Below are 230686 nucleotides of genomic sequence, written 5' to 3'. Positions count from 1 at the left end.
CTTACCTTTAAAAGAAAAAACGGAGAACGATTTCCTGTACTTCTTTCTACGGGTGTGTTAAAAAATCAAAACGATGAACCAATCGCATTTTTTGCCAATATTAAAGAAATTTCAGATCAAAAAAGAAAAGAAATTCAGATACAGAATGCAACAAAGGAGATTCAAGATATCACCGATGCAGTGAATGAAAATTCTTTAGTATCAGTGACGGATAAAAAAGGTAAGATCTTAAAGATAAATCAAAAGTTTTGTGAGTTATCAGGATATACAGAAGAGGAGTTGATTGGTAAAACTCATAGAGTTATAAATTCAGGGTATCATAGTAAGGATTTCTGGCACAATGTTTGGGAAACTATTTTGAGTGGGAAGTCTTGGAAGGGGGAAATTAAAAATCGCGCAAAAGATGGAAACGAATATTGGGTATTATCTGTAATAAAGCCAATTTTGGATGAAGATGGTAATATAACGAACTTCATTTCAATTAGACAGGATATAACAAATGTTAAAAAAACGGAAGCTGCCTTGCAAGAAAGTCAGGCTCGTTTTGCCTCGATAGTAAAAGTATTACCGGATATCATATTCCGATTTGATAAACAGGGGAGATTTTTAGATTATCACACACAAGAAACGTCGGATTTGTTGGTTCCACCGGAAGTTTTCTTAAATAAATCTGTTTTAGAAATTTTACCTATGTATCAAGCAAAACAAGCAATTGAAAAAATTCAAGAGACACTTGAAACTAATAAATTGGTAACATATGAATATGAATTAGGTGAAGGAATTAATACTAGGTATTGGGAAGGTAGGATGGTCCCAGCCAACAAAGATGAAGTATTGTTTATTGCTAGAGACATCACTTCAAAGACTCTTGCAAGAATAGAATTAGAAAGGAATAAAAGTTTTTTAGCACAAACAAATCAAGTAGCCCGAGTTGGAGGTTGGGATTTTAATAAATTATCTGGTGAAATCATATGGTCAGATTTGATCTGTGAAATTCATGAATTGCCTCATGGTTTTGTCCCAACATATGATCAGATGGCAAATTTTTATACTCCTGAGAGTTGGAGTAAATTAGAGAAAGCGATCCAATTAGCAATGTCAGACGGTACTCCTTATGATATGGAGTTACAGATTACAACAGTCAATGGAAGAATCCTTTGGGTGAGAGCCATAGGGAATGCTGAATTTAAAAACGGCACCTGTGTTAGATTATTCGGTGTGTTACAAGATATTGATATCGATAAGAAAAATCGATTACGAATCCAAAAAAGCGAAGAGTCTTTAAAAAAAGCGCAACAGATTGCCAAGATGGGTAGCTGGGAATTAGACTTACAATCAAACGAAGTCACGTGGACAGAAGAATTGTATAAAATGTATGGATTTGATCCTTCAAAACCTCCTCCACATTTTACTGAACATATGAAATTGTTTACGCCGGATAGTTGGAACCAATTATCACTTGCATTGAAAACAACTTTGGAAACTGGAGTACCCTATGAATTAGAGCTTCAAACAATCCAAAAAGATAAAAGTAAAGGTTGGATGTGGGTGAGGGGAGAAGCCGTAATCGAAAACGATAAGATCGTTGGTTTGCGAGGTATGGCTCAAGATATCACAATCAAAAAAATTCATGAAGAAACGATCATGGAAACTTCTCTCCGTTTAAATTTGGCAACAACAGCAGCAAACGTTGGTGTATGGGATTATAACATTCGAGAAAATCAGCTCATTTGGGATGATCGAATGTATACAATTTATGGTATCTCTAGAGATTCCTTTGCAGGTGTATATGAAGCTTGGAAATCGGGAATCCATCCTGAGGATATTTCCAGATTAGAGTTTGAACTTTACCAGGCTCAAAAAGGAGTTAAAGAGTTTAATACAGAATTTCGCATTATATGGCCAGAAGGATCAATACATTATATTCGAGCATCTGCAATTGTTATTTGGGATCAAGCAGGTAATGCGGTGAGAATGATTGGTGCCAATTGGGATATCACAATGGAAAAATTATTTCAGGATTCACTGCAACAAGCAAAAGATGAAGCGGACCGAGCAAATAAAGCAAAAAGTGAGTTTTTAGCAAATATGAGTCATGAAATTCGGACACCATTGAATGGTGTGATCGGATTTACAGAACTTTTGAAGAATACATCTTTAAACACTCTGCAAAAACAATATGTAGAGAATGCAATCATATCAAGTCATGCACTTCTTGAAATTATTAATGATATTCTAGATTTTTCAAAAATTGAAGCTGGTATGCTAAATTTAGAGCAAATCAAAACAGATTTTTGGGAATTAGCTGAGAATTGTATTGATATTGTGAAATTTTCCGCCGCAAAAAAGAATATCGAAGTATTATTGAATATTGATTATCGAATGCCTCGAAAAGGTATCGCTGATCCTGTCCGTCTCAGACAAATTCTCATCAACCTTTTGAGTAATGCAGTCAAGTTTACTGAAAATGGAGAAGTTGAATTGAAGGTTGAATTTGAATCATTAGATCATAATAGAGGGAAATATAAATTTTCAGTAAGAGACACTGGAATTGGAATTTCGGATGTTCAAAAAGTAAAATTATTCAAAGCATTTACGCAAGCCGATACATCTACAACTCGTAAATTTGGGGGGACTGGGTTAGGTTTAGTTATTTCTGATATGATCGCAAATAGAATGGATAGTAAAATTCATTTTGATAGTGAAATCGGAGTAGGTTCCATTTTTTGGTTTGAGTTCATTACAAATTACGAGGAAGAGGATTTACAAATCGAAATTGAAAAAATTGCTAAATTTAATCGTTGTTTAATTATTGAAGACAATGATCTTAATCGTAATATATTAGAAGGTATGATTCAATTGTTTCGAATCGAATTTGATTCTTGTTCAAATGGAATTGATGCTCGGAATAAACTCTCAAATTCAGAAAAATATGATTTAATTATATGTGATTGTGATGTCTTACTCAAAGACGAATTTGATTTTCTCCAATTAATAAATGAGAAGGAAAAGAAATTAGGAAGTCGTATTAAAGTCATTCTTCTACAGTCTGCAGCAAATGAGTTAGTTTCAATACGGGATGAATCTGAGGAAAGTTTTGGCAGTAGTTTGCTGAAACCAGTAAAAATAAATGAACTTGCACAGTGTTTAATGCAAAATGATTTTGTTGAAACAAATGAAAAAAATTCAATTGATGATGAATACTCAATAAGCAATTCGAAACACCTACCAGCCAATAACTCAATTTTGATAGTAGATGATATTTCTCTGAATATTAAACTATTAAGTATGATTATAAATAAGTTGGCCCCCAATACTACTTTGATTGATTCTCCAAGCGGCAGAGATGCTCTCAAAAAATATAAAGATTTTCATCCAAGTTTAATCTTTATGGATGTTCAAATGCCGGAAATGGATGGCTATGAAGTAACAAAAAAAATTAGAGAACTTGAAAATGAAAGTGGGGAGTATATCCCAATCATAGCATTAACAGCAGCTGCATTTCGGGAAGATGAAGAAAAAAGTAAAGAGGTTGGTATGTCAGATTTTGTGACGAAACCAGTCTCATCGAATGAAATCAAAAGAATTTTAGAAAAATATCATTTTATTTGAAACTACCATTATATCGATTCCTTACTCCAATTCTTGCTTTTGGATTTGAATAAATCTGATACTCTTTTTTATTATATGAGTTGAATTTAATGTTTACAAACATTTCTTCGGGAGGGCAAGTTTTTGATATATCCAATTCGATTTCAGAGTTATCAAACGATTTCTTATCTAAACATGTTGATCGAAAGTTTATTATCTCGGAAGTTTCTTCGTTACCTCTATGATTTTTTGATAGTTTTATGGTACTCATTTCTTCCCAAATAAATTTTAGATAATTCTCTGATTCGTGTATTTCTAATAATTTTATTGGTACGTTGGTATTTTGATAATTTGTGGTTGGATAATTTTGTTTCACATACGATGAAATGCAATTTGCAGTTAGCAAAATAATCAAAAGTAGTTTCATGTAAGTATCCGTTTGCCTTGAGATTTATTTGCTTCTGCATAAATTATAATCATATAACCAATAACAAAGGGAATTCAAAACTTCTTTTTTTAGTATTGGTCTTACTTTGTTGATTCTATCTACAGTTGGTTAATACTTTTGCGATGGCCAACAGAAATTTGATTTTTTTTCTTATCTCACTCCCAACTCACAACCACTTTCCCAAAATGTTTTCCCGTTTGTAAATATTCCAATGCCTCTGGCACATCTTCCCAGCCGAACACTTTGTCCACTACTGGTTTCGTTTTGTTTTGTTCGATCGCCCGGTTCATTTTTTCAAAGTCGGCACGGCTACCCACAATTATACCTTGTACTTTCACACCTTGCATAAGGATTGGGTAGAGTGATAAACTGGACTCACCACCTGCAAGCACACCAATAAGAGCAATGGTACCGTAAGGTTTTACACTCATCATGGACTTTTGCATGGTGCCTGCACCTCCGACTTCAATTATAAGATCGGCTCCTGCCATTTTTGTATGTTTTCTGACATCTCGTTCCCAATTGGACTTGGTGGCATAGTTGATGGTTTCGTCAGCACCGAGAGTTTTGGCACGCGCTAATTTTTCATCGCTTGAGGACGTGATGATAACACGAGCTCCCATCATTTTAGCAAATTGTAGGGCAAATAAAGAAACACCTCCCGTACCAAGGCAAAGTACATCACTACCTGGTTCGATCCCACCAAAGTTCACGACTGCATTATAGGCAGTGAGGCCGGCACAACCAAGTGTTGCTGCTTCTTGGTCTGTTAGATGGCTTGGAGTGGCTACGAGTCCTTCTTCCGAGAATTTTCCATATTGCGCCAAACATCCGTCATTGGGTCCACCAAGTGTGGAACGAAGGTTATCCATATTGGGTGCACCATCGATCCATTTTTGGGCAAAGATGGGAAGGACCCGGTCTCCTTTTTTCCAAAGGGTGACTTCTGACCCTACTGCTTCCACAACTCCGGCTCCATCAGAACAAGGCACAAGGGGGAGTTTTTGTCTTGGGTTGTAAGTCCCAATCACCATTAAATAATCACGATAGTTTAGTGAAGTTGCTGTTAGGCGAACAAGAACTTCCTTGGGTGCGAGTGTTTCTGATACCTCACGTTCTGCCTCTTTTAGGTTTTGGATTCCAAAACTCCCTTGGATTTCCCATACTTTGTTCTTCATTAATTCCCAATCCACCTTCTAAGAAAATTCACTCGTCAGATCCTTTGCTTTCCGATTCCTTTGTCGAGTGGGAATCTTCTGGAAAGGGTAGTATGAAAAAAGAATTTTGGAACAATAGTGTCGTAGTGATCACTGGGGCATCCAGTGGAATTGGGAAGGCCTTATTTGAGGAACTTGCCCTATACCCTTGCCAAATGGTACTATTGGCCCGACGAGCAGGAGACATCCCCGAACCAAAATCCAAACACAAAGATTTGACCATCCATCGGGTCACATGTGATCTTGCGAGTCCAAGTTCGGTGCAAGACGCCATCGAATGGATTTCAAAACGAGTGAGTCATGTGGACGTTCTGTTTAATAACGCAGGGATTACGGCACATGGTCGGTTTGATTCGCTTTCGATGGAAGTGTACCAAAAGACCTTCGCTACCAATTTTTTTGGACCCATTCAATTCATCAAAGGACTCTTACCCTTGGTGGCCCAAGCCAAAGGGAATATTGTCACAACATCTACTGTTTCAGCTTTGTATGGAGTGCCTGGACGCGCAGCATACTCTGCTTCCAAGTCAGCACTTCATGCCGCACTTGAGTCACTTCGTATCGAAAGTTTAGAGGAAGGGATTGGTGTATCACTTGTCTGTGTCCCTTACACAGACACAGCGTTGCGCACTTCGGGTCTTGACTCTGATGGAAAACTTCTTTCCGAAGCTCCTGCCAAAGGCAAACGTAAGTCGGCTAAAGAAGTAGCTCAAGTACTCATAAAAGTTGCAGAAGACAAAGAAGCAAGGCTTGTGACCTTTAATTTGAGTGGAAAGTTTTTAGAATGGATGCGATTTTTCTCTCCCAAGTTTTTAGAAAAAATTCTCTATAAAAAACTCTACAACGACTTCAAAATACATTGAACTCCGTCTAAACCAAGGTAGAGGAAAAACCCACTTGGACAATATTTTAGTTCCGTATTTAACGGCTGTTATTTTTACTTTTTGTTTTATGACCCTTATGTGGTTTTGGGGAAAAACCCGAGACAATTATGCCGTGATCGATGTGGGTTGGGGGCTTGTGATTGCGGGAATTGCCACAGTGCTTGCTTTATTTGGAACGGGCAATTGGTATGCAAAGTTTGCAGTCCTCATTCCTGTTTGGGTTTGGGCCATTCGGTTATCTGGTTTTCTTTACTTCACACGCATTCGTACCAATCATCCAGAAGACAAACGTTATGCTGGATTTCGCAAAGACTATGGTGACAAAGTGCACTCAAAAATGTTCACCAATGTTTTCCTTTTACAAGGGGCACTTGCACTTCTATTATCCTTTCCATTTTACTTTGCATCCCATTGGAATTTATTCCCCAATGTTGGGCTTTTGGGTTCTAATGGAACTCTTATGGTATGGATTGGTTGGATTTTGTTTGGGCTCGGCATAGTGGGTGAAACCATTGCGGACAAGGACTTACATAAATTTCTGTCTAACCCAGCAAACAAAGGTAAGGTGTGCAATATTGGCCTTTGGAAGTACACAAGGCACCCCAATTACTTTTTTGAATGGGTGATTTGGTTAGGGATCGGTGTGATCCCGATCTTTTCAGCACCCGAAGCATTGGGATCTCTGTTTACCCCTGTTTTTATGTTTGTATTGTTACGATTTGTATCGGGTGTTCCTTTTGCTGAAAAATACTCACTCCAGTCGAAAGGGGATTTGTTCCGCGAATACATGCGCACCACAAACGCATTTTTCCCTTGGTTTCCAAAACAATAAATAAAAAGGATAAAACATGAATTTCACAGATTCTAACAAAAAGGAAGAGTCTTCCTCTTTTAGTATCAACTCACTTTTAGAAAAGGATATTTTCCCGGATTGGCTCATTCGTTTTCGTATCCGCCAGTTGCTCGACCTTCGCATCAAACAAGAGCGAAAAGAAAATGCAACAGCACAGCTTCAACATAAAATGAACTATGTGAACTCACTCAAAGACTCACCGATTGCGGTTCATACCGATGCCGCAAACGAACAACACTATGAAGTCCCAAGTGATTTTTTCACCTATGTGATGGGACCAAGGATGAAATACTCTTCTGGGTATTGGCCAACACTGGATACAACGTTTGCTGAATCCGAAGAAGAGATGTTACGGATCACAGTAGAACGAGCAGAAATTAAAAATGGTATGCGAGTCCTTGATCTTGGTTGTGGTTGGGGTAGTATCTCTCTTTACGTTGCCGAAAAATTTCCAAAATGTAAAGTCACTGGAGTTTCCAATTCCCGTACCCAAAAAGAATTCATCGACAAACGAGCCAAAGAAAGGGGACTAAAAAACCTCACCATCATCACAAAGGACATGAATGAATTCACTACGAAAGATAAATTCGATCGCATTGTGTCAGTGGAAATGTTGGAACATATGAAAAACTACGAAAAACTCTTTGAGAAGTTATCTAAGTTTTTAGTCGCTGATGGAAAGTTTTTTGTGCATATCTTCACGCATAAAGAATTTGCATACCCGTTTGAAGTGATTGATGAAACAGATTGGATGGCAAAGTATTTTTTCACTGGTGGTCAAATGCCATCGGATGATTTGTTTTTGTATTTCCAAAAAGATTTCCTCATTGAAAACCACTGGGTTGTCAACGGTACTCATTATGCAAGGACAAGTGAAGCTTGGTATGAGAATATGATTCAAAACAAGGATAAACTTTTGCCTATCCTTGCGAGTACTTACGGCGAAAAAGAAAAAACCAAATGGTTTGTCTATTGGAAAGTTTTCTTTCTCGCCTGTGCTGAGTTATGGGGTTATCGTAACGGAGAAGAGTGGTTTGTGAGCCACTACTTGTTCCGAAAACGCTGAGTTTTTTTCCCCGCCGCTTTCACATACACTCCACCTTCTTTTTTAGAAGATGGGGTGCTCGTAGAACGGCGGCTACTTTCGCCACCACGTTCTTTTCGTTCCCCACGGTCACTGCGTTCGCCTCTTTCGCTGCGATCACTATTCGACCTTCCGCCACGGTAACCACCGCGTCCTCCACCACTGGAACCACCTCCATCATCACGACGGCGTCTGCCACTGGATCCGCCACCTGGAGGCATTTCGCTCCATTCGGCTGGGGTTTTTCCAATTTTTTCAGGACCACTGATTTTCGTTTTATCAAGCATATTGGAAAGGAGTTTCAAAGCGACAGAACGTTTGTCGTCTAACTTCAAAAGTTTTTCCAATACTTCTTCCGCATCAGCATGGATTTCTGATTCCACTACCTTGTTTAAAAAGTCTTCTTCTCTACGTGCCAACACTTCCTTTTTGGTTGGGAGGGCTGCAATCGTAAGTTGTGTTCCAGAAGTTCCTTTGAGTCGTAGAAGGGCTCGTGATTCTCTTGTTGTTACAAGGGTCACAGCTTTTCCCGATTTACCAGCGCGGCCAGTACGACCAATTCGGTGCGTATAACTTTCGCTATCAAAAGGAAGGTGGTAGTTGATCACAAGAGACAAATCTTTTACATCAAGTCCACGCGCGGCAACATCAGTTGCCACAAGGATTTTGACTCGGCCATCATGTAGGCTTTTTAACACTTGTTCTCTTTGTTTTTGGTTTAGGTCTCCATGAAGAGCTTCTACCGGATATCCTTTGAACCCAAGGGTTGCTTTTAGATCATCTGCTTCTTTTTTTGTTTTTGTGAAGATGATAGCCTTGTATGGGTTTTCATAATCCAAAATTCGCACAACAGCGATTTCACGTTCTGCTTCATCGATCACGTAGTACACTTGTTCGATGTTCTTAGAAGATTTTTCCGTTGCCGCAATCTTCACATGAGCTGGGTGTGTTTGGTATTTACTCGCCAATTTTTTAATTGGTTCGGGCATTGTTGCAGAAAATAATAATGTTTGGCGTTTAGTGGGAAGTAAGTTAAAGATGGATTCGATATCATCCATAAATCCCATATCAAGCATTTCATCTGCTTCGTCTAAAATCACCATGGATGGTTTGAAATTTTTAAGTTCCTTACCCTTTAATAGGTCAAGGAGTCTGCCAGGAGTTGCCACAGCAACTTGGGCACCTTTTGCCACTTGAGTGATTTGTTTAGAATAGGAACTTCCACCGTAAATCGTAGTGGTTTTGATTCCTAAATGTTTTCCCAGTTTGTACAATTCATCTGATACTTGCAATGCAAGTTCCCGAGTGGGTGTGAGGACAAGCACTTGCATGCCATCTTCCACATTGATTCGGTTCAAACAGGGGAGTCCGTAAGCTGCAGTTTTTCCGGTACCGGTCTGCGCTTGTGCGATTAAATCTTTTCCTTCCAATACGAGCGGAATCGCTTGTTTTTGGATAGGGCTTGGTGATTCGAAGCCTGCTTCAGTGATTCCTTGTAGTATTTCAGGACGTAATCCGAAGGATTGGAAGTCATTTCCAACTTCGGTGTCATTCTTAGTCATGGAAATAGGATACAATAAAAAAACGGCCTAAAAAAGAAAGGGAAAAATAACAGAAACTCTTCGGTTACCCTCATGGGTGTTTTTTTGCGATTTCGGTTAAATGGGAGTAGAGTTCCTCTTTTAAATACGGCTTGGGCATAAAATACTCAAATCCCGAACTGAGAATGTGTTGTTTCTCTTCAGGCATACAGAGTCCCGTACATGCTATGAGAACTGGGTGATCCGTTTTAGAGGAGATGGCTTTTGCAATTTCAGTTCCATGTTTCCCTGGCATCTCAATGTCAAGAAAGGCAATATCATAATTTTCTGATTGGAGAATCCTTTCTGCTTCGATCCCATTATTTGTTTCGACGATATCGAAAGGTAGAGGTCGTAAGTAATTTTTTAGAACTTTGCGGTTCAATTCATTATCATCAGCAATCAAGACTGTTTTGCGGTTCAAAAAAATAGGTAGGTTTGTATCTTTTTTGGAATTTGTTTTTGCTAGCTCTGAAGATAATTCTTCACGTTTCCAAACGACAGGAATTTTCACTTGGAAAGAACTCCCTTTCCCTAATACAGAATTGACTTGGATGTCTCCACCCATTTCTTCTAACGAAAGTTTGACGATCGATAACCCAAGACCTGATCCAGATATTTCACAACCTTCTGGAACAAATTCATTGTACTTCTGGAAGATACGGTCTTTGATCTCAGGGGAAATGCCAGGACCTGTGTCTTTGATTTGAATGTTTAGAATTGCATGTTCATCTGCTTTCGTTTCTAACAATACATGGCAAATCACAGAACCTTGGATTGTGAATTTTACTGCATTTGCCGTTAAATTCCAAATGATCTTTTCTAGTTTTCGTTTGTCTGAAAGTAAAAAAACAGTTTCTGAGATTTCATTTTTTAATTGGAATTCAATTTTTTTCCGTTTGGTTTCTTGCACAAAAAAATTATTGTATACCGCCAAACATTGGTTCAAGTTAAACCATTCATTATTGAGAACTGATGCACTTTCTTCTAAACGGGAAAGTTCAATGGTATCATTCACCAAATTCAAAATCACTTCCCCCGCGTTTTGGATATGTTCTACATAGGTATGAACTAATTCAGGAATGGGTTGGTCCTTAATCATTTCTGACATTCCAAGGAGTGAATTTAGGGGATTACGAATGTCGTGGCTAATGGCCGCAATAAAATCTCTTTTGGCAGCAGTGGCTCTTTCAGCTGATTTTTTTTCTATTTCCAATTTGTCGCGGTCTTTTCGCATTTGGAGTAAACGTACGGTTTGTTTTCCAAGTAAACGTAACATTTGTAATTGTTCTTCGTTCAATTCCCTTGGTTTGTTATCAATCACACAAAGGGTTCCAAGTTTGATTTGGTCATCTAAGGCGAGCGGAATTCCTGCGTAAAAAATCACATGAGGGTCTCCGTTCACAAGAGGGTTGTTTTTGAAACGATTGTCACGTTTGGCATTAGGAACTACAAACAACTCGTCTCCCAAAATTGCATGGGAACAAAAGGCTAGAGACCTTGGTGTTTCCCTCGCTCTCAGTCCATGATGGGATTTGAACCATTGCCTCGTTTCATCGATGAGACTCACAAGCGAAATCGGTGCATCGCAGATCATCGATGCAAGTTTAGTGATTTCATCGAACATTTCCTCTTCGGGAGTGTCGAGAATTTCCAATCCTTTCAGCGCGGAAAGTCTTGCGGCCTCGTTTTTTGGGAGTGGAGCGATCTGCATGGATACTATGACGAAGAATTTTTCATATAAATGAAAGTAAAAAAACGAATTCAAAATGTCTAAAGATTATGAAACGAAATATAGTTGTTTCTTTTTTCTCTGTCATAGTTTTATCTATGTTCACTCCCTTTTGTTGTTCTCCAACGACATCGGAAAAAACAAATAAACCCGAAAAACCAGAATTACGAAAAAAACTCACTGATCTTCAATACCGTGTAACACAAGAAGACGATACTGAACCTGCTTTCCAAAATGAATATTGGAACAACCATGAAGAGGGGATCTACGTCGACATCGTTTCTAAAGAGCCACTTTTTAGTTCCAAAGACAAATTTGAATCTGGGACAGGTTGGCCAAGTTTTACAAAACCCTTGGTGCAATCCAATGTTGTGGAAATCGAAGACCACTCATATGGGATGAGCCGAACAGAAGTTAGGTCAAAAAAAGGGGACTCACATTTGGGTCATGTCTTTGATGATGGTCCAAAACCCACTGGTAAACGGTATTGTATAAATTCAGCTTCCATGGAGTTCATTCCCAAATCCAAACTGAAGGAAAGAGGGTATGAAAACTTTTTATCTGAATTTAAAAAATAAAAAAGTATAACTCTGAATGATATATTGCCAATCATACGCACGAAGTGAATGTGCGTTTGATTTTTTAGAATCCTTTGATAAATTCCGACTCGGAATTTAAGCCCAAAGGTTCATCATAAATTCTTCATCATTACGTAACGAGATGAGTTTGTATTTAGTCTCGTGGATGTCTTCACGGGAAACATCTCGTTTCCATCGGATGTCCACTTTGAGTCGCCTTACTTTTGTTTGTAACTCTAGCAGTTCCCAAATAGGAGCTTCCAATTCTTTTCTATACAAATTGGTGAAGAGGGGAACCAGTTGGTCCGGAGTATCCATTTTCAAAAGTTCGATATGAGTGAGGTCCTCAATATTTTGTAAGGCCCAGATATGTAATGTGAGGGTTGTAATTCGTTCTAATTGGGCAATTTCATCTTTCACATTGCGAGTGACTTGTTGTTTGAAAAATCGAATGCGTTTTTCTAAGTATTGGATGAGATCTGATTTTGGGATTTCCCGTTCTTTCCACTTATCCCAATCGGCTTTTAAGTCTTCAAAGATCCCTTCGCCAAAAAAAACAGAAGATGCTTCCAAAAGTTGCACAGAACCCGGTTCCGAAATTTTCAATCGGTGACGTAATGAATCAGCATCCCCTGCAATCATATTCACAGGTGCCACATCTTCTAATTTCTGTAAGGCTTTTGAAATGGAATCGATGAATTGGGATTTCATTTGGTCTGTGGAGTGTGCCACAAGGTAAAAATTTAAGTCCGATTCAGCATGGTAATCCCCACGTTCCCTCGAACCATAAAATAGTATTTGGTACGGTTTGGTGGATGGGATGATTTCTAGTTCATCCAATACTTGAGCATAGAGATTGGGGTTTAGTGCTTCAAATTCCATAATTCATTCAAAGTATAATTTCATTCGAGATAGATTTTCCAATATGGCTTTGAAAGCTCGGTCACGTTCTTCTTTGCCTGGGAAGGGAAGGGATTTTACATTATTTAAATCTTGGTAAATGATTTCAATCGAAGGTTGGTTTGGATTTTTTTTGATCGATGCCACATAGTCCAAATTGATCACTTCCGATTCGCCAAGTTTTAACCACATAAATTTTCTCCTCAAAGCCTAACGGCACCTTTCCATTTGCCTAATCTTTTTTTATCAAAAATCTCCTCTTTCCAAAAAATCGATTAGTACACTTCTAGGGATCTTAGGACAAGATCATGAAACGATTTTGCCAATTCTTTTGAAGATTCTGTTTTTTTTGTTGAGGATTCAAAAACGAGTAAAAATCCATTGTGAATCCCTTCCCAACGAAGGTAAACTTCTCCCTCTGCCATCCGGTACACCTGGACACTACATTTTTTTTGACCCCATACAAAATAAGAAACATCGGGGTTTTGGGATTCATCTTTGAAAAAATAACGAAACTGCGATTGGTTTTCTCTGTCAGTAGACGATAAACGTAACCAAACAAATTCTTTGTCACCTGTCATTTGGATCGTGTACTGATTTCCTGTCCCAAATAAAGAAATGGATTCTGTGAGTTCAAAATTCTCTTTTGCCACCCATACAGCATGGTAAGTGAGTCGTAGTTCTTTTGTTAGGGGGATGTTTTGTTTTGACTCTATTTGTTTAGGGATTGGATTTTTTTCGTTAGTGCCATTAGGATTTATGGTTTTGCAAAATTGGAATCCAACATTTGCAAAAATCAAAAATAAAATCCATAAGGGATTAGTGGCCCACTTCATATTCGTCTCCTAAATAATTTTGAAAGAGATACCCTTTTTCTGTTTTTTTCTGTAAATACTCGGGAGAAAGTAAAACTTTACCGCCTCCACCTGTTAGGTCTTTGACATAACTAGGGATCGTGATGCCTGAGTGGTAACCTCTGAGTTTGCGGTAGATCTCAATTCCTTTTTCTAAAGGGACTACAAAATCTGTACTCCCAAATACTTCATCACATTGGTGGAGGTAATAAGGTTTGATTCCGATGGAGATCAGTTTGTAATTTAACTCTGATAAAATGTTCGCATCATCATTGATCCCAGAAAGTAAAACTGATTGGTTAAAAACGGATACATGACCTTCTCTTATCATCCGTGAAACATAGAATTTTGTTTCCTCCGAAATTTCATTGGGATGGTTGAAATGAGTGACCATGTAGAGTGGGAAGTATTTAGAAAAAACGGAATTCAAACTTTCTGTTAAACGCATGGGCATTGTCACAGGGTAACGGGTGTGGATTCGGATTTGGTTCAGATGGGGAATTTGTTTCAGTTCCCTTAATAGATACTCTAAGGAGGAATCAGAAAGTGTGAGTGGATCGCCGCCAGACAAAATCACTTCACGGAGTTTGGTTTGGTTTCGAAAGTATTCCAAAGCCTTTTCCCATTCATTTCGGTTGGGAGTTTCTTCAGGTGTGGAAACCTTTCGTTTTCTCGTACAAAAACGACAATACACAGCACAAACATGAGAGATGTACCAGATGGCGCGGTCAGGGTATCGGTGGGTCACACCTTTTACGGGCATATGGATTTCTTCAGCGAGAGGGTCCTCAGTTTCGTTGGGTTTACGGATGAGTTCTCCTGCCCGTGGAAGGATTTGTTTGCGGATGGGACAATCGGGATTTGATTTGTCCACCCTAGCCAAATAATAGGGAGTCACTGCAAACTGGAATTGTTCATACGCTTTCGGAAAAGACTCTTTCTCTTCCTCTGTCAGAGAGATTTCAGATTCTAAATCCACTAAGGTAGTGATGCGATTTTGTAATTGCCATTTCCAATCGGACCAAGTCATGACTTATGACCATACTTCGGTTGACACTAAGCCAAGTCCCTCGGATTTTGTTTACGAGTAACGAAATTATGAACTTAGGCATCACAGAAGTAAAAAAAGGAATGATCCTCAAAATAGAAAATGAGCTTTATTCCGTCGTCAAAACAGAATTTGTAAACCCTGGAAAGGGTTCTGCATTCATCCGTACCAAACTTAAAAACATCGTCCGCGATTCTTCAATCGAAAGAACTTTTAAAGCCGCTGAAAAATTGGAAAGTGTGGATTTGGAACGCCGTAAGATGCAGTATTGTTATGCTGACGGTGACCAAATCATTTTTATGGACATCAATGATTATGAACAAATCCCGGTTTCCAAAGATTATGTGGAAGACATCCTTCCTTTCATGAAAGAAGAAACACCGGTAGAAGTTTCATTTTACAATGACAAACCAATTGGAGTAACACCTCCTAACTTTGCTATCTTGGAAGTGACGTATGCTGAAGATGGATTAAAGGGCGATACGACTGGTCTTGCTCTCAAACGAGTGACTGTGGAAACCGGTGGTGAAGTCCAAGTTCCCATCTTCATCAAACAAGGTGATACTGTCAAAATCGATTTACGAGATTTGTCATACGTGGAGCGCGTAAATAAATAGAATTGGATTTGATGACTTCCTTACAGGAAATTACCAAACTTTCTCATCTTTATTATGAACGGCAGTGGATGTATGCTACTGCCGGAAACCTTTCTGTCCGTGATCGTTCTTCATGGGAACAATTTTGGATCACAGCTTCCGGCAAACACAAAGGGGAACTGAAAGAAACCGATTTTGTATCTGTTTCGGTTGCGGACGGTACACTTGTAAGTGCCAAGGAAGGGTTAAAACCTTCTGCAGAAACAAGCATCCACCAAGTATTATACTCTCAAATGCCAGATGTAGGATCTTGTCTCCATGTCCATACATTAGATTCCAACTTACTCGAGTTTGGTGTTGAGAAAACGGAAGGGTATCGTGATATCCCGATCCCTCCAATTGAAATGATCAAAGCGTTTGGAATTTGGGATGAAAAACCAAGTCTTACAATGCCTGTGTTTTATAACCACACCCATGTGCCAACCATCGCCAATGAAATTAAACGTTACTTTGTGACAGAGGGAATTCCGAAAGTTCCCTTCCTTCTCATTGAAGGGCATGGTCCAACTGTTTGGGGGAAAAGTATCGCCGAAGCAAACAAACATTTGGAAGCGGTTCATTTTCTTTTACAAGTGATGGCTCGTCGGGTATGACAAAAAAAAAACATGTCCATATTTTTGGAATTGGTTCTGGGATCGGTGAGGGTCTTTACAATCGATTCTTAGCAGACAAGTCTGCATCCCTTTTTGGATTCTCAAGAAAAGGGAAACTCCCTCTTAGTCATTTTTCGAATGGTGAAGCGGGGGCGTTCCAATTTGATGCCACAGACCAAAAAGACTTACGGTCCTTCGAACATTCTCTTACTAGTTTGTTTGGTCATCATATCCTTCCCACGTCACCATTTTACAATCGACCTGATCTTGTTGTCTACTTTGCCTTAGGGGATGGAATTTTTGGACCCATTGATCTGTTAAAAAAAAAAGAATTAGAATCCCATTTTGAGCTCAATGTCCATTCACTCATTTTGTTATCGAAGTATTATTCTCAACATCTCCCATTCTTCACAAATGCAACCTTTGTGTTTTTAGGTTCCACGGCCGGCAAACAAGGTTTCCCTGAATCGGTTGCCTACTGTGCTTCCAAACATGCCGTACTTGGGATTGCCAGGGCCCTTCGGGAAGAATGGAAACCCTTTGGGACAAAAGTGGTTCATGTGAGTCTTGGGGCCGTTGCCACCGAGATTTGGGACACGAGACCTGAATTTGACAAGAATGAGATGGTTTCAGTTTCGGACATTTCCGAGTATTTGTGGTGTATTTCGCAGTTGCCAAAATCAATCTTTGTGGATGACTTATCCATTACCCCAAAAAAAGGAATTTTGTAAGTCCGATGGAAATCAAGGAATCGATTGTTCTCGTGACAGGCGGCAGCGGAGGGATAGGACGGGAAATCGTAAGAACCCTTGTCCTTTCGGGGTTTTCCGTTTGGAATCTTGATAAAGTACGACCCAAAGAACCCATTCTACAAGAAACCTACCGAGAAGTGGACCTTTCCGAAACACCTTTTGTCGTCGAAAGGAGTTTATCCAAAATCATCATGGAATCTTCCGATATGGGTGAATTGTATGGAATTGTTCATACAGCTGGGTTTGGTGGCCCCTATCATCCCATCACTGAGGTTTCGATTGAAGAGTGGGAGTCCATTTTTCGGATCAACCTTACAAGTCTTTATTTACTCTCAAAAGTTGTATTACCAATTTTTAAAAAACTTAAATTCGGTAGGATGGTTGCAATCGCATCTTCATTGTCCATCGTTGGTTCTGGGAATTCAGTTGCTTATTCAGCCTCAAAACATGGGTTAGTTGGATTTATCAAATCAATCGCTGATGAGTGGGGTAAGTTTGGAATCACAGCCAATGCAGTGAGTCCAGGATATGTTGACACAAGTATGGGGATCCAAGAGGACCAAGTTCCTGATCATAAAACAAAAATCATCAACCAAACTCCCGTTAAACGAATTGCAGAACCTTCGGAAATTGCCCGTGTAGTGAATTTCCTTTTGCAAAAGGAATCAGGATACATCACAGGATCAAATTGGACTGTTGATGGTGGAATCACTGCCATTTAAATTATGAGAATTTCACCTCCTCACGATCATTTTTTACAACTCACCACCAAAGAACATTTGGGAAGGTCGTCCGGGATTATTTTACAAAAAGAAGCTTTGTCCATTATGAAAACAGTGGAAGTACAAAGTTCCAGAGAAAACATTGAAGCGGGCCATCTCTTCCGACCCACTGACTCTAATTTTGAAAAACTCAAAATGGATCGAGAAACTGCCCTCGATCAGATCTGGGAACTCATTGATTATGGACTCGCCACACAACTTTTTGAGATCAAATATGATGCTGATGTAGCAGAACTTCGTCTTGTTACTTTTTTAGTGGGATTACCAAGTGGAATGCCTCTAGAAGAACCATATAAACTTTTGATAGGTCGTTCTGCAGAACATCTCTACCAATATGTACAAAACAAACGTATCCTAACAGAAGATACATGGCGAAATGTTCTTAACAAACTAGTAGAGATTGATTATAAGGAAGAAGACGGCCCCGGGGATGAACTAGACCGATTACTTGATCCAAAACAATTTCCACTCCAACCATCCAAAGAAATGTTAAATCGATCACGAGGACTCATCATTGATGAACTAGTGGCAGAGGCAAAAGTAATCGTTTTACCTCATATTGGTTTTTATTACGTACCTGAGCAAGAAGCGGCCCATTTTTTAAACATAGCTAACGAATATTTAATGACAAAGGTAGAACCTTTGGCAAAGGCATTTGATTCGGAAATTCGACTTGCTCTTGATCGATTATTTACACCTGGGTCAAGTGATGTCGAAATCAATGATATAGAAATCATTCGTGCAAAAGTAGATACTTTATATGGATTCAAAGAAATCTTAAAAGAAAATGGATTTTATTCGTTTGTTCATAATTTAAAAAAAGTCACTGAAATTGCTGTAAAGTTTGCTGAGTTAGAGAAAAAAAAGGAAGTTGATCGGTTACTAAAAGTCTACATGAAAATGTTGGATAGCCAATTTGATTTTGATTCAAGATTACTTCGTATCAATTTAGAAAAAGACGATGAACATAATTTGGTAATTGTTGATTTACTCAGAAAAAATCCAAAGGTTCTTTCTGCGGAATGGCACGATGCCGATTCTAAAATTGCGGTTTTTGTAAACAACAACCAAAACAATATCAAAGAAATCAATTCACTGATCTATCAAAACTATCGATTTACCACAGAATACATTTTGTATCTAAAAGCAATCTTAGAACTTAACGAAAAAGAGCTCAAACCAATCTTCAAAGATGAAGAGTTTGTCAAAACATACGGGAAAAATCTTCAGACAGTGTATTTTAATTATATCCCATGGTTTTATAAATTATTTTATTTTTTAGGGATCACTCCAATCGTAAACTCTGGTTATGCGAAGGCAAAATCCATTCTCACATTTTTACAAATGGATCGTCAGTTTTTATACCAAAAAAGAAGAGAAAACTTTTTTAAGAAAAAACTTCGTGAGAGAGAAGAACGACTTGAAAAAGAGAAAAAACAACAGTTAAAAAAAGCTCTTGTCTCTGCGTTAAGTGATGCATATTTTAACAAAAATTGTTTGCCATCTGTGGATTGGTTAGGAATGAATTATCCTGCTTTTTCTGCAGAAACGTTAGAAAAAATGATCCCTGATTTTGCCTTTTTGTCCACGACAGGGAAGTCGATCAAACCCCATTCTATCATTGTATTTCCAAACTCTCCGGAATTTGATACAATTAACAAACGTCTAAAGGAATTACTAAACCAATGGATTCGTGGTGAAATTGACCCACCGAAAGAAGAACCTGAATTATTGGCCCAAATTAGAAGTTTGGTATAAATACCTTTCTAACTTCAAGTTAATACCAACGTTTGATTCGAAAATAAACTAACATTAACAAGCCGAGTAGCCCCATGGCGCTAATGGCTGAAACAAAACCATATTCCCATTCTAATGTTGGCATGTGCCTAAAATTCATTCCATAAATACCTGCGACAAGTGACATCGGTAACATGATGGCTGTCATGATGGTAAGGATTTTCATAATTTCATTGGTTTTTCTTGTGGAAATGGCGATATGAGCTTCAAGTGCCGATGAGATTGATTCAATATTGCTATCTACAAGTTCCAAAATTCGAATTGAATGGTCTCTCACATCGCGAAAGAATGCATCAGCTTCATCACTAAAAAAACTATTTTTGATTTTTTCTAAATCTTCCAATACTTCTTTATTTTGTAACATTCCTTTTTTGATTGAAAGTAAACTAGATCTAAGGCTATAAACATTACTGATATCAAGAGATTTGGCATTACTAAAAATTTGATCTTCAAAATGATCGATTCTTTCCTCGATTTTTTGTGTGATTGCTAATGTATGATCTGTTTCAATATCTAAAATTTTATGTACGATAAATTCGTATCCTTTCGATAGTACTTTGTTGTTAGTTTTCCAATCTTCAATCATATTCCCGATACTATCTCTGTAATCTAACGTGAGTGAGATGATTTGATTTGGAGTTAAGATAAAGTTGAAATTTTTTAAAGTCAGTTGGTTTCTTTCATAATGGAATCCTCTGAAAATAAAAAATATATAATTGGGGAATTTTTCTAATTTGATCCGGCTATTAGGGTTTAAAATATCTTCAATTGTTAATTGGTGGATATTGTGTTTTTGGAACAAAAAGGTAAGTTTTTCTTCGTTTTCCGCAGTGATATGGATCCAATGTTTTGGATGTTTATGAGAAAGAGGGAGTGGAGTATCTAATAATACTTCTTCTTTTGAGGAAGGAGTTAAGATATAATTAAATAAAGCAGGCATTAGACTATATTCCTTAAAAAGTATTCTCTGAGTTCTTTTTTTTCTACACTACAATCTTCTGAAACGATGAATTTCCTAGTTTTATAATACCCAGAAGCAGTCACCATTGTTTCTTTAATTTTCCCCGCCCGAGATAGGATCAGATGGAACTTTTCTCCAGGCCTAAGATTTTTTTCCAATTTTTGTAAATATGAATAACTCGCACGTTTTCCATTAATCGCTAAAATCTCATCATCTAACATTAAATCAAAGGATTCTGAATTTGATTTGTGTTGGATCTTTTGCACAAATAGATTCCCGTTTTTTTCTTTGGTTTTAAAACCAGTATCACCAATCAAGTCTGTTTGGATTCGGTGGATTCCAATCAAATCAAGATAATAATCAACTGGAATAGGTGTTGGGAATTCTAGATATTCATTAAACTCTAATTTTAAATCAACACCTGTCACATCCTTTACTATTTCAAAAAACTCTTGTTTGGTGAATCCTCTTTGTTTTTCAATTGCAAAGACTTCATAAAGCTTTTGGAAGACATGACGAATGGTTTTTTTCTCTTTTGATTCATGTAATAAGAACAAGTTCATACATAAGGCAAGTACTCCACCTTTTGTATAATAAGAAACAGTAATATTATGGCTGTTCCCATTTCGTTTGTAATATTTGGTCCATGCCGTAAAAGAGGATTCTTCTAAACTCATCCAAAAATCGGCTTCATTGTCTTCTAAAGAAAAGATATCGGATTGGAGCTTTGTTAAGTATTCATCTAAGCTCAAAAAACCTGAATGGAACAAAAAATAAGCATCATAAAAACTCGTAAATCCTTCAGCGATCCAAAGTTCTTTTGTCAAATTTGGCTTTTGGTAATCAAAAGGACCAAGTGCTAAAGGTCGTATTCTTTTGATGTTCCAGAGATGAAAGTATTCATGTGATAAAAGTTCTAATAATCGTTTGTATTCTTCGTCATCATGAATTAGTTCAGGGTTAAAGTAATTGATACTTGATGCCTTGTGTTCGAGCCCACCGTATGCCGGCAAACTTAAGTTTAATACGAATAAATAATATTGATTTGGACTTTCTCCCATCCAGTGAATTTGAGTTTCCGTGATTTTTTGTAAGTCATTTGCAAGTTTGGTTTTGAAATCGAAAGGAATATCTCCTTCAACGAGCAACTCATGTTTTGTCGTGCCAGCAGAGAAAAATACCGAATTTTTTTTACTCAAATGGAATGGCGAATCGAAGAGATCATCAAAGTGTTTGGAATAAAATCGATGAGGATTGTTTTCATCCCTTGGTAAACTTGTATAAATATTTGGGAATGTATCAGATACTTTGAATTCCAGACTGGATTCGGTATCAAGTTTTCCTTCTGGGTACAAAAAGAGTGCAGGTGGATTGATAAAACCAAACTCGGTTTCTAAGTAGTTGGTACGCACAGTAAAATCTTCAAACGCATAAATGATGTAAGTGATTTCAAATTTAGGTGGGAGTTGGTTTAATTTCCATCGGTGTAAATCCACCATTTCCCAAAAAACTGGTTCTTTCGTGATGGAGTTATACACCTCAAACTTATGTAAGTGGGTCGCATAATCACGAATCATATAAGATCCAGGAGTCCAACTCGGCAGACAAAAGGTGATTTCTTTTTGATTTGTTTCTACAAATAAACGGACTTGGTAGTAGTGTTTGTAAAGGTCAAAAATACTAACTTCAAATTGTAGTTGGAGTGTTGGCTTAGACTGATCATCCAAAGAGATTGTTTTCCCTTCTAACTCTTTTCCCATAGTACACTATCTTCTTTTATTTTAGTTTTAATCAAATGTTTTCTTGACCAAAAATCTGAAGGGTACTAGAAAAGGTCTAGCTAAGGTATGAGCAAAGGAGGTGGTCCATTTGGATAGTAGTTGTTACAACAAAAGATTTTTGACCCGCGAGGTGGCTGGGCAATAACGCCAGTGCTTTGTTGCAAAACCGACCAGACACAGTCTTTCCAAGTTCCGAATGGGTGGTCTCCTTCGGGCATTTCGCAGTCGCTTGGAAAGAACTTCTTTTTGGTTTTTTTAGTTCCTACTGTTTTAAATTTCTTTTTCAATCCGAAAGGTCTTCAGCAATTCATCCAAGGTATTGATCACTTGACCCAATCTCTCCGCATTTTCTGCCATGGATGAAGACTGGTCAGACAAAACTTGTGAGCCATTGGAAATGTTGATGGTCATGCTTGCCAATTCGTTTGTCGCTCTTTGTTGTTCTTCTGTGGATAGTTGTATTGACTTTACTTGTTCTGTGATTTCAACCACTTCTGTATAAATACTTTCTGTGCGAGAACTTTGGTCTTCAATGAGTGGTCCTATTTCATTCGAGGATAAAAAGATCAGTGAAACTTCATCAGTAATTTTTTTTAATACTTCAACTAATCGTTCTACTTGTTGGTTTCCTCGTTCGATGGAATCCAGTGCTTCCTGAGAAAGTGTATTGATCTGCGACACAGATTCTGCAGATTGGCTTGCCAGTTTTGTAATTTCTTCGGCCACGACGGCAAATCCTTTCCCTGATTCTCCAGCCCTTGCAGCTTCGATTGCGGCATTTAACGCAAGTAAACCGGTCCTTTTTGCAATATCAGATATCACATTTGAAAAAGCTGTGATGGTTTTAGATTTTTCTTGGATTTCTCTAATGGCAAGAGATGTTTCTTTTGCCATGGAACGTCCTTCTTCAGCATTTAGGTTGGCGCGGACGGAAATTTCGCCAAAAGTATTTACTTTATCTAAGATTTTTTTCATTAGATTTTGGATATCACCTAACGACTGATGAATGGTCTCTGTATTTTCGACAGCACTGAGAACATTGCTATGAATGGTTTCTGAGGAAGCATTTAATTCTTCAACGGTCGCACTTGCTTCTTCGGAAGATGCTGCTTGGTTTTGGGCCAAATCTGTGAGTTCTGTGATTGTATTCTGAATTTTTTCTGTGGTTTCACTGATTTTCCCTGAAGATTTTTGGGCGATGCGGATCAGTTTTCTCAAATGTTCGATCATTTGGTTCAAAGATACCATGATACTTCCCAACTCATCTACCTGGTCAATTTTGATGAGTTGCCTTAAATCACCTGACGCAACTTTTCCTGTTGAGGAATTAATCGATTGGATACGTCGGTCAACTAACCTTTGGAAGCTGAAGAAAATTGATAATATAGAAAGAACAACACCCAATATTCCAAGACCAATGGTGACAAAAATAATTGAATTAAGTGTGGATTGGATTTGTGATTTGGGAACGGAGATACGAACAAACCATGGATCATTTTTTTCAATGATCGTGATGGGAATGGCAACATGGAAATAATCGTAAAATTCATAAATACTAGCGTCTTTATTTTTGATTCGATCATAAAAATAAGGATCTGCCGCAGAACGAAAATCCAATCCTTCTGAAAGGTGAGTGAATCCATCGTATAAAACTAAGTGATTGTCAGATATGAGTGTAATTTTACCTTCACTGTCTGCAAATTTTAATGAATCTAAGTAGGATTTAATTGTAGTTAGGCTAATGTCAATTCCTGAAATACCAATGAACTTTCCATTCCGAAGTATTGGTTCCAAGATCGAAACAATGAAAATTTCGGATTTTCCTGCTTTGTAAATATATGGTGACGTGATACTCGTATTAAGTGTTGCCTTTGGTTTTTGGTAAAACTCACCTTGGATTGGATCATCAATATCTTTTAGAGCTTCCGTGAAAATTTTATCTCCATCGCGGAAGACGTATGGAATGAATCTACCAGTATTGTCATGATTTGGTGAGTTACGATATGAATTATCTTTCCCATCAAATGCGTTTGGTTCAAAGGCACAATAAGTAGCAAATGCTATATCTTTTTCTTTGATCAGAGACTTTAAGTATTGGATGGATTCCGCTCTGGAACTAAGATTTCCATTTTCATATGATTTACGAAATGCAAAAGTTTTGTTCAGTGGCGTTTTGAGTGTATGCGAGATATCACTGATAATTTTGGAAGAAATGTAAGTTGTGTCTTCTTCAAGATTGTGAAGTAATGTCGATCTCACAACCATCGAAAGGACAATCATAATCCCTGCAATGATGAAAGAAATCACAGCAAGTGAAATGAAAATGATTTTCTTTTTGATCGACATAGTTACCTACAGATTAAATTTTTGTAAAATTTCGGAAATCTTTGCACTAATCCCTGTCATACGAAGAGAGTTCCCAGACATTGTTTCAGATTGGTCAGATAAAATTTGTGAACCGTTAGATATATTAATTGTCATATTGGAGAGTTCAGATGTAGCCCTTTTTTGTTCTTCCGTGGATTGTTGGATGGATTCTACCAGTGAAGTGATTTCTTCAATTTCGGCATAAATTTGGTCGGTTCTTGTTTTTTGATCTTGGATGAGAGGGACAATATCAGAAGCCTTTTCAAAAATGACAGATACTTCTCTAATAATTTCTTGGAGTAGTGCAATCAACTTGGAGACTTGGTTCCCACCGTTTTGAATGGATTCTAATGCTTTTTCTGATAAGGAATTGATTTGGGAAACGGATGCTGCGGCTTGTGATGCTAGTTTTGAGATTTCTTCTGCAACAACTGCGAATCCTCTTCCGGATTCCCCAGCTCTCGCTGCTTCGATTGCAGCATTTAACGCAAGTAAGCTTGTTTTTTCGGAAATATTAGAAATAACATCAGAAAACTCAGTGATTGATAATGATTTTTCTTGGATTTCTTCAATAGCTTGCGAGGTAAGACTTGCCATCGTTCTTCCTTCTTCGGCTTTGAGGTTAGCTCCTTTTGCAATTTGACCAAAATTTTCCACTTCGTTTGTGATGTTTTGTACGAGTTTTTGAATTTCGAGAAGGGAAGAATGGATTGATTTCGAATTTGAAACAGCTTGTTCTACATTTGCATTAATTGTTTCAGAGGAAGCATTGAGTTCTTCCACAGTGGCACTTGCTTGTTCAGAAGAAGCAGCTTGGCTTTGTGCTAAATCAGATAGTTCTATGATCGTATTTTCCATTAACATGGAACTATCTTTTAAATCATTTCCTGAACTTTGAGCAACGCTTAAAATATGACGTATGTTTGTTACCATCGCTATGATGGCTTCCACTAAATTCCCAATTTCATCTTTTTTGTTGTCATTAATTTCTTTTGATAAGTTGCCACTCGCTGCTTCTTTGGTAAAAGAAATTAGGTTTTGAAGCCTACTATCAACTAACTTTCTAAAGATGATGATGTTTGCGAGTGTAGAAAATAAAATCCCGGTAAAACCAAGTGCGAGGGCAAACCAAAAAATAAATTGGATTTCGTTTGTTATTTTTTCTTGGGGATAAGAAATTCTAAGTGTCCAGGGTGCAGTGTTTTCAACCAGTGATATCGGTAAACTTACATGGAAATAATCTGAATTCACATAATTTTGTTTTTGGTTTGTGGACATCGCAAGATTTATATTTGGATCTTCTTTGTCTTCCCAATGAGTATTTTTCGATTCAGGGTGTAATCCATTAAATAGTACATAACCATTGCTTGCAACGAGTGTGATTTTAACACTGCCTTCCAATACTTTTAAATTTTGTAAATACGATCGAATGGTCGTTAATGATAAATCGGCACCAGCAATCCCTATAAATTTTTGATTTTGGATTACCGGATACACGAGAGAGATCATGGTGACATCAGTCCCATCAACTTTATAATCAAACGGAGGGATGAGTTCGACTTTTTTGTTTTTTTTAGGGAGTTGGTAAAAATCAGATTCTGGTAATTCGTAACCAACAACTGGTTCTATAATGATTTTTCCCTTTGATTTAACAGCATATGGAATCAATCTACCAGTTTGATCATGGTACTTCGCATTACGAAAGTTAATATCTTTGCCATCAAATGTATTGGGTTCAAATACAACATATGTTCCAAGAATAGATTCATTCGAATTTGACATAATAGTAAGAGTTTTGAAGACTCTGTCTCTATCTAAAAGATTGGGTTCTTGGAGGATTTGTTTGAGTAGGTATGCTTCATTTAAAGGAGCAGATAAATAATTGCCGACATCGAGAGAAATTTTGTCAGCAAGGATCGATATTTTTTCCAGAGCATCTTCTTTGGCATTTTTATAAATGACATAAGAAATCAGAGTTAGGATGACACCAAGTGATAATAATGTGATCACCGAAGATCCAAGAGCTAACTTTTGTTTGATGTTCATTTGTAAAAAAAATCCCTCGAGTGAGGGTTACATTAGGTATAGAATTTGGTTTTCTCAACTCATTTCCAAAGATTTGGAAGTTTTTGTGGGTAGGAACTGAGACCCAGACCATTTCCATCTGGATCTTCAAAGTAAACGGTAAATTCTGTTCGTTCGAGGACCGAAATCGTAGTCAAAAATTCCTTCCAAGCGGTTTGGTTTGAATTCTCTAGAGAGAATACTAGTTTTTTCGGAGATTCATTTTTTCCTTTTTCCAACATCAAAATCACAGCCCCAAGTTGGATCCAAATAGAACGGATCTCTCCCGATTCAAAATAGTGTACTTTCGATTGTTTTGCTCCAGGCAATTGTAGGTAAAAGTCAGCCAAGAGGCTTGGATGGAGTGTTCCAATGGCAATATGGTGGATCATTTTTTTGTTTTCAAATCCCTTTGTAAAAAAGATACTAACAGGAAATCTATTTCATCGGAGTTTTTCATGAAAAAATCTCTTATCCTTGCGCTCGCTCTCGGGCTATTTTTGGCGAATTGTAAATCCAAAGTGTATACCCAAGAAGAGTGTGAATCTGCATTAGCAAGCACTTTCACTCAAATTGAAGAAGAAGCTAAAAAGAACCCAGCAGCAGCTCCCGTTCTTGCAGGTTTACAACAAGGCAAACAAAAAATGATCGACCAATGTATGGAAGGAAAATTTGATCCAAACTGCTTAAAAAATGCTCCAGGAATCGCTGGCATTATGGGCTGTGTAAAAAAATAATTCACTTTCGAATACCGGGAGTTTCGATTCCCGGTTTTTTATTTTTCTCCTAAAACTTCAAATCCCTTCTTCTCCGTATAACATCCGTGAGTTCTAAAGGGGCCATCATCATAAAAACGAATTTCTTGTGCATATCGTTTGCCTTCCCACAAACATCGTTTACAAACAAAAGGCATAATCGCCCAATCCTCGCATTCTTCAGGACGAAACGTTGGAAACACACGTAACAATGGTTTGGAAATTTCTTCATTTGGTTCTGTGAAAACAGAAATATTTACCAATAGAAAAATGACTAAAACCAAATAACGAATCATCCAATAAAACTATCGGGATTTTTACCGATTTTCAGGATGGATTTGTGAAAGAAAATACACATGTTGAATGGAAAGGTGTGGCGTTTGTTCTTATCGGCGCTCTCCTTTTTAGTGCCAAGGCAGTGGTTGTCAAATTAACCTATCGGTATGAAATATCAGCGATTGGTTCTTTGTTTTTTAGAATGTTATTTGCTTTCCCATTTTTAGTTTGGATGGCATGGTCAGCTGAAAACGGAACAACAAAACCAAACTTAACAAAAAAAGACTATTGGAACGTACTTCTGATGGGAGTAGTTGGGTATTATCTTGCCAGTTTATTTGATTTTGTTGGGCTCAAATACATAAGCGCTGGCCTTGAACGAATCATCTTATTTATTTATCCTACACTTGTTGTTTTATTATCTTTTTTCTTTCTGAAAAAGAAAATCCATCTAAGAGAAATTTTTTCTCTTATCCTTACATATACAGGTGTATTTTTAGCCTATGGACAAGATGTCCAATTGGGTTCACCAAAGGATGTGAGCCTCGGTGCCTTTTTTATTTTATTATCAGCTTTAACTTATGCCATCTATCTTATGGGAAGTGGATCTATCATTCCAAAGTTAGGTTCAAAGAGATTTACGGCATGGGCACTCATCATTTCATCTATTGTAGTGTTCATTCATTTTTTCATATTCGGAACTTATCAAGAACTCATCCAACCACTTTCATTTTATGTTTTGGCATTCGTGATGGGTACTGTCAATACTGTTGTACCAGCGGTTTTTGTATCGGAAGGGATCAAACGTGTAGGAAGTAAAACAGCTGCGATAGTTGGATCCATTGGACCGATGTCGACTTTATTTTTGGCCTATCTCTTCTTGGACGAACCAATTACAATTGTTCATAGCATTGGAACTTTATTTGTACTCATGGGAGTTTTTTGGATCAGTACAGCAAAAAAACCAAAAGAAGTCTCAGTTTGAGAGAGAAAATTACTTTCCAATTGTTGATTTAGAGTAGAGAATCAAGGATCTATATGAAATTTAGAATCGTTTTCCTTTCCTTTGTTTTGGTCACATCGTTCACTCAATCAGAACTTTATGCCCAATTCACTTGTGAAGGTTCTGCTTGTAGTTTTTTACCTTCTCCGTTAACTGAAACGGGTAATTCGGCACTTAAAAAATTTGAAACTGGTTATTTAAACGAAGTCTTAAAAACAAATTTGGAAGCTGGGTTCTTAGCGAATGTGGGTGCAAGTAATATTGGTACAGGTACTGTACGCCGCATCCAATTAGGTGTGAGCGCCTCTGCGGCAGGTTATAAAAAAGACGATATCCAAATCCAAGATGATTTAATCAAATACCCAAAACTTCCCAATGTGGGAGGGGCTGTCATTCCATCCTTCCATTTGGACATCAATCCAGGTTGGTTACTTGGTACGGAAGAAGGTGGTTATATCCGCCGGATCGGAATTTTTTTGCATGGGATGAATGTCGCTGTAACCCAAGACCAGATCCAAGCTGCATCGAATAACAAGAATTACGAAGGAAGGATCGCCGTACGGTCGTATGGTGGGATGTTACGTTACCAACTCATGGAAAAAGAAGGATTTCTCATGAACCTGATTACATGGAATGGACTCAATATTGGTGTGGGCCACCATGTGATGGAACAAAATATGAGCCTCAGTTATTTGGAAGGGAAAGCCGCACAAGTAGAGTTCCAAGGAGTGAAAGGAAAGTGGGGTGGTGATACTAATTTTCTATTTAATACCAAAGTCCAAACTACCAATGTAGACTTACGCACTGGAATTGGTTTATTTTGGGTGGCAAACTTAATCGTTGGTGGTGGTTATAGTTGGAATTCCGGTCATAACTCTGCCTCACTTTCTAGACGAGGACCCTTTATCATCTCTGCCAATGAGTCACTCCCCATCGAATTGCCGAGAGAATACCAAGCAGTCCTCGACCAACAACTTTTAGCACAAAATCCGAATGCCACTCTCGGCTTTCGGGCGAGCGGGGAATCTAATTCCAAACGTGGGATTGGGTATGGGATCGTTGGTTTGGAATTAGATTTATTTATGCTCAAGGTCATTGCTGAGGGATTGTATGGTGGGAAAGACCTGTATTCAGCAAACCTTGGTCTCAAACTTAGCTTCTAGAAATCTTCGGGGAAAACCATAAAACCTTGCCGTACCATTCATAGAATTTACCTTGCGTAAAGGTCTAAGTTTTAATGAATTTGTACAAACGATACAGTCGCGCTTTTGTTATGGCCTCCCAAGTATTTTCCTTGGGGGTTGTGGTTCCGATTGGGATTGCCCTCATTTTATTTTATGTTGATCTGAGTGCCACTCAAATCAAAACCTTTTTGGGTGCGACCATCATTGCGGCACTCATTACATTACTCCTCCCCAGTTTTATTTTCCCAAAAAAATTAAAGTCCATTCGAGATGGACTCGTTGAACTCGAAACCCAGACAGAAAAAAATCCTGAGACCTACACACAAGTTTGGGATACGATTGCAAAGATGCCAGTCATTGGAGCCACTGTTGGCGCATCCCAATGGGCGCTTGCCATTCCGATTGTATTAGGTCCGGTCATTTACCTACCGGAAACTAGTAAATCGGATGGATTTTATATTATTTGTAGTTTGTTACTCACTGCGTTTCTCAATATCATTATCTCTTTTATTTTCTTAGAAAAAGCATCACACATTGTACTCGAAGATGAAATTTTCCAATCGGAATTAAACGAGCGGATCACTCCTTATTATAGAAATCTCAAAAACACTGTCCCCATTATGTTTTCCTTGATGGTGATGGTGCTTTCCATTTTCCTTTTGATTTTTTCTTTTAATGTGAATGCCAAAGCACTGGAAAAAGCATTTTCAAACCAATTGTATAATTTTAACCAAAGTAATGAAGCAGGGATCAATGTTTACTTTGAAGCTGTTGAGAATACACTGAAAGATGTAGCTTCTTTGCCATCCATCAAACAAGCATTAGAAACTAAGAATTATAAGCTAGCTGTCCCTACTTTAGTTAAAACATATAATGAAACCCAGCTTTTATTGGAGAATTCTTTCATTGCGACATTTGAAGAGGGAACACCGATTGTTGCTTCAGGTCTCCCTGGTGGATTAAGTGTTGGATTTAAACTAGATAATAACCCAGAAGTTTTGGAAAATATCAAAGCTTCCAAAGAAGGTAAATCTCATGTAGGCATTGCTGTCAAATCATCGATCAGTGGCAATATTGTGATTATGGTCACGTCTCCTGTCAAAAATGCAAATGGAACTGTAATTGGTTTTGTTGGGATGCCATTCCTTGTGGGAAAGGCGATGCAATCCTTCTTAAAAAATGTCAAAATTGGTACAACTGGATATTCTTTTTTACTCGATCGTGAATCAACAATGGTATACCACCCCAATCCAAAATACTTAATGACTAGTTTTAAAGGCTCTGAGTTTGAACAGTTAGCATTAAATGCAGGTGAAACAGATTCTTTCCGAAACCCTTGGGAAGGATCCACTTTTTTACTTCGAAGAAAGGTTAGTTCCAAGTATGGGATTCAATTTTTTTCTACGATTGATTTAAAAGAAATAGAAGTTGAAAGTTTGACTTCACTTCGAGGTTTAACCGTCATTAGTTTGATTGGCTCGATTGTGATTGCATTTTCAATTTATATGTTGTTTTCTGCAAGGTTTCGACCTATGAGAACCATTGGCAAAGTATTACAAAATGTTGAAGTAGGGGATTTGAGAACTAAGGTGAAGTTAGAATCCTCTGATGAATTTGCACGCCTTTCTAGAGGTTTAAATTCCACACTCAAACAAATCATAGAAGTAGTAGGTTCAAACCAAGCTTTCTCAGAAGATTTGGCTTCATCCGCAGAACAAATGTCAGCATCACTCAATATGTTATCTTCGAATGCACAAACACAAGCTGCTTCCGCTGAAGAGATATCAGCTTCGATAGAAGAGATCTCTGCCGCCGTACAAAACGTAGATGCACAAGCAGAAGATCAATTTCGCAAAGTAGATTTTTTAAAATTAAAAATGGCAGAACTTTCCAGTTTGATCGAGGCAACGGGAAAACAAGTTGGGAAAGCATCCCAAGATGTGAACCAAATCTCAGAAGAGGCAAAACTTGGTCAGTCATCCCTTGACTCTATGCGAAATTCAATTTCAAAAATTAGTAACAGTTCGGAAGAAATTGGTAGTGTCATTGAAATCATTAATAATATCTCAGAACAAATCAACTTACTTGCGTTAAATGCTGCCATTGAAGCTGCTCGTGCAGGAGTGTATGGTCGTGGATTTGCAGTCGTTGCTGATGAAATTGGGAAACTCGCTGAAAAAACTGCGATTTCGATCGGTGACATTGGAGAGCTCATCCAAGCAAATGAGAAAGAAATTGAAAGTGGTAAAGAAACCATTGAAACAACGATTTCACTCATCCAAAGGATCATCCAAGGTGTGAGTTCATTTAATACCATGACCGATACAATTGAACAAAGTACAAAGGAACAACTTGTCATTAACCATAAGGTGGGGGAAGAGGTGGACAAGGTGAACCAAATCAGCCAAGCCATCCGTCTTTCCATGGAAGAACAAAAGAATGCCATCGGGGAAGTGGCCCAAGCGATTTTCAGCATCAATGACTTAACCCAAGGGACTGCCGCAGGCCTTGAGGAAATGACAGCGACAGCCAACGGGATCGCAAATTTAGCGGAAACCCTAAAAAGAAAGATTAATTTCTTCAAAATTTCCTAATCCAATGCGAAATTTGGTTCCATTTTCGGAAAATAGGCCAAATTTCGCTTGCCTCTTATCTACATATCAAGATTTCTTGATATGTAGATATCTTGGATATGGCAGCAGAAACCCTTCTCACAAACCGCAATTCTTCTCAGATTCTGGCTGCTACGAAAGCCATCTCTGATGAAACACGAATTCGGATCCTCCATATCTTAAGTTTTGGGGCGTTTTCCGTGAATGAAGTGGTGGAGATTTTAGAGATGGGCCAATCTCGTATCTCCCGACACCTAAAAATCCTGACAGAAGCAGGGCTTATTGGTTCCAGGCGTGAAGGGAGTTTGGTGTACAGTTTTTTGCCCGATGAAGAGAGTTTTGGATTAAAATTTCCAATGGAACTCACCAAACTTTTGTTATCTTATAAAGAAGACCTCCCGAACAGAGAAAAAGACCAGAAAATGGTTCACTTAATCCTTGAAGCTCGAGAGAAAAAATCCAAATCATTCTTTGATGGTGTGGCAGAGAGTTGGGAAAAATTACAAGAAGAAACTTTACATCCAAAATTGTATCGGTCTTGGATCTTACAAGAACTTCCAATTTGCGAAAATATTTTAGATTTAGGGTGTGGGCCTGGTGGACTAATCCCATTTTTACTGAACAAAGCAAAACATGTTACGGGAGTTGATAATTCATCTCGTATGATCGAAAATGCATCCATCCATTTTGCAAAAAATCCAAGTGTAAGTCTTATCCAAACACCAATGGAACATTTGCCTTTGCAGGCAAACTCTTGTGATGCGGTAGTAGCATCGATGGTAATGCATCATATTTCTCATCCACCGACAGTGCTTGAAGAAATTGCGCGTGTATTAAAACCAGGTGGAGTTTTGTGTGTAGTCGATTTAGAGAAACACAATGCAGAATACATGAGAGATAATTTCGCTGACCTTTGGCTTGGATTTGAGCCAGAGTTATTCGAATCCTGGTTATCTAATGCAGGTTTCAATGTGAAATCCATTGGAGAAATCCAAACAGAATCTAGTTTTAAAATTTTAACAATCAAAGCAACAAAGGAATAAGGAGGACAAAATGTCCACAGTAACTGAAACAAAATCGGAACGATTGCCATACAAAGTGAAGGATATCTCTCTTGCAGAATGGGGAAGAGAAGAAATCATTTTGGCAGAAAAAGAAATGCCTGGTCTTATGGCACTTCGTAAAGAATTCGGAACTTCTAAGCCACTCAAAGGTGCAAGAATTTGCGGATCACTTCACATGACAATCCAAACAGCGGTTCTTATCGAAACCTTGGCTGCATTAGGTGCTGACATTCGTTGGTCCTCTTGCAACATCTTTTCAACACAAGATCATGCTGCAGCAGCGATTGCAAAAGCAGGAATCCCTGTATTTGCATGGAAAGGTGAAACAGAAGAAGAATACTGGTGGTGTATTGAACAAACTTTATTCTTTGATGGTGGAAAAGGTCCTAATATGATCCTTGATGACGGACATGACCTAACACATTACATCCATGAAAAATACCCACAACTCCTTGCAGACATCAAAGGTGTTTCTGAAGAAACAACTACAGGTGTCATTGCACTTCATAAAAAATTAAAAGCAGGAACTTTAAAAATCCCTGCAATCAATGTGAACGACTCAGTAACAAAGTCAAAATTTGATAACCTTTATGGTTGCCGCGAATCACTTGCTGACGGAATTAAACGTGCAACTGACGTGATGCTTGCTGGTAAAGTAGCTCTCGTTTGTGGATACGGAGACGTTGGAAAAGGATCTGCTGCATCACTTCGTAACTTTGGAGCACGTGTGATCGTAACTGAAATCGATCCTATTTGTGCGCTCCAAGCTGTTATGGAAGGATACCAAGTCCTACGTGTAGAAGATGTGATCGAAAACGCTGATATCATTGTGACAGCAACTGGTAACGACGACATCATCACTCTTGAACACATGAAAGCAATGAAAGATGGTGCCATCCTTTGTAACATTGGTCACTTTGATACTGAGATTCAAATGTCACGTTTGAATTCTGAGAAAGGTGTTACTAAAAAAGAAATCAAACCTCAAGTAGACAAATACACTTTCCCTGATGGTAAATCTATTATCGTTCTAGCGGAAGGAAGACTTGTGAACTTAGGTTGTGCAACAGGTCACCCATCATTTGTAATGTCTAGTTCCTTCACAAACCAAGTTTTGGCTCAAATTGAACTTTATACAACGAAATATGAGTTGGGCGTGTATCGCCTTCCAAAACACTTGGATGAAAAGGTAGCTGCACTTCATTTGGAGCAATTGGGTGTTCGTTTGACAAAACTCACTCAAAAACAAGCTGATTATATCAGTGTACCACTCGAAGGTCCATATAAACCGGACCATTACCGCTACTAAAAATAATTGCCCTTTTCGGATTTCTGAAAGGGGCATTAGGAGTTTCTCATGGCGTACGTTGTAACTGAAATTTGCGTAGATTGTAAATATACAAGTTGTGCTGCAGTTTGTCCTGTGGAAGCTTTTCACGAAGCTCCGGACACATTGTACATCGATCCAGATACTTGTATTGATTGTAATGCATGTCAATATGAATGTCCGATTGATGCGATTTTCCCGGACTATGATGTCCCAGAAAAACACAAACCTGCAATTGAAATAAATGCAAAAGAAGCAAATAAATTTCCGGTAATCGTAACGACAAAACCACCTCTAAAAGGTGCAAAATGTTCCGACCCGAGTAAATAATGAACCTCGTGGGTGTATTACGTATGTAACCGCCCACCTTTACTTGAATCTATACCTTAATTATACACAGAAATATTATGAAATTTGAATATACCAATCCTTCTTCCAAAACTCTCTTGAAATTACTCACGGAAAAAATCTTAGTTTTAGATGGTGCTATGGGTACGATGATCCAAAGGCATTCTTTGGAAGAAGATGATTTCCGAGGAGATCGATTTAAGGATTGGCCTTTGTCTATCAAAGGTAATAACGATGTACTTGCCATCACTAGACCTGATATCATCGAATCAGTTCACTTAGAGTATTTGGAAGCAGGTGCTGACATCATCGAAACCAATACATTTAGTTCCAATATTGTCTCTCAAGCGGATTACAAAATGGAATCTGCCGTTCGGGATTTGAATCTTGCTGCCGTGAAGTGTGCAAAAAATGCTGTTGCGAAATTTAAAGAAAAAACTGGAAAAACAGATGTTTTCATAGCAGGGTCCATTGGACCTACAGTCAAGACTGCATCCCTTTCTCCCGATGTAAACAATCCTGCTTTTCGGGCCGTCACCTTTGATGAGTTAGTGGATTGTTTTTATGAACAAGTATCTGCATTACTTGACGGAGGAGTGGATTTACTACTTCCAGAAACCAATATTGATACTTTGAATTTGAAGGCATGTATTTATGCCATCGAAAAAGTATTCGAAGAACGTAAGATCCGTATTCCAGTCGTATTATCAGTAACCATCACTGATGCTTCTGGAAGAACATTATCAGGGCAAACTGGTGAGGCATTTTATATTTCCATCAAACATGCGAAACCACTCGCTGTTGGCATCAATTGTGCGTTAGGTGCTGGGGAGATGCGACCTTATATCGAAGAAATCTCTCGTGTAGCTGATTGTTATGTGTCTTGTTACCCAAATGCTGGCCTACCGAATGCTTTTGGCGGGTATGACCAAACCCCAGAAGAATTTGGTGGATGGATGAAAAATTTTGCAGAAGCAGGTTTTTTAAATATCGTAGGTGGGTGCTGTGGAACAACACCTGCCCATATCCGTGCAGCAAAAGAAGCAGTGGCTTCGATCAAACCTCGTTCACTCAAAGAACAACCGAAACTCAGTGCCTTTGCAGGGCTTGAACCACTGAAACTGACCAAAGACCAAGGTTTTATTAACGTTGGTGAAAGGAATAACGTAACTGGTTCTCCAAAATTCAAAAAACTGATTTTGGACGGGAATTTTGAAGAAGCTGTGCAAGTTGCTTTGCAACAGGTGCAAGCTGGTGCCAATATCATCGACATAAACTTTGATGAAGCGCTCCTCGATGGGGAAGCTTCCATGACCAAATTTTTGAATTTAATTGCTGGGGAACCTGACATTGCCCGCGTTCCCTTTATGATTGATTCCTCCAAATGGTCAGTGTTACTTGCGGGCCTTAAGTGTATCCAAGGCAAACCAATTGTAAACTCTATCTCACTTAAAGAAGGGGAAGAGGCATTCTTAAACCATGCACGAACCATCCAAAGGTTTGGGGCAGCAGCCATTGTGATGGCATTTGACGAACAAGGACAGGCGGCAACAAAAGATGACAAAGTCAGAATTTGTAAACGTGCTTATGATTTACTTGTTTCCAAATTGGATTTTGAACCAACCGACATTATTTTTGATCCAAACATCCTAACAGTTGCAACAGGCATTGAAGAACACAATAATTACGCTGTTGATTTTATTGAAGCAACAAGAGAGATCAAAAAAATCTGCCCAGGAGCTAAAGTATCTGGTGGCCTTAGTAATATTTCGTTTTCGTTCCGTGGCAATAACCCAGTGCGGGAAGCGATGCACTCTGCCTTTTTATACCATGCCATCCAAGCTGGAATGGATATGGCAATTGTCAATGCAGGGATGCTCGAAGTTTACGAACAAATCCCGAAAGACTTACTCGAGTTAGTGGAAGATGTTTTACTTAATCGAAGGCCAGATGCCACTGAAAGACTCATTGAAGCCGCAGGAAGTTTCCATGGAGAAGCCAAAGTCCAAAAAAAAGATGATGTATGGCGTAGTGGCACTGTAGAAGAGCGACTCACACATGCATTGGTGAAAGGGATCGACGAATTTGTGACCCAAGATACAGAAGAGGCACGGCAAAGTTTGGCAAAACCTCTCGATGTAATCGAAGGTCCTCTCATGAATGGAATGAAAGTAGTAGGGGAACTCTTCGGGGCCGGTAAAATGTTTTTACCTCAGGTTGTGAAAAGTGCGCGGGTAATGAAAAAAGCTGTCGCATACCTAATGCCTTACATGGAAGAAGAAAAACGGAACCAAAAAGACGAAAGCAAACAAGCTAAATTCCTCATCGCAACCGTAAAGGGTGATGTCCATGACATTGGAAAAAATATTGTGGGTGTTGTACTTGCATGTAACAATTATGAGGTGATCGACCTTGGTGTGATGGTTCCTTGTGAAAAAATCCTAGAAACTGCCAAAAAAGAAAATGTAGCCGCAATTGGTCTTTCTGGTCTCATCACACCATCCCTTGACGAAATGGTGTATGTCGCAAAAGAAATGGAACGTTTGGACTTTAAAGTTCCACTCCTCATCGGTGGCGCTACCACATCCCCTGCACACACTGCTGTAAAAATTGCAGAACAATACTCACAGCCTGTTTTACACGTGATGGATGCATCCCGTGTTGTGAACGTGATGAACAGTGTGTTAAACCCGCAAACCACAAAAGAATACGCAAAAACGGTCTCAGAAGAACAAGCACGGATTCGTGAAGAGTTTTATTCGAGAGAAAACGAAAGGAATATCCTTCCCATTGCAGATGCCATCCAAAACAAATTCACAACGGATTGGGATTCGTATACACCACCAAAACCAAGTTTTACGGGTATAAAAGTATTTGATAATGTTACCTTAAAGGATTTGGTCCCATTCATTGATTGGTCTCCATTCTTTTTAGCTTGGGAATTAAAAGGTCGTTTTCCACAAATTCTCAAAGACCCAGTGATCGGTAAGGAAGCAACTTCTTTATACAATGATGCGCAAACGATTTTAAACCAGATGTTGGAAAATCCAAATCTCAAACCAAGAGCTGTTGTTGGTATGTTTCCCGCAGTTTCGCATGGTGAGATGGTCGAAATTTTTGAAGATGAAACCAAACAAAAATCATTGGGTTTTTATCCAATGTTACGCCAACAAACGACTAAAATGTCTAATCAACCTAATTATAGTTTGGCTGACTTTATCTCTCCAAAAGAGAAAAACAAAAACGACTATATTGGATATTTTGCGGTTACCGCTGGGCATGGCATCGAAGAGTTAGCCAAAACATATGAAGTCAAACACGATGACTACAACTCTATTTTGGTAAAAGCACTCGCAGACCGTTTTGCAGAAGCATTTGCAGAATACATGCACCATAAGATGCGAGAAGAATGGGGTTTTGGAAAAGACGAAAATCTAACGACCGAAGATTTGATCCGAGAAAAATACCGAGGCATTCGACCTGCACCTGGTTATCCTGCGTGTCCCGATCATACGGAAAAAAGAAAGATTTGGAACCTTCTTGATGTCGAAAAAAATGCAGGGATTAAACTCACTGAGTCCTGTGCAATGTGGCCAGCTAGCAGTGTGAGTGGGTATTATTTCTCTCATCCAGAAGCCCGGTATTTTGCGATTGGAAAAATCAACGAAGACCAAGTGGATACATATTCCAAAATGAAAGAGATGGAAAAATCGGAAGTTGAACGTTGGTTATCACCAATTCTTAACTACGACCCTTCAAGGAAGTCTAAAGGGTAAGACAACAAACAAATCATTGTTACATCGTGATACTGATTTGTGCTGATTGGACGACAATGGAGATCTCTATGGCAGTTTCTGGATCATCACATAACCACGGTTGGAAATCGGTAGCAACAGGGAAACTTTTGGATGGATTTTCATTCCATCCAAAACTTGCAGAGTGGCTTTCGACATATACTTCCATTCCAAAAGATGCGGATTTGGAAATCTTAGAAGTGAGTTGTGGAGAGGTGAGTTGTCCGACAGAAGAAACGTTGATTGTCTGGAAAGAACAAAGGGAAACTTTGTCTTCTCCCGAACTTCATCCGGAAACAAAAACAGTTGGAACATCAGCTCATACAGGATCTATATCACTCTACAGAAATCATGAGTTTCGCATCTCGCGAAAAAAAGAAAATATATCCAAAATGGATGTTGACTTGTCTTGGAAACGGTTTCAAGCGAAGAGTTAGTTTAATTTTTGGATAAGATCTAACATGAAGTTAGTGATCTTTGAGAAAAGTTTAGCAAAACTTCTCCTATGGAATCAAACTGTGTTCCCCGCGCCAGCGATTGTAGCGGAAATCCTTTCCTTATAAATTTGATTTTGATTCACTCTAAAAGAGGAAAGATTGGAGCGGAAAGCGCGGTCAGTTTTTGAATCGATTCTGAAAAGCAAACCAGTGTGAGGCGCTCAAATACCTTAAGTAAAAATTTGGGATCTAGAATTTTCTAGAGGCGTTTTGGAGAGAATCTTAATTTGAGCGAGACGGGGTGACAGGCATATAATACTTGAGTCCTAAGTTTCCTTGGATCTCCGGAGCCCATAGTTCGTCGAGTGTGCGACCTGCTTCTCTGGCATTGATGGGAACACGCACCATCCCTTCGAACGTTAAGTTACTATTCGAAATACTGATCCCTGGTGTGACGTAAACTTGTCTGCCTACGAAGTTCGTGCGAGAAGGCTCTTGGGCACGAATGGACGAGTTGAAACGATTGGAATATTCGGATGCATCAAACCGGTGTAATTCGGAGAGTTGTAAAAACAATTCCCAACGTGAATTTTTGATAAAGGAAAATAAATTTCGATTGAGGCGGTATTTGATTCGCACTCTAGATTCTGCTACATCCACATACCCACTTGAACCCTGGTTGAGTGAAATTCCCATACTGAGTCCTAGGTCAAACGTGAAGCCGTTGCGGTAATACACATACGTGACATTCGGTTGGTAAGAAAGTAAGGCTGCATTCGAACGTTCTGGCCTTACGTCAAAATTACCTTCAGGGTTTCTGTAAGGGTTCATGGTAGCGAAGGGGATCACAGGAGAAAATATCTGAATCCCTGCCATAGGATCGTTTGATTTGGAAAATACGTAATTTGAACCAAGCTCAAGTTCTTTTGGGAAACGAAAGGGGATCAGAATCGCCAAATTTCCGTTATGCGATCCGCCTACTTGGAAAAGAGACGATCTTGGATCCGAAAAAGAATAACTTGAAAAAAACGGTAAACCTTGCGCTAAAATAGTCAGGCTCGTCAAAGAAACGAGAATAGAGATAAGAGTGATCTTTTTTAGCATCTAAAAGCATTTCTGTCTGATTTTCCTTTGTTTGGCAATGAAATTTGCTTTCTTCTCTGTCTTTTTTTGTTATAAGTGAGACCGATGAATGAAAACGATACAAAAGTAGAACAATTTGGACCATGCACTTACCCGAACCCAGCGGGTTATGACTACTGGACGGAAGACAATTCAGTGGTGCTCTTCCAAACCATCTTTTCTGGATCAGAAGATGCAAAAAAAACCATCGAAACGAGTCCCGTTTTCTTTGAACAAGCAGGTCCTAAAGAAAAAATCTACTTTCGACCGGAAGAAGTGACCGCAGGGATCGTTACGTGCGGAGGACTTTGTCCAGGGATCAATGATGTGATCCGTGCCCTTGTGATGGAATTACATTATCGTTACAAAGTGCCAAGGATTCTTGGTTTCCCTTTTGGGTATGAAGGTTTGGTTAAAAAATTTGGCCATAGACCAATTGAACTCACACCAGACAAAGTAGCCCACATTATGAATTTTGGTGGATCCATCCTTGGTTCATCGCGAGGCAATCAAAAGATTGAAGAGATGGTGGATACTTTATTTTTATACGGTGTGAAGATGTTGTTTTGTATTGGTGGTGATGGGACCTTACGCGGAGCCCAAGCCATCCAAGAAGAAGTAAAAAAACGGAAAGAAGACATCTCAATCGTAGGGATCCCTAAGACGATTGACAACGATATCAATTATGTCCAAAAAACATTTGGGTTCTCGACTGCGTTTAGTAAGGCGGTGGAAGCTGTCAATTGTGCCCATGAAGAAGCCAAAGGGGCACCAAATGGAATTGGACTTGTGAAACTGATGGGACGACACTCTGGATTCATTGCCGTCAATTCAGCTTTGGCATCCAAAAATGTAAATTTTGTCCTCATCCCAGAACTTGATTTTGATTTAGAAGGGGATGGTGCTTTTTTATCGGTTTTAAAAGACCGAGTGCAAAGAAGAGGACATGCTGTTGTCATCATCGCAGAAGGTGCTGGTCAAAAGTACTTTGAAGATAAAGGTGAAAAAGATCAATCAGGTAACAAGAAGTTGGCGGATATTGGAGTTTTTATCAAAGACAAAATCACAGAATACTTCAAAAAAGAAGGGTTGAATTTGAATCTAAAATACATCGATCCAAGTTATATCATTCGATCGGTTCCAGCAAATGCTGAAGATTCTGTTTTTTGTGGATTCCTTGCTCAAAATGCCGTACATGCGGCGTTTGCAGGTAGGACTGGTTGTGTGGTTGGGATTTGGAACAATGTGTTTACAGTGATGCCAATTTCATTAGCCATTGCGGAACGAAAAGTCCTTAAACCTGAGCGAAGTACATTATGGCGTGCCCTCCTTGCTTCGACAGGCCAACCGAATTCGATGAAGGCGAAAAGCTGATCTTACCTAGGTCAGCTATTCTCTACTTTCTTTTGGAACTTGAGGATATTATCTCGGATTTCTTCTTCTTTTTTGTGGAGTTCTTTTAGGAACTCGGTATCCAAAATCATTTCCGGTTTTTTGATGAATTTACTTTCATCATAATTATCAATTTCGTATAACAAGTCTTCTATGTTGGATTCTACTTTGACTAAACTTTGGATGGACTCCACAACCTTTTTATTCACAAAAAGAATTTCTTTGAATCGTAAAATATAATGTTGGAATCTATTTTCGCGGATCATGGCTTGCCTTTGCATTTCTTTCACCACTTCGCGTTCTTTTAATACTTCTTTTTTTTCGACTAGGATTTGGTTTTTGAAGATACGGATTAAGTTTTCCGTTTCCAATTTATAATTTTCAAAACTACTGTTGTGGTTGTTTTGAAGGTCTTCCATTTGTTTGCGAAATTCTTTTTCTCGCAACCTGTCTTGTTCTTTGCGTAACTTGTCAGATGTTTGGAGCGCGTTTTTAACTCGTGTTTCAATTACAGCATCTAACATCGCTTTGTGCAGTTTGTCCAATCGGAGAAACACTGCCATTGCATATAGAATGCGTCTCATAAAATCTCCATATCCTTAGTTTAGACGGATGATAAAGAGAGAAAGGTCATCATGTGGTTCCGCTTCTCCTACAAATTCACTTACTTTTTGGAGAATTGCTTGCCGTATCACTTCAGGTGGATCATTGATACGAGATAAAATCACTGATTCCAGTCTTTCTTCTGAAAAAAGTTCTTCTTTCATATTCATAGCTTCCGTGACGCCATCAGTATACAGAACAAGTAAATCTCCCGGTAAATAACTCACTGTATGTTCAGAGAATTCACATTTGCCAATCCCCATTGGTTGGCCTTTACCTGATAAGTGTTGGATTTTATGGTGTTTTTTGCGATAGATGATTTGTAAATTATGACCTGCAGAGGAATAGGTTAATTCTTTTTTTGTCATGTTGATGCGCACAAGCATCGCAGTAACAAACATAAGAAAACCAGATTTGTCTTGTAAGATCTCGTTCGCATTGAAGAGGGCTTCACTTGTTGAAGTGGTTTTTGATACTTCCTGTTGCAAAACGGTTTTTGAAAACTCCATGAAAAGTGCCGCAGGAGTCCCTTTCCCAGAAACGTCGGCAATGATGACAGACACTTCGTCTTTTCCATGAACAACCATATCATAAAAGTCCCCACCAATTTCACGTGATGCTTGGTAGTAAGTATCAAATTCAAGCAGTGAGTATTGTTTTGGAATGATGGGAAGCGAATGTTTTTGGATCATAGCTGCCACTTGCATGTCACGATCTATGTTTTTCAAACGTTCACTTTGAATCTTTACTTGTAAGGCAGTGTAAGCTTCTCCTACTTGGTTTGTCAGAGTGCGGAGGATACGGATATCCATTTCATCAAAACGAGTACGAGAAGTTTTATCCGAAACGATAAGAGAACCTAACCATTCTTTGTTTTTGAGAATGGGGAATAAAATCATACTATGTTGGAAAAGCCCTCGATGGGTGAGTTGCATCCCTTGGGGAGAATTGGCGGTGATAATTTTAAAACCTTTAAACATCCAATCAGATCTGTCATTGAATAATAATGCTTCAACATCCTCATCGTGGATTTGATCGGAAAACCCTTTCGATTTAGAGCGAGGTAGTCCTCGTTTTTCGATTTTTTCAAAATTCAAACAAACACGATCTACTTGCAAAACTTCGGAAATGGTTTTGACAGCAAGGTCCATAAACTCATCCGAACTTTGGATGTTGGCAAGGGCTTGTGAAATTTGAAAGAGGCAATTCAGTTCGTTTGCTCTTAAATTTAAGTTATCGATAAGTAGACGATTTTTGACGGCTATGGCCGCTAAGTTCGAAAGGTAACGAAGGATTTTAATATCGGTTTGGTTAAAATCGCGGTTGTCGAGTGAGTTAACAGCTTCGAGTACCCCTTGCACTTCCCCTTGTGCGACCATGGGAACACAAATTAAGTTTCGTGTCACATACCCAACTTTTTGGTCAATTGCTTTGAAGATTCTTGGGTCATTGGCAGCATCGTTTACAATTTCGGGTTTGAGGGTTTCAAGCACCATACCCGCAATCCCTTTTCCCCTAGGAACGGTTAGGTGGGCAAGTGATTCTTCTTTTAAGCCACTTGTTGTATTAAACACCAATTGATCATTTTCTTTATCGTAAAGCAGTAACGAAGATCCTTCTGTTTGTAACACATCACGAGTGATGCCCATGATTTCACTAAGAAGTGTATTTAAATCTTCTTGTGAATTGATTCGACTCGTTATATCTGAAATCAGACTTAATGTTAAAAGTTTCGTAGGCATCCAAATTTATCCTTGTTCGATCAAACTTCCGATCCCTTGGTTTGTCAAAATTTCAATTAAGACGGAATGGGGCACTCGACCATCGATGATGTGGGCTCGTTTGACTCCAGAATCAATTGCACCCAAACAACACTCTACTTTTGGTATCATGCCTCCGGAGATCTGTCCAGTTTTTATGTAACCGTGAATGTCAGCTTTTTTGAGACCCGTTACCAATTGGCCATCGATTAGGATCCCTGGTGTGTCTGTGAGTAAAATGAGTTTGTCTGCATGGAGTGCTTGTGCAATCGCACCTGCCATTGTGTCTGCATTGATATTGAGAGTTTGTCCTTCTTTGGACATGGCAACTGGTGAGATGATCGGAATAAAACCTTCACGTTGTAAGGTGAGAATGATATTGGGATCAACGGATGTTATCTCTCCGACAAGACCTAAATCAATTTTTTGTGTTTTGCCTTCTTCTGTTTCCACTTCCATGAGGTATTTTTCTGCGATGGCAAGGCTACCATCTTTTCCAGAAAGGCCAACAGGTTTTCCACCTTTCTCTTGGATGAGGGAAACAATTTGTTTGTTGACTTTCCCGGTGAGAACCATCTCTACCACTTCCATTGTGGCTTCATCCGTCACACGGTGGCCTCGAATAAATTGTGTATTCAGATTTAATGACTTAATCAAAGAGTTGATTTCAGGTCCACCACCATGGACCACTACTGGATTGATTCCTAAATACTTGAGTAACACAATGTCTTCGGCAAAAGAAGCTTTGAGTTCCTCTTCCACCATGGCAGCGCCGCCGTATTTGATGACGATGGTTTTCCCAGAATAATTGATCAAATAGGGAAGTGCTTCTAAGATATGATTGATTTTTTCTGATTGGTGGGTCATAAAAGTCCTCATTTATGATAATGAATTTTAAAGCCGCCGTTGTGCAAGTCACAAGTACCGCAAGAGTCTCAAATAACCTAACCAAGTGTAGGCAACTTGTGGAGGAAGCTTCAAAGGCAGGAGCCAAGGTGATTGGCTTACCAGAAAACTTCTCCTTTATGGGAAGTGAATCCGAAAAACAAAATCTACTTGGCCAAATTGAAGAAGAAACCTTCTTCTTTTTGAAAGAAACCGCAAACGAACTTGGAATTTATCTTTTGGGAGGAGGGTTTCCTACCAAGGCACCATCGGGAAAGGTGTACAATACGGCAGTCATTTTTAATCCCAAAGGTGAAGAAGTTTTCCGTTACCACAAAGCCCATTTGTTTGATGCAGTTGTGGGAGACGGTTTCCCATACAAAGAATCGAAAAACACAGAAAGCGGTGAGAAGGTGCCAAACGTGGTCCAAACCGAGTATGGAAAACTTTCTTCTGCCATCTGTTATGACCTTCGTTTCCCAGAACTTTTCCGTGAGTTATCCAAACAAGGTGTAGATTTATGTTTTTTGCCGGCAGCCTTTACTGTTCCAACAGGAGAAGCTCATTGGCATGTACTCTTACGGGCAAGAGCCATTGAAAACCTGATGTATGTTTTGGCACCAGGGCAAACTGGTACCCACGACCCACATGGGAAACGAAAGACCTTTGGCCATTCACTCATCATTTCTCCTTGGGGAGAAATTTTAGCAGAATTAGACAGTGATGAAGGTTTTGCCATCGCAACGATTGAAATGGAAAAACTCTCTGAGATCCGAAATACCTTGCCCAGCTTACAACACCGAAGGTTTTGAATTTAAAAAAATGATTTTTTAGTCGTGGAAGATTTTTTCATTAAAAGAAAATCTTTCATCACCTTTTCAGCTGCTTTTTGTTTTTCCATGTGTACAAAATGTCCACATTCAGAAAATAACACTGCTTTCACATGAGGAGTAGTGCGTTCCAATTCCATCACATCTTTTCCTGGGATGATAGGATCCTCTTCACCTCGCATGATGAGCGTTGGCACTTGGTTTCCAAATACAATGGGTCGTATATCTGTGCGATCAAGCATCTCAAGGATCATTAAAATTTGCCTTGGGTTTAGGCATTCAAATTGAGGGTTGTATTCTTTGAGGAATTGTTTGATGTCTTCTCTTGCATGAAAAGCAGCGGAATCATAGACGCCATAGGAAAACCCAATTTGTAAGGCTTTGGGTAACGACTTTCCAATTTTAAAACCAAAGTCAAAAAAAGATCCTAAGTTCGCACGGAGTCCGACAACTCCAATCTTCAAAATCCCAGGGACCGGTCCATGTACATAAGGAGCAATCGCAATCACTTGTTTGATGCGTTGAGGAAAAAGAGATGCGATAGCAAGGACCGCCATTCCACCTGTCGAATGGCCCACGAGGGTGATGTCTTTTTCACCTGCGGAAGCCCAAATCCCTTGGGCTTGGGTTTCTAAAAAATCTTGTAAGGTAAGGCCTTTTTTTTGGTCAAAAATTTCTGCTGGGTAATGTCCAACTAAGTCAAGTTCGATGACATCTCCCAATGTTCGAAAAAAAGGAATGTTTAACCCCCAGTACCCAGCGGCAGAACACCATCCCCCAACAAGAACTATAACTTCTTTGGATTTTGGATTCAGAGATTTATGCCTAACATAGGTTAATCTATGATTTTTCCAATTGTATGTTTGTCTTTCTGACATAAGGTCCTCTAGTCTTCTATAATACGAGGGAAGGATCCCAAAATTTTTGTTACGACTTCATAATTGATAGTTCCAGTCCAAGTGGCATGGTCATCAGCAGAGATCACTTCGTTCCCAGATTTTCCTAAAATCACAACATCGTCACCAATTTTAGCATCTGGGATATGGGTGATATCGAGCATTGTCATATTCATGCAAATTCTACCTAGAATTTTTGCTCGTTCCCCATGAATCAACATATAACCATTGTTTGATAATTTTCGATCAAGACCTTCATAATAACCAACAGGAATAACCGCCAGTTTTGTTTCATGAGTGGTTTTAAATGTTGATCCGTATCCAACAAAGGTTCCTGGATTTAAATTTTGGATGTGTTGTATTTGGGTTTTCCAAGAAAGTGCAGGTTTCAACATACCTACATCTTTTTTCATAAGAGAAAGTGAAAGTTTGGTTTCGAGACTGGGCCAAAGTCCATAAAGCGAAATCCCAACGCGGACAAGGTCCATCCTTGCTTCTGAAAACAACATCGCCGATGCAGATGAGGCACAATGGCAAATTAGATCGATAAACCCGTGTTTAGCGAATGTATCAATGGCATCTTGGAAATTTCCCAATTGTAACATGGAATGGCTATGTTCAGTGAAATCTTCAGTACTTGCAAAGTGGGTAGCGATACCTGAAAGAGGGAGCTTTTTTTCTGAAATCTCTTTTGCAATCACCTCGGCATTTTGGTGTGGGATTCCAAGACGGCTCATCCCCGTGTCCACCTTCAAATGGATTTTGGGAGTGGGAGAAAGTTTTGCCAAAATCTCCATCTCTTCCACCCTTGAGACAAGTACCCAAAAGTTTTCATCAGCTAGCTCTGCTTTTCGTTCTGCTAAATTGGGAATACTTCCCATGATGAGAATGGTGGTCTTGGGGAATACGCGGCGAATCGAAAGTGCTTCTTCAAGTGAGTTCACCCCTAAATAATCTGCTCCTGCATCCAGGGCAATGGAAGCAGTGGCAAGTAGTCCATGGCCGTAAGCGTTTGACTTGACGATGGCTGTGAATTTTGTTTTGGGTCCAATGAGTTTGCGAAAAAGAGCAATGTTATGGCTAAAGGCAGAACGAGAGAGGTAAATCCGAGAAGATTGCACGGTCCCATTTTTTTTTACTTTTCTCTTCTGTCGCTTCAGATATTTCTATTTTTACATGTCTGAAACTCCATCTGTTTTCCCTACCTTCCCGAATTTCCCAAATTGGGACGGTATTTCCGAATATTTCCCCGTACAAAAAGAGTCGGTTTGGTTAAATTACTGTGGTACCACTCCTGTATCTACTTATGCCATTGAAATGTTAAACGTATACTTAAACGAGTATGCGAGGGTAGGAATTTTTACCCCCAATTTTTCTGAACCCTTTATCAAAAAAGAAATTCGTAACTACCTCTCTCAGATTTTACACTGTGATCCTTCTGAAATCGGGATCGTACATAACACAAGTGAGGGGATGAACTTGTATTCTCATAGCATCCAAATCCCCAAAGGCAAACGGATTCTAGTTTTGGAAAATGAATACCCAAGTAATGTTTACCCTTGGGAACATTGGCAATCCAAAGGTGTTTCTCTATCATTTGTGAAAGTAGGGAACACTCCCGATGAGTTTTTAGAAAACTTAAAATATGAATTGGATAAAAAGGATGTGTTTCTTCTTAGCCTATCGCCTGTTCACTGGTGCACTGGTGTGGTTTTTGATATGTATGCAGTTTCCAAACTTTGTGAAAATCACGGAACCAAACTTGTCATTGATGGGAGCCAAGCCGTTGGCCATATTCCTATGGATTTTTCTAAAATTAAAGTCGCCTTCTGTGCGTTTGCTGCTTGGAAATGGTTACTTGGTCCACTGGGGCTTGGGGTGATTTATATTTCCAAAGAAGAATCGAAAGGATTCCAATTGATTTTTAAAGGACAAGCAAGTGTTGTCAACGACTCCAATTATTTTCCCTACCGGGACGAATGGAAACCAGCTGCCGAACAATTTGAACAAAGTACAATCAACTTCAATGATTGGATTTATTTTTTCGCATCTCTAAAAATGTTATCGACTCTCGGTTTCGAACGTGTACAGGAAAGGATTTATGAAGTCGCGGGGATGTTAAAGGATTCACTCCATGAATTAGGATTTACCTTGGAATCAGATTTGTTCCCTCAAGTGAAAACAGGGATTCTTGCCATCACTGGTCATAAAGACCCAAAAAAATTCCAACCAGAAGTGATCCAATCCTACTTGAAACAAAATGGAATCATCACCGCTGTTCGGTTGGGTAGACTTCGGATGGCACCTCATATTGGAATTGAAAGGGAACATGTTCTTCGTGTGAAAGCCAACCTACAATCCTACTTGGAAAAGGAGTAAAGGGAAGTATCATAGTTTTGTGGAGACCCTTCATTCTATATCATGTTAACTTTGTTAGGAAATGTTTAAATTTTAGTGTATAGTCGAATTGCCAAACAAATTGTAAATGCCTTCCCACTTGTTTTACTTTTGATTGCAGGTGTTGGATTTTTAATTCCAGAATGGATTGTGTGGTTTAAAGGTCCGTGGATTACCTATAGTTTAGGTCTTATCATGCTGGGGATGGGATTATCACTTGAAGTGAATGATTTCATTCGGATTTTCAAACAACCAAAGCCAATCCTTATCGGGACTTGTTTGCAATATTCCATTATGCCAGTGTTAGGTTATCTACTCGGGTATTGGTTTTACTTACCCGAAGCTTATGCTGTCGGACTGATTCTTGTCTCTTGTTGTCCTGGAGGTACTGCGTCCAATGTGATAACTTTCCTTGCAAAGGCCAACGTTCCACTCAGTGTCACCTTAACTTCCGTATCAACCATCCTTGGAATCGTATTCACGCCATTACTAGTTGCCTTCTTCATTGGCAGTCGGTTGGAAATTGACCGACTAGGTCTTGTATTGACCACTTTCCAAGTGATCCTTGTGCCAGTAGGACTTGGACTTCTTTTTAAATCATTTTTTCCGAAAGTCACGGAACTGACAAAAGACCTATTCCCCGTACTTTCTGTACTCCTCATCGCCTTGATTGTGGCTTCTATCATCGCCAGTGGGAAAGAGACCATCCTTTCTTCTGACTTCAGGATCTTTTTTGCCGTGATTTGCCTACATTTAGGAGGGTTTGGACTGGGAGGTTTTTTCGCCTGGGTCCTCACTCGGGATACGAAAATTTCCCAAACCATATCCATTGAGGTGGGGATGCAAAACTCAGGTCTTGGTGCCGTTCTCGCTAAGACTCACTTCCTTGACCCAAACACAGCGATCCCGAGCGCACTTTCGAGCCTCACTCATTCTCTCCTCGGAAGTCTCTTTGCGACCTATTTTAGAAAGGAGATGAAAAAACCCGCTATTGTGAATTGACTATATATGGGGTCGGTACGTCATGGCATAAATTATGAGAGAAATCATAAAACTAACCTGTGTCCCATGTGCGATACCTGGGCGGTCAAATTACTTCCAGACTAAAAACAAAAAGACAAAGTCGGAAAAACTTGTGACAAAAAAATATTGCAAATTCTGCAAATCTCATACGGATCACAAGGAATCCAAAGTCTAAGGAATAAGATGCCGAAACCAGCTGCAAAATCCTCCGCCGAAAAGGGAGTCGACAAGAAGTTCATCGAAGAGGTGCGTGAGCTCCTCCAAGAGAAAAAAGAATCTCTTCTCATCAAACTCAACCAGTGGGAAGACACAAGTTCTCCTTCTGGCCTTAAGGAAATGGGAGATATTGCAGATATCGCATCCGAACTCAACTCAGAAGCCCTCACTTCTGTTTTGACTGAAAACGAAATTGAGACTCTTCGTGAGATTGAACTCGCGTTAGAAAAAATTGACAACGGAACCTATGGGATCTGTGAAGGGACTAAGAAAAAAATCCCTCTCGCTAGACTCAAAGCGATCCCGTGGACAAGATTCACTGTGGAATTTGCGGAACAAATGGCAAAAAGCCGCAACCGTGCTGGTGGTTACCGAATGGATTCCCTCTCGGCGTACCCAACCACAGGGATGGACGTAGATTCTCTCGACTAGAGAGAATCGATAAGTCCTTTTTTAATCCTTTCTTTCCCAAATACCGAATTCTCTTTTTCCCTTTAAAATACTATTGATTCGCCATACCATTCCTTAAACTCTTTCTATCGTGAGTTTTTTAGACCGGTTACGTTCCTTACCCATTATAGACTTAGTATTTTTCTTTTGCGCGAGTTTTCTCGTTTGGAACTTACACAGGTACGTAGAGCCAGTTCCGAAGGATATTTTTTACCCTTCATTCCTTTTACAATTTGCCTTTGGATTTTTCCCACAAATCTACCAAAGGAAATGGGGTAGAGTCTGGACAAGCCTTTCTGCCATTACGATGGTAAGGCTTCCCTTTCTTTCTGGTTTGCCAATGGTTGGATCTTACCAACTCGTTGGTTTATTCCTCGGTTCAATCCTTGGGATTTGGTTAAGAGAAACCTTGCTTGTGTTACTCGGTAGAAATGAAACTGCACTACCAAAACAATCAGAACAAATCATCACTGATTGGATGATTCGTAATCCTACTGGCAAGTCCAATCAGCCCATTTGGTATTCCACTTATTTTGGATTTTTGTTTTTCCTTTTATGCCTTACTATTTTGTGTTTTTTACAATACCAGGGAGTCGGTCTTTTCACTTGCCTTGGGATTCAAGAATTTTTATATTACACAAATCTTTCTTCCCGTGAAGCGATGGGACTTTCCTGTAAAATCCTCGTCCCCATCCTACTTGTAAGTTTATATTTTTTTTCCGAAGAGAGATCAATGCCCACACCTTCCAAAGATAGTTTATCAGAACAAATTCGTTTTGGTCTATTCTTAGGATTTGGGATCAACATCCTTGTGATGTGCATCCAATCAATTTGGAGTTTAGATTTTTTTGCCACGGGGACTCATCTGAGTGTGAGCGCAGGTCGAACCACAGGTTTATTCCAAGATTCAGGCTCTACATCTTGGATTTTGCCCGTAATCGGGTTTCTATGGATATCAAAACTAACGCATATTTGGCGAAAATCGAAAGAAAGATTTAGTTTGTTTCTATTGATTGTTTCGATTCTTATCATCACATGGCTTGGACTAAAACAAGGAAAGGCATTTTGGGTAATATGGGGAGTGTTTTTATCCGTTGGATTTGTCCAATTAACAACGGACCTTTGGATTATCTCATCTAGAAACAAAATCCTAATTAGGATTGGGATTTATATACTATTACCTGTGTTTGGTTGTCTATTTCTGTATGGGATCAGTTTGGTAAAAAAAGAGTGGTACTTAGTTGATTTGGCCAAACGAGTGATGTTGTTTCTCAAATCTTTCCCTGAAAATCCCGGTGCAGCTTTCCAACACTTAGATTTAGTTCGATATGAACTCATCAAAGTTTGTAACCTGGGAATCATTGAAAATCCTTGGATGGGAAATGGTATTGGTACATTCCCACTACACTTACTTTCTCCTACTCATTTATCTTCCAATTCAATCATTCCTTTCGTTGATTTCCCTCCAACATTTTACCATTGGATACTGTATGAACTGGGTATTTTTGGTACTGTGATATTTCTTTTTTACATTGGGATTTTTCTTTGGGAAAGAGGCCTATGGAAACAAACTATTTTACTTCTCGTTCCATTTTTGTTTGGAGTACAAATCCAAAATGCAGATGGAGCCTTTGTTTGTTTTTACTTAGTATTACTCGGTGAAAAAGGTACGGGATTTTCACTTAGTTTTGATAAATATAGAAAGACAATATGGTTTTCAACATTACTTCTTATCCTTTCCATAGGTTTTCCTCTTAACTATACATTGTTTGATTCACAGAAATTTTTGGATGATGGAATAGGATCTGAATTTCGTAAAGATCAATTGAAAGAATACCAAATTGCATACACGATCCCACCGAAGTCTCCAAATTATGAATATGAGTTTCATGGAAAAGTTTGGGAATGGAAAATGAGTGAATCCCAATCTCTCAGGAATGGTCGAATTTTTTTAGAAACGAATTCCCAATCATCACTTGTTGAAATTTATTTTTATAATAACGATCGGGTTCGGATCAAAGAGGAACTTTTTGTCCAATCAAAAAATGGTTTTTTATGGTCAGGTGAGGCTCCAAAAGGGGCCAGTTATATCCGAATCCAATCGAGATCCAAGCTGGAATTTAGAGTACCAAAATCACAATTTGATGGAATCGGAAGGTTTCAGTTTTAAACAAAAATTTGGCAAACAAAAGTTAGGTGATTTTCTATCGCATCAATAAAGTAATCTTTAAAAACAGTGTACAATCAAGTAAGTCTACGGATATACAGATCCTTTGTGATTTTTGCGACTGTTTTACCATCTTCTCCAAGAACCAACACTTCGTAGGTTCGAATTGTTTTTTTCTCTTTTTGTAAAATTGATTTGATCTCGGCGAATTCGGAATCGGGTAAGTGGAACGTTGCAGTCACTGTCCCTTCACCTGGTTTGACAAAGTCAATATTTGCACCTTTGTCCCATACCATATAATCCTTCCCAAGATTTTTCATCAGCAAAAACATATAGAAAGGATCACACATTGAATACAATGAACCACCAAAATGTGTTCCAACATAATTTGTATTCGATAAAATGAGAGGCATAGAAACTACCATTGTATTATCATCCACTAATTTCGGTAGGATGTTGGCTCCTTCATATGGTTTGAACATACGAAATGCTTGTTCGAATCCATATGTTTCTTCTAAAAATTTCCACAAAGGATTCACTTGGTAGCTAAGTAAAATTTCTCGATTTCTCATTCTTCCATATTTTCTTTAGTAGAACATTCAGTCTATTTGTTTTCGGTATTAAACTAGGAGTATTTTATCAGTAGCACGATGAATGTTTTGGATTTTTGATCTTAAAACTTCAGTTGTTTTTAAAATATCTTGTTGTGCAGAACGAATTTCTTCACATTCATTTTGGATTGTATTGGATAAAGCTTGGATTTCATCCAAATTGCCATTGATTGTAACAATCTCTCCATAAACTTCTCCTGATGTATCACGAACTCTTTCGGCAACATCATCCAATGTTTTTGCTTTCGAGAGAATGGCACCCCCTCGAGATTTTAATTCTTGGATAGATTGGACAACTTCTGCAATGGTTCCGTGTACAACATGGATCTCTCCTGCAATATATTGGAAGGCATTCCCAGATTCGATTCCTAATTTTTCCGCTCGTTTGTAGTCTGTTACATTTTCATTTAATATTTTGGATATTTGTTTTGCATTATTGGCAGTCAATGTTGATAAATTTTTGATTTCATCTGCAATGACAGTAAATCCTTTTCCCTCTGAACCAGAATGAGTTGCTTCAATGGCAGCATTGATTGCAAGTAAGTTGGTTTGTTTGGAAACACCATTGATAAAATCAATGAGTTTTAGAATGTTCCCTGAGGATTCACTGATCCTTTGTATGGTTGTATTGGTATCATTTACTTTTTTCCTTCCATCTTGGCTAAGATGGACTAAATTTTCCATTGTTTCGTTCCGACTTTGGATCTCTGCAATGACAATATTCACTATATCAAACATGATATTGATTTCCTCTGAAGTTTTTCCAACTGCTTCCATTAGCTTTACTTCCTCCGTTGCAAGTTGAGAAACAATCTGGTAAACTCGATCAATATCATTTCCTGTCGTTCGGATTTTTAAATTTAAATCTATAATATGGTCACCGATAGAATCGAGTCTCTTATGTAAATCTGAGCAGGTATCAAGAAGGTTTTCTGAGTATTCATAGATATCGATTCCTAAACCGGAAAGCATCAGAACTGGATCAGTTTGGATTATCTTTGATTCGTCTTGATGGCCTCTGTTTTTTTTGATTTCGATCATTCGAAAAAAAGAGAATGCTAATATGCTAATTAAAAAAAATTGTAGGGGGATTCGGTAGTTTACTAGGACATGTCCGAAATACATTTGAATTCCAATGATCCCAATTAGCAAAAGGAATAAACTATTGTTGGCAGAATCATTCGAAATGAAACGGGAAAATAAGCTTTTTTGATCATTCTGGGTTTGTTTTTTTGGCATCGAATTCCCTATTTTTTTTCATGTATCTTAATTTTTATCGAGTAAATTTGAGAAAAAATACATCTAATGCTTAGACTATGATATTCACGAAAAGGGAAATCGAAGAACATTACCCGCTCTCTGAACGATTACGTTTAGAAAAAGCAAAATCACAAAATTCTGTCATCTATTGGATCAATGAGTTGGTTCGCAACCAAGTCAGAGGGGCAGAGGATGTGACAAGCCTCATCGAAGTCACAAAAGATTTGGTGATGCAAGTGGAAGACTTATATGCAGAAAAAGAAATTTCTCTGACAAAAGTCACAGACCAATCGTCAAACTCTATAGAGTTGGACTCGATAGAAGAACAAATCTCGGATCTCTATGCAGAAAAAGAGTTTTTGTTGCAACATACCAAAACAAGTTCCATTGCTGAGGTAATTGCCCTCATCCGTGGAATGGAAGATCAGCTGAACTCGATGTATTCAGAATACGAAACTTAAAAACATTCGATAGGAATCAAATTAATGAGCAAATTTATAGACCCAAATATTTTAGGAAAACTCGGAACACTTGGCCAAACAGATGCAGATGCTTATCCGTTTGGAATTGTCAAAGTGGACGAATCTGGGAAAATTTTATTGTATAACAAATACGAATCAGAACTTGCAAATGTTCCGATCCAAACAGCAGTCGGTAAAAACTTTTTTACAGAAGTTGCCATTTGTACCAATAATCGTATTTTCTATGGTCGTTTCAAAGAGGGTATGATTTCTGGAGATTTGGACATTGCATTCAATTATGTATTTACCTACAAAATGAAACCAACGAATGTTGTGATCCATTTGTACCACGACAAAACTTCCAATACCAATTGGATTTTTGTCAAACTCAGATAAAAACAAAAACATTGTGACTAGAAATCGGAAGAGACAGGAGAGAATTCATCTCCTTTCTTTTCATTGTAAATAAATCTTTTCATTTAAATACCCTTCGATCCCAGAAAGACTTACAAAAAAACTAGTTTGTTTATCTTCTTCTGGGATTTTTGCTCCAATTTTTTTCTCTAATTTCAGAAACAACTCAGTGAACAGTATGGAATCCATTCCACAGTCATAAATCAAATGTTGGTCCGATTTTGGGACGTATCCTAAAATTGACTTTAAAATAGCAGAGACCGTTGTTTCGGAATTAATCTCAAAAAATTCTTTGCCTTTATCTTCCATGGATTTCAGCCGCGAAAATTCATCTAAACAGAGTTTTGTGATGATTTGGTAATCAATTTTTCCATTTGGAAGTTTGGGAATAGAGTTTTGCCTTAGAATGACACGAGGGATATGGCTAGATGGGAGTTCATTTCGTAATGTATGGTAAATTTGGTCCACTGGGGTAGCTGAATTTGTGAACAACCCGATGGTATCTCCCGATTCATGAAGGACTGGAACACAAACAAATATACCATCCAATGGTAATCCTAAGATTTCTGATTCAATTCGATCGAGAGAAACTCGTTTGCCTTTGTGTTTTATGATTCGGTCTTTCCTTCCCATTAAATAAAAACCAAGTTCAGAATTTTCTCCTAAATCTCCAGTCGCATAATAGGAATTTGGTTGTAACGTATGGGTCACCCATGTGTTGGCCTCAAAGGTATCATATCGTTTTGAAACAAATGGACTTTTGACTAAAAGTTCATTTTCTTCACCTAATGTTTGAAATGTGAATTGAATATCTTTTAAAAATAAAAATCGATTTTGTCTGAGTGGATCTCGGTAACCCATCCCACCTGTTTCTGTAGAACCATAAATTTCTAAAATGGAAATTTTGCCTCTCTCTCGTAACTCACGGGCTAGGGGGACTGGGAATTTCATCCCAGAAACAATCGCACGTTCCGGTAGTTCCAGGCCATTGGTAGCTGTTAGTTGTAAATGAGGAGCAGAAGTGATCCAAAGTTTGTTCGGTATCGTGGTTGGATTTGGTCCGACATGGATAGGGATATCTAGAGCCTTTGGAATGAGATACCCCCAAAGGAATCCATACAAATGGCAAAGGGGGACTTGCACTTCGATTTTTTTGATACCTTGGAAGAAAGATTGTATCTCAGGTTCTGAGAGCCATACATCCAATTCATTTTGGATTTCTATCCATTGTTTCCAAACCAATTTAGGAGAACCAGTGGAACCAGATGTTACCAAACCAAAAGATTTTGGATTTCCATTTTGCGGGAGGTTGGAAAACAATAATTGTTTTTCGAGTGCCGTCCCTTTCCAGAGAGGGTCGACAAGGATGGGTTGATCTGATTCTAAGTCTTCGAAGAATTTGCCTGAAAGAAAATAATCTGTGTCAGCGAACCGTAAGAGGGAGGCCATAAAACAAAAATCCTCCCCCCTAGGTTTAGGAGGAAGGATTTCTTTAGTAAAGGTAGGTTTGTTTTTAAGCGGCTTTAGGATTTCCCATTTTTCGTTTCATGAGAAAACCGAGAGCTGCTCCCACAACAATGAGACTTGCTGAAACTTCAAATGCATTCTTGCGAACTGCTTTGATTAAGTAAGCGGTAAATCCATTGTCTGAATAGAAATCACTGACACGAACCACATAGGATGGTCTGTTTGCCGCAGGGATTTGATCAATATGCAAATACCAATCTTTATGAGCCACACCATTCGAGTTCATCCAAGAATTGAAGAAAATGTAACCAGAAGTTGATTGATTTCGAATATCAGCCCCTTCAGTTGGGTGATTGAAAACACCTGGAACAATGATCGCCCATGGGAAACCATTTTTATCCAAGAAGGCATCTTTACCACTTGCATCTTTGAAATAACCCGGACGGTAGATTTGTCTAAACACACCATCTGTCTTTTGGTTGATGGCTAAGAAGTAGTTTAAATGTCCACCTACTAGGTTCTTCGTTGCATTGAGATCTATTGGTTCTTCAAAGGTAATTGTAACTTGAGCTGTGACCCCTCTTACAAAGTCATTGATTGTAAAGGTAGATCCAGCAGATGGTGCATTTTTCTTTCCGAACAATGTTTTATCAGAGCTAGGGAGGATTAAAACACCTCGTTTGAGTTGGGCAGCTGTGAGAGTTCCACCAGTACAGTCTCCTGCAGTGTTTGCAGTGTATTTGGAAGCGGAAGCACAACCATTCCAAGGATTTCCTTGTCCGTCCAGATAACTCACTTGCACAGTTGCATTCGTTGGAACATCAAGAGATAGTCTTAACTCATGATTGTATCCAGCACCTTTTGCCACATGTGTGTAAGTCCCACGAATCGTTTTTACTTTGTTAGATGGAGTTTTGTCCATCTCAGTGCTAAACACAGTTGAATGGTCGTTTAAGTCAGCATCTCCTGCAGAAGGGAACATGTCCTCAAACGCAATTGTATAACGACCAGAGCGAGCAACTGTTGCTAAACTTGGATCATCTGGAAATTCATCGAAATTGTTTGCGATTCCGTCACAGTCTGAGTCAACCGCTTGCACACAACCATTCACAGGTTGGAAATTGGTTGTGTCTACGTTCACAACTGGTGCCACTACAACAGTCCCTTCAGAACCAGTTCCCGTTGCAGGTTGTTGGATGGGTGCAGACCCAACGATCTCTTCTACTTCGCCAGTTGTTGGATTCACTCCAATAATACTGATATCAACAGAAACCACGGTAGGAGGGACACTGATTGGGATCGTTACAGATCCATTTCCGTCAGTGGTTCCCACTCCAACGACATTGGGTTCTCCAGTCGTAATGGATTCAGTGACAGTCACTGGTGCGTTGGTAACAGGTCCTGATTCGTTTACGATCACAACCGTAACTGGAACTGTAATATTTGTTTCAAAATTAAAATCTCCACCGTTTGTTTGGTCTACAACCGTTGTTGTTGTTTCATTGTTAACGGTAGTCGGAGCCGGTGTTGGAGGCGCTGCTGGCGTTGGAGTTACTACCGAAGGAGTTTCCGCATTATTTGTCTCACCATCGCCCGAGTTTGTCTCAGGTGTTGCCACTTGGCCTGGGTCAGTTGTTTCGAGTCCGACAACTGTGAAGGTTCCATTGCCATTATTTGCTGATGCAGTGTTTGCTTGCGTTGCGCCATCTCCAAGCCCTAAAAAGGGGAGTAATAACATTCCTTTTTTCTTATTGGAGCAATCCACTAGAAAAAGGGGGAGGGGGAGCACCAAAAGAATGATCCATCGTTTCATATATTTTTCCTACCTGTATAGTGGATTGAACGACAAATACTGAAAATAATCAACGTTCTTTTGGAAAAAATTAGGGAAATCCATGGGATTTTTGGGGGGAAGTACGAACAGAATTCAAAAAAAGTAAATCCATTCACAGCGATTAGACATAATTGTTCAAAAAACCATCAAACTTCCTTTTTTGCAACATGTGCCACTGCGTTTCCAAATACAAAATTTTGGAACCGGACTTCTTGGAAACCAAGCTCCGTTAAAATTTGGGAGAGAGTTTCTTGGTCTGGGTAAGTTTTGGAAGAATGAGGAAGGTAATCAAACATCTCGTTTTGTTTCCCATATAACAAATACCCGAAAATAGGTACAATTTTGAAAAAGTAAAAATCAGCAAAGATTTTGAGGAATTGAGGTCTCACTCGACCCACATCCAAATTCACAAACACTCCACCTTTCTTTAACACTCGTTTGATTTCTAAAAGGCATAGTTTTAAATCAGAGACATTCCTCAATCCAAAGCCCATGGTCACAATGTCAAAACTTCCCTCTGAGAATTGTTTTAGGTCCATCGCATCCCCCACAAGGAGTTTGACATGGGATTTTCCATCTATTTTCGGAAAGGCATACGACAACATTTGTTCCGAGAAATCGAGCCCTACGACGGATTCTAGGTTTGGATCAATGGAGAGCCTATAAGTGATGTCACCTGTCCCACAACATAGATCTAAGGCAGACTTGGCAGTGGGGACGACTTTTTTTGCTTCTTTTACCACCCAATCCTTCCAGATCCGGTGGAGGAAAAAACTATTCCAATCATTGAAGCGATCATAGGCTTTGGCGATCCCATCAAAATTATTTCTAACATATTCCGGTTTCTTTTCTTGGGATGGCAGTTTGTATTGGTTCATAGAGGTCGATACATCCATGAATTGGACATTTTCAATTCCCGCAATTTTGATTTTTATCCTTCTTTTCTCTTTTTCGATCCTTTCATTTGCCTATTTTTTACGATTGACCCTCGGTTTTCGAAAATTGGAATCCAAGGAATCAAGAAATACCTATTTTCCAAATCTTCCAACCGAAGATGAATTGGATTTATTTTTTTCTCCCTTAGAACGCATTGCCCTATGGTTTCCAACAATTGCATCTCTTTCGATGTTACTAGGTTTATTAGGTACTGTGATTGGGATTAGCACGGCTTTTGGTGAAATGGAAGCCCAAGGGAAGGTAAGTTTGGAAGTACTCGCTCATGGAATCAAAGATGCATTGAACACTACCATTGCCGGATTACTTGTGGCGATTCCTTCTCTTTTTTTTCACCGAGTCATTGAGAACAAAATACGATATATTTCTGAATTAATTATCAAAGACCATTCTAAAATCCAATGAGAGTTAGAAAGCCAAAACAAGAGACCTCAATCGATATCAGTAGTTTGATTGATGTTTTGTTTATCCTACTCATTTTTTTAATGTTAGCGGTTCGTTTTACAGAACCAACCTCAACCATTTCCATTGATTTACCAAAATCGAAAACAGATCAATTTGGTACAGAATCAATTCCATTAAGAATCCAACTCAAATCAAATGGGGAATTATACAAAAATCAAATCAAAATGGATATTGAAACCTTTGCCAATTCTTTAGAAATGAATACCGATGGTAATCTTGGTGTCAGTTTAGAAGTGGACCAACATACTGAATTCGGAACCTTTGTTCAAGTTACAGATATCCTAAAATCAAAAAAATACCTAAAAATAGACATTAAAACAAAAAAAGAATAACTATCTAACTAGACGTAGATTGAACCAAATCAATTAAAAATTTGTATCGTTTGTTTTTTACTTTTTCTAAAAGGATAGTTTTGCCTTTATCATCGAATGGGATTGTCCCAAGTAGTTGTAATAATTGACCAAAGTTTTGGATTTTGATCATCATTAAAATTTCATTTTTAAATGGATTTTCTTTTGAGTTTAAAAAGTTTTGAACAAATTCTTTCTCTGTATCATCTGCTTTCGTTATATGCCAAACTTCCTTTGAATCTGTAGGGCCAATTTTTGATTTCTGAAGCAGTTCAATGGGGATGTCTTGTAAATGATTTAAAGGTAACTCAAAAACAAATGTAGAACCTTTATTGAGATCACTTTCAACTTGGATAGTCCCGCCTAAAAAATCAACTAACTGATGCGAGATGGAAAGCCCCAAACCTGTCCCTTCTTGGTAAGAACTTCCTTGTTCGGTTTGTTGGAAAGCTTCAAAAATAGAATGGAGTTGGTCACGTGGAATTCCAATTCCCGAATCTTTAACAATAAATTTTACCAAATCAATGTTAGGTTCCAGTCCATACTTGGTTTGGATTTCCATGTTTACAAATCCTTGGTTGGTGAATTTTAAAGCATTCCCAAGTAAATTTACCAAAATTTGTCTGATTTTTTGTAAATCAGCTTCGTAATATTTATTTTCAATGGTTTCTGGATGTAATAGTTCAAATTGGATATTTTTTTCAGCAAATCGGTATGAAAACATTGAAAATAAAGTATCCCATAATTGCACAAGAGAAAACTTTTCTCTAGTTTCTGTCATTTTCCCTGCTTCTATTTTAGAAAGATCTAATATATCATTGATCATACCAAGTAGATGGACTCCATTTTCATACAATGAGTTGACATACCCTTTTAAATGTTCTGGTAGATTTGGATCCTTTTCTAAAATTTGTGAAAAACCTATGACTGCATGTAGTGGAGTACGTAACTCGTGAGTGATTTTCGAAAAAAAGACCGATTTGGATTGGTTTGCCTTTATCGCAGCCTCCACTGCTTTTTGGAGTCGTTTGTTTTGTAATTGGATTTTTTGGGAGTAGTCGTTTAACTTATCTTCAGCTATTTTTCGATCAGTGATATCAAAAACTGTTGATTTGCTTATGACAAAGATTCCATTTTTATCAAAAGTTGGAATCGAATTCAAACTGACAAAAAATGTCGATTGATCTTTGCGTACGAATTCTAATTCTACTCCTGTTAAGTTTTCATGAGGAAAAGAATGTACAATCTGTTCAAATTTTTCATAACTACTGGGTGTTAATAAATCATTGATTCGTAAATTTCCGACAATTTCTTCTCTAGAATAGCCTAACCAATCAAGTTCAGTATCGTTGATTGAAACAACAACATTGTCCTTGTCAAGTGAGTGATAACCACAAGGAGCATTGTTATATAAGTCCAAAATCCTTTCATAAGATTTCATAAGATTTTCTTCAGCAATTTTACGATTTGTGATATCAATTCCTATAGATAATACTTCATAAGGGTAACCAAACTCATTTTTTAAAATACGATTTGACCAAGTAACAGTTCTTTTGTCATCACTTCCAACATACACATCAAATTCTTGTCGGATATTTTGTTCTGGTCTGTGAAAGATATTCCAAAGTAAAGATTTAATTTCATTCGACTTTTCAAATTGAATCCGGAACAAATCTAAAACTAAATCTTTACCTTCCACTTGGTCTTTTGCAATTTGAAAAAATTCTTCAGCATATGGGTTTACAGAATGAATTCGGAAATCTGGACTCCATCGTATGATAATTGAGTTTGCAGTATCATAAATGTCTTGGTATTGTTTTTCCTTTTCGCGTATAACACGTTCAATCTCTTCAGAGTTCGTAAGATTTTTTCGAAATAATATTTGCCTAAGTTTTTTTTCTCTTCTATATGCATTATGATAAAAGTATGCATAAAACAAAAGAGTGGAAGCAATGCATATGGCGATGATTTGGTCTATCATTTCACTTCTAATAATAACATTGTCATATCATCTGCGACCTTCCCTTCAGAAAACTGCAGCACTTCCTCGGAGATAGAATCTAAAAACTGTCTGGATGGGAGTTGGATATTTTTTTCGACGATCTCAGAGAATTTTTGATCTCCTAAATAATCTTCTTTTTGATTTGGAACTTCAAACATACCATCGGAAAATAAAAATAATCGGTCTCCCGATTGTAATATAATGTCCTCGTTGTTTGTGTTAAGCATATCAGGAAACATCATAAGACAAAATCCTTTTGTACCTAACTTTTTGATTTTATGATCACGAAGTAAAAACATATGGTGGTGGCCTGCCATTGAAAAAGATAATAAATTTTCTTCGGCACGGTATCTTATATAAACAGCACTGATAAAATGGGTACTAATGAGTGGTGTTAATGTATTATGTATCCAAAACAAACATTCACTAGGTGACAAAAATGATTTGTTCATTGTTTTGAAGGTGATGATTGCCATTAGCGAAACCATCGCAGCAGCAATGCCATGACCAGTCACATCACCAAATAAAATGTCCAAGTCTCCTGATGGTAAAACATCATAAGTTATTAGGTCTCCTCCTACTAAGTCCATAGGTTTGTATGATGTGTAAATTTCATATAATGGGGAAGGAGGGAATTGGAACGTGACCAATTTTTCTTGGTTTGTTTTTGCAAGTTCCAAATCTTTTTGAATGGCATATAATAAATCAATGCGTTCTTTTTCTAATGTTTTAATTTTGATATGTGTGCGTATCCTTGCTAATATTTCAGATTCCTGGAAGGGTTTGGTAATATAATCAACAGCTCCTGTTTCGAGACCTTTGACAATATCACTTGTTTCATTTAAAGCAGATAAGAAAAGAATGGGAGTGTTTTTATGCCGTTCCATTGATAAAAGTCGTTTGGCAACTTCAAGACCACTGATCCCTGGCAAAAGAATATCGAGTAAAATCAAATCAAAATCTAAAACTTCAGCGAGTTCTAAAGCATATTCGCCATCATAAGCTACGGCAACTTCGAATCCTTGGCCAAGTAAAATATGGGTGATGATTTCCATATTGGTTTCATTGTCATCTACAACTAAAATTTTTGTGGCTAATTTAGAATTCACTATGCAAAAAGGATGGTTTACAAAAACCTTTTGGCAAGATTTTTTTAAATGATACTAGTTTCAAATCACAAATGAGAAAAATCATCCACATTGATATGGATGCATTTTATGCATCAGTCGAACAACGCGATTTCCCAGAAATGAGAGGGAAACCTGTAGTGGTAGGTGGTTCTCCGCATTCTAGAGGAGTCGTTTGTGCTGCAAGTTATGAAGCGAGAAAATTTGGAATTCGTTCAGCGATTTCTTGTTACCAAGCATACAAACTTTGTCCCGACGCTATTTTTACCCCACCGAGATTTGAAGTTTATAAATCTGTCTCTAAAGAAATTCGTTCCATCTTTTTAGAATACACAGAACTTGTGGAACCACTTTCTCTTGACGAAGCATATTTAGATGTCACGACAAATATTCCAAATATCCCACTTGCGAGTACAATCGCAAAAGAAATTAGAAAAAAAATATGGGAACGTACTTCGCTTACATGTTCAGCAGGAGTCGCAACAAACAAGTTTTTGGCGAAGATGGCATCGGAAAAAAACAAACCCAATGGTCTTTATGTTGTTTTGCCAGGAGAAGAAATTTCATTTTTAGATGCTCTCCCTCTTTATCAATTTTTTGGAATTGGAAAAAAAACGTATGAGAAATTCCGACAATTGGGCTTTTCAAATGGTAAAGATTTACGATTGGCAGATGAGTCTTTCCTTTTGAAGGAATTTGGTAAAATGGGAGCTGTTTTTTATAGAATGGCGCGAGGGATCGATGATAGGGAAGTGATTCCATTTAGGGATCCAAAATCTATTGGTGTTGAGACTACGTTTACTCACGATTCAGATGATTTTTCTTATTTTTTACTGACCTTGGAGACTCTTGCAAAAGAACTCGAAGTAAGGATGCTGAAAAAAAACAAAAAAGGAAAAACTCTGACTTTAAAAGTAAAGTTTGAAGATTTCACCGTAAAACAAAAATCGCTTACCTCTGATTCCGTTTTCTACTTGGCAGACAATCTTTTCCAACAATCCTCGAACTTGTTGGCAAATGTCTGGAAAGATAATTTTGATCCTCCCAAAAAAATTCGCCTTTTGGGATTATCTGTCACCAATTTTAATGAAAAAGAAATAAGAGGAGACCAACCCTCTTTGTTCGGATAATATATGTTAGATGATGAAAATGATTTAGAATCTTTAGGACCTTTAAAAGTATTACGTGTAAAAGGTGATCCTGATGCACCGACAGTCGTTTTGTTCCACGGTTATGGTGCCAGTGCATTTGATTTGTATCCGATCCATGAAGTCCTTGTTACCGATCAAAAATTCAATTGGGTTTTCCCTCATGGCCATTTGAGTATACCTCTCATGCCTGGATATTCTGGTAGAGCATGGTTCCCAATTGATATGGCTGCTTTAGAAGAAGCCATCCGAAAAAATGATTTTCGTAATTTTGCTGACAAAGACCCCGAAGGAATGGATATCGCAAGAGCTTCCGCTTATTTGATGTTAGAGGCGCTTGGAGTTCCTTGGAACCAATTGATCCTTGGTGGATTTTCCCAAGGTGCCATGTTAGCCACAGACATTACACTCCGAAATGAAAAAACTTCCAAAGGACTGATGATCCTATCAGGAGCTTTGGTGAATGAATCCCTTTGGAAAGAATTGGCTCCTAAAAAGGCAAATCTTCGTTTTTTCCAATCTCATGGGGAGTATGATCCTATATTAGGTTATGCGAATGCGAAAAAATTAGAAAAATTACTTCGGAATTCGGGTCTCTTAGGGGAATTCATCGCATTTTCTGGTGGGCATGAAATCCCAAGTCCCGTTGTCCAAGGGATCAGTCGGTATTTAAACAGTTTATCTTAATTGTTTCCCCCGGTAAAATTTAAAGTGTCATCTGAAAAACGTTTCTGTCTAAGTTACGGATGGTTGTTATGAAACATTTAGTAAGTCTCTTTTTGGTTTTGGGTATGTCCCAAACTTTGTTTGCACAAAACTTTGATCACAAACATAGTGTTTGGGATTTATTACTTAAAAAACACGTTAAAAATGGCCTTGTCTCTTACAAAGGTTTTATCACCGATTCCACAACCTTGAATGGATATCTTGAAACTCTAACAAAAGTTTCGGAAAACCAATACCAGTCATTTTCAGATAAAGAAAAAATGAGTTTTTTGATAAATGCATACAATGCATTTACAGTGAAACTCATAATCGACCATTACCCAATAGATAGTATAACTGACATTGGATCTCCAATTTCAAAAATCAATTTAGCTCGTGGCATTCCATGGAAAAAAGAATTCTTTAGTTTATTAGGGAAGTCCAGACACCTAGATTGGATTGAACATGAAAAATTGAGAAAAGATTTTGCAGAACCTCGTATTCACTTTGCGATTGTTTGTGCATCGATTGGGTGTCCCAATTTACTCTCAGAGGCGTACAATCCATCTTTATTAGAGAAACAATTACAATCTGCAAAGATTGGATTCTTAAAAAATCCTAAAAAAAATTCTTATGATAAAGCATCGAACACTTTGTATTTAAGTAAAATTTTCAATTGGTTCCAACCTGATTTTACAAAAAAAACAAGTTTGATTCAATTTATCCAAGATGGGTTTGAAGACACAATTAAACCAGATGCCAAAATCATTTACAATGAGTACAATTGGGATCTTAACGAACAAAAATAAAGTTATTTTAACTGAATAGGCTTCTTTGATTGGATACGAACGTGAGAGAAAAATTTAGGGAACTAATACAAATTCGTATGTAATGGAAGCTGTTTTTTCTAAAGTTTTTGCTACGGAACAATACTTCTCTAAACTCAAATCAATTGCACGTTTTACTTGAGATTCTTGGAAATCTCCTTTTACAAAAAACTTCATGTGGATGTTTTTGAAAAGATTGGCTTCACCAACTTTTTCTCGGTCTGCTTCAACATCCACAGAATAATCTTTCACTTCAATGCGATGTTTATTTAAGATCATCAATACATCAATGCTACTACAACCGGCAAGCCCCATGATCAAAAGTTCCATTGGTCTTGGTCCTGAATTTTTACCACCAATCTCTGGTGAGGCATCAATCTTTATTGAATTTCCTGATTCGTTGGTAACTTCGAGAACAAAAGGGGATTCGATTCGTTTTAAATGGATATGCATAATCTTTTTTACCGATAAATGGCGGGGTTTAGTCCCCGCCACTTTCCACTATTTATTCGGTTGTGGAGTGTATCGTAAATAAGGTTTGATGGTTCTGAATCCTTTTGGAAATTTTTTCTTCGCATCTTCATCTGTGACAGAAGGCACGATGATTGTATCTTCTCCATCTTTCCAATTCGCAGGCGTTGCGACACTGAACTGCGATGTGAGTTGTAAAGAGTCAATCACACGAAGTAACTCATCAAAATTTCTACCTGTAGATGCAGGATAGGTCAAAGTTAGTTTTACTTTTTTATCTGGACCCACAACAAATACGGAACGCACAGTGGTTGTCTCACTTGCATTTGGGTGAATCATATCGTACAAATTGGATACTTTTTTATCTGCATCCGCAATGATTGGGTAGTTAACATTCGTGTTTTGTGTCTCGTTGATGTCAGAGATCCAACCTTTATGGCTATCGACTGGGTCAACCGATAATGCGATCACTTTCACATTTCTTTTTTCAAACTCAGGTTTGATTTTTGCCACATAACCTAATTCAGTCGTACAAACTGGAGTGTAATCTTTTGGGTGGGAAAATAAAATCCCCCAACTTTGTCCTAAGTATTCATGGAAGTCAATTTTACCTTCCGAAGTTTCCGCTTGGAAATTGGGTGCTTCATCGCCGAGTCGTAGTGCCATGGATGTTTCTCCTATAGGGTCTATTACTTCCCAATATTGAAACTATATCCCCAAATGCAAGGAAAATATACAATTTATTAGATATTTTGTCTAGTTTAGCGGAATTAAATCTATAAATTCTACTTTTTTGTCCTTGTGAACGAACCATCCCAATCCAATTCAGGGGGTGATTCTATATAATATTGGCATCGTTCTAAGAGGAGTTTACTGGCTTCATCTTTTGTTGCTTTGTATAAACTTTCAAATTGGGATTTAGCATCAGAAAACTTTCGGTTGAAATAAGAAAAAAGTGCCGTTTCATAAGAGTTTACAAATTTTTTCTCCGCCTCTGTTTCTTCGCCTTTTTTACACTTCACTTCATACAAAGTGACAGGTTTTGATTTCCCTTTCACTCGGACTGTATCCAGTTTTCTCGTAAAAAAATGATCTTTGATTTCATCATGCACAAACTCAGAGACCAAAATACAAACCCCATAATCTTTACCTGCAGCTTCGAGTCTAGCAGCAAGGTTAACGGTATCACCCATCATGGTGTAAGAGGCAAGGGCATCTGTTCCCATAAAGCCAACTTTCGCATAACCTAGGTTAAGACCAATTCGGAAAGTCATATTATGGGCTTCAGGGATATATGATTTTTTTTCTATCCATTCCTTTTTTAATACTTCGAGTTTATCTCTCATTTCCACACTGGCAGTGACTGCTTTTAAACAATGGTTTTCAACATCGAGCGGTGCATTGAAGATTCCAACTATGGCATCACCGATGTATTTATCTAATACACCATCATGTTGTTTGAGGATAAGAGTCATGGCAGATAAATATTCATTGAGAAGGTCTGCTAGTTCTTTTGAATTGAGTTTCTCTGAGATAGTACTAAAACCAGCAATGTCTGAGAAAAATGCAGTGATGACTTTTTCACTCCCTCGTTTTAATTTCTCTAAATCCTTTAAAGCTTCTCCAACTACAACTGGATCCACCATACTTCCAAGGACCCCTCGCATCTTTTCTCTTTCTTTGAGACCGGACACCATTTGGTTGAGAGCGATTGTTAGGTTCCCAAACTCATCATTTCCACCATCGTCAAATTGAACATTTAAATTTCCTTGTCCCACATCTTCAGCACTACGAATGATCTTTCGTATCTTTTGTACAACAACACCAGAAATAAAAATTGCAAATAAAATGGCAACGAGGCAGATTGTGATCGCAGTAAAAACTATCTGGTTTCGATTATCTTTGATAGCGCGAATACCGTCGGTACGATCAACTAAAGTTCGGATGAGACCTGAAAAATTATCTCGTAACACCATGAGCGGAACATTTTCTGCTTCTAACAAATGGGCCGAATCTAAGCGCCACATGATCTCTTCCGATTCACTACGGGAATGACCAAAACTTCCATCTGGGAAAAGTTTTTTTAAATCCTTTGGGGGAGTTTCTTGTTCTGCCGAAACAATCCACTTACGTATGGCTTTCCACCGGTTTCGATGTGATTCTCTCACCTCTGGGTCTTGGTAATACTTTTCATATTCTAGTGGATCGGTTTTAAATTTTAAGAGGATCCAATCTTCTAATGTAACATCTCGCAAACTACGTAAAGATTCAATTTTTTCTTCAGATTCTTTCGGGATTGGATATCGTAAGGATACTTCATCATATATTTTCTCCCTATCAGAAGTCAACTCCTGATAGGATTTGTAATAACTTGTGAAAAGTTTGTCTTTTGCAGGGGGGATAGGAGGTTTTGCATTTTTTAAGAATTGGATTCGTTCTCTTAGTTTCGGTATCAATTGTGCGAGTTCATTTGTAATTCGGTAATCTTCTTTGATTACTTCTCGATAGTCACCTAATTTTGATTTGATGCTAATTAGATTAAATGCACGTTTTGTTGAATTTTGGTGACGAAATAACGGAGAATGAAGTGCTTGGATCTCTCTATCTTGCCATTCATAAACATATTGTTTTTCACCTTCATCAACAGTTGTGATATCATCTGATAGTTTTTGGAAGGAATCCACTAAACTACTTTCCATTTGGTCGAAATGTTCGATTTTTGCTAAAGGAGAAGTATTATCGATGATTTGAGTATCAAACGAGGCAATCGATGTTTCTCCTTGAATCATAGCCGATATAGGGAACGTTTGGATACGGAATAATTGTGTATCAAGTCCTAACTCTTCTAGTTTTCTTTTTTTGGATTCAGCATAAAACTTAGCAATGAACAAATCAAGTTTGGATTTGTGATTGCGCATTTCCTTTTTGATAGTTTTGAGATCCATTTCCCACTTCGCTTTTGCTTCCGTTTCTTCTGGAGTAGGTTGTTTGATGATTTCTAAATATTTTTCCTCATTTTTGACATATGCAGAAGCAAGACTTTCTAATGAATGCCATTCCTTTTCACTGATGTTACGATTTGAGGCATCTTTCAATTGGTCACGAATTTCTTTTTCTAGTATAGCGACATCATCCTTCGTGAGATAAACGGAATAAAAAGTATCAAATTTTTTTAGTACCCGCGAAGTTCCGAGGGAACCAAATAAATTTGTTTTGAATCCGAACACAGAGACGGTTTTTTTCTTGGTCACCAATTTGGCAGTTTGGTATTTTTTTAACTCTTCTTGTTGTTTTTCGATTCTAGATTTAAACTCCTCAATTCGAATTAAATTTTGGGAAATGGATTCAATTTCCATCACAAGACCTGCAATAAAATTTTTGGAGACTGCAGCTTGTTTTTCGTAACTTTCAGAAAGGATCGCAGTCTGTTGGCGGACTGTAATGATGGACAAGAGCAAAATGGTTAAGGCTATCAAAGTACCTGTAAACCAAGCAAGTTTTGCACGAATCCCTTCCGATAGGATTTTCCAAAGGGAGATCAATCCAGACTGAATCATTTTAAAAAATTCCATATACTTGACTGTACACTAAAAAGACAAATTGATAATGCAAGATTTTTTGTACTCCATCTTTAATATTGTTAGGTGGAGAATGTTAACAAACTACTAAGTTGGAGACCGAAGATTCATTTTTGCTTGCTATTTTTCACTTTCTCGGTAGCGTTCTTTTATCTAATGTCCATCAATCGATTTGATTTAATTGCTATCGGGGGCGGTCCAGCCGCTCAAAAAGCTGCTATCCAAGCAAGTAAACTCGGCAAAAAAGCTGCGATCATTGAAAAAGATCCCTATCTGGGTGGGGGATGTGTCCACTGGGGGACAATCCCATCCAAGTCTTTGCAAGAGACAAGTCGCTTCTACCGAAATCTGAAGCTATCCAACCTCCATGGAATGCAGTCCCCTCAATCAGCCCAACTGACTTTACAAGAACTCATGTTTCGAGCCTCCACTGTCATTGAAAAAGAAGAAGATGTCACTCGGGAACAGATGATCCAAAACCGAGTCACAACTCTCACTGGTTGGGGGAAAATCATCGACAAAAACCAAGTAGAAGTCATAGACTCTGCCGGTAGAAAAAAAGTATACGAAACAGAAAACATTCTCATTGCCACAGGAAGTAGTCCAAGACGTCCCACAAACGAAAACATCCCTTTTGAAGAGGGATTGATTTACGATAGTGATGGATTATTTGCGATGAAAAAAATGCCAAGAACCCTTGCTGTCATTGGAGCAGGGATCATTGGTTCCGAATACGCAACGATATTTGCCCATATTGGTGTGAAAGTTCATTTATTTGACTCACAAAGCCGAATTCTTGGATTCTTAGATGAGGATGTTTCCAATGAAATGACTCGGATCATGCAAAATTCGGGGATCCAAATCCATGTAGACTCTTCGATAACTAATTACAAAAAAATTTCTGAAGAAGAAGGTTTTGAACTAACAACTAACAAGGGTGAGGTAGTTCGAGCCAACCAAGTCCTTATTTCACGAGGTCGCCTTGGAAATGTAGACAATTTGGGTTTAGAAACTGTAGGGATAGTACCCAACGATAGAAAACAAATCCAAGTGAATGAAAATTACCAAACCAATATTCCCAATATTTATGCGTGTGGTGATGTCATTGGATTCCCAAGTTTAGCTTCTGTCTCGATGTACCAAGGAGCTTATGTCGCAAAACATATGTTTGGTTTACCTTCTGCACCAGTTGACGCAGAAGAATTCCCAATTGGAATTTATACATTACCTGAAATTGCAACCATTGGTCCCACAGAAGAAGCACTAAAAAAAAGGGGAGTTCCATATGGTGTGGGACTTGCCAAATTTGATACCATCACACGTGCCCAAATCAGTGGAGACCAAGTGGGATTATTAAAGATTTTATTCGATAAACAAACTAGGAGAGTTCTTGGAGTCCATATCATTTCTGATAAAGCAACCGAGCTCATTGCCCTTGGGCAATGTGTTGTGAACTTAAAAGCACCGATTGAGTATTTTACCGAACATATCTTCAATTACCCGACCATGATTGGTGCATACAAAAATGCGGCAAATGATGCCCTTTTGCGCGAAAAATAAACTGAGTTTCTGAGAATTAGTGCCATCCCAATTGTTTTCTTTTACAGAGAGGAATGGGATTTTACTTGTCAGAGACTTGGTTTTACGAGGACATACAAGATTGTGTCCGACAATTCCGTCTCCATGAGTCAAATCTACGAAAGAAGTCATAAACGAATTTTTGACTTTCTTTATAAATATACTCAAAATGCGGACACAGCCATGGATTTAATGCAAGACAGCTTTTTAAGTTTCCATAAACATTATGGCAATGCTGGCCTCTCAGAAGAGAAGTCCATCATGGTTTTGTACACGATTGCTCGCAATTTATCCATCAATCATGCAAAAAAGTTTTCCACATCTCGTGAAATCGCTACTGACGAAATTGAATTTCATAGCCACAATCCAAAATTAGAAACAAAAGCAGAATACCAAGATTTAGAGGATCGCTTGTATTCCTTTTTGGGCGAACTTTCCGAAGATGAAAGGTCTGCTTTGTTATTAAAAAACGTAGAAGGTTTCCAACTCGTTCAGATCGCAGAAGTACTAGGCGTTTCTGTCTCAACAGCTTCAAGGCTTGTCATCAAAGCCACTGAGAAAGTTTTGGCCATAGCAAAAAGGGAAAATCTGGTTCCAGATTAAGACAAATGAGCGAATTAGAAGATCAAAAACATATCGAAGCTTTGGAATCCCTTTTGCGCAAACCGTCCAAGGTGACGGAAAACATGGAATTCCCAAAATGGGAAGAAGTTTCAAATCGTTCGATTCGTTATGATTTCGAAGGAAAACCTAAACAAACTAGCCAAATCATTTCCTTCTTTCGTAAACCAATGGGTTATGCAACTGTTGGGGGTACTTTGTTTGCTATAGCTGCTAGTATCCTTTTTGTCTTTCTCCTAAAATCAACGGAAACAAAAACTTTAGAAGTAACATCGTCGGCCTTATCAGAAAAAAAACGAAGTATTCTCTCACCCTTACATGTGACAGTATCCCAAATCAAAGGCAAAGTATTTGTCATTCCCGCAGGGAGTGTCACTACTGTTCCACTCGTTGAAAAATACCAACTCACATCTGGCGACCAAATATCGACAGAAACTGGCTCGCAAGTGGACCTACATTTTGAAACCGGTTCTTGGATACGGGTCAGTTCCCAATCTGAGGTAGTAGTTGATACTCTTCAAAAAACCAATGAAGGTTCTCTATCTCAGAAATTCTCTGTCAAAAAAGGGAAACTTTTTGCTTCTGTATCCAAACTCTCCAAAGATAGTGAATTTATAGTCCAAGCAGGAGAACACCTCACGCAAGTTAGAGGAACAGTATTCAGTGTGACTTACGATGGGGTTACTGAAACGGTAGCTGTCCGAGAAGGATCCGTTGCTTTTGGTGACTTAATCATAAATTCAAAACAACAAGCAATTGTTAAACAAGGGGAAACCATCCCACAAATTGCTTCACAAGTTAGTCCCAAAGAAGACAAAGAATTAAAAGCTTTTTATACCCAAGCCATGCTTGCCAAAGAGTCAATGCTTTACAAGGAGCACTCACGATTGGAACTTGTTCGTTTAGAAGATGGCACGGAACTCCGAGGGGTAATCTTAGGACAAACCGAAACACATTTGCATTTCCAAGGATTGGATGGACAAATCGAAATCCCTATCCAAAACATTGTCGAAACAGAAAAAATACGTTAAATTTCAGAAGTTTTTTGACAAGATTTCCTTTTTCTGAAAGGCTCATTACCGAGAACCTGTAAGGCCATTTGAAAGGAAATTATGCCAGAGAATCACAAAAAAAACTTTCGATTCCGATATCTCATCGATAAGGAATTCCAATTAAAATTCTTAGCCCATTATTCCCTTCTGTTTATATCTGGAGTGATTGTCACTCTTTTGTCCTTATATTGGTTGAACCAATCAAAATATGATGGGGGAGCAGTCTTTCGCCTCAGACAAGATGCTCAGACGGTTTATTGGAAAGTCGAAAATGAAGATGCCGCTCCCGGAGAAGCAAAAGAAAAATTTGTACCTAGGGAAATATACTTACCAAATTATGATCACAAATTGGATCGTTATGAGATCCAAAAAGATGCAGTTGTGACTTTGTCTGTCCTTTATCTTTTCCTAATCACAGTGTTTTCGATTTTCAAATCTCATAAGATGGCAGGGCCAGTATTCAGCATCAAACGATCCTTACAAAGGATGGCGTCTGGTGAACCAATTGAAACCATCCGTATTCGAAAAGGTGATGAGTTCCAAGAATTGGTTGAAGTTTTAAACGAAGTAATCCAGAAACGGATGAACGATCAGAGCAAGAAATCTACATAATTTTTTTATGTCGCCTAAACTTTAACAGGGCGGCCCCCGCCCTGAATCGGGTGGTGGAGGTGGGCTTGTGGGCTTTGCCGATTTCTCACCTAACACAGAAATCTTAAAACGTCAACCTCCACTCATATTTATCAAAAAATTCCAAACTAAAGTTCACATTTCCAACCATATCCCGTCGAATCTTTGGAATGATTCCAATCCTCTGCACATGATCCATTCCTTTTGGATCATTTTTCCGGAGGGCATGTAGACTTTGTTTGTTTCCGATTGACTAATTTCTTTTTTGCGGCCTAAATCTTTCCGTTATGACACACGCACACAAATCACTCTTCGTAGGATTACTCTTTTTTGGAATGACCCTTGTTACAAACTGTAACCAACCAACACTTGCTAGGTTAAGTAACGACAACATACTTGGTTCCGATGCAAAAGCAGCACTATTAGAAGCATCAAAAAGAATCGATGGTGTTAAATTTGCTTCTTTAGGTGTCAATTCTTCAGCTACAGAGGCATCTTCTGCCTTACTAAACGATGTTTTGATTCCTATCCTTGCAGAAATCAATCCGGATAAGTATTATAAACGTGATGGCGTGGAGTCTTGTGTGAAAAATATTTATCTTTTAGGATTGGCACTTCCAAACTATGCTTCTGTCGAACTCTCTTGCAAAATTGAAGAAGTTACAACATTTGATTTTTTGAAATAAACGAAAGGACTTCGTTTCAGGCAATGAGGCACAAGTTCCGTTTGGATTCTTTTGTATCGAATCCAAACGGTGTTGCAAAACTAGAATGTTACTTCGAATACTTTTACTTTTGAAGCATTATTTTGATTTGGAATACTATTAATTATGAAGCAAAATGGGACTTCCCATAATTAGTATTATGTCACTCAAACATTATGTCTCATTGTATCGAAAGGCACAGTCCTAGAATTCGAGAATACCTATGTTAAACCACTTGGGCTTTACGGTTTTACGCAGAAAGGAATGGCATAAATCGATCGTAAGTATGGTCTTTCAAAACGCCTTAGACCATAAACCTATGCCATAAATTCTTTGTTAGGAACATCCGTTTGTGTACAGAGAATTTTGATACAATCAATAGTGCAGAAAATAACTTGAGCTAAACAATGACAAAGATACCAAATGATTCTTATTTTGTACCACAGGCTTTTTTCTTGATGTCTTCACAGTAATAGGAACCCACAAGTCTTTCTGCATCACATCTAAATTTGGCAGCTGCCTTTATTTCAGTACTCCCGGAAACAGTAGAAGCAGATTCAGCACAATATGTATAGGATTGGTAAATCACAAGCGAACATGCCAAATAATCCAAGTCCGCACGTTCACAGGCTTCATAAGATTGACTTGTTTTTGTACAAGTGCCGAGGAATAGAATTAAAAATAGAATAAGACTAAAACGAAGGATCACGATTATTAGTTAGACAAAATACAAAGTTGGGTATACGCGTTTTTTTTAATTTAGCGTTAAGGATTCATTTTATACTTTTGCATGATTTGGTTTTTTTCAATGTACTTAAACTTACCAAAACTTGTGGTCTTTTTCTCCAATGTTGGAAGGCCGGGATCGTTCTTAAGTACCAATTTATAACTGCGATCTCTAATGATGAGGGGCTCTAAGGATATGATTCCATATTCTGAGAATATGGATCTCAATTCTTCAATCGAAACCCCTTCTTCTGTTGCAAACAAATACTCACCTGCCACAAACATTTGTTTCTTCTCTTCGATCGGCCTCATGTTTGGTACGGGTTTGGTTTCTCCAGATATTGTGCAGCTGGTTAAAGTCGATACCAGAACCAAACTGCACCAAATTTGACTATTGTAAAACAGCTGTAACTCCAGTTACTTGTTTTAAATGTTTGAGAGAATTATTCGCATTTATTGCTTTCCCATATTGAGTTGTACCAGTCAAAGCTGTCTCTGTCACTCCACCTTCAATTAGTTTTGTAATGACATCTTGGTAAGTAAAACTTGGATTGTAAGATCGGATTAATGCAGCAACTCCAGCAACGTTTGGAGTCGCCATCGAAGTTCCATTTAAATTCGTATATGCTGTTGTTGATGGTGCCCAAGCAGTAAGGTATACATCTGCAACGATTCCACCTGGAAAAGCATCCAAATTATCAGAAACCATACGATACCCAACCGTACAATTCGTTCCGCCACCAATACAATTCGTTAAAATTTTTGTGTCTGAAGTATCGCTTACAAATGGATCAGTGTTGTCCCAACAAAGTTGGTCTTTAAATGATCCAAAATTTGAATCATACATAGGTAAAATCGTACCACCCGCTGGGGAACCTGCTGTAGAGGAATACCTTGCTTGGATATAATCATAACATGACGTTGAATTTTGTCTTTCACCGACACTAATGATAAAATGCGACAAAGAAACATTGGTAGATCCAGATGGAATTGTGAAATTTTTGTAGACGATACTATTTGTACTTAATGCAACTGTTGAAAGAGTTACAGATGCATTGTCAAATAGAAGGTTTGGTAGCGTACAGTCTACGTTAGCTAACATTTTAAAATTTTGAACCGTACAAGTAGTGGAAGACCAAGCAGTTCCTACTGTCGAATAGGTCCAGTCAGAATAACTAGTTGCATTTTCATTGTAGGAAATTTCATTTCCATACCCACTGTAAATATTAGTACCAGGTGCCCCAAAATCAACTGTTCTATTTGCAGCAGTCCCATTTGAATCATAGTTCGAAAAGTTTGCAAGAGCATGTTTTTGATCGAGGGCAGCAATACAAATTAAATTCGCATTTGTATTTTCACATGGGTAAGAAGCTCCCGTTCCATTTAAATTAGCTCCATCATTCCCTGCGGCAACAACAACTAACACATCATTGGTTCTTGCATATTCAATTGCACTATTAATAGCAGTACTAAAACTAGGTCCACCCAAACTCATGTTAATGATTTTTGCACCATTCCGAACTGCGAAATAGATTCCATTGGCTACGGAATCGTTTGTTCCTCCGCCTAAACCTAGGACCCGAACTGCCATGATTTTTGCAGATTGGCACACACCAGTGATCCCTATACTATTATTACCAACAGCACCAATGGTCATCGCCACATGTGTACCGTGACCTTCTTCATCACGTGGGTTATTGTCATTGTTAACAAAATCGTATCCATGATTTGGACAACCACCACCGATAGCAGTACCATTTTGGTTGACACAACCACCAGATCCATCCCACATATTTCCGACTAAATCTTCATGGTTATATGTGACGCCAGTATCCAACACAGCAACGATTGCATTGCTACCTAAACAACTAGTTGTCACATCCCAACCGCCGAGAACATTCATGTCTTTTCCTGATGTTCCTGGATTACTCGAATTTGCCATATAACTTGGAGAGGCGAGCGTTTGTCCTGTATTACTAAGACCCCAAAGCCTTGCAAATTGTGGATCGTTTGGAGCCGAAGCTTGTTTATAATATAAATACCTTGGTTCAACTGACTCAACATTTGGATCACGTTTGATACGTCGAAGTCCCTCTTCCATTGTTTCTGAATCCAATAATTTAGCCGTTGTAAAGTGGCCTTTTAGATTTAGACCTCCCGTGACAGTTGCTAATTTTGATGTTTGGCGGAGAAGTTCAGAGTCTGGGACGGTTTTTTTAAACTGAATGACCACTTCTCCAGGAAGATATGGTAACTTTTGGGAAGATTTCGATTTTGTTCGAAGAGCATCCAAGTCTAGTTTTGTTTGATTCAATTTCCAAATTGGATCGGAAATCAAAATATTTGAGGCAATTAACATTGCCGCAATTGTCAGAATTTTTGTAATCGATTGTTGATTCATTTTCATATGATGATGCCTCTTCTATTTATGTACTCGGAACACTGACAGATACTTGTGTGGAAGGTGCCCCACCTGTTGTGTTGTATTTTCCGTAAGAATATACTTTGAAGTACCATGTTCCAAAATTAGTCACTGTGATCACTCTCGATGAAGGAGTTGTCCCACCAGCATTTGCTTGGTTTTCACAGATGACACTCGGAGGATTATGTGTAGGAGTAAATCCGTTTGTTTGGCTATAACAAACTCGGTATCCTCCATCTGTGTCATTAACTGCTTTTTCATTGGTCGCTGTCCAACTAACTTGAACATCAGTACCAGATTTCCCTGTTCCTGTAACATTTAAATCAGAACTAGAAGCAGATCCATTATTTCCATTGGTTGTGGCAATCCTTACAACCGCATTTTTTGTACCTGCCGTCGAAGGATTAAATTGGATCGTGAAAGTTCCCGATGCACCAGCAGCTAAAGTTGCACCTGTACTAAACGCACTGACCGTAAACTGAGATGTATCTCCACTAGGTTTTGTAATAGAGATGCCAGTCATTGTAGCGGTACCTGTATTGCTGATTGTCACTGTTTTCGTTGTTGAAGTCAGTGTGGGCCAAACGACACCAAATGTAGGAATGGAACCACCGCTTGTGAAATCGCTAGAATTGTGTGAAATAGCAATCGTTGGAACTGGCTTCGGAGTACCTGTTCCTGTGACACTGAATACAAAACTCGCCGCACCATCATAGTTTACTGCAATATTGGAGGATTGTGACCCTGCGGCTAAAGGAGAAAATTGAATTGTAAAAGTTGCCGATGCATTGGCAGCAATTGTTGTTGGGATTCCAGAAAGATTCAAGGCAAAACGTGCATTGGCAGATGTGGCAGCAGGACTATCCATATTTGCTGTGGCGCTACCAGTGTTTTTCACTGTAAAGGTAACCGCTCCCCCAATGGAATCCACTTCAACTGAACCAATGTTATAACTTCCGTTAGCTGCTATCTGAGTAGCACCAACAGAGACTGCCAAACGTGGTGTTGCAGGTTCTGCCGTTCCGGTTAGATTCATTTGGAATGCGGCTACAGCAGGATCACTGGATTGGATTTTTAAAATCGCAGATTTTGCACCAAGCGGCATTGTCGGTTTAAATGTAATCGTGAAAGTAACAGAGGCACCTGCTGCTAAGGTTGAGCTACTTGGCTGTGTAATATCAAATTCGGAAGCGTTCGTTCCTGACTTTTCTATGATGTTAGGTGTACCTGGTAAAGTAATGGGAGCAGTTCCAACATTCCGAATTGTCACAGTTCCAGTTTTGCCATCAGCAGTATTCACAGGTTCAGAGCCAATATCTATGGTGGCCCCACTTTCTCTCACAACACCAGAATACAATACTTCGAGTTTGGGAGCAGGGACATCTCCTCCACCACCAAGTCCTAGTAGAGCAAATGCTGCTCCACCGCCACCACCGCCCGCTCCGGGGCACGAAATCAAAGAGAATAATGAAATGAATGGAATTAGAATGTTCTTTTTTTGCATTATACAGGCCCAAAGTCTGATTTTTTGACCAATATAATACGAGTTCGTCTACAATCAACCGTACTGTTTTGTTAGGGTGGAGATTCAAACTGTTAAAAACGGTGCGAAGGCCGTTTTAGAACGTGATTTACGGTTTGAGAGATTTTTTTTAAAAAAAATTTTTTATCAATTACCCATTGGTACATTGGAAAACGGAATCATTTAATTTATGACTGTCTTACTTCATTTGATTTGTAAAGGATTCCACTACTCTAAAAACTTCCGATTGCAATTTCAAAATGACTATGGTAATATACAGTATGGTATATTATCTGATCCTAACCGCCATTCCATTTGCAATCGTATCTGCTTTTTTCATCCATTGGTTTACCATCAGTGAAGAACCAAACCCAAAGCAACGATTGGAAATCTCACGAGGAATTTATTTAGGGTTTTCCTTCCAAGTCTTAGTATTTGCCTGGTTGTTATTTCAAATTGGCCATGCACGGTTTGCGTTTCCACTATACGCAATTGCATTTTCTATGTTAGGTGATTGGTTCAATTTACAATTCCCATTGGCAAAAAAATACATGAAAGACCCAGTTCTTGGTGGGATTTTTAGTTTTGCCGTTGCCCAAGTTTTTTTCATCCTTTCCTTTCGCCAATTGATCTCTTGGAACGAATTGTATACTGGCATCCAACCGTATCTCATAACAGCAGTATTACTTGTTTTACCTGCTGTTATTTTTTACTTCCGAGTTTACAATCCCGAACGTTCTAAATCGGTAATGGCTTCCGCATTTGTGTATGGTCTAATATTATGTTTTTTTGTTTCGTTATGCATCAACGCCTATCTATTGTATGGCGGAGTTTGGATGTATCTGACAATTGGAGCATTATTTTTCTTATTGTCTGATGCAGTGATGGGAGAAACGACAATCAATGGCACACGACACCCTAAATGGGAATTCCAAGTGCCTTGGATCACATACTTAATTGCACAGTGTTTTTTGCTCGTTGGTTTTTTCTTAGTTTCTCATACAAGGATGCTTGCGCATTAAACTACGATTGATTCAAATCCTTAGGAGAGTGTATCGCATTCTCCCAAGCAATGAGTGTCTGTTTTCGTTTTGGATTCCACCGGTAACCTCCAAACAATCCTGAAGATTGGATGACTCGATGGCAAGGGATGAGAACCGCAATAGGATTTTTTCCAATCGCTGTTCCAACAGCTCGTTGTGCATTGGTTTGTCCTATGGATTCAGCAATCGCTCCATAAGTTGACACTCCGCCTGAAGGTATCGATAATAATGACTGCCAAACTTTAAGTTGGAATGGGGTACCTAACACTGAGAGATGGATTGGATCCTTTGGAAACGTCAAAGTTTGTAAAAAATGTTTTACCGGAGTGTGAAGGTTTCTGTTTTCTTCCTTCCAAATAGCATTAGGAAAATTTGATTGTATCTGCTTTAAGATTTCATTTTGGTTTTGAGAACCATCCCCCTCTAAGAATTGTAAGTTTTGGATGCCGATATCGGAGGAGACAACAATCATATCCCCTAAAATCGTTGGGAAAAATTCGTAATACAATTTGAGTCCAACACCAGCAGATTTAAATATTCCAGGAGTCATTCCTTCCATTTTGATAAACAAATCATGTAACCTTCCTGATCCTGATAATCCTACTTGGTAGGTAACGTCCAATAAAGAAGAGTTTTTTATCAATCGCTTAGCATGCGTTACTGTTATAGAAGATAAAAATTGTTTGGGTGAAACTCCAACGAATGTCAAAAACATTTTTTGAAAATGAGATGGACTTAGGCCAACCAAACCTGCCAAAACATCTAAACTGGGTTGTGATTCATAATTTTGGATCATATATTCAATAGAATTTTGAATCAATTGGTAGTTTTTTTTCTGAAAATCCACAGGGAAATACTACTGGATTCATTAATTTCAGGAAACCCGATTCTTGTGATTTTTTCAAAAAAATACAATTTGTTTGCTTTTTTAAGCCGGAAATAGAAGGTTTTTTTATCTCCTGCTGTGAATTCTGATCCCAACACATTCCCCGTACTTTCCGCCTTACAAGAGATAGTTGAATCTATCCAAAAAAACCCAGTTACTATTTTGGATGCACCTCCAGGATCTGGGAAAACGACTGCTTTGCCCTTTGAACTGTTTAAGTTAGGTATCGGTGGGGGGAAAAAAATTTGTATCTTAGAACCAAGGCGGATTGCTGCCAAAAATGCAGCCAAAAGAATTAGCCAATCCATTAGAGAAGATGTAGGAAATTCGATTGGATACCGCGTTCGATTTGATTCCAAATCAACTCAAAATACCAAAGTTGAATTTGTGACAGATGGAATTTTAACAAAATATTTATTATCTGATCCAGAACTTACCGATTATGGTTTGCTTATCTTTGATGAATTCCACGAGCGAAGGATGGAATCAGATCTTTGTTTTGCTCTAGCTCGTAAATCCCAAGAAATCTTTCGAAAGGATTTAAAAATCCTCATTATGTCGGCAACACTTGAAGGACAAAACTTTTCTTCCATTGGAATTTCAAACCCACCAATTCAAGTCGTAACAGAAACACACCCGCTAGAGATTTATTATATGGGTGAATCAAAAAAAAATTCAATTATGAGATTAATTGATCTTGTCCCAAAAGCCGTAGAACAGATGACAGGTGACATTTTAGTATTTTTATCTGGCAAAAAAGAAATCTTAGACCTTAAAAACCAATTAGAATTCAATCCATCAATTCAAAATGATTCCGTTGTGTTACCTTTGTTTGGTGACATGAGTTTATCAGACCAAGAAAAGGTTTTTAGTCCTAATCTGAATGGAAAAAAGAAAATCATCATATCCACAAACCTTGCAGAATCATCGGTCACGATCCCTGGAGTACGTGTTGTTTTTGACACAGGTTATTTTAAACATTCAGTTTTTGATCCTGAATCTGGGATCACACATTTGGTGAAAGATCGAATTAGTTTGAGTAGTGCCAAACAAAGGGCTGGTCGAGCGGCTAGAGAGGGAAAAGGATTTGTTTACAGACTATGGTCCAAAGAAGAGGAAACTAGTTTTTACGATCGTACAAAACCAGAGATTTTAGAAGGTGATTTAGACAGGTTGGTTTTAGAGGTAAAGTCTTTTGGAGAAGAAATTAACTCTCTTCCTTTTTTAGATCCACCTAATAAAGGTTCATTGGCATTATCAACAGAACGATTGAAACAATTAGGTTGTTTGGATGATAAAGAGCAACTGACGCAAACAGGAAAAGAGGTTTTACGATACCCCTTACCCATTCGATTAGCAAAGATTGTTTCACTTTTACCAAAACAAAACGAATCACTCATTGCCGACATTGTTTCAATCTTAGGAAAGGATACCCAATCGAAAGAAGCAAAAGAGTTCCCAAAGTTTGTTTCCTCCTCGCAGTTGAACATGGAATTAAAAATGATCTATGATCAAATTTTAAGCATTTTTAAAGGAAAAAATGAACCTACGCAAAATCCAAATAAAAATGAACGTGAATTTTTTCTGATCCAAGGTTTCCCGGATCGAATTGGCAAACGAAAGGATAAAGTAGGAAAAGAATATAAACTCTCGAATGGAAAGATTGCAGAATTGAATCTAAACTTATTGAATCCTCCTGAGTTTATCATCGCACTTGATACAATTTCCTTTGGACAATCAGTTTACATAACCCAATACATTCCAATCTCAATTGAACTCATAGAAGAAACTCTAAGTCACCAAATTAAAACCAAAGAAAACCCCGAAATTCGTACAAACCAGAAGGAAGAATCATTTTTAGTAGTGAAGGAAGAACGTTTGCTAGGTGAGTTAGTCTTAGAATCAAAGGAAATTCAAAAACCTAATCCAGATTCATTACAAATGGCATTTGAAGTATATTTGTTCGGTTTGGACTGGGAAACTGAATGGAAAAAAAAGGAAGAACTATACCAGTATTATAACCGAGTTTTGTTCCTCGTAAAAAATGGAGTATTGAATTTAAATGTCTCATTTGACCATTTGAAAGCCAATGCCAAAGATTGGTTATTCCCTTTTTTAAACTTTGAAACTCAAAAATTTGGTTTGTCTCACCTTCCATTTTTAGAAGCGTTTCAATCCTATGTTGGTTATGAGAATCAATCCATTATCCAAAAAGAGGCGCCCTCATCTATCCAGGTACCATCAGGTTCTTACATCCAAATCCAATATAATGGCACCGAACCAGAGTTATATGTAAAATTACAAGAACTATTTGGACTCAAACAATTACCAACTTTAGCAAAAGGCAAAATAAAAATTTTAGTTCATTTATTATCACCAGCTAGACGATCTGTCCAAATTACAAAAGACTTAGAGAGTTTTTGGAATATTGGGTATCATGAAGTAAAAAAAGAATTAAAAGGAAGGTATCCAAAACACCCATGGCCAGACAAACCTTGGGAAGCGGTCCCGACAAAACATTTAAATCACAACAAACGTTCGTAAGTTGAGACCCAACCTTTCGAGTTCACAAAAAATTTGGATTGGCAATTTGGACATAGATGGTCCCCCATTTGTTTGAATCGAAGTAAGGTTTGGCATTCTGGGCAATGGATGGTTTTCCCTTCTTGTGAAGGTTTCGGACTTTGTTCATTAGCAGGTGTATCACCAATGAAGAATGATTCTAAAAAATGAATGCATTCAGATTCATCGGAAAAAAAAGTTAAAAGAGAAATTTGTTCGTTTGGAATATGAGTTTTGAGTCCAAAACCTGCAACTTTGGATCCCGTTTCTTTACACCGTTCTGCCATTTTTCTTAGAAATTCCCAACCCACTTCGGTCACTTCTGTGACTTCCGTAAAATCAAGGCAAAAAAGCGAAGGAGAATGGGTTTCTTCCTTTAGTTTCAAATAAAGTTCCGAGCCTATTTCTGCGGAAAAGTTCCCAGCAAGGCGGAAAAGAAGTGATTTCAAACAGGTTTTTCCTCTTTTCTATTCTTCGGAACAGATTCTGTATTTACAAGGAATTTTGTTCCAAATACCTTTATTTATCAGATATGAAATCGATCCCAAGAAGATACTGGGTTTTTCCTGTAGACATTCTCTTTATGTTTTTGTCCTATTTTCTAGCACACTTAGTGCGTTTCGAAAATATTGGGTTTCTCGATAATTACCCTGATTTTTGGGTCTGTGCCACAATCGTTGTGGTGACAAGGAGTTCCGTTTTTTTATTTGCCGGCATTTATCGATCCTTATGGTCATATGCCTCCTTACACGATCTTTTATCCATCATCAAAGCAACCATCCTGTCTTCTTTGGTTTCGACTCTTGCCCTACTCTTTTATAATCGATTTTACCAACTCTCTCGGATGGTGCCTATCCTAGATACACTCATCTTACTTGGGTTTTTGTGTTTACGAAGTTTAAGTTGGCGGATGTTACGAGAACAGATTTTTAGCTCCGACAAAACTAGAAAAGGGACCCCCATCCTTCTTGTTGGAGCAGGAAAACTAGGTAGCTCTTTTTTAACTGAGATTAGGCGAAGTATTAACCTAGATTACCAACCTGTCGGCTTCTTAGATGATAATATTTCAAAAAAAGGTGGGTATATCCAAGGGATACCTATTTTAGGTTCCACTGATGAAATTGGTAAAGTTTTACTTAGATATGGAATCAAAAAAGTAATCATGACTGTTCCACAACCAGATGGTAGGGTTGTGAGCAAACTCATGAAAGAATGCGAAAGTGCAGGAGTTGACTTTAAAATATTACCAACGTTTGGTGAGTACTTAGCCGAAAAACCAAATATCACTCAACTCCGCGAAGTGCAAGTGGAAGACTTACTTGGTAGACCTACCGTTGATTTAGAAATCGAATCCATTCGTTCTTATTTAGAAAAAAAAGTGATCCTTGTGACTGGAGCTGGTGGTTCTATCGGATCAGAAATATGTAGACAAGTTGCCTTATTCAAACCAAGCGTACTCGTGATTTTAGATGCCGCCGAAACTCCGTTATACGAAATAGATTACGAACTACGTAAAAAATTTTCAGAGTTTAATATCGATATTCGGCCAGTGATTGCCGATGTAAAAAATTTATCGAGAATTTCCGCTGTTTTTGAAGAACATAGACCTTCTGTTGTATTTCACTCTGCCGCTTACAAACATGTTCCTATGATGGAAATCAATCCATCAGAAGCCATTCTTAATAATGTGATGGGGACAAAAAACGTAGCAGATGTTTGTCGGCTCATTGGTGTAGAACGATTCGTTCTTATCTCTACTGATAAAGCAGTAAATCCGGTGAATGTAATGGGAGCCTCAAAGCGGGCTGCGGAAATTTATTTACAACATATCTCTCAGAATTCTCGAACAAAATTCATCACAGTCCGATTTGGCAATGTACTCGGATCCAATGGGAGTGTAATCCCTAGGTTTAGAGAACAAATAAAACGTGGTGGACCTGTCACTGTGACTCATCCGGAAGTCATTCGATACTTTATGACCATCCCTGAGGCCACACAACTTGTGTTACAGGCAGGAAGTATGGGAGAACATGGAGAAATCTTTTTACTTGATATGGGAGAACCTGTAAAAATTCTCTCGTTAGCAGAAGAAATGATCCGCCTCTCTGGATATACACCATACAAGGATATCAATATTGAATTTTCAGGATTACGACCTGGTGAAAAATTATACGAAGAACTCTTGTTAAACGCAGAAGGAATCAAAAAAACTCACCATCCAAAAATTCGAATCGCTGCCCCACTTGATCATTACAATCTATTACTCTTTCAAAACAAACTGAATCGATTGTTTTCTTTGGCAAAAGCAAATAAAAACAGGGAAATCTTTGTCGGATTAAAGGATATCATTCCAGAATACAAAATTCATGATGAATATATCGAATGGGAAACAGCACACGGTAAAAGGAATTTATGAGCGAAAACCTCACGCAGGAAGAAATCACAACATTACGTGAGTTCAAAAGAGATTTATTCAACTTATATTGGGAACGTTTCGGAGTATTTTACATCCATGTAATGCCCCATCCAAAATTAGAGATTGGGAAACGTGGGCTTTTAAATGCCGAAAAAGAATCTGGCATAGTGCTCGTGTTTGGTGATAAAGCTGTAAAAGTTTTAGATAGTAAACCTGATTATTTATTTGCTGAATTACAATTTGGATCTACTTGGGAACCAACAATGATTCCTTGGGATGCGGTCTTTCGGATCTACGATAAATTCCAAAACTCCGCATCTCAACTTCGGTTTTTGCAAATCGAAACACATTCAAATCCAGATGATTCTCAAACAAAACCTAAATCCCCAAAACCAGAAGTGACTGGTGACGGGAATGTCATTCGAGTTGATTTTGGAGGCAAAAGGAACGAATGAATTTTTTTACCATCACACGCGGCGACCTCGATGGATTTTTTGGCCTCATGGTCGACAATCTCATTCAACTTTTAGTTCTATCTGCTCTCTGTATTGGTGTTTGTGGATTCCCTTTGGCTTTTATCACATCAGTTGTGTTACCTGGTGCAGCCGTTTCCTTACTCGTAGGGAATGTTTTTTACGCTTGGCAAGCTTGGAAACTAGGACAACGAACCAATCGAAATGACGTCACTGCCATCCCTTACGGGATCAATACTGTTTCGCTTTTTGCTTTTATCTTCTTTGTGATGTTCCCCACCTACCAAGCGACAGGTGATTATAAGGAGGCATGGAAGGCGGGACTTCTTGTCTCATTTGCTTCCGGACTTATTGAAGTATTGGGATCTTTCCTCGCAGCCAAAATTAGGAAATACACTCCAAGAGCAGCTTTACTTTCTGCCCTCGCGGGAATTGCACTCACATTTATTTCGATGGATTTTTTATTACGCACTTTTGAAAGGCCTATGATCGCCTTCATTCCGTTAGGTATTATATTACTGCAGTATTTTGGCAAAGTGCGTTTTCCTTTTGGAATTCCTGGTGGATTTTTATCTGTTTTGGTTGGAGTTTTGCTTTCTTACCTTTCTAGTTTTTGGGGCGACCCTGTTTACAAGGTAGGTGGAATCCAAAAAGGTCTTGAAACACTTGGTTTTTACCTCCCTCAACTATCCTTAGGTTCTTTAATTGAAACTTTAACTTATGCTAATTTGCAGGCATACTTTTCAATCATACTTCCTATGGGAATTTTCAATGTGATTGGGTCTTTACAAAATATTGAATCCGCCGAAGCTTCTGGCGATAGTTTTGATACCAAAACTTCGCTCCTCGTGAACGGCATTGGAACACTTGCAGGCACTGCGTTTGGATCTCCTTTCCCTACAACAATTTATATTGGTCACCCTGGTTGGAAGGCATTAGGAGCAAAACACAGTTATTCGATGTTATCTGGTGTATTTATGACAGTCGTGAGTTTGTTTGGTTTGATGGGCCTAATCCAAGCTCTCATCCCAGTGGAAGCAGGCATGGCGATTGTACTTTGGATTGGGATTATCATTACAAGCCAAGCTTTCCAAGCGATCCCTAAACACCATTCCCCTGCTGTCGTTGTGGGACTACTCCCTGCATTTGCAGGATGGGCTGTACTCATTATCCAAAACGTTTTTTACTTTTTGGATGGAAAATTACAAGCCGTATTACTAGAATTAGGTGCAAAGAAGGAAATTCATTTTTCACTATCAGACATCCCTGAACATTTACCATTCCTTCCATATGCTTTAGGAGGTGTTCTTTCTCTCTCCCAAGGATTTCTTATTACCTCTATGATTTGGGCAGCGATGGTTGTTTTTATATTAGAAAGAGAATGGCTGAAAGCAAGTGTATGGGCAATCATAGCTGCTTTTTTGTCGATGGTTGGTTGGATCCATGCATACGAATTAAAAGGGAATGCCATTTTAAACCGTTTTACAGAAATTGCGAATTGGGATTTCCCAATTGCCTACACCTCTCTTGCGACCCTATTTTTACTGATCCAGTTCCTAGGTTCTAAAGAAAAAGGGGATCCTTTAGGGCATTAAATTGCTTGTAATCTTTTGCAAAAGAACGTAAAGTTTCAGTCTAACATGTAGGTTCTACTAAGAACCGTAAGGAGAACAATTTCCTATGACTTGGATCAAACGAATCGGTTTTTTCCTGTTAACCAATATATTGATTATGACGACGATTTCCATCGTTACTACCTTTTTGGGTTCGATGGGATTCAGTATCCGTGCCTATGGTTTGGATCTAACGCAACTCATTGTATTCTGTTTAATGTGGGGTATGGCGGGATCTTTCATTTCCCTCTTACTTTCCAAAATGATGGCGAAGTGGACGATGGGTGTGAAAGTTATCGATCCAAAACAAGCTTCAGCACATGAAATGGATGTGTACCGCCGTGTACAATCCTTGGCTCAAAGAGCCCACCTTCCTATGCCAGAAGTTGGTATTTACGAATCCCCTGAAGTAAATGCATTTGCAACGGGACCAAGCAAATCAAGTGCCCTTGTCGCTGTTTCTACAGGTCTCCTTAACCGGATGAACACACAAGAGTTAGAAGGGGTGCTTGCTCACGAATTGTCTCACGTAGCAAATGGTGACATGGTAACACTTACCCTTATCCAAGGTGTTGTGAACTCATTTGCGATGTTTATCTCACGTATCATTGCTTATGTAGCAGCCAATGCTGTGAAAGAAGAAATGGCTCATATTGTTCGTATTGTTGTGACCATTGCTCTCGATATCGTCTTCTCAATCTTAGGTTCTATGGCTGTTGCTTACTTCTCTCGCCAGAGAGAATTCCGAGCAGATGCTGGCGGTGCCAAACTTGCAGGACGGGAATCTATGATATCCGCATTGGAATCTCTCCGACAAATGGTAGAGATGCCAGAAGACCCAAGAGGAGAAGCCATTGCATCTTTCAAAATCTCTTCGAAAAAAGGAGGATTCCTATCTCTATTCGCCACTCACCCGGCATTAGAAGATCGAATCCTCGCTCTCAAACAAATGAGATAATACATCTAGAAGGCTCTAGAATGTTGGGAAAGGTCGGCATTTGCCGGCCTTTTTTTATTGCAAGACCCTAGTCTTCTTTGGTTTCATCCATTTATGTCCATTGTTAAATCTAAGATCCGAACCATTCCTGATTACCCGAAACCAGGGATTTTGTTTCGAGACATTACTTCCCTTCTCATTGATCCAGAGGGTTTCCAACTGACCATTGGGATGTTTGTAGAACGATACCAAAATGCAAAATTAAATAAGATTGCCGCCATCGACGCAAGAGGGTTTATTCCTGGTGCGGCACTTGCGTTCCAATTAGGAGTGGGGTTTGTTCCCATTCGAAAAAAAGGAAAATTACCTGGGAATACAATTTCAGAATCTTATGCGTTAGAATATGGTGTTGACCACGTTGAAATCCATACTGATGCAATAGTTCCTGGGGACAAAGTCCTTATCATGGACGATTTAATTGCAACTGGTGGGACATTGGAAGCATCGATCAAACTTGTACAGAACTTAAAAGGACAAGTGATTGAATGTTCGACAATTATCAACTTACCAGATTTAGGTGGTGCAAAAAGAATCAAAGATACTTATGGAATTGATGTTTTTTCAATTTGCGAATTCGAAGGGCACTAAGAACAAAACTTAAAATCTAACGAACAAGAACAAAAAGTTTCGACTAAACATTTGATTTCCAGTCGGAGCTTTTTGTTTTATCGACTCGGATATTCACTTCGTTTCCTAAAAAATTCCATCGAACCAAAAATAGTTTTTTTAGAATGTGAATCCCTCTTCCGCCTGTCACAAGTTTACGATCTAATTCAATTGGGCTTGGAATTAATCTTGGGTTAAATCCTTTTCCGCTATCTATTACAAAAACATCTATGTATTTTGGAGATTCAAATACATGAACTGTGATGATGTCCTCTTCCCTTTTCCCACCATGTTCCAAAGCGTTGTCTAAGGTTTCATCAACTAAGATTTGAAACCAAAAACTATCCATTGTTTTTTTCCAATTATGTTTTTCATATAAGTTCCAAAGTTTTTCTTTGATAATTCTTGAATTGGAATGATTGGCAGGAATTTTTTCTTCAAAAATTTGTTTGGATCTTTCAAATAAAAAAGAAAATGGATGTGTGAGATAATCTTTTGTAAAAGAATAATGAAATAAAAAAACGATAAAACAAGTTAAGAATAATAAATCTAAAAACAGAAAAAAATGCAAAAAATATAAAGTACTGATTGGAATGATCGAAGAATAATTACAGATAATCAAAAAAGAAAAACATGAAAAAAATGCCGCATAATAAATATATTCCATAAACGTTTGGATTGCTGGAAAATTAAAACGAAGTTTGGCGATGATCAAATAGGAAAAAATCAAAAATGTTAAAATATAATAGCTATTATAATAATATTTCAATAGGATCAAGCTGGCTTCAGGATAAATATCGTTGAGTAAACCCAAATCAACAACAAGCAACATAGTCCCCATACCAAATACAAATGAACTGATGATCAAAAGTTTTGGGAAATTGCGAAAAAAGGTTGGGAAGTGTAAGCCAAATAAAATGAGTACAAAGGACAGAAATACAAGGAATGTGGAAATGAAATGTGGGTGATTTAGGATTTGGTTTTTTAAAATCAAAGTATCGAGTAAGATTGTCAAATTACCAATACAGAAAAAACCAGCAAGGATTGAAAAACTTGTTTTCATTCCGGTGCGAGGATTCTTCCTAAAGGAAACGATGCCCGTAATCAAAGAAAAAAAGGCTACCGATCCGAATAAAATGGATTCAAATAAACTCATGCAGAAACAGAAAAAAATGTTAACCTACCCACTTGCCTTTGCGAGTACTATTTTATTTTTTCTTTCTTTATTCTCCGACTCATTGTATGCAGATGCAAACAGTCAATCTGTTGACGAAATTAAGAAATCTGTAGTCCAAATCCGTGTATTTTCACAAGCAAAAGATCCCTTTTCCCCTTGGATGTCTTCTGGAATCTCTGCATCCACTGGCTCAGGATTTATCATTACCAAAAACCGTATTTTGACAAATGCCCATGTTGTTTCCAATGCCAAATTTATTGAAGCGCAAAGGAATAACCAAACGGAATGGTTTGAATTGAAATTATTATACATTGCACACGATTGTGACTTGGCTATTTTAGAAGTCCCGGATCAATCATTTTATACCGATAGTGTAGAATTAAAGTTAGGTGGATTACCAGAACTTGCAAGTCCAGTTGATATCATTGGTTATCCAATTGGAGGCAGTAAAATATCGGTCAGTCGTGGAATTGTCTCGAGGATTGAACAATCTAATTATGCACATTCACAAATCGATAGCCATTTGGTTGTTCAAGTGGATGCAGCAATTAACCCAGGAAATTCTGGCGGTCCAGCATTACAGAATGGAAAAGTTGTTGGTGTTGCCTTCCAAGCATCGACAAAAGGAGAAAATATTGGATATATCATACCAACAAATGTAATCGAACATTTTTTAAAAGATATCGAAGATGGAAATTACAATGGCTATGTAGAACTTGGTATCCAAACACAAAACTCTTTTTCTGAATCCCATAGAAAATATTATGAAATTCCAAATGGCGAAGAAGGAGTTTTTATTACAAGAGTTTTCAGAAATGGATCGGCAGATGGATACCTATTTCCAGGTGATTATCTGACAGCGATTGACGGTCGTAAAATTGGTCGTAACGGTAACTTATTGGAAACAAACTCCATTGATTTTTTGGAAGTAATTGATAATAAATTTGCTGGAGAAGAAATCAAATTCGAATTAATTCGAAAAAAGAAAAAAATACAAGTGAGTTTTCCTGCCAAAAAAATGCCACAAATGGAAAACCAAAGATCTAGTTATGGCAAAGAATATGATTATCTAATTTTTGGTGGCCTTGTCTTCCAAACAGTAAATAGAGATCTTTTAGAAACTTGGAGTAAAATTGGCCAAACTCAAGGTGGAAGTTTATTGGTTTATAGGTTTTACGAAGGATCACAGTTGTTAGATGGCGAAACAGAAGACGTTGTTTTATATAGGAAATTACCTCACCCAACGAATTCACATTCCGATTTTTATTTGAACATGGTTGTCGAGTCATTTAATGGAATAAAGGTGAAAAACCTAAACCACTTCAAAAATTTAATACAAAACTCAAAAGAGAAAACTTTTAAAATCCACTTTTATGGAATCCAAGTACCAATGATTTTAGACAAAGAGGAATCCGAAAAAGCTGACGAACAAATCAAAAGAACCTATCATATTACAGGTAAATAAATAGATGAAAAACCTCTCTCAAATATTTTATAGTTTTATCACGTTATTATTCATAGTAAATCAATTGGAAAGTAAACCTGTACCTGTTGCCAATCATGACGCATCAATTCTACAAATTAAAGTTACAGTTGTATACCCAAACTACATCCAACCTTGGAGATTTAAAAATCCAGAAATTCGCCAATCAACCGGGATTTATATTGGTGACAATCGAATCTTAGTTCCTGCCCAAGCGATTTATTTTTATACAAACATTGAAGTTAAAAAACCTGATGCACTCAAAGTTTATACAGCTGAACTAGATCGTTTGGATGCTGATTTGGGTCTCGCCATTTTGAAGTTAAATGATCCTTCCTTTCAGAAAGATTTAAAAGAAGTCCAATTCCCGAATGAAATATTTTTACCTGGTTTGGGATTGGTTATGGAAGGTAAGGACCAAAGAAATATTGAAGAAAAAAAAGTTCGAATGGTTCGAATGGATATAGAATCTTATGCAAGCGGTTATGTGGAACTACCATACATTGAAATCCAATCAGAAGAAAAGTTGGATGGTGTAGGTGAACTCATCGTTGATTCATCGTCCAGAATTCCACAAGGGATTTTATACCAATTTAAGGAAAATGGTATGGGGAAAATGATTCCCTCTTTTGCCATAAAACATTTCTTAAATGGGAAAACCTTTCCGTTCAAGGGGTTCCGATTCAAACCTTTAGTGGATAGTGCTTCTCGTAATGTTTTAGGACTCCGAAAAGATGATTTGGGAGTACTTGTGGCAGAAATTTATCCCAGTTCTTCTGCTGATGGCCTGCTACAAATAGAAGATGTTATTTTAGAAGTATCAAACTTCAAAATTGATCCGAAAGGATATTTTGACCATCCAAAATTTGGAAAATTAAACATGTCATATCTATTTCACAATACTTATGAATCAGAATCTGCTTTTGATAAAAAAATTAAAATAAAAATACTCAGAAATAAAAAACCAATTTCTTTGGAAATGGATTTAAAACCATTAAATGAATTCTCAATTCGAATTCCACATGGGAATACAAGATTCCAAATGCCTAAGTATTTGATGTTAGCTGGAATTATTTTTCAAGAACTTTCCGAACATTATTTAACCGACCACGGCAACCAGTGGCGTAATCGTGTGAGTAAAGAACTTTTGTATCTAAACGATTTTTATCGAATCAAAAGAAATTCAAAAGAAGGTAAAATAATATTTTTATCTCAAGTAGTTCCCCTCGTGGGCAACAAAGCATACCACAATACCCACCAATTAATACTTAAATCTGTCAATGGGCATGAAATCAGTTCATTGGAGGAATTACGTACGGTAGTGAACCAAAATGAGTCACCATTTATCAAATTTATTATGAACGATGGATATGAACTGATTTTCAAAAAAGAAGAAATCAGTTCACTTAACGAAGAAGCTAAAAAGAGTTTCCAAATCGGATCTGATTCTAACTTTTAAAAACCTACTTGGAAATTCATTTGTTTTGAAATAAACAAAACTTTTATAACAAACAAAAATAAAATAAGAAGCGTTACCAATATATATTCTTGTTTTCGAAGTTGTTTATCGGAATTCATTAGTAATAACAAAACAGGAATTGATAAAGTAAACATTCTCGAAACGTTTTCATACACTGACCAAAAGTGGTAGTAACCAGCTGTCGCCACCATAAACATAATCAAAAGGAATGAAATTCTAAACTCCCATCCTTTATTGAGTTTGCCGGTGAAAGGCAAAAATGCTCCGAGAAAAAAGAGAACCACTAATGGGAATCTAGAAAACAAACGAGCGAGTTCTTTTAAATTTGAATCCGCTGCTATTTGTCTCCAAATTGATTCCATATACGAAATTAATCCTTCAAATGGAAGGATAAAGTCTGTCAGTCTGCCAGGTCTCCAATTTGGGAAACGGTATGATAAATAAAGATGCCAACAAACTGGAATCACTAGAACGGAACCAACTATGATCATCTTTTTCCAATCTTTATGAATCAAAGCATACAATCCGATTGGAAATAATAAAAACAAAGCAGGTTCTTTTGTAAGGATAGCCAAACTAGATAACAGTATAAATTGAATCCATTTTTCCTTCACAAAAAAGTAATAGCCGATGATAAGTAATGATACCATTATAGAATCACTAACAAGTACATAATAACTACCAAGAGCAAATGGACTTAATAAGTAAAGAATGGTATATGGTTTTGTTTCATCATCCAAAAGTTTTCGAAGGTAAAAATAAGAAACTAAGATAAGGAAAATGTTCCAAAAATACATCCCAAAAATCGCAAAACCTTTTCCAAATACTCCAAACATTGCAATTAACAATGGATATCCGATTCTGGGAGCCCGATACGATTCATCAAATCCTTTCGGCCAGTTTAAATTAAAATTTGCGAGTGGTCTTGAAAAATAATAAAAAATTTGTCCATCGTAACCTGCTCCTAAATCTCCCGTTTCACCTTTAAATAATATGGAATTGGAAGGAGTTTCTTTTTGGTTTTGTAATGCAAATTCATAACCAAAGTTGACCATAGAGCTAGGATTCCATTCATATTTTTTCCAATAAGAAATTGTAGAAATTCCCCAAAGGATAAAAAACAAAGTTATAGATAAGAATTGTTTCTTGTTTAGAAAATGAAAAATAGGATTCAATTTTTTTAAAATCATTTAGTTTCTCCCATTACAATCATTGTTTTTGACTCAAAGAGTATGACTCAATCGACTTTTCAAAAATTGGATTATAATACTTTGCACCTTCGAATGTTAAGTGGTGAGGATCAAAAAAATACCTCACATCAGTTATAACTTCCGTATGATCAATCAAGGATTGACCTCGTTTCTCTAATTGATTTTTCAAGTGAGAAATCCAATCTTTTCTCCATTGAGAATTTTTATAAAAAGAATACTCGATTGGATTTTCAGGACTAAGCACGATAACGAATGGAATTTGATTTTGATAAAAGAATTCAGATATTTGTAAGATTCGATTGTATTCTAACCAAGGTTCAAATTTGACAGTGTTCACATTTTTTTTAGCTTCCCGTACAACATGTAATCGCCACAATTCTTTACGATTTCCTGCATCCCGTATCATTCGCTCAAAATATTCATCTTTGAATTCATCTAATGGCATTTGGACAAAACGTGTATCGTCCCAATAACTTGATCGTGAGTAAGAGCGATTTTCAACTTGGTTCGATTTGCAAAAAAAATGCGATAAACGAATGCCTACTTTTTCATCTTTTCCATAGCGAATCAAATTCACTTCTTTTGCGGTTGGTTGTTGCGATCGTATTTCGATTTGTACAATCTTCCAAGGTTTATTATTTTCGTTCATTTTGTTCCACTGAATTTCAACCCAACCTGATTTTTGAAATTGAATGGATTGAATATGAGAAGGAGAATTAGATTTTAATGAATTTTGATTTTCATAAAAACGAAACATTACAGTTGTATCTTTTTTTTGAATGAATATTGACTCAGTTTCTTTTTGCTCCGTGCATTCAATCGTTGCAATATTTTTAGTCCAACCTTTGGACCATATACCTTCAGTTGGAATCATCCCTTGATAAAGATGGTATTTTCTCCCACTTCGGAAATGATTATCTATAAAAACGATTATTGGATCCCAAAAGAATATTCGAAATCTACTTACATAAAATAATGATTTCGTGACTAATTTTGATAATGATTTTCTATCGATTTGATTCCAGTAATCTTTCAAATAAGAAATTGGATAGATTGTTTTGGTTGGATAACGACCTGCCAATTGATGTAACCAAATGTCATACTGGAATTTAAATAAGTCACCATCCTTCTCCATATATTCCCATTGTAAGTCGGCAAAATTATGAAGGTAAACCACCAAATTCGGATTCGATTTATGTAAGTTTTCTTTATAATAAAATAAGTCCGTTGGCGTCATTGCCACATGGGAAAAAAAAGTGTAAGTGGTTTGAGGACTTATTTTTCGATTCAATTCATCAGGTAACACAGAATATAGTGCTACAGAACTACCTGTAATAATTGTTCTATGTTTGTCTTTTGTAGCCTGTAACTCTTTTGTTTTATATATAAAATTGTACCAAGGAGAAGAATCCCACTCGGTTTCATTGGGAAATAAAAAATAAAGTTCAAAAAAAACGATTCTATCTAATAAAAATGTGCCACATAACAATCCAATAGTGACAAGAAATACCTTCCATCTGATACTTAGAAGGTTTGATTTTATGGGTAAGCTGGAATTAGTTTCCATTTTCTTAATAAAAGTTTTTTTGCAAACTGAATTGCAAGTTTTAAAACCTTACGGTTAAAACTACTGTTGGAAAAAACATACTTAATTGGCAGTTCTTTGATTGTACCTTTGTTTTTAGAGACAATCGAAAGTGCCTCCATATGGAAATCAAAAGCAACTGATTCCAACGGGTACGAAGCAATAGTCTCAAACATAGGTTTAGAATACCTTCGATATCCACTTGTGCAATCTCGCAAATTATTTCCGAACAGATCAAATATTCCGTTTGATAAACAATAATTCATCACTTTCGCTGCTAACCAAGATATAAACTTTCTATACAAGGGAACATTTACTGTGGAGGTTCTTGAACCGATGACCAAGTCACAATTTGGGTATTGTATAAATTCTTTTAAATACGCAGCATCATGTGACAAACCAGCATCCATTGTGATGACCCAATCATATTTTTTTTCAACTGCATACAACATTCCATCTTGGATACCTTTAGGAATATGTGTATTTTTTTCATGTCGGATCACATGAAGTCGGGAACCAAATTCCTTTTTGAGTTTATTTAATATAATTGGTGTCTCATCTTTACTAGAGTCATCTGTGACTGAAACATCTGCATATACAATGGCACCGCGTACAACCTCTTCGATTGTAGCGGCTTCATTATAGGCAGGGATGACAACTAAAGTTTTATTTGCCAATTTACTTTCCTGAAATATTAAATACGTCTTTGTTAGCTTCTATCCATTTCAATAGTCGAGTGACCCCTTCTTTTGGAAGGATCTTTGGATTAAATCCAAATTTTTTGGCTTCTGATATATCGCAAATGAAATAACGCATATCACCAGGTCGTTCCACTTCAAATAGGATTTCTTGTTTTTTACCTAGGATTTCGCCAATCAGAGTGATACATTCCAATAATGAAATTTTGTGAGGACTCGCTCCCCCAATATTGTAAACACCAGGAATTGGATTCTTAAAAAATTCTAAATATGATTTTGCTCCATCTTCTGCATGGAGAATATCGCGGGTTTGTTTACCGGTCCCAAATATGCGTAGTGGCAAACCAAATACAGAACGAATTGCAAAATTTGCAACCCATCCATGATCTTCACCACCAAACTGACGTTCACCGTAAATTCCTGTAAAACGAAAACTTGCAGCTTTTACTCCATACATATCAGTGTAAGAGCGAACATAATGTTCTGCACTCATCTTGGATGCATGTAGTGGAGAAATTTGTCCAACCATTGTTGGATGAGTAACTGGGATCTCTACTGGTTCACGTACATAAGATGTTTTATCTTCTTTTAAACTATCGTTAATGGAATTTCCATAAACATGGATAGAAGAAGTATTCACAACAGGTATTTTGTGTTTCCTTGCTGCTTCCATTACGTTAAAAGTACCAATCACGTTAGTTGAAAAATCTAGTTCTGGATCTTCCCACGAAATGGTCATGGCAGGTTGCGCAGCAGTGTGAATGATATAATCGCAATCAACACTTCGGTCCATTAAGTGTTCTAAATTTCTGATGTCTCCCTTAACCATAGTGACACCAATTGACTTTAAATAATTCCAGTTATAATCTCGTGTTGCGTCTGTTCCGTATCCAGTTCGTTTTAATTCATATTTTGTCATGTTGTCAAAACTAACAACATCCCAACCTTCCTTACGAAACAATTCACAAACATGTGATCCTAAAAACCCACACCCACCTGTAACCAATACTTTATTCGCCATCGCGACTTTCTCCTAGGAAAAACTTTTTTGATAATATCAATTTAAATATTTGAAATGAATCTGAAATCATATCACGAAGGCGGTATTCCACCTGCCCTACTGGTTTAAAATAAGAAACTGGAATCTCAATGCATCTCATATGAGATCTAACGATATCAATCATTAACTCGACGATAAACTTACGATCTTCAACGACTAATTGTGATCTTACTCTATCATATGACTCTCGCCAAACAGAGAAAAATTGACAGTCCACATCAGTGAATCTAGGTTCTTGTCCCCACCAAAACACTTCGACCAGTTTACCCATAAGTAAATTTACTAAACGATATAATGGTTTAAGATTTGAACCTTGTTCGATCATCTGTCTTGTGGTTCTTGTGCCAATCACCATGTCCGAATCCTTCATATATTCTAGAAGTTTCGGAAAATCTTTGGAACGAAAAGATCCGTCGGGGGATACAACAACGATTATATCACCCGTTGCATAATCAATCCCACGTCTCACTTGTTCCCCAAGTCTTGAAGGATCAGAATCTCCAGGAAAAGTATATGTTTTCACTTTTTCCTTTTTAGCAAGTGTAACCGTTTCATCTGTTGATTCATTATCAATAACGATGATCTCATTAAATTTGTCTTTGAAATCTACAATGACATCCGTGATCGATCTTTCATTATTATTAGTGGGAATGATTAAACTTGTTTTAAACTTTGAAAATAAATCGTTTCGCACTTCATAAACTGCATGATAATAATCTTGCATCGAGTTTATGTTAAAGTATTCACAATTTAACATTGTTGCATAAACACCACCGTTCGACTCTTTTGCCATTTTATCAATGACGTCAGTGATTTCGATCACACCAGATTTAGGTGAAGCAGGTGTTTTTTTGAAAAATTCAAAATATTCAGGAGTAAAAAAATAACTTCCTAATCCCAGAAGTTGGTTTGGTGGGTTCTCAGGTTTTTCAACGAGATTTAGAATTTTATCATTTTCTAATACGACTGAATAGTTTTTCCGGATTCTGGACAATAATGAAGTTTTAACAATACCAATGGATGCTGCCATTTTGGGATGTTTTTTTAATACTTTGAGAAAGGATTCATGATCCGTGTGATAATAAAACTCATCACCTAAAATCGTTAAAAATGGTTCACGAATTGTTTTCTCAAGACTTGCAACATCGGATGCCAGCCCACGTTCGGTCCAATCAACTGGCTCAATGACAACTTTCGGAAGAGCCAATCGAATTTGTTCCAGCTCTTGAATGATTTGTTCCTTAAGATGGCCTACAAGGACATAGACTTTTTCAATCCCGAAGGTTTTTACCATTAACTCAACATTACGATGTAGGATGGTTTTGCCTTCGATGACAAACAGTGGTTTTGGAATGAAACTAGTGCGGGGGTAGGCCCTTGTGCCTTTTCCAGCAGCGGCAATCACCCCAATTCTGATCTTTTTCAATGTATAAGGAAAGTCTCTGGAAGGAAGGATAGGGTCAATTAGAAAAGGATCGTTTCCATCGGTAGAATTGGAGTTCCTCGCTCGTTTTGTAGCCGGAAAAAGGCTCCCAAATGCGTTTAGAGGCATTCCAGGTTTTTTCAGGCCCTTTGCCCCCCAGACCATTCAAATGGAAGCCCCAAATCCCCCTTTCGTTCCCAGGAATTCCAGAGATTTGGACAGCGACTGGACTGCCAGCACTGTGATCGATTTCGTAAAGGAATATCAGATTTTTCCTTGTCCCAAGCAAGGATTCAGAAATCACCCATTGTTGATTCTCGTTTTTTGACAAACGAAAGATTAAATGGTCACAATCAAACCGGCGTAATAAGGCAAATTTTGTATCCCATACTTCTTTGGCGCGGATTTGGCAGGCTTCTGGGGTGAGGAGAAGGTCTGCACCATCATGCGTTACTTTCCCTACAAAAAGGATTTCTTCCCATCCAAACGTTTTTTTGTAACGGAGTTCTTGGGCGTTATAAAAAGACTTTCCCTTTTCGGAAAAAATCTCTATCCCTAATATTAAGTATCCATTTTCAGTTGTTTGACGGTCAGAAAAATACAAACCTTCGATTGACTTTCCATAAAAAGGATTCGTCCAAATGAATGAGAGAGAAAATAGGAACAAGACCGCTAGTTTATGATGCATTTCAGAATAAAATTCCTTCTCCCCTTTCTCTTATTAACAACAACGCTTTCGCAATGCAATCAGCTTAATTCTCAAAATGGAAAAAATGACGACCTACTTTTGTTGTTGGGTGTGTATTCTATTTTTGGTGCCAACTGTGTCACCGGACCAGATTTATGGGCACGAGATTTACGAACACAAAGCAGTGTCTGCGTTCCAGTCGAACTTGTTAGCTCTGGAAACTTTATCGAAGTTTATAAAGAAAAATCTTTGTCAACCAACTTCAATTTAATTCAATTCGCAAAAGATTTTGATACAATCACATACCCAAGGCTTGTTGAAACCTTTGGGATACCAAGTGATGTCGACGGTGACGGGAAAGTGAAAATTTTAGTAATGGATATCAAAGACGGTGCAACGTCAAACAGTGCTTATGTGGCTGGATACTTTGATCCCATCAACTATTTTCCTGATAATTTCCTTCAACGTGTGCGATCCAATTTTGCAGAGGTTTTATATTTAGACGGAAGAGAACTCATTGCTGCAAATAGTAAAGACCCAAATGCATTTGCTTCAACAGCCGCTCACGAGTTCCAACATCTACTCCGATTTCCAAAAATGTACGATTCAAACCATTCAGACGAATTATGGATCAATGAAGGAACAAGCGAAGTGGCAAGTGATATTGCTGGATTCGGACCCCAAACAAGTCGATTGGATTGTTATTCAGGAGTTAATGATTCGCGATGTAATGATGGTATCAATGGTGTATCATTGTTGGATTGGAATAATAATGCGGAAGTTCTCAAACAATATTCTTTTGCATACGTATTTATGAGATACCTTTATGATATTTCTGGAACCACAGACTCAGAGAGACAACAATTTTTCCGAAATACGGTTGTTGGGACAGGTGGGACAAGGGCCAATTCCACAGGTAATCTCATTTCAATTTTTAAATCAAGTCCCAATTTTGATTCCACTCGACTCACAAGTAACAACTCAGATATATTCTTTCGTTTGTTCACACTTCTAACAGCACAGAGTTTTAATATCAATAATGTATCATCGGTGCAACAAGTTACTGCCGATGGACAAGCACCTAACACCATAGATTTGACGGCTGCACTTGCCAAATACCCACTGCCAACAAGTTTGAATCGGCTCATCATATACCCAGTTTCGCCGACAACAGCAAAGTCATCGATCAAACAAGGAGCCGCAAATTTTTATACAACGAATACACCGGCAATTTCTGCATCAAGTTCGCGAAAAAACCAAGGTCGTATTACTGGAGTAACGCAAGGGATAGTGTTATGGGCGGATTCCCCTCAAGGTTTAAATGCCAACCTCAAATTTACTCCAGGTAAGGATGATGTACCAATCCAAAATCCAAGTAAACCTAGATCACTTAAATCTGTGATCCAAGAATCATCCCCTTATGGAGCTATCCCCATATGTGGGATTGAATTTACAAATGATTTGGCTCATACTTACGAAAGTATTCCAATAGAATAGAACGCATGAGGCCCCTGTAACAATCTTTTGCTACGTGCCCTCCATCAGCAAAAGCATTACATGTGTAAGACGGGTCATTTTTCAATTTCAAAATTGAAAAGTTATGTCTTTTTGTTATCGTATCAATTTCTGTTTCCCAAGTTTTTACAAGAGACTCTTTTTCTAACAAAGTTTCAAAATCAGGAGAAGATAGAGGCCACAGAATAACTGTTTTGATTTTCTCTGTTTGGAGACGATCCAATATTTTTTCATAAAATCCAAACTGCATGCTACTCCTTTGGTAAGAAGCAAACAACCAATCAAGAGTTCTATGACTTGTGAGAAGTAATGCGTTAGAATCTTTCTCCATATAATTTTCAATTGGAGATAAACCATTCCCATTATGTGTAAGTATGTAATCATAAGTTGATTTGTGCATACCAAGAACATTATCTAAATATGGATTTTTATAATTTTTCCACATTTGATCTAAGTATGGTTTATATGTTCCAACAGCAAAAAGTTTGCGACCAAGATAGAACGAAACATGGTCTTTCCCAAATAACGATAAATTAGACAATACATATCCCAAATCAAAACTATATGTTAGATTTGAACTTTTAAATACAGAGTTTTGATTGAATTGATTGGGATCTGTTTCCATGATCACAAGATCAGGTTTGATCCCTGCATCTAAGATTTTAGTGAGCTGAAAATCATAATAAGCGGGAGTTGTTACAGCCGATGATAAATTATAAATCTCCCAGTCAGGGTAAAAAGATACAAGTTCGTCATGATCAAAATAAAGAAGGCGGGAGGAACCAAGTACCAACATTATTTTTTTTGTTTTAGGTGTTTTGACTCCAGGTTTTTCTTCGATCAATTTTTGTAAAAAATCCGATTTTGCCTTATAATTAACGGCTGTTAAATCAATTTTGGCAAGTGTTTGGATGTAAGGAATTCTAAAAATAGAATCCACAAGAAACATAAAAATCAAAAGAAAAACTGGGTAAAAAAGGAACCGCGCCTTGAGCATATCTGAAAGGAGAAAGGAAACGGATTAAAATGTAAAGCGAATTGAGATACCACCCTCAGACTTTCGAATGAGGGGGATTGCGATTATGCTACTTGTGTACGAGCAAGCTTGCGTTTCTTTTTGAGACTTAAAAACCAATCGTCTGCCTTTCGGACATGGCTAACTAATTTCTTCACGTGTTCTCTATTTTCTGGATTCAAGATTTCACGTGCTTCTTGGATGGTTTCTTCTACAGTTTTCACATGGAAAGTGAAATAACTGGTAAAGAGTTCGTAATACTCTCTATCTGTATTTTCCCAATCCTTCGATTGAATGTCTTCAAAAAAATCAGCTAACTGTGGTATGTCGATCTCAGGTGTCGCATCAAAATGATTGTTCATCATTGCGATACGGTCTGTTATATCAGTTAATTTCTGGAAATAAGATTCCAATTCAGGATATTCCATCTTCCAACCCTCCTTAACAACCCTTACTTTTACCAGGATTTTAGAAAGGGTCGAGAGATCAAGTTTTTTTCATAAATTTGCTGATGTCTTTGTTTTGTTTTAAAAAGTCTTTTAAGAGTACAGCTTGTCCATCCCACGCTTCTTTGGCACCGTCTAGCCATACTTGTGAAGAATCATTGTCAGGAAATCCTCCATTAACGACCGTTAATTTGGAAGAATTAGGTCCTGTTGATTCAAACAATAATTGTAAAAATATATCACCTGCAGGATGGTCTTTCCATTCCATAACAAGTTCTTTTAATGGTTCAATTTTTTTATAAATACCGTGAGAGGTAAAATTCCCTTCAAGTCCTAGTTTCCAAGTCCAAGAAAAATCCCCACCTACTTTTGGCCTTCCACGTACCTCATCTGCTAACCAATGCACTAACACTTCATAAACGGTGACCGCTGACCACAATCGTTCAATAGGTTCATCAAATGTAAAAACAGATCTGGTTTCTCTCATACTCAGAGGGATACGGTTTTCCCTTGGATTGGCAAGATGTTTTTTTAGGGAAATGGCTACCAATGGATCGAAATTCATCCATCCATTGGTAGGTAAAATACTTAAATGAGATTTAAATATTTAAATTATTCGGTCTTACATAAACAGATTGTACCACACTTATGTTTCGCATCTGAAAAGCGGCAGCACAATAAGCAAGATAGTATCTCCATTTTCTAATAAATGTTTCACTATAACCTTGGCTTCTCACTTCCGTTAGGTTGTCTTCAAAAGCCTTTAACCAAATTCTAAGCGTTTTGGCATAACTCAGACCCATATCTTCCAAATGATGTAAGTACATATCGCCGGTTCGATTGATTGCCTGGTTCATTCGGCCAATCGATGGAAGCAGAGACCCTGGGAAAATATGTTTTTGGATAAAATCGATTCCTTTTTTGAAAGATGTAAATCTAGAATCTGGGCAAGTGATCACTTGTAATGCCATGATACCATCTTGAGTGAGTAAATCCTGGCACTTTTGAAAGAAAGTTTCATAGTAGGCATCCCCTACTGCTTCCAACATTTCAACAGATACAAGTTTTGTAAATTTTCCTTCTATCTTTCTGTAATCTTGGATACGAATCTCAATTTTGTCAGACAATCCTTCTTTCTCAATTCGTTCCTTAGCAAATCTAAATTGTTCTTCCGAAAGGGTAACAGTTGTAACTTTACAACCATAATTTTTAGCAGCATGGATTGATAAAAAACCCCAACCACTTCCAATCTCCAATAAATGGTCGTTTGGATTTAGTTTTAACTTTTGGCATAGTTTATCCACTTTTGTGGTTTGTGCGTCTTCCAAAGTTTGATCGAGTGATTCAAAGTAAGCAGAGCTATATGTCATCGTTGGGTCTAAAAATAATTTATAAAAACTATTCCCTAAATCATAATGTTCTACGATGTTCTTTTTACTTCCTGTTAGTGTGTTCCTTCTTAGGAAGTGTAAAAACTTATTTCCCAAGTTAAATAAATCCAAATGAAAAAGTTTTTTCTTAGCTCCCGATAAATTTGGTGCTTCATCCACATTTAAAATAAACCAAGAAATTACATTTTCGATTGAATCTGTGTCCCAATCACCTGTTAAGTAAGATTCAGAGAAACCAATATCACCATGTAATACTGATTTTTTAAAAAAAACAGGGTTTTTAACATGTACTAGAGCAGAATGAAACTTAACATCATATGAACTATTGGGATCCCCAAGGATCACCTGTTCTCCGTTAGGTAGAATCATACGAAGAGATCCACGTTTCATGGAACTCATTGCTTTAAAAAATATTTTTTTATAAATAGGATATTGTTCGGTGACTGTCTTATCCTTCAGTTCAGTAAAAAGCTCTGAATCAATCGTTTCTTGTAAGAGGGACTGGTTCGCTGATTTTTCCAAGGGGAACTCCTGTTTGTTTCTCTAAGTTTTGGTGTTTTTGTATGTAAGGAATTTTTTTGATCCACAACTTGAATGCTTGCCAATGAATCAATGTTATTATTTTGACGGTAATAAATGGAAATTGGATGAAAAGTTTTAATAAGTATTTTGTTTGAAAGCGAATTTTTTTTCCTATAAAGGAAGTAATCAAAATTCGTTTTCCATTTTCATAAGAGTCGACACCGATCTGTAATTTTTCATTGGGAAAGTTCAATCGAAATTCGAATTCAGAATCCAAAGGAATGAACGGAGAGACATAAAAGTTTTTTTGTTCTCTAATGTATACATCTGGATTGGCAATTGTTCCATTTCCCTTTTGGAATAATCCTATATAAGGTTTGATTTCACCAAATGTATTCCCTACTTCTGCAATCGCAGTTAGGGGATTCCCTGTTGTATCAAAACAAAAATAGAAACTCACAGGATTGAACACGTAGCCAAGCACACGTAAATTGGTAAGGAGATAAATTTTGCCAATAGGTTCTTTGACCCCAGAAACTTCTAAAAACGATTTGATGTTTTCATACACAGAATCTTTTCCAAATTGAAGATGATCTTTGTCATAAAACGAAAACAAATTCCAACGATTCCTAGAGAATAAAAAACTTTTGTGGGACAACTGGTCTATTTCTTCCAAATCAATATAAAAATTAAATATTTTATATTGGAATTTATTTTGTGTAGGTGCGGTCCGCATATGGAATACGTCCGCTTCGTACATACATGAATTTAGGTCCATGGGTCTCTTTTTAAGATACTTTTAGCAACATTCACCGCAGACAAAAATCCATCTTCATGGAATCCGTATCGAAAGTAAGCACCCGCAAAATAAATAGGTCCTTCTTCGTTTAACTTAGGAAGGCGATTTTGGCCAAGTGATGCTTCCACAGAAAACAAAGGGTGTTCATAATCAATTTTTTTGATGGTGTGGCTTTCTTTAACACGGCCTGGATCATTGATGGTGACAAAATAGTTTTTTTTCTTCGATACATTTTGTAAACGATTCATCCAATAAAGAGTGTAAGGTTCCATCTTTCCCTCTTTTGATTCGATAATTTTGTAATTCCAACTCGACCAACAGGACTTGAGAGCCGGCATATCTGTATCATCCGTATGTAAGGTTGCTGTATTGTGTTGGTAACGATAAAGTGGTAATAATTCTTTTTCGAGTTTGGTTGGATTCCCTAAAAGTTTTGCTGACAAGTGGCCATGTGTTGCCAAAAGCACTTTATCAAACACTTCCTTTTTGCCTTCTGGTAAAACAATTTCTACTTTTCCATTCGGCAACCGGTTCACAGATAGAACTGGCGTATTCAATCGGATTCGGTCCTGAATTGGTGGGATGATTCGTTTTACATATTCTTTAGACCCGCCATCCACAGTGTACCATTGGTGTTGGGTACTTAAGCCCAAAAATCCATGGTTATAAAAAAACCGGATGAGAGATTTTGCAGGGAATTCCAACATCAAATCAGGAGGAGTAGACCATACAGCAGAACTCATCGGGATTAAATAATAATTGAGAATGTCCTTACCGTAACCAAAAGTTTCCATATAACGACCAAGATTCCAATCATCATAGGTAGGATTGTCCAAAATCTTAGGTGCAGTTGAATTAAATCGATTTATCTCAAGTAACATTTTTAGATAATGAGGTCGGAATAAGTTTTTTTTCTGTGCAAATAATCCGGCAAGACCTGAACCACAAAACTCTAATTTGGTGGGGTCATGTTGTACACTAAAAGACATATCCGATTTTTTTGTTGGGACACCCAAAGTTTGGAACAAACGTAATAAATTTGGATAGGTAACGTGGTTAAAAACAATAAATCCAGTGTCGATCGGTATTTCGACACCATCTTCTTCCACCATCACCGTGTTAGTATGTCCACCGATGTAATCGGCACTGTCAAAAATTGTTAAATCAAAATCGTTCTTTAAAAAATAAGCGGATCCTAAACCGGCGATCCCAGTTCCGACAATTGCTAATGTTTCTTTCACTTGTTTCCCTAATGGTGATTAGACCGTTAAGGGATGAGATGGTTCATCATCAAATGCACTTCTTCTGATTTCTTTTTTGCTACTTCGCCATAATTTTCTGCAAGGGTACTGAGTGTGATGCCTCGTGAGGAATTGATGAGAGCTTCTTTCCCAGAGGCTCTTATGATCGATTCTAAATCTCCACCTTGGGCACCGAATCCAGGGACAAGAAAACAAAGATGCGGATGGCGGTTTCGTAACGATTCGATTTCCGAAGGATGGGTTCCCCCAACCACAAGTCCCACTTGGTTTGGATAGGATTCAGAGAGAAGAGCCATTTGGTCACTCACCTCTTCGTATAAATACAAATCATTCTCACTTGTTTTTAACTTTTGAAAGTCTGAAGAACTTGGATTGGAGGTTAACCCTAATACAAAGAGATAACCACCAAGATCCAAATAAGGAACAAGACTATCACGGCCCATATAAGGGTTCACAGTGAGGGCATCCACCTTTAATGTTTGGAAAAAATACTTCGCATATTCTTTGGCGGTATTGGCAAGGTCCCCTCGTTTGGCATCCATCACAATCGGTACAAGGGGAGAAACCTCTTTCATTAAGTGGACCATATGTTCTAATGCAAAATATCCCTCTGCCCCCAATCGTTCAAAAAAGGCAATGTTTGGTTTCCAAGCAACGGCATACTGATGGGTGTAACGGACAATGGTTTCTGAAAAATGAACAAGGGGAGATTTTGATTCCAAACAAACTTTTGGTAATTTTTCTAATTCTGGATCAATTCCAATACAAAGTTGGGACCGAAGTTGGTCTCGGCGATTATGAAATTTGGAGATAAATGAGTTCATGGGTTGGATTTAGGTTCCTTAATTTTTTTCTTTTGTTTGCGCTTTTCTAACTCAATGGGGATGTCACGTTTTTTATAACGACCATAGATGTGTCCAGGGATCACCGCTACCGCAGTAATCGGATTCACAACAACATCGCCAATAGCGCCACCTACATATGTTGAATAAGCCGGAGTTAATAATTCATATGAAGAATTCAACTGGGCATCGTCGTTTTTTTCTGCAAAATAATTCAAAGCATCATCAGAAGCCTTTGCCTCATGGTACAATGATCCAACAACAGGGATTGCATAAACAATGGCATATAATGTTCTTTCCTCTCGTTGCGAAAAATCTTTGGCATGTCCACCTTCATGGATGGCAACCGGAGGTAAGTCTGAGTAAATATTGATTGTATTTGTGAATGAATTGTAATGGTCACCCCCAATTGTTCCCGCAAACAACCGGCCTGGCAAAAACGTATATGCTAAGAGGGAAATAGAACCAAAAAAATATCGGATCACCGGGTTGATGTTTTTGTTTTTTGGCAATCGTCTCCATTCAGATAAAGGAGCATATTGATTAAATCGAACTTTAACATCCCTTAGGTTATTTTCTTTGATATAACGAATCAAATATTCTTTTGTTTCTTTTGAAATATGGTGGTTGTCAGCTTTCCGATTCCATAAGACCAGTTTTGAAGGTAGGGAAAAAACCCAATTCCCTGTTTGGTCTAAAATCCAAACTGGCTCCCCTTCCTCAAATTGAGGATCATCTTCTGTAAATTCAGGACTTGGATGGTAAGGGTTTCCATATGTATATGGTTTTTCCAAAGAATAACAATTGGAAAACAAAATCACAAATCCAAATAACAGTAAGATCCCAAATTGTTTCATAAACTATCCATGATTTCTTTTAACTTAGGATCAATTGGCTCTTGTTTGGTGGGATTTTGTTTTGGTATCGGTTTAGGATCCTCTAATTTTTGTGACTCATTTGGTTTTTCCATAAAACCTGAATGGATTTCTAATTGAGTGAAAAGTTCTGTCAAGGCATTTCGGCCTAATTGATTCAATTGGTCTTCTCGATTCCCACGAAATCCATTATAAGGAACATACCATAACAATGGAACCAATGTAATGATACTCCCTGTTAAATAACAATTAGTGACTTTTGAATCGATTTCATCATAATAATTGATTTCCTCTTCTGCAAAACCTCGGATTTGAAATTTTGCTTTTAACCGAACAAATGTTAAATTTTTTGAACATCGGTCTAACGAAACCAACTGAAATTCTTCGACTAATATAGTCCCACCCCTTTCGATTAACAAGGGATAACGGGATTCTCGAATCGAAAGTTCTTTTCGTATCAAATACGAGAGAGGACCGTATTCATTGGTTAGAGCTTCTGAATCAAAAAAATAGGGATCATACACTCCCATTTGGATCCGATTTTCTCCTTTGACTTGAATCACAATATGATCCATTTTTTTAACAAAATCATATTCCCTTTCATTGGGAAATGGTCTATACACTCTCAATGAAATCCCACATTGTAAAAATCCAAAAACGATTAAAACGAAGACATAGGAACGATCCAAAATCTTAAAAAACATACGTATACCCAAAGTACAAATTTGAAATGTGATACGATCGGATGGGTCGACCTTTCCCCCCATCTGCTTCATAAAACGCAGAACTCAAATAATAATCTCGTGCCCCAGCCAAATAGGATTCTGGGTTGAGTGCCCGTATTCCAGGTAGCTCCGATTCATTGGCACGCCAATTGTATTGGATGGATTGGAGTCCTAAATGGAATTTGTGATTTTGGAAAGGTGCCCAGTTCAATTGGGTTGTAATGTTTAACCCAAAGATCGTGGTTTGTATCCTATTTTCTGAAAACAAAGAATACACTTCATCTGTCACAACCCTTTCCCCACTAAAACGGCTCATCCCACCTATACTAGTGAAACTATCCCTTCTATATTTCAGATTACCCACAGGGGTAAAGAACAGATCCCCACCTAACTCATAAGAGTAGTTTTCAAAAAATTGGTGCACAAACTTAAAACCAGTACTCGGAGCTACATATTGGATGGTATCCCGAAACAAACCAGTTTGGCCCAATGTCTGGGAATGTTGGGAAGAATTGGTACTGAGAGACCCTATCCGTAAACCAAATTCCCAAACAAACTTCTTGTTATGCGAATAGTCCTCAAAAATTTGGACAATGAGTTTATGATCAGCACCCATAAAACGATCCGTCTGATAACCAGATTGAAAACCACCTATATCACCAAATGAGAAATAATTCCTAGTCGTGAAAAATTGCAGGTACATGTATTCGATTCCCCACTTTTTGGAACTATGTTGGTAAGAAATTTTTGGTGAAAATGTATTTGAATTTTTCCTTGTTTCTTCCCATTCCATCAAATAAGGAAGGCTTCTGATGTTTTGGTACCCTATCGGAGACCTTGGCAGATAGGGTGTCCCTGCTTGGGATGCCACTTGGCCATCATCTAACGCCCATTCCTTGCCAGACCGAAAATCAGCGTATTGACGAATATACCTAAATCCAAACTCCCAGGTCCCATCCAAAAACGAAAGCGAACCATTGTTTGTCGAAGGTAATGTTGCATTGGAAGGAATGTAAACGGGCTCTGGATTTTTGGTTTGAAAGTTTTCTTTCCGTATTCGTTTGATTTTTTCTCGGATGAGGTTCGCACGTTTAGGATACCCGCGTTCTTCATACGATTCTGCTTCCAATTCCATCTCTGTTGCTTTTGTTTCTTGCGCTAACAAAACATTTGCACTTCCCAAAAGGGAAAAACAAAAAATGAAATTGGAAACAAATCGAAATTTCACAAAGTTTTAACCTTTTCGTTTGATGTATGCTTTTGCAAATTCAGGCAAAACAAAAGCAGCTTTATGGATTTCAGGGCTATAATACTTAAGACCTTTTGGCACACGTTTCGGATCTGGTGTGACCGAATATGGATCAATAGCATTGGATAAAAAAGTAAAACCAATGATCCCGGAAGGATAAGTTGGGATGGTTGTGTAATAGTAACCATACTCAGGAAAAATCTTAGGAATGAATTCAAAAAGTGAAGTGATCACATCACCATGGTACCAAAACGATTCAGCTTGTGTGGCAATGATCCCTGTTGGTTTTAAGGCACTTGCCATATCGCGAAAGAATGGTTCCTTAAATAATACTTCTGCAGGACCAACTGGGTCACTGGAATCAACAAGGATTACATCAAATCTTCCTTTATTATCACGCGCAAATTTTGCTCCATCATCATAATGGTGGATAACTTTCGGATCTTTCATGGCATCTGCACATTCAGGAAAGTATTTATAACTGATGTCGACAACTGCTTTGTCAATTTCGCATAACACAACTTCTTTGACTGATGAGTGTTTCAAAACTTCACGAACGGTTCCACCATCTCCTCCTCCAATCACAAGAACTGATTCTGGATTGGGATGGCTCATCATAGGAATATGAGCAATCATTTCATGGTAAGAATGTTCATCTTTGTTGGTAACCATTGTTACACCATCAAGTGTAAACATACGACCGAATGATTGTGTCTCAAATATATCAATTTTTTGGAACGGAGATTGTAGGCTTTCGATTGTTTTTGTTACTCGGTAACTAACAGCTCGCCCTTTTTCTAATTCCAATTTTTCTGTGTACCAAATCTCCATTAAATACTCCTAAGGATTCTCTCTTTGAACCAGAATAGGAATGGGAAGAAGAGAGTGTAGTTTTTTTTAAAGTTTTAGCTTTACGAAAGCTTAAAAATTGAACTTGGCGGGAATGGGACAGTTCCTTTCCATAGACTTGTATGCAGAAATATTCTCGCGTTTTTTACCTCGTCGGTTTTTTGGCTATGCCACTTTTTATTTTACTACTCGTTTTTGGTTACATCAAAATCAACCAAATGGCGAGCGAAGAAATTCACTGGGGTCACAATAAGTCATTCGCATTTGGACAAGCCTCGAGAGAAGGAAAACTCATTTTACTTGCAGTCACCAAATCCCGTTGTGAAATGTTAAAAGGTTTGGAATGTGGGGAAGGAAAACCAGACCTCGGAACCTATGTCTTACTCAACTTCACACCTCGCGACAACGAATTCCAAACTCTCATTCTCGATGACAGATTTGCCAGTTTAAAAAACGAAGCTCTTCCCCAATACTTTTTACTCAATGCCTCAGGTGAAATCAGGCACGCATCCAATCAACTGCCAAGCGTTGAGGAGATGCAAAAACTCCCCAAAAAAGAATCTTCTCCTTAAAAAAATGAAAAAAGCTCTTGCATCTTCTTAAAACTTCCTATACCCTATGGGGTATAGGAATTCGGAGGATTTATGTTAGGGTTAACCGTACACAGAAAAAAGAGTTTTGAAGACACGATTCTCGACACAACAGATGCACTCAAAAAAGAAGGGTTTGGAGTTCTTACCACCATTGATGTCAAACAAACCTTAAAAGACAAAATTGGAGTCGATTTCAAACGATACACAATCCTTGGAGCCTGTAACCCAAGCTTTGCGCACAGAGCCTTACAAACCACAGACGAAATTGGGATGTTATTACCATGCAACGTAGTAGTGACAGAAGAAAAAAACGGAGAAATCAAAGTCTCTATCTTTGATCCCATGACCATGACAAAACTTGTCCAAAACTCCGAACTAGAAACCATCGCAAAAGAAGTCCAAGACAAACTGGTACGTGTGATCCATCACCTCCACGAATAGATAATTTTTGAATTTGTTTGGAATTTAAGGGGGCGCCTCGCCAATGGATTTGACAATTCGCATTCCATCGATTAGGCGATCCCGCTGTCCGCTCCAATCTTTCTGGAATCTTTTGATCGTTTCCAGTTTGTTTACTTTCCCAGAAAGGATTTCCGCTACCATCGGTGGCAATGGATTTTAGTTGTAGAATAAAAACTTATCTATGAAAATTAAATCGACACAAGTTTATGTACAAGTATACTTGAAAGGATTCAATCTTTAAAATTGGACTTATCATACGAAATCATTTCGCTCAATAGATACTCAACTTCGATCAAAATATGAAATATATATTTAAAATTATCGTTCAAATTTTAGTTATTTTCCAAACGAATACCATCATTGCACAGAGTGTCAGTTTAGATTTCGATGAATCTGTTTTTATCAATTTATCTGAATCTATTTTTAATGATGTAAAAAATTCAATTGTAATAGTGAGCGTAAAAGATGGAGAAAATGCGAATACCGAAGCTCAAACTTCCATCGAACTTGGAGTCGGAGTAATCTATAATAAAGATGGCATAGTCATTATAAACCGATATGCACTTCGAAATCATACTTCGAATCTGGAAATTACTCTTGCAGATGGGAAAAAATACCCTTCTAAACTTGTAACTATCGATGAGAAAAATAATCTTGCAATTTTAAGAATTCCAAACAATAGCGATTTAAAACCGACTCGTTTACCCAAAAATTTAAAACTATCAATTGGACAATTTTTAATTCTAATCTCACATAATCGAAAAGAGAAATCACAAAATGTTATAACCTTCATTTCGAAAATGAACTTCAGTGATGAAATTTACCCTCAATCAAATTATTTAACAAAAGAATCTCTTCTAATCTCATCCAGAGCTAGGATAAAACCTGTTCCAGGATTACTTTTTAATATTAGAGGTGAGTTAGTAGGATTTTCGTATTTATATTTTGAAGACGAAATTTTTACTAATAAATTTGCAATGGCAACTTATATTTTAGAATTAGAATCGATTCTAAATGAATTAGATGAACTCAAAGGAGAAAATTAATCCCTTTCCCCTTTTTCAATTGGCTTATTTTCATTTTGTTTCCGAAATACTTCCATCACAGCACAAAACAAAATCACCCCTCCACCGAGCCATAATCGATCCGGTGGTACTTCCCCAAGAAAGTACCAGGCCGCCAAACTTCCGTATATCGGACTTAAGGTAGACAATGTCCCTGCTGTTGTAACAGATAAATTTGACAAACTCCGAATCCAAATTGTATGGGCAAGGGAAGTAAAAATTCCTGCCAAGACCACCTGAAAAAGTAAGTATTTGGGTTCTGCAAGCATCTGGGAAAGTCCATCAGCAAACGGGAGTAATAAAAGTGAGGTTGCAAAGAGTTGTGTGAATAGAATTTGAGAACTTGGATAATGTACATGCATCTCTTTTGTGAGTAAGTTGCGGATCGCATACAATACAGCTGATACCACTCCCCAAACCACACCTTGGAACATTTGGTTGTCCCAAGACAGATCAGGCACAATGAGAAAAAGTCCGAAGAGTGAAAATGAAGCAAGAAATAATGCAAAGGGTTCTGGCTTCTTTCCACCAAACAAAGGTTCTAAGATGGCAGAAAACACAGGATAGGTGAATAGGGACAACATCCCAACCGCAACCGTAGAAACCTGGATGGAATGGAAATATGTAACCCAATGCAAAGCAAATAAAATTCCAATCCCAAAAACAAAACTAAAGTCCTTAAAATTTTTATACAATATGGACTTACGTCGGAGTGCAAAAAACAAACCCAAGATCAAAACGGAAAACAAAGCGCGACCCGAGATGATGGTGACCGCAGGGAAAGGAAGGAGTTTGGCAAACAAAGTGACGTTCCCCATAATGAGGATCGTCAAATTGAGTTCTAAGACAGAACGAAGGAACGAGGGGGGAGAAGTTTTCACTTCTTCCCTAGGTTTCAACCCCTAAAAATTTGGCGATGGATTTTCTATCCTTCTCCAAACTATGTTTGTGAATTTCTTCGATTGCCTTCTCTACGATGGGAGAAACAAAAAGTAAACTCGATACCACGTCGACATCGTACGATCTTGTGGATTCAGAACCACTGGCTTCGTATTTGCTTTTCCCTTTGATCACAAACACATTGTCTTTCCCAGGCGGGGAAATTTTAAATTCATGGGTATTCGTTGTGATATCAAAGGTAGATTCTTCGAGTAAGGATAGGTCATTCAGAGCAGCCGACAATACGGCAGGCATAGATCCTTCCAAACTCACCTTTCGTTTTTGGTGGATCAGGTTTCCTTCTTTTTTCTCTTCGAGTAAGGTGACATTCTTTAGATCAGGGAACTGGTCTAGGTGTTTGTATCGCTCCTCTCTCGCATGTAAAAGTTTCTCTAATGGGACTGGGAATGTATGGGTGACTTGGTACTTCACTATTTTTTCTTACCTTTTTTCTTTGCCGGTTTTGCCTTCGGTTTGGCTTTCTTTGGAGATGGTTTAGAAGCCTTTTTGACAGCTTTTTTCGCCTTAGCTTTGTTTGCTGGCTTTGTGACCGTTTTGGTAGAAGTTTTCGTAGCTGGTGCTGGTTTTGCCTTCGACGTTGTTTTAGGTTTTTGGCTCGGTTTCGGATTTGCCTGTGCCTTCGGTTTTGGTTGTGATTTAGATGGAGGGTTCACCTGTGCGAGTAACTCTTCATCTTCCCAATAAAATACTTGGTCGGCTGGAGTTGATTGTTCCATCGCCATTGCTTGTGCTTCTAACAATGAATTGTTGGATTCATTAAAGTTTGCTAATTTTTGGAATAACAAATTGATTTTTGGATCTTGGAATTTCCCACGGATGGTGGCATAGAAGTTACGTGCATCTTCTCCTTCTCGGATCGCAAGTTCGATTGCCTTTTTTTCGTCGGCTTTCACTTCTGCATTTTTGTTTCGGTCGAGTCTATCCATAATCTTTTGGATAGTAGAAGAATGAAATTTTTCAATTTCCGAAAGTTGTTTTAAGTTTGGAAGTTCTTTCCCTTCAGCACTTTTGTAAATTTCTTTGATGTATTTGATATGCTCATCACCATCTAATGCTAGTTGGCTGAAGAGTTCTCTAATTTGTCCTTCTGGTAAACTTTCAGAAAGTTTAAGATAAAAATTGAAACATTGAACCTCATGTTCAATTGCAGCCGCTACTGCTTCAATAAAGGATGTTTTTTTTAGTGATTTCATAATCCCTTTCCCTGGTTTTGTAAAACCATAAATACGATACTCGTTTGAGCGAAGTGAATCAAGTATTTTTCACAGATTGAACATCTAACTCTTCTGTCTTTGTCGCCGAATAAATGAGCAATTGCGCAAGATAATACGTGATCATGATCCCAAGTGAGGCAACAGAACGATCCATCTCACGGTTGAGAAACATCGAATATGCGATAATAGAATCGGAAAGGATAAAAACGAGAGCACCTGCAAGTCCTAAATAAAATGGTTTCGTAATCGAATTTCTCGCAGCAGCCCTCCATCCCATAAGGCATATGGCAGAAATATAAAATCCAACAGGGATCATAAGGGCACCGAGTTTTGGTGCAAGTATCATAAAGAAGGAACTTCCAAATAGTAAAAATGGAATTGCAAGGATGGGTTTGATTTTGGAATCAATGGTGAAAGCGTAGGAATAAATCAACTGGGCAACAAGAAAGGAGCCAAGGCCCGGTACAAAATAACCTTCTTTTGGGATGGCTAAAAAACTATCACCAAAAAGGGAAAAAACAAGCCCCACTGCCACCAATTTCCCTCTTTTTTCCAAAGAAGGGAAAAATCGAATCAATCCAAAAATCAAAATGAAGATTGGAATGATTTTGGATGGAAGATAAAACACATCTTCTTTTGTGATCGTCACGATCGCAAGGAGATGTACAATAGAAAAGAGAACAAACAAAACAATTTCTTTAGCCATATTTCTTACTTTACACAGATATCATTCTCGAGATTTCATCAGATGGAAAGCCCGAGTGATCAGCCTATGAAACAAACACGACCCTTGTCTATCCTTTTCTTAATCTGTCTTTTGTGGACACAAACCTTATCTGCGAGAGAAGTACCATCTGGTGGAGAAATGTTGATTGATCTCATTGTTGCTCGTCCCATGGGACTTGCAGGGACTGTACTTGGAACCGCAGCATTTATCGTTGCATCACCATTTACACTTCTCTCTGGAACTTTTATCCAATCAGGGAAAAGATTGGTTGTGTATCCTGCTAAATTCACCTTCACACGAGGGTTAGGCGACTTCCCTGGGTATATGGAAGATTACCAAATCGTAGAGGAATAAATTGAACGAATTTTTATTTTCAGACTTCCCCGAAGTATCCACCGAAGATTGGAAAAACCAAATCCTTAAAGACCTAAAAGGCAATCCTTGGGACAAAGTGACCTGGGAAACCGAAGAAGGTTTTAAAATTGAACCCTTTTACCGCAAAGAAGACCTTCCTGTTTTACCGAGAGTTTTCAAACGAAACCCGGGATGGAAAGTCACTGAATCTGTCACAACAAATTCCGAAGCCAATTCTCTTTCAGAAAAGGGAGTTGATGCAGTTATCCTTGTTTCCCATGAAGAAAATGGTACTCATTTTGGATGTAAGATTGTATCACCTTCTGATTTAGAAACATTGGCAAAGTCAATTGGTGGAATTCCACTCATTGTTTCCCTTGCCACAAGAACTCCCAATTTTACCCAGACCTTAAAAAAGCTAATTCCTTCGCATAACACGGTACTTGGTGATTTTGATCCGTATGGAACCGCACTCCTTTGCGGCGAACTTGGCTGTGAAGAGAATTCCATTGGCACTAGTTTTGCCTCTCTTTCAGGAACAAAGGGTTTTGCAGGAGTGGGTATCCATAGTTTGTATTTACGCGATTCAGGGGCATCCATTAGCCAAGAACTTGCCTATTCCCTTGCCTGGGGAGTGGATTACCTTAACCAACATTTGGATGCGGGAGTTTCTATAGAAGATGCCGCTGCAAACCTTTGGTTTTGGATGGGAATTGGATCGGATTATTTTACTGAGATCGCCAAATTCCGCGTTATGCGAATCCTTTGGACAGAAATTCTAAATGCTTACAAACCAGGCCTTGGGGAGTCACTCCCTGCCCTTATCCTTGCCCAAACTTCCAATTTTCAATACACAGCATATGATCCCTATGTCAATATGTTACGGGGGACAACGGCTGCTATGTCTGCAGTGATTGGTGGAGCAGATTTTATTTCCGTTTCTCCTTTTGATTCAGAATACACCACAAAACAAGAGTTAGGCAAACGAATTGCAAGGAATGCTCAACTCCTCCTCCGTTACGAATCATTTTTAGACAAGGTGGAAGACCCAGCTTCTGGATCATACTACTTGGAAGTCCTTACTAAAAAATTGGCAGAAACCGCTTGGGAAAAATTCCAATCCATTGAGAAGGATGGTGGTTTCGGTGCCTCTCTAAAAAAAGGAATCATTCAAAAAGAAATCACAACACGTGCTTCTAAAAAAAGAGAGGCCCTTGCTTCAAAAAAAGAAATCCTACTCGGGACAAACCAATACCCACTCCCTACAGAAAGGCATTCCGAACTCAAAGATTCGATCTCCGAATCAGAAAAAAGAATTTCGTATTCAGAAAAATCGACTTACGAGCGTTTGGTGCCGCTCAGACTCTCTTTTGAATTTGATAAGTGGAGAAATAAAACAGACCTCCTTGTGGCGTCTGGGAAAAAAGCTCCCAAGGTATTTTTGCTGACCATCGGGGACCTAACGATGCGAAAAGCACGGGCTGGTTTTAGTTCCAACTTCATTGGTTGCCTCGGATACGAAATCATTGACAACCTTGGATTTTCCTCTGTAAAAGAAGGAGTGACAAAGGCCAAAGAACTTGGAGCTGAGATTGTTGTCCTTTGTTCGTCTGACGAAGAATATGCGACCTACTTACCTGAATTTGTTTCAGAAATGAAATCGCAACTTCCAAACTCTTGGAAACTGCTAGCAGGTTATCCAAAAGACCTAATAAGCCAAGCGGAATCCCTCGGCATCGACGATTTCATTCACATGAAACGTAACCTCGTTGGGTTTATGGAAAAAGCCCAAACCAAATGGATCGGGAAATAAAATGAAGAAACCTAATTTTGCAACTACTCCACTTTCTTTTAGTACTCCAAAACCAGACCCTAAGTCCATTTCCCTTTGGCAAACGGCTGAAGGGATCTCTATCCAATCACGATACCAAAACTCTGACTTGGATGGGATGGAACATTTAAATTACGCAGCAGGAATCCCACCTTACCTTCGGGGACCCTACTCCACGATGTATGTGAATAAACCTTGGACGATCCGCCAGTATGCAGGATTTTCCACGGCTGAAGAATCCAATGCCTTTTATCGCAGGAACTTAGCAGCGGGGCAAAAGGGACTTTCCGTTGCCTTTGACCTTGCAACTCACAGGGGTTACGATTCCGACCACGAACGCGTAGTCGGAGATGTAGGAAAAGCGGGAGTGGCCATTGATTCGGTCCTAGATATGAAAATCCTCTTCGACCAAATCCCTCTCGACCAAATGTCAGTTTCCATGACAATGAATGGTGCCGTCATTCCTGTGCTTGCCTTCTACATTGTCGCTGCGGAAGAACAAGGGGTTTCCAAAGATAAACTTTCAGGGACCATCCAAAACGACATCTTAAAAGAATTTATGGTGCGAAACACATACATTTACCCACCAAAACATTCCATGAAAATCATTGCCGATATCTTTGGTTATACTTCCAAGTACATGCCTAAGTTTAACTCGATTTCCATCTCTGGTTACCATATGCAAGAAGCAGGTGCCACTGCGGATTTGGAACTCGCTTATACACTTGCTGATGGATGGGAATACATCAAAACAGGGATTGCGTCTGGGCTTTCGGTAGATGAATTTGCACCTCGCCTTTCCTTCTTTTGGGCGATTGGGATGAACCACTTTATGGAGATTGCCAAAATGCGGGCAGGACGTCTGCTTTGGGCAAAAATTGTGAACCAGTTCCAACCAAAGTCCACAAAGTCTTTGGCGCTACGAACTCACTGCCAAACCTCAGGGTGGTCACTCACAGAACAAGACCCATTCAATAACGTAGGAAGGACTTGTATTGAAGCCATGGCAGCAGCTCTAGGTCATACTCAATCCCTCCATACAAATGCCCTGGATGAAGCGATTGCCCTCCCGACTGACTTCTCTGCAAGGATTGCACGAAACACACAGATTTATCTACAAGAAGAAACAAACATCCACCGTGTCATCGACCCTTGGGGTGGATCATTTTATGTGGAAAAACTTACCAATGACTTAGTCCACAAAGCATGGGATCTTATCACAGAAGTACAAAAATTAGGTGGTATGGCAGAAGCAATTGAGACGGGAATTCCAAAGATGCGTATCGAAGAAGCATCGGCAAGAAAACAAGCTCGTATCGACTCTGGAAAGGATGTAATTGTGGGTGTGAATCGGTTCCGTTTGGATAAGGAAGCTCCACTTGATATTTTGGATATCGACAACACTGCCGTTCGAATTGCACAGATCAAACGTCTTGAACAAATGAAAAAAGATCGAGACAATACTGCCGTCGAAGCTGCGTTAAACGCGATTACCAAATGTGCGGAAACTGGTAATGGGAACTTATTAGAACTCGCAGTGGATGCCGCAAGAAAACGTGCTTCACTCGGTGAAATTTCTTATGCAATGGAAAAAGTATTCGGGAGGTATAAAGCTGTGATTAGGTCCATCTCTGGAGTTTACTCCTCAGAAATTTCCGAAGACAAAGGTTATATAGAAGCAAGGTCGCTTGCGGATGAATTCGCGAAACTGGAAGGAAGAAGACCAAGGATCATGGTTGCCAAAATGGGACAAGATGGCCATGACCGAGGTGCCAAAGTGATCTCTACCAGTTTTGCCGATATGGGGTTTGACGTTGATATCGGACCACTTTTCCAAACTCCAGCAGAAGTTGCCAAACAAGTAGTTGAAAACGACTGCCATATTTTGGGAGTTTCTTCTCTTGCTGCAGGACACAAAACACTTGTGCCCCAAGTGATTGAAGAATTGAAAAAACTGGGAGCAGAAGATGTGTTAGTTGTTGTGGGGGGAGTGATCCCTGCACAAGATTACGACTTTCTCTACAAATCAGGTGCTACTGCCATTTTTGGACCAGGGACCGTGATTTCTGAAGCTGCTAAACAAATCTTAAATTTGTTACTCGGCGAACGAAGAGCTGCTTAGTCGAGATAGAAACAAACAAATCACCAACCAATCGCCACAGAAAGACAAAACAGTCGTTCGGTGCAGTTTGGTTGGTCCGTTTGAAATCCATCTGAAACGTCGGAGGAACAAACGATCCGAAACGTAGTGAATCACCATGGACCAAGCAAACAAAGCTGACGAAAAGAAAAATGAACCCAATGCAGGTGCCAAACCAAAATCCGCCCTTTCGGTAAATCCTGGTGTGGCAGATGCCCCTGCCATTTCTCCTTATATCAAAGAACAACGTAAGTCCTTATCCAAAAAAGAAACCACTGCAGAATCCCTTGCCGAAGGAATCCTCGCAGGAAACCGTACGGCTCTCTCCAAGGCCATCACCCTCGTCGAAAGTAATTTGGATGAACACAATGACAAAGCCCAAGCCGTCTTAGAACTCGTGATGCCAAAAGTGGGAAACTCCATTCGCATTGGGATCACAGGAGTACCGGGAGTTGGAAAATCCACTTTCATTGAAAGTTTTGGCAGTTTTATCCTCGAGCAAAATCGAAAACTCGCAGTATTAGCCATTGATCCGAGTAGTCAACGAACGAGAGGATCAATCCTTGGTGATAAAACTAGGATGGAAATTTTATCCAAATCAGAAAATGCATTTATCCGTCCTTCACCTAGCAGTGGTTCGCTTGGAGGAGTCGCAAGGAAAACTCGCGAAAGTATGTATCTCTGTGAGGCCGCAGGATTTGACACTATCATTATTGAAACCGTGGGAGTGGGACAATCGGAAACACAAGTTCATTCCATGGTGGATTTCTTTTTACTGTTGATGCTTGCAGGAGCAGGAGATGAACTCCAAGGGATCAAACGAGGGATCATGGAAATGGCCGACCTCATAGCCATCAACAAAGCCGATGGTCCAAATGAAGCTTATGCCACAAGAGCAAGAGCCGAATACGAATCAGCGCTCCACCTTTTCCCAGCACCAGAATCCAAATGGACACCTCGTGCAACCACTTGTAGTGGATTAGGTGGCAAAGGGATCGACGAAATTTGGAAGCTGATACAAGACTATATCTCTACAACTACAGCAAACGGATATTATGCGAAAAACAGAGAAGACCAAACCAAAACATGGTTTGAGGAATCCTTAAGAGAAGCAGTGCTCGATCAGTTTTATGCCACCAAAGGCAAAAAAGAAGCCATATTTGAATCGGAACAAAAACTAATGTTGGGCAAATCTACACTTCTCCGCGAAATTAAAACCCTCCTCGGTAAATAAAAAAAACACCACCGTGTTTTGGACACGATGGTGCATGCAAAGGTCATCATTCATTTAAAGGAAATTACAGATACAAATGTGAAATAACTGAATCTTTGAAATTGATTCAGAGGATAAAATTCATGATGTAGAGGATAAAAAAATACACTCCAAACCAGAAAATCAATCGAAGGTTATTGAATAAAATGGATACCAAAATCTTTATGCAGAACCGATCCGATGAAATGAATTCCAAAGAGACTATAAGTATAGGCTAAAAAAAGAAATCCGTCTATCTACCAGATGGTATAAAAAGTTTAGGTACACCGATTCAAAAAATACCAAATAACCTAGCTTTTTTTAACATTTGGACCCGAGTATTGACCTGGAGTTTTTTGTAGATCGTTTTGATTTGTTGCCTTACGGTTCCTAGGGTTGTTCCAAACAATTGAGCGATTTGTTGGGGTGAATCCCCTTCAATGATCAGCTCTAAAATCTGCCTTTCCCTTGGAGACAAAATCTCTAACCCAGATTCTTTTTTAGGATGGGGAGATTGTTTTTGGTTCAATTCTGGCTTTCGAAAGGCTAACAATACTTTTGTGGCAATCGATGGAGAAATAACACTCCCACCTTCTAAAATTGTTTGGATTGTTTCCAGGAGTGAGTCTAATTCGGATTTCCAAATATAACCTGATGCTCCGTTTTTGATAGCGGAGAATATAACATCGTCCGTTTGGAGAGAAGAAATCACGAGGCTTTTCCTAGTTTCGATCGTATGGTATTTTTTTAGAACATCAATTCCACTTTCACCAGGCAAACCAATGTCAAGGACCAAAAGGTTTAATTCCCCTTTGGGAGGATTTGAATAAAAAGCCTCTGCAGAATTCCAAGTGGAAATCGTTATTGATTCTTCCTTTTTGAGTACCTCAAGGAGTGAATTCAAATAATCGAGGTTATCTTCAATTATGCCAATTTGGATCGTATTCATATGACAAACAAAGATTTTGGAAATTGCATTTTGATTTGGTAGGGAGAGGGTATGATTTCCAAATCACCTTGTAAAAATTGAATCCTTTGATGGATTCCTTTTTCACCGAGACCAACTTCAGTCAAATTTTTCTTCCTCTTCTCATTTTCCATTCGGACAGATAGGTTTGTTCTAATTGTTTCTGGATAAAAATTAATTTGGATTTGATCATTTTTTGTACTGACCTCACAAATCGTTTTTCCATATCCATGGCGTAAGTCATTTGTTGTGATTTCTTTCAGTATTTGTAAAAGATGGTGAGCGGATTCAGGTTCTTTGATTTGGATGATAGTGTTTTCATCCATTGAATCTTGTAAGATTGAAATTTCTCTTCCAATCATTTTGTATCTTCTTTTCACCAAAAGATGAATCCCATCAATGAGTGACTCTTGTAAAATTTCCCTCTGGTCCTCTTCTTGGACCTGACTTCGTAATGATTGTAAGGCAGATTCAGAAAGTTCTTTTAACTTTAGAATTTGCAGAGTTGAAAAGGATTTGGGATTTTGTTCCATGGACTGAGATAGTAAAATAAGATCTGTGAGTTTGGAACCCAAACTATCATGTATGTCTTGGAAAAAAGTCCTACGTTTTTCATCCAATAACATTCCTCGATACGCAGCAATGTAGCGTGTTTGGAACCACCAATGGTTTAGAAAAAATGCGACTAAAAATAGGGGGACAGTCGTTGACATTTCTCTCCATGTTTCGATGGGTATGGTACCTTCATTTTGAATTTGAACACGAACCAAATATACAAAAAAAACAATCGTCCATTCGAGGATGAATTGCCAAACAAGTCCTGGATAAAAAAAAGAAGAAGTACCAATCAATGCAATGATGGTCAGCCAATTCCTTGGATCAAAATAAGGAATATTTGAATCATGAAATCCAGTTTCAATTTCGACAATGACTAAAACAAAAAATACCAATCTTACTAAACGAGTAATTGTAGGATTTACGTTTCGGTAAAATAACGATAAACTTACCAAACCCAAACTAAGCAAAAGTTGTACAAATGAAAGATAACAATTTGTTAAATCATCCTTTCCCCATTCTAAATAAACACTGTGCGCATACGCGAGAGTATATGCAAAACCTAAAAGATAAAGTTTGTTTAGAATTTCAGAATATACAGCGACGAGTGAAATTGGGTCAAATTCAGTTCCAAAAAGTTTTTGCAAAATTCTTTTGGTCATAAGTTTACCACCAAATCAGAATTTGGTCTGAAGGAAAAAGATTGATTTTAAATTTCCAATCGTTTGATATGATTGAGAAGTAGATTTTTATCGTCCTCAAAAATTTGGTTAAACTCTAAACCCACTTCATAGAAAGCACCTTCACCAAATTCTTCCAAACGAACTACCTTTGCTTTAGGATACAAAACATATTTCACATCTGGAAAACGAAGTTCCAACTCAAGCCTTGTCCCAAGTGGCATTGGTTCTTTAGTGCGAAAGAGTAACCCTCCTTCAGAGATGTCTTGCGAATCCCCTTCCCCTTTGTCACTGGGTAGGTATTGTGCCGAGCCTGCACCCGATTGGATCACACGGTATGTGAGATGGACTTTTTCAGAGATACGTTTGTAAATTCGGCGTTCGCTAGACATGATAGCTAGAGAACACCAAATTCATTGTTTGGGCAAGTTTAAATTCGAAAACCCAGATCTTACATCGGGAAGAATTTCATCAATCTTCCAAATCTTCTGGTCGAATTTCAAAATCTGGGCGGAAAGCTCCTTCAATTTTTTCCCGTAACCTGTCAATATAACCAAACACAGCAGGAACTACGATGAGTGTAATGAGGGTAGAGAGTATAAGCCCACCGATGATTGCAATTCCCATCGCCGTTCTTGATTTGGAAGCTTCTCCAATACCCAAGGCAATCGGTAAAGTTCCTGCGATCATTGCAAGAGAGGTCATAAGGATTGGTCGTAGCCTTTTTGCCCCCGCATCGAAGATCGCTTCGTCCCTAGACAATCCATGTTCCTTCATGGCAAGCATTGCATGGTCCACGAGTAAAATCGAGTTTTTGGCAACAAGCCCCATAAGTAAAATCAGTCCAATCATACTGAATAAATTCAACATCTCTCCAGTTAAAGCCAGAGCAAAAAATGCACCTGAAATTGCTGGTGGAATGGCAAATAATATCGTAATAGGTGTAATGAATGACTCATAGAGTGAAGCTAACACAAGATAGATGAAAATGAGCGCCATCCCAAATGCTAGGACTATGTTTTGTAATAACTCTTTAAAGTCTTCTGATTGACCAACAAATGAATAAGTGATCCCAGGAGGTGGTGGTAACTTTTCTTTGAGAATTTTAACCGCTGATTCTGAAGCAGAAGCAATGGCACCACCAGGAGCAAGGTTTGCATTGATAGGAACCACGCGGGAGCGGTCTTCTCGGATGATCCTTGCAGGGGATGTGCTTTCCTTTCCGTCGGCAATTGCATTTAATGGAATCAATTTATTTTGGATATTCGGAACCCGAGTTTCATAGAAGGACTTTCGAAGGTTTCGTTGGTCTTCTCTCAGCCGGAGTCTCACATCATATTCGATTCCGTTTTCTAAATACTTGGCTACTTCTCCACCTTCGATATGATAACGGAGTTCGGCTCCCATAACACCAGCCACAACACCTACAGTTTGCATTTTGGCACGGTCAGGAACCACTTGGAATTCTGGTTTACCTGTTCTATATGTTGTATCCACATCTGTGAGGTCTGGAATTTTACGGAGTTCTTCCATCACTTTAAAAGAGTAAGTTTCCAAGTCTTTTAAGTTTTCACCTTTCAAGTTTAAGTTAAATGGATATTGGACACCACCACCTATCGCTGAATAGTCGTTCACTTTAGGTCGTGCTTCAGGATACGCTTTTAAAAATTCACGAATTTGGTCTTTGACATCACCCGTGGTACGTTTTCGATATTCGGAAGGGAGAAGTGCCACACCAATTGTTGCAATGTTAGACTCACCATCATTATTCCCGACAACAGTGGCAAGCAGTTCTAATTCAGGGATATTTTTGATGATTTCGCTTTGGATTTTTTCCACCATCTCCGATGTGCCAGAAAGAGAAGTTCCTGGAGCCATTTCCACATTCACCATAAACTCCCCTTGATCGCTCGCAGGGAGAAAGGTTTTTTTCACAAAGGCAAGTGAGAAGATACTTGTGATCAGAGTTAAAAAAGTAAGTAGGATCACAGCCCAAGGTTTTTTGAGGGCAAACTTCATAGTGATTCCGTACATTCTGTCCAAAAATTCTTGGAACTTATCAAAATAACGGAGGACAATATTTTTTTCTTTATGTATATCGTTTTTGCCTGCAAAGTAAGCAGATAACATTGGAGCGACAGTCAGACCATCAAAGAGAGAGATGATCATAGCAAAAACAACTGTGAGTCCAAATTGTTTGAAAAACTGACCGACAATTCCAGATAAAAAGCCTATCGGTAAAAAAACAGCGATCACCGTAAGAGAAGTTCCAATAACGGCAAGTGTTACCTCTTCCGTTCCTTTCCTTGCTGCTACGATGACCGATTCCCCTTCTTCAAGTTTTCGGAAAATGTTTTCTCTTACCACAATGGCATCATCAACGAGTAAACCTACTGCAAGTGATAAAGCAAGTAGAGTCATCACGTTCATGGTAAATCCCATTGCATACATGATGATAAATGCACCTAACATAGAGTTGGGGAGAGCCATTCCAGTAATCAAAGTAGAACGTACATTCCCGAGAAATAAATACACAACAAGGACAGCAAGGAAGATTCCCAAAATGATAGCGATGGTAACGTCTTCAATATTAGCACGGATCCATTTGGACCCATCTCGTATCAAAATGACCTTAGGAGCTCCTTTGAGGTCTTTGATTTGTTCGTTGATGGTATCAATTTTGCCTAAGATTCCATCTGCAACTTCGACCGTGTTGGCTCCGGATTGTTTGTAAACATCTAAGAAAAGTGCTTTTTTTTGGACTCTTTCTTTTTTGGGAGCTTCGTATTTGAACAATAATTTTCCAATAATGGAAGGTTCTTCGTGTTCTTCAGTTTTGACCGGAGCATACAACATACCAAGTGTTTGGCGGTCTTGCAATGTGTCTTTCACTTGGCCTAAGTCTTTCACAAGGACCCCTCGACCAAATTCACCACCAAAAGAAACGACTGTATTTTCGATTTGGGATAACGATTCGTATTTTGCAACAGTCCGAAAAGAAGTCTCTTTTTCCCCTCCTTCCACTTTCCCTGCAGGGATATTCACACCTGAATTTTTAATTTGGTTCCCAATCGCAAGGGCTGGGACTTGGTAGGAATTGATTTTGTTCCGATCCAATTCGATATGAATTTCACGACGGGACCCACCGATGATTTTTACAGCACCAACATTGTTCACCTGCTCTAGTTTGGTTTTGATTTTTTCCTTTGCCAAATCATAGAGTTCTCCTTCAGGAAGGTCTGCAAATAAGGAGATCCGCATAATGGGTTGGTCCGAGGGATCAAACCTTTGCACCAGTGGTTCCTTCGATGCTTCTGGGAAAAGTGGTTTGACCCTTGCCGTTTTATCCCGAACTTGTTGTTCTGCATATTTGATATCGGTGGTCAAACTAAACTCAGCAAACACCAAAGAAATCCCTTCTTGGTTTCTGGATGTGATGCGTTTGAGTCCAGAAATGGAACTGAGTTCCTCTTCCAATGGTTTGGAAATGGAAGTTTCAATTTCTTCTGGCCCTGCTCCAGGGTAGACTGTTGACACCACAACAAAAGGAATGTTGATATCTGGGAATAAATCCACACCGATACGTTTTAAGGAAATAAATCCTGTGATCACCATGATGATCACAAGAGATGAAATAAAAATGGGACGTTTGATCGAAAAAGAAGCAATACTCATGAATTTTTGTCTCTATTTGATGAGTTTGTATTCTTGTAAACAAGCAATACCAGTACTCTCTCTGTAAGTAGACAGCAATGTTGACTTACTGTTCAACATTTTTGTACGATTTTCAAATTTTTCTTCCACAAAAGGTTCAGGACAAACATCACTTAATAAAAGAACAGAATCAAAGTTTGTCCAATCTTTCCATCGATATTTGTTGTCATTTCGTACCATTCCGGATTTGTAAGTACGAAGTTTCATTGCGAGGTCAAAATCCGATGCCAAAACTCGTCCTTTTGTCTCATATTTTTCTTGGAAATGGAAAGCGTTAATGAGGATATACTTTTTGTTAGGGGCAATATGTTCCGCAATTTCTCTTGCAGGTTGAAAATCAGACGCATTCATCCCACGATAACAAAACATTTTAGAATGATAAAATTTCCCTGATAAAATCCCTTGTTCATAAATTGAATTGTAAAATACAAAACATGTTGTAAGTAGTATAACCGAAATAGATGTGATTTTTTGGAATTGGTGGTCTGCCAATTGATACAATCTTAATATCCAAATAAAACCAACAAGACCTATTGCAGGGATGAATTGTAAAACATGTCTTGGTTGTTTATTCCCTGTTGTGAGTTCCAAAATCAAAAGTTCTAAAAACAAGATAAAAGTAGCGGCAACAAGTGGGTCTTTTATTTTACTCCAAATTGTTTCCTTTGTACGCACAAAGAAGTATAACAAAGATAAGGTGGAGAATAAAATCAAAGTTCTAAAACCCCAAATAAAATCAAAAACTCCAGGAACAGCTGGATCTTTTCCAGGTTCTGTCCAAAGGGTGAGAAAAAAACTTCTCGTATATGCATTTACGATCATTTGAGCATCGATGAGGGCATTCACTCGATCTGGGTTTAAAAATAACCATAAAAATGATGGGAAAATTGCATAAACCCAAAGAACTACGGCAGTTTTTGGAAATATTTTTTTCAAAATATCTCGATTTCTGAAAAAATAAATCGAAAGATCAACAAACAATACCAAGGTGATACCAAACATAAACTGTTTGAACCCCTTTTGGTTTAAATTGATTTTTGTGACAACACGTAGTACTGGCAATGAAAATACCATCAGTACAACAAAAACAAGATACAATAACCGTATCCCTTTTGCGTAAAACTTGAGTAAGTGAAACAATACTTCTTTGTATTTGCCGGGAGAACGAATCAGTTCATAAGCAAAACAAGCCATAAAAAACAAAATTCCATACGGATACTTTGTAAAATAAAAACCAAATAACGAAAAGAAGACGAGCCATTTGGTGGCCCCATCAATTTCTTTTTCCTGATTCTCTTTGTCATACAAACGATAGATAGCATAGATAGAGAATAATAGAAAAAACATGGATTGGGTTTCTAACATCGAAGATAAAGAATAAGCAGGAACTTCCACCGTTTGGATGGTAAGGATAAAAATTAAAGTAGAGAATAATCCCGCCCAAAATAAGGACTTTGTCATCCGAAAGGATGTGTATGCGGAAGCTGGGAACACTAAGATAAGAAACAATAATCCTAAGAACGAATCTCTATAAGTTTCCAAAGAATCGATTGGCAAATATAAACTAATAAACGTTAGTAGAGAACGAAGTGGCGGCCAAGTAGGACTTTCTAAAAATGGCATCAGTCCATAAAACCAATTCCCGTTTCGGAAATCCACATACTGGTCTAGGACTTGGTTCAATCGGATGTTTTCATCCCATGACAAAAAGTCTTTGTTAGGACAAATTTGGAGAAAGGTCTCCCACGATTTTGTAGCATAGAACACGACGAGAAAAACGCCGAAACCAAAAAAAAGAACCCCAAAACTGTTCAGAAGAATGTTTTTAACCTTCATACCAATCCTTGGAATCATTCTTTCTTTGGGGTGGAGTTTGGATCAACCGAAGTTCTTTTTCTACAAATTTTCTCTTTGATTGTAGTCCGAGGGATGGGATTCTGTCCGTTAGAAGGTTTCAAAATGCAAGAATTCGTAGACATTGGGGAAAAAATCATCTTCCTCGTGATGTTACTCGCGAGTATCCTCGCCATTGCTGTTTTCATCGAAAGGTTAATTGTTTATAAACGCAATTTTAACAAAGAATCAGATTCGCTCCTCGATTCTCTCACATTACTCATCCGCCACCGAGATCTAAAAGGCACCGAGAAATTACTCGAAAGCCATCCTATGGAAAATTCCTACACGCGTTTCATTCATTTCGTTTTAGAACGAGAAAAAGAAAACCACAAAGGTTTGTCGGAATTAATGGAAGGAAAAATTTTAAAGGAACGCCTGAGCTTAGAAGAACGCCTTCCAATCCTAAACACACTGGGGAATAATACTCCGTTTATAGGATTACTTGGTACGGTGCTTGGCGTCATCAAAGCTTTTTATGGTTTAGGAACTCTTGGGAACTCAGGGGCCGAAGTTGTCATGCGTAGTATTTCAACCGCTCTCCTTGCCACCGCAGCAGGACTTGCAGTTGCAATCCCAGTGGTGATGGCCAATAACTACTTCACACGAAAAATGAAACTAGTGATCGGACAATTGGAAATCCTTTCCAAAGAAATTCATGCGAGTTTTATCACGAGTGGAAAACATAATCAATCTTCCAGCTCAACACCGAATATTCATCATTAAACACTGGTTTTATGAAATCATTTACTTTATTTTTGCAATACAAACTTAGACGATTCGGACTCTTCAAAGCGAGTTTATTTGCTTCAGTGAGTTTGCATGTATTTTGTTATTTGGTTTATTTTATCCTTACACTACCGAGTGAAGCGGCATTTCAGGAAAATTCATTTGAAGATGTGGATGTTTCCTTTGAAGAAATTCCTCCTGAACTGATTGGTGGTACTTCAAGCCCAGCACCTGTAGAAAAACAAGAATGGGTGGAAGGTTCCAATAAAGATGCTGCTGACCAACCTGACAATTCTGATATCAATCCAAACCAACTTTCCGGGAATGGTACTGACAAAGATGGATATCTTTTCTCCTATAACGGAGACAAACCACCCACTCCCATCATTGACTTTGATTTAAAAGCCTATTTTCCTGAAGCTGCAAAAGCAGCAAACATAAGCCAAAAAACAGTCGTTGTTTCAGTGCAAGTTGATGAACAAGGTGTATTACAAGGTGTAAAAATTGTATCAGGTCGTGCAGGATATGGTTTTGATGAAGCAGCCATCAAAATCATCCAAAGAGCACGTTTCTCACCTGGTTACGACAAAGGCAAACCGACTAGAATGTCTCACCGATTGCCTATCAGTTTTGATTTAGAAGAGGATTAAAATGTTTCAGAATACAAAACAAAAGTTAGCCCTTGGTACATTGTTTGCTATATTATGCCTAATTATTGTTAGTTTTCAATCGAAACCGATCACAGGAAAAACAGAAACAAAATCCTCACTTAAAAAAACAGGTTTAACTCCGGATCCTTTTGCATTGTACCAAAGTATCCCTCCCTATGCTTCCGAACTTACATATTCTGATTTGCCTTCAAGTGTAGATTTAAGTCCCGATTTTCCAACTCCAATGGACCAAGGGACAGGCAAAGATAACGTTGGTTATACGGTCGGATATGGGCTAATTTCGTATTTAGAAGCACAAAAAAAAGGAATCAGAAATTTATCTTCGATTGGACCAAGTTCAGCAAATGGTCAAAAAGTTCTCTACTCCGCCAACTTTATCTACAACCAATTGAATAGTGGAAAAGACCAAGCCGTTTCACTACTTGATGCTTTGGTCCTTGCTACCAGTCGTGGTTCTGTTCCCATAGAATTTATGAATGAGTCTGGTACAGGTTTACGTGTCAGGCCAAAAGCAAATATCGTGGAAATTGGAAGAAAAGCAAGGCTCAATCGTATTTTTAAGATTGAACCACACGACCTCGTTTCCGTAAAATTAGCGTTAACTGAGAAAAAACCAGTTTTAATTGGATACTTGGTGTATGAAAACTTTTTAGATCCGAAACCCGAATCGATTTTTCAACACGGTAACGGAGAAGTGTTAGGTGCCCAATCATTAGTGATACTTGGATTTAATGACAAAAAAAAGGCATTCCGTGTTTGGAATACTTGGGGTAACCAATGGGGAGACCAAGGTTATCTTTGGATTTCTTATGAAAGTTTTCCAAAATACACAAAGTCAATTTATGTAGCAGATTCTTTTGAAGAAAACCAATTACTTTCGGAATCAAAACTCATGCATGCTTTGGATTCATTAGAATTTGGCGAACATAATTTATTCCCTCCGAAGGAAGTATATGCTTCAAGAGGTGACTTTTCCGACAGAATTCGAATTTCTTGGTCGAGTGAAAAACGGGCAATTGGGTATGAAGTGTATAGAAAACGTAAAATTGATACCAAATACCAATTAGTTGGTTTATCCAAACAACCTTACTTCGATGATTTTGGCGTACAAAAAAACACAGCCTACCATTACCGAGTCGCAAGCCTAGACGAAAATTATCTATCGAAACCTTCCATTGACTCAAATGATGGTTATGCATCGGAACCAACAAAAACTGCAGGTATTCTACCAGTCACTAATTTACGTGCATCCGTAGCACCCACAAATGATCGTATTGTATTAGAATGGGATTACCAAACAATCCCTACTACATATATTGTCTATAAATGGAATGCGATGGCACGAATCTTTCGGTTTCTTGGGAAAACAGATAAAAATACCTATACAGACTTAAAGGCAAGTCGTAATGGAGATAATGAAATTTACCAAGTAGTACCTGAAAGAAACCAATTAGAAGGTGAAGCAAGTTATTACGTATCCGCACATCTAGATCCATCAGAAGTTTTAAAACCTAGACCACAACATTTTACTGCTTCCAAAGGACTTTATCCAGGAGTGACCGTCTTACAATGGGAAGGTTCTCCGAGCGCAACAGCTTATCACATCTTTCGCAAATCGAATGGTAATTGGAAACGAATTGCAAAAACGACAGAACTACAATTCAAAGATGAAGATACATCAGGAAAAGAGTCATTTTATGCAGTTACTTCTGAGTTTGAAGGAGAGATGTTTAGCCTTCCTTCAGAACCAGATGTTGGGTATGCATCCCTTGTCGCTGGTCGGTCTCTCAGCCTAAAAGCACCGACACTTAATGTTACCGAAAATCGAAAATTAAGCGAATTTTGGTTTAGTTGGAATGCGATACCTAAAGTAACCTCTTATAAAATTTTGATGAGAAAAAAGAATGAAGAAGAATGGAGTTTGGTCAAAGAAACTTCAGATACTAATTTTAAATTACAAAACTTAGCAAAAAATCAGTTTTATTTTTTCGTTATCCAATCGGTACAAAAAGGAATTGGTGAAAGTTTATATTCAGTCCCTGTGACTGCCGTTTTATCTGAAACGGTTCAAGATGTAAAAAAGGTAAAAACGTTTGGTGAATCCGCCATACAAAAGTTTATCGGTCCTTGGACCGCTATGTATTGGGATGGAAAAAACAAGGTAAAACCTGTTCGTTTGACCATTGAAGCTGAGGATGTGGAAGGAAACATCATCATGAAATGGAATGAAAACGAAATCTTTAGAGGTAGAAACATCATTGATTCTGACTCCATCGAAGAAAAAGGAAAATGGAAAATCAAACTTTCACCCAGTTATGAATCATTATCGGGTGAATTTGAAGACAAAGGTTTGGTTCCTGAAAAAAGCCAATTGTCTTTTATACGTGAATAAACACAAAATCCACGATCCAATCAAATCGTGGATTTCATTTTTCAAAAATTACTCAAACAACTGCTAGGTTGTCAAAATACTGTTTAGGAATTTTCCATGGTCTTTTTTTTGCAAAATCAAAAAAGATCGCAGAAAAATTTGCCTCACATACCAAAACTCCATCAGAACTTCGGAACATTGTTTGTACAACAGTTCCTCTAACGGCCGTCATATCCCGGAAACCCGTTTCAATCCGTACCACATCTGGGTGTCCTAAAGGTTTGTGGTACGTTAGCTCCGCTTTTAAAACAACTGGGCCAACCAAATTTTCTCTCATTTCGCGGATTGAAAATCCAATCGATTCCAAAGCCTGCATCCTAGCTTCATCAAAATACGATTGGTAAACACCATTATTAACATGTCCATTCGCATCTAAGTGGCTCCAAAGGACAGGAATTTCGGCAGTATGTATGACTTTCATGGGGACTTTCTCCTCTTTTTACTCATTTTAGACAGACCGACCTGTCTGCCAAGTTCTAAAACAGACAATTCTGTCTATTTTTCTTTGCGATTTCTGGAATTCTGATACAATGGACATAAATGAAAACGTCTCCGAAAGTTAGGATTCTAGGAATCGCCAAAAATCGGTTTTACCGACAAGGGTATTACCATACGGGGATCAACCAAATCATCAAAGAGTCGGAGACAGCAAAGGCAAGTTTTTATGACCACTTCCCCTCCAAACAAAGTTTAGGTGTAGAAGTGATCCGAGCGTATGGCGTGGATGTGCTTGTTTGGTTTCGTGAAATCCTTCGAAAGTCCCCTACACCGAAAGCTTTCATTTCTGAAATGAAAAAAGCAATCTTACAACAAATCCACTCAGATGATTCTTATTACCAAGGTTGTCCCATTGCTATTTTTTCATGTCAATTCCCAGTCGGGGAACAGCCGTTTAGTGATGAGTTTAGACTAATTGTATCTCGTTGGGAATCCATCTTTGTTGTCCGCATTCAAAAATGGAAAAAAGAAAATCTAATTCTAAATTCCACAGATGAAATCGCATTGGCAAGAGATTTAATCAATTTATATGAAGGCTCTTTAATGAACTGGAGAATCTCAAGAAATGAAGAGTATATCACCCGAGTGTTTATCCAAATGCAGGAAAGGTTAGAACTTCAATTTAAAAAATAGTTCCACTTTCACAATTTTTTCGGCATACCTTTTCAAGCCCAATACAACTTCCAACGATCGCTGCCAAATCTGCGTTACTATATTCTGATGCACCTGTTGAAATTCTATAAAATGAATCGTTACGTAAGAAACATGCTCCTTCAATAGTGGAACATTTGTTCCTTTCGTAACAAGCAGAACGAAATGAAAAAGGTGCCCCACAACTAAAAAGTAAAAATCCAATTAGGAAAAAACGAAAACCTTTCATAAAGAAACGATTTGATTTTCAAATTCTGTTTTTGCTAAAGAAGATATTTTTTTCAGACTTCCCGATTGGTTCTGGAATTTCACTTTCCCTTTGATGGTAACAGGTACATCAAATAATACCTCTCCTTCGACAACCAATTCTTCGCAATACAACAAAGAAGGTAAGGATACGAACAATGCATCAAATTGTTGGATTTTTTTATAATGTTTTTCATCTAGTGAGATCAAGACCTCACCGAGACCTTTTTCCTTTCTTTCATTTGCCATGGTAAGGGAAAAATCTTCATTTAATATATACGCATCAGAACGACGGATCAAATAATCTTCTGTTTTTTTGACAGGAGCAAATCGATCCCTAGGGATGATGATGCCTTTGAACTTGGAAAAATTACCAACTGCACTTCCCATTGCTGTTTCGAGTTGGATGACCTCTTGTCCATCGACTTGTTTTGGATTAACGATAAGAGAAAGCGAAAAATTGCCTTGGTTAAATCTTTCTTTTAATGCTGCCAAATTAATCCAAAGATTATTTGTAGAAAAGGTTCTAAATTTCCCAAGTCCACTAAATTCATGTTCGTGTTCTTTCGGAACTTGAGCAGTTTCTAAAAGTTCATACTGAACCATTTTACCATCAACTAACTTGCGATAAATGGCTCCCCCTTTTTTATCAGCGAGAGTTTTTGGCGTCATCTCCATGGCAAAATGGATGTTTTCTTTTAATAAATAAGAAACAATTTGCGGGTCAACCGTTGCCCCTAAATTATCTCCATTGGAAAGGAAAGCAATTTCATATCCTTTTGATAGAAGTTCATCTAATATCCCTTCTTCCATCATGGTGAAATAAATATCACCATGCCCAGGTGGACACCAATTGTCTTTTTCCACTTTTGAGCGAATGGGTGCGAAAGTTTTAGAAACAAGCCTTGGGACTTTGTGTTGTAAAAAACTAGAACGTAACGACTGTTTAAATCCGCTTTGTTTCAATTCTTTTTGGGAATCTTCTTGGGTATTGTAAGAATCCATAAAAAGGAGGGGAACGTCGATCCCATACTTACGACGCAGGTATTCGATTTGTTTTGCCATAACGGAGAGAAACGACAAATTCCCTTTGATAGGAATTAATGATTTGGCTTTATCCAGACCCATGCTGGTCCCAAGTCCACCATTCAGTTTGATGACAACCAATTTGGAAAGGAGAGACCGATCAAGCGGGTAAGAAGTATGAATTTCTTCGAGAGAAATTTCATCGGTTTTTGGATCCAAATCCCCTACTTCCTCCCAACGAACAAAGCCTGTTTCGCCATTCCGTACTGCATCTACTTTTAGAATAAAATCTGCAATAAACGAATCCGACAGTCCGGCATTTTTCATAGTTTCGCGGATCAATTGGTCAGAGGTTTCTTTCTCCATTTCATTTCCCTTCATGTGGTTCCCCTAGTTCAATCCGGTGGGGTTCTTCGGAAATACCCGGATTCCAGAAAAAAAAGACGAGGATGTTTCGGCCTTCTTCTTTCGGAACCGGAGTTGTCCCTTTTCTTTCATACTTTGGCATAAAAACTTCAAAATTGTACACCCAATACTTTCCTTTTTTGCGAGATATCTGACGAATCCCTTGGTTTAAGGGGTCTTTTCGTAAGAGTTTTCCATATGGGAGTGGGTATTTTGTCTCCCAAATTTGTGGGAGTAACTTGGTTGCTTCATCATAATTGCCAGGACTTGCCCAAACGACGTAAGGAATTACCAAAATCGAAAGAATGACTCGTACCAAATGGAACATAGGTTACTAAAAGGCAATCCTATGTGGCTATGGTAATCGGTCAATTCAGGAATTCTGTCCTTACGATTGATTTTCATAGACAAGAATTGTGTCAGATTGAATCATTTAATTCATGTTTCGATTCATTGAATATCTGGAACGATTTTGGGCTTTATTGTCATTTTACCTCCCTAGTCATCTCTCGATTGAAAACAATAAGGATAAAAATATTCTCATTGTCCCTGGGTTTAAGGCAGGACGTTTTTATTATGCTAGGTTAAAATCCAATTTAGACAATTTGGGATTTAAAGTAGGGATTTTGTCAACTTTACGAAATCCAACTTCTTTAGAAGAAGCAGTGCAGTATCTTGCCAAACAAATCTTAACAGCACCTAACGAAGTTACCTTGATTGCGCATAATACTGGTGGACTTTTAGTTTTGATTTTACCAGATGAAGCAAGACGAAAAGTCAAACGACTTATTACTTTAGGGACACCTTTTCATGGCTCCGATCGTTTCACAAATACTCGTTACTCTTATTGGGGATTTGAATCTGATTGGGTGAAAACAAATTATAAAAATGCTTTGTTTTTTCCTTTGTTCCAACCTTTATCAGCAATTGAAGACTTTAGTTTTCCACCTCAAGAAAGTACTGAGTTTGGACAAGGTAGAGATTTATGGTTTGATATACCAGGGAATTATAACCTCGTACGACGAAATGAAAACATAAGAACATTACGTGAATTTTTAGGTACTCCAAAAGATAATATCAATCTTACACAAAACCCAAAAGCAAATCCTGAGTTTGCCGTTCCTAAAAAAATTGAAGTTGATTTTTCTAAATACGAACCTGCGGTATATAAAAAAAATAAAGAAAAGATAACAAAACAGAAGTCTTCTACTAACAAAGAGAAGGCGAAATTGTCATCAAAAGCAAATTCTACAGGAAAATCATCAACAAAGCCAGTTCAAAAAGGGAAATCTATCCCTAAACCGAAGGCAAAGCCGAAAAAGAAATCGAAACGATAAAAATAAAAAAGGCTGTCCACCAAACGATGGACAGCTTTCTCAACTTCAAACTTTGTTTGAAACTAAACTTTTTTTAATTCTTTTACACATGCAAGGCAACTATCTCGGCATTCTTTACATACCGCATGATGATTTGCATGTTTGTCGCATTCTTTTGCACAAGCTTCACAAACTTCGATACAAAGATTTGCTAGTTTTTTTGTAAAAGAAGAATTCTGGCTCGCAAGTTTCACAAACGAGTCACATAAGCTAATCACTTCACGAGTGGAAGCTGCACAAACCGCCATGGCTTTGTCACCTTTTCCAAGTTCGGTAAGGCAATGACTCAAACAAACCTCAGCTGACAATTGGCAATGGACAGCAGCCATCATCGCCTTTGCATACTTCGATTTCCCTGCGGTTGGCATGGTGCCAGAGTGGTCATGGTCTTCTGCAGAAAGTGTGGATAAGATTCCAGAAACGGCCACTGCCATCCCTGCTTTTTGTAATAATTCTTTGCGATTCATATCGTAGTCCTTCAAATTGATTTTAATGAGATTCAAAATAAAAAATGCATTCACCTGATGGAAAGGTGTGGCATTTTCAAATCAGAAGTCGGATGGTACGAGTGGGAAAATGAGGAGGGAGTTTGGTTTGGGTTTTTATTCCATGAATTTGTTTTGGATTATGAACCAAAAAAGAGGAAGAAAACGATAAATTTCCATGCGCGACTACAACCGTTTCTAGAGGTTTCCCGACAGAAACCGGAGAATCGGAGACAGTTTGCAGTGATTCCAAAACAATGGGACAATCACAACTCTCTTTGTCGGTCTGATCACTTTGTGCCGTTTGGTGGCAAGGGGGAATGGATGTTTTTTCTACAAATGATTCGGCTGAAAGGCATACTCCAAATAGGGAAGATTTACAACCTAAATACAAAAGAAACAGTAGAATGAATCCAAAACTTGCCTTACGTTTCATATTTGTCCCTGTCTCTTAGACGAAATTCCTAACCTTTACTTTATCAGTTAAAACAAATTCTTCAAGCCTTTTCCTGCGACAATAAAAGTTCCAATGGTGGAACCAAACTGCGGAAGGAAAAAAACCAAAAAAATATGAAGGACTCGGTTTTTCCAAAAACCAACAAATGTCTCGGAATCTTCTGCGATCCTTTCAAAATCTTCTACTAATGGTTTTCGTAAATATGACTCCGACAAAGCACTTACCCAACCTGCTTTAAATATTGGTACAAATGTTCCAATGGGTGCCGTAATGAAAGCAAGGATAATGGAGATTGGATGTGCCCAAGCAATGATCGCTCCAAGTGCTGCAAGCCCTCCTTTGATGTAGATGAGTTTGGAAAATAATTCCATCCCAGCCTCACCACCTTGGCTCCAAGTGGTATAACCGATAAGCCCCGCAAAGAATACTGGATATAAAATTAAACTAAAACTATCCCAAAAATTTGATTTCGGCACTTCGTCTAACACTGACAAGTTGTTTTGTAATTCAATGTTCCTTTCGATCCCTGCCAAATGCCCGGCCCCAACCACAGCGACAACTTTTTTTACTTTTTTATCTAAGGTAGCCAATCTGATTTTTTCAGCTAGGTATACGTCCCTTTCATCGATGATTACGTTTTTCACTGATTCGTATTTTTTAGGAATTTGTGAAAATAGATCTTTTAAGATATCATCGGATTTCATTTCTTCAATTTTTTCATCCGAAACATCTTCTTTGACAAGAAGTGATGCAAGTAGTGCACTGAAGAGATACATCTTTGAAAAAAAACCAACATTTCCCCAAGATCGTTTGAGTGTGGTTTGGATCTCACGATCAACAGCGAGAACTGGTTTTTTCAATGCCCTACCGAGACTGATTGCCTTTCTCATCTCGTCTCCCGGTTTGATATCTTGGTTCCCCATCTTTTTTTGGAAAGAGGATAAGATAAGACTCGAAAGTAGTAACCACATCTTACGTTCTTTGAATACTTTAAAAATATCTAATTTTTTAAGATAGTCAGGGTCTTCCACAGACTTCATTCGTGATTCACATAACTCAACACAAATGACATCTGGTTTGATACTTTGGATCATTTTTTCGACTTCTTCCACACTTTGTTTGGAAATGTGGGCAGTTCCTAAAATATGGACTTCTGTTTTGTCAATGGTTTTAAAAAGGTAAGGTTCTTTCGTTTTGAAACCTTTTTTGGTAGATTTTCTAGCTGGAGTAGTTTTTTTGATTGAACGCATAATGAGAAGTGACTATCTATTATACCTAAATAATGGTTCCTCTCTCTAGAAACAAGTAGAATGTCTATAAAATCCAAAATCATCAATGTGGGAATTGCTGACATCAAGGTCGGAAAGGATACGGATATACTCCGAACTACATTGGGTTCCTGTATTGGAATCGTATTGTATGACCCTGACCAAAAAATCGGTGCCATCTCACACATCATGCTCGCAAAAGATCCAACTGGAAAAGACATGAGTAAGTTCCCTCATAAATATGGAGAAACAGCGCTCCCGATCCTCATTGATATGATGAAAAAAGAAGGCTCAAATATTGGGCAATATTCTTGTCGGATTTTTGGGGGAGCATCCATGTTCAAAGGGATCAATTCCCAATTTTTACAAAACATTGGGGAACAAAACATTTTGATCGTCAAAAAGTTTATGGAAGAAAAAAAAATTCCGATCATTGTGGAAGACGTATCTGGTAACGAAGGAAGAACCATCAGTCTCTATTGCGATGACGGTCGCGTTTTGCTAAAAAAAGCTGGTATGGAAAAATACCTTTATAAGGTGCGTTAGGCGATATGCTAAAATCAAAAGTTGATGAAGTATTACAAGACGTTAACAAATTACCTGCCATTTCATCGGTTGTTTCCAAAGTTTTGGAAAAATTGCAAAAACCAGATGTGAACATTGCTGACTTAGCACAGGAAATTTCTAAAGATCCTGCAATCACAGCCAATGTAATCAAACTCTCGAATTCTGCATATTATCGTGCGTCAAAACCCATACGAACTGTCCAAGAAGCTCTGTTGACTCTTGGAATCAAAACGGTGAAAGAAATTGTATTGTTAACGGCAGCGAAAGGAATCCTTTCGCAAGACCTTAATAGTTACCAACTAGAAGCGGCACAACTATGGACTGCATCCTTACTCGTTGCAGAACTTTCGAGTAAGATTGTCCAACATAAAAAGTTGAAAATTGATAAGGACCTCGCTTTCACATCCGGATTACTCTGTAGTGTAGGTAAAATTGTACTCGCACAGTTTTTTAGTCCAGTGATGATGCAAATCAAAACAGATCTGAAAGACAACCAAGAACCATTCCCTACTTTGGAAAAAAAATACTTCGGTTACACACATATGGAAGTATCCGAATCACTTCTAAAACGTTGGAATTTCCCCGAGGAACTGACTGATGTGGTGGCAAATTACCTCAATCCTGAAAATTCAAAAGTAAATCCACTGCTTACATCCGTTGTGCACATAGCGAGTATACTTATCGTTGTTTCTGGGATCGGAATTGACATTGGTGGAGAATCGGTTCCCATTTCGCCATTTGCACTCAGTCAAACAGGCGTTACGGATTCTGACATTGAAACTTATTTTGTCCATATCCCTGATTTACAAGCAGGACTTGCTGATTTGTTAAATGTTTAAATCAAATCGTAAGTTAGTTTCAATATGAATATCATATTAATCGGAGCAAGAGGTGCGGGAAAATCAAAAGTTTCTCGTTCCCTTTCCAAACAAACAGAAATTCCCGTGGTCTCCACAGATTCTATCGCAGTTTACGAAGCGGGTGGCATACCAATCCCAGAATTTGTAGAAAAAAATGGATGGAAGGCATTTAGAGAATTAGAATATTCCATTTTACAAAAATTACAAAAAGCAAATGGGATCATTTTAGATTGTGGTGGTGGGATTTTATTTGATTTGGATGAGATGGGGAATGAAATTAAAAGTGAAAAAAAATTACAAACCCTAAGGAATATCGGGCGGATTGTATACTTAGAACGTGGAATCGATGAACTTGTCGAAAAAGTGAAAGGTGACAAAACAAGACCCGATCTTTCCAAAATCACTTCTTACAAAACGATTTTAGAAAAGCGAATACCCGTTTACCAAGAAGCAGCTCATTTCAAATTAAATCTTTCGAAACTTTCCAAAGAAGAAGCGGCCGAAAAGATTTTAGATTGGATTGGGATCAAATAATTTAGATTTGTTTCCGCATTGTATTGAATATAAAGTTTTTTTACATTTGAACCATGTTATTTCCAATGGGATCACCAACTTCCACTCGAACCTCCACCCCCAAAACTTCCCCCTCCTCCACTAAAACCACCACTGGATGACCCACCACCGGAACTCCAACTTCCACCTGACGAACTGCCAGATGAATAAACCACAGAATCAGAAATTTTATTTGAGATCATTTTTACCCATACAATTCTTTCCCTCGTTAGGCGGACAAAAAGAAATCCAAAGATATAGATGAAATTACATACGAGCCAACCATAATACCCGTAAAAAATGGAAGGCACCCATTGGAAAAAAATAAGCAAAAAGAAAAATGACCAAATACTATTGTCTTCTTTATGGAAAGCTAAGATAGTTGCAAATAGGAAAATGATACCAACAAAAACAAGACCAATAAGGTACAAGTGCCAACCATCTTTGGCACCAATCCCCCGAAAGGATTGAAACTCTTCCCAAAGACTAGGTTCTTCTGGTGTGATTCCTGTATCCAATGTGGAAAGGAGATCATTGAGTCCGGTACTGACCCCTTCTTCATACTCACCTGATTTAAAATGAGGGATCATAAATTTTTGAATCACACGGTGGCAATAAACATCGGTGAGAATTCCTTCCAAACCATATCCAACTTCTATTCTTACCTTTCTATCATCGATTGAAAGTACAATGAGTACACCATTATCCAAATTCTTTTGTCCTAATTTCCACTCTTCCGCAACTTTTAGGCTGTATTCTTCTAAAATTTCACCTTCTAACGAACGTATGATGAGAATTGCAATTTGGTTGGTAGTTTTTTCTTCGTGTTCTTTTAAAATTGTTTCCCAAACCTCTGCACTCGTTTTTGATATGGTTCCTTGTTCCCAGGTAACTCTTCTTTCTAATCGAGGAATCTCTTTTGCATCCAAACCAAATGGGATGAGATGCAGAAGGAAGATAAGATAAATTCCAAAACGAAGGTCTGAAAATAAAAATTTCATCGCCTTAGGGTAGTTGACAAAACTAAAAAATCAAAGATTTTTTTTAAGCTGTGGAAACAACTTTTTTATCGGATGCTGTTTTTGTAAATGCAGGAACATTGAACAAGTATCTATTCCTTTTCGGAATTGTATTTTGGCTCACCCTTGCTTTTTCGGGGATTTGGATTTGGAAAAAAACACAAATTGGGAAATTGGGTTTTCTCTTTACCTTCGTGAGTTTTCTCCCATTTAGTTTTTTGTGTCACCAGTCTTATGAAGAAAATGATGAATTTATATACCAACTCAAAATCGATAAAAGCAAAAATCAGATTGTTTTCGGTGATTCAAAGGAACCAGATATAAATTTCCCGATCGAAGAATTTGTATCCTATCAAATCAAATCGGAATCCGAATCAAAAAAAGATGGAACAAGGTATACAGATACGATTTATGTGCACCACAATTCAGGCTTGTTACTTCCTGTTGCTACCGTATCCGTAAAACATTACAAAAATAATTCAGATAACTTTAGTCGTTACGCAGCACTTTCAAGAGAATTCAAAAAATTTTTTAGAATCTTACCACTTCCGGTTGAAACAGAAACTGGCAAACCATTTAAAGACCTACTCGTCAAACCTGAGTTACCAATCGAAATAAAAAATAGAGAATCGATTCAAACTATCAATTTAAATTTGAAATCCAATGTACGAAAACAAATAATAACACCTAACGATACTACTGCGAATTTGTTTCCCATCGTTTGGAAACATAAAATTATCAATGCGAATTGGTATTTTTTATTTTCCCTTTTGGCGATCGGTCACCTTGGGGCATTCCTTTTTGCCTTCAACTTTCAAGAAGGCCATAAAAAGAATATGGGTTGGGGGATCTTGATCTTGTTTTTTGGGTACCTTTCCTTTGGTTCTCAGGTTTATTTTTGGATTTTACCAAAATCAAAGACGGAATACACAATTGAATCTTTAGAATACGGATATCGATTTTATTCACTCAAGGAAGATAAGAAAAACTTGGAGGGGGAATGGATTCCCAATTCTGAAAAAATCGCATTTCTGGAATTACCACAAAAGACCCTTCACATCCAAACCAAACTCGCCTATGAAAAATCAAAAGCATTGATCGATTCCTTAGAAAACCCAACGGAGGGTTGGGAAGAGACTATAAAATTAACAAAAGAGACCTATGATGCCTCCGATTGGGAACGCTGGGATTTAAGCGATCTTCCTATGGAAGTTGCAGTTCGCTTCTTTCTTGTACTGCGCTAGTTTTTGGATTGAATTTAATTATGCTATTTATATATGCATAAAATATATTATATAGGCATATTGTACTCAATATAGACATTTCTTTCACTTTCATTTTGCCTAAAAATAAATCATTTTGCTGAAAACAAAATAATTGGACAGTACACCTGGATTCGAAAACAAGGTACAGTAATTGCTTTAGAGTAGGGTACGTATGTCAAAATCTAACCAACCACCCATCCTTCCGCCACTCGGCCCACAGGCCCAAGGTATGTATGATCCTGCCATGGACAAAGACTCCTGTGGTGTTGGTTTTATCGCAAATTATAAGGGCAAACGTTCCCGTGACATCGTAGACAAAGGGATCCGCCTGATGTGTAACCTCGAACACCGAGGAGCAGAAGGTGCGGACCCAAAAACGGGAGATGGTGCAGGGATTATGATCAATATCCCCGATGCTTTTTTCCGCAAAAACCTACCCTTCACCTTACCTAAAGAAGGTGATTATGCAGTTGGATTTTTATTCTTACCGCAAAATGCAGAAGTAAGAGCGGCAGTCGAAAACGTAATCGAAAAAATCATCATTGATGAAGGGGAAGATTTTCTTGGATTCCGAGATGTCCCTGTGAACAAAGAGTATGCAGGGGTCGTTGCTTCCAAAACCATCCCTGTCTTCAAACAAGTGTTCATCGGGAAAAAATCCAAAAAAATCAAAACTTCTGATGATTTTGAAAGAAAACTATTCCTTATCAGACGACTCATCGACAGAAGAATTCGTGCAGAACTGAAACTCGATCGTTCCCAATACTACGTTCCAAGTTTTTCTTCCCGTACGATTGTATACAAAGGGATGTTGCTTGGTGACCAAGTAAAAAAATTCTATGAAGACTTAAAGTCACCAGACCTCACTTCGGCGTTTTGTTTGACTCATACAAGGTTTTCCACAAATACCTTCCCTACTTGGGACTTGGCTCACCCGTATCGTCAAATTGCGCACAACGGTGAAATCAACACTTTACGCGGAAACATGAATTGGATGGCAGCTCGTCAGATGGTGATGCAATCTCCGTTATACGGTGATGAACTCAAAAGAATGCTTCCCATCGTTATGGAAGGTCAATCGGATACAGCTACTTTTGATACTGTCCTTGAATTACTTGTGATGGGAGGAAGGGCATTACCACATGCTGTCATGATGATGATCCCAGAAGCTTGGTCAAAAAACAAGGCAATGGACGCCGACAGACGTGCGTTTTACGAATACCATGCGACATTTATGGAACCTTGGGATGGTCCTGCTGCCATTGCCTTTACTGATGGAAGGATCATTGGTGCCACTCTTGACCGTAATGGATTAAGACCAGCGCGTTATATTGTTACAAAAGATGATGAAGTGATCATGTCATCTGAAGCAGGAGTTCTCAACCTTCCACCAGAAGAAGTCCTTGTCCAAGACAGACTTCGTCCAGGTAGAATGCTTCTCATCGATATGGAAAAAGGTCAGATCCTTGACGACGAAGAAATCAAAAAACAAATCTCGACCCAAAAACCATACCGTAAATGGGTTGAGGACAATATGATTCGATTGGGATCACTCCCTGATCCTGAGAACGTCAAACAACCGCAACACGAAACGATTTTAGAAAGACAAAGGGCGTTCGGATATACACATGAAGATGTATTTACCCTCATCAAACCAATGGGAGTTTCAGGAGAAGAACCTGTTGGTTCCATGGGTGTTGACTCATCACTTGCTGTCCTCAGCGAAAAACCACAACCCCTCTTCCGATATTTTAAACAAAACTTTGCACAGGTGACAAACCCGCCGATTGATCCAATCCGAGAAGAACTTGTGATGGAGCTTACGACTTATATTGGACCAGAAGGGAATCTTTTATCCGAAGAACCAGAACATGCTCATAGGCTTGAGTTGGAACACCCAATCCTTACCAATGAACATTTTGAAAAAATCAAACAAATCAGTGAAGGGCATTTCAAAGCAAAAACTTTCGAAATTCTATTCGATCCATCCAAAAAACATGATATGCGTAACTCTCTCGATCGTGTTTGTGCTGATGCAGCAAAAGCGATTCGGGAACAAGGAGTCAATCTCATCATCTTAACCGACCACGGTGTGGGTGAAAAAAGAGCAGCTATCCCATCTTTACTTGCGGTAGCGGGTCTCCACCACTACCTCATCAGAGAAGGACTCCGCACAAAAGCGGGTATCGTTTTGGAATCTGGGGAACCAAGAGAAGTAGCCCACTTTGCTCTGTTATGCGGATATGGTGCAAATGCCATCAACCCTTACTTAGCATTTGAAACGATTGCAGACTTGTCGTTACAAGGACTTCTGCCAGAAGTCTCTGACTACAAAGAAGCAAAGAAAAAATATATCAAATCCATTGGGAAAGGACTTTTCAAAGTTTTCTCAAAAATGGGAATTTCCACATTACAATCGTATTGTGGGGCGCAAATTTTTGAAGCAGTAGGTCTTGATTCAGAACTTGTAAACACTTACTTTGCAGGAACACAATCACGTATTGAAGGCCTTTCTTTAGAGATGTTGGAAGAAGAAACGGTTCGTCGTCACAAATCGGCATACGACCCAACTTTTTTCCCAAATAACTTAGAGCCAGGTGGAGTACATTATTACCGTAAAAATGGTGATAGCCATCTTTACACACCGATCACAGTTCATAAATTACAAAAGGCAACACAAGAAAACGATTACAAAACGTTCAAAGAGTTTTCGGCTCTCATCGACAACCAAAATGAAAGAGCGATCACACTCCGAAGTTTGTTCCAATTGGATTTCGAAGGTTCCAAAGCCATCCCAATCGAGGAAGTGGAATCAGTAAAATCCATCCTCAAACGTTTCCAAACGGGAGCGATGAGCCATGGTTCCATTTCTTGGGAAGCACATACTACTCTTGCCATTGCTATGAACCGCATTGGAGCCAAATCCAATACGGGTGAAGGTGGAGAAGACCCAGTTCGTTTCAAAACCTTACCGAATGGAGATAGCATGCGTTCGGCGATCAAACAGGTTGCTTCCGCAAGATTTGGTGTGACAATGGAATACCTCACCAATGCTGATGACATCCAAATCAAAATGGCGCAGGGCGCTAAACCAGGTGAAGGTGGACAGCTACCAGGCCATAAAGTCGATAAATACATTGGTTGGTTACGTTACTCCACACCAGGTGTGACACTGATCTCCCCTCCTCCTCACCATGACATCTATTCGATTGAAGATTTAAAACAGCTCATCTTCGATTTAAAAAATTCAAACCCTAGAGCACGTATCTCCGTCAAACTCGTTTCGGAATCGGGTGTGGGGACTGTGGCAGCAGGTGTGGCAAAAGCACATGCGGATCATATCCTCATTGCAGGGCACGAAGGGGGAACAGGAGCAAGTCCAATTTCTTCTATCCACCATGCGGGAACTCCTTGGGAACTTGGACTTTCGGAAACCCACCAAACACTCGTTGCGAATGGACTTCGTGATCGTGTTTACCTCGCCGTAGATGGAAAACTCCTGACGGGAAAAGATGTGGTTGTGGGAGCTCTCCTTGGTGCAGAAGAATTTGGATTCTCCACTTCCGCACTTGTATCAGTGGGTTGTATCATGATGCGTAAATGCCATCTCAATACTTGCCCAGTGGGAGTTGCTACCCAAGATGAATTTTTGAGAAGTAAGTTCACAGGAAAACCTGAGTACGTTGTGAACTTTATGACCTTTGTTGCGGAAGAAGTTCGTGAGATCATGGCAAAACTTGGTTTCAGAACGTTCGAAGAAATGATTGGCCAAGTGGAAAAAATCAAATTCAAACGACCACACCACCACTGGAAGGCACGTGGTTTAGATTTTAGCAAAGTGCTCCATAGACCAAACCCTGTTTTCCCAACAGGTCTCTATCGTGCCAAAGAACAAAACCACCACTTGGATGAACAAATTGATAACGAACTCATTCGCAAATCCCTTGCAGCGATTGACCACAAACAACCTGTGAAAATCCAAACAACCATTGTGAACCTAAACCGTTCTGTGGGAACAATGCTCAGCCACGAAGTCACGAAAAAATATGGTGTGGATGGACTCGCAGAAGATACAATCGACATCGAATTCACAGGAACCGCAGGACAGTCGTTTGGTGCTTTTGTGACCAAAGGGATGACACTTCGCCTCATTGGAGAAGGAAACGATTATGTTGGGAAAGGACTATGTGGTGGAAAACTCATTTTCCAAACTCCAAAATCGGCTCCGTACAAAGCCGAAGAAAACATCGTCATCGGTAACACTTGTTTTATCGGGGCAACTGGTGGTCATGCTTATGTCAACGGGATGGCTGGCGAACGATTCTGCGTGAGAAATTCCGGAGCCCATGTCATTGTAGAAGGAACTGGAGACCATGGTTGCGAATACATGACCGGGGGACGAGTGATCATTCTTGGTGAGATTGGCCGTAACTTTGCTGCTGGTATGTCTGGTGGAATTGCTTACCTTTGGGATCCGAAGAAAAACAAAGAGGCTCTCATCAACAAAGAGATGGTCGACTTAGATCCGTTAACCGACGCATCTGAAATTGCCGAAATCAAAAAGATGGTAGAAGACCATAAAAAATACACTGGTTCCAAACGTGCAGAAGAAGTTCTAAACAAATGGGATGAAGTAATCAAACAAATGATCAAAGTGATTCCGAGAGATTACAAAAAAGCCTTAGAAAAAATGGCTTCTGAAAATGGATCGGGAAAACAAATTAAAGAGGGGGTAACAGCTCGTGGGTAAACCAACAGGATTTTTAGAATTTAAGAAAGAATACCTTCAAAAGATTGAACCGAAGGAAAGAGTTAAAAACTACAAAGAGTTTGAAAAACCTTTCCCTGAGGCTGTTGCCAAAGACCAAGGGGCTCGTTGTATGGACTGTGGGATTCCATTTTGCCATGGCGATACAGGTTGCCCAGTAGACAACCTCATTCCTGAATTCAATGACTTTGTTTATCGGGGTCGATGGAAAGAAGCTTGGGAAAATTTATCCAAAACTAATAACTTCCCTGAGTTCACAGGAAGGTTATGCCCTGCTCCTTGTGAATCAGCTTGTACCCTTGGAATCATTGAGCCACCAGTTTCCATTAAGTCCATCGAACGGACCATCATTGACCGTGCTTGGGAAGAAGGTTGGGTCATCCCACAAACTCCCACGTCTAAATCAGGAAAAAAAGTTGCCGTTGTTGGATCAGGTCCTGCAGGACTTGCCGCAGGACAGCAGTTAGCTCGTGCCGGGCATACAGTGACAATCTTTGAAAAAAATGATCGTATCGGTGGCCTACTCCGTTACGGAATCCCTGATTTTAAAATGGAAAAAAGACATATTGACCGCCGTATGAAACAAATGGAAGCGGAAGGTGTTACATTTAAAACGAATGTAAACGTGGGTGTTGATATCACCGCAAAACAACTTTTAGCTGACTTTGATGCAGTGGTTCTCGCTTGTGGTTCTGAAGTTCCAAGAGACTTACCAGTAGAAGGACGTAACCACAAGGGCATCCATTTTGCTATGGAGTTTTTAACCAAAAACAACAAACACGTTGCAGGTGATGCAATCGATATCATAAATGCAAAAGACAAACACGTGATTGTCATTGGTGGTGGTGATACTGGTTCTGACTGTGTGGGAACTTCCAACAGACATGGTGCCAAATCAGTCACTCAAATTGAACTTTTTCCTGAACCACCAAAAGACCGCGACAAGTCCACTCCTTGGCCTTTGTATCCAAAGATGCTTCGCACTTCCACTTCTCATGAAGAAGGTGTGAGCCGCAAATGGGCCGTTTCGACAATGGGTTTTAAAGCCAACGAAAAAGGAGAAGTGAGTGCCATTTATGGATCAGAAGTGAAAGAAGAAAATGGAAAGTTCCTTCCAGTCCCTGGAACCGAGTTTGAATGGCCCGCCGACCTCGTCTTTTTGGCGATGGGATTTGTGAACCCAGTCAAAGAAGGCCTCCTAGCTGATTTGCAAAAAGAAGGTCTGGAACTGGACGGTCGAGGCAACGTGAAAGCTGATTTCGGTACAAAAGATGGTTCTTTTGCGACAACTGTCCCAAAAGTCTATGCTTGTGGAGATGTCAGACGAGGACAATCCCTGATTGTTTGGGCAATTTCCGAAGGCAGAAAATGCGCTGACCAAGTGCACCAATTTTTGACATCGGAAGTAGAAGCTTAAACTCTAGACAGATATTTTTAAGAACCACATTTGGAACAAACTTTCTCGTAACAGGGATAATTTGTTTCCAATTGTGGATGTTGTTTCGATTTGTCTTTGGCAAAAAAATTCTTGCCTAACTTCCAAATTGCTAAAATCATTGGAGAGACCAATTGGAACGTAGCAAGTATCACTATAAATATTGTAAGATAATATTCCAACATTTGAGACTCCCTTGAAACTAACTGAAAAACAAATCCTAAAAATCGCAACTCTTTTGGTAGTCCTTTCGGCCAACCTAAACGCAGAGAACATCCTACTTAAAAAAGGTGGAACTCTCAAAGGGAAGGTTGTAGAACAAGACCAATACAAACTTAAAATTAGAAAAGAAGACGGAACAACTGTTGTTTTAAGCAAAACAGAAATTTTAAAAGTTGTATATAAAGACCACCTAACAGCCGCAGAGGAAGATAAACTCAGAAAAGCGGAAGAAGAAAAAGAACGAATCAAACGTGAAAAAGAAGAAGCTGCAAGGCTCAAAAAAGAGCAAGAGGATGCTGCTCGTTTAGAAAAAGAAAACGCTAAAAATAATGCTGCATTAGAAGCGGAAGCGAAACGTAAACAAGAAGAAGAAGCAAAACTCGCAGAAGCAGAAAAAAAGAACCTAACACGTAACGGTGCCGCTTGGCGATCTGCTGTTCTGCCAGGTTGGGGTCAATGGAAACAAGGCAGAAAAGTGCAAGCCTTTGTTTATCCTTCGATCATTGCTGTGGGACTCTTTTTTACGTATGACAAACACCGCATGTATTTAAATGCAAAAAGAGATTATAATAATTTAGATAACCCTTATACAACCAATGGACTTATCCGAGCTGCCTTTACACCACAAACCGCAGCGGTGTCACCAGCTGAAGCTGTGGTCATAAGCCAAGTGGGACCATTTAAAGGCCAAAGGGAATCTGTTGAAAGGCATTACCAAGAAATGCAATACATAGGTATTGCCACCTTACTTGTGTATGTTTGGAATATTTTTGATGCTTATTACTTTCACCCAACTGGTTCAGGTCTTAGTATCGATGATACAAGAAAAGAAAAGTTTTTCCTTCATTCAAGTGTAGACAGAGTTGGATATCACCCAACTGCGATTGCAGGTGATAGAGGAATTGAACACCGTACACAATTAGGTTATGAAGTCACCTTCTAACCAGAATTATACTACTCCTACCAGTCTCATTACTTAGATCAATTCTAAATCTCAAATCCACTCTTGACAAAAATCAAGAGTGGAACAAAGCCCTGTTTCCCTGTTTTTCTTTCTTTTCTTCGTCGTCTTTGTATAAAGGATTAAGTTCTCTATATATACGGAACTGATAAAGATTAAGGAGAGAAACATTGGCTACGGAAAAAACTCAATATGACGATTTTATCGTAAAAGGGTTTATCATTTCAGCGTTAGTCTGGGGCGTTGCTTCTATGACATTTGGTGTCATCATTGCGTTCCAACTTGTGTATCCACAGCTGAATTTGGAATTACCTTGGACGAGCTTCGGAAGATTACGACCATTGCATACAAATGCTGCCATTTTTGGATTTGCATTAAGTGTGATCTTCGCCACTGCTTATCATACAGTACAAAGACTTTGTCGCACAAGAATGTGGAATGACACTCTTTCCAAACTGCATTTGGCATTATACAACTTATCGATTGTTTTAGCTGCAATTACGTTACCACTTGGTTACAGCCAATCAAAAGAATATGCTGAATTAGAATGGCCTATCGACTTACTGATTGTTGTATGGTACGTTATCTTTTTTGCAAACTACCTAATGACAGTGCTCAAACGAAAAGAAGAACAAATGTATGTTGCCATTTGGTTTTACATTGCTTCGTTTGTAACGGTTCCCCTACTTTTCATTGTGAATAACATTGTGATCCCTGCTGGATTTTTAAAATCGTATTCAGTTTATGCAGGTGTTTTCGATGCAAATATCCAATGGTGGTATGGACACAATGCCGTGGCTTTCGTTTTAACCACTCCATTTTTGGGACTGATGTACTACTACCTCCCAAAACACATCAAACAACCAATTTACTCACATAGACTATCCATCATTCACTTTTGGTCTCTCATCTTTATCTACATTTGGGCAGGCCCTCACCACTTATTGTATTCACCAATCCCTGAGTGGTTACAAACTACAGGAATGGTATTTTCCATCATGTTATGGATGCCATCATGGGGAGGTATGTTAAATGGATTTTTAACACTTACCCAAGCAAAAGACAAAATCAAAGTGGATGCAACCCTCAAAATGATGTTAGCTGCTGTAACTTTTTATGGTATGTCAACATTTGAAGGACCGCTTCTTTCCATCCGAGCAGTATCCGCTCTTGGACACAACACTGACTGGATCATTGGTCACGTTCACTCTGGAACCCTTGGTTGGGTTGGATTTATGTCTGCAGCTGCATTGTATTACCTAGTCCCTAGACTTTGGAATGCTAACCTCTATAGTGAAAAATTGGCGAATGCTCATTTCTGGCTCGGAACTCTCGGGATCTTACTTTATATCATTTCGATGTGGGTATCTGGTATCACAGAAGGTTCAATGTGGAGAGCCGTTGGCGAAAACGGTGAACTCGTTTACAAAGACTGGGTTGAAATCGTTGAGTTTTTAAAACCATTCCGTTTATTCCGAGCGATTGGAGGGACACTCTATCTAACAGGGATTATCCTTATGGTGTATAACTTTATCAAAACCATTCAAAACAAAGACAGTGGTTTTGTGGAACAAGACTTACGTATAGGAGTGAAATCATAATGTTTGGTTTTAGCAAATTATTAGATTGGTTTTCAGAAATTGCTGACCGTTGGGACACAAAAGGGGTTAAGTTTACTGTCTATACAACCATTGCGGTTGTGATTGGTGGACTCTTTGAACTCATCCCACCGTTTTTTTTGACAAAAACAGTCACACCTATTTCCACAGTGAAACCTTATTCCGCATTGGAACTAGCAGGTCGTGATACATACCAAAAGGAAGGTTGTATTGGTTGCCACACTCAGATGGTTCGACCTTTCAAATGGGAAGTGGATCGTTTTGATCCAACCAAATCTTATGGCAGAACTGGTTACTCAAAAGGTGGTGAGTTTGTATACGACCATCCATTCCTTTGGGGTTCCAAACGAACTGGTCCAGATTTAGCTCACGAATCACAAATGTTACGTTCTGACGAGTGGCACAAAAACCATTTGATTAACCCAAGAACTGTTGGTGGAGTTCCCAATTCAATTATGCCAGCATACCCTTGGTTGTTTGAAGAATCTCATAAAGTGGATGTGGAACAAGTTGTTGCTAACATGAAGGCTCTCAGATCCATCGGTGTTCCTTACACAGATGAAGACTTGGCAAATGCACCTTCGCTTCTAAAAGATAAAACAGAAGGGCAAGCACTTGTTGCTTACTTACAAAAACTTGGTCGTGACTCCGCAGAGTTACAAAAAGGAATGAAGTAACGGAAATGAATGACGCTGACCTTCTTCTCATCTACAAAAGTTTGCGATTGCCGATCCTTGTGATCGCAATTGCTTACATTACCTACTACGTTTATAAAAAACGTACCAAAGACGAAATGGAAAAACCCAAGTATCGAATGCTTGAGGAGGATTAATACGAATGAAAGAACCAAAAGAAGTAGACGGAATCTTCCAAGCCGACAATCCAATGCCACCTTGGTGGAAAATGGTGTGGCTTATCAGTATCATCGTATCCATCGGTTATGTTGTATACTTTCACTGGTATTCTGAATGGCCACAAGAGGTTGCTTTTGAAAAGGAAGTGGCAGAACATGAAGCACAATTCCCAGCCAAACAACCGATAGTTGCCAATACAGAAGATGGATCTAATCCATACCGAGATGATGCAGTTGCGATCAAAGAAGGCGAAGGAACCTACAAACAAATTTGTTCAGCTTGCCACGGACCTACTGCTGAAGGTGCGGTTGGTCCTAGTTTAGTTGATAAAGATTGGATTCATGGAAATACTGATAAAGAAGTATTTCATAACATCATGAAAGGGATTGGACCAGAAAGGCAAAAACTGAACCGAGGTGGGATGCCCGCTTGGGAAGGTTTAGGAGCTGAAAAAGTCTATGCTGTCATGGCATGGCTTGCAACTAAAAACAGTACTCTCGTAAAGGCAAAGTAAAGATGATCATTTCAAGACCACAATCAGGAAAAGTAAGGACACGTAGAAACTTAGTCATGAGTTTTCTCGTGGGATTATTTTTAGTCGCTCCTTGGGTGGTGTTACCGGAAGGTAGCCCTCTCATCCGCCTAGACATTCCCAAAAGAATGTTTCACCTGTTTGGTGGTCTTTTTATCCCACAAGAAGGGCTTATCTTATGGTTTTTCCTTCTTACTATGGGTTTATCACTTTTCTTTTTTACATCCGTCATCGGCCGTGTTTGGTGCGGATGGGGTTGCCCCCAAACGATTTATACCGACCTCTTCGATCGAATTGGTCGGTTTGTCTTAGATTCAAAATATGGGAAAAAAGATGCATCTATCATCGGTAAATATACAGTTTATCTTTTATGGATCATTGTTTCATTTATCGCATCATTCCATTGGATTGCATACTTTGTTAGCCCATATGAAATGTTAGCGGACTATTTAAATTTATCATTTTTATCCACAACATACTTCTATTTTACTTTATTTTTTACTGCAGCGATGTTTATCGACATCGGTTTTATTAGAGAACAATTTTGTCGTTATGCTTGTCCTTATGCAAGATTCCAAACTCTCCTTATGGATGAACATTCATGGAATGTCACATATGATTTCAAACGAGGGGAACCTCGCCGTGATGGAAAAACAAAAATCGGAGATTGTATCGCATGTAATATGTGTGTGGTGGTATGCCCTACTGGCATTGACATCCGCGATGGTTTACAAGTGGGATGTGTTGCTTGCGGGAAATGTGTGGATGCATGCACATCCATTATGGCAAAAGAAAACAAAAAAACTCTAATTGGGTATTTTTCACTCAAACAAATTGAAACGGGCGATAGAATAAAATGGGTCCGACCAAGAACTGTTGTGTATGCAATCTTACTGACTGTTGTCTTAACGGGAGCCGCCATCCAACTCATCACAAGGACACCTATGTCAATGATTGCTGCCTCGAACAAATCGATGCCACCGATCCTCATACCAGACAATAAAATCAGAGCCTTCGTGGCTTTACGCATCCAAAATATAGCACCTGTGGAAAAAGAATTCCAACTATCTGCATTTGACACAAGGCATGGTAAAGAAATTTTGATTCGATCAGGAGAGGACAACAACCAATTCAAATTGGGTTCTGGTGAAATTAAAAGTTTTTCTGTGGTTTTAGAAACACAAAGCCTCACAGAACAAGAATTAAATGAAGGTTATTTGCCAGGTTCCATTGTTCTTAAAAATTCCCAAGACCCAGATGAAAAATTAGAGAAAAAATTATCATTATCTCTACCAAGGAAATAATCATGTTCAAAGAACTTCACCCAAGTCTACGAAACGCAATGTATGTGGTATTATTTAGTTTTACTGCACTTGTAGCAGCAACTTTTTATACAATACGACTTACCTTCAAACATTTCGAACCTGTGATGGACAAAAACTATTACGAAATTGGCCTAAACTACGAAAAAGCCATCGAAAATCAAAAAGAACTATTAAACCAAGGATATAAACTCACAACCAATTGGGACAATATGACACTACTTCCACTTGGTGAAATAGATTTAAACGTGACCTTAAACCAAAAAGAAACTTTAGTAAAAGCTGATTCAATCTATGTTATATTGGAACGGAATGCAACCACCAAAAACACAACTAGATATGACTTAAAGCCATCAAATCTTAGTTTTACAGGGAAAATCCCTTTAAAAGAAACCGGAACGTGGAATCTGCGAATCATCTCTAACATCAACGGCAAATTGTTCGAGAGAGAAAGTAAAATTACAGTGCGATGAACGATACCACTTCACAACACACAAAAACAGAATGTGATCATTGTGGAAATTCAATCCAATTGATTCGAATCGAATCAAAACTTGGGAATGAACCGAAAGTTTTTTGTTGTGAAGGTTGTGAAACTGTATACTCTATTATACACTCGCTCGGTGGTAGTTATTATTACAATCTCAAAGGGAATACAAAACTAAATCCAGTCCAAATCGAAGAGAATGAACCCGAGATTGAAAATGAACTTGTATACCAAAAGTTTGTCAGACCGTCTGGTGGATTTTCGGAAGTTTCCATCCAAATCACAAACATCCATTGTTCTGCATGTGTTTGGATTAACGAGAAAGTTCTCAATGAAGAAGACGGAATCCTTTCGGCACAAATCAATTTTGCTTCTGGGCGGGCAAGGATTCGTTTCGACGAATCGAAAATTAAAATATCTCGTATCCTTTCTCTAATCCGGGCAATTGGATACAAACCTATTCTTTTTTCCCCTACCGAGGGTAACCTTCAAAAATCAAAACAACTAAAAACGCTTCTCCTTCGCATTGGAGTAGCTGGTTTTTGTTTTGGAAACATTATGATTTTGAGTGTTGCGTTATATTCTGGATATTTTACAGGTATCGATCTAAATTTAAAAAGAATGTTCCATTATGCCTCTTGGGTGTTTGCAACACCTGCGTATTTGTATTCTGGATTTCCTTTTATGTCCGGATTTCTAATAAGTATTAGAAGGCGAACACTTTCTATGGACTTCCTATTATTTTTAGGAATCTCTCTGGCTTATTTTTATTCTGTGTATGTTACAATAACGGATAAAGGAGAAGTGTATTTTGATTCGGTTGCGATGATTTACTTTTTTATATTGGTGGGAAAATACTTTGAAGAGAAAGCTAGAGTTTTTGCCTCTGATAAATTAGAATCCATCCTTTGTAAATTACCCGAAACTTCTGTACGTATTTCAGATACTGGAGAAAATACTATTCCGAGTAGTGATATCAAGTTAGGCGACAAAATCCAAGTGGCACCGGGAAAACGAATCCCAGTGGATGCGACTCTTTTATCAACGGAAACCTATGTGGATGAATCTTTTTTAACGGGAGAATCAGTACCAATTCGCAAACTAAAAGGAGATTCGATCCTAGCAGGTTCCCTTACTATGGACAACCCCGCTCTGATCCTTGCTAATTCTGATTACCATGCGTCGACATTGTCTTCTTTAAAACTTAGGCTAGAGGAAGCTTTACACCTAAAACCAAAAATCCAAATCTTAACGGAAAGGATTGCATCTTACTTTATCTCTGTTGTATTTCTGTTAGCCTTCATCTGTTTTGGAGTTTGGATGTATGTAACAGCAGGTGATTTAGAGCAAAGCCTTGTCACAACTATTGCTGTTCTCATCGTCGCATGTCCTTGTGCATTAGGAATCTCTGTACCCACTGCCCTTGTCACAAACCATATCCTAAATGCTGAAAAAGGAGTACTTTTAAAAAATCCTTCAGTAGTAGAAACGTTAGCAAAAGCGGATACAATCTTTTTAGATAAAACTGGAACACTCACAGAAGGTAAATTTTTAGTTCGATTGGTTACTGTATCGGAAGACCACCTACCTTTTGTTTATCGAATAGAAAAAGAAATCAACCATCCACTTGCAAAATCACTTGTAAAGTATCTTTCACCATTTCGATCAGTCAAAGAACGCGCAAATGAAATGGAACTAAACCAGTTGCAAAATGTTCCAGGGCAAGGTGTGAAAGCGGAAATCAATTGGTTGAATCAAAACTATACTGTTCTGATTGGCAACAAAACACTTTTAAAAAATGAAAATATCCTGATTGAATCCATTCCAGATATAGAAGGGTCTCTCATCTTAGTCGCCATCAACGGTAGGATGGAAGGGATGTTTTTATTAGCAGATGAAGTAAGACAAGGTGCTAGGTCATTTGTCTCACTACTCAAACAAATGATTCCTAAAATTGCAATTCTATCAGGGGATCGATTCCCAGCTGTAAAATTTATTGCTGAATCACTTGGAATCAAACAATATTACTCAGATCTTTCCCCGGAAGAGAAGGCAAGTATCATCCAAGATTCACAAAACAAAGGCAATATAGTCATCATGGTCGGTGATGGAATTAACGATAGTTTGTCTTTAGCCAGTGCTAATATCTCCATTTCACATTCGGAAGCAGAGGATATGTCATTGGAAAAATCAGATGTTGTTCTAACCTCAGGTAATTTAAATGGTTTAGTTCACTCTTTACTTTCTGCAAAAAAAACCAAAGAAGTCATTTTACAAAACATCATCATATCTTTTTGTTATAATTCCATCATGTTGCCACTCGCCATGTTTGGTCTAATGTTACCCGTGATTTGTGCGGTGTTTATGGCTTGTTCTAGCTTGACAGTATTACTCAATTCGTTATCGATACGAATAAGGATCCCAAAATGGAAGCCCTCTATTTAACCATACCAATGGCAATGTGTATTGCTGGTTTCTTTTTATATGTATTTATATTAGCTTTTAAAAAAGGCCAATTTGAAGACATAGAATCTCCAAAATACCGAATGTTTTTTGAAGAAGAATACCCGGTACAATCGAATTCGGAAAATTCAGATCCTGGTAATAAAGTTAAAAAAGATGGATCAACTAGCAAACATTAGTTTTTTTGGTTCAATCCTCATTTATGGTTTAATTAGCAGTTTTCACTGTGCTTTGATGTGCGGACCATTTGTTTCTCTGCTCCAATCAGAAAGCCCATCCAAACAAATTCCTGTTTTACTTTATCATTTGGGTCGGATGCTCTCTTATACTTTTTTAGGCCTGGTTTTAGGTTTTTTGGGGAAAGGAGCCAATGCTTTGGGAGAACTCACCACAATCCAAGGGATAGCAGGTATTTTCACCTTTGTATTTCTATTCCTTTTTTTGTTGCGTATGTTCGTGAACCAAACCAATCCAAAAGTTGGTAGATTCCCAAATGGGTTTTCCCAACTTTTACAAAACCTGAGAAGGAAAACCAATCAAAACGGCTTGGGATTGGGTATTGGATTCTTTAGTGCCCTACTCCCTTGCGGTGTTTTGTACCCTGCCTATGCTGCATCGTTTGCAACAGGGGACATGATAACAGGTGGGGTCGTAATGTTTACTTTTTACTTAGGCACAGTGCCAATGCTAACTGGTGTAAACTTTCTTTTAGGAAAAATTCGAAAGTACATTCAACCCAAATGGATCCCAGTTTTTGGAACACTATTACTATTGACATCACTTGGGTTTCTACTCTTCCGATTGTTTTTCCATGCACACGGAGAATCTTGCGACCATTTAATCAATTAAAGGGTGTTATCCCCTCTTACGAAAATATTTTTCCTTGAAATGGCTGACAAGATTTGGATTGATTTTTGTTTCTAATGTGCTTCCGATCACTGCAATCAGTTTTTTTGCGATGACTCGATCATGGTTGGCAAGCCATCTTCGATACTCTGTATTGAGTCCTGATTCTCCGACGAGGATCACTTCACTTGTGGTAGGATTTAAATTTCTTGTAATCTCTGCGAAATCCCATTTATCGGACTCTTTTAGTTTTTCCCATGACTTAGATTCCATATGATCTGATTCTAACTTGATCATATCAATTCGTTTGTTGTTTAGGTAGAGAATGCAAGCGTTCATTTTCAATTGTCCCTTTACAATTATGACGGAACATTTTGAAATTAGATACTCCTTTCTACGATTAAAGACCTCTTATCCGTACTGATATTTATCAATACCAATGATCAATCGAAACTCAAACTCACAATCGATTCAGAACTCAGTTCTTCAACCAAGTAACCCATGTTATTGACAATTTCATTTGGTTCAATGATCCATTGATTGATCGAAAGAGTAACAAAAACAAGAAAAACCAATGCCACTGAAACTGCTATGTTTCTGCTTCGTTTTTGTTTTTGAACTCGAGTTGTTGTTTTTCGGATGATTCGAGATTCGAAATCAGAATCATTCAATAATTCTTCCCATTTTTTAGGATTCTTGGAATTCATTTTTTACTCCTGGCAAAGTTTTACGGATCCATTCTTTTGTTCGAAACAACCTAGACTTAACAGTTCCTTGTTTGATATGAAGTTCGATTGCGATTTCTTCCATACTTTTCCCAGATAAGTACAAACGTAATGTATTTCGATACACTTCAGGAATACTCTGTAACATTGATTCAATCCAATCTTCATTGAGAAAGGAGTTGTTATCTTCTACTTGGAAAAGATCTGATTTGTTTTTTTGAAGGAACCTTTTTGCCTTTTCTTCTTCTCGTAATCGTTTTTCATTCATTCGAAGGGATTCATTCTTTGCGATCGTATAGATCCAAGTAGAAATTTTCGAACGCCCATCAAACCCACTTTTTTCGAGTGATTTGAATACACGAAAATACACTTCCTGTACCACATCTTCTGTGGCATCGTCAAAACGATCGATGAGGGTTTCACCGATCGTTTTTAAAACCAAGTATTTGGTTTCTTTGACTACTGTTTCGAAGTCAAAAGTAACCATAGTTTACTCTTCTGGTGGTTGGTGACGAGAAGCAAATTTTTCAACGAGTTCTGCAAACTTTTCTCTTTGTTCAGGTTTGAGTACCGCATGGAATTCTACAAGTTTCGTTTGGAAAAACTTTCGCATCTCTTGGTGGCGAGTTTCTCTTTCGACACTCATTTTATCGAGAAGTTTGGTATCAATTTTTTCTGAACGAATCTGAGTTGCCATTTCTTTTGCCCAAGATTCATGTTTAGGTTTCATTTCCTTGTGTTTGGCAATGAGTTCCGCTTTGATACTTTCAAGTTTTGCCTTTTGTGTTTCGTCCAAATCCAGTTTTGAAGTGAGTTTCGATGCAACCCATTCGATTCTTTTTTCAAAGTCTTTATGCCCGCGGCAATTGCCAAAAGCAAAGGCCATCACTGATATAAGACCGAGGGTTGTGGTGATTTTTAGCACTTGTTTGAGAGAGATCATAAAACCTTCCTTGTTAGTTTTGAGAATATGACCCGGAAGATTTAGGAAAGGTTCCCTGCTCAAAAAAAAAGAACAGGGAGATTCTTTTTTATGATATTGGATTAGATGCTTGGGAAAGGTTCTCCAACGATATATCCGTCAGCTTTTAAATCTCGGCAAGAAATGATGTTTGGAATCAGTGAACCAAGTGCATATCCTTTGAGACCATTAATAGATTCCACACATTGGTCAATATCGGATTTTACGTAATATTTATCAGACTCTATTTTTGCAATGTCAGCAGCGAGGAAAGTTACTAGTGAAACATTCCCTCTTCCAGATAATAAAATTCCATTTACAATATCCGCTTGGATGGCTGCATCTGTGATCCTTCCTGCAGCAACTGAACCCTTTTCGCGGTCAAGATTGGCACCAAGTGGGTTTAAAACCAAACAATTAGTGAGAGAGAATGCAAGAGCACCCAGAATCATTTTTTTTAACATAGAGAATCCTTTTACGATTGTTTGTTCTAAGATGAAAACTATCCTTTCGAATATCAAGAAAAATCTAATGAATCATATAATTTAACAGTTATCAATCGCCCACAACGAATGTGGTTAGATACCATTGGCCTTTCTTTTTTTCAAAAAAAGCTCTGTAGTCAAGAGGACTACGAACGAATCGATCACAAACAAATCCGGATTTTCCCTGAGGGGTACAGATTTTTTTCCAATTACAATTGCTTTCTTTTTCCAATCTCCTTCCATCCAAATCATCTGCTTCCGATCGAACAATTTGATAACTGAGTTGCTGGAGAGTCTTAGAATCTTTTGAAGCATCCTCTCTTACATTTACATTTTTCCCAATCACTAGATAATGTGAAAATGGATCATATTCACTCGGGAAGGTTTCAAAAAAATAAGGAGCAACCATTTGGCCTTCTGCATTTTGTCGAAAACCCAATTGAATGGTATCATTCATCAAATTCCAAAAATCTGATTCATTCGGTTTCTCCATGAGTTGGAAGTATTTTAAAAATTCTTTTTTGCCCGACTCTGGACCAAAAGTAAAATGAATATCTTTATCTAAAAACGTCTCCAATGACTTTCGATCTTTTGATTTTAAGGCTTTTACAAATTTTGCTTTGAATTCTGCAAAACTTTTATCTTTCGACGAATGATCGATAGGTGGTAAAGTTTTTGTAGCAAAAGATTCACAAGGTAAAATCACCATGGGGAAAAGGAACAAACAAAAAATTGATATGTAATTCAGCATAGAACTTGCAATAAATTTACTAAAAAGGCAAAGAGAATCAATTCTTTTTCGTAATTGAATTTAAAGAATTACATTGTTTCGAAAGTCCCAAGTTTTCTCGAATTTCTTCCAATGACCGTTTTTTGCGTTTGAGTTCGCAAACTTTCAAAAACAAATCATTGTATTCTTTATCGAGTTTTTCCCCATCTTCATCTTCTTCTACGATCACAAGTTTTGCAATTTCAACACATGACCTTTCTGAGTCCGGCAAAAGTTGGTAAATGGTTTTGACCGTTTCTTCTTTTTGTTTACAATTGGTGGCAGAATTCTCTTTTTCAATGCCATAGAGAAAGAAAGGTAAAATAGAAATCAAAAGGAATGAATTAACAATTGGGTTTTTCTTCATGCAAAACATAAATCTTCTTCCCATTTCCATTTGGTCGACTATCTTTCGTTCTCAGCTGGAGAAATTCTGGAATGAAACAGAACAAATTTAGGATCGAACATGACCTACTTGGTGAAAGAGAAATTCCAATCGAAGTATATTGGGGCATCCATACTTTACGCGCACTAGAAAACTACCCTATCACCGGAAAAACCATCGGCTCCTACCCCGATTTGGTGTCTGCCCTTGCCCATATCAAAAAAGCATCTGCGGAAGCCAATTTACAATTAGGACTCCTTTCAAAAGAAAAAACCAAAACCATCATCGAAGCTTGTGACCGAATTTTGGCCGGAGAATTCCACACTGAGTTTGTTGTGGATGTGATCCAAGGGGGAGCGGGGACCTCAACAAATATGAATGCCAACGAAGTGATTACAAACATTGCCTTGGAACTGGCAGGTCATCCTAAAGGTGATTATGGTTACATCCATCCATTGAATGATGTCAATATGTCTCAAAGCACAAATGATGTGTATCCATCATCGATCAAATTAGCCGCTGTCTTTTCAATCCGAGGGTTACTTTCTGCGCTTGAAAGTTTACAAATGTCATTTCGTAAAAAATCAGATGAATTTAAGGATATCTTAAAAATTGGTCGAACGCAATTACAAGATGCTGTTCCCATGACATTGGGACAAGAGTTTTCAACTTATGATGTTATGTTAGGTGAGGATATTTCTCGCCTCAAAGAAGCCACGTCTCTGATTGGCGAAATCAATTTGGGCGCTACGGCTATTGGGACAGGTATCAACACAGATATTCGTTATTCCAAAATTGTCACAGAGATTCTTGCCAAACAAACCGGTATTGATTTGAATGCTGCACCAAACCTAATCGAAGCCACGCAAGACACGGGAGCCTTTGTACAGTTGTCAGGTGTATTAAAACGGATTGCTACAAAACTCTCAAAAGTATGTAACGATTTACGACTATTATCTAGCGGACCACAAGGTGGGTTCAATGAAATTAATTTACCAGCAAAGGCAGCAGGATCTTCCATAATGCCAGGCAAAGTCAATCCAATTATCCCAGAGGTAGTCAACCAAATTGCTTATGAAGTGATTGGAAACGATATTACAATCACAATGGCAGCGGAAGCAGGACAATTACAATTAAATGCATTTGAACCAATTATTGCCCATAGCTTATTCAAAAGCATTGAGCACTTAACTGCTGGTTGCAAAACTTTGGAAATCAACTGCGTTTCTGGTATCACAGCAAACAGAGAATTGTTGGAATCCCGAGTAAAAACTTCAGCCGGACTTGCAACTGCACTCAATCCTTATATTGGTTATGAAAATGCCACTCTTGTTGCCAAACGAGCACTCGCAGAAAATCGATCGGTGGAATCCATCGTACTTGAACTAGGTTTACTCGAAGAAAAAAAATTAAAAGAAATTCTGAGACCCGAAATTTTGACTTCTCCACATTCTTTCTAAAGTTCGTTAAACGGTATTTAATGGTTGATTCTTTTAGATAGATTAGTAAATTCTAATACAAGTATTCCTAGAATGATGAATCCGTTAGCAAAGGTATTTCTAATTGAAGACGATGCAGTCACTACATTCCTCATCAAAACCTTGATGGAAAAGTTTTCCTTCGCATCTGAAATTATTACCTTCCCCAATGGTGCTGATGCGTTAGAAGCTTTGCACAAAACAAATGTTTCTCCTGATCTTTTGTTTTTAGATTTGAACATGCCAATCATGGATGGATGGCAATTTTTAGATGAGATCCAAACCAACTCCCAGTTTTCAAAGATTCCTACCTATATTCTCACCTCTTCCATTGACCCGAGTGACAAATCCAAAAGCCAATCCTTCCCCAATGTCAAAGGGTATCTCACAAAACCTTTGGCCTTAAAGGATTTAGAAGCCATCCAGATACCTAAATAAGAGAAAGAGACATAACTTTTTTTCTACAGTTTTCGGCAATCCAACCGATATTTTCAATGTGAGACTCACCGACATTCCTTCTGTTACTTCTGTACTCAACCGTATGGAATCACTCACCCAACTGACCAAAAACCCAAAGTCTTTAATTTCGTTTCCCGATGTATTAGAACGCGAGTTTTCCAAACAAATCCAAAACCAAACTAACCAAGTAATAAGCCAAGAATCGAAGGATTCCCTCTCATTGCCTTTCCCCAAACCACAGACAATAAGAGAACCTTACGAGAAAATCGGAACAAATCAGCCAAGAAATTTACTCCAGTCGATTGAATCCATTGCGGAAGCACAGGGGATGGATCCCAACTTGGTCAAAGCCATGGTGAAAGCAGAATCTGGATTCAAAACAAAGGCAGTTTCCCCAAAAGGTGCCATGGGTCTTATGCAACTCATGCCTGAAACTGCTGAGAGTTTGGGTGTGAAAGATCCATTTGATCCAGAAGAAAATGTGGTGGGTGGTGTGAAATTCTTAAAAGGACTCATGAAAGAATTCAAAGACCCTGAGAAGGCGATTGCCGCTTATAATGCCGGACCTGGTGCAGTCAAACGATATAAGGGCATTCCTCCCTATGAAGAGACAAAACAATATGTTTCAAAAGTGAAACAGTTTTACAAAGACTTCAGTTCGGAATGAAAAATGAAAAGAACGAATTAATAAAAACTCAAATACCCGAATTTTTTCTGTAAACTTGCCGTATAGACATCGAACGGACGTTTTGCGGGAACACTCCCCCAAGCATCGTCCACCTTTTTGAATATAAAATTTAGATTCTTTTCGTTTTTGATCCGATCGGATGTGGTTTTTTGAATGAGCACATCATCTTCGCTCAGTGGAACAATGCCAATGGAACGATTGGATTTTCGAAATAAACCCGATTTTTGAACCAGTTGGATGTCTTGGTTCCATATCCCTTCCACATACAAAAAGGATTTATCGGAAAGGTTTGTTTCTTTTAAATATTTTGTTTTGGTCCCTGTTTGGAAGTACAAGGCAAACGAAAACTCTTTTGGTAGATAAATTGGATCTGATTTTAGAATCAGTGCTTGCCCAAAGGATTTGGTAAGATTTTTGGTTTGGGTTTCCCAAGGTTCAACACCACTTGCTTTTAAATCCTTAAAGATAAAATATATAGAAGTAAGAATTGCAAGACCTAACACCACGGATGCGGTAATGGTATTCAATTCTTTTTCTGTTTTTAGTAAAACATGTCCTATCCCTATGGTTAAGATAGGAAGTAAAATCATAAGGGACGTTTGGTACCATGTTTTGAAAAGAAAGGAGACGGAAGCCTCTCCAAAAAAATTGGAGTATGAAAAGTAAATTAAGGAGAACACAAAAAAAGCGAGGTATCCGAGTAAAAATAAAAACGGTACATTTTTCTTTTTATAAAATACAGATGTTTTTTGAGCTGCTTTTTTTGATCCGCGAATCCCTGTAAAGATCACAAAGAATGTGAATCCCAAATAGAACATGATGAAACTAGAAAAAAAGGCAAGTAGAGTGAATGTAGGAAAGATAAGTAAGTCCGACATCTTCTCCAAACGAAATGTCAAAAATACAAGTAACAAAAAAACCAAACATAGAGTTTCTGTGAAGTAAGATGTAGGAAACCCATAGGAGAAAGGAAGAAACGCTGCTAAGTAAACAACAAAATAATGATTTCGTTTCCATTCAAAGTTTCTAAGGAGCAATAGAAACAAATGTAAGAATAAACTATAAAAGAATCCAGCTAACGCAATGAACGATGGGATGTAATTCGAACCAAAGATTTTTTTCCAAGTGACCACAAACCAAAAAGCAAGAGGTTCTCTCGCAGAAACGAGTCCCCCTTCCTCGGTTGCTGCCTTCACATTCGCTAAAAACTCCCATTCTGTTTCCGTTGTTGGGAAAGGGCGAAAATACGAGAACAAGGCATAACCCAAACTTAAGAGTAAGATGCTAAAAAAGAAAGGAATTGGTGAAAAAGGTTTAGGTTCGCGCATCTTGGAAAAGGCTTAATTTGCCTAGTCCTGTATAAATTTTTAGGTGAAAATATTCCAGAAGATTTTCAATTATACATAGAAATTATAAAACGAGGCAAAGAATGTCCGCCGAAAAAAAAGATTACCTTCTCGTTGACGAGAATGGACAGGGAAAACCTGACAAACCATGGATTTTTAGGACCTATGCAGGGCACACCAATGCAAAAGCCTCCAATGAGTTGTACAGAAAGAACCTTTCTAAAGGCCAAACAGGGCTTTCCATTGCATTTGATTTACCCACTCAGTGTGGTTATAGCTCTGACCATGAAGTTTCTCGGCCAGAAATCGGAAAAGTGGGAGTTCCCATCAACTCACTTGAAGACTTCCGCATCTTATTTGACCAAATCCCGATCGAAGAGATGAACACCTCCATGACCATCAATGGAACCTCCATGTGGTTGTTATCTCTTTATGTTGCCCTTGCAGAGGAACGAGGAGTCCCTCTTGAGAAGTTAAATGGTACCACCCAAAACGATCTGATTAAGGAATACCTTGCTCGTGGGACATACATTTATCCGCCAAAAGATTCGATGAAAATCATCGTGGATATGTATGAATACTGTCTCCATAATATTCCGAAGTGGAACCCTTCTAACATTTGTTCGTATCACTTACAAGAAGCAGGTGCAACACCTGTCCAAGAACTTTCGTTTGCATTGGCGACAGCCATCGCAGTACTCGATGCCATCAAGGAACGAAACTGTTTCACTTCTGAAGAATTTGAACAGTGCGTAGGAAGGATCTCGTTTTTTGTCAACGCAGGGATTCGTTTTGTTGAAGAGATGTGCAAAATGCGGGCATTCTCTGAAATGTGGGAAGAAATCACAAAAGATCGTTACGGTGTAAAAACAGCAAAGTACAGAGTGTTCCGTTATGGAGTCCAAGTAAATTCACTTGGTCTCACAGAAGAACAACCTGAAAACAATGCTTGGAGGATCCTCATTGAAGCATTGGGAGTAACACTTTCGAGAAATGCAAGATGCCGTGCACTACAATTACCTGCTTGGAACGAAGCGCTCTCCTTACCTAGGCCGTGGGATCAACAATGGTCACTGCGATTACAACAAGTTCTTGCTTATGAAACAGACCTTCTCGAATACCCAGATATCTTTGAAGGATCCAAAGTCATCGAAGGAAAGGTTAAGGCATTAAAAGAAGAAGCAAAATTGGAAATCCAAAAGATTCTCGATATGGGTGGTGCTCTAGTTGCCATCGAAAATGGTTATATGAAATCACAACTAGTGAAATCACAAACTGAGAGACTTTCAAAAATCAATTCCAATGAACTTGTGATTGTTGGTAAAAACAAATGGACCGACGGGATCAAATCACCTCTCATGACAGACTCTGATGGTGGTATCTTTAAAGTAGATCCAAAATCTGCTGAACAAACATTAGGTGTTCTATCGGAAGTGAAAGGACGCCGAAATGCAGAAGTTGCTAAAAAATCTTTAGAAGAGCTCAAACAAGCGGCACGAGATGGAAAAAATCTTATGCCTTACTCCATTGCTTGCGCAAAAGCGTTGATTACTACTGGTGAGTGGGCCGATGCACTGCGCGAAGTTTACGGTGAGTACAACCCTCCAACAGGTGTGGATGGCCAAAAACTTTTCCTTTCTGATGACAAAGTGTCAACAGTTCGAGGCAAAGTAGAGGCATTCACCAAAGCTCATGGACATAGACCAAAAATTGTTGTTGGAAAACCAGGGCTTGACGGTCATTCCAATGGAGCCGAAATGATTGCCGTTTCAGCAAAACACAGTGGGTTTGATGTTATTTATTCAGGTATCAGACTTTCGCCTGAAGAGATTGTTCAATCCGCAGTGGAAGAAAATGCAAATGTGATTGGTCTTTCCATTCTTTCTGGTTCCCACAAAGAAATCGCTAAACAGTTGTTTGATGAACTAGCTCACTACAAGGCAAAAATCCCTGTTGTGATTGGTGGCATCATCCCTGAATCCGACTTTGAAGAACTAAAGAAAATGGGAATCCGAGAAATCTTCACACCAAAAGATTACGATCTCATGTCGATTATGAACAAAATCATCGACATCATTTCCGTAGAACCAGCTCTCGTTTAACAGAAACGAAAGCCATCAATACCTTCACAAGAGATCTATTTTGTTCTTTTGTGGAGGTTTTTTTAAAACTTTCATATTATAATTTTAAATGGCAAGCTCCTTGATTGATTCCACTGAAACATTATCACAATTGGTTTCCCAAGCCTTACTCGGTGAAAAGTTCCCCATAGCCAAAATCATCTCAAAAATTGAAACTGAAAACAATTTAGATTTCAGGGAATCCTTATTTCATGAAATCCAATCACAAAAACCAAATGCAAAAGATGGGCTCACCATTGGAATCACAGGGACACCTGGTGCCGGCAAATCTTCGTTACTTGGTGAACTTTGTCGTTTATTCCTAAATTTTGCACCTGACAAAAAAATGGCGATCGTTGCTATTGACCCCTCTTCCAATGTAAGTGGAGGTTCAATCCTTGGAGACAGAACAAGGGTGACACTTCCCAGAAGGGATACAAGAATCTACTTTCGATCGCAACCTTCTCAACTAGAACTTGGGGGTCTTAATCCTTACACCTACCATGTGATCCGTTTCTTAAGAAAAATTTTTGATTATGTGTTTATAGAAACCGTAGGCATTGGACAAAATGAAATCTCTGTTTCATTGGTATCCGACATTTCATTCCTTGTGATGCAACCACTAGGTGGTGACCAAGTTCAGTTTATGAAATCAGGCATTATGGAAGTGCCTGAGGCTTTTATCATCAACAAATGTGACGAAGAATCGCTTGCCAATTCAAGTTATTATATGCTACAATCAACGCTTGAATTTATCAAAGATATCCTTCCAGACCAATCCCTTCCTCCGATTTTCAAAACTTCTGTTACGAAAAGGAAAGGAATCGAGGAGCTATTGAGTTATATCCTTCATTATCCAAAACGAAAGGATAAAAATGCAGAGACAATAACCCAACTCATGCAGTGGATCAGAAATGAATACGGTCGATTTGGTATTGGAATTTGGGAAAAAATGGAATCAAATTCCTGGAACAAAGCGGTAAGATTAAGCCCGTTAGGTGGGATTCACAAACTTAATTATGAAGAGGAAGAACGAAAATTTGTCTCCCTCATCCAAAAACAAATTACATCTTAGGAAATAAATTTTTCTTATACTTTATTTTCGATAGCTTTTAGAAAAATGTCAGGGATGGAGCAAGCTTTCCTTTCTGCATAATCAAAAAATACAATCGCAGTTTTTGCCCTGGCAATTTCCTTACCATCATTTTTATGTGTGATGACATAAACCATGTCTAATGACTTCTTTGAAATTTGATCTACGAACAATTGCATTCGTAAATCATCTGGAAAAAATGCTTCTGATTTATATACAATCGCTACATCCGAGACAACGATCCCCTTCCCTTCCACATTGATTTCTGTCCAACCATGGGAATGAAAAAACCGTGCTCTACATTCATGGGTTAAGGTTAAAATGGCATCGTGGGCTAAGTGGCCTGCAAAGTTAATATCAGAAATCCTTACGCTTAAGGATGTCTCGTAAACTAAATGGGTTGGAATATCGATAACAATTCTTGGCATTTAGTCCACAAACCACTGATAACGTTCATCTACTTTTTTACTTTCTTCTCGCAGACGTTCTGAATTCCAACCAAGTAACTTTGCTATTTTTTTATCTAATCTTGAACGTTCAGAAGTATCCAATTTCCCAACAGTACCAACACCAGACCTTCTAAAATAAAAATCGGTTAGATGGTGAATATCCTCGTGTAAAACAATGTATTCTACTTCCTCTTCAAAATATAACTCACCGTTGGGGATTCGATATACATCCGATCCTTTCCCTTGTAAAATTCGCCAAGTAGTACTTCCATATCGTCTCACCAAGGAATCGATTTTTAATCCAGGAACATGAGGGTGTTTGAATTGGATCTCACTCACCAATTCTTTCAAATTTTGGTACCGTCCTCCAAGAAGAGGTGTGAACTTTGTAGCAGAAGGTGATTCGATCCCTTTGGAAAACATATCAATTGAATTCACTAAACTCTCTGCAACTGCTCGACTTGTTGTATATTTCCCACCTAACGCTGAGAAAAAGCCAGGAAACCCTTCCTTTTCATAATGGAAAATTTCAGATTTACGTGAAGCTGAATAAGTACCTTCTGTGCTACCTGGATCTTCAACAAGAGGCCGTAACCCCCCATAATAATATTCAACATCTTTTAGCGTTAGTTTTGCGAATCCAAAACTATAATTTACTTCGTCAATTAAATCTACGATCTCCGATTGTTTGACTTTAAATTTGTCTGGATCATCTTCATAAGCTGTGTCTGTAGTTCCAATGATGGTTTTCCCCCTCCAAGGGATAACAAAAAGATGGGATCCATCACGTTTGGATAAAACAACACATTCGTTTCCACAGATATTCCGAACAACTGCATGAATCCCTTTGGATCGCACTAACTTTTTTTCTGCAGAGATCCCGGCCATTGATTCAATCACATCGGCCCATGGCCCAGCTGAATTCACAACTACCTTGGCAGACACCAAAACTTTTTTGCCAGTAATTTCATCCGTTAACCCAACCGTATAACCACCGCTATTTTGCTTTTTTAAGGTAGTGACTGAAAGGTAATTAAATGCATGAGCACCTTTCTCTTTGGCTGAGAGGATAAACTCTGTTGTATGTTTTTCAGGGTTAGGATTTGCATAATCATAGTATTGAAAACTCCCTTTGAGCGCATTTCTACTCAACCCGATCACTTTATAAATTGTTTCTGCAAGAGAATTCCATCTATATTTGGGAAGTTGTACATCGGGATCGATTTCTTTGTTTCTGTCATAAGATAATAGGTTGTACAACTCCATCCCTAGCAATAATTGGATCCTTTGGAACCAAGATCGAATCGGTATGATAAAACCCATTGGACGAACTGCATGGGGAGAAATTTTTGCCAAATACCGCCTTTCCGATAATGACTCACGTACAAGACTGATTTCAAAATTTTTTAAATACCGAAGTCCACCATGGATCAGTTTTGAAGTAGCCTGGCTTGTACCTGAAGCGTAATCATTTTTTTCAGCAAGTAGACAATTATATCCACGTAAAGTTGCATCCCATAATACATTGGCTCCAGTGATCCCACCACCGATAATGATTATGTCATATTCTTTTTTTAAATGATCGAGTCTCGAATTTTCTTGTTTGGTGCTATGTTTCATAAAATTAACATTTAATCGGTAAAACTTTAGGGAGGACTTTAAACTCTGCTGGGAGTTGGCCCATATTCTCTCCATCTACATCAATAAAAACATCTTCTTCTGAATCTGCTTTGAGTTCGGAAATTTGTTTAGAAATCACCTTTGCATCATCAGATAATTTTCCTTGATAAAGATTCCCAAACTTACGTAGAGTTTCAAAAATAGATACATCTTGGATTGCCAAAAAGTCCATTTTCCCATCATCTAACTTTGCTTTGGGGGCAAACCACATACCACCACCTGCAAACTCACCATTCGCACATACAATCAAACGACATTTATTGGTGATTTTTTCAAACTTGGAAAGCGTAAGTGTAATTTTTTTGTTGGTATAAGAAAATAGACAAACGACAGTATAAAGTAAAAATACAGCTTTACCACCAATAATTCTTCCTAATTTAGATTGGTTAACACGGTAAACAACTTCCCCGCCCATTCCAAAATCAGCCAAGTTCAAACATAGATATTTCCCTTTTGAATGATCTGCTTTGGTATATGTTACATCGATTAGATCAATTAACCTCTCTTCCCCAACTAAAACCTGTTCCAATGCTTTAATAGGATTTTTAGATACTTTTACCGTTTTAATAAAATCATTTCCCCTTCCTGCGGGGATTGGACTAAAAACTACTTTTTTATTAATAATTTTTCCGTTTTCAAAGAGACCGTTAATGATATTAGAAAAAGTACCATCACCGCCGATTCCTAAAATCCAGTGAAACCCCTGTTTGACGGCCTCTTTGGCAATATCTTTCGCTGCCTTTTCTTTAGTAGTAGCTTCGAAGGAATATGAAATACCCTTTTGGATGAGAACTGGTTCAATTTTTTTCCATACTTTTGCGGAAAGACCTCCACCAGAAACTGGATTTAAAATCACCTTCATCTTTCTCATCATGTTTCTCCTTTACTTCCACCCGAAAATAAACCAAAAAATAAAACATGTTCGATTGTATCTAAATAAGCTTTTTCACTTTTGATTTCATTTTGGAAATGACCATCGAGGATTACTTCCACTGCTCCTCGAATCATGCCCCAAGCAACAGCAACATTTGGGTAGGTGCCACGCGAATTGATCAAATTTTCATTTTTTGCTTGTTTGTAAATTTTTTCCAATAACGACAATCGATTTGATCTTTCATCAGTTAATAGTTTCCGTAAATCGTCAGATACATTTTCAATGTTTAAGTTTACGCCACATTGTTTTGCAACAACATACATATGTTTGTCACCTAAACAATGATCAATATAAGCACGTATTGCACGCCGAGACATTTCAATTGCAGTTTTTTCATCGAAGGCTTTTTCCAATCGTTCGCGAAGACGAACATAATCTTCGTATTGGATTCTAGCCATTAAATCATCTTTACTTTTGAAGTGGAGGTAAATTGTACCTCTTCCAATTTCTAGATGTTTTGCGATATCATCCATCTTCACTAGAGAGGGATGTTTTGTACGGAAAAGTTCAATCGCACAATTTAGTATGTCAGCTTCTCTCTGTGCAAATTCTCTTTTTTTTCGTTCCGATACACCCATTATTTGATACCTAACAACCCACCTGGATTCATAATTCCCTTCGGATCAAAAGTTTTTTTCAATGAGGACAGAATTCGAATTCCTTCCTCACCTACTTCCTTTTCCATCCAAGGTGATAACATTCTACCAATTCCATGATGATGAGATAAAGACCCACCATTGGCATGTATGCTATCGATAATTCCTTTATGAAAATTCACGAAACTTGACACTTCGTTTTGTTTGTCCATCGGGCTAATGAATATAAAATATAAATTAGCGCCATTCTCATATGCATGTGAAATATGAACCATACATGAAGTGTTTTCAAAACTTTTTATATAAGCCCTTGTATTTTCCCATAAAGTATGTAGATTTGACCAACTAACCGCTGTCTCTAAAGTATCAATTCGAATCCCTTCATCCATCAAATAATCACGAAGATATGCACTCGAATACCTTTGGTGTAACCATTTGTTCACAGGAGATTCTCCAGTGGAGAAACCACCGTTCCGTTTTGCGATTTTTTTGATTTTTTTAAGTACTTCTTTTGTATAGGAAGGATCACCATCAATGATAATATGCATGAGGGAACGTTGCATTGGCTTGTATCCAATGAATCGTAAAAATAAATCTTCTTTCCCACCGTGTAAGCCGCTCATGTGAAAAGAAATATCGGTTTCTTCTGGATCTTGGATACGAAAAAAATGCGGTTTCCCAAACCCACCTTGCATGACTTCACGCATCGTCTCAACTGCCTTTTCAAAGTTTTTGAATATGAACGATCCTTTTGCAGAATTTTCAGAATGGTATTTTCGAATTTTTAATGTTGCTTTGGTAATAACACCAAAACTTCCTTCTGTTCCAAGGAATAATCGAAACATATCGGGACCAATGGATGCAGCTGGGTATGGTTTTGATTCAAACTTACCTGATGGAGTAATGGCCGTTAGGCCCAAGAGAATATCTTCTATTTTGCCATATCCGGTCGATGCTTGCCCCGCTCCTTTTGCTGCAATCCAACCACCTACTGTCGAAAATTCAAATGATTGTGGGAAGTGCCCACAAGTGTATCCTCTTTCATTTAAATGTTTTTCCAATTCTGGGCCATAAACTCCAGCTTCAACTGTGACAGTAGAGTCAATGGCATTGAATTCAATGATCCGATTCAATCGGGATAAATCGAGTGAGATACCACCTTTTGGTGCTTGGAGAGCTTTGGTTACAGTAGAACCTGCCCCAAAGGGAATGACTGGGATTCTATTTGCATTAGCTAATGATAAAATTTCTTCGATTTCTGTTTCATTTTTGGGAGATACAACAACATCTACAACGTCAGTTACCTCTCCAAATCTAGCTTTATATATTTCTGTATAAAATTTTCCTATAGAATGTTTTGCCCGACTCACATCGTCTAACGTAACATTGGCGTTCCCTACTATTTTTTTTAATTTAGTAATGACAGCCGGACTCAGTTTTGATTTTTTTAGAGGCTTTAAAGAAAGCTCTCCTTTGGGGAATGAAGATTTAAATTCTTTTGATATAGGGAATTGATTGTTTAAAAAATCAAGAGTATGTGTAGGTAGTTTTTCTTCCACATCTGGGGAGCCCCATTTGTAAATGCTTCGAGTTTGCATGGTGGTAACCGATAATCCTTATTTGCTCCAATTTTTGAACTAAATTCAAAATCTGACAACCAAAAAACAATTTTGCTAGTTTTATTTAACCGCGCAACTCTTTGAAATATTCAGCTCTTACTGAGATTAAAAATTCAATTGAGAGTGTTGTCCCGAATAATAAGGATAAGGTTTCTCGGAGCACTTCATCCAAATCAAAACCAGTTAACAACCATTCGATTAGTTCGAAACATATATCTACAGCTGGTGTTGGATTCGAAGGAGTTTTTCCTTTTGCAATCTCAATTAATAGATTTGGAATCTCAGAAGCTGAATTATTGTTTATTAGGTTTCTAATTTCTGTTGGGTAAGAAACCATTAACTTTTGTTTTATGGCGTTCGGTGTAAAAACCAACTGGTCTTCTTTCAATTCTAATACTTTTAAAAGATGATCTTTTAAATTTTTTTCAGAATGATGACTTTCTTGCCAAACAAAAAGAATCTTCTCTCCGACGAGAGAATCTTCAAAAGGCAAGAATGGATATGGTTTTTTATCCATAAAATTCCCAGGTGGTTGTCCTCCTGGGAGAAACGGTTACATTATTTTTTAGGTGGAACAACTGCGTCTTTGCAAGTTTTAGAAAGAGTGAATTTCACAACTGTTTTTGCAGGGATGACAATCGCTTCACCAGTTGCAGGGTTTCTACCTTTTCTTTTTGGACGATTCCGTTTAACAAGTTTCCCAAGTCCTGGAATAACAAAAGCTCCATTCTTCTTTGTTTCTTTGTATGCGAGTTCAACAAAAGAGTCAAGGAATGCTGCTACATTTTTTTTGGTCATACCAGTTGTTTCAGCCAATTCGCTGAGCATTTCGGACTTTTTCATTGGGGTAGGAGTTGTTGCCATACTTTGATTTTCCTCTAAACCATTTAACGGTTACACATTATTTACAAAACTACCTGTTTTGGTACAAGATTAAATTGATTTTGGATACAATTTTTCTTAGAATTTCCTAAGAAAAATGCAGTTTTTTTAAAAAAACCTTTATTTCCCTAAGGAAAATGGGAATTTCTTCCAAAACTCATGTCTTCCATTCAGTACAAGAAGATCGTTGTCGTATTCAAACGAACCAAATACGAGCTAGATTTGGAAACTTACGGTTCCATCCAAGCTTATAAGGAAGTCACAAAACAAAATCCAGAAGTTTTCCAAAGAACATTCGAATCACATGAAAGGCAGATTCGATCACGTGATTATCTTAAAAACCATGTATTCCCAAAAGCCGACTTTGTTTTTCGCGAACAATTTGACCCTCTTGGTGGATCCAATTATGATTTAGTCGTCGCACATGGTGGAGATAATCATTTCACTTATGTTGCACATTTGGTTGGGAAAACACATTTAATAGGATGTAATTCCGATCCTGATTCATCTGTCGGAGCACTCCTAGGATTCACCGCAGAAGAATTGGGTGAAGCCGTGAAACAAAATTTCAAACAAACAAAGTTAGAGTCTTGGTCCTTGCTTGATACAGAAATTCTGTATCCAAATGGAACCAAACTGAGAACCGTACCGGCGGTATGTGAACTTTCGATCCGTAATAATAGCCCAGATCTCACTTCAAGGTTTTGGATCTCTTATCTGGACAAAAAGGAAGAACAAAAATGTTCTGGATTACTTGTCTACACGGGAGCCGGCTCAACAGGTTGGATCAGTTCCTGTTTCCCTAAAAAATTCCCACCATTCTCCAAACATGAGCCGTTTTTCCATGTTTATTCCAGAGAAATACGAGTCAAATCTCGAGAAACAGAGTTTTCCTTGGCAGATTTTAGGGCTTTAGATCAAGTGGAAGTTATTTCCGAAATGAATGGTGGTTTGGCAGTCGATTCCCTCACGGAGAGGCATTACCCGTTTCCACCTTACGCAAAAGCGATGATACGTTTATCGCCAGAGAAATTATTTGTAGTTGTTCCACTAAAGAGAGGGGAATCTATGCAAGACTTACCATACGAAATTGAACAAAAGCGCATCAATGGAACTGTCATCGTTCAAATCAAAGGACGAATGGAATCAGGTCCATTAGACCGCATCACTCAAACTATCCTAGATGAAATGGTTGGCGCAGATCGCAAACATCTGATTTTGGATTTCTCTGAATTACGTTACATCTCAAGTTTAGGAATCAGAATGATCTTAGATGTAAAAATGAATCTTCAAAAACGAAACAAAGAGATGGCTCTTGTTGGAGTGACAAGTTCAATATTACAAGTGTTCCATTTATTAGGTTTATCGAATGCTTTCCAATTTTATTCTGACCGTGAAGATGCATTGAAGTCTTTTGAGGAGCCATCTAAGTCTTAGATGACTCCACGAATTTCCGTTTGGATCTCCAATTCGGTTTTGATTTCCTTTTTGGTTGTTTCTATACTATATAGCATAGTTCATGTAGAAAATAAATCCCTTCGTAATGAATCTTCATCACTGACTGATGAGAAAAACAGAAGTTTTGCGAGAGTACAAGAATTGTCTCGAGTCAAAAACGAATTCCCGATCGCATACCAATGTCATTATAATTTTGGCCTAAGTGATGGATCATTGTATGAATCCACTGAGAAAATACCCTACTCTATCTATAAAAGGCTTAGATTAGGTGATTCGATTGAAATTTATAAAAAAGAATTGAGGATCCTGGGCAAACAAACTGCTATTTCGAGGATCATGGGGAATGATGAACCACTCCCCCTTCTCGAGAACTTAGAAAATTATTTTAAGTATAGTTTTTACTATTTCCTTGCTTTAACGACTGTTCTTTTTTCAATTAGGGTTTTGGGATGGTTATTTCGAACTTATCCTTCCCAGAAAAAACTAAATGAGACTGACGTGATTGTTGCAAATAATTCTCTGGATTCACATCAAAAGTAACAAAACACATGTATTTATCATATTTCACTACATACATAAATTCCATATAGTTTAAATGAGTGTTTTGTGTCATAAATCCGCGTAACCATTTGCTATCACGGTAAACTCTTTCATATTGTATGTTAGTTGCATCGATTTTTTTAATTGATTCAGCGGACTCTTTTGAGTAGTCACGACTCATAATTTCTTTTTTGAGCGTCTTAATCAAGTTATACTCAAGTTTTGCTTTATTAGGTGGTAAATTTTCGGGACGCGTTTTATAGTAGTACTCGAATAACTCTTTATCCTGGCCTTCCTTGGCATCGTGATTTTCTTGGTTCACGTCGGTAGAGGTTGTTTGTGGTTTCGTGTCCTGAGCAGAAATTGAAACAGCTGCTATACTGAACACAAGGATTAAAAGAAGATTTTTTTTCGAGAGTTCCATAGTTACTATTATCGGTTTTTTTAGGTAAATTTCAAAATAAAATTTTCGGTTTTCAAAAAGAGAAACAAGGTTCAAAACAGTTTTATCATGTCGATTCCCCCACTCATGACATTCCAGGAGGACTTCCTTTCTGGAAAATTAATCACCAAAGAATATGTCCACTTTTCGGAAATTGACTGTCCGGAATTGGATGTATGGATTGGTCGAGTGGTTCGGAGCATTTCGTTAGAATTCCTCCACGAAATCCTTTTTACGATTCTCAGTGAACTTTTGGTGAACGGCTGTAAAGCCAATGGGAAACGAGTATTTTTCTCAGAACAAGGGTTAGACTTAAACAATGAGATTGATTATGCCCGCGGTATTGCTTTGTACAAAGACGAATTTGGTCATAATCGTAAACGTGTATTTTTATCATTAGAAAAATCAAAATTCACAATCACTCTTAGCACAATGTTTAAAGAGAATTTTATTGAATTTAGAGTCAGAAACAATGCTAAAATTCTACCGGAAGAAAAAAATAGAATCTTAAAAAGAGTCCAGGCCTCAGTGAAATACAAAAACATCAACGATGCCTACAGAGAGTCAGTTGATAACGAAGAAAGTTCTGGGCTTGGGATTGTTTTAATCCATATTCTCCTGCGAAATTCAGGAATACCAAATCAATTTTTCGAATTAGTCACAGGAGAAGATTATACCGAAGTCATCATTCGGATTCCAAAACAATTGATCCCTAAAGAGAGCCAAACACGAATTAAGGAACTTTTAATCAGAGAAGTAAATTCGTTACCTCCCCTACCTGCTCAAATCAACAAATTAATTCTCATAGCAAAAAAGAAAGATATTACTTTCCATGAAATAGCAACGGAAGCTGAAAAAGACCCAGCAATTGCAGCTGAAATCATCAAAATCGCCAATTCTCCTTTGTTTGGAGTTCACAAATCGATAGTATCTGTATTTGAAGGTGTAAAAAGAATCGGCCTAAAAAACCTGGAAGCAATTTTTTTGGCTTTAGGTGCTAAAAAAATACTTAACTCTCGTTATGCGAAGCAAGTTTTAGTTTGGACTCACTCATTTAAAACTTCCATGTATGTTAAATTTCTTTTAGAAGAAAAACGTAAACATATCCAACTATTAGAGACTGCAACAATTGCTGCTCTATTACATGATTTAGGGAGAATGGTATTGTTATCTCTCGATTTGAGTCAGGTAAATCAAATTAGAGTTCTAAGAAGTGATGATAACTCAGAAATTTCAGAATGGGTCGAAGAATATACTGTTGGAACAACTCATTCTGAAATCGGGTATTTAATATCCGAGAAATGGCACTTCCCGGAAGAAATTTTGGATGTGATTCGATTCCATCATAAACCTTGGCAATGCAAAACTAGAAACAATATCTTATGCCAAATTATCTATTTAGCAGATATCTTAGCCAATATTGGCAAAGGCAAAGGAAATTATTTTACCGTTGAACCAGAAGTACTCGATTATTTTGAAATTCATTCAGAAAAAGAATTTCGAGAAATGCAGGACCGTTTTAAAATCAATTTTGAGGAGCATAGAGAAGAATACCAAAATCTCTTTATATAACAATGGATTGGAAACAGCTACTCACATTAGATGAAAAAGATTTAGAAGATCCTAATCTAGCCGATGAACTCAATTTAATTGGCCATCCCGAATATCCTTATATTTCAAGTTTACCACCAGAAGAAACTTTGGAAATTTTAAAGGAATTTGTAATCGCAGAGGGTCATAAAGTCAATTTAAAGAACTTATTAAGTTACGCTCCCATGTTAGAATTCACTTTGATCAAAAAAAATCTCCCATCCATATATGGTTAAATATTAGAAAAATCACTCGTGGCCTAAGTCAGCCTTTAAATCCTTCCCTAATTCAGTACTAAATTCGATTTTCTTCGCTACTGATTTTTCCATACTAGTAATTAATAGTTCGTTTGTTTTTGCCAATCGATCCGCCATAATAGAAACCATCTTTGCAGCAAATTTAGGATTTTTAACCAAAAAATTTTCCAACTGCTGTTTGCTTTCGATCACCGCTAACTCACAATTTGTAATCGTTCTTGCGGTGGCACTTCTTGGATTAGAACTGAAGAGTGCCATTTCTCCAAAGAAGTCCCCTGGTTTCATAAGTGCCAATCGAGTTTGGCTATTATTCACCGTGAAGAAAATTTCAACGTTCCCTTGTAATATGATGTACATAGCATTATTCAACTCACCTTCTTTAAAAATCCTTTGATTGGGTGGAATGTTGAGTTTGCTCATAGAATGGTGACTCCTATATCTATTTTTGGCTATTTTGTCTAAAATCTGAATTCATTTTCCTTTTCTCCTAGAAATATAAAATGAAAATGTTCTAAAAGGACGTTTAAATTATGGAATGGGAATTATTAGGGATCATACTAGCGGGAATGCTTCTTCTTACATATAATTGTTTCAAAATTCCTTTCGAAATGCCATCTCCAACGGACGTGAAAGAAAAACGGGAGATTCGATTCGATATTTTACGTGGATTTGCAATGATCGGAATCGTGATGATCCATATTCATTCATACTTTCAGTTTTTCCACCCAGCAGATACATTTATCATACATAACACATTATTTTTATCAAATTTAGCACGATTTTCAGTTCCTATCTTCATTTTGACCTCAGCAATATTTTTAAGAAAAAAGGAAGGTTATTGGATCTCAAAATTCAAACATTTAATATTACCTTATACGTTGTTTTCAATTCTAGGTTATTTGATTAAATATAAGAATTATAGCTTGAATGAATTGATTGAGTTTTATATATTCGGGAAAGTTTTCACACCGTTTTATTTTGTACCCCTTCTACTGCAATTTTATCTTTTGTTTTCGCTGTTAAACCCCATTTTATTGCAGAAAAAATTGAAACCCTGGATTTTATTACTGTCATTTAGCATAAATGTAATCTCCAATTTAGGACTTTTGAATCAATTTTTACCAGAGCAGTACCATTCAATTTCAATTTTTAATTATATATTTTTCTTTGTTTTAGGAATCAATATTGGGAACACTAAAAAATCATCTTCTATTTCATCTGAAAAATCCAAATACATCAATGTTGTATTTTTCACTATTTTCATCGTTTTATTGGTTTTATTTAGCCATTTATATGGAACAGACCTCAAAAACCATCATACAATTTATCCTATTTTTATAATGATATTTATATGGAATCATCTAAATTATTTCAATTCATTCATTGCCAATTTGTTCAGTTATATTGGTAATCAAAGTATATTTATTTTCTTACTACACCCATTTATCATCCATTTTATGCACAGTATTGATCCATACAGTTTTGCAGGACCTTTTTTCGGTTATATTTTCACACTCTTGCTGAACGTTGGATTACCCATCATGGTATCAATTATAATCCAAAAGGGTAAGTTTTTATATCGATCACACCGCTTGACCTGATCAATGTAAAAGCCTTTGCATATTCAATTAAAACTTTACAGACATACGTTAATCGATTCCGAATGTATTCATCGTCTTTCGATTCTGGAGTTTCTGCATTCAAAATAGATTCTACATGTCTTACAATCACATGGTCTGGAATATAAACAATACGAGTATTTTTGTAACTAGACATGCGCAATTCGGCGTTTGGATAACTACCACCCATTCCACTTGAAACAGTTATGATGAGTCCTGGTTTGTGAGAAATGTCCCCACCAGTTAAATATAAAAAGAAATTCTTTAAAGCGGGACTTGCCATTCCAGCATATTCTGGTGTGATGAATATGTAAGCATCTGATTCTGCAATTCCTTTACTATAACCAATCCAAAACTTTTTAATTTCAGAATCTTTTTCCCACATACCTGGATCCCAAACTGGCAATGGTTTATTTCCTAAATCAATTAGGTTAGTTTCAATTCCATTTTTATCTAATATAGAAGCTAAAAACTTTGTTACTTTTAAAGATTGGGAGTTTTTTCTATGGCTACCGCAAACTAATGTTATTGTCATTTTTGTCCGCCTCCTTGGTTTTTATTGCCTTTATAACTAGATTTTTTCTTATTTTTCCACTTTCTACTATTGTGACCGCTAGGTTTGGAATCTCCACGATCCTCTTTCTTTTTCTGATGATGATGGTTTTGTTTTTTGTCAGATAGGTTTCTGTCTTTTTTACTCTCTCTATCCTTTGCGAATCTTAATTTCTCATCACCAAACAGTTGTATGTATCCAAACAGAAAAGACGCGAGTATGCCATGTATTTTTTCCCATTGTTTTTTATCTAAATCTCCGAAAACAGGATGATCTGCAAATGGACCTGAATGTAATCTAAACGCAGTTAAAGAGGTTTTTAATCTTAATTGAGCTGATTCTGGATCTCCTAAATCCCTTGGCGGGAAACCTGGAATTTGATTGGTTTTTGTATAGTGTCCTGACGAAATAAGTTTTGCGAACTTATACTTTCCTAAAAGTTTATTGATCGTAGATCTTTTTGAAGTAGATCCAATACCTTGGATTGATAACTCAATAGACTCTGCTAAAAAGTCAAATATTTGTGATAAAGTAATATCAGATTTCTGTTTTTTCTCACATGAAAGAATAATCGATAACTCTTTTTCGATATCATCCATTGTTTTTAATTTTAAAATTGATTTCATTTTCCCTCTATTCAGTGATACCGTATTTTTTCTTTAAAGAGCTTAAATCTTTTAAGAAGTTCTCTCTTACTTTAACGCTAAGTTTACCAATATTAATGCTTATTTTATTTGGACCTATCCCAGCGCGGGGTGAAATGGTTTCACCCCCTCGATTTTCCTTACGTTTCAATAATTCTTCTAAGTTTTTAACAGATAGCGGCTTACCACTTATAATTAATTCCATGACAGATTTTTGGTCTAATCGCGCAATGCTACTAAGTTGTTTCACATATCTTTCACTATAACCTAATAAAACAGAAACCTCATCCGCAGTTTTCTTTTTGTCCTTCCGTAAATATTGAATAGCTTTTCCAACTTCCCAAGGGTTAAGATTTTTCCTTTTTTCATTCTCCGCCAATGACATTTCGTAACAAACATCTTCGTTTGCATCCGTTATGATTGCCGGAATTTCTTTCCATCCAAGTTTAAGAGCAGCTCGATATCTTCTCTCTCCAGCTACAATTAGATACTTCCCCCTATCTTTTCTAACTAATATTGGTTCAATCAACCCTAACCTTTCCATAGATGGGACTAAGTCAGATGTGTCTTCTCTACCAATAAGCCTCGGTTGAGTTGGATTTGGTGAAATTTGGCTCAGTTCAAGATGTGAAGGATTCTTTTTTTTCTCCGAGTATGCTGAAATTAAATCTAATGCTTGGAATTCAGTTTTTTTCGACATCGATTTTCCCTTTCACCTCTAATGCTAATTCTCGAAAGTTTTTCATAGTTGTAAGATCAATTTTTGACAATAGACTCATTTTTGCTTGCGCTTGTGGGATAGACTCTCGTCTTTGAATTACGGTTTCAAAAACAGGAAAATATTTTTTAACGCCTTCTGCTAAACCTGCTAACGCTTTTTGTCCTTCATATTGATTTAATACAGCTCCCAATAATTTTAATCGCTGATTTGCTTTCCTTTGAATTTTTTGAAAAGTTTCATACAGATCTTTAATCCCTTGCAAACTAAATGCCCTAGTTTGGATGGGAACCAAAATGTAATCTGCGCAAATCAACGCATTTTCTAAAATTAAGCCCAACGAAGGAGGACAATCTATAATAATGAATTCGTATCTTGATCGCAAAGGCAAAATTGCTTCTTTAAGTAATTCAAAATCATCTCTTTCATATGGTGTTGTTAGATTTGCTAACTCCAAATTTGAAGGCAACAAATCAAAATTGTGAGAAATGTTACGAATGATCGGCTCAATATTTTTTGATTTTTTACCCCGATAACCTAAGTAGTCCATGATAGAAGGGATATCATCGTGCAAAAAAAGATGGGTTGCATTTGCTTGCGGATCCCAGTCTATTAATAATACTTTGTGGTTCTCCGAAAGGGCTTCCGCTAAATACAAACTAATCGTTGTCTTGCCCTCCCCTCCCTTTTGGTTTGAAACTGCAATTACACTGCTATCATAACCTTCTATATTTGAATTTTCAAAATATTTCAAAAGTACCGATTTCTTAAATTCACCAGTTTTCCAACCTGGTACTTTTAATTCTGAAACTTTATTTTGAAATTCATCAACACCAAGCCCAACAAATCTTGCAGCGTCATCCAATTCAAATAATGTATCGAAGTTTCCCATAACCTACCATAAACATTGTAAATTCAGAGTTATTGTCAATTTAATTATGTCTCCTAAGGGTGAAATCATTTCACCCCCCCTCGATGACTCCAATTTTTAAACTATTTTCCCCTGAATTTGAATGCCCAACCCCAAAAGCCTTAAATTGAAATAAATTACGAATTTACAACTTTTAGGTATCATAAATCCTAAGTTGGTGCTAAAAAATCTAAAACTTTGCCATTTTTTAATCTTATTATTTCTCTTAGTTTTTGAAATTAATGCTGAAATCATCTGGGGTCCATCGATAGAAAAATCCGGTGGTGAGTATATATTCGAAACAGGGAATAAATTCCCTAATCTTTCGGGGATACGAGGTGGATCTCGTATCTCTTTTCCAAGGACATTTACACTTTTTGGGATTCAGGGTATCTATACTAAAGATAGATGGGAGCTGAATGGAAATATCAAAACGACTGGATGGAACCAAAAATCAGGCGAAGCAAGAGATGAAGATTTTTTACTAGGATCCGTCTCAACAGAAAAAACAACAAATATTGCAACACGAGAATGGAGTTACCGGGACTCAGCAACTGTCTACTCTGGCAGTAGGAATTTTGCTGATGGGAAAGGTAAATCCACAATAGTTGAGAATCGATTCGAAATAAACGGAAGATACTATTTCCAAGACGCCAATCCTGATCACTGGAAAGAAGGTTCTGGTTTTTTCCTCGCAACAGGAATGCGTTATTCTTATTTTAAATATCTTTTTTACGACGTGAATCAATTTATCGATTCAACACCTGTCATTTATGCTCCGATTGGAATAGGCTTAAGTTTTTCGAATGATTTATGGGAAATTTTCTATGGAGGAGGATATCGTTATTCCAAAGACAATTTTTATTTCGATTTCAGCTTTATGCCATCAATGGGAAGAATCAAAACGAGAGACTTCCACGTTCAAAGATCGATCAATTTTTTCTCGGAAAATTATGGATTAGGATGGGCCTCGAAAATTGAAATGGGTTATAAATTTTATCCCAGTTGGTTGAGTTACTTCAGGGTTAACCATAGACGTTTTTTTTCAGAAGGTAGATTTACTTCCCAAGGTGGATTAACAGTAGCAGACTTAACTTCAAATTTAGTATCAGGTTTTAAATCACATATTAATATAAAAGATTTTTCTATAGAAATTGGAGTTTTAAATAAAGTGGATTGGATTGATTCAAATACCAAAACAGAAATAAAAGATCCTCCAACAAAAGAAAAAATTGAGCCGAATGAATCAAATTGAAATAGAAAGAAAAGTTACAAAAGGAAGAAATATTTCCATAACGGTATACCAGAATGGTAAAGTTATATTAAAACATCCTGCTAAAATACCAAAAATACAATTAGATAGTTTTTTAAGTGAAAAACAAGAATGGATCCTTAATAAACTAAACAAAATACCAAAAGATTTACCCAAGAAATTAAAATTCGAAGAAAAAGAAATCATTCATATTTTTGGTGAAAAATCACAGATTTATTTGAATGAAAAATTTACTTTTTATGATAGAGAAAAAGGATTTTTCATCAAAAATGAAAAAAATCTAAATACGAAAACAAAAAAAACCAAACATTACCTAAGATTATTATTAATGGAAAAAATTAATCCATTAGTTTGGAAATACGAAAAAAATCTAAATACGAAAGTAAACAAAATATCTATAAGAACCATGCGATCCTTATGGGGGAGTTGTAATTCTAAAAACCAGATATCATTCAATTTAAGTTTAATCCATTGTCCAGAATTTATCATTGAATACATAGTACTTCATGAAATAGCACATACGATCGAGCACAACCATTCTCAAAACTTTTGGAATGTGGTAAAATCCCAAAATCCAAACTATAAAATTGCTGAAAAATGGCTGAAAGAAACAGGCAAAAAATATATATACTATTTAAATTAAATGAAAAAGAAAATCAAAGTATTGTTTATTTGTTTAGGTAACATTTGTCGATCTCCCGCAGCACAGGGAGCTTTTGAAAACATTGTAAGGAAAGAAAACAAAGAGTTTATGTTCGAAATCGATTCATGTGGGACATCAGGATTTCATGATGGTGAATTAGCAGATCCAAGAACTAGAAAAGTTGCTCTAAAAAGAGGAATTCATTTAACACATCGATCTAGGAAATTAACATCGAACGACTTACATTATTTTGATTATTTATTGGTTATGGATGATAATAACTTTAAGGATGTTAACAGTCTAATCAATGATGAACAAACCAGAACTAAACTATTCAAATTTGGCAGTTTTGATCCTGAAAATGATTCAAATATCATTCCAGATCCCTATTACGGAAGTGAAAGGGAATTTGAAAAAGTCCAAGATTTGGTAGAGAAATGTTCAATTGGGTTTCTGAAATTCCTGGGAGTATAGTTATGGCTCAAAATAAAAAAAAAGTAGTGATCATAGGTGCTGGCTTTGGTGGATTACAAGTAATTAAATCACTCGCAAACAATAAAAACTTTGAAGTAATAGTAATTGATAAAAAAAATCATCATCTATTTCAGCCATTATTATACCAAGTTGCTACTGCCGTTTTGTCTCCAGCTGATATTGCGATTCCAACTAGGTCAATTACTACAAAATATAAAAATGTTAAAATTTTATTCGGAGAAGTAACGAATATAAATTTCAAAAACAAAGAAGTAACATTTCAGAACAATACAGAGGCGTATGATTACCTAATCATAGCTACTGGAGCAAAAACTAGTTACTTCGGGAATCCGCAATGGCAAGAGAAAACACTAGGACTAAAAAATCTTAAAGATGCACTCGCAATTAGAAGACAAATTTTATTATCATTTGAACAAGCAGAGTTAATTGGTGATTATGAAACATCAAAGAGTTTAATGCATTACGTAATTATAGGTGGCGGTCCTACTGGAGTCGAACTTGCCGGATCGATTGCTGAATTGTCTCATAATATCATAAGAAAAGATTTCCGAAATATAGATTCAGGAATGACGAAGGTTACATTAATTGAAGCAGGACCAAAACTCCTAAATGCTTTCAGTGAATCGTCTAGTTCATTTACTAAAAAAAAGTTAGAAAGTAGGGGAGTGGAGGTTTTAACAAATTCACCAGTCCTAGATATAACCGATTCGGGAGTTGTCTTAAAAGACAGAACTATCGAATCAAAAACAATTATTTGGGCGGCTGGAGTTGAAGGTTCCGATTTAGCCAAAAAAACACCAATTAACAAAGATAAGGCGAATAGGATCATTGTTGATGAATTCTGTCGCTCAATAGACCATAAAGACGTATTCGTAATTGGTGACGCTGCTAATTTTAGTAATGGATTAGAAAAGCCATTACCAGGTGTTTCGCCAGTAGCGATGCAACAAGGACGATATGTAGCAAAACTTATCAAATCCATTGAAAAAAATCATAAAGTGTTACCTTTCCAATATTTTGATAAAGGAAATATGGCGACAATTGGAAGAACTGATGCTGTTGCTGAATTTGGTGCAATTCGATTAAAAGGAATCGTAGGATGGTTTGGTTGGCTATTTGTTCACTTAGTGTATCAAGTTGGATTTAAGAATAAAATGAGCACACTCATTAGTTGGGTATGGAGTTACTTAACGTTTAGAGCTGGATCAAGATTGATCCAAGAAGAAGTAAACGATCTTTCAATTGGATCTTAAATTATATTGATTTTTTTTGGACTCGGAAACACATTTTTTATAAGCAATCTCTGTATTTCCCACCCATATAAGCGTATTTGTTTCAGTGGCGCCAGATGTTGTATGTCTCTGTAAAATCGGCAACATGTAAAGATACGCGTTTTTTCGGTTTGTCTCACATTCTTCTAAAAGTTGCTCCTCTCTTGACAATTGGTTGCAACCTAAAAAGGACATGATCATAAAAAGACATGCGATGAACTTTGTCATTTTGAATCGTCTAACATTCCTTTTAATAAATCAAGTTCCTTGATTTGTTCGATCGAACAATTTGATTTATTTTGATCAATGAAGTTGATGTCTTGTTCCGCTTTTTGCAATTGCGAAAGTTTATACTCAGGTTTGTGGCTAACTTTTAAAACTATTTCACCCGTGTATCCAGTTTCGCCTTTTGCTTCAAGGATAATTGATTTTGCTCGTTTGAAGTATAACGGAAGGATTGAATGAATAGGAGCATTCTTTGAATATTCATTGATCCCAATCGATAAAAAAGTAATTTTTTTCCTATGGATTGAAGTTAACTCTGCTTTTTTTTCACATTCAAAAAGAGAGCTACATTTCTGATCAGATTTTGTTTGTCCCATTAAAGGGAATAAAAAAACAAAAAATAAGAATCCCAACTTATTTAAATACATAGAAAAAAACTAACTAAATCAAAAAAAGAATCAAGCGTATTTCATTCAGATAAATGTTTACAATCAAAAGCATTCGAAAAACTATTTAATTATGCTGCCGATTTCAATTCGCACCAAATTCCACTCAATCGAGGGATTGGAGTGGGGGAATCCGCAAGGGATTCCGATTTTATGTTTTCATGGATGGTTAGACAACGCCAATAGTTTTGCTCCTCTTGCAAAATTTTTTCCAGACTACCGATTCATTTCGATCGATTTTCCAGGGCATGGTAAGTCGAGCCACAAACCAGAAAATTCAATTTATTATTTTGCTGAATATGCTCTTGAAATTGTTTCCATTGCACAGAGTTTAGGATTGGAAGATTTTATTTTAATGGCTCATTCAATGGGTGCCGCAATATCAACGTTAGTTGCCGGAACAAACTTATTAAAAATTAAAAAATTGATTCTGATAGAAGCTTTGGGGCCAATCACCAATGTTTCACAATCTGCACCCGATATCATGGCAGAGGCAATCAAACAGGTACTTCATCCAAGAGGCAAAAAAGAAACCTATTTCCCAAATATGGAATCTGCAGTTTCAATTCGACTTAGAGCAGGGGATATGAGTGAAGAATCAGCCTCAATACTCATGGAAAGAGGTATAGAAAAAACACCTCGTGGCTTACGACCCAGAAGAGATATAAGATTACACTTTAATTCATTTTTTCGTTACACAGAAGAACAAGTAATTTCTTTTTGTGAAAGAATTACATGCCCAACTTTACTAGTATTAGGTGACAAATCAAACTTCCCAATTGCAAATGCTTACCCACAACGAAAATCTGCAATAAAAGATTTATCAGAAGTTATACTAAGCGGTGGACATCATTTACATATGGATCACCCAGAAAAAGTAGCGCATATCATTCATCAATTTTTAAATGATTAAACCTCTAAGGATACTTAATGAATTCACCGATCGAAAATCCATCTAGGCATGGATACGAAATACACCATGACACATGTTTTGGGTGTGGTAAAGAAAACCCACTAGGGCTGGTAGCAGACTTTACGTTTCACGATGAAACGGGAGAAGTTAATTTCACTTATAATTTCAAAAAATTATATAATGGTGCCCCAGGATTTGTTCATGGTGGAATATTATCAACCATGTTAGACGAAGCAATGGGTGGGCTCTGCTTCCATTTAGGTTTTATCGTAATGACAGATACGATGAGTTTCAAATTCCACAAAGCAACTCCTGTAGAAACTGAACTATTAATTCGGGCATGGCCAATCAAAAAGGCAAAACGCAAAGTATTGTTAGAATGCGAGCTAACTTCATTAAATGGTGAAATTTTATATGTAAAAGGGGAGGGTGCCTTCCATATCCTTCCTCCAAGATTTTTCTCACAAAAATTGACTGGTGGAAAAATAGCGATTGCGAATGAACTATTATCTGTTAATAAATTGAAACGAGCACATCTCTTTGACAGGATAGAAACATGAATCGAAAATTTTATATTTTAATGATCACCACATTGATGATCCAATGTTCAGGTGCATCAATAAAAGATGGATCCGGCGACCAAGAATTTGAACTGAAACTATCGAAAGGTAAGTGGATTAGAACCGAACGATTCAAAAATTCAGGCGGAATTCGTGCTGTTGGAGAAGTGAAAGCAGAGTGCGGCGGCGCAAAATGTTCGGAAGACCAAGTGGCAAAATTTGCAGCCCCAAAGATCAAATCGTTACCAAAACATGGAATTTGGGAAGAATACATTCAATTCGAACAACCAGGTTCAACTCCAGAAAACCCAAAATTCAAATCTTCAGTAGACCAAACAGGTGAATACATTGATGGGAAAAAAACAGGTATTTGGAAAAAACCTGATCCAGAAAATCCTCAAAAATTTATAGCTGAAACTCCCTGGGTAGATGGAAAAAAAGAAGGCGTTGCAAAAACTTTTGACAAACAAGGAAATGTTACTTCTGAAACAACTTACGTAGATGACAAAAAAAACGGTCCATACTATAGAAAAAATAATAAAGGGGAATGGATTGAGAAGGGTGCCTTCAAAGACAATGAAGAAGATGGCGAATGGACTTATCATTTTGTAGGTGCTGATGGGAATGGAGTCAAAACAAAAGTTTCATATGCAAACGGATTAAAAAATGGTTTAGAAATAAATTACTACAAAGACGGTGCGATTGAATCACAAGGGAATTATTCTGCGGATATAAGAACTGGACTTTGGAAAATGTTTGGGAATAAAGGAAACATTTTAGCGGAAGGCAATTATTCAAAAAAAGAAAATTCAGAGAACTTAGATATAAAATATGAACGAACTGGTATTTGGAAAGAATACTATCCGGATGGAAAACTTTTTGGCACCGGACCTAGAAAACATACAAGAACTGGTGAATGGAAATTCTATTATAAAAATGGACAAGTAGCATACCATGGGAACATGGCAAACGAAAGTATGTTAGAGTCTGCAAAAGTATATGACCAAACAGGAAAAATCTTAGGAGAAGGGAAATTATTTTTCTCACTCGTTAAAATCGATGAAGAACTACAAGACCTCAAACTTAATTACAAACCTAGCATTCCATACACTTATTTTTATCCTTCTGGAAAAAAACGAATGGTGATTCGATCTACAGAGGATGCAACAGAATACTCTGAAGATGGGAAAGAATTGGGTAAAGGTCCTGTCGAACCTCAAGGAAGAAAAATGGGATGTTGGACTATTAACGGTAAAACAGAGTACTACATGATTGATAAACCAATGCCAAAAATGACTGCCTCTCAATGCAAATAGATAAAGAACAAATCACAGAAATCTCCGATCAAATCAAACTCATTCGATCGGAGTTAGCCGATTCGATCTCTGGGATGGATGATGTCATTCAATCTCTTTTCGTAGCACTAGTCGCAAATGGACATGTCCTACTTGAAGGAATGCCTGGTCTTGCAAAAACATTACTCGCAAAAAATTTAGCCTCAATCATCGATGCTAAATTTTCAAGAGTACAATTTACACCAGATCTATTACCTGCTGATTTAATCGGGACAAATATTTTTAATCCAAAAACATCTTCCTTCGAAATCCGAAAGGGGCCCATTTTCACAAATGTATTGTTAGCTGACGAAATCAACAGAGCACCCGCAAAAGTCCAATCAGCTCTTTTGCAATGTATGGAAGAAAGACAGGTTTCGATTGCGGACCAAACATTTGACCTAAATCCTCCATTTTTTGTCATTGCTACCCAAAACCCAATCGACCAAGAAGGCACATACCCTCTACCGGAAGCTCAATTAGATCGATTTCTTTTTAAAGTAAATGTTGGATATCCTAATTTCGAAGACGAAGTTGCCATCTTACACCAACATGGAAATGTAAATTTCGAAAAAAAAATTCCTAAAAAAACAATAAAACCAAAAGAAATTCAAAAGATTTCCGAAATTTCGAATCATGTTTTTGTGGATCCAAAACTATATTCATATATTGTTCACTTAACGAGAAATACTCGCCCTCAATCAATTACCGACGTAGATTTGAAAAATTATTTATCACATGGTGTTAGCCCAAGAGCAAGCCTTGCATTATTAAAGGTCAGCCGCATTAATGCATTGTTAGAGGGGAGAACATTTGTGATTCCGGAAGATATCCAAAGATATTTTCCAGAGATTGCCAAACATAGATTACACCTGACAATCGATGCAATAAGTGAAGATATTAACATCGATACTATTATTAAAAGGATTCTATCAATAACGGAAGTTCCATAAAATGCTTGAACCCGAATTGAAAAGGTTACTCCAAGTTTTAAAATGGGAATCAAAAAAGAAATTTGTATCAAACAGAAGAGGTTTACTTTTTACTTCAGATCGGGGGAGAGGGCTTGACTTCAAAGAAGTTAGAAACTATCAATATGGAGATGATATCCGATATATTGACTGGAACGTAACATCGAGAACAGGAGAACTCCATACAAAAGAATTTTATGAAGAAAAAGATGCAACCATCATCATCTTCATTGATTCAAGCAACTCAATGGATTCAAATAAGGCATTAACAGCTTTTCAACTTGCTTTATTTTTATCTTTATTTCATATCAAAATAGGTAATCGAATTTTTTTGGTTAGCTTTTCAGACAAAATTATTTCTTCACAAAAATGGCTAAAAACTGAATTAGAAGTACTTTCCTTTTTTGAATCTTTCAGTAAACAACCAAAAGGTAACCAAACAAATTATACAAATGCATACCAATATGCTTTTAAAGTGCATCCAAAATATGCAGTTACCTATTGGATCAGTGATTTTATCGATTTTTCAGAAAGCGTAAAAAAAACTCCCCTACCAAAAATATGGGACCAACACGGCATCTTTATCAAAGATCAAGTTGATGAAATCAAACTTCCAGTTTGGATGAAATTATTCCAACCAATCTCACAAGAATCCATTCAACTTAGGAACTCCATTTCAACCTATGAAATCGACCTAACTGCAGCAAAATCCTTTTTTGGGAACAAACTGATTAAAATTGATCCAAACCAAAAACTCCACAATCAAATACTACCTTTGTTTAAAGTAAATTCCAATGTATAAATTAGTTATATTATTCCTTACTTTGAATACTTTTCTTTTTGCCTCCCCTAAAGAAACAATCCCAAAAGAAAAAATTTATGTAGGTGATTTGATCCAGTATGATATAGAATGGGAAGGTAGCGAGATAACTGATGTTAATCTTTCAGAGGGAAAATTTTATGAAAACAATACCCTTCCTTCTTTTGAAATCCAATCAATTATAAAGGAACAAAATAAAATCACTGCCTCAATTATTTTTTTTACTCCTGGTGATTTCTTTTTACCTACCTCTTGGAAAGAACAAGGCATAGAAACCCATTCCAAATTAAAAATCAGTGTTTTATCGAATTTAACAGGGAATGAAACCGAGATTGAAGACATAGATCCACCAATTCTATTTTCTGGACCTTATCTTTTTAGGCTCATCGGTCTGATACTTTTCACTTGTTTCAACTTATATCTCATTTATGCTTTGTATTTGTATTGGAAATCAAAACCAAAAATCATCGATGCAATCTGGGAAAAAAATCCAAAACTATTAGAATCAACCAAACGACTTCACAATTTGGAACAATACTTACAATCAGAAACAATAACAGAGAAGGAACTAACATTCCGCATCAGTGAATATTTAAAAGAGATATATTCAGAAAAATTAGAAGAGAACTTATTGGGACTAACCGATTCAGAGTTTTTGGCAGTTTTATATGATAAAACACACATTCCAGATAGAACCATTCGTGAACTAAGACTCTACTTTCGGAGTTTAAAATATGATAGAAACACAAAAATTCTATCAAAAGAAGACGCAGAAAAAATTTGGAAAGAAATCAAACAGGATTTCTTAGGCTAACATGGATCAGCTCCAAAGACCATACTTGTTATTATTAATTTTTCCAATCGTTGCAATGATGCTCTTTCAATGGAAAAATAACCCTTTTGGACCAATTTTTTTCATCAAATCAGATCGATTCCAAAAAGATAATTCACTCATAGGAAGTTCGATTCGAAAAACTATGTATTCGTTCTCTGAGTTACTAGTTTATCTTTCGATGTTTTTTTTAGTTTTCGCGGCAGCAGGACCAGGATCAAAATACAATCTCAGCCCTGATCATACAAAAGGTGTCGATATCATGATCGCCTTAGATATATCTGGATCGATGGTGAACTCATATGATTTTTTGCCTAAAAATCGTTTGTCTGTATCGAAAGATTTACTACGTGAATTTATCAAACGAAGAATATATGATAGAATAGGCATTGTAGTCTTTGCAGGAGCTGCTTATTTACAATCTCCCCTTTCTAGTGACCGATTTGCATTAGATGAATTGATTACCGATACATCAAACGAAGACATTGAAGAACAAGGAACTGCCATAGGTGATGCATTAGCATTGTCTACATATCGTCTCAAGAATTCCGAAGCAAAGTCGAAGATAATCATTTTACTCACTGATGGTGTATCAAACACAGGCAAGTTAGATCCTGATACCGCTGCCTATACAACAAAAAGCTTAGGTGTCAAAGTATATTGTATTGGAATCGGAAAAGAAGAAGGTCAATATGAAGTTAACTATGAATCTTTGCAAAAAATTTCTACAAATACCAATGGGAAATTTTTTAGAGCAGAATCAGCTGAAGTTTTGGGAAATGTTTTAAATGAAATTGACCAGTTGGAAGTGGTAGAATTACCATCCAAACCGCTGGAAATTCATGAAACTCAATTCCCGATCTTTGTATTTTTTGTATTTTTAAACCTTTTCTTCTATTTTCTTCTAAAAATTTATCCCCTAAAAGAGAAAATCTAATGGAACCAAATACAGTTCTTTACTTTGGAACATTCACAATTTCATTAGGCATCCTTGTCTCTGCGATCAAACTTTTTATAAACTACAAAGCTATCAAATTCAGCAAACGTAACCCAGGTTTTATAACTAAGTTAACTACTTCCAACCAACTTCTTTTATTGATCCGTACAATAGCAATTATCGTAGCCTTATTGTTGGTACTTACTTCTTTATATAAAACAAAATCTATCGATATTGAAACTACAAAAGAATTTGAGTCTACCGATATATTATTCGTTGTCGATGTCAGTTTATCGATGAATGCAATCGATGTAAGGCCAAATCGACTCAAAAGATTTCAAGATTTAACTTTACGACTTCTTCCTGAACTAAAAGGAAATAGAATCGGAATTATAGTATTTGCAGGCCAATCGTTTTCATTTTGCCCAATGACATCTGACATTACAGCAGTTTCTGATTACATTCAATCGTTAGGTGTTGAAATGGTAGGCACCAAAGGCACTAACTTGGCAGTCGCACTAGAACGAGTTGAAAAAATTCGAAAAAAAAATCAAAACCTCCAATCAAATATTACTGTGATTGTATCGGATGGGGAAGACCATGAAAAACAAACACTTCCAGAATTGCAAGGTGAAGTGATGGTATGGGGGCTTGGTACCGTTGAAGGGGGCCCGATTGAGTTTCGAGATCCGAGTACTGGAAAAGGCGGATTCGTTACATACGACTCAAATTTAGCTGATTCACCATACAGCGATAATTTGATCATAACGAAACTTAACGAAGAATTACTTGAATCGATCGCAACAAAATACAACGGTAACTATCATAATATATCTTTTTACGCTGATGGTGCCTATAGTCTTGTCGAAAGAATCGACACCATGAAAAAAAACAAAATGCAAAGATTGGAAAAATTTAAACAAGAAGATGGTGCACATCCATTTCTTTTATTATCTCTTTTATTTTTAGCGATAGAAAGAATTCTATCATATCAATTACAAAAAAGTTCCCCTATAAAGGTATTATTTGTTTTATTTTGTTTTTTTAGTTACAATCACTATTTGGAAGCTTGGGAATTAGATCCAGGTGGAAACGCAATTGAAAGGGGAAACAAATTCTACCAACAGGAAAATTTTAAAGAAAGCCAAAAAGAATTCTCTGAGGCAAAGGAATATATAAAAGATGATCCAAGGTTAATGTACAATGAATCAGCAAATGAATACAAACTTGGGAGACTTAAAGAATCAAAAGAACTATCTGAAAAAATTCTTACCCATCCCAAATCAAATGCGGAATTAAAATCCAAAGCAAATCTCACCTTAGGTAATATATATACCAAATTGGGCCAAAAAGAGAATGCTTTAAAATCTTATGTTGAAAGTCTAAAACACAATCCAAACCAAACAGCCGCTAAAAAAAATATCGAACATCTAACAAAAAAACAAAACTCAAACCAAAACCAAACAAACAACCGAGATCAAAAGAGCGACGAACATCAAAACCAAAAACCGTCAGAACAAAATAAAGAGAAAAATCAAAATTCTAAACAAAATCAAACTGACATTGATAGAATCATGGAACCTTTTTCACAGGATTCGATCCTTAAAAATAAAAGAGGAGGCTCTATAGATAATGAAAAATTTTGGTAAAACTAACTTTCTTCTCTACTACTTCATTATCTCGTTTTTTTCATACCTTTACTCTTCTGAAGTCGAATTTTTTTTTCATCCCAATGAATTTTCTTTAGGTGAAATTGCAAAACTAGAAGTAAAAGCTTATGGAGACAAACCATTCCGAACGTTACAAACAAATCTCAAAAAAAATGGAGTTCGAGTTAGATATGTAGGAAGTGGTACAGAGACACAAATTATCAATTTCAAGGTATCAAAAACACAAATCATCAATTTTTATGTAGACACAGACTCTGAAGGAAATTTCCAATTACCCGAAATCAAAGTGGAATATGATAACAAACAATATTCCTCTCCTGTCATTTCATTTAAAGTAAGTAAAAAAACAAAAAACAATCAGAGTGGATTTTTTAATCCATTCTCATTTGATTTAGACGATTCCACAATGGAGGAAAACCCAGAGGTAAGTTTCCACACAAACAAATCAATTTTTTACAAAGGGGAGCCAATTGTTGGGTATTTCGTTTTGTATTACAACAGATATAGACAACCTTTTTTGGAAAGAGATCCAAACCATTCGATTTCTTTTCCGTTTTTTTTATCTGAGACACTTAGACAAGTTACCGTCCAAATTGAACCTGAAGTGATAAGAAATCAAATCCCAAAAAAAACTTTGGTCTTTTCAAAAGAAATATATGGGTTAACAGCGCTTAAATCAGGTACGTTTTTACTAGGAAAAACCAAATTCATCACTGGTGATAGTCTACGATTTAATTCACTCCAAGAAACGATTGATACAAATCCAGCGAAGGTAATTGTACTCGATCTTCCAAAAAATGCACCTGAACATTTCACTGGTGCGATTGGAAATTTTAAAATATCGTTTATACAAACTTCAAAACAAGTGTATGTGGGAGAAACGGCATACTTTGAATTAGTGATAGAAGGTGAAGGTGGTCATGAAGGCATCACACCCATGGAATTCTCAAATCCAAATATAAAATTCATTTCACAATCAAAAACCAAAACTTTCCAACAACTGGAATCTGGCGAATATGGCTTTTTTTCGAAAGTGAAATTTTTATATGGATACCAAGTCACAAAACTGTCCAAAGACATACTTGAACCTTATAAATTTAGTTATTTTTCATTAGCAGAAAAAAAATACAACACTCTCTCACTACCGATTCCCGAATTTCAAATTTTACCGAAACGAAAGATGGCTACGGAACCAAAACCAAAAAAAGAAATCCAAAACTTACAATTACCATTTTTATTTTTAGTTTTACTTGCAGTTTCTGCGATCATCGGATATATAGGCATTAAACACTATAAATTCAAAATTGAAAAACAATCCTTTGTCAACATGATGGAAAGTTTTGGCAAAAAAAGAAATTTCTTCTTAACTGAGTATTTAGAAAAGAAGGGACTTACTGCGGCAGAAGCATTATGGCTCTCCGAACTAATTAACCAAGAAAAGGTTTCCAATTTCTCCGCTATCTACCAGGGATTATCGAAAGAAGATAAAATCACTGCATTCAATTTATCAAAAAAAATCAAACAATAGGAGTTACTTATGCAAGCTGAAGAAAAAGGCAAAATAAATGTCGAAACAGAAAACATATTCCCGATTATTAAAAAATGGCTCTATTCTGAGAAAGACATCTTTCTCCGTGAATTAGTTTCCAATGCAAGCGATGCCATTACCAAGCTGAAAAAAATTTCTTTAAGTGAGGAATTTGAAGGCGGAAACGACTACAAGATAAACTTAGATTTTGATGTCGACAAACGTATCTTAACCATTGAAGACAATGGAATTGGTATGACAATTGATGAAGTGAAAAAGTACATTAATCAAATTGCATTTTCTGGTGCCACTGACTTTGCTAAACAATACCAAAACTCAGAAAACAAAGCTGAAATTATCGGCCATTTTGGTTTAGGTTTTTATTCGGCATTTATGGTTTCCAAACAAGTTACCATCGAAACAAAGTCATATAAAGCCGGACAAGCAGCAGTTATGTGGTCAAGCGAGTCCGGAACTGATTTTTCAATTTCCACAATTGATAAAAGTACACGAGGCACTAAAATCTCTTTATACCTCGACAGTGAGTCTGGAGAATACCTGGACAAATGGAAATTAAAAGAATTAATCAAAAAATATTGTGACTTTCTTCCTGTATCAATATATGTACAAGGAGAAAAAGCCAACAAAGAAAAACCTCTTTGGTCGGAAGAACCTTCTAAAAACACTCCTGAAGATTATAAAGAATTTTATTCCTATTTATTCCCTTTTTCCGGAGAATCATTATTCCACATTCACTTAAACGTTGATTTTCCATTTCGACTACAAGGTATTTTATATTTCCCAAAGTTAACACACGAACTAGAGGCATCCAAAAATGGAATTAAACTCTTCTGCAATCATGTTTTTGTAAGTGATAACGCAAGTGAGTTAATTCCTCAATTTTTGACAATTCTTAAAGGTACAATTGATATACCTGATTTACCGTTAAATGTTTCTCGTTCCTACTTACAAAATGATCCATTGGTAAAAAAAATATCAAACCACATCATTAAAAAAGTAGCAGATCGATTGATAGAAGATTTCAAAAAGAATCGTACCAAATACGAAGAGAACTGGAACGATATTTCCATTTTTGTAAAGTATGGTGTCCTTACTGATGAAAAATTCTATGATGCGATGAAAGACCATATCATTTTCAAAAATTCTGAAAATGGTTTTTCCACCGTATCGGAATATTGGGAGAAAAATAAAGATAAAAACCAAAACAAAATCTTTTATGCAAATGAAACAGAAATGGGATCTGTTTATATGGAACTTCTCAAATCTCAAGGTTTAGAAGCACTCCTTGTCGATTCCAAAATTGATTCGCATTTGATCCAACATCTGGAAACCAAAAATCCTGATTGGAAATTCCAAAGAGTTGATTCAGAGCTAGCGGACCAAGTTTTAGACAAAGAATCTAAAACTGAACTGGTCAATGAAGCGAATGAAACTGAATCAAGTCGAATTTCAAAACTTTTTACAGAAGCCCTACCTAAAGAAGGAGTACAAGTAAAAGTGGAAGCTCTAAAATCAGTAGATGTCCCAGGAGTAATATTGCTCCCAGAATTTATGCGCAGGATGACAGAAATGAATTCAATGTTCAATAGAGAGGATACAAAATCTATGCTGAGGTCCCATACATTGATGGTAAATTCGAAGTCGCCCCTCGTAAAATCCGCCTTACAAGCGTTTGAAGGTGTTAACCCAGAGAAAGGAAAAAAATTGGCACGAGTTATATACGATCTTTCGCTATTATCTGCCAAGGTAATGGACGAAAAAGAAGTCTCAGAATACACAAAGAGAACTACGGAATTTCTTCAGGAGATTTTTTCGTCTTAAGGTAAATTTCTCTCATAATGATTTGGCAACGATTCCCACCAATGGAATTGTTGCCATGTGATCCAGATTTGTATAACAAGCCGACTCAGTTCCTTGCCAGTAGTTGTTGCTTATAAAAAAGGTTACTTTGAAGAGTTTGGAGTTAAAGTCACACTTCATGTCAACACTCACCATAAAGCAATCCTTCCATTACTAGACGCTGGTCGAGTCGAAGCCGGAGAAGTACCTACAATTGCCTACCTCCAAGAAAGTTTTTTAAAAAAATCAAAACTCAAACGAATTTATAAAGGGATTTATCTCTATCATTCACCTTTATCATTTTATTCTAGATTTCAGTTCAAACCAGAAGACTTAACAAGAAACAAAGCTTATATTTTACCTGTTCCTCATATCAACTCAGTCGAGAGATTGTTTGCAGAAAAGTTCTTAGAAGAATACGCTCCAAAAAATCCAGTAAAAGTTCGTTACATTGACACACCTGGATTTCTAGAAGAAAAAGAATTTTTAAAGCCGAATTGTCTTGGACTTGTATCGGATCCTTTTTCAAGTCCCTTCCTTCGTAACTTCCAAGACTTTGCCAATACCTTAGAACTTCCGATTTTAAAGAAAGATTTACTTTATCCTTCCACCTTACTTGCGTTTAGTGGTGACGCAATCCTTAAAACGGGAAGAGAAGTCTCTGGTGTCCTATTAGCTGTTAAAAAAGCCATTGATTTCCTACAGAATTCAAACAAAGACTATAACGGCAATTTATGGGAAGACCTTCAATTATCTCATTTTTACCCTCACCTGAGAGTGGGGGAGACAAAAAACCTTTTAACAGAACATCCTTTGGTCCAAAAGGGAGTGTTTTCCTATGTGGGTGATGAAACTACACTGTTTCCTCTCCTAAAAGATGTATATTTCCGGCTGATCCGAAGAGTCATGCAACCGGAAGCAGTACAAGATGCCTTAAACTTTGATGAAATTTTATCTGCCCTTGAACCAAAGAAGGTATTCGATGTAAGAAAACTTTCGAGTTTCCAGGAGCCTTCCAATGTAAAATTACATGCACCATCACAAATCAACTACAGAAAACTCAATGCAGTGAGGCATTTGATTGTTGATGTAAATTCTTTGGTCCTAGACATGTTACAAGGAAATTATACCTCAAGATTGAATACAGACGAAACACTCCAGCTCGACAACAGAGTCAAAGTTCTCGTTAACTCAATGTTAGATTCTTTCAACGCAAAAATTGAATTACAAAGAGAAGAAATCACCGAACTTGAAAACCTTATATCTATATTAGAAATAAAGTTAGATAGATCAGCGGTTGATTTACAATACTCAGAAGAAAAGTATCGCTATCTGTTTGAGTTCTCGAGAGAAGCGATTGCATTGGTAGATGCAGATACAGGAAGTATCTTAGAAGCAAACAATCAATTTAGACTACTCACCGGTTATACCAGAGGAGATATCACAAAGATGAATATCGAGGATATCATTCTCGGTAACCAAGTCTCAAACCAATTAAGATTTGGATCCGATTTATCCTCTGATACGATGTTATCACTTCCAGACGTTGAAATTTTGGCTAAAGATGGTTCAAAACTAGAAGTTGATATTAGTTTTACCTCTATTTTATTATCACCAAAAAAACGATACCAGGTTCAATTTCGTCCAAATTCAGAGAGGAAAGAACAAGAGCGTCTCCAACACGAATTTATATCAAATGTGAGCCATGAACTACGTAGTCCGATGACAAACATTCGAGGCTATCTGGAATTTTTTAAATCGGACTCATCTTTACCATTTAACAAAGAACATATCAATATGTTAGAGGTGATTGATAAAAATGCAAAAAGACTCAGTTTCCTCATTGAAAATCTGCTCAAACTGACTACATCGCGTGAAAAAGATAACGAAGCAGAAGTGATCGAAATTTTCGATCCAGTGTCTGTGATAGAAGATGTCATCCATATGAACTCACACCTTGCAAAAGGAAAATCAATCGAATGGGATCTCTCTTTGAAAAAAGGCCTCCTGATCCGAGGGATTCGATTCGAATTTTCTCAGATCATCACCAATTTATATGTGAATGCTCTAAAATATACATTCAAAGGTAAAATTGGAATTTCACTTCGTGAATCAAACGGAAAAGTTGAAATCATTGTTGAAGATACAGGAATTGGTATCGACCCAAATTACAAAAATCAAATCTTTGATCGTTTCTTTCGTATCCCATCCACTGATAACAAAAAAATTGGAGGGACAGGCCTTGGCCTATCCATTGTGAAATCATTAGTAGAAAAAATGTCTGGAGAAATCATTGTAGAAAGCACAATGGGAGAGGGGAGTAAATTCACTATCTACTTCCCAAAAATCAATGCTAACGTTTGACCACTTTTTTCTTTTTTGCAGATGGTTTCTTTTTAGCTGTTTGTTTTGATTTTTGTTTTTCCAAACCAACAACCGTTTTCGCATGTAAAGTTGATGGAATATTTTTTACATCCAATTGCATTTTAGATAAAAGAACAGATAACTCCATCATTTCTCTTGTTCCAAGAAGATGCATCATCGCCAAAGCCTGGTTCATTCCAAGTTTTTTAAATATCTCCAATACGTTCGATACTCCAAAAAACTTTAATAGTATTGGCAATTCTTCCAAACCTCGATGTTTGATCCACTTTTTACAATCGGCAACGGACAACTCATTCACCAATTGAATGATTGATGCCAACTGAACTTTATCGACTAACCACAAAAAATCTCGCATAGGGATTTCTTTCAACAAGGCAATTGACTTTTGGATTCCTAAAGATTTTAAAATTTCAACACTTGCTTCTGGTCCTAATGTCTTAGCAAGAAGTCCTACATCATGAGGAGGGATACTTTTTGATACAACCGCCAAATCACCAATCGATAAAGAATGTATGAAATATACTAAATCGTCATCATCGTTTTCACGAATCATTTCCACTAAAATTTTCTCTGGAATCTGATTCACTAGTTCGACAACAGTTTCTTCACTTAATTTTTGAGTAAGGACGATAAGCCTTTCTTTCGGTACTTTTCCTGTGAGTGAGAGAAGTTTTTCATAACCTAAATTTTTCAGAATTTGGAAGGATTTTTTTGGACCTAGTTTCTCTAAATATTGATACACTGTCTGTATGGTTACGAGAACTTCTTTCATTTGCCCCAACTTTGGATACAAACTGTCAGAATCTTGTTAAAATTCCAGAGAAATTCCTTTCAAAATCTATTAAATTTTGCAAAATGGGAGTGTGAAACTGTGGCAATTGTGGACTGTATTGTTTTTTTTCATTTTAGGTGTTTTGGGTCTAATTGATTACAAAATCACACCATATGACCATTCCCTTTCCTCTCTCATCGGGATATGGGAAGGCTTTTATGAGATAAACCCCAACTTAGTTGATCCAAATTTTGTAATTTATAAATCAGGGGGATATGATGGACAGTTTTTTTACCTTCTCGCAAAAGACCTGTTTAACGAGAACGATTGGAGTTTGATCGTTGATAGTTTTTACTTCCGATACCACCGAATCGGGTTATCTTTTATCACTGGATTGTTTTCACATTTTCTAGGAAGTGAACACTACCCACTTATCACACTCACCTTATTATTTTTTACGTTTTCAGCCTCCGTTTACTATTTATTCAAACTTTTGCCAGATGAGTCAAAATGGCTGGTTCTATTTTATCTATTTTCCCCATATTCTCTAAACTCTAACTTATTGCTTGTAGCTGATTCATTTTTTGTAAGTCTTGCGATCATTAGTTATTACTTTTATAGGGAAAAAAAATTCGCAATTGCATTTGTATTTTTTCTTCTGACAGTTTTCACAAGGGAATTGGGAATTCTATTTTTAGCCCCCATTGTGTTTGTTTCACTTTTCAAAAGAGAGTGGAAAAATGTTTTTCTCTTTTCTTTACCTGGGATACTTTTTTTAGCATTTTTGTTTTATGGATGGATGAATACACCAAACCATTTAGGAACAAACCCACTTGGGTTCAAAGATATGACTGATGGGCCATTATTCGGATTTGTAAAAAGTTTTTTTGATCAAAATACCTTCCAATTCAAACCAAAAGAACTCCCAAAATTATTATTTTTATTTAGTTTTCTTTCGATCTTAATTGTTTGTTATTCTTCAATCAAAGAATCCTTTTTAAAAGACATAGATATTTTAATTCCAATTCTAGGCAGTATGTTTGTCATAGCGATTGCAGAACAAGGATATTGGCGTTCCTTCGATAATCTCAGTAGAATGTTTACATTAATTTTGCCTTTTTCCCTTTTATTACACGATGTAACAAAAAGATATAGTTTTAGATTCTTTCTTGGAACATCGATTGTGTTGTTTATCTTTTTACTGATTCGTATTTTATTCATCACACAAACAAAGGAATATTTTTTAGCTATATGATCTCACTTGCATACTCGCCATGCCCAAATGACACATTCTTATTCTACCACCTTATCAGAAACCCAGATTACCCCATTCAGGAAGAATTGTATGATGTAGAAAACTTAAATGAGTTTGCCTTCCAAGGGAAGTTTCCGGTAACAAAACTTTCTTTTGCAGCTTTTTTTCAAATCATCGATAAATATATTCTCCTAGAAACTGGATCAGCATTGGGAAGAGGGTGTGGACCTCTATTAGTAAGAAAAAAGAATACACTTACTAATTTAGAAAACTACGAAAAACTTTATATACCTGGGCAACTAACAACAGCAAATTTACTTCTATCCCTTTACACAAATGGCACACATAAACCCACCGCACTTCGGTACGATGAAATCATCCCCAATCTTTTGATGGATCAACATAGTTTAGGTGTCATCATTCATGAAGAAAGGTTCACTTACGAAGAAAGAGGATTAGAAAAAGTAGTAGATTTGGGTGAATGGTGGGAATCTTCCACAGGATACCCAATCCCTCTTGGAGCCATCGCTATCAGAAGAGACATTCCTAGGGAAGAAGCACTCAAATTCCAAAACGAATTAAGAAAAAGTTTGAAAAACGCTTACCAAGAGCCAAAAGAAATGATGGATTATATTCGAGAAAATTCACAGAACAAAGATGAGTCTGTGATTCGCGCTCACATCAATTTGTATGTAAATGAATTCACAAAAAATTTAGGTAAAGAAGGCCAAAACGCAGTGTCTTATCTATTCCAAAGGGCAATCGAGGCAGGTTTTATCAAAAAACCCACCAAGAACCTACCTTTATTCTTAGGAGAAAGTTAACATACAAAGGATATGCCCTTTGTCTCGTTTACAAGCTTCCATTGCTTTTGCAACCAACATCCCCGGTTTTAACTTAGATGGATCTGCTTTGATCGCATGACCTGAAGAAAGACCAGATACCAAAAGATCACCTGGGTAGATGGGAACTTGCGTTGCATCAACATGGATTTTTGTCATACCAAGTAGTGCAACGAGAACGTATTCCACACCTTTTTCTTTTTTCCCAAATACAACATTAGCATTCGAAACAGCTACTCCGATTACATTTGTAGAGTAGGGGTGTTTGGATCTGCCAAGTACCCCTGTTTCTTCAGTGGCAACAAGCAAATCTCCCGCTGTGATCACATCCTTCCCATCTAACCGGAAATAACGAGCAATACACTCTTCTCCACCATCTTTTGTGATGCGAAGATTTCCTTCGAACACAGATTCACCGTTTGCATAAATTGCCTTTCCTGATCCAGAGAGTTCATATTCAGGAATTCCTTTTCCATCAACAATAATGGCAAACTCAGATTGAGAAACAAATCGACCACCAGGTGACGTGGTACCGGCACCTAAAATACCTGCTGAACGTGTTGATTCTTTTCCTTTTGAGATCCCATATACACCAATGGAATCACCAAAACCAACAACACCTAAACCAGAAGAAACTCCGACAACTCCAGAACCATTTTTTGTATTTTTCCCATAGATAATGGCATCCGTTTGTTGTGGAGGGACAAAACCTTTAGAGATGGATTCAGCTTCACCTGTGATTTTTAATAATCCCGTATGAGAATTAAAATCATGTTCTTTTTCAGCGTAAGGGTGGGTATGAGGTTTCGGATCCCTTTTATCAGACAATCTTGGATCATCAGCCAATACAACTTTCCCTGGCACCGCTTCTCCATGATTAGCAATGATCACGATCCCTGCATCATCAAACCCAGCTTTGGCGAGACGTTTGTCATTTCCTTGCACAACCACGCCAGCTTTGTTTTCACCTGAATGTGCTAGCTGAACAATTCCATATGATTCCGTGTTTGCTAATTTGAGACGTTTATCATTCCCTTGCACGACCGTATTTATTTCTTCACCGCCATTAGGGGCGAGTTGCACAATCCCTTTTGCCGTTGTTGTTGCATCCTTAAGTCTTGGATCATCTCCAGTGACAACTTTGTCGATTGCTGTTTCACCTGCGTCAGCTAACTGGACAAGACCTACAGCTTTTTTTGTCGCAATTCTTAACCTTGAATCATTTCCCTGAACCGCCACACCTGGTCTCGTTTCACCATCTAACGCAAGCTCCACGATCCCAGGATGTTCTGTTGAAGCATTTCTTAATCTTTCATCATCTGATTGAACAACAAGCCCTGGCCTTGCTTCACCACTCCTCGCAAGCCTGACAAGACCGTGCGTGAGTTCGGTGGCAATTTTTAGGCGTTTATCATTTCCTTGGACGGCAACGCCAGGTTTTTCTTCCCCATCAGATGCCAATTCAACAATCCCACGGTATTCTGTGGTGGCATCACGTAATCTTCTATCATTGGATTGGACAACCACTCCTTCTTTTACTTCTCCATCGACGGCAAGACGGATGATACCTGACCGAAGAACAGATGCATATGGGAGTGGTTCCCTTGTCGGACCACCTGATTCTTTTTTATCAGCACTGGAATACAATTCGATTTCTATGACTTCAGTGATGTATTCCTTTTTGTTTGTTTGTTTCTCATCTATAAAAACAATTTTCAAAAACCGCAAATTAACAGGAGGGAAACGCCATTTATACCATGTCCCTGGCTCGGATAAAAAATAATTTTCTTCATGTAACTGGTGCCATGTAAGATCATCTTCACTATAATAAACAATGAACCTTTCCGGAAAATTGGTGACAGGATCGTTTTTGGTTAACATCCGGAATTCTTCAATTCGGTTCACGGATCCCATATCCATGATGATGTATTCATCCGCTGGTTCTTCCTTTTTTTTAGAAGACCAACCATAGTCAGGTCTTGTATCAAATAAGTTTTCTTTTACACAGAGCCTATCAAGTTCTGAACTAACTTGCATAGACTGAACACCACTGATTAAAATTTTCAATGGTCCAAAACTAATTCGATTTTTTCCGTTACTTGCTTTTCTGGAAATTTTGGAGATAAACTTCACATAACGAGCGCTAGTTAACGAAAATAGCCATTTCGCTGAAGTTTTGAAGGATTTTCGGAATGAAGATTCTTGTAAAATAGGTTCCCAATACTTTCCGTCATGGGATAATTCAAACCGAAACGAATCGGGAAAAAAATCTAATCCATCTTTTCCTGGTAATAACTCAATTCCATTAAAAAAGACAACATCATCAAATTGGAAAATAATCGATGAAAGAGAGGATTGGTCCTTTTCTTCAAAAAATGACAAAAACTCATTGTTTTTGATTTCGTAGGTTCCCGTAGTCGACACGGATGAGATGGGCAAAGAGTAGGGGTGGCTTGTGCGAATTAAATGATCTTTCATGCGCTTTTTCAGTAATGATTCCTTCCAAAAAATACCGTTTTTCTAATCAGTCTATCGAATTTCACTAACACGCGATCCTTCTTCCTTTTCCGTAAACACTACGAGAACGACTGGTTTGACTCTCTCAGTGAAATACATCTGTATGATTTGCCTTAAGTGCCCGAGGACAGCAGAAGTGACGATGATGACGTTCCCATCCGTTTGCACATTGACCTTTTCCAATTGCCGAAAAGAGGATTCGGTGAGTTCTTTTTCTGCCCAAGCCAAAAAGCCAGCCCATGATGCCGGGTGCGGTGAGACGGACTCACGGCTCAAATTTTGCCCATAATTAATCACTTCCTTTGAGCGTAAACTTACCAACTCTCGGCACAAAGTTTGGACATAGGAAACATTCGACTCCATATGTAAGCTGACTGCCTTTTGGTAGGCCTCCAAAGCAATCTCTGGACCAAATAAATTTACCAATGCCTCAAAGTTTTGTTTTTCATCTTTCGGTTGGCCTAAACTTTCTCCCATACCTTTGGTATTTGGTACATGGTTTGTATTGGATATAGTTATATTAATATGGTTAGGGGTCCCGAGAGAACCCCCCTTTGGTGAAAGATTTGAACCCTCAGAGGATTCCGTTGCGGTCCCTGTGAGGTGTATGGAAGTATCTCCCAGAGGGGTAATTTTGGAACCCTCATAGTGGAAAGAAAAGTGGTATCTTGTTGAGGTCCTTCCGCTTCCGGGAACTTGGTATAAAAGCCCCGCTTGGGTTAATTCTTTTTTAGCTGTAACAATCGATTTTTTGGTTTTGAAGCCGGTTAGTCTCATCAAGGTTTCTGTGTTTGGCCAAACTGGTTTGAAATTATAATCACTGAACTTCAGTAAGACTGGGTACAGGGTCTTTGCAGCATGGGAAAGCCCTGCCCAAACACCAGAATCAATGATGTCGGTCATCAGTCGGATATAGGGATGACGCTGGTCACTCAAGGGAGCTCCTCCGTTTTCTGCAAAAATTAAACTAAATTTAAGCAATTAATTTGAAGGAGTTGACATTATTTGACATAATGTTAATTATGTCTCATCCAACAACATTCCTTCGGGAAACCCCGACCCCCTGGTGTTCCAGGGGATTTTTTTATCTGTCGGGTTGGGGCAAAACTAACCCCGCACCTTCTCTCATTAGAAAAGGTGTTTGCTCAAACCAATCAAAAGTTTTATTATGTCACATTATTGTCGGATTCTGGTAGCTGTCAAGTTCGTACAGTATTTTTCCCAGCGAGTACTAAAAATTTTTTTCCTAAGTACTTGACTGCTTAGTACTTGTTTGGGTTATGCCGAATCACCATATTTTTTCGAGAGTTCTTTTCGGATAAATTTATAGATATCACCCAGTAAGATTTCGTCTTCCGATTGGATTTGAATTCCATTGTTTGTGCGTCGGATTTTGTATCCCGAAAGAGGGGAGAGCTTGGTATGATTTGTCTCCCCAGATTTAGCTTGTTTATTGAAATCTTTTGCGTCCTTAACTGTCTTTAGCGTTCCCTTGTGGTACAAAGTTAAGAACTCATCTAAACTTCCTTTTTTTGCAGCTTGGGCGGCTTGGACGAGGAGGTTCTTATTGAAGATTTCATTTTTTTTGCATTTTTCTAAATCAGACTTCGACATGTTAGTAATGGAAAGGACCTCTGTCATATAACTGCGGCTTTTTCCAAAAAGGTCTCCCAATTCTTGGTCCGTGTATTGGTAAGAGTTTTTTAAGAAGAGTAGTGCATCTACTTCTTCATAGGGGGATAAATTTTCCCTCTGTAAGTTTTCAATGACAGCGAGTTTATAAATTTCTTTGTCGGATCGGTTTAAAATTTTACATTCGATTTCTGCCCAACCTAGGGATTTAGCGGCATGGTAGCGCCTCTCCCCAGCGATGATTTTATAATTCCCTTCTTTTTCCCCTTTCGACACGATGATGGGTTGTAAAAGTCCATCCGCTTTTAGTGTCTGTGCCAATTCCTCGATTCCCTTTTTTCGTTCTTGGCGAGGTTGGTGCTCAGAAGGTTGGATCCGGTCCATGCGAATGGTCCGGATGGTGCCATCCAAGTTTTCTGCTTGGTAAATGTCGGCGAGAGTTCCTAAACGTTTACTTTTTAAGCTCATTTAAAACCTCCTCTATGAACCCCTCATATTCTTGCGATTGCCTAGAAGAGCGATTGTAATCATAGACTGATTTTTTTGCTAAATGGCTTTCCCCTATGGCAACCCCATCGGAAATCGTATGTTCGAAGATCCTAAAGTATTTTGTAAGCACAGGTAAAATGGTTTTTGTGAGCAGTGTTTGTGGTTTGAGCTGAGTGATGAGAGCTCCTAAAATCTCAAGGTCAGGGTTGATCCTTTTTTTGATCGATGAAATCGTCTGTTGTAGACCCATGATTCCATCCATCGAAAATTTTTCAGCCTGGAGAGGGATCAAAACAAAGTTTGCGGCCACCAAGCTGTTCACAGTGAATATTGAGAGTGATGGGGGGCAGTCAATGATGACAAATTCAAAATCCTTAAGTCCGGCAAGTGAGTCCCTGAGGATGTATGGAGCTTCAACTGAATTTACGGATACTGTTTCCATTTCCGCCAAACGCATGCTAGATGGAGCTACCCACAAATAGTCGTTATACGCTGGAGTAATGATGTCTTTGATGTTTGCGGCGTTTTGGAAAAGATGGGCAAGGTCCTTTTCGACAGTCTCTGGATTCAGGAAAATTCCTGTAGAGTTTGCCTGTGGGTCCATATCGATGAGTAAAGTTTTGAGATTTCGGCGAGCCAATCCCATGGCGAGATTCAGAGAAGTAGTTGTTTTTCCCTCTCCGCCTTTCTGATTTGCAACTGCAATGGTGATCATCTATCTCTCGTTTCCTTCCCAATTGGTATGCTTTCTTTTTGAAAATTTGGGATCAATTGAATTTTTGAAAGGGAACAAAAAAAGGGTCTTTTGTCCAATTCTACCTTCATTGTCGGACATCCGACATACGAAAAATTAGCAAAAACTATCTCGTCTCTTTTGGTCGGACATCCGACATTCAAAACGGTACGTACTTGACAAAGTGATTAAATTTAAACAGTTTCATAGCATGCCACAACATACGGCTTCCTTGTTTGCATCCAACCAAACAGGCAAAGAATGGATGGAATCCATCCTACCTTCTTTGTGGGCGGAGTTATGTACCGAGTTTGGATTGTCTTGCGGCGTCGTCGTCATCAAGGCAGATGATGAAGATTCATTTTATGAATCAGCAAGTTTTGGGTATGGCGAAGATGGTTTCTATTATACGTTCTTGAACCGAGGATCTGCGGAATGGGACAAACTCATGTCCTCACGAGAGCCTGTTTTTTTCTCAGGCAAAGAATTCCCACTCTTTGGAAAAACAACAAATGCAATGTCAATACGGGTTGTTGCAGAAGAAAGCATCGGTTTCCTTCTGGTAGAATCGGAAGAATTTCCTTCATTTCAAACCGTTGCTTTGTTATCACTTTTCGCAGAAAAAATTGGAAAAGAGTGGGGGAAAAAATTCCCTACCTTCCTTAAAAAATTAAATACCGAGACTCATTCATCTCATCATCATTTCAGAGAAGAAATTCCGAATCTGGCTTCAGCAATTGAGAATTTTAACTCTAAACGATTGGTCTCTATATTTGGTCCTCCAGGGTCCGGGAAAAAAACTTTGGCAAAATGGATTCACAATACGCAGCTTCCGGAAGCTCCAATCCTTGTTGTCGAGTCTGTCCCCGAACATTTTGGTAAGTTTGAAAAAGCAATCATGGAGTGGGGAAAAGAAACGGAATCGGGGAGTTTGGTCTTTTCGAATGTTCATTCTTTCTCTTTAGGCCAACAACAAATCCTCGCAGATTGGTGGTCAAAATCGGAGTTTGGTGGTTCGTTATTCCTTTTAGGACCCACTGAATTTGGTGAAGAATTACTCCCTGAATTCCAACAAATCCTCCGAAACAATTCTGTCTTTTTACCTGCTTTGAGTTTTTTACCGAAACCGTCCTTAAGCCGAATCATCCAATCCACTTTTGCGGAACTCTGCCTACAGCAGAATCGATCTGGGCTTTTGTTGAGTGAGGCGGCAGAAAAAATCCTACTCTCTAATGTTTATAGTGAAAATTTCGTCGGATTACGTAATGCGATCCTGTCAGGGATTCTGACTTGCCGGACTCAAATTGTGGACATCCCTGACCTCAACTTGAATCGAAATCGCATGGATATCGAGATTCCGGATACGGAAGATTTAGACTTGCGGCGGGGGATCGAGGCCTTAGAAAGGCAGAAGATTCTTTTGGCCATGAGGATATTTTCAGGAAACCAAATCCGGATGGCAAAGGCATTGGGAATCTCACGGGGCTCCCTCCAATATAAAATGAAACAACTTGGTTTGATGTAAAGATGGATGATACTGTATACGAAGAACGGAAAACTCCGGCAGGGTTTCTCGTAAAAGTCCGGCTTTCTAAATTGACCTATGTTGTCTTTGCAGAATCTGGACCTGAAGTTCCCAAAGGTGCAAAAAATAATTCCATTGTTGTCAATGTCCCTCGTGTTGGATTTTTTGGGGACGATTTTGACGTTTCCCATTTCCATCTGGGAGAACTTTCCTTTGTGAATGTAAAAGCCGGGAAAATGGTCATTCCTTACCAACACGGATTTTCAAACGAAATCAAAACCATCTATCTAGGAACTGGTAGCCAAAGTGATGTCCTCCCAGTTGTCATTTATCATTATAAAAATAAAGAAGAATTGATGGCTGCTTGGGAAAGGGGAGAGCAGGCACAGTTTTTGGTTGTGGATGAAGAGATCCCAAGATCAGACATGGTCTCTTTTAAGATCCGTTACCCAAGTATGAATATCCTCGTCATTAAGAAAAGGATCAATACATCTGCCGAATCCCAGTCTCCAAAAACCGACGAATCGAAAGACAAAGGTGTTGTGGATTATGACAAAGTTCGTGCCACGGATGTTGCCAAAAACCAGAACTTAAATACCTATAGCGAAAACCCAGTTTTTTTAGCTAGGATCCACCTCCGCGCAATGGAATTGGACAAAGTCAAACAACTGCTGCTCGACTTCCATCTTTCCTCTGACGATGTAATGTTCATCCGGACCTTTTTGGATGTGATGATTAAAAATGAGTATAAAAAACCAGAATTGGATACCGTCAGACCACAGCTCATTGCAATGAACGAAGCCTTCCGCTTAGCCGTCCTCATTTTAGAATTTCAAGTCGATGCATTTGAGAAAGAATTGGATGGCGGTTTCTCAAAAGATATCTCTCATATGATTTACGCACTACTTGCCAAGGAACAAGACTCTGCAAAAGACTTAGAGCACGAGATTGTACTTTGGGAATGGAAACTTCGGGTTCGAGCCGCCATCAATAAAAAATAAGAAAAAAGGCGAAAAAAAGCTTTATTTTTCCTGAATTTGGTAGAAAACTAAGGATAATCATATGTTTTTTCTTAGGTTAACAGAAAAATTGGCACAGAAATTGCTAAGAAGCGTACCATATATTTGCGCCTTGTTAATCTTTCTATTTTCCCAAGGGAACTTATTTGCGAATGAGTGGGATGAACCGATAGTCCTTTTGGAAGATCCGCTTGTCCCTGCCATCGAACTCCGCGATGGACAAATCAGTGAAGTTTTTGTAGAAACAAATTCGGAAGTTGCTCACCGGATAGATGATTTAGAAATAATCAAACCATCTGCAACGGTAGCGAACTCACATTCTTTCAAGTCCCAAAGTTTAGGTCTGGTTTCGGAACTGGTTTGTCACCCAATCGTTCACTTGGATCAAGAAGTGGGAATGGGGAAGTCTGCTGCGGTTTCCTATTGGGAATGCTCCACAAACACAAAAGAAGCGGAGGTTCTCTCTGTAAAATCGATTGCCAACCTAGGACTTGTTGGTTTTCTGGGGATATGTCTCAGCCGAAGCGAGTTGCCTTCCAAAAATTCCTTAACGCCATGCGAAAACTATCATCAGAAGTCAATGACTCTGAAATTTGCAAACGTTTGGAAATCCTCATGGCAACAAGTAAAGACGACTTACCTGTGGCCCACGTCAACCAACTCCTTCAGGACCCAAAGAACTTCGATCCAAAGACAATCCCTGAGCCATACACACAGTATGTCCGACATTTTATCTATATGGTCAAACGAAATGGACGTATACCCACGGACCTTGCCAGCGATGAAACTCCAAACACAACGGCCACTGGAAACAAAGCAGGGAAAAAACCTAACAAAACAAATTCTAACGTTAGTGGACCAAAATCCAAACAAACAAAATCATCATCTGCAAAATCAGACATTTCTGTAAAAAAGACAAGATCTACCCAAACCAAATCTAAAAAATAGCCAATCACCCGCTTGTATGAGTTTATGTGACAGGTGGGGTTCTCCTGAATCCAGTTCTTACCAATCCCCCTGTGCGCACTACAGGAGGAATTCAGCAAAAACGATCATTTTGGGATAGATTTCCCAGACTCAATAATTCTGCCCAAATTTAGGCGATTTTGGCCACATCGAGCAAATTCGCTTTAGAGAATCCAAAAAAAACGGACTAAATGCAAGTATCCAACTGAATTTGGATTAAAAATGCCCATATTTAGGCAAATATTGACAGCCGATTGCATGGCGTATAAGTGACCAAAAGGCATCATCTCTCCAAGAGGACTTCTTTGGAAATGACCATTCCAAGGCAGAAGGTGTTTGGTTTTGGGCAAAGAAATTCGAGCGTGCCTAATGTTTGACACTGACAATTTCGGCAATTGTGCTTTTTTGGGAGCCATGCCGAATTTTCGGCGACTGCACTTTTGATCCGAACCAGAGATGGAACGAATTTTCGATTGAGTAGATCCATTCGTTTTTTATCGATTCTTGGAATCGTGCCGCGCCAAGGGCTTTTATCATTGCATCCTTCTCTTGGCATTCAGGTAAGGAAAAGAACCCTGGTGGGGGTGGACATTGTGGGTAAAATAGAGTTCTAAGGTCTTTTGATGAAACATACAAATGGGAATCCAAATGCAAATCAGCATTAAAAATTCCTTGGAAATCTGCAATTTTGGGGATTGAGCGCCGATTTTTAGGCACTTAAGCCCAAAAAGGACTCCGAACTGCATGGATTTCCCTGTAGAAACACCTCAATCCATGAGGGCAAATTCTACTAAAAATATGATACTTTTTGTGCCAATTTGTCATGTGTATTTGGTTTTCATGCGTCTGTAAAATTGTCATGGTATGGAATATTGGTTGCCAATCGCAACTCCCTCCTCATCTTTCCCTGGTATATGGCAGAAACAATTAGGCTCAGGGTGAAATGCCACGCCTGCTCCAATGTGATTGAAGGGACTGCAAAGTACGGATCTGGCCACTTTGTTCCAGAAGGGGTTCAGTTTGAATTTGTGGCGGTCGGTAAGGTTGAGGGCGCACAAGGGCGTAGAGTCAAGGCGGAAGTGACCTGCACTTGCCCCAATTGTGGTGTGAAATGCAAATACAATGTTTAACGCTTAAAAATAAGCATTTAAATGCTCTTTAATTCAGCAATATTCGGACTTTTTTTTGTGCTCAGTTTGCTCATTTGGCATACTACCAAGGGAGCTTTATTTGCAATTGGTCAAATAGGAGAGATAAAAAAGGCATTTTTAAGATTAATATTAGTAATATATTTGATTAATATTAGTCTATTATTTTATTCTTTTTGGAACTATTCTTACTTAATTTTACTCATTTGGATCGCGCTCGCAGATTTCTTTATTGCAAAAAGGATCTTTGGAACGAAAAATACAGCTACCCGTAAGGTTTGGCTCTGTTTATCTTTGGCGAATAGCTTCGGGATTCTACTTTTCTTTAAATATGGGCATTTTATTGCTGAAAATTGGGCAATTATTTTCGGGTTTCCTTTGGGTTCCCTTCAGTTTTGGGAGCAATGGCTCTTACCCGTTGGCATTTCTTTTTATACCTTCCAATCAGTCTCGTATGTCGTGGATGTCTACCAAGGAGAATTGCAGCCAGAGAGGAAATTTTCCTCGTATTTATTGTTTCTCTCATTTTTCCCTCAACTTGTAGCAGGTCCCATTGTGACCGCCAAATCATTTTTGCCCCAAATCCGAAGACCTCTCTTCTTTTCGAAGATACCGTTTTTATTTGCCATCTCTCTCCTCTTGCTAGGTTTATTTAAAAAAATGGTTTTGGCAGACCACTTAGCTGAAGTTTCTGATTTGGTATTTGGTCATCCTACGGAAATGTCCACTCGTTCCCTTTGGATTGGGATGTTTGCTTACTCTTTGCAGATTTATTGTGATTTTTCTGGCTACACTGACATTGCCCAAGGATCGGCACTTCTATTCGGATTTCGTTTGCCTGAAAATTTCCGAATGCCATACCTTTCCTGTGGTTTCTCTGAATTTTGGACACGTTGGCATATTTCTTTATCACAATGGCTTAGAAAGTATTTGTACTTCCCTCTTGGTGGGAATCGGATGGGATCAGTATTTACCTACCGCAATTTAATAATTGTGATGGCGATCGGTGGGTTGTGGCACGGGGCTTCTTGGAATTTTGTTTTTTGGGGATTGGGTCATGGTTTCCTACTTGTGATAGAACGTTTGACAAAAGATAAATTTTCTTTTTTTCCATCACCTAATTGGAAATCCATCAAGGTCTTGGGAACGTTTTTGTTTGTGACTCTCCTTTGGGTTTTCTTCCGAAGTGCCAATTTAGAAGATTCTCTGTGTTACCTACAGGGCCTTTTTTTGAAAAAGGAGGGTTTTTTGATACCTTACAGCCTTGAAATGAAGTTTGTTTATTGTTTTTTTATCCTTGGTATCGGCCATATGATTGGGTTTTTTATTTTCAAAGAAAACAAACACTTGTTAGCATTTTTTGATAAACATCAAAATTCCTTAGGGAAATTGGCGTTTTTTGCATTTTTGGCGGTTGTCAGCTTGATTGTGATCGTATTGTATTCTGCTGAAAGTAAACCTTTTGTTTACTTTGTGTTTTAGGTTTTGAGATGAAAAAACGTATCTTTTTCGTAGTTTGTTTTTTGGTGTTTTTGTTTGGGATTGATTTTTTGTTTTTTAGGAAAATTCAATTCCTTTTGCCCAACGAGTCTCCTTGGAATACCAATCATTTTTTCAATTTTTTGTACGAATACGAAAGGATTCGATCTCTTCCTAAAACCAAAAAACGAATCATCATTGTCGGAAGTTCAGTTGCTTATTATTCCATTGATGCAAAAGCTTTGCAAAAGGTTTTACTGGAAAAATTTTCTCTGGATGTAGATGTTTTTTATCTCGCATACGCAGGGAATAGTCCTCTTTATGTGTACCTCCTTCTCAATTGGCTCGACCCGTTGGCACCTGATTTGGTTGTATACCCTGTTAATTTTATTGATTATCGCCTTCACCGAACGTATGTTTTATTCCCCGAAGGAAGGAATGATACTGTTGAAGAATCCCTCATGGTAAGAGACGCCCTCACTTTTGGTGAAGCACCTCAGTCTTTATGGGTTTTTCCATGGGAAACGATCAGGGAAATTGGTTCTGCCATGGACATAGAGACGTTTTCGCGTTATCTAGTATCCACTGGTTTTTCTTTTTACCGTTACAAAGATATTTATGAACAAAACCTTCAAAATTTATTCCAACACCGATTTGGCCGAAATACAAGTTATCATTCCTATATGGGTGTTTCTATCCCAGAGGGTGTGAATGGGCTTGGTTGGACCGGAAAACAGTTTAGTTTTTTCCCAACAAACAAAATGGAAGAAAAAGGGTTTTGGATCGAAGTGACTCAGTTTCTACTTTCGGGTTCCACTTGTCAGATAAAATTCTCAAATGGTGACCACAATCAAGTTGTAGAACTAAGCCAACCACGTTGGACCAAAATCCAATTGGATCCTGCGTTCTTTCGAGAAAAAAAACAAATCACTGCAACTCTTTCACGAGTTTGGTATGCCCATGAAGCGAGTGGGGCTTATCTCGATTACCACTGGGATCCAATGGGTGTGCGTTTGGAACAGACGTTTGGTTTAGAGGAACCAAAAGCAGGTGTTCAGTACATACGCGAACCAAGGACGGAGGACTTTCGTTACAATGGAATGGATGATGAAACCTACACCCGGTATTTTTACTATCGATTGTTAGAGGGCTTGGAAAAACGGCCAGGGATTGGTTATTTAGTCGCATTAAAACATGCCAAAGAACGGATACGAAACGAGAAGTTCCGGCCAATTTTCCATTTTGATTACATCCAAAAAATTGCTGACCATTTCCGGAATCGCAATGTTTCGTTTTTACTCATCAACAACCCTGAAAATCCCATTTCGCTACGTTGGTACGAAAACTCCGATTGGTACAAAGACCACTTACGATTCTTACAATCATTGGAATCAGGATCAGTTCATTTTTGGGACATCCACGATGCACTTCCCATGCAGGGATTTTCCGATTTTCATCACTTCACATATGTCGGAATGGAACAAATGAATTCGATTTATGCAGAAAGAATTGGAAATCTCTTTCCGAAATAACATGTTTTTCAATCCTTACATTAGATAAGGAAAATTATGGAAAAAATCAAAGTTGGAGTCCTGGGCGCAACAGGATCCGTCGGTCAAAGATTCATTCAACTTTTGGAGAATCACCCTTATTTTACGGTGACTCATTTAGCAGCTTCTGAAAAAAGTGCAGGCCAAACCTATGGTGAGGTGATGAAGTCTCGTTGGAAGATTTCTTCTGACATTCCTTCTTATGCAAAAGACATTATCATTTCCTTACCTGATCCCAATGTGACGAAGGGCGTGCAACTTGTGTTTAGCGGGCTTGATGCCTCCATTGCTGGAGAAGTCGAAACTGCTTATGCGGAAGCGGGAGTCATGGTGTTATCCAATTCCAAAAACCACAGAATGGACCCAAATGTACCAATCCTTTCTGCGGAAGTGAATGCACACCATTTGGATGTTCTCTCTGCCCAAAAAACCAAAGGAAAAATCATTACAAACTCAAATTGTACGATCATGGGTGTGACCATTTCTTTAAAACCTTTGATGGATGCGTTTGGATTAAAATCAGTGATGTTATTTTCGATGCAAGCAATCTCAGGAGCAGGTTATCCTGGTGTTCCAACAATGGATATCCTTGGTAACATAGTTCCTTACATTGGTGGTGAAGAAGACAAAGCAGAAATCGAACCACAAAAATGTTTGGGGACTGTTGAAGGTGGAATCATCAAATCTGCAGACTTTAAAATTTCGGCTCATTGCAATCGAGTTCCAGTGTTTGATGGACATACCGTTTGTGTCTCAGTAGCATTTGATAAAAAACCAAAAAAAGAAGAGATTTTAAAGGTTTGGGCCGATTTTAAAGGGGAACCTCAGAAATTGGGATTGCCGTTTGCACCAAACCCAGCTATCCTTTACCGCGAAGAAAACGATCGCCCCCAACCACGTCTTGATTTGGACACAGGGAAGGGAATGACAACTGTAGTAGGAAGGTTACGAGAGGATTCTATCTTGGACTGGAAGTGGGTTGTTTTATCGCATAACACGATTCGAGGTGCTGCAGGCGCAGCGATTTTGAATGCAGAGTTATTGTATAAAAAAGGATATTTTAAGTAAGGACTCACCAGTTACATGTTAGATCCAAATCTCCCAGAATTAAAAGTCATGGACTACACTGCCTGTCTGCAAAAGGTACAGGCAATGGATTCTCGTGGAGATTTTTCTTATAAAGGGATTTATAAGGTACTGCTTGTTATCTTTGAATGGACAGATAAGTTCTTACAAAATCGTGTTTTACCGAACGTAGAACAAATTGAACGTGATAGTTCAATAGATCGTGACCGCACAGAAAATTATGTCATTGATCTGAGTTATAAACAAAATCCAGCTATCATTAAAAAATTAAATGTTTTAGAATTCCACCCAAATGAACCTGGGGATCCGGAAAATCCAAGAACCTACATTAAACACAATACTGTGTTTGCAAGACCAACTACCTCTGATGGGGGGACTGCCTTTCGCTATGCACTTGGTTTGAATGAACTTTCAACTACCGCCATAAAAGGTTGGTTCAATGAGAAAAGAAAGTATGTAGGAAAAGAAAAAATGCGTAAGGTGATCAAAGCGGCAGTGGATGCCAATCGTTTGTTTGATACCTATGCATCGACTGAACTTGGGAATTTATTTCAGTGCCCGTATGACAAAACAAAGGTACAAAAAGATGCAACGATTGTCATCCATTTGAAACCAATCTTGAAACAGTTGGTGGATGATAAAATTTTATTTTTCTTTCGGAATGACTCGGCTTCGAGGCCAGCGAACAAAAGTGTTTTTTTATACAATAGGCCATCCGAAATAGCTGATCGTTATGATGCCTATATTGATTATACCAAAAATACAATTTACCCTGCCTTAAAAAATCTTGGCGTTATGGGGGAAGTCACTGAAGATTCCTGGAACTCACCAAAGAACATTTTAACGGAAATCAAAGGATATATGAATGAATCCTATGGTGACCAAAAAACCCTGATTGAAGAATGTTTGGTATTAAATGAAATCATAGAAAAAGATAAAGAAAGGGAAGAGAAACAAAAACGCAAACAACAAATTGAGGATCTGATGGCTTTTCTTGCGGAAGCCGGTCGTATTGTTGAAGTGAATTTGTTACGAGTGAGTGGTGAGCCATTGACAGATGAATTTCGGTCGATGTTGTTATCTCAACCAGAAGTTTTGTACACTGAATATGCCGACAAACGCGTGTACAATGAATTTATATTACATAAATCCTGTATTCCACAAGCAATTGAGTCTGCAAAACGCACTTTCCAAATCAAACATTCTGATTTAGAAATTCGTGTTCTAAACCAAATGAATGTCACTCTCCATTTGAATGATGAAAGTCCGAAACGACTCTTAGAAGAAATTGAAGCACAAAGTTTATTTCAATTTTTGCCATTTTTTACTCGGCTTTGGCGGATGATTATGGGTAGTATGACGGTTCATAAGTTTGAAATTCCTCCCATCAAAGCCCGTTTACAACAGCAACTAACAAGGGATTTGGCGAGCCAAAAAGTAAAGAAGATATCCCAAGAAAAAGAAAAATTGGTGAAAGCAAGGTTAAAAGAAAGAGAAGAAGCGGAAAAAGACGCCGAACGAAAATCGAAACAAAGCCATGTTCAATCTACTTCTCCTTCGAATAGTTCTTCAGACGATGATGATGATCATGAACAAGTCAAACAGGGAAGTCCAGAAGAAGAAAAAAAATGGAAAGAATCCATTGAAACCATCATCCGAATTTTAGATGAAGCCTGGGAATTTGGTGTCTTCCCTGACCGTGAATATGTTTTATCAAAACTCAATGGTAAGTTTACAGAAGAAAATTTGATCTTTTTTCTAAAAAAATTTGGAGGGAAGGAGATCTATAGTTTTCCTATCCGAAACCAAAGAGAAAAATTCCCTTGGCCCATACTTGTTTCCACTGGGTATTTGAAACGACATGGCAAAAAACTTTTGGAAAAAGTTTCTGCTGAAAGTGAAAAGCAACGTAATGACAAATTTCCTAATCAAGAAAAATTCGATATTGCGGAATCGCAATTGGATTTTTTAAACCGAATTTTACCTAAATTAAAACCTTAACATTATGCCAGCAATTGAACAATTAAGAGCCAGAAAAACAAAGATCGTTTGCACCATAGGTCCTGCGACAGCATCAAAAGAAATGATCCGAAGTTTAGCTTTGGCAGGGATGAATATCGCAAGGATCAATATGAGCCATGGCGATCACGAATTTCATCGAAAAATCATTCGTATCATCAAATCATTAAACAAAGACGAATTACATAAACAACCAATTTCAATTTTGTTGGATACTCAAGGGCCAGAAATTAGGACTGGGGATGTTCAAAATGATTTACACTTAAAAGTGGGAGAAACGTTTACTTTCCACATCATTCCAGGGATGGAAGCAGAAGCACAAAGTGTTTTTGTGAATTACCGTGACATTGTAAAAGATTTAAAAGTTGGTGATAAAGTTACGGTAGACAACGGACTTATCAATCTTGCGGTGCAGGAGATACGTGAAAATGAACTCATTTGTACAGTGTTAGATGGTGGAAAATTAGGTTCAAGAAAACATATCAACTTACCTGGGATTCGAGTAAATATCCCTTCCATCACGCCCAAAGACCTAAAAGACATTTTGTTTGGATTAGAGGAAGATATTGACTTTGTTGCTTTATCATTTGTGCGATCACAAGAAGATGTGGTTCAACTTCGTGGCATCATCGATGAAAAGAAACACCATGCTCAAATCATTGCCAAAATCGAAGACCAAGAAGGTTTAAAAAACTTAGACGAGATCATCAAATCGTCTGATGGTATTATGGTGGCACGTGGCGACCTGGGAGTTGAGATTGAAATCGAAGAACTTCCTATCGTGCAGAGGCGAATCATCAAACGTTGCCAAGAAGAAGGGAAACGAGTTATTGTTGCGACTCATTTACTTGAATCGATGATCCATAATCCGTCTCCAACCAGAGCCGAAGTTACGGACGTAGCCAATGCCGTGTATGAAGAAGCTGATGCCATTATGTTATCTGGTGAAACCGCTATGGGGAAGTATCCAGTTCGATGTGTTGAAATGTTAGATAAAATTGCACGTCGAATGGAAATGTCGATTAACTTAGGTCTTGCGGCACAACGTAAACCAAAAGACCAAAAGGAAGAAATGGCAAGGTCTGCGGCAAATCTTGCTGATTCCATGCAAGCACATGCCATTATCGCCATCACTAGACGTGGAATTACAGCCAATAATTTAGCTTCGTTTCATCCTAGGTACCCTATTGTCCATGCTTTTACGAACATGACGTCTGTTAGACGAAAGTTATGGTTAACTCGCGGTGTCATACCATACAGAGTGGATTTTTCTTCCGATCCAGAAAAAACGATCAAACTTGCCATCCAAACACTTGTGAATAATGGATATTTGCAGATGGGTGAAAAGGTAGTCATTTTATCTGACATCATTGCGGGTGAGGAAAGAGTAGAAACCATTCAAGTCCGCGAAGTCAAGTAATCACATGCCATTAAGGGGAATGATGATTTTGTTGGTGTTAATACCAACAATTTTTGTTTACCCTATTTTTTCCGAAGATAGAAAATCAGACGTACCAGAATGGTTGGGTGAGTTTAAGAAACTCGACGAGAAAGAGCTGGCCAATAAAAAAGAAGGCTGGTATGCAACAGGGCTGCCATTATTTGGAAATGATGCAGTGAATGGAGCTGGTCTTGGGATCCTAGCCAATATTTTTTATAATGGAACCAAGTCGGATTCCTCCTTTAAATATACCCCTTATGAACATATGTTCAATGTGGGAGTTTACAGAAGTAATCGTGGAACTCAAAACAACTACCTTGCTTGGGATGCTCCTTATTTTTTAGATACGGCCTATCGTATGCGAGCTTATGTTGGGCATGATGAGAGTCTTTATAACCAATACTTTGGAGTTGGGACAGAAAGTTTACAACCATTGTATTTTCGAGATCGAAATGCTGATGGCAGTCGAATCGTTAGGAATGCAACTTTTTCAGATTTTGAAAATGCAAATGCTTATTCAAAAAATCGTGGGTTAGGCCGTGAATTTACATCCACACAACATTATCATGATTACCAATTTGAAACTACCTATGGTCAATTTGCTGCTGACAAAACAGTATTTCAAGTTTTTCGAGTTTGGGGTGGTGTTGAGTTTTCTAAAAATATAGTTAGGCGCTACGATGGTAAATCAACTGAAGCGAAAGACCCACTTACTAGTGGTAAAGTTCCCGCCGTTGAAGATTCTTCTAAAATTACTGAAGATTCAAATTCGGGCAAAATCATTGGTGTAAATGGTGGGAATCTAAATTACCTAAGAGCCGGGATCGCTTATGATACGAGAGACTATGAACCAGACCCAGACAGGGGATGGCTCATTGAATACAATATCAATCGAGCAGAACGAACCATCGGATCAGATTTCAATTATTTAAGACATTTTGCTCAAATTAAAAATTTTTACCAACCATTCCCAAAACTTTTTGAAGAATTTGTGATCGCTCAACGAGTGGCACTGACCAAGGTAGAAGGGAATGTCCCTTTTTTTGAATACCGTTATTTATTTTCGATTGATGGACCCTTTGGTGCGTTAGGTGGGCAGAATACTTTACGTGGGTATCGTCAAGAACGGTTTTTTGGACCTGTGATTGGTTTTTATAATATTGAATTCCGCTATCGAGTGGGGAGTTTTTCAATTTGGGATCAATTTTTCCAAGTAAGCATAGTGCCATTTTATGATGTAGGTAGAGTTTGGGACAAATTACGCCAAGTGAATGCTTTGGATTATAAACACTCACGTGGTTTAGGATTACGGCTTGTTTGGGACCAAGCTACCGTAATCCTAATGGACTATGCCTATTCTAAAGAAGACCAATTGTTTTATCTAGACATTGGCCATACATTTTAAAGTTTTGTTAGTTGAATCTTTCCTTTCGGATCACTTCCACATCATTCATAAAGATAACCATAGGATACTTCTCCAGGTATTTTTCCGAGAATATTTGAAAAATCTTCATGGCCTTTCCTTCCGAAACTAACGATTCCAATCGTATGTTTTTGCCTTCCCATGATGTTAGGTGAGAGTGATTGATTCCTTCCCCTTTAGCTTCGCTGATAGTATAACCTTTGACATTGACCGATTTTAGTTCTAATACCAATCGATCTTGTAATGCTTCGTCAGCAATGATGGTGATGAGTTTTGCTTTTTCTAATTTCATGATTAAACTCCGTAAAGGTATTTTGAGACAGCCAGGTATAAGGGTAAACCAACTGAAAGGTTGAAGGGGAAGGTGATGGCAAGGGAAGCAGTCAGATAAATGGCTGGGCTTGCCTCAGGGATGGCAATGCGAACAGCAGCAGGTGCAGCGATGTACGAAGCACTGGCGCTGAGAGTTCCAAGCACCATGGCGCCACCCATTGTCAATCCAATCATCTGTCCTAAAAACAAACCAAACATAGCCGTGCAGATTGGAAATAGGATTCCGAAACCAATCAAAAACACACCTGCTTTTTTTAGGTCTGCTAGTCTTCGTCCCGTGACAATTCCAACTTCCAAAAGGAATAAAATCAACATTCCACGGAAAGGTGTTTCAAAAAGTGGGGCAAATTGTTCATGACCTTTTTTCCCAGAAATCATTCCAATGACTAAGCCACCTAATAGTAACAAAGTGCCTTTTCCAGTGAAAAGCTCGTGTAAAATTTTACCCCAAGAAGATTCTTCGGATTTGTCTTTTGGGTTCATTTTGATAAGGAGTAAGGCAACAAGAATTGCTGGGACCTCCATAATTGCCAGTAAACTTGGCATAAATCCTTCATAACTGATTTGTAATGAATCAAGAAATGCGAGGGCTTCACTAAATGTTACTGCGGAAACTGATCCGTAATGGGCGGCAAGAGCAGCTGCATTTGCTTTATCATACTTTCCAAATTTCGTTAACAACCCAAATGCAATGAGAGGGATTGTGACACAAAGAATGAGTGCTGCAAGTGCAGGTTTGTAGAATTCAAGAATTGTGGTGTTACTCAATTTGACACCACCTTTTAATCCAATTGCAAAGAGTAAATAAATGGTAAGCCCTGCATACATCCCATCTGGGAATTTGAGATCACTTTTGATGAGAGTTGCAATGATTCCTAATAAAAATGCAAGGAACATTGGGGTCTGTAAATTTGCAACTAATGCGTGTAAGATATCCATGTTTGTTACCTATTTTGTGATGGAAGAAATATAGTCTTCGGTTAAAAAATTTACTTTACCAGTTTCTAAATCGTAAACCGCACCTACGATTTGTAATTGGCCTCTGTTATAATATTTAGAAATGATAGGATCCAGTTTGCGAAGTGATACTACTTGTAATGCAACATTGGCTTTGACGGCATTGTCTAAAAAATCACCTTCCATGTGTTTGACTTTTTCTGCGGCAGGTTTGATGGCATTGGTGAGAGCGATAATATGGCCAGGAACTTCATCAGCCTTACAAGCAGCTCCTACAGCACCGCAGCTCGAATGTCCGAGTACAACGATGAGATTCACCCCAAGCACGGCCACAGAGAATTCAATTGATCCCCAAGAAGCATAAGTTGAAACTTGGCCCGCCGTTCTTAAGATAAAAAGATCACCTAAGCCTTGGTCGAACACAATCTCATTCGGCACTCTTGAATCAGAACAACCTACGATTGTCGCAAATGGATTTTGTTTTTTGGAAACTTCTTTGATACGTTCTACAGATTGGTTCGGGCGTATTGATTTTCCTTGAACAAATCTTAAATTTCCTTCTACCAATCGTTGTAATGCCTCTTTTGCAGGGATACCTGGGTTATTGCTCTCCGCCATTAGTTGGGTTGTAATGGAGAAGAAAAAGAAACTGATAAAAAACCTAAATCCTTTCATTGGATTCTCCTTGGGGGTCCCTATTTCGGATGGGATGCCCTAAAAATACAAAAAAAATAATTCACGAATAAAAATACACGAAAAAAAATGCGTATGATGGAAAAAATGTTCCATCCCCGCTGCTAATGGATCCAACAGAAATTGAATTAGGATATTAAGTGATTGGTTTTTGTCGATTTACTTTGTTCTTCTGGTAGAGAATGATCCAACCAAACTTCTTTTTACTGGGTTTCTTGTTGTCTGAAAGAAAATCTTACACTCTAAGTAAAAATAATGCCGGCTAGTGGGCAGTATCAATATTTTACACTGCGTGTAAAAATAACTGCGAAGGAGAGATACATGAATATGAATTGGCTGCTAAAAGGACCAATCGTTCTCAGTGGCGTTTCATGCAAGGGAATGCCACTCATTTTCCGATGGTCCTTCTAATTAAGAGAATCTTTCACTTCATGGGAATTTCTATCACAAGAAATTCTGATTTCACAGAAGCTTCAAAGTGATATTCATCTATCCCCGAAAGTCCGACTGCGTCCCTTCGCTCTAAAGATGTCCCTTCAGCGGTTAGTTTTCCTTGGATGAGGAATACATAAATCCCTTGGTTAGGTGCGTGCACTTTGTAAGTCAGTGTATTACTTGGTTCCAAAGTTGCCAACGAAAAGTAGGCATCTTGGTTAATCCAAACAGCTTCGTCATCGATAGGTGATACAACAGTTTGAAACCGGTTTAATCTCCCTGCTTCGTGGAATGATTTTTGGTCATACCTCGGTTGGATATTGGGCACTTTGGGTAAAATCCAAATCTGCAAGAAATTGACTTTTTTTTCAGAGCTATGATTGAATTCCGAGTGTTGGATCCCTGAACCTGCCGACATAATCTGAACATCACCTGTTTTGATGATACCATTCGTACCTGTACTATCTTTATGAGCTAGTTCTCCGAAGAGAGGGATGGAAACGATCTCCATATTTTGGTGGGGGTGGGTTCCAAATCCCATACTAGGTTCTACGATGTCATCATTCAATACACGGAGTGCACCAAAATTGGTCTTTTCTGGGTGGTACCAATGGCCAAAACTGAAGGAGTGATGGCTATCCAACCAACCAAAATTGACATGCCCTCGCTCCGAAGCGGGGAAGAATTTTTTTTGAAGTGTGGTTTTGCTGGTGTTCGTTGTTTCCATATTAAATAGTTTAATATTAAACTAAATATTGTCAAGACAGATTCTTTTTACATTCACTAAAAAAAGAAAATCACTTCCCAATCACTTTGATTCTTAGAGGATCATCCTATGTCGGAATTAGCGTTAGAATCAATACAAAACAAAAAAAATTGGTTACAATTAGGGCCCGTGTATGTCAACCGAGTGAGGTTTTTACTCGCAGGTTTTTATATCATCGCAACTTTAGGATCGTTCAAAACATCCACAACCCTACAAACCACAAGTTACCTTGTAGGAATCACTTGTATGTTTTTATACGGAGGTTTGCAGGCATATTTATTCAAAGTTGGTAAATTGAATTCTTTGTTTCCGAAACTTTTGATAATACTTGATATCACCGTTTTATTCGCAGTGACTGCATCGGGGCTAATGGGTGGAAGTACTGTCGCAGCAGATTTAATTAAATCTCCTACACTATATGTATTATATTACTTCTATGTTGTTTATTCTGCTTTTTTATTCTCGAAACGAACTTTACTCATCAGTACTTATTACTCTGCGTTTTGTTTGCTATTGATATTGATGATCGGATACTGGCAAGGAGTGTCTTTTAAAGAGGCAGAAGGACTTCAGAGTGAAAAAGGAACAGTAGCAATCTCGAATGAAGTTTTTAAAGTTTTATTTTTGATTTGTTTTGGTTATCTAACTACAACTGTCCTTAATTTATTAAACGAAATCAAGAATGATTCAGAAGAAAAACATAAACTTGCAGAAAAGGAAAGAGAAAATGCAAACATAC

At 37.9% G+C, this 230686-nt stretch carries 213 protein-coding genes and 1 pseudogene (1 of these 214 cut by a window edge); 113 read left to right on the top strand and 101 right to left on the bottom strand.

Going from position 1 to position 230686, the window contains the following annotated elements; translation table 11 throughout:
* On the top strand, positions 1-3612 hold the 3' portion of the coding sequence (locus EHQ43_RS01085; RefSeq protein WP_135769909.1) for a PAS domain-containing protein. Its footprint begins 690 nt before the window's first position; the window shows 3612 of its 4302 coding nt (coding positions 691-4302); its start codon lies off the left edge, out of view; the stop codon is at positions 3610-3612.
* Positions 3613-4194: 582 nt separating this feature from the next.
* On the opposite strand, the gene EHQ43_RS01080 is transcribed toward EHQ43_RS01085, so the two are convergent.
* Positions 4195-5217 carry a zinc-dependent alcohol dehydrogenase family protein gene (locus tag EHQ43_RS01080; protein WP_135769908.1) on the bottom strand — a complete coding sequence of 341 codons (1023 nt, stop codon included), beginning with the start codon at positions 5215-5217 and terminating at the stop codon, positions 4195-4197.
* Between the two features lie 92 nt (positions 5218-5309).
* Here EHQ43_RS01080 and EHQ43_RS01075 point away from each other — a divergent pair, with 92 nt between their 5' ends.
* The 3 genes from EHQ43_RS01075 to EHQ43_RS01065 are packed head-to-tail and all read left to right on the top strand — an operon-like array spanning position 5310 to position 8059.
* Positions 5310-6119 (top strand): SDR family NAD(P)-dependent oxidoreductase, encoded by an 810-nt coding sequence (locus EHQ43_RS01075; protein ID WP_135742619.1) that lies wholly within the window; start codon positions 5310-5312, stop codon positions 6117-6119.
* 34 nt (positions 6120-6153) lie between these two features.
* Entirely contained in the window at positions 6154-6972 is an 819-nt protein-coding gene (locus tag EHQ43_RS01070) for a DUF1295 domain-containing protein (protein WP_135769907.1), read from the top strand.
* A 16-nt stretch (positions 6973-6988) separates the two neighbouring features.
* Complete coding sequence (locus tag EHQ43_RS01065; protein ID WP_135742621.1) at positions 6989-8059, top strand: SAM-dependent methyltransferase; 1071 nt, start codon at positions 6989-6991, stop codon at positions 8057-8059.
* Here EHQ43_RS01065 and EHQ43_RS01060 read toward each other — a convergent pair.
* Positions 8038-9639 (bottom strand): DEAD/DEAH box helicase, encoded by a 1602-nt coding sequence (locus tag EHQ43_RS01060; protein WP_135769906.1) that lies wholly within the window; start codon positions 9637-9639, stop codon positions 8038-8040. The two genes, EHQ43_RS01065 and EHQ43_RS01060, sit on opposite strands and share 22 nt — an antisense overlap.
* Before the next feature lie 70 nt (positions 9640-9709).
* A complete protein-coding gene (locus tag EHQ43_RS01055; protein ID WP_135769905.1) occupies positions 9710-11371 on the bottom strand; it encodes a hybrid sensor histidine kinase/response regulator in 1662 nt (553 codons plus the stop codon).
* A gap of 68 nt (positions 11372-11439) precedes the next feature.
* On the opposite strand from EHQ43_RS01055, the gene msrB reads away from it, so the two are divergent.
* A complete protein-coding gene (msrB, locus tag EHQ43_RS01050; protein WP_135769904.1) occupies positions 11440-11967 on the top strand; it encodes a peptide-methionine (R)-S-oxide reductase MsrB in 528 nt (175 codons plus the stop codon).
* A 96-nt stretch (positions 11968-12063) separates the two neighbouring features.
* Here the strand turns inward: msrB and EHQ43_RS01045 are convergent, their stop codons facing one another.
* The 4 genes from EHQ43_RS01045 to EHQ43_RS01030 form a co-directional block, all read right to left on the bottom strand.
* A complete protein-coding gene (locus tag EHQ43_RS01045) occupies positions 12064-12849 on the bottom strand; it encodes a hypothetical protein (protein WP_135753780.1) in 786 nt (261 codons plus the stop codon).
* A gap of 3 nt (positions 12850-12852) precedes the next feature.
* Positions 12853-13059, bottom strand: coding sequence for a hypothetical protein (locus EHQ43_RS01040; protein WP_004787999.1), 207 nt, complete (start codon positions 13057-13059; stop codon positions 12853-12855).
* Positions 13060-13142: 83 nt separating this feature from the next.
* Positions 13143-13703 carry a hypothetical protein gene (locus tag EHQ43_RS01035; protein ID WP_135742626.1) on the bottom strand — a complete coding sequence of 187 codons (561 nt, stop codon included), beginning with the start codon at positions 13701-13703 and terminating at the stop codon, positions 13143-13145.
* A complete protein-coding gene (locus EHQ43_RS01030) occupies positions 13687-14751 on the bottom strand; it encodes a KamA family radical SAM protein (protein WP_135769903.1) in 1065 nt (354 codons plus the stop codon). Before EHQ43_RS01030 ends, EHQ43_RS01035 begins: the two co-directional genes overlap by 17 nt.
* A 68-nt stretch (positions 14752-14819) precedes the next feature.
* Between EHQ43_RS01030 and efp the strand changes: the two genes are divergently transcribed.
* Genes efp through EHQ43_RS01005 form a run of 5 tightly spaced genes read left to right on the top strand, consistent with a single transcriptional unit; the run spans position 14820 to position 19310 of the window.
* Complete coding sequence (gene efp, locus EHQ43_RS01025; RefSeq protein WP_039929510.1) at positions 14820-15386, top strand: elongation factor P; 567 nt, start codon at positions 14820-14822, stop codon at positions 15384-15386.
* A 2-nt stretch (positions 15387-15388) separates the two neighbouring features.
* Complete coding sequence (gene mtnB, locus EHQ43_RS01020; RefSeq protein WP_135769902.1) at positions 15389-16018, top strand: methylthioribulose 1-phosphate dehydratase; 630 nt, start codon at positions 15389-15391, stop codon at positions 16016-16018.
* Entirely contained in the window at positions 16015-16749 is a 735-nt protein-coding gene (locus EHQ43_RS01015) for an SDR family oxidoreductase (RefSeq protein WP_135769901.1), read from the top strand. The genes mtnB and EHQ43_RS01015 overlap by 4 nt, the downstream gene beginning before the upstream one ends.
* A 5-nt stretch (positions 16750-16754) precedes the next feature.
* Positions 16755-17492, top strand: a complete 738-nt coding sequence (locus tag EHQ43_RS01010) for an SDR family NAD(P)-dependent oxidoreductase (protein WP_135742630.1) — start codon at positions 16755-16757, stop codon at positions 17490-17492.
* A gap of 3 nt (positions 17493-17495) precedes the next feature.
* Positions 17496-19310 carry a hypothetical protein gene (locus EHQ43_RS01005; protein WP_135742631.1) on the top strand — a complete coding sequence of 605 codons (1815 nt, stop codon included), beginning with the start codon at positions 17496-17498 and terminating at the stop codon, positions 19308-19310.
* A 19-nt stretch (positions 19311-19329) separates the two neighbouring features.
* Here EHQ43_RS01005 and EHQ43_RS01000 read toward each other — a convergent pair whose 3' ends face one another.
* From EHQ43_RS01000 to EHQ43_RS00980, 5 genes are all read right to left on the bottom strand, one after another.
* Entirely contained in the window at positions 19330-20289 is a 960-nt protein-coding gene (locus EHQ43_RS01000; protein WP_135742632.1) for a magnesium transporter CorA family protein, read from the bottom strand.
* A complete protein-coding gene (locus EHQ43_RS00995) occupies positions 20289-22070 on the bottom strand; it encodes a M61 family metallopeptidase (RefSeq protein ID WP_135769900.1) in 1782 nt (593 codons plus the stop codon). The genes EHQ43_RS01000 and EHQ43_RS00995 overlap by 1 nt, the downstream gene beginning before the upstream one ends.
* A 291-nt stretch (positions 22071-22361) precedes the next feature.
* Positions 22362-24437, bottom strand: a complete 2076-nt coding sequence (locus EHQ43_RS00990) for a methyl-accepting chemotaxis protein (RefSeq protein ID WP_135769899.1) — start codon at positions 24435-24437, stop codon at positions 22362-22364.
* 6 nt (positions 24438-24443) lie between these two features.
* Positions 24444-26504 carry a methyl-accepting chemotaxis protein gene (locus tag EHQ43_RS00985; protein WP_135769898.1) on the bottom strand — a complete coding sequence of 687 codons (2061 nt, stop codon included), beginning with the start codon at positions 26502-26504 and terminating at the stop codon, positions 24444-24446.
* A gap of 59 nt (positions 26505-26563) precedes the next feature.
* On the bottom strand, positions 26564-26914 hold the full coding sequence (locus EHQ43_RS00980; RefSeq protein WP_135742636.1) for a VOC family protein: 351 nt from the start codon (positions 26912-26914) through the stop codon (positions 26564-26566).
* A gap of 66 nt (positions 26915-26980) precedes the next feature.
* Here EHQ43_RS00980 and EHQ43_RS00975 point away from each other — a divergent pair, with 66 nt between their 5' ends.
* Positions 26981-27259 (top strand): TIGR04454 family lipoprotein, encoded by a 279-nt coding sequence (locus tag EHQ43_RS00975; protein ID WP_012476661.1) that lies wholly within the window; start codon positions 26981-26983, stop codon positions 27257-27259.
* 38 nt (positions 27260-27297) lie between these two features.
* On the opposite strand, the gene EHQ43_RS00970 is transcribed toward EHQ43_RS00975, so the two are convergent.
* Complete coding sequence (locus tag EHQ43_RS00970) at positions 27298-27573, bottom strand: hypothetical protein (protein ID WP_135742637.1); 276 nt, start codon at positions 27571-27573, stop codon at positions 27298-27300.
* Positions 27574-27617: 44 nt separating this feature from the next.
* Here EHQ43_RS00970 and EHQ43_RS00965 point away from each other — a divergent pair, with 44 nt between their 5' ends.
* From EHQ43_RS00965 to EHQ43_RS00930, 8 genes are all read left to right on the top strand, one after another.
* Entirely contained in the window at positions 27618-28538 is a 921-nt protein-coding gene (locus EHQ43_RS00965) for a DMT family transporter (protein ID WP_135742638.1), read from the top strand.
* Between the two features lie 53 nt (positions 28539-28591).
* On the top strand, positions 28592-29719 hold the full coding sequence (locus tag EHQ43_RS00960) for an Lsa36 family surface (lipo)protein (RefSeq protein ID WP_135742639.1): 1128 nt from the start codon (positions 28592-28594) through the stop codon (positions 29717-29719).
* A 74-nt stretch (positions 29720-29793) separates the two neighbouring features.
* Positions 29794-32334, top strand: a complete 2541-nt coding sequence (locus EHQ43_RS00955) for a methyl-accepting chemotaxis protein (protein WP_135742640.1) — start codon at positions 29794-29796, stop codon at positions 32332-32334.
* 98 nt (positions 32335-32432) lie between these two features.
* Complete coding sequence (locus EHQ43_RS00950) at positions 32433-33395, top strand: ArsR/SmtB family transcription factor (RefSeq protein WP_135742641.1); 963 nt, start codon at positions 32433-32435, stop codon at positions 33393-33395.
* Between the two features lie 10 nt (positions 33396-33405).
* Positions 33406-34725, top strand: a complete 1320-nt coding sequence (gene ahcY, locus EHQ43_RS00945; RefSeq protein ID WP_135769897.1) for an adenosylhomocysteinase — start codon at positions 33406-33408, stop codon at positions 34723-34725.
* Positions 34726-34773: 48 nt separating this feature from the next.
* On the top strand, positions 34774-35073 hold the full coding sequence (locus EHQ43_RS00940) for a ferredoxin family protein (protein ID WP_135769896.1): 300 nt from the start codon (positions 34774-34776) through the stop codon (positions 35071-35073).
* 77 nt (positions 35074-35150) lie between these two features.
* A complete protein-coding gene (gene metH / locus EHQ43_RS00935) occupies positions 35151-38867 on the top strand; it encodes a methionine synthase (RefSeq protein ID WP_135769895.1) in 3717 nt (1238 codons plus the stop codon).
* A 68-nt stretch (positions 38868-38935) separates the two neighbouring features.
* A complete protein-coding gene (locus EHQ43_RS00930) occupies positions 38936-39322 on the top strand; it encodes a hypothetical protein (RefSeq protein ID WP_135742645.1) in 387 nt (128 codons plus the stop codon).
* A 282-nt stretch (positions 39323-39604) separates the two neighbouring features.
* Here EHQ43_RS00930 and EHQ43_RS00925 read toward each other — a convergent pair whose 3' ends face one another.
* Positions 39605-40426 carry a hypothetical protein gene (locus EHQ43_RS00925; RefSeq protein WP_135742646.1) on the bottom strand — a complete coding sequence of 274 codons (822 nt, stop codon included), beginning with the start codon at positions 40424-40426 and terminating at the stop codon, positions 39605-39607.
* Positions 40427-40510: 84 nt separating this feature from the next.
* Between EHQ43_RS00925 and EHQ43_RS00920 the strand changes: the two genes are divergently transcribed.
* Positions 40511-41818, top strand: a complete 1308-nt coding sequence (locus tag EHQ43_RS00920) for an ATP-dependent 6-phosphofructokinase (RefSeq protein ID WP_135753790.1) — start codon at positions 40511-40513, stop codon at positions 41816-41818.
* An 11-nt stretch (positions 41819-41829) separates the two neighbouring features.
* Here EHQ43_RS00920 and EHQ43_RS00915 read toward each other — a convergent pair whose 3' ends face one another.
* The 3 genes from EHQ43_RS00915 to argB are packed head-to-tail and all read right to left on the bottom strand — an operon-like array spanning position 41830 to position 45066.
* Positions 41830-42420 carry a hypothetical protein gene (locus EHQ43_RS00915; protein WP_100715872.1) on the bottom strand — a complete coding sequence of 197 codons (591 nt, stop codon included), beginning with the start codon at positions 42418-42420 and terminating at the stop codon, positions 41830-41832.
* 15 nt (positions 42421-42435) lie between these two features.
* A complete protein-coding gene (locus tag EHQ43_RS00910; protein WP_135742652.1) occupies positions 42436-44181 on the bottom strand; it encodes a SpoIIE family protein phosphatase in 1746 nt (581 codons plus the stop codon).
* Positions 44182-44187: 6 nt separating this feature from the next.
* The gene (gene argB, locus EHQ43_RS00905; protein ID WP_135742653.1) at positions 44188-45066 is read right to left on the bottom strand and encodes an acetylglutamate kinase; all 879 of its coding nucleotides are present in this window, start codon (positions 45064-45066) and stop codon (positions 44188-44190) included.
* Positions 45067-45086: 20 nt separating this feature from the next.
* Here argB and EHQ43_RS00900 point away from each other — a divergent pair, with 20 nt between their 5' ends.
* A complete protein-coding gene (locus EHQ43_RS00900) occupies positions 45087-45896 on the top strand; it encodes a carbon-nitrogen hydrolase family protein (RefSeq protein ID WP_135742654.1) in 810 nt (269 codons plus the stop codon).
* Between the two features lie 2 nt (positions 45897-45898).
* On the opposite strand, the gene EHQ43_RS00895 is transcribed toward EHQ43_RS00900, so the two are convergent.
* The gene (locus EHQ43_RS00895) at positions 45899-46792 is read right to left on the bottom strand and encodes an alpha/beta fold hydrolase (protein ID WP_135742655.1); all 894 of its coding nucleotides are present in this window, start codon (positions 46790-46792) and stop codon (positions 45899-45901) included.
* 8 nt (positions 46793-46800) lie between these two features.
* On the bottom strand, positions 46801-47931 hold the full coding sequence (gene alr, locus EHQ43_RS00890) for an alanine racemase (protein WP_135742656.1): 1131 nt from the start codon (positions 47929-47931) through the stop codon (positions 46801-46803).
* 55 nt (positions 47932-47986) lie between these two features.
* Between alr and EHQ43_RS00885 the strand changes: the two genes are divergently transcribed.
* The 5 genes from EHQ43_RS00885 to EHQ43_RS00865 all read left to right on the top strand — a co-directional run bounded on the left by EHQ43_RS00885 (position 47987) and on the right by EHQ43_RS00865 (position 53066).
* Positions 47987-49189 carry an aminotransferase class V-fold PLP-dependent enzyme gene (locus EHQ43_RS00885; RefSeq protein WP_135753792.1) on the top strand — a complete coding sequence of 401 codons (1203 nt, stop codon included), beginning with the start codon at positions 47987-47989 and terminating at the stop codon, positions 49187-49189.
* A 75-nt stretch (positions 49190-49264) separates the two neighbouring features.
* The gene (locus tag EHQ43_RS00880) at positions 49265-50209 is read left to right on the top strand and encodes a bile acid:sodium symporter family protein (RefSeq protein WP_135742658.1); all 945 of its coding nucleotides are present in this window, start codon (positions 49265-49267) and stop codon (positions 50207-50209) included.
* Between the two features lie 34 nt (positions 50210-50243).
* On the top strand, positions 50244-50405 hold the full coding sequence (gene rpmG, locus EHQ43_RS00875) for a 50S ribosomal protein L33 (protein WP_081431684.1): 162 nt from the start codon (positions 50244-50246) through the stop codon (positions 50403-50405).
* 8 nt (positions 50406-50413) lie between these two features.
* Entirely contained in the window at positions 50414-50878 is a 465-nt protein-coding gene (locus EHQ43_RS00870; RefSeq protein ID WP_135742659.1) for a TraR/DksA family transcriptional regulator, read from the top strand.
* A gap of 109 nt (positions 50879-50987) precedes the next feature.
* Positions 50988-53066 (top strand): hypothetical protein, encoded by a 2079-nt coding sequence (locus tag EHQ43_RS00865; protein WP_135769894.1) that lies wholly within the window; start codon positions 50988-50990, stop codon positions 53064-53066.
* A 74-nt stretch (positions 53067-53140) separates the two neighbouring features.
* Here EHQ43_RS00865 and EHQ43_RS00860 read toward each other — a convergent pair whose 3' ends face one another.
* Together EHQ43_RS00860 and EHQ43_RS00855 are read right to left on the bottom strand one after the other, a co-directional pair.
* Positions 53141-53635: a YiiD C-terminal domain-containing protein gene (locus EHQ43_RS00860; RefSeq protein WP_135742661.1), complete on the bottom strand. Its 495-nt coding sequence runs from the start codon at positions 53633-53635 to the stop codon at positions 53141-53143.
* Between the two features lie 48 nt (positions 53636-53683).
* A complete protein-coding gene (locus tag EHQ43_RS00855; RefSeq protein WP_135769893.1) occupies positions 53684-54913 on the bottom strand; it encodes a methyl-accepting chemotaxis protein in 1230 nt (409 codons plus the stop codon).
* Positions 54914-54990: 77 nt separating this feature from the next.
* Here EHQ43_RS00855 and EHQ43_RS00850 point away from each other — a divergent pair, with 77 nt between their 5' ends.
* Together EHQ43_RS00850 and EHQ43_RS00845 are read left to right on the top strand one after the other, a co-directional pair.
* The gene (locus EHQ43_RS00850; protein WP_135753795.1) at positions 54991-55395 is read left to right on the top strand and encodes a hypothetical protein; all 405 of its coding nucleotides are present in this window, start codon (positions 54991-54993) and stop codon (positions 55393-55395) included.
* A gap of 24 nt (positions 55396-55419) precedes the next feature.
* The gene (locus EHQ43_RS00845) at positions 55420-55791 is read left to right on the top strand and encodes a PAS domain-containing protein (protein WP_135742664.1); all 372 of its coding nucleotides are present in this window, start codon (positions 55420-55422) and stop codon (positions 55789-55791) included.
* Positions 55792-55851: 60 nt separating this feature from the next.
* Here EHQ43_RS00845 and EHQ43_RS00840 read toward each other — a convergent pair whose 3' ends face one another.
* The 3 genes from EHQ43_RS00840 to EHQ43_RS00830 all read right to left on the bottom strand — a co-directional run bounded on the left by EHQ43_RS00840 (position 55852) and on the right by EHQ43_RS00830 (position 59988).
* Entirely contained in the window at positions 55852-57258 is a 1407-nt protein-coding gene (locus tag EHQ43_RS00840; RefSeq protein WP_135769892.1) for a phosphopantetheine-binding protein, read from the bottom strand.
* Between the two features lie 64 nt (positions 57259-57322).
* Positions 57323-59089: an LruC domain-containing protein gene (locus tag EHQ43_RS00835; protein ID WP_135769891.1), complete on the bottom strand. Its 1767-nt coding sequence runs from the start codon at positions 59087-59089 to the stop codon at positions 57323-57325.
* A gap of 167 nt (positions 59090-59256) precedes the next feature.
* Complete coding sequence (locus EHQ43_RS00830; RefSeq protein WP_135769890.1) at positions 59257-59988, bottom strand: ubiquinone/menaquinone biosynthesis methyltransferase; 732 nt, start codon at positions 59986-59988, stop codon at positions 59257-59259.
* A gap of 16 nt (positions 59989-60004) precedes the next feature.
* Between EHQ43_RS00830 and EHQ43_RS00825 the strand changes: the two genes are divergently transcribed.
* Together EHQ43_RS00825 and EHQ43_RS00820 are read left to right on the top strand one after the other, a co-directional pair.
* Positions 60005-60469 (top strand): MotA/TolQ/ExbB proton channel family protein, encoded by a 465-nt coding sequence (locus EHQ43_RS00825; RefSeq protein WP_135742667.1) that lies wholly within the window; start codon positions 60005-60007, stop codon positions 60467-60469.
* Entirely contained in the window at positions 60466-60861 is a 396-nt protein-coding gene (locus EHQ43_RS00820; protein WP_135742668.1) for an ExbD/TolR family protein, read from the top strand. The genes EHQ43_RS00825 and EHQ43_RS00820 overlap by 4 nt, the downstream gene beginning before the upstream one ends.
* Positions 60862-60865: 4 nt before the next feature.
* On the opposite strand, the gene EHQ43_RS00815 is transcribed toward EHQ43_RS00820, so the two are convergent.
* Together EHQ43_RS00815 and EHQ43_RS00810 are read right to left on the bottom strand one after the other, a co-directional pair.
* A complete protein-coding gene (locus EHQ43_RS00815; protein ID WP_135769889.1) occupies positions 60866-62860 on the bottom strand; it encodes a PAS domain-containing sensor histidine kinase in 1995 nt (664 codons plus the stop codon).
* Positions 62857-63990 carry a PP2C family protein-serine/threonine phosphatase gene (locus EHQ43_RS00810; RefSeq protein WP_135742670.1) on the bottom strand — a complete coding sequence of 378 codons (1134 nt, stop codon included), beginning with the start codon at positions 63988-63990 and terminating at the stop codon, positions 62857-62859. Before EHQ43_RS00810 ends, EHQ43_RS00815 begins: the two co-directional genes overlap by 4 nt.
* A 71-nt stretch (positions 63991-64061) precedes the next feature.
* Here EHQ43_RS00810 and dinB point away from each other — a divergent pair, with 71 nt between their 5' ends.
* From dinB to EHQ43_RS00795, 3 genes are all read left to right on the top strand, one after another.
* On the top strand, positions 64062-65138 hold the full coding sequence (gene dinB / locus EHQ43_RS00805) for a DNA polymerase IV (protein WP_135742671.1): 1077 nt from the start codon (positions 64062-64064) through the stop codon (positions 65136-65138).
* A gap of 3 nt (positions 65139-65141) precedes the next feature.
* Positions 65142-65843, top strand: coding sequence for an alpha/beta hydrolase (locus EHQ43_RS00800; RefSeq protein WP_135753799.1), 702 nt, complete (start codon positions 65142-65144; stop codon positions 65841-65843).
* Between the two features lie 68 nt (positions 65844-65911).
* A complete protein-coding gene (locus EHQ43_RS00795; protein ID WP_135742673.1) occupies positions 65912-66670 on the top strand; it encodes a DUF547 domain-containing protein in 759 nt (252 codons plus the stop codon).
* A gap of 54 nt (positions 66671-66724) precedes the next feature.
* On the opposite strand, the gene EHQ43_RS00790 is transcribed toward EHQ43_RS00795, so the two are convergent.
* The 3 genes from EHQ43_RS00790 to EHQ43_RS00780 form a co-directional block, all read right to left on the bottom strand.
* Positions 66725-67141: an OsmC family protein gene (locus EHQ43_RS00790; protein ID WP_135742674.1), complete on the bottom strand. Its 417-nt coding sequence runs from the start codon at positions 67139-67141 to the stop codon at positions 66725-66727.
* Between the two features lie 48 nt (positions 67142-67189).
* On the bottom strand, positions 67190-67825 hold the full coding sequence (locus EHQ43_RS00785; protein ID WP_135742675.1) for a peroxiredoxin: 636 nt from the start codon (positions 67823-67825) through the stop codon (positions 67190-67192).
* A 119-nt stretch (positions 67826-67944) separates the two neighbouring features.
* On the bottom strand, positions 67945-70716 hold the full coding sequence (locus tag EHQ43_RS00780; protein WP_135742676.1) for an adenylate/guanylate cyclase domain-containing protein: 2772 nt from the start codon (positions 70714-70716) through the stop codon (positions 67945-67947).
* A 177-nt stretch (positions 70717-70893) separates the two neighbouring features.
* Here EHQ43_RS00780 and sthA point away from each other — a divergent pair, with 177 nt between their 5' ends.
* The 5 genes from sthA (at position 70894) to EHQ43_RS00755 (ending at position 75304) form a co-directional block, all read left to right on the top strand.
* Positions 70894-72297 carry a Si-specific NAD(P)(+) transhydrogenase gene (sthA, locus tag EHQ43_RS00775; protein ID WP_135742677.1) on the top strand — a complete coding sequence of 468 codons (1404 nt, stop codon included), beginning with the start codon at positions 70894-70896 and terminating at the stop codon, positions 72295-72297.
* A gap of 102 nt (positions 72298-72399) precedes the next feature.
* The gene (locus EHQ43_RS00770; RefSeq protein WP_425269606.1) at positions 72400-72918 is read left to right on the top strand and encodes an RNA polymerase sigma factor; all 519 of its coding nucleotides are present in this window, start codon (positions 72400-72402) and stop codon (positions 72916-72918) included.
* Between the two features lie 5 nt (positions 72919-72923).
* Entirely contained in the window at positions 72924-73967 is a 1044-nt protein-coding gene (locus tag EHQ43_RS00765) for a FecR family protein (RefSeq protein ID WP_135769888.1), read from the top strand.
* 81 nt (positions 73968-74048) lie between these two features.
* Entirely contained in the window at positions 74049-74600 is a 552-nt protein-coding gene (locus EHQ43_RS00760) for a HAMP domain-containing protein (RefSeq protein WP_135742680.1), read from the top strand.
* 305 nt (positions 74601-74905) lie between these two features.
* Entirely contained in the window at positions 74906-75304 is a 399-nt protein-coding gene (locus EHQ43_RS00755) for a TIGR04452 family lipoprotein (protein WP_135769887.1), read from the top strand.
* 448 nt (positions 75305-75752) lie between these two features.
* On the opposite strand, the gene EHQ43_RS00750 is transcribed toward EHQ43_RS00755, so the two are convergent.
* From EHQ43_RS00750 to EHQ43_RS00735, 4 genes are read right to left on the bottom strand one after another with little or no spacing between them, the layout of a single operon-like run.
* Positions 75753-76031: a hypothetical protein gene (locus EHQ43_RS00750; RefSeq protein WP_244242574.1), complete on the bottom strand. Its 279-nt coding sequence runs from the start codon at positions 76029-76031 to the stop codon at positions 75753-75755.
* Positions 76032-76087: 56 nt separating this feature from the next.
* Positions 76088-76423 carry a hypothetical protein gene (locus tag EHQ43_RS00745; protein WP_244242573.1) on the bottom strand — a complete coding sequence of 112 codons (336 nt, stop codon included), beginning with the start codon at positions 76421-76423 and terminating at the stop codon, positions 76088-76090.
* A gap of 16 nt (positions 76424-76439) precedes the next feature.
* Positions 76440-78455 (bottom strand): S8 family serine peptidase, encoded by a 2016-nt coding sequence (locus EHQ43_RS00740; RefSeq protein WP_135769886.1) that lies wholly within the window; start codon positions 78453-78455, stop codon positions 76440-76442.
* A 19-nt stretch (positions 78456-78474) separates the two neighbouring features.
* Positions 78475-79974 (bottom strand): choice-of-anchor D domain-containing protein, encoded by a 1500-nt coding sequence (locus EHQ43_RS00735; protein WP_135769885.1) that lies wholly within the window; start codon positions 79972-79974, stop codon positions 78475-78477.
* Positions 79975-80273: 299 nt separating this feature from the next.
* Between EHQ43_RS00735 and EHQ43_RS00730 the strand changes: the two genes are divergently transcribed.
* Positions 80274-81014 (top strand): lysoplasmalogenase family protein, encoded by a 741-nt coding sequence (locus tag EHQ43_RS00730; protein WP_244242572.1) that lies wholly within the window; start codon positions 80274-80276, stop codon positions 81012-81014.
* 1 nt (position 81015) lies between these two features.
* On the opposite strand, the gene EHQ43_RS00725 is transcribed toward EHQ43_RS00730, so the two are convergent.
* Positions 81016-81882: a methylated-DNA--[protein]-cysteine S-methyltransferase gene (locus tag EHQ43_RS00725; RefSeq protein WP_135753805.1), complete on the bottom strand. Its 867-nt coding sequence runs from the start codon at positions 81880-81882 to the stop codon at positions 81016-81018.
* Between the two features lie 117 nt (positions 81883-81999).
* On the opposite strand from EHQ43_RS00725, the gene hrpB reads away from it, so the two are divergent.
* A complete protein-coding gene (gene hrpB / locus EHQ43_RS00720) occupies positions 82000-84465 on the top strand; it encodes an ATP-dependent helicase HrpB (RefSeq protein ID WP_135769884.1) in 2466 nt (821 codons plus the stop codon).
* On the opposite strand, the gene EHQ43_RS00715 is transcribed toward hrpB, so the two are convergent.
* Entirely contained in the window at positions 84447-84932 is a 486-nt protein-coding gene (locus EHQ43_RS00715; RefSeq protein WP_135769883.1) for a hypothetical protein, read from the bottom strand. The genes hrpB and EHQ43_RS00715 overlap by 19 nt on opposite strands.
* 83 nt (positions 84933-85015) lie before the next feature.
* Here EHQ43_RS00715 and EHQ43_RS00710 point away from each other — a divergent pair, with 83 nt between their 5' ends.
* From EHQ43_RS00710 to EHQ43_RS00690, 5 genes are all read left to right on the top strand, one after another.
* Positions 85016-86899, top strand: a complete 1884-nt coding sequence (locus EHQ43_RS00710) for a polysaccharide biosynthesis protein (RefSeq protein ID WP_208730825.1) — start codon at positions 85016-85018, stop codon at positions 86897-86899.
* Positions 86896-87354, top strand: a complete 459-nt coding sequence (locus tag EHQ43_RS00705; protein ID WP_135753807.1) for a ClpXP protease specificity-enhancing factor SspB — start codon at positions 86896-86898, stop codon at positions 87352-87354. Before EHQ43_RS00710 ends, EHQ43_RS00705 begins: the two co-directional genes overlap by 4 nt.
* A complete protein-coding gene (locus EHQ43_RS00700; RefSeq protein ID WP_135769882.1) occupies positions 87351-88967 on the top strand; it encodes an NCS2 family permease in 1617 nt (538 codons plus the stop codon). The genes EHQ43_RS00705 and EHQ43_RS00700 overlap by 4 nt, the downstream gene beginning before the upstream one ends.
* An 85-nt stretch (positions 88968-89052) precedes the next feature.
* On the top strand, positions 89053-89943 hold the full coding sequence (gene htpX / locus EHQ43_RS00695; RefSeq protein ID WP_135742691.1) for a protease HtpX: 891 nt from the start codon (positions 89053-89055) through the stop codon (positions 89941-89943).
* Positions 89944-90036: 93 nt separating this feature from the next.
* Positions 90037-90570 carry an adenine phosphoribosyltransferase gene (locus EHQ43_RS00690; RefSeq protein WP_135742692.1) on the top strand — a complete coding sequence of 178 codons (534 nt, stop codon included), beginning with the start codon at positions 90037-90039 and terminating at the stop codon, positions 90568-90570.
* 43 nt (positions 90571-90613) lie between these two features.
* Here the strand turns inward: EHQ43_RS00690 and EHQ43_RS00685 are convergent, their stop codons facing one another.
* On the bottom strand, positions 90614-91651 hold the full coding sequence (locus tag EHQ43_RS00685; RefSeq protein ID WP_135742693.1) for an ATP-binding protein: 1038 nt from the start codon (positions 91649-91651) through the stop codon (positions 90614-90616).
* A 31-nt stretch (positions 91652-91682) separates the two neighbouring features.
* On the opposite strand from EHQ43_RS00685, the gene EHQ43_RS00680 reads away from it, so the two are divergent.
* Both EHQ43_RS00680 and EHQ43_RS00675 read left to right on the top strand, forming a co-directional pair.
* Complete coding sequence (locus tag EHQ43_RS00680; protein WP_135742694.1) at positions 91683-93230, top strand: S1C family serine protease; 1548 nt, start codon at positions 91683-91685, stop codon at positions 93228-93230.
* 4 nt (positions 93231-93234) lie between these two features.
* On the top strand, positions 93235-94707 hold the full coding sequence (locus tag EHQ43_RS00675) for a PDZ domain-containing protein (protein ID WP_135769881.1): 1473 nt from the start codon (positions 93235-93237) through the stop codon (positions 94705-94707).
* Here the strand turns inward: EHQ43_RS00675 and EHQ43_RS00670 are convergent.
* The 6 genes from EHQ43_RS00670 to EHQ43_RS00645 are packed head-to-tail and all read right to left on the bottom strand — an operon-like array spanning position 94704 to position 101393.
* Entirely contained in the window at positions 94704-95918 is a 1215-nt protein-coding gene (locus tag EHQ43_RS00670) for an AZOBR_p60025 family cell surface glycopolymer formation protein (RefSeq protein ID WP_135769880.1), read from the bottom strand. The genes EHQ43_RS00675 and EHQ43_RS00670 overlap by 4 nt on opposite strands.
* A gap of 19 nt (positions 95919-95937) precedes the next feature.
* Positions 95938-97506: a hypothetical protein gene (locus EHQ43_RS00665; RefSeq protein ID WP_208730823.1), complete on the bottom strand. Its 1569-nt coding sequence runs from the start codon at positions 97504-97506 to the stop codon at positions 95938-95940.
* Positions 97479-98201, bottom strand: coding sequence for a glycosyltransferase family 2 protein (locus EHQ43_RS00660; protein ID WP_135742697.1), 723 nt, complete (start codon positions 98199-98201; stop codon positions 97479-97481). Before EHQ43_RS00660 ends, EHQ43_RS00665 begins: the two co-directional genes overlap by 28 nt.
* A 1-nt stretch (position 98202) precedes the next feature.
* Positions 98203-99243, bottom strand: coding sequence for an NAD-dependent epimerase/dehydratase family protein (locus EHQ43_RS00655; protein ID WP_135753811.1), 1041 nt, complete (start codon positions 99241-99243; stop codon positions 98203-98205).
* Positions 99233-100708 (bottom strand): sugar phosphate nucleotidyltransferase, encoded by a 1476-nt coding sequence (locus EHQ43_RS00650; RefSeq protein ID WP_135753812.1) that lies wholly within the window; start codon positions 100706-100708, stop codon positions 99233-99235. The genes EHQ43_RS00655 and EHQ43_RS00650 overlap by 11 nt, the downstream gene beginning before the upstream one ends.
* Before the next feature lie 34 nt (positions 100709-100742).
* On the bottom strand, positions 100743-101393 hold the full coding sequence (locus EHQ43_RS00645; RefSeq protein ID WP_135753813.1) for a hypothetical protein: 651 nt from the start codon (positions 101391-101393) through the stop codon (positions 100743-100745).
* Between EHQ43_RS00645 and EHQ43_RS00640 the strand changes: the two genes are divergently transcribed.
* Positions 101385-102890 carry a peptidase MA family protein gene (locus tag EHQ43_RS00640; RefSeq protein ID WP_208730821.1) on the top strand — a complete coding sequence of 502 codons (1506 nt, stop codon included), beginning with the start codon at positions 101385-101387 and terminating at the stop codon, positions 102888-102890. The two genes, EHQ43_RS00645 and EHQ43_RS00640, sit on opposite strands and share 9 nt — an antisense overlap.
* Here EHQ43_RS00640 and EHQ43_RS00635 read toward each other — a convergent pair.
* The 11 genes from EHQ43_RS00635 to speE form a co-directional block, all read right to left on the bottom strand.
* Positions 102844-103857 carry a DUF1574 domain-containing protein gene (locus tag EHQ43_RS00635; RefSeq protein ID WP_244242570.1) on the bottom strand — a complete coding sequence of 338 codons (1014 nt, stop codon included), beginning with the start codon at positions 103855-103857 and terminating at the stop codon, positions 102844-102846. The two genes, EHQ43_RS00640 and EHQ43_RS00635, sit on opposite strands and share 47 nt — an antisense overlap.
* A 131-nt stretch (positions 103858-103988) precedes the next feature.
* The gene (locus tag EHQ43_RS00630) at positions 103989-104351 is read right to left on the bottom strand and encodes a PLU-1-like domain protein (RefSeq protein ID WP_135742702.1); all 363 of its coding nucleotides are present in this window, start codon (positions 104349-104351) and stop codon (positions 103989-103991) included.
* Positions 104352-104409: 58 nt separating this feature from the next.
* Positions 104410-104856: an SRPBCC family protein gene (locus EHQ43_RS00625; protein ID WP_135769929.1), complete on the bottom strand. Its 447-nt coding sequence runs from the start codon at positions 104854-104856 to the stop codon at positions 104410-104412.
* 112 nt (positions 104857-104968) lie between these two features.
* The gene (locus EHQ43_RS00620) at positions 104969-106282 is read right to left on the bottom strand and encodes an SAM-dependent methyltransferase (RefSeq protein WP_208730819.1); all 1314 of its coding nucleotides are present in this window, start codon (positions 106280-106282) and stop codon (positions 104969-104971) included.
* Positions 106239-107042, bottom strand: a complete 804-nt coding sequence (locus EHQ43_RS00615) for a DUF1365 domain-containing protein (protein ID WP_135769928.1) — start codon at positions 107040-107042, stop codon at positions 106239-106241. The genes EHQ43_RS00620 and EHQ43_RS00615 overlap by 44 nt, the downstream gene beginning before the upstream one ends.
* An 8-nt stretch (positions 107043-107050) precedes the next feature.
* Positions 107051-108322 carry an NAD(P)/FAD-dependent oxidoreductase gene (locus tag EHQ43_RS00610; protein ID WP_135769879.1) on the bottom strand — a complete coding sequence of 424 codons (1272 nt, stop codon included), beginning with the start codon at positions 108320-108322 and terminating at the stop codon, positions 107051-107053.
* Between the two features lie 26 nt (positions 108323-108348).
* Positions 108349-109167 (bottom strand): orotidine-5'-phosphate decarboxylase, encoded by an 819-nt coding sequence (pyrF, locus tag EHQ43_RS00605; RefSeq protein WP_135769878.1) that lies wholly within the window; start codon positions 109165-109167, stop codon positions 108349-108351.
* A complete protein-coding gene (locus tag EHQ43_RS00600; protein WP_135742705.1) occupies positions 109164-110042 on the bottom strand; it encodes a hypothetical protein in 879 nt (292 codons plus the stop codon). The genes pyrF and EHQ43_RS00600 overlap by 4 nt, the downstream gene beginning before the upstream one ends.
* Positions 110039-110764: a hypothetical protein gene (locus EHQ43_RS00595; RefSeq protein ID WP_135742706.1), complete on the bottom strand. Its 726-nt coding sequence runs from the start codon at positions 110762-110764 to the stop codon at positions 110039-110041. Before EHQ43_RS00595 ends, EHQ43_RS00600 begins: the two co-directional genes overlap by 4 nt.
* A complete protein-coding gene (locus EHQ43_RS00590; RefSeq protein WP_135769877.1) occupies positions 110754-112013 on the bottom strand; it encodes a hypothetical protein in 1260 nt (419 codons plus the stop codon). The genes EHQ43_RS00595 and EHQ43_RS00590 overlap by 11 nt, the downstream gene beginning before the upstream one ends.
* A gap of 6 nt (positions 112014-112019) precedes the next feature.
* Complete coding sequence (gene speE / locus EHQ43_RS00585; protein WP_135753816.1) at positions 112020-112865, bottom strand: polyamine aminopropyltransferase; 846 nt, start codon at positions 112863-112865, stop codon at positions 112020-112022.
* 140 nt (positions 112866-113005) lie between these two features.
* On the opposite strand from speE, the gene EHQ43_RS00575 reads away from it, so the two are divergent.
* From EHQ43_RS00575 to EHQ43_RS00565, 3 genes are all read left to right on the top strand, one after another.
* Positions 113006-113455, top strand: coding sequence for a hypothetical protein (locus tag EHQ43_RS00575; RefSeq protein ID WP_135742709.1), 450 nt, complete (start codon positions 113006-113008; stop codon positions 113453-113455).
* Positions 113456-113527: 72 nt separating this feature from the next.
* The gene (locus EHQ43_RS00570; RefSeq protein WP_135742710.1) at positions 113528-113917 is read left to right on the top strand and encodes a DUF302 domain-containing protein; all 390 of its coding nucleotides are present in this window, start codon (positions 113528-113530) and stop codon (positions 113915-113917) included.
* 320 nt (positions 113918-114237) lie between these two features.
* Positions 114238-114984, top strand: a complete 747-nt coding sequence (locus tag EHQ43_RS00565; protein ID WP_135769876.1) for a S1C family serine protease — start codon at positions 114238-114240, stop codon at positions 114982-114984.
* Here EHQ43_RS00565 and EHQ43_RS00560 read toward each other — a convergent pair.
* The 4 genes from EHQ43_RS00560 to EHQ43_RS00545 are packed head-to-tail and all read right to left on the bottom strand — an operon-like array spanning position 114981 to position 117882.
* Positions 114981-115883: a DMT family transporter gene (locus EHQ43_RS00560; RefSeq protein ID WP_341867026.1), complete on the bottom strand. Its 903-nt coding sequence runs from the start codon at positions 115881-115883 to the stop codon at positions 114981-114983. The genes EHQ43_RS00565 and EHQ43_RS00560 overlap by 4 nt on opposite strands.
* 7 nt (positions 115884-115890) lie before the next feature.
* Positions 115891-116373 carry a DUF2505 family protein gene (locus tag EHQ43_RS00555; RefSeq protein WP_135753819.1) on the bottom strand — a complete coding sequence of 161 codons (483 nt, stop codon included), beginning with the start codon at positions 116371-116373 and terminating at the stop codon, positions 115891-115893.
* Complete coding sequence (locus EHQ43_RS00550; protein WP_135753820.1) at positions 116373-117155, bottom strand: ferritin-like domain-containing protein; 783 nt, start codon at positions 117153-117155, stop codon at positions 116373-116375. Before EHQ43_RS00550 ends, EHQ43_RS00555 begins: the two co-directional genes overlap by 1 nt.
* Positions 117156-117213: 58 nt before the next feature.
* Positions 117214-117882, bottom strand: a complete 669-nt coding sequence (locus tag EHQ43_RS00545) for a lysoplasmalogenase (RefSeq protein WP_135742714.1) — start codon at positions 117880-117882, stop codon at positions 117214-117216.
* A gap of 66 nt (positions 117883-117948) precedes the next feature.
* On the opposite strand from EHQ43_RS00545, the gene EHQ43_RS00540 reads away from it, so the two are divergent.
* From EHQ43_RS00540 to meaB, 4 genes are all read left to right on the top strand, one after another.
* Positions 117949-118257 (top strand): hypothetical protein, encoded by a 309-nt coding sequence (locus EHQ43_RS00540; protein WP_244242569.1) that lies wholly within the window; start codon positions 117949-117951, stop codon positions 118255-118257.
* Between the two features lies 1 nt (position 118258).
* Entirely contained in the window at positions 118259-120070 is a 1812-nt protein-coding gene (locus EHQ43_RS00535; protein WP_135769875.1) for a methylmalonyl-CoA mutase family protein, read from the top strand.
* 1 nt (position 120071) lies between these two features.
* Positions 120072-122210 (top strand): methylmalonyl-CoA mutase, encoded by a 2139-nt coding sequence (gene scpA, locus EHQ43_RS00530; protein WP_135769874.1) that lies wholly within the window; start codon positions 120072-120074, stop codon positions 122208-122210.
* 136 nt (positions 122211-122346) lie between these two features.
* Positions 122347-123462 carry a methylmalonyl Co-A mutase-associated GTPase MeaB gene (meaB, locus tag EHQ43_RS00525; RefSeq protein WP_135742717.1) on the top strand — a complete coding sequence of 372 codons (1116 nt, stop codon included), beginning with the start codon at positions 122347-122349 and terminating at the stop codon, positions 123460-123462.
* Between the two features lie 310 nt (positions 123463-123772).
* On the opposite strand, the gene EHQ43_RS00520 is transcribed toward meaB, so the two are convergent.
* From EHQ43_RS00520 to EHQ43_RS00500, 5 genes are all read right to left on the bottom strand, one after another.
* A complete protein-coding gene (locus EHQ43_RS00520) occupies positions 123773-124429 on the bottom strand; it encodes a response regulator transcription factor (protein ID WP_135742718.1) in 657 nt (218 codons plus the stop codon).
* A complete protein-coding gene (locus EHQ43_RS00515; RefSeq protein WP_135769873.1) occupies positions 124426-125664 on the bottom strand; it encodes a sensor histidine kinase in 1239 nt (412 codons plus the stop codon). The genes EHQ43_RS00520 and EHQ43_RS00515 overlap by 4 nt, the downstream gene beginning before the upstream one ends.
* A gap of 47 nt (positions 125665-125711) precedes the next feature.
* Positions 125712-126074 (bottom strand): PilZ domain-containing protein, encoded by a 363-nt coding sequence (locus EHQ43_RS00510; RefSeq protein WP_135742720.1) that lies wholly within the window; start codon positions 126072-126074, stop codon positions 125712-125714.
* Between the two features lie 79 nt (positions 126075-126153).
* Positions 126154-129357 carry an efflux RND transporter permease subunit gene (locus tag EHQ43_RS00505; protein WP_135769872.1) on the bottom strand — a complete coding sequence of 1068 codons (3204 nt, stop codon included), beginning with the start codon at positions 129355-129357 and terminating at the stop codon, positions 126154-126156.
* A gap of 12 nt (positions 129358-129369) precedes the next feature.
* Positions 129370-131250 carry a hypothetical protein gene (locus EHQ43_RS00500; RefSeq protein ID WP_135742722.1) on the bottom strand — a complete coding sequence of 627 codons (1881 nt, stop codon included), beginning with the start codon at positions 131248-131250 and terminating at the stop codon, positions 129370-129372.
* 105 nt (positions 131251-131355) lie between these two features.
* Here EHQ43_RS00500 and EHQ43_RS00495 point away from each other — a divergent pair, with 105 nt between their 5' ends.
* From EHQ43_RS00495 to EHQ43_RS00485, 3 genes are read left to right on the top strand one after another with little or no spacing between them, the layout of a single operon-like run.
* A complete protein-coding gene (locus tag EHQ43_RS00495) occupies positions 131356-132015 on the top strand; it encodes a MotA/TolQ/ExbB proton channel family protein (protein WP_135742723.1) in 660 nt (219 codons plus the stop codon).
* Between the two features lie 11 nt (positions 132016-132026).
* A complete protein-coding gene (locus EHQ43_RS00490; protein WP_135742724.1) occupies positions 132027-132668 on the top strand; it encodes an energy transducer TonB in 642 nt (213 codons plus the stop codon).
* Position 132669: 1 nt separating this feature from the next.
* Positions 132670-135081 carry a fibronectin type III domain-containing protein gene (locus EHQ43_RS00485; RefSeq protein WP_135769871.1) on the top strand — a complete coding sequence of 804 codons (2412 nt, stop codon included), beginning with the start codon at positions 132670-132672 and terminating at the stop codon, positions 135079-135081.
* 52 nt (positions 135082-135133) lie between these two features.
* Here EHQ43_RS00485 and EHQ43_RS00480 read toward each other — a convergent pair whose 3' ends face one another.
* On the bottom strand, positions 135134-135541 hold the full coding sequence (locus tag EHQ43_RS00480) for an acyl-CoA thioesterase (RefSeq protein ID WP_135742726.1): 408 nt from the start codon (positions 135539-135541) through the stop codon (positions 135134-135136).
* Positions 135542-135660: 119 nt separating this feature from the next.
* On the opposite strand from EHQ43_RS00480, the gene EHQ43_RS00475 reads away from it, so the two are divergent.
* Entirely contained in the window at positions 135661-136251 is a 591-nt protein-coding gene (locus tag EHQ43_RS00475; protein ID WP_135769870.1) for a TetR/AcrR family transcriptional regulator, read from the top strand.
* On the opposite strand, the gene EHQ43_RS00470 is transcribed toward EHQ43_RS00475, so the two are convergent.
* From EHQ43_RS00470 to EHQ43_RS00460, 3 genes are read right to left on the bottom strand one after another with little or no spacing between them, the layout of a single operon-like run.
* Entirely contained in the window at positions 136241-136498 is a 258-nt protein-coding gene (locus EHQ43_RS00470) for an LA_0364 family Cys-rich lipoprotein (protein WP_135769869.1), read from the bottom strand. The two genes, EHQ43_RS00475 and EHQ43_RS00470, sit on opposite strands and share 11 nt — an antisense overlap.
* Positions 136495-137907, bottom strand: a complete 1413-nt coding sequence (locus tag EHQ43_RS00465; protein WP_135769925.1) for a UTP--glucose-1-phosphate uridylyltransferase — start codon at positions 137905-137907, stop codon at positions 136495-136497. The genes EHQ43_RS00470 and EHQ43_RS00465 overlap by 4 nt, the downstream gene beginning before the upstream one ends.
* 1 nt (position 137908) lies before the next feature.
* A complete protein-coding gene (locus EHQ43_RS00460; RefSeq protein WP_135769868.1) occupies positions 137909-138274 on the bottom strand; it encodes a hypothetical protein in 366 nt (121 codons plus the stop codon).
* Positions 138275-138386: 112 nt separating this feature from the next.
* Between EHQ43_RS00460 and EHQ43_RS00455 the strand changes: the two genes are divergently transcribed.
* The gene (locus EHQ43_RS00455; protein ID WP_135769867.1) at positions 138387-139283 is read left to right on the top strand and encodes an esterase/lipase family protein; all 897 of its coding nucleotides are present in this window, start codon (positions 138387-138389) and stop codon (positions 139281-139283) included.
* Positions 139284-139345: 62 nt separating this feature from the next.
* Here the strand turns inward: EHQ43_RS00455 and EHQ43_RS00450 are convergent, their stop codons facing one another.
* The 3 genes from EHQ43_RS00450 to EHQ43_RS00440 form a co-directional block, all read right to left on the bottom strand.
* Positions 139346-139789 (bottom strand): four-helix bundle copper-binding protein, encoded by a 444-nt coding sequence (locus tag EHQ43_RS00450; protein ID WP_135753830.1) that lies wholly within the window; start codon positions 139787-139789, stop codon positions 139346-139348.
* A 76-nt stretch (positions 139790-139865) separates the two neighbouring features.
* Positions 139866-140243: a hypothetical protein gene (locus EHQ43_RS00445; RefSeq protein WP_135753831.1), complete on the bottom strand. Its 378-nt coding sequence runs from the start codon at positions 140241-140243 to the stop codon at positions 139866-139868.
* Positions 140244-140290: 47 nt separating this feature from the next.
* The gene (locus EHQ43_RS00440; protein WP_135753832.1) at positions 140291-141514 is read right to left on the bottom strand and encodes a TraB/GumN family protein; all 1224 of its coding nucleotides are present in this window, start codon (positions 141512-141514) and stop codon (positions 140291-140293) included.
* A 60-nt stretch (positions 141515-141574) separates the two neighbouring features.
* Between EHQ43_RS00440 and EHQ43_RS00435 the strand changes: the two genes are divergently transcribed.
* The 3 genes from EHQ43_RS00435 to EHQ43_RS00425 are packed head-to-tail and all read left to right on the top strand — an operon-like array spanning position 141575 to position 143493.
* Positions 141575-142078 carry a chemotaxis protein CheD gene (locus EHQ43_RS00435; RefSeq protein WP_135742735.1) on the top strand — a complete coding sequence of 168 codons (504 nt, stop codon included), beginning with the start codon at positions 141575-141577 and terminating at the stop codon, positions 142076-142078.
* Between the two features lie 5 nt (positions 142079-142083).
* Positions 142084-142938, top strand: coding sequence for an HDOD domain-containing protein (locus tag EHQ43_RS00430; RefSeq protein WP_135769866.1), 855 nt, complete (start codon positions 142084-142086; stop codon positions 142936-142938).
* Positions 142939-142962: 24 nt separating this feature from the next.
* Complete coding sequence (locus EHQ43_RS00425) at positions 142963-143493, top strand: shikimate kinase (RefSeq protein WP_135753833.1); 531 nt, start codon at positions 142963-142965, stop codon at positions 143491-143493.
* Positions 143494-143564: 71 nt separating this feature from the next.
* Here the strand turns inward: EHQ43_RS00425 and EHQ43_RS00420 are convergent, their stop codons facing one another.
* On the bottom strand, positions 143565-144512 hold the full coding sequence (locus EHQ43_RS00420) for a TPM domain-containing protein (RefSeq protein WP_135769865.1): 948 nt from the start codon (positions 144510-144512) through the stop codon (positions 143565-143567).
* Between the two features lie 50 nt (positions 144513-144562).
* On the opposite strand from EHQ43_RS00420, the gene EHQ43_RS00415 reads away from it, so the two are divergent.
* From EHQ43_RS00415 to EHQ43_RS00355, 13 genes are all read left to right on the top strand, one after another.
* Positions 144563-145774, top strand: coding sequence for a hypothetical protein (locus EHQ43_RS00415; RefSeq protein ID WP_135769864.1), 1212 nt, complete (start codon positions 144563-144565; stop codon positions 145772-145774).
* Positions 145775-145967: 193 nt separating this feature from the next.
* The gene (gltB, locus tag EHQ43_RS00410; protein ID WP_135742512.1) at positions 145968-150545 is read left to right on the top strand and encodes a glutamate synthase large subunit; all 4578 of its coding nucleotides are present in this window, start codon (positions 145968-145970) and stop codon (positions 150543-150545) included.
* On the top strand, positions 150538-151980 hold the full coding sequence (locus EHQ43_RS00405) for a glutamate synthase subunit beta (RefSeq protein ID WP_135742513.1): 1443 nt from the start codon (positions 150538-150540) through the stop codon (positions 151978-151980). Before gltB ends, EHQ43_RS00405 begins: the two co-directional genes overlap by 8 nt.
* Positions 151981-152194: 214 nt before the next feature.
* A complete protein-coding gene (locus EHQ43_RS00400; protein WP_135742514.1) occupies positions 152195-153163 on the top strand; it encodes an LA_0442/LA_0875 N-terminal domain-containing protein in 969 nt (322 codons plus the stop codon).
* Between the two features lie 188 nt (positions 153164-153351).
* Positions 153352-154782, top strand: coding sequence for a cytochrome-c oxidase, cbb3-type subunit I (ccoN, locus tag EHQ43_RS00395; protein WP_108961164.1), 1431 nt, complete (start codon positions 153352-153354; stop codon positions 154780-154782).
* Positions 154782-155477 carry a cytochrome-c oxidase, cbb3-type subunit II gene (ccoO, locus tag EHQ43_RS00390; RefSeq protein WP_135742515.1) on the top strand — a complete coding sequence of 232 codons (696 nt, stop codon included), beginning with the start codon at positions 154782-154784 and terminating at the stop codon, positions 155475-155477. The genes ccoN and ccoO overlap by 1 nt, the downstream gene beginning before the upstream one ends.
* A 5-nt stretch (positions 155478-155482) precedes the next feature.
* Entirely contained in the window at positions 155483-155632 is a 150-nt protein-coding gene (locus tag EHQ43_RS00385; RefSeq protein WP_012476538.1) for a hypothetical protein, read from the top strand.
* 5 nt (positions 155633-155637) lie between these two features.
* On the top strand, positions 155638-156168 hold the full coding sequence (locus EHQ43_RS00380; RefSeq protein ID WP_135753722.1) for a c-type cytochrome: 531 nt from the start codon (positions 155638-155640) through the stop codon (positions 156166-156168).
* A 2-nt stretch (positions 156169-156170) separates the two neighbouring features.
* Entirely contained in the window at positions 156171-157490 is a 1320-nt protein-coding gene (gene ccoG, locus EHQ43_RS00375; RefSeq protein ID WP_135769863.1) for a cytochrome c oxidase accessory protein CcoG, read from the top strand.
* Positions 157491-157492: 2 nt separating this feature from the next.
* Positions 157493-157981, top strand: coding sequence for a FixH family protein (locus EHQ43_RS00370; protein WP_135769862.1), 489 nt, complete (start codon positions 157493-157495; stop codon positions 157979-157981).
* Positions 157978-160440 carry a heavy metal translocating P-type ATPase gene (locus tag EHQ43_RS00365; protein ID WP_135769861.1) on the top strand — a complete coding sequence of 821 codons (2463 nt, stop codon included), beginning with the start codon at positions 157978-157980 and terminating at the stop codon, positions 160438-160440. The genes EHQ43_RS00370 and EHQ43_RS00365 overlap by 4 nt, the downstream gene beginning before the upstream one ends.
* Entirely contained in the window at positions 160422-160637 is a 216-nt protein-coding gene (locus EHQ43_RS00360; protein ID WP_135753725.1) for a cbb3-type cytochrome oxidase assembly protein, read from the top strand. The genes EHQ43_RS00365 and EHQ43_RS00360 overlap by 19 nt, the downstream gene beginning before the upstream one ends.
* The gene (locus EHQ43_RS00355) at positions 160615-161307 is read left to right on the top strand and encodes a sulfite exporter TauE/SafE family protein (RefSeq protein WP_135769860.1); all 693 of its coding nucleotides are present in this window, start codon (positions 160615-160617) and stop codon (positions 161305-161307) included. Before EHQ43_RS00360 ends, EHQ43_RS00355 begins: the two co-directional genes overlap by 23 nt.
* A gap of 6 nt (positions 161308-161313) precedes the next feature.
* Here the strand turns inward: EHQ43_RS00355 and EHQ43_RS00350 are convergent, their stop codons facing one another.
* The 7 genes from EHQ43_RS00350 to EHQ43_RS00320 all read right to left on the bottom strand — a co-directional run bounded on the left by EHQ43_RS00350 (position 161314) and on the right by EHQ43_RS00320 (position 164611).
* Positions 161314-161643 carry a hypothetical protein gene (locus EHQ43_RS00350; RefSeq protein WP_244242567.1) on the bottom strand — a complete coding sequence of 110 codons (330 nt, stop codon included), beginning with the start codon at positions 161641-161643 and terminating at the stop codon, positions 161314-161316.
* A gap of 104 nt (positions 161644-161747) precedes the next feature.
* Positions 161748-162011 carry a hypothetical protein gene (locus EHQ43_RS00345; protein WP_135742522.1) on the bottom strand — a complete coding sequence of 88 codons (264 nt, stop codon included), beginning with the start codon at positions 162009-162011 and terminating at the stop codon, positions 161748-161750.
* Positions 161992-162516, bottom strand: a complete 525-nt coding sequence (locus EHQ43_RS00340; protein WP_135769859.1) for an RNA polymerase sigma factor — start codon at positions 162514-162516, stop codon at positions 161992-161994. The genes EHQ43_RS00345 and EHQ43_RS00340 overlap by 20 nt, the downstream gene beginning before the upstream one ends.
* Positions 162517-162519: 3 nt before the next feature.
* Positions 162520-162972 carry a Spy/CpxP family protein refolding chaperone gene (locus EHQ43_RS00335; RefSeq protein ID WP_135742524.1) on the bottom strand — a complete coding sequence of 151 codons (453 nt, stop codon included), beginning with the start codon at positions 162970-162972 and terminating at the stop codon, positions 162520-162522.
* A 101-nt stretch (positions 162973-163073) separates the two neighbouring features.
* Positions 163074-163454, bottom strand: a complete 381-nt coding sequence (locus EHQ43_RS00330) for a TIGR04452 family lipoprotein (RefSeq protein WP_135753726.1) — start codon at positions 163452-163454, stop codon at positions 163074-163076.
* A gap of 91 nt (positions 163455-163545) precedes the next feature.
* Complete coding sequence (locus tag EHQ43_RS00325) at positions 163546-164226, bottom strand: SH3 domain-containing protein (protein WP_135769858.1); 681 nt, start codon at positions 164224-164226, stop codon at positions 163546-163548.
* A 37-nt stretch (positions 164227-164263) separates the two neighbouring features.
* The gene (locus EHQ43_RS00320) at positions 164264-164611 is read right to left on the bottom strand and encodes a hypothetical protein (protein ID WP_244242566.1); all 348 of its coding nucleotides are present in this window, start codon (positions 164609-164611) and stop codon (positions 164264-164266) included.
* A 71-nt stretch (positions 164612-164682) separates the two neighbouring features.
* Here EHQ43_RS00320 and EHQ43_RS00315 point away from each other — a divergent pair, with 71 nt between their 5' ends.
* The 3 genes from EHQ43_RS00315 (at position 164683) to EHQ43_RS00305 (ending at position 167233) form a co-directional block, all read left to right on the top strand.
* The gene (locus tag EHQ43_RS00315; RefSeq protein WP_135769856.1) at positions 164683-166089 is read left to right on the top strand and encodes an aspartate ammonia-lyase; all 1407 of its coding nucleotides are present in this window, start codon (positions 164683-164685) and stop codon (positions 166087-166089) included.
* A gap of 72 nt (positions 166090-166161) precedes the next feature.
* Complete coding sequence (locus tag EHQ43_RS00310) at positions 166162-166545, top strand: response regulator (protein ID WP_135742529.1); 384 nt, start codon at positions 166162-166164, stop codon at positions 166543-166545.
* 58 nt (positions 166546-166603) lie between these two features.
* Positions 166604-167233 carry a lytic transglycosylase domain-containing protein gene (locus EHQ43_RS00305; RefSeq protein WP_135769855.1) on the top strand — a complete coding sequence of 210 codons (630 nt, stop codon included), beginning with the start codon at positions 166604-166606 and terminating at the stop codon, positions 167231-167233.
* Positions 167234-167250: 17 nt separating this feature from the next.
* On the opposite strand, the gene EHQ43_RS00300 is transcribed toward EHQ43_RS00305, so the two are convergent.
* Positions 167251-168582: a hypothetical protein gene (locus EHQ43_RS00300; RefSeq protein WP_135742531.1), complete on the bottom strand. Its 1332-nt coding sequence runs from the start codon at positions 168580-168582 to the stop codon at positions 167251-167253.
* A gap of 101 nt (positions 168583-168683) precedes the next feature.
* Between EHQ43_RS00300 and EHQ43_RS00295 the strand changes: the two genes are divergently transcribed.
* Both EHQ43_RS00295 and EHQ43_RS00290 read left to right on the top strand, forming a co-directional pair.
* Complete coding sequence (locus tag EHQ43_RS00295) at positions 168684-170702, top strand: protein meaA (protein WP_135742532.1); 2019 nt, start codon at positions 168684-168686, stop codon at positions 170700-170702.
* A gap of 100 nt (positions 170703-170802) precedes the next feature.
* A complete protein-coding gene (locus EHQ43_RS00290) occupies positions 170803-171795 on the top strand; it encodes a P-loop NTPase family protein (RefSeq protein ID WP_135753835.1) in 993 nt (330 codons plus the stop codon).
* A gap of 14 nt (positions 171796-171809) precedes the next feature.
* Here the strand turns inward: EHQ43_RS00290 and EHQ43_RS00285 are convergent, their stop codons facing one another.
* From EHQ43_RS00285 to EHQ43_RS00255, 7 genes are all read right to left on the bottom strand, one after another.
* Entirely contained in the window at positions 171810-172241 is a 432-nt protein-coding gene (locus EHQ43_RS00285; protein WP_135742534.1) for an acyl-CoA thioesterase, read from the bottom strand.
* Complete coding sequence (locus EHQ43_RS00280; protein WP_135769854.1) at positions 172242-173882, bottom strand: glycerol-3-phosphate dehydrogenase/oxidase; 1641 nt, start codon at positions 173880-173882, stop codon at positions 172242-172244.
* 4 nt (positions 173883-173886) lie between these two features.
* Complete coding sequence (locus EHQ43_RS00275; RefSeq protein ID WP_244242565.1) at positions 173887-174816, bottom strand: diacylglycerol/lipid kinase family protein; 930 nt, start codon at positions 174814-174816, stop codon at positions 173887-173889.
* Positions 174813-175454, bottom strand: a complete 642-nt coding sequence (locus EHQ43_RS00270; RefSeq protein WP_135742536.1) for a TetR/AcrR family transcriptional regulator — start codon at positions 175452-175454, stop codon at positions 174813-174815. Before EHQ43_RS00270 ends, EHQ43_RS00275 begins: the two co-directional genes overlap by 4 nt.
* Positions 175454-177070, bottom strand: a complete 1617-nt coding sequence (locus EHQ43_RS00265; protein ID WP_135742537.1) for an FAD-binding oxidoreductase — start codon at positions 177068-177070, stop codon at positions 175454-175456. Before EHQ43_RS00265 ends, EHQ43_RS00270 begins: the two co-directional genes overlap by 1 nt.
* Before the next feature lie 85 nt (positions 177071-177155).
* Positions 177156-177608: a VanZ family protein gene (locus EHQ43_RS00260; RefSeq protein ID WP_135742538.1), complete on the bottom strand. Its 453-nt coding sequence runs from the start codon at positions 177606-177608 to the stop codon at positions 177156-177158.
* Positions 177609-177649: 41 nt separating this feature from the next.
* Positions 177650-177955 (bottom strand): HU family DNA-binding protein, encoded by a 306-nt coding sequence (locus tag EHQ43_RS00255; RefSeq protein WP_004788037.1) that lies wholly within the window; start codon positions 177953-177955, stop codon positions 177650-177652.
* Between the two features lie 177 nt (positions 177956-178132).
* Here EHQ43_RS00255 and EHQ43_RS00250 point away from each other — a divergent pair, with 177 nt between their 5' ends.
* Positions 178133-179410 (top strand): STAS domain-containing protein, encoded by a 1278-nt coding sequence (locus EHQ43_RS00250; RefSeq protein WP_135742539.1) that lies wholly within the window; start codon positions 178133-178135, stop codon positions 179408-179410.
* Positions 179411-179867: 457 nt separating this feature from the next.
* Here EHQ43_RS00250 and EHQ43_RS00240 read toward each other — a convergent pair whose 3' ends face one another.
* On the bottom strand, positions 179868-180395 hold the full coding sequence (locus tag EHQ43_RS00240) for a hypothetical protein (RefSeq protein WP_135742541.1): 528 nt from the start codon (positions 180393-180395) through the stop codon (positions 179868-179870).
* A gap of 87 nt (positions 180396-180482) precedes the next feature.
* Here EHQ43_RS00240 and EHQ43_RS00235 point away from each other — a divergent pair, with 87 nt between their 5' ends.
* Together EHQ43_RS00235 and EHQ43_RS00230 are read left to right on the top strand one after the other, a co-directional pair.
* Complete coding sequence (locus tag EHQ43_RS00235) at positions 180483-181985, top strand: HDOD domain-containing protein (RefSeq protein ID WP_135769852.1); 1503 nt, start codon at positions 180483-180485, stop codon at positions 181983-181985.
* Positions 181986-181987: 2 nt separating this feature from the next.
* Entirely contained in the window at positions 181988-182239 is a 252-nt protein-coding gene (locus EHQ43_RS00230; protein ID WP_135742543.1) for a hypothetical protein, read from the top strand.
* Between the two features lie 12 nt (positions 182240-182251).
* On the opposite strand, the gene EHQ43_RS00225 is transcribed toward EHQ43_RS00230, so the two are convergent.
* A complete protein-coding gene (locus EHQ43_RS00225; protein WP_135742544.1) occupies positions 182252-182680 on the bottom strand; it encodes a Crp/Fnr family transcriptional regulator in 429 nt (142 codons plus the stop codon).
* Positions 182681-182790: 110 nt separating this feature from the next.
* Between EHQ43_RS00225 and EHQ43_RS00220 the strand changes: the two genes are divergently transcribed.
* Positions 182791-183861, top strand: a complete 1071-nt coding sequence (locus tag EHQ43_RS00220; protein ID WP_135769851.1) for an acyltransferase — start codon at positions 182791-182793, stop codon at positions 183859-183861.
* Here the strand turns inward: EHQ43_RS00220 and EHQ43_RS00215 are convergent.
* The 4 genes from EHQ43_RS00215 to EHQ43_RS00200 are packed head-to-tail and all read right to left on the bottom strand — an operon-like array spanning position 183812 to position 186686.
* Entirely contained in the window at positions 183812-184414 is a 603-nt protein-coding gene (locus EHQ43_RS00215; RefSeq protein WP_135769850.1) for an NADPH-dependent FMN reductase, read from the bottom strand. The two genes, EHQ43_RS00220 and EHQ43_RS00215, sit on opposite strands and share 50 nt — an antisense overlap.
* Positions 184411-185058 carry a DUF1569 domain-containing protein gene (locus EHQ43_RS00210; RefSeq protein WP_135769849.1) on the bottom strand — a complete coding sequence of 216 codons (648 nt, stop codon included), beginning with the start codon at positions 185056-185058 and terminating at the stop codon, positions 184411-184413. The genes EHQ43_RS00215 and EHQ43_RS00210 overlap by 4 nt, the downstream gene beginning before the upstream one ends.
* Before the next feature lie 7 nt (positions 185059-185065).
* Complete coding sequence (locus EHQ43_RS00205) at positions 185066-185776, bottom strand: ParB/RepB/Spo0J family partition protein (RefSeq protein WP_135742548.1); 711 nt, start codon at positions 185774-185776, stop codon at positions 185066-185068.
* Complete coding sequence (locus EHQ43_RS00200) at positions 185760-186686, bottom strand: ParA family protein (RefSeq protein ID WP_135769848.1); 927 nt, start codon at positions 186684-186686, stop codon at positions 185760-185762. The genes EHQ43_RS00205 and EHQ43_RS00200 overlap by 17 nt, the downstream gene beginning before the upstream one ends.
* 193 nt (positions 186687-186879) lie before the next feature.
* Here EHQ43_RS00200 and EHQ43_RS00195 point away from each other — a divergent pair, with 193 nt between their 5' ends.
* The 4 genes from EHQ43_RS00195 to EHQ43_RS00180 are packed head-to-tail and all read left to right on the top strand — an operon-like array spanning position 186880 to position 190368.
* Positions 186880-187959 carry a putative porin gene (locus EHQ43_RS00195; protein ID WP_425269605.1) on the top strand — a complete coding sequence of 360 codons (1080 nt, stop codon included), beginning with the start codon at positions 186880-186882 and terminating at the stop codon, positions 187957-187959.
* Positions 187946-188620 (top strand): M48 family metallopeptidase, encoded by a 675-nt coding sequence (locus EHQ43_RS00190; RefSeq protein WP_135742550.1) that lies wholly within the window; start codon positions 187946-187948, stop codon positions 188618-188620. The genes EHQ43_RS00195 and EHQ43_RS00190 overlap by 14 nt, the downstream gene beginning before the upstream one ends.
* Positions 188621-189094 carry a low molecular weight protein-tyrosine-phosphatase gene (locus tag EHQ43_RS00185; protein ID WP_135742551.1) on the top strand — a complete coding sequence of 158 codons (474 nt, stop codon included), beginning with the start codon at positions 188621-188623 and terminating at the stop codon, positions 189092-189094.
* 2 nt (positions 189095-189096) lie between these two features.
* Positions 189097-190368, top strand: a complete 1272-nt coding sequence (locus tag EHQ43_RS00180) for an NAD(P)/FAD-dependent oxidoreductase (RefSeq protein WP_135742552.1) — start codon at positions 189097-189099, stop codon at positions 190366-190368.
* A 242-nt stretch (positions 190369-190610) separates the two neighbouring features.
* Here EHQ43_RS00180 and EHQ43_RS00170 read toward each other — a convergent pair whose 3' ends face one another.
* Positions 190611-191039, bottom strand: a complete 429-nt coding sequence (locus tag EHQ43_RS00170; RefSeq protein WP_135769847.1) for a hypothetical protein — start codon at positions 191037-191039, stop codon at positions 190611-190613.
* Between the two features lie 91 nt (positions 191040-191130).
* Between EHQ43_RS00170 and EHQ43_RS00165 the strand changes: the two genes are divergently transcribed.
* From EHQ43_RS00165 to EHQ43_RS00115, 11 genes are read left to right on the top strand one after another with little or no spacing between them, the layout of a single operon-like run.
* A complete protein-coding gene (locus tag EHQ43_RS00165) occupies positions 191131-191970 on the top strand; it encodes an alpha/beta fold hydrolase (protein WP_135769846.1) in 840 nt (279 codons plus the stop codon).
* A 17-nt stretch (positions 191971-191987) separates the two neighbouring features.
* Entirely contained in the window at positions 191988-192530 is a 543-nt protein-coding gene (locus EHQ43_RS00160; RefSeq protein ID WP_135742556.1) for a PaaI family thioesterase, read from the top strand.
* On the top strand, positions 192527-193846 hold the full coding sequence (locus EHQ43_RS00155) for an LIC20035 family adhesin (protein ID WP_135753738.1): 1320 nt from the start codon (positions 192527-192529) through the stop codon (positions 193844-193846). The genes EHQ43_RS00160 and EHQ43_RS00155 overlap by 4 nt, the downstream gene beginning before the upstream one ends.
* On the top strand, positions 193837-194817 hold the full coding sequence (locus EHQ43_RS00150) for an AAA family ATPase (protein WP_135769845.1): 981 nt from the start codon (positions 193837-193839) through the stop codon (positions 194815-194817). The genes EHQ43_RS00155 and EHQ43_RS00150 overlap by 10 nt, the downstream gene beginning before the upstream one ends.
* 1 nt (position 194818) lies before the next feature.
* The gene (locus EHQ43_RS00145; RefSeq protein WP_135742559.1) at positions 194819-195637 is read left to right on the top strand and encodes a DUF58 domain-containing protein; all 819 of its coding nucleotides are present in this window, start codon (positions 194819-194821) and stop codon (positions 195635-195637) included.
* Positions 195630-196469, top strand: coding sequence for an LB_053 family protein (locus EHQ43_RS00140; RefSeq protein ID WP_135769844.1), 840 nt, complete (start codon positions 195630-195632; stop codon positions 196467-196469). The genes EHQ43_RS00145 and EHQ43_RS00140 overlap by 8 nt, the downstream gene beginning before the upstream one ends.
* A gap of 1 nt (position 196470) precedes the next feature.
* Positions 196471-197424 carry a VWA domain-containing protein BatA gene (gene batA / locus EHQ43_RS00135; protein WP_135769843.1) on the top strand — a complete coding sequence of 318 codons (954 nt, stop codon included), beginning with the start codon at positions 196471-196473 and terminating at the stop codon, positions 197422-197424.
* The gene (gene batB, locus EHQ43_RS00130; RefSeq protein WP_135769842.1) at positions 197424-199073 is read left to right on the top strand and encodes a VWA domain-containing protein BatB; all 1650 of its coding nucleotides are present in this window, start codon (positions 197424-197426) and stop codon (positions 199071-199073) included. The genes batA and batB overlap by 1 nt, the downstream gene beginning before the upstream one ends.
* Positions 199057-200622 (top strand): BatD family protein, encoded by a 1566-nt coding sequence (locus EHQ43_RS00125; protein WP_135769841.1) that lies wholly within the window; start codon positions 199057-199059, stop codon positions 200620-200622. Before batB ends, EHQ43_RS00125 begins: the two co-directional genes overlap by 17 nt.
* A 9-nt stretch (positions 200623-200631) precedes the next feature.
* On the top strand, positions 200632-202464 hold the full coding sequence (gene htpG / locus EHQ43_RS00120; RefSeq protein ID WP_135769840.1) for a molecular chaperone HtpG: 1833 nt from the start codon (positions 200632-200634) through the stop codon (positions 202462-202464).
* A gap of 57 nt (positions 202465-202521) precedes the next feature.
* The gene (locus EHQ43_RS00115; RefSeq protein ID WP_135769839.1) at positions 202522-204846 is read left to right on the top strand and encodes a sensor histidine kinase; all 2325 of its coding nucleotides are present in this window, start codon (positions 202522-202524) and stop codon (positions 204844-204846) included.
* Here the strand turns inward: EHQ43_RS00115 and EHQ43_RS00110 are convergent.
* A complete protein-coding gene (locus EHQ43_RS00110) occupies positions 204836-205639 on the bottom strand; it encodes a hypothetical protein (protein ID WP_208730817.1) in 804 nt (267 codons plus the stop codon). The genes EHQ43_RS00115 and EHQ43_RS00110 overlap by 11 nt on opposite strands.
* A gap of 91 nt (positions 205640-205730) precedes the next feature.
* On the opposite strand from EHQ43_RS00110, the gene EHQ43_RS00105 reads away from it, so the two are divergent.
* Both EHQ43_RS00105 and EHQ43_RS00100 read left to right on the top strand, forming a co-directional pair.
* Positions 205731-206894, top strand: a complete 1164-nt coding sequence (locus tag EHQ43_RS00105; RefSeq protein WP_135753746.1) for an AZOBR_p60025 family cell surface glycopolymer formation protein — start codon at positions 205731-205733, stop codon at positions 206892-206894.
* On the top strand, positions 206891-207718 hold the full coding sequence (locus tag EHQ43_RS00100; RefSeq protein ID WP_135742568.1) for a 1,4-dihydroxy-6-naphtoate synthase: 828 nt from the start codon (positions 206891-206893) through the stop codon (positions 207716-207718). The genes EHQ43_RS00105 and EHQ43_RS00100 overlap by 4 nt, the downstream gene beginning before the upstream one ends.
* On the opposite strand, the gene EHQ43_RS00095 is transcribed toward EHQ43_RS00100, so the two are convergent.
* The 4 genes from EHQ43_RS00095 to EHQ43_RS00080 form a co-directional block, all read right to left on the bottom strand.
* Positions 207704-210214, bottom strand: coding sequence for a discoidin domain-containing protein (locus tag EHQ43_RS00095; protein WP_135769837.1), 2511 nt, complete (start codon positions 210212-210214; stop codon positions 207704-207706). The two genes, EHQ43_RS00100 and EHQ43_RS00095, sit on opposite strands and share 15 nt — an antisense overlap.
* Positions 210215-210265: 51 nt before the next feature.
* A complete protein-coding gene (locus EHQ43_RS00090) occupies positions 210266-211156 on the bottom strand; it encodes a helix-turn-helix domain-containing protein (RefSeq protein WP_167481736.1) in 891 nt (296 codons plus the stop codon).
* A gap of 375 nt (positions 211157-211531) precedes the next feature.
* The gene (locus EHQ43_RS00085) at positions 211532-212353 is read right to left on the bottom strand and encodes a ParB/RepB/Spo0J family partition protein (protein WP_135742571.1); all 822 of its coding nucleotides are present in this window, start codon (positions 212351-212353) and stop codon (positions 211532-211534) included.
* Positions 212337-213089 carry a ParA family protein gene (locus EHQ43_RS00080; RefSeq protein WP_135742572.1) on the bottom strand — a complete coding sequence of 251 codons (753 nt, stop codon included), beginning with the start codon at positions 213087-213089 and terminating at the stop codon, positions 212337-212339. Before EHQ43_RS00080 ends, EHQ43_RS00085 begins: the two co-directional genes overlap by 17 nt.
* Before the next feature lie 229 nt (positions 213090-213318).
* On the opposite strand from EHQ43_RS00080, the gene EHQ43_RS00075 reads away from it, so the two are divergent.
* The 10 genes from EHQ43_RS00075 (at position 213319) to omp85 (ending at position 226745) form a co-directional block, all read left to right on the top strand.
* Positions 213319-214632, top strand: coding sequence for a helix-turn-helix domain-containing protein (locus EHQ43_RS00075; RefSeq protein WP_167481734.1), 1314 nt, complete (start codon positions 213319-213321; stop codon positions 214630-214632).
* 2 nt (positions 214633-214634) lie between these two features.
* Complete coding sequence (locus EHQ43_RS00070) at positions 214635-215633, top strand: hypothetical protein (protein ID WP_135753749.1); 999 nt, start codon at positions 214635-214637, stop codon at positions 215631-215633.
* Positions 215634-216161: 528 nt separating this feature from the next.
* Positions 216162-216599 carry a phosphatidylinositol phospholipase gene (locus tag EHQ43_RS00065; RefSeq protein WP_135753750.1) on the top strand — a complete coding sequence of 146 codons (438 nt, stop codon included), beginning with the start codon at positions 216162-216164 and terminating at the stop codon, positions 216597-216599.
* Between the two features lie 932 nt (positions 216600-217531).
* Positions 217532-217747, top strand: a complete 216-nt coding sequence (locus EHQ43_RS00060) for a hypothetical protein (protein ID WP_081431686.1) — start codon at positions 217532-217534, stop codon at positions 217745-217747.
* 21 nt (positions 217748-217768) lie between these two features.
* On the top strand, positions 217769-219247 hold the full coding sequence (locus EHQ43_RS00055; protein ID WP_135769834.1) for an MBOAT family O-acyltransferase: 1479 nt from the start codon (positions 217769-217771) through the stop codon (positions 219245-219247).
* 8 nt (positions 219248-219255) lie between these two features.
* A complete protein-coding gene (locus EHQ43_RS00050) occupies positions 219256-220776 on the top strand; it encodes a hypothetical protein (protein ID WP_135769833.1) in 1521 nt (506 codons plus the stop codon).
* A 36-nt stretch (positions 220777-220812) separates the two neighbouring features.
* Positions 220813-221862, top strand: a complete 1050-nt coding sequence (asd, locus tag EHQ43_RS00045; protein WP_135769832.1) for an aspartate-semialdehyde dehydrogenase — start codon at positions 220813-220815, stop codon at positions 221860-221862.
* Between the two features lie 15 nt (positions 221863-221877).
* Positions 221878-223881 carry a hypothetical protein gene (locus tag EHQ43_RS00040; protein ID WP_135753753.1) on the top strand — a complete coding sequence of 668 codons (2004 nt, stop codon included), beginning with the start codon at positions 221878-221880 and terminating at the stop codon, positions 223879-223881.
* Positions 223882-223885: 4 nt separating this feature from the next.
* Complete coding sequence (gene pyk / locus EHQ43_RS00035; RefSeq protein ID WP_015679380.1) at positions 223886-225319, top strand: pyruvate kinase; 1434 nt, start codon at positions 223886-223888, stop codon at positions 225317-225319.
* A 34-nt stretch (positions 225320-225353) separates the two neighbouring features.
* Positions 225354-226745, top strand: coding sequence for an Omp85 family outer membrane protein (gene omp85, locus EHQ43_RS00030; protein ID WP_244242563.1), 1392 nt, complete (start codon positions 225354-225356; stop codon positions 226743-226745).
* Positions 226746-226752: 7 nt separating this feature from the next.
* Here omp85 and EHQ43_RS00025 read toward each other — a convergent pair whose 3' ends face one another.
* The 4 genes from EHQ43_RS00025 to EHQ43_RS00010 form a co-directional block, all read right to left on the bottom strand.
* Positions 226753-227055 carry a P-II family nitrogen regulator gene (locus EHQ43_RS00025; protein WP_135742581.1) on the bottom strand — a complete coding sequence of 101 codons (303 nt, stop codon included), beginning with the start codon at positions 227053-227055 and terminating at the stop codon, positions 226753-226755.
* 2 nt (positions 227056-227057) lie between these two features.
* A complete protein-coding gene (locus EHQ43_RS00020) occupies positions 227058-228035 on the bottom strand; it encodes a sodium-dependent bicarbonate transport family permease (RefSeq protein ID WP_135742582.1) in 978 nt (325 codons plus the stop codon).
* Positions 228036-228044: 9 nt separating this feature from the next.
* Positions 228045-228728, bottom strand: coding sequence for a carbonic anhydrase (locus EHQ43_RS00015; protein WP_135742583.1), 684 nt, complete (start codon positions 228726-228728; stop codon positions 228045-228047).
* 442 nt (positions 228729-229170) lie between these two features.
* On the bottom strand, positions 229171-229908 hold the full coding sequence (locus tag EHQ43_RS00010; RefSeq protein WP_135769830.1) for a pirin family protein: 738 nt from the start codon (positions 229906-229908) through the stop codon (positions 229171-229173).
* Between the two features lie 108 nt (positions 229909-230016).
* On the opposite strand from EHQ43_RS00010, the pseudogene EHQ43_RS00005 reads away from it, so the two are divergent.
* Positions 230017-230686 (top strand): annotated as a pseudogene (locus EHQ43_RS00005) (methyl-accepting chemotaxis protein); the annotation flags it as partial.

The organism is Leptospira bouyouniensis (assembly GCF_004769525.1).
Classification (GTDB): domain Bacteria; phylum Spirochaetota; class Leptospiria; order Leptospirales; family Leptospiraceae; genus Leptospira_A; species Leptospira_A bouyouniensis.
Note: the sequence above shows the minus strand (reverse complement) of the source record. Positions and strands in the feature narration are given on the sequence as shown.

Bases quoted from the DNA above. Each gene is read 5' to 3' on its own strand.
- EHQ43_RS01080 (WP_135769908.1), bottom strand. From the start codon at position 5,217: ATGAAGAACAAAGTATGGGAAATCCAAGGGAGTTTTGGAATCCAAAAC.
- EHQ43_RS01075 (WP_135742619.1), top strand. From the start codon at position 5,310: ATGAAAAAAGAATTTTGGAACAATAGTGTCGTAGTGATCACTGGGGCA.
- EHQ43_RS01065 (WP_135742621.1), top strand. From the start codon at position 6,989: ATGAATTTCACAGATTCTAACAAAAAGGAAGAGTCTTCCTCTTTTAGT.
- EHQ43_RS01060 (WP_135769906.1), bottom strand. From the start codon at position 9,639: ATGACTAAGAATGACACCGAAGTTGGAAATGACTTCCAATCCTTCGGA.
- EHQ43_RS01055 (WP_135769905.1), bottom strand. From the start codon at position 11,371: ATGCAGATCGCTCCACTCCCAAAAAACGAGGCCGCAAGACTTTCCGCG.
- msrB (WP_135769904.1), top strand. From the start codon at position 11,440: ATGAAACGAAATATAGTTGTTTCTTTTTTCTCTGTCATAGTTTTATCT.
- EHQ43_RS01045 (WP_135753780.1), bottom strand. From the start codon at position 12,849: ATGGAATTTGAAGCACTAAACCCCAATCTCTATGCTCAAGTATTGGAT.
- EHQ43_RS01040 (WP_004787999.1), bottom strand. From the start codon at position 13,059: ATGTGGTTAAAACTTGGCGAATCGGAAGTGATCAATTTGGACTATGTG.
- EHQ43_RS01035 (WP_135742626.1), bottom strand. From the start codon at position 13,703: ATGAAGTGGGCCACTAATCCCTTATGGATTTTATTTTTGATTTTTGCA.
- EHQ43_RS01030 (WP_135769903.1), bottom strand. From the start codon at position 14,751: ATGACTTGGTCCGATTGGAAATGGCAATTACAAAATCGCATCACTACC.
- efp (WP_039929510.1), top strand. From the start codon at position 14,820: ATGAACTTAGGCATCACAGAAGTAAAAAAAGGAATGATCCTCAAAATA.
- EHQ43_RS01015 (WP_135769901.1), top strand. From the start codon at position 16,015: ATGACAAAAAAAAAACATGTCCATATTTTTGGAATTGGTTCTGGGATC.
- EHQ43_RS01010 (WP_135742630.1), top strand. From the start codon at position 16,755: ATGGAAATCAAGGAATCGATTGTTCTCGTGACAGGCGGCAGCGGAGGG.
- EHQ43_RS01005 (WP_135742631.1), top strand. From the start codon at position 17,496: ATGAGAATTTCACCTCCTCACGATCATTTTTTACAACTCACCACCAAA.
- EHQ43_RS01000 (WP_135742632.1), bottom strand. From the start codon at position 20,289: ATGCCTGCTTTATTTAATTATATCTTAACTCCTTCCTCAAAAGAAGAA.
- EHQ43_RS00995 (WP_135769900.1), bottom strand. From the start codon at position 22,070: ATGGGAAAAGAGTTAGAAGGGAAAACAATCTCTTTGGATGATCAGTCT.
- EHQ43_RS00990 (WP_135769899.1), bottom strand. From the start codon at position 24,437: ATGTCGATCAAAAAGAAAATCATTTTCATTTCACTTGCTGTGATTTCT.
- EHQ43_RS00985 (WP_135769898.1), bottom strand. From the start codon at position 26,504: ATGAACATCAAACAAAAGTTAGCTCTTGGATCTTCGGTGATCACATTA.
- EHQ43_RS00980 (WP_135742636.1), bottom strand. From the start codon at position 26,914: ATGATCCACCATATTGCCATTGGAACACTCCATCCAAGCCTCTTGGCT.
- EHQ43_RS00975 (WP_012476661.1), top strand. From the start codon at position 26,981: ATGAAAAAATCTCTTATCCTTGCGCTCGCTCTCGGGCTATTTTTGGCG.
- EHQ43_RS00970 (WP_135742637.1), bottom strand. From the start codon at position 27,573: ATGATTCGTTATTTGGTTTTAGTCATTTTTCTATTGGTAAATATTTCT.
- EHQ43_RS00960 (WP_135742639.1), top strand. From the start codon at position 28,592: ATGAAATTTAGAATCGTTTTCCTTTCCTTTGTTTTGGTCACATCGTTC.
- EHQ43_RS00955 (WP_135742640.1), top strand. From the start codon at position 29,794: ATGAATTTGTACAAACGATACAGTCGCGCTTTTGTTATGGCCTCCCAA.
- EHQ43_RS00950 (WP_135742641.1), top strand. From the start codon at position 32,433: ATGGCAGCAGAAACCCTTCTCACAAACCGCAATTCTTCTCAGATTCTG.
- ahcY (WP_135769897.1), top strand. From the start codon at position 33,406: ATGTCCACAGTAACTGAAACAAAATCGGAACGATTGCCATACAAAGTG.
- EHQ43_RS00940 (WP_135769896.1), top strand. From the start codon at position 34,774: ATGGCGTACGTTGTAACTGAAATTTGCGTAGATTGTAAATATACAAGT.
- metH (WP_135769895.1), top strand. From the start codon at position 35,151: ATGAAATTTGAATATACCAATCCTTCTTCCAAAACTCTCTTGAAATTA.
- EHQ43_RS00930 (WP_135742645.1), top strand. From the start codon at position 38,936: ATGGCAGTTTCTGGATCATCACATAACCACGGTTGGAAATCGGTAGCA.
- EHQ43_RS00925 (WP_135742646.1), bottom strand. From the start codon at position 40,426: ATGCTAAAAAAGATCACTCTTATCTCTATTCTCGTTTCTTTGACGAGC.
- EHQ43_RS00920 (WP_135753790.1), top strand. From the start codon at position 40,511: ATGAATGAAAACGATACAAAAGTAGAACAATTTGGACCATGCACTTAC.
- EHQ43_RS00915 (WP_100715872.1), bottom strand. From the start codon at position 42,420: ATGAGACGCATTCTATATGCAATGGCAGTGTTTCTCCGATTGGACAAA.
- EHQ43_RS00910 (WP_135742652.1), bottom strand. From the start codon at position 44,181: ATGCCTACGAAACTTTTAACATTAAGTCTGATTTCAGATATAACGAGT.
- argB (WP_135742653.1), bottom strand. From the start codon at position 45,066: ATGACCCACCAATCAGAAAAAATCAATCATATCTTAGAAGCACTTCCC.
- EHQ43_RS00900 (WP_135742654.1), top strand. From the start codon at position 45,087: ATGAATTTTAAAGCCGCCGTTGTGCAAGTCACAAGTACCGCAAGAGTC.
- EHQ43_RS00895 (WP_135742655.1), bottom strand. From the start codon at position 46,792: ATGTCAGAAAGACAAACATACAATTGGAAAAATCATAGATTAACCTAT.
- EHQ43_RS00885 (WP_135753792.1), top strand. From the start codon at position 47,987: ATGTCTGAAACTCCATCTGTTTTCCCTACCTTCCCGAATTTCCCAAAT.
- rpmG (WP_081431684.1), top strand. From the start codon at position 50,244: ATGAGAGAAATCATAAAACTAACCTGTGTCCCATGTGCGATACCTGGG.
- EHQ43_RS00870 (WP_135742659.1), top strand. From the start codon at position 50,414: ATGCCGAAACCAGCTGCAAAATCCTCCGCCGAAAAGGGAGTCGACAAG.
- EHQ43_RS00860 (WP_135742661.1), bottom strand. From the start codon at position 53,635: ATGAGAAATCGAGAAATTTTACTTAGCTACCAAGTGAATCCTTTGTGG.
- EHQ43_RS00855 (WP_135769893.1), bottom strand. From the start codon at position 54,913: ATGCCAAAAAAACAAACCCAGAATGATCAAAAAAGCTTATTTTCCCGT.
- EHQ43_RS00850 (WP_135753795.1), top strand. From the start codon at position 54,991: ATGATATTCACGAAAAGGGAAATCGAAGAACATTACCCGCTCTCTGAA.
- EHQ43_RS00845 (WP_135742664.1), top strand. From the start codon at position 55,420: ATGAGCAAATTTATAGACCCAAATATTTTAGGAAAACTCGGAACACTT.
- EHQ43_RS00840 (WP_135769892.1), bottom strand. From the start codon at position 57,258: ATGGCCTCCCTCTTACGGTTCGCTGACACAGATTATTTTCTTTCAGGC.
- EHQ43_RS00835 (WP_135769891.1), bottom strand. From the start codon at position 59,089: ATGAAACGATGGATCATTCTTTTGGTGCTCCCCCTCCCCCTTTTTCTA.
- EHQ43_RS00830 (WP_135769890.1), bottom strand. From the start codon at position 59,988: ATGAACCAATACAAACTGCCATCCCAAGAAAAGAAACCGGAATATGTT.
- EHQ43_RS00825 (WP_135742667.1), top strand. From the start codon at position 60,005: ATGAATTGGACATTTTCAATTCCCGCAATTTTGATTTTTATCCTTCTT.
- EHQ43_RS00820 (WP_135742668.1), top strand. From the start codon at position 60,466: ATGAGAGTTAGAAAGCCAAAACAAGAGACCTCAATCGATATCAGTAGT.
- EHQ43_RS00815 (WP_135769889.1), bottom strand. From the start codon at position 62,860: ATGATAGACCAAATCATCGCCATATGCATTGCTTCCACTCTTTTGTTT.
- dinB (WP_135742671.1), top strand. From the start codon at position 64,062: ATGAGAAAAATCATCCACATTGATATGGATGCATTTTATGCATCAGTC.
- EHQ43_RS00800 (WP_135753799.1), top strand. From the start codon at position 65,142: ATGTTAGATGATGAAAATGATTTAGAATCTTTAGGACCTTTAAAAGTA.
- EHQ43_RS00795 (WP_135742673.1), top strand. From the start codon at position 65,912: ATGAAACATTTAGTAAGTCTCTTTTTGGTTTTGGGTATGTCCCAAACT.
- EHQ43_RS00790 (WP_135742674.1), bottom strand. From the start codon at position 67,141: ATGCATATCCATTTAAAACGAATCGAATCCCCTTTTGTTCTCGAAGTT.
- EHQ43_RS00785 (WP_135742675.1), bottom strand. From the start codon at position 67,825: ATGGCACTACGACTCGGCGATGAAGCACCCAATTTCCAAGCGGAAACT.
- EHQ43_RS00780 (WP_135742676.1), bottom strand. From the start codon at position 70,716: ATGATTCAGTCTGGATTGATCTCCCTTTGGAAAATCCTATCGGAAGGG.
- sthA (WP_135742677.1), top strand. From the start codon at position 70,894: ATGTCCATCAATCGATTTGATTTAATTGCTATCGGGGGCGGTCCAGCC.
- EHQ43_RS00765 (WP_135769888.1), top strand. From the start codon at position 72,924: ATGAGCGAATTAGAAGATCAAAAACATATCGAAGCTTTGGAATCCCTT.
- EHQ43_RS00760 (WP_135742680.1), top strand. From the start codon at position 74,049: ATGCCAGAGAATCACAAAAAAAACTTTCGATTCCGATATCTCATCGAT.
- EHQ43_RS00755 (WP_135769887.1), top strand. From the start codon at position 74,906: ATGACACACGCACACAAATCACTCTTCGTAGGATTACTCTTTTTTGGA.
- EHQ43_RS00740 (WP_135769886.1), bottom strand. From the start codon at position 78,455: ATGAAAATGAATCAACAATCGATTACAAAAATTCTGACAATTGCGGCA.
- EHQ43_RS00735 (WP_135769885.1), bottom strand. From the start codon at position 79,974: ATGCAAAAAAAGAACATTCTAATTCCATTCATTTCATTATTCTCTTTG.
- EHQ43_RS00730 (WP_244242572.1), top strand. From the start codon at position 80,274: ATGGTATATTATCTGATCCTAACCGCCATTCCATTTGCAATCGTATCT.
- EHQ43_RS00710 (WP_208730825.1), top strand. From the start codon at position 85,016: ATGAAATCGATCCCAAGAAGATACTGGGTTTTTCCTGTAGACATTCTC.
- EHQ43_RS00705 (WP_135753807.1), top strand. From the start codon at position 86,896: ATGAGCGAAAACCTCACGCAGGAAGAAATCACAACATTACGTGAGTTC.
- EHQ43_RS00700 (WP_135769882.1), top strand. From the start codon at position 87,351: ATGAATTTTTTTACCATCACACGCGGCGACCTCGATGGATTTTTTGGC.
- htpX (WP_135742691.1), top strand. From the start codon at position 89,053: ATGACTTGGATCAAACGAATCGGTTTTTTCCTGTTAACCAATATATTG.
- EHQ43_RS00690 (WP_135742692.1), top strand. From the start codon at position 90,037: ATGTCCATTGTTAAATCTAAGATCCGAACCATTCCTGATTACCCGAAA.
- EHQ43_RS00685 (WP_135742693.1), bottom strand. From the start codon at position 91,651: ATGAAAACAAGTTTTTCAATCCTTGCTGGTTTTTTCTGTATTGGTAAT.
- EHQ43_RS00680 (WP_135742694.1), top strand. From the start codon at position 91,683: ATGCCCGTAATCAAAGAAAAAAAGGCTACCGATCCGAATAAAATGGAT.
- EHQ43_RS00675 (WP_135769881.1), top strand. From the start codon at position 93,235: ATGAAAAACCTCTCTCAAATATTTTATAGTTTTATCACGTTATTATTC.
- EHQ43_RS00670 (WP_135769880.1), bottom strand. From the start codon at position 95,918: ATGATTTTAAAAAAATTGAATCCTATTTTTCATTTTCTAAACAAGAAA.
- EHQ43_RS00665 (WP_208730823.1), bottom strand. From the start codon at position 97,506: ATGGAAACTAATTCCAGCTTACCCATAAAATCAAACCTTCTAAGTATC.
- EHQ43_RS00655 (WP_135753811.1), bottom strand. From the start codon at position 99,243: ATGGCGAATAAAGTATTGGTTACAGGTGGGTGTGGGTTTTTAGGATCA.
- EHQ43_RS00640 (WP_208730821.1), top strand. From the start codon at position 101,385: ATGATGCATTTCAGAATAAAATTCCTTCTCCCCTTTCTCTTATTAACA.
- EHQ43_RS00645 (WP_135753813.1), bottom strand. From the start codon at position 101,393: ATGCATCATAAACTAGCGGTCTTGTTCCTATTTTCTCTCTCATTCATT.
- EHQ43_RS00635 (WP_244242570.1), bottom strand. From the start codon at position 103,857: ATGTTTCTTGTGGATTCTATTTTTAGAATTCCTTACATCCAAACACTT.
- EHQ43_RS00630 (WP_135742702.1), bottom strand. From the start codon at position 104,351: ATGGAATATCCTGAATTGGAATCTTATTTCCAGAAATTAACTGATATA.
- EHQ43_RS00625 (WP_135769929.1), bottom strand. From the start codon at position 104,856: ATGAGAGAAACCAGATCTGTTTTTACATTTGATGAACCTATTGAACGA.
- EHQ43_RS00615 (WP_135769928.1), bottom strand. From the start codon at position 107,042: ATGTACGAAGCGGACGTATTCCATATGCGGACCGCACCTACACAAAAT.
- pyrF (WP_135769878.1), bottom strand. From the start codon at position 109,167: ATGAACTCATTTATCTCCAAATTTCATAATCGCCGAGACCAACTTCGG.
- EHQ43_RS00600 (WP_135742705.1), bottom strand. From the start codon at position 110,042: ATGAAACAATTTGGGATCTTACTGTTATTTGGATTTGTGATTTTGTTT.
- EHQ43_RS00595 (WP_135742706.1), bottom strand. From the start codon at position 110,764: ATGTTTTTTAAGATTTTGGATCGTTCCTATGTCTTCGTTTTAATCGTT.
- speE (WP_135753816.1), bottom strand. From the start codon at position 112,865: ATGGAGATTTGGTACACAGAAAAATTGGAATTAGAAAAAGGGCGAGCT.
- EHQ43_RS00575 (WP_135742709.1), top strand. From the start codon at position 113,006: ATGCAGAAATATTCTCGCGTTTTTTACCTCGTCGGTTTTTTGGCTATG.
- EHQ43_RS00570 (WP_135742710.1), top strand. From the start codon at position 113,528: ATGTTAGGGTTAACCGTACACAGAAAAAAGAGTTTTGAAGACACGATT.
- EHQ43_RS00565 (WP_135769876.1), top strand. From the start codon at position 114,238: ATGAAATATATATTTAAAATTATCGTTCAAATTTTAGTTATTTTCCAA.
- EHQ43_RS00550 (WP_135753820.1), bottom strand. From the start codon at position 117,155: ATGAAATCACTAAAAAAAACATCCTTTATTGAAGCAGTAGCGGCTGCA.
- EHQ43_RS00545 (WP_135742714.1), bottom strand. From the start codon at position 117,882: ATGGCTAAAGAAATTGTTTTGTTTGTTCTCTTTTCTATTGTACATCTC.
- EHQ43_RS00540 (WP_244242569.1), top strand. From the start codon at position 117,949: ATGAAACAAACACGACCCTTGTCTATCCTTTTCTTAATCTGTCTTTTG.
- scpA (WP_135769874.1), top strand. From the start codon at position 120,072: ATGAAGAAACCTAATTTTGCAACTACTCCACTTTCTTTTAGTACTCCA.
- meaB (WP_135742717.1), top strand. From the start codon at position 122,347: ATGGACCAAGCAAACAAAGCTGACGAAAAGAAAAATGAACCCAATGCA.
- EHQ43_RS00520 (WP_135742718.1), bottom strand. From the start codon at position 124,429: ATGAATACGATCCAAATTGGCATAATTGAAGATAACCTCGATTATTTG.
- EHQ43_RS00515 (WP_135769873.1), bottom strand. From the start codon at position 125,664: ATGACCAAAAGAATTTTGCAAAAACTTTTTGGAACTGAATTTGACCCA.
- EHQ43_RS00510 (WP_135742720.1), bottom strand. From the start codon at position 126,074: ATGTCTAGCGAACGCCGAATTTACAAACGTATCTCTGAAAAAGTCCAT.
- EHQ43_RS00505 (WP_135769872.1), bottom strand. From the start codon at position 129,357: ATGAGTATTGCTTCTTTTTCGATCAAACGTCCCATTTTTATTTCATCT.
- EHQ43_RS00500 (WP_135742722.1), bottom strand. From the start codon at position 131,250: ATGATTCCAAGGATTGGTATGAAGGTTAAAAACATTCTTCTGAACAGT.
- EHQ43_RS00495 (WP_135742723.1), top strand. From the start codon at position 131,356: ATGCAAGAATTCGTAGACATTGGGGAAAAAATCATCTTCCTCGTGATG.
- EHQ43_RS00490 (WP_135742724.1), top strand. From the start codon at position 132,027: ATGAAATCATTTACTTTATTTTTGCAATACAAACTTAGACGATTCGGA.
- EHQ43_RS00485 (WP_135769871.1), top strand. From the start codon at position 132,670: ATGTTTCAGAATACAAAACAAAAGTTAGCCCTTGGTACATTGTTTGCT.
- EHQ43_RS00480 (WP_135742726.1), bottom strand. From the start codon at position 135,541: ATGAAAGTCATACATACTGCCGAAATTCCTGTCCTTTGGAGCCACTTA.
- EHQ43_RS00475 (WP_135769870.1), top strand. From the start codon at position 135,661: ATGAAAACGTCTCCGAAAGTTAGGATTCTAGGAATCGCCAAAAATCGG.
- EHQ43_RS00470 (WP_135769869.1), bottom strand. From the start codon at position 136,498: ATGAAAGGTTTTCGTTTTTTCCTAATTGGATTTTTACTTTTTAGTTGT.
- EHQ43_RS00465 (WP_135769925.1), bottom strand. From the start codon at position 137,907: ATGGAGAAAGAAACCTCTGACCAATTGATCCGCGAAACTATGAAAAAT.
- EHQ43_RS00460 (WP_135769868.1), bottom strand. From the start codon at position 138,274: ATGTTCCATTTGGTACGAGTCATTCTTTCGATTTTGGTAATTCCTTAC.
- EHQ43_RS00455 (WP_135769867.1), top strand. From the start codon at position 138,387: ATGTTTCGATTCATTGAATATCTGGAACGATTTTGGGCTTTATTGTCA.
- EHQ43_RS00450 (WP_135753830.1), bottom strand. From the start codon at position 139,789: ATGAATCGCAAAGAATTATTACAAAAAGCAGGGATGGCAGTGGCCGTT.
- EHQ43_RS00445 (WP_135753831.1), bottom strand. From the start codon at position 140,243: ATGAAACGTAAGGCAAGTTTTGGATTCATTCTACTGTTTCTTTTGTAT.
- EHQ43_RS00440 (WP_135753832.1), bottom strand. From the start codon at position 141,514: ATGCGTTCAATCAAAAAAACTACTCCAGCTAGAAAATCTACCAAAAAA.
- EHQ43_RS00435 (WP_135742735.1), top strand. From the start codon at position 141,575: ATGTCTATAAAATCCAAAATCATCAATGTGGGAATTGCTGACATCAAG.
- EHQ43_RS00430 (WP_135769866.1), top strand. From the start codon at position 142,084: ATGCTAAAATCAAAAGTTGATGAAGTATTACAAGACGTTAACAAATTA.
- EHQ43_RS00425 (WP_135753833.1), top strand. From the start codon at position 142,963: ATGAATATCATATTAATCGGAGCAAGAGGTGCGGGAAAATCAAAAGTT.
- EHQ43_RS00420 (WP_135769865.1), bottom strand. From the start codon at position 144,512: ATGAAATTTTTATTTTCAGACCTTCGTTTTGGAATTTATCTTATCTTC.
- gltB (WP_135742512.1), top strand. From the start codon at position 145,968: ATGTCAAAATCTAACCAACCACCCATCCTTCCGCCACTCGGCCCACAG.
- ccoO (WP_135742515.1), top strand. From the start codon at position 154,782: ATGTTTGGTTTTAGCAAATTATTAGATTGGTTTTCAGAAATTGCTGAC.
- EHQ43_RS00385 (WP_012476538.1), top strand. From the start codon at position 155,483: ATGAATGACGCTGACCTTCTTCTCATCTACAAAAGTTTGCGATTGCCG.
- EHQ43_RS00380 (WP_135753722.1), top strand. From the start codon at position 155,638: ATGAAAGAACCAAAAGAAGTAGACGGAATCTTCCAAGCCGACAATCCA.
- ccoG (WP_135769863.1), top strand. From the start codon at position 156,171: ATGATCATTTCAAGACCACAATCAGGAAAAGTAAGGACACGTAGAAAC.
- EHQ43_RS00370 (WP_135769862.1), top strand. From the start codon at position 157,493: ATGTTCAAAGAACTTCACCCAAGTCTACGAAACGCAATGTATGTGGTA.
- EHQ43_RS00365 (WP_135769861.1), top strand. From the start codon at position 157,978: ATGAACGATACCACTTCACAACACACAAAAACAGAATGTGATCATTGT.
- EHQ43_RS00360 (WP_135753725.1), top strand. From the start codon at position 160,422: ATGGAAGCCCTCTATTTAACCATACCAATGGCAATGTGTATTGCTGGT.
- EHQ43_RS00355 (WP_135769860.1), top strand. From the start codon at position 160,615: ATGGATCAACTAGCAAACATTAGTTTTTTTGGTTCAATCCTCATTTAT.
- EHQ43_RS00350 (WP_244242567.1), bottom strand. From the start codon at position 161,643: ATGAACGCTTGCATTCTCTACCTAAACAACAAACGAATTGATATGATC.
- EHQ43_RS00345 (WP_135742522.1), bottom strand. From the start codon at position 162,011: ATGAATTCCAAGAATCCTAAAAAATGGGAAGAATTATTGAATGATTCT.
- EHQ43_RS00340 (WP_135769859.1), bottom strand. From the start codon at position 162,516: ATGGTTACTTTTGACTTCGAAACAGTAGTCAAAGAAACCAAATACTTG.
- EHQ43_RS00335 (WP_135742524.1), bottom strand. From the start codon at position 162,972: ATGATCTCTCTCAAACAAGTGCTAAAAATCACCACAACCCTCGGTCTT.
- EHQ43_RS00330 (WP_135753726.1), bottom strand. From the start codon at position 163,454: ATGTTAAAAAAAATGATTCTGGGTGCTCTTGCATTCTCTCTCACTAAT.
- EHQ43_RS00325 (WP_135769858.1), bottom strand. From the start codon at position 164,226: ATGCTGAATTACATATCAATTTTTTGTTTGTTCCTTTTCCCCATGGTG.
- EHQ43_RS00320 (WP_244242566.1), bottom strand. From the start codon at position 164,611: ATGAAGAAAAACCCAATTGTTAATTCATTCCTTTTGATTTCTATTTTA.
- EHQ43_RS00315 (WP_135769856.1), top strand. From the start codon at position 164,683: ATGAAACAGAACAAATTTAGGATCGAACATGACCTACTTGGTGAAAGA.
- EHQ43_RS00310 (WP_135742529.1), top strand. From the start codon at position 166,162: ATGATGAATCCGTTAGCAAAGGTATTTCTAATTGAAGACGATGCAGTC.
- EHQ43_RS00300 (WP_135742531.1), bottom strand. From the start codon at position 168,582: ATGCGCGAACCTAAACCTTTTTCACCAATTCCTTTCTTTTTTAGCATC.
- EHQ43_RS00295 (WP_135742532.1), top strand. From the start codon at position 168,684: ATGTCCGCCGAAAAAAAAGATTACCTTCTCGTTGACGAGAATGGACAG.
- EHQ43_RS00285 (WP_135742534.1), bottom strand. From the start codon at position 172,241: ATGCCAAGAATTGTTATCGATATTCCAACCCATTTAGTTTACGAGACA.
- EHQ43_RS00280 (WP_135769854.1), bottom strand. From the start codon at position 173,882: ATGAAACATAGCACCAAACAAGAAAATTCGAGACTCGATCATTTAAAA.
- EHQ43_RS00275 (WP_244242565.1), bottom strand. From the start codon at position 174,816: ATGATGAGAAAGATGAAGGTGATTTTAAATCCAGTTTCTGGTGGAGGT.
- EHQ43_RS00270 (WP_135742536.1), bottom strand. From the start codon at position 175,454: ATGGGTGTATCGGAACGAAAAAAAAGAGAATTTGCACAGAGAGAAGCT.
- EHQ43_RS00265 (WP_135742537.1), bottom strand. From the start codon at position 177,070: ATGCAAACTCGAAGCATTTACAAATGGGGCTCCCCAGATGTGGAAGAA.
- EHQ43_RS00260 (WP_135742538.1), bottom strand. From the start codon at position 177,608: ATGGATAAAAAACCATATCCATTCTTGCCTTTTGAAGATTCTCTCGTC.
- EHQ43_RS00255 (WP_004788037.1), bottom strand. From the start codon at position 177,955: ATGGCAACAACTCCTACCCCAATGAAAAAGTCCGAAATGCTCAGCGAA.
- EHQ43_RS00250 (WP_135742539.1), top strand. From the start codon at position 178,133: ATGTCTTCCATTCAGTACAAGAAGATCGTTGTCGTATTCAAACGAACC.
- EHQ43_RS00240 (WP_135742541.1), bottom strand. From the start codon at position 180,395: ATGGAACTCTCGAAAAAAAATCTTCTTTTAATCCTTGTGTTCAGTATA.
- EHQ43_RS00235 (WP_135769852.1), top strand. From the start codon at position 180,483: ATGTCGATTCCCCCACTCATGACATTCCAGGAGGACTTCCTTTCTGGA.
- EHQ43_RS00230 (WP_135742543.1), top strand. From the start codon at position 181,988: ATGGATTGGAAACAGCTACTCACATTAGATGAAAAAGATTTAGAAGAT.
- EHQ43_RS00225 (WP_135742544.1), bottom strand. From the start codon at position 182,680: ATGAGCAAACTCAACATTCCACCCAATCAAAGGATTTTTAAAGAAGGT.
- EHQ43_RS00220 (WP_135769851.1), top strand. From the start codon at position 182,791: ATGGAATGGGAATTATTAGGGATCATACTAGCGGGAATGCTTCTTCTT.
- EHQ43_RS00215 (WP_135769850.1), bottom strand. From the start codon at position 184,414: ATGACAATAACATTAGTTTGCGGTAGCCATAGAAAAAACTCCCAATCT.
- EHQ43_RS00210 (WP_135769849.1), bottom strand. From the start codon at position 185,058: ATGAAATCAATTTTAAAATTAAAAACAATGGATGATATCGAAAAAGAG.
- EHQ43_RS00205 (WP_135742548.1), bottom strand. From the start codon at position 185,776: ATGTCGAAAAAAACTGAATTCCAAGCATTAGATTTAATTTCAGCATAC.
- EHQ43_RS00200 (WP_135769848.1), bottom strand. From the start codon at position 186,686: ATGGGAAACTTCGATACATTATTTGAATTGGATGACGCTGCAAGATTT.
- EHQ43_RS00190 (WP_135742550.1), top strand. From the start codon at position 187,946: ATGAATCAAATTGAAATAGAAAGAAAAGTTACAAAAGGAAGAAATATT.
- EHQ43_RS00185 (WP_135742551.1), top strand. From the start codon at position 188,621: ATGAAAAAGAAAATCAAAGTATTGTTTATTTGTTTAGGTAACATTTGT.
- EHQ43_RS00180 (WP_135742552.1), top strand. From the start codon at position 189,097: ATGGCTCAAAATAAAAAAAAAGTAGTGATCATAGGTGCTGGCTTTGGT.
- EHQ43_RS00170 (WP_135769847.1), bottom strand. From the start codon at position 191,039: ATGTATTTAAATAAGTTGGGATTCTTATTTTTTGTTTTTTTATTCCCT.
- EHQ43_RS00165 (WP_135769846.1), top strand. From the start codon at position 191,131: ATGCTGCCGATTTCAATTCGCACCAAATTCCACTCAATCGAGGGATTG.
- EHQ43_RS00160 (WP_135742556.1), top strand. From the start codon at position 191,988: ATGAATTCACCGATCGAAAATCCATCTAGGCATGGATACGAAATACAC.
- EHQ43_RS00155 (WP_135753738.1), top strand. From the start codon at position 192,527: ATGAATCGAAAATTTTATATTTTAATGATCACCACATTGATGATCCAA.
- EHQ43_RS00150 (WP_135769845.1), top strand. From the start codon at position 193,837: ATGCAAATAGATAAAGAACAAATCACAGAAATCTCCGATCAAATCAAA.
- EHQ43_RS00145 (WP_135742559.1), top strand. From the start codon at position 194,819: ATGCTTGAACCCGAATTGAAAAGGTTACTCCAAGTTTTAAAATGGGAA.
- EHQ43_RS00140 (WP_135769844.1), top strand. From the start codon at position 195,630: ATGTATAAATTAGTTATATTATTCCTTACTTTGAATACTTTTCTTTTT.
- batA (WP_135769843.1), top strand. From the start codon at position 196,471: ATGGATCAGCTCCAAAGACCATACTTGTTATTATTAATTTTTCCAATC.
- batB (WP_135769842.1), top strand. From the start codon at position 197,424: ATGGAACCAAATACAGTTCTTTACTTTGGAACATTCACAATTTCATTA.
- EHQ43_RS00125 (WP_135769841.1), top strand. From the start codon at position 199,057: ATGAAAAATTTTGGTAAAACTAACTTTCTTCTCTACTACTTCATTATC.
- htpG (WP_135769840.1), top strand. From the start codon at position 200,632: ATGCAAGCTGAAGAAAAAGGCAAAATAAATGTCGAAACAGAAAACATA.
- EHQ43_RS00110 (WP_208730817.1), bottom strand. From the start codon at position 205,639: ATGAAAGAAGTTCTCGTAACCATACAGACAGTGTATCAATATTTAGAG.
- EHQ43_RS00100 (WP_135742568.1), top strand. From the start codon at position 206,891: ATGATCTCACTTGCATACTCGCCATGCCCAAATGACACATTCTTATTC.
- EHQ43_RS00095 (WP_135769837.1), bottom strand. From the start codon at position 210,214: ATGAAAGATCATTTAATTCGCACAAGCCACCCCTACTCTTTGCCCATC.
- EHQ43_RS00090 (WP_167481736.1), bottom strand. From the start codon at position 211,156: ATGACCGACATCATTGATTCTGGTGTTTGGGCAGGGCTTTCCCATGCT.
- EHQ43_RS00085 (WP_135742571.1), bottom strand. From the start codon at position 212,353: ATGAGCTTAAAAAGTAAACGTTTAGGAACTCTCGCCGACATTTACCAA.
- EHQ43_RS00080 (WP_135742572.1), bottom strand. From the start codon at position 213,089: ATGATCACCATTGCAGTTGCAAATCAGAAAGGCGGAGAGGGAAAAACA.
- EHQ43_RS00075 (WP_167481734.1), top strand. From the start codon at position 213,319: ATGCCACAACATACGGCTTCCTTGTTTGCATCCAACCAAACAGGCAAA.
- EHQ43_RS00070 (WP_135753749.1), top strand. From the start codon at position 214,635: ATGGATGATACTGTATACGAAGAACGGAAAACTCCGGCAGGGTTTCTC.
- EHQ43_RS00065 (WP_135753750.1), top strand. From the start codon at position 216,162: ATGTCTCAGCCGAAGCGAGTTGCCTTCCAAAAATTCCTTAACGCCATG.
- EHQ43_RS00060 (WP_081431686.1), top strand. From the start codon at position 217,532: ATGGCAGAAACAATTAGGCTCAGGGTGAAATGCCACGCCTGCTCCAAT.
- EHQ43_RS00055 (WP_135769834.1), top strand. From the start codon at position 217,769: ATGCTCTTTAATTCAGCAATATTCGGACTTTTTTTTGTGCTCAGTTTG.
- EHQ43_RS00050 (WP_135769833.1), top strand. From the start codon at position 219,256: ATGAAAAAACGTATCTTTTTCGTAGTTTGTTTTTTGGTGTTTTTGTTT.
- asd (WP_135769832.1), top strand. From the start codon at position 220,813: ATGGAAAAAATCAAAGTTGGAGTCCTGGGCGCAACAGGATCCGTCGGT.
- EHQ43_RS00040 (WP_135753753.1), top strand. From the start codon at position 221,878: ATGTTAGATCCAAATCTCCCAGAATTAAAAGTCATGGACTACACTGCC.
- pyk (WP_015679380.1), top strand. From the start codon at position 223,886: ATGCCAGCAATTGAACAATTAAGAGCCAGAAAAACAAAGATCGTTTGC.
- EHQ43_RS00025 (WP_135742581.1), bottom strand. From the start codon at position 227,055: ATGAAATTAGAAAAAGCAAAACTCATCACCATCATTGCTGACGAAGCA.
- EHQ43_RS00020 (WP_135742582.1), bottom strand. From the start codon at position 228,035: ATGGATATCTTACACGCATTAGTTGCAAATTTACAGACCCCAATGTTC.
- EHQ43_RS00015 (WP_135742583.1), bottom strand. From the start codon at position 228,728: ATGAAAGGATTTAGGTTTTTTATCAGTTTCTTTTTCTTCTCCATTACA.
- EHQ43_RS00010 (WP_135769830.1), bottom strand. From the start codon at position 229,908: ATGGAAACAACGAACACCAGCAAAACCACACTTCAAAAAAAATTCTTC.